The sequence below is a fragment of the Vibrio sp. K4 genome (assembly GCF_051122595.1).
Taxonomy (GTDB): Bacteria; Pseudomonadota; Gammaproteobacteria; order Enterobacterales; family Vibrionaceae; genus Vibrio; species Vibrio owensii.
In genome coordinates this window covers 2,363,608-2,594,293 of sequence record NZ_CP178577.1, presented here as the reverse complement: position 1 = coordinate 2,594,293, position 230,686 = coordinate 2,363,608, and the positions used below count along the sequence as shown (strand labels likewise).

The 230,686-nt window shown below is 45.4% G+C and carries 203 protein-coding genes, 21 tRNA genes and 1 pseudogene (2 of these 225 running past the window's edge); 107 read left to right on the top strand and 118 right to left on the bottom strand.

Annotation, left to right across the window (positions count from 1 at the left end; translation table 11 throughout):
- The 4 genes from ppnN to queF all read right to left on the bottom strand — a co-directional run.
- On the bottom strand, window positions 1–1,098 hold the 5' portion of the coding sequence (gene ppnN / locus ACLIIY_RS11625) for a nucleotide 5'-monophosphate nucleosidase PpnN (RefSeq protein ID WP_009705631.1). The gene continues 279 nt to the left of window position 1, outside the view; 1,098 of the gene's 1,377 nt are visible here — the first part of the coding sequence; it begins with the start codon at window positions 1,096–1,098; the stop codon falls past the left edge of the window.
- A 219-nt stretch (window positions 1,099–1,317) separates the two neighbouring features.
- The gene (locus ACLIIY_RS11620) at window positions 1,318–2,883 is read right to left on the bottom strand and encodes a GGDEF domain-containing protein (RefSeq protein WP_208444812.1); all 1,566 of its coding nucleotides are present in this window, start codon (window positions 2,881–2,883) and stop codon (window positions 1,318–1,320) included.
- A gap of 98 nt (window positions 2,884–2,981) precedes the next feature.
- Window positions 2,982–5,264, bottom strand: coding sequence for a tetratricopeptide repeat protein (locus ACLIIY_RS11615; RefSeq protein WP_409583891.1), 2,283 nt, complete (start codon window positions 5,262–5,264; stop codon window positions 2,982–2,984).
- Between the two features lie 160 nt (window positions 5,265–5,424).
- Window positions 5,425–6,270, bottom strand: a complete 846-nt coding sequence (queF, locus tag ACLIIY_RS11610; RefSeq protein WP_078607776.1) for an NADPH-dependent 7-cyano-7-deazaguanine reductase QueF — start codon at window positions 6,268–6,270, stop codon at window positions 5,425–5,427.
- Window positions 6,271–6,377: 107 nt separating this feature from the next.
- Here queF and syd point away from each other — a divergent pair, with 107 nt between their 5' ends.
- From syd to ACLIIY_RS11590, 4 genes are all read left to right on the top strand, one after another.
- Window positions 6,378–6,923 (top strand): SecY-interacting protein, encoded by a 546-nt coding sequence (syd, locus tag ACLIIY_RS11605; protein ID WP_005440129.1) that lies wholly within the window; start codon window positions 6,378–6,380, stop codon window positions 6,921–6,923.
- A 2-nt stretch (window positions 6,924–6,925) separates the two neighbouring features.
- Window positions 6,926–7,702, top strand: coding sequence for a Zn-ribbon-containing protein (locus tag ACLIIY_RS11600; RefSeq protein ID WP_005440128.1), 777 nt, complete (start codon window positions 6,926–6,928; stop codon window positions 7,700–7,702).
- Window positions 7,703–8,019: 317 nt separating this feature from the next.
- Window positions 8,020–10,215, top strand: a complete 2,196-nt coding sequence (locus ACLIIY_RS11595; RefSeq protein ID WP_434527635.1) for a bifunctional metallophosphatase/5'-nucleotidase — start codon at window positions 8,020–8,022, stop codon at window positions 10,213–10,215.
- Between the two features lie 90 nt (window positions 10,216–10,305).
- A complete protein-coding gene (locus ACLIIY_RS11590; RefSeq protein WP_334422859.1) occupies window positions 10,306–11,496 on the top strand; it encodes a YibE/F family protein in 1,191 nt (396 codons plus the stop codon).
- An 87-nt stretch (window positions 11,497–11,583) separates the two neighbouring features.
- On the opposite strand, the gene ACLIIY_RS11585 is transcribed toward ACLIIY_RS11590, so the two are convergent.
- The 3 genes from ACLIIY_RS11585 to metN are packed head-to-tail and all read right to left on the bottom strand — an operon-like array spanning window position 11,584 to window position 14,127.
- Window positions 11,584–12,393 (bottom strand): MetQ/NlpA family lipoprotein, encoded by an 810-nt coding sequence (locus tag ACLIIY_RS11585; protein ID WP_005440125.1) that lies wholly within the window; start codon window positions 12,391–12,393, stop codon window positions 11,584–11,586.
- Between the two features lie 32 nt (window positions 12,394–12,425).
- A complete protein-coding gene (locus tag ACLIIY_RS11580; protein ID WP_009705638.1) occupies window positions 12,426–13,103 on the bottom strand; it encodes a methionine ABC transporter permease in 678 nt (225 codons plus the stop codon).
- Entirely contained in the window at window positions 13,093–14,127 is a 1,035-nt protein-coding gene (metN, locus tag ACLIIY_RS11575; protein WP_005440122.1) for a methionine ABC transporter ATP-binding protein MetN, read from the bottom strand. Before metN ends, ACLIIY_RS11580 begins: the two co-directional genes overlap by 11 nt.
- Before the next feature lie 343 nt (window positions 14,128–14,470).
- Between metN and gmhB the strand changes: the two genes are divergently transcribed.
- From gmhB to treC, 4 genes are all read left to right on the top strand, one after another.
- Window positions 14,471–15,022, top strand: coding sequence for a D-glycero-beta-D-manno-heptose 1,7-bisphosphate 7-phosphatase (gmhB, locus tag ACLIIY_RS11570; protein WP_005381961.1), 552 nt, complete (start codon window positions 14,471–14,473; stop codon window positions 15,020–15,022).
- Between the two features lie 74 nt (window positions 15,023–15,096).
- The gene (treR, locus tag ACLIIY_RS11565; RefSeq protein ID WP_434527634.1) at window positions 15,097–16,044 is read left to right on the top strand and encodes a trehalose operon repressor TreR; all 948 of its coding nucleotides are present in this window, start codon (window positions 15,097–15,099) and stop codon (window positions 16,042–16,044) included.
- Between the two features lie 175 nt (window positions 16,045–16,219).
- Entirely contained in the window at window positions 16,220–17,644 is a 1,425-nt protein-coding gene (treB, locus tag ACLIIY_RS11560) for a PTS trehalose transporter subunit IIBC (protein ID WP_005440120.1), read from the top strand.
- A 92-nt stretch (window positions 17,645–17,736) separates the two neighbouring features.
- A complete protein-coding gene (gene treC / locus ACLIIY_RS11555) occupies window positions 17,737–19,422 on the top strand; it encodes an alpha,alpha-phosphotrehalase (RefSeq protein ID WP_434527633.1) in 1,686 nt (561 codons plus the stop codon).
- A gap of 94 nt (window positions 19,423–19,516) precedes the next feature.
- Here treC and ACLIIY_RS11550 read toward each other — a convergent pair whose 3' ends face one another.
- The 3 genes from ACLIIY_RS11550 to ACLIIY_RS11540 form a co-directional block, all read right to left on the bottom strand.
- On the bottom strand, window positions 19,517–20,416 hold the full coding sequence (locus ACLIIY_RS11550; protein ID WP_434527632.1) for a hypothetical protein: 900 nt from the start codon (window positions 20,414–20,416) through the stop codon (window positions 19,517–19,519).
- Window positions 20,417–20,547: 131 nt separating this feature from the next.
- Window positions 20,548–22,074 carry a winged helix-turn-helix domain-containing protein gene (locus tag ACLIIY_RS11545; protein ID WP_434527631.1) on the bottom strand — a complete coding sequence of 509 codons (1,527 nt, stop codon included), beginning with the start codon at window positions 22,072–22,074 and terminating at the stop codon, window positions 20,548–20,550.
- A 90-nt stretch (window positions 22,075–22,164) separates the two neighbouring features.
- The gene (locus ACLIIY_RS11540; RefSeq protein ID WP_009705643.1) at window positions 22,165–22,767 is read right to left on the bottom strand and encodes a YitT family protein; all 603 of its coding nucleotides are present in this window, start codon (window positions 22,765–22,767) and stop codon (window positions 22,165–22,167) included.
- Between the two features lie 347 nt (window positions 22,768–23,114).
- Here ACLIIY_RS11540 and glyA point away from each other — a divergent pair, with 347 nt between their 5' ends.
- Window positions 23,115–24,365 carry a serine hydroxymethyltransferase gene (glyA, locus tag ACLIIY_RS11535; protein ID WP_005440106.1) on the top strand — a complete coding sequence of 417 codons (1,251 nt, stop codon included), beginning with the start codon at window positions 23,115–23,117 and terminating at the stop codon, window positions 24,363–24,365.
- Window positions 24,366–24,654: 289 nt separating this feature from the next.
- On the opposite strand, the gene lipA is transcribed toward glyA, so the two are convergent.
- From lipA to leuS, 12 genes are all read right to left on the bottom strand, one after another.
- On the bottom strand, window positions 24,655–25,620 hold the full coding sequence (gene lipA, locus ACLIIY_RS11530; RefSeq protein WP_009705644.1) for a lipoyl synthase: 966 nt from the start codon (window positions 25,618–25,620) through the stop codon (window positions 24,655–24,657).
- Window positions 25,617–26,279 (bottom strand): lipoyl(octanoyl) transferase LipB, encoded by a 663-nt coding sequence (gene lipB / locus ACLIIY_RS11525; protein ID WP_005438575.1) that lies wholly within the window; start codon window positions 26,277–26,279, stop codon window positions 25,617–25,619. The genes lipA and lipB overlap by 4 nt, the downstream gene beginning before the upstream one ends.
- 176 nt (window positions 26,280–26,455) lie before the next feature.
- On the bottom strand, window positions 26,456–26,734 hold the full coding sequence (ybeD, locus tag ACLIIY_RS11520) for a DUF493 family protein YbeD (RefSeq protein WP_005384135.1): 279 nt from the start codon (window positions 26,732–26,734) through the stop codon (window positions 26,456–26,458).
- 126 nt (window positions 26,735–26,860) lie between these two features.
- A complete protein-coding gene (locus ACLIIY_RS11515) occupies window positions 26,861–28,039 on the bottom strand; it encodes a serine hydrolase (RefSeq protein ID WP_005438576.1) in 1,179 nt (392 codons plus the stop codon).
- A 92-nt stretch (window positions 28,040–28,131) separates the two neighbouring features.
- Window positions 28,132–28,935, bottom strand: coding sequence for a septal ring lytic transglycosylase RlpA family protein (locus ACLIIY_RS11510; protein ID WP_009705646.1), 804 nt, complete (start codon window positions 28,933–28,935; stop codon window positions 28,132–28,134).
- Between the two features lie 3 nt (window positions 28,936–28,938).
- On the bottom strand, window positions 28,939–30,060 hold the full coding sequence (gene rodA, locus ACLIIY_RS11505; RefSeq protein ID WP_434527630.1) for a rod shape-determining protein RodA: 1,122 nt from the start codon (window positions 30,058–30,060) through the stop codon (window positions 28,939–28,941).
- Window positions 30,060–31,985 (bottom strand): penicillin-binding protein 2, encoded by a 1,926-nt coding sequence (gene mrdA, locus ACLIIY_RS11500; protein WP_434527629.1) that lies wholly within the window; start codon window positions 31,983–31,985, stop codon window positions 30,060–30,062. Before mrdA ends, rodA begins: the two co-directional genes overlap by 1 nt.
- Before the next feature lie 29 nt (window positions 31,986–32,014).
- Window positions 32,015–32,485 (bottom strand): 23S rRNA (pseudouridine(1915)-N(3))-methyltransferase RlmH, encoded by a 471-nt coding sequence (gene rlmH / locus ACLIIY_RS11495; RefSeq protein WP_005447517.1) that lies wholly within the window; start codon window positions 32,483–32,485, stop codon window positions 32,015–32,017.
- 4 nt (window positions 32,486–32,489) lie between these two features.
- Complete coding sequence (gene rsfS, locus ACLIIY_RS11490) at window positions 32,490–32,807, bottom strand: ribosome silencing factor (RefSeq protein ID WP_005425840.1); 318 nt, start codon at window positions 32,805–32,807, stop codon at window positions 32,490–32,492.
- 90 nt (window positions 32,808–32,897) lie between these two features.
- Window positions 32,898–33,917 (bottom strand): DNA polymerase III subunit delta, encoded by a 1,020-nt coding sequence (gene holA / locus ACLIIY_RS11485; protein WP_009705649.1) that lies wholly within the window; start codon window positions 33,915–33,917, stop codon window positions 32,898–32,900.
- A gap of 5 nt (window positions 33,918–33,922) precedes the next feature.
- Window positions 33,923–34,480 (bottom strand): LPS assembly lipoprotein LptE, encoded by a 558-nt coding sequence (gene lptE, locus ACLIIY_RS11480; protein WP_009705650.1) that lies wholly within the window; start codon window positions 34,478–34,480, stop codon window positions 33,923–33,925.
- 172 nt (window positions 34,481–34,652) lie between these two features.
- Window positions 34,653–37,232 (bottom strand): leucine--tRNA ligase, encoded by a 2,580-nt coding sequence (gene leuS, locus ACLIIY_RS11475; protein WP_434527628.1) that lies wholly within the window; start codon window positions 37,230–37,232, stop codon window positions 34,653–34,655.
- Between the two features lie 155 nt (window positions 37,233–37,387).
- On the opposite strand from leuS, the gene ACLIIY_RS11470 reads away from it, so the two are divergent.
- Window positions 37,388–37,858, top strand: coding sequence for a zinc ribbon-containing protein (locus tag ACLIIY_RS11470; protein WP_005438586.1), 471 nt, complete (start codon window positions 37,388–37,390; stop codon window positions 37,856–37,858).
- Window positions 37,859–37,917: 59 nt separating this feature from the next.
- On the opposite strand, the gene lnt is transcribed toward ACLIIY_RS11470, so the two are convergent.
- From lnt to miaB, 5 genes are all read right to left on the bottom strand, one after another.
- The gene (gene lnt / locus ACLIIY_RS11465; protein WP_199459378.1) at window positions 37,918–39,438 is read right to left on the bottom strand and encodes an apolipoprotein N-acyltransferase; all 1,521 of its coding nucleotides are present in this window, start codon (window positions 39,436–39,438) and stop codon (window positions 37,918–37,920) included.
- A gap of 37 nt (window positions 39,439–39,475) precedes the next feature.
- Window positions 39,476–40,375 carry a CNNM family magnesium/cobalt transport protein CorC gene (corC, locus tag ACLIIY_RS11460; RefSeq protein ID WP_005438590.1) on the bottom strand — a complete coding sequence of 300 codons (900 nt, stop codon included), beginning with the start codon at window positions 40,373–40,375 and terminating at the stop codon, window positions 39,476–39,478.
- A 106-nt stretch (window positions 40,376–40,481) separates the two neighbouring features.
- Complete coding sequence (ybeY, locus tag ACLIIY_RS11455; RefSeq protein ID WP_434527627.1) at window positions 40,482–40,946, bottom strand: rRNA maturation RNase YbeY; 465 nt, start codon at window positions 40,944–40,946, stop codon at window positions 40,482–40,484.
- 2 nt (window positions 40,947–40,948) lie between these two features.
- A complete protein-coding gene (locus tag ACLIIY_RS11450; protein WP_005438593.1) occupies window positions 40,949–42,046 on the bottom strand; it encodes a PhoH family protein in 1,098 nt (365 codons plus the stop codon).
- Window positions 42,047–42,119: 73 nt separating this feature from the next.
- A complete protein-coding gene (gene miaB, locus ACLIIY_RS11445; protein ID WP_005438595.1) occupies window positions 42,120–43,544 on the bottom strand; it encodes a tRNA (N6-isopentenyl adenosine(37)-C2)-methylthiotransferase MiaB in 1,425 nt (474 codons plus the stop codon).
- Between the two features lie 258 nt (window positions 43,545–43,802).
- On the opposite strand from miaB, the gene ACLIIY_RS11440 reads away from it, so the two are divergent.
- A complete protein-coding gene (locus ACLIIY_RS11440) occupies window positions 43,803–44,978 on the top strand; it encodes a 2-octaprenyl-3-methyl-6-methoxy-1,4-benzoquinol hydroxylase (protein ID WP_434527626.1) in 1,176 nt (391 codons plus the stop codon).
- A 154-nt stretch (window positions 44,979–45,132) separates the two neighbouring features.
- Here the strand turns inward: ACLIIY_RS11440 and ACLIIY_RS11435 are convergent.
- The 23 genes from ACLIIY_RS11435 to lolB all read right to left on the bottom strand — a co-directional run bounded on the left by ACLIIY_RS11435 (window position 45,133) and on the right by lolB (window position 51,936).
- A tRNA-Leu gene (locus tag ACLIIY_RS11435) sits at window positions 45,133–45,217 on the bottom strand.
- A gap of 54 nt (window positions 45,218–45,271) precedes the next feature.
- Window positions 45,272–45,346: transfer RNA gene (locus tag ACLIIY_RS11430), tRNA-Gln, on the bottom strand.
- Window positions 45,347–45,393: 47 nt separating this feature from the next.
- Window positions 45,394–45,478 (bottom strand) — tRNA-Leu (locus tag ACLIIY_RS11425).
- 53 nt (window positions 45,479–45,531) lie between these two features.
- Window positions 45,532–45,608, bottom strand: a tRNA-Met gene (locus ACLIIY_RS11420).
- A 22-nt stretch (window positions 45,609–45,630) separates the two neighbouring features.
- A tRNA-Leu gene (locus tag ACLIIY_RS11415) sits at window positions 45,631–45,715 on the bottom strand.
- A 65-nt stretch (window positions 45,716–45,780) separates the two neighbouring features.
- Window positions 45,781–45,855 (bottom strand) — tRNA-Gln (locus tag ACLIIY_RS11410).
- 39 nt (window positions 45,856–45,894) lie between these two features.
- Window positions 45,895–45,979 (bottom strand) — tRNA-Leu (locus tag ACLIIY_RS11405).
- A 51-nt stretch (window positions 45,980–46,030) separates the two neighbouring features.
- Window positions 46,031–46,107, bottom strand: a tRNA-Met gene (locus ACLIIY_RS11400).
- Between the two features lie 22 nt (window positions 46,108–46,129).
- Window positions 46,130–46,214: transfer RNA gene (locus ACLIIY_RS11395), tRNA-Leu, on the bottom strand.
- A 64-nt stretch (window positions 46,215–46,278) separates the two neighbouring features.
- A tRNA-Gln gene (locus ACLIIY_RS11390) sits at window positions 46,279–46,353 on the bottom strand.
- A 30-nt stretch (window positions 46,354–46,383) separates the two neighbouring features.
- Window positions 46,384–46,468: transfer RNA gene (locus ACLIIY_RS11385), tRNA-Leu, on the bottom strand.
- A 33-nt stretch (window positions 46,469–46,501) separates the two neighbouring features.
- Window positions 46,502–46,576: transfer RNA gene (locus ACLIIY_RS11380), tRNA-Gln, on the bottom strand.
- A gap of 16 nt (window positions 46,577–46,592) precedes the next feature.
- Window positions 46,593–46,677: transfer RNA gene (locus ACLIIY_RS11375), tRNA-Leu, on the bottom strand.
- Between the two features lie 27 nt (window positions 46,678–46,704).
- Window positions 46,705–46,789: transfer RNA gene (locus ACLIIY_RS11370), tRNA-Leu, on the bottom strand.
- Between the two features lie 74 nt (window positions 46,790–46,863).
- A tRNA-Met gene (locus ACLIIY_RS11365) sits at window positions 46,864–46,940 on the bottom strand.
- 80 nt (window positions 46,941–47,020) lie between these two features.
- Window positions 47,021–47,095 (bottom strand) — tRNA-Gln (locus ACLIIY_RS11360).
- Between the two features lie 31 nt (window positions 47,096–47,126).
- Window positions 47,127–47,211 (bottom strand) — tRNA-Leu (locus ACLIIY_RS11355).
- Between the two features lie 39 nt (window positions 47,212–47,250).
- Window positions 47,251–47,327 (bottom strand) — tRNA-Met (locus ACLIIY_RS11350).
- Window positions 47,328–47,611: 284 nt separating this feature from the next.
- Entirely contained in the window at window positions 47,612–48,703 is a 1,092-nt protein-coding gene (gene ychF / locus ACLIIY_RS11345; protein ID WP_009705656.1) for a redox-regulated ATPase YchF, read from the bottom strand.
- 10 nt (window positions 48,704–48,713) lie between these two features.
- Window positions 48,714–49,304, bottom strand: coding sequence for an aminoacyl-tRNA hydrolase (gene pth, locus ACLIIY_RS11340; protein ID WP_005438598.1), 591 nt, complete (start codon window positions 49,302–49,304; stop codon window positions 48,714–48,716).
- A gap of 151 nt (window positions 49,305–49,455) precedes the next feature.
- Window positions 49,456–50,400: a ribose-phosphate pyrophosphokinase gene (locus ACLIIY_RS11335; protein WP_010446481.1), complete on the bottom strand. Its 945-nt coding sequence runs from the start codon at window positions 50,398–50,400 to the stop codon at window positions 49,456–49,458.
- A 28-nt stretch (window positions 50,401–50,428) separates the two neighbouring features.
- On the bottom strand, window positions 50,429–51,301 hold the full coding sequence (gene ispE / locus ACLIIY_RS11330; RefSeq protein ID WP_434527625.1) for a 4-(cytidine 5'-diphospho)-2-C-methyl-D-erythritol kinase: 873 nt from the start codon (window positions 51,299–51,301) through the stop codon (window positions 50,429–50,431).
- A complete protein-coding gene (gene lolB, locus ACLIIY_RS11325; RefSeq protein WP_005438601.1) occupies window positions 51,298–51,936 on the bottom strand; it encodes a lipoprotein insertase outer membrane protein LolB in 639 nt (212 codons plus the stop codon). The genes ispE and lolB overlap by 4 nt, the downstream gene beginning before the upstream one ends.
- A gap of 134 nt (window positions 51,937–52,070) precedes the next feature.
- Between lolB and hemA the strand changes: the two genes are divergently transcribed.
- The 8 genes from hemA to ybaK all read left to right on the top strand — a co-directional run bounded on the left by hemA (window position 52,071) and on the right by ybaK (window position 60,008).
- A complete protein-coding gene (hemA, locus tag ACLIIY_RS11320; protein ID WP_005438602.1) occupies window positions 52,071–53,327 on the top strand; it encodes a glutamyl-tRNA reductase in 1,257 nt (418 codons plus the stop codon).
- 29 nt (window positions 53,328–53,356) lie between these two features.
- Window positions 53,357–54,445, top strand: a complete 1,089-nt coding sequence (gene prfA / locus ACLIIY_RS11315; RefSeq protein ID WP_005438604.1) for a peptide chain release factor 1 — start codon at window positions 53,357–53,359, stop codon at window positions 54,443–54,445.
- A 3-nt stretch (window positions 54,446–54,448) separates the two neighbouring features.
- The gene (gene prmC, locus ACLIIY_RS11310) at window positions 54,449–55,306 is read left to right on the top strand and encodes a peptide chain release factor N(5)-glutamine methyltransferase (protein WP_038896211.1); all 858 of its coding nucleotides are present in this window, start codon (window positions 54,449–54,451) and stop codon (window positions 55,304–55,306) included.
- Window positions 55,307–55,346: 40 nt separating this feature from the next.
- Window positions 55,347–55,730: a SirB2 family protein gene (locus tag ACLIIY_RS11305; RefSeq protein ID WP_005438606.1), complete on the top strand. Its 384-nt coding sequence runs from the start codon at window positions 55,347–55,349 to the stop codon at window positions 55,728–55,730.
- Between the two features lie 5 nt (window positions 55,731–55,735).
- A complete protein-coding gene (locus tag ACLIIY_RS11300) occupies window positions 55,736–56,545 on the top strand; it encodes a SirB1 family protein (RefSeq protein WP_005438607.1) in 810 nt (269 codons plus the stop codon).
- Between the two features lie 52 nt (window positions 56,546–56,597).
- Window positions 56,598–57,449 (top strand): 3-deoxy-8-phosphooctulonate synthase, encoded by an 852-nt coding sequence (gene kdsA / locus ACLIIY_RS11295; RefSeq protein ID WP_005438608.1) that lies wholly within the window; start codon window positions 56,598–56,600, stop codon window positions 57,447–57,449.
- Window positions 57,450–57,781: 332 nt separating this feature from the next.
- Window positions 57,782–59,443 (top strand): bifunctional UDP-sugar hydrolase/5'-nucleotidase UshA, encoded by a 1,662-nt coding sequence (gene ushA / locus ACLIIY_RS11290; RefSeq protein ID WP_009705661.1) that lies wholly within the window; start codon window positions 57,782–57,784, stop codon window positions 59,441–59,443.
- A gap of 91 nt (window positions 59,444–59,534) precedes the next feature.
- On the top strand, window positions 59,535–60,008 hold the full coding sequence (gene ybaK / locus ACLIIY_RS11285; protein WP_005438610.1) for a Cys-tRNA(Pro) deacylase: 474 nt from the start codon (window positions 59,535–59,537) through the stop codon (window positions 60,006–60,008).
- Window positions 60,009–60,072: 64 nt separating this feature from the next.
- On the opposite strand, the gene rluF is transcribed toward ybaK, so the two are convergent.
- The 3 genes from rluF to ACLIIY_RS11270 form a co-directional block, all read right to left on the bottom strand.
- Window positions 60,073–61,227: a 23S rRNA pseudouridine(2604) synthase RluF gene (gene rluF / locus ACLIIY_RS11280; RefSeq protein ID WP_434527624.1), complete on the bottom strand. Its 1,155-nt coding sequence runs from the start codon at window positions 61,225–61,227 to the stop codon at window positions 60,073–60,075.
- Between the two features lie 103 nt (window positions 61,228–61,330).
- Window positions 61,331–61,912 (bottom strand): DNA endonuclease SmrA, encoded by a 582-nt coding sequence (gene smrA / locus ACLIIY_RS11275; RefSeq protein ID WP_038896409.1) that lies wholly within the window; start codon window positions 61,910–61,912, stop codon window positions 61,331–61,333.
- 133 nt (window positions 61,913–62,045) lie between these two features.
- The gene (locus ACLIIY_RS11270; protein ID WP_020198127.1) at window positions 62,046–62,186 is read right to left on the bottom strand and encodes a DUF3149 domain-containing protein; all 141 of its coding nucleotides are present in this window, start codon (window positions 62,184–62,186) and stop codon (window positions 62,046–62,048) included.
- Between the two features lie 260 nt (window positions 62,187–62,446).
- Here ACLIIY_RS11270 and ACLIIY_RS11265 point away from each other — a divergent pair.
- Window positions 62,447–62,523 (top strand) — tRNA-Pro (locus ACLIIY_RS11265).
- 887 nt (window positions 62,524–63,410) lie between these two features.
- Here the strand turns inward: ACLIIY_RS11265 and ACLIIY_RS11260 are convergent.
- Window positions 63,411–64,283, bottom strand: a complete 873-nt coding sequence (locus tag ACLIIY_RS11260; protein WP_434527623.1) for a TraB/GumN family protein — start codon at window positions 64,281–64,283, stop codon at window positions 63,411–63,413.
- A gap of 458 nt (window positions 64,284–64,741) precedes the next feature.
- On the opposite strand from ACLIIY_RS11260, the gene ACLIIY_RS11255 reads away from it, so the two are divergent.
- Window positions 64,742–67,393, top strand: a complete 2,652-nt coding sequence (locus ACLIIY_RS11255; protein WP_038896406.1) for a beta-N-acetylhexosaminidase — start codon at window positions 64,742–64,744, stop codon at window positions 67,391–67,393.
- 450 nt (window positions 67,394–67,843) lie between these two features.
- Window positions 67,844–68,536 carry an oligogalacturonate-specific porin KdgM family protein gene (locus tag ACLIIY_RS11250; protein ID WP_005438618.1) on the top strand — a complete coding sequence of 231 codons (693 nt, stop codon included), beginning with the start codon at window positions 67,844–67,846 and terminating at the stop codon, window positions 68,534–68,536.
- Window positions 68,537–68,601: 65 nt separating this feature from the next.
- Here ACLIIY_RS11250 and ACLIIY_RS11245 read toward each other — a convergent pair whose 3' ends face one another.
- Together ACLIIY_RS11245 and ACLIIY_RS11240 are read right to left on the bottom strand one after the other, a co-directional pair.
- Entirely contained in the window at window positions 68,602–69,051 is a 450-nt protein-coding gene (locus ACLIIY_RS11245; RefSeq protein ID WP_434527622.1) for a DUF411 domain-containing protein, read from the bottom strand.
- Between the two features lie 24 nt (window positions 69,052–69,075).
- Window positions 69,076–71,772, bottom strand: a complete 2,697-nt coding sequence (locus ACLIIY_RS11240; protein ID WP_434527621.1) for a heavy metal translocating P-type ATPase — start codon at window positions 71,770–71,772, stop codon at window positions 69,076–69,078.
- Window positions 71,773–72,245: 473 nt separating this feature from the next.
- Here ACLIIY_RS11240 and chiP point away from each other — a divergent pair, with 473 nt between their 5' ends.
- The 5 genes from chiP to ACLIIY_RS11215 all read left to right on the top strand — a co-directional run bounded on the left by chiP (window position 72,246) and on the right by ACLIIY_RS11215 (window position 78,007).
- A complete protein-coding gene (gene chiP, locus ACLIIY_RS11235; RefSeq protein WP_038898462.1) occupies window positions 72,246–73,367 on the top strand; it encodes a chitoporin in 1,122 nt (373 codons plus the stop codon).
- A gap of 123 nt (window positions 73,368–73,490) precedes the next feature.
- Window positions 73,491–74,087 carry a YccT family protein gene (locus tag ACLIIY_RS11230; protein ID WP_038896402.1) on the top strand — a complete coding sequence of 199 codons (597 nt, stop codon included), beginning with the start codon at window positions 73,491–73,493 and terminating at the stop codon, window positions 74,085–74,087.
- A gap of 226 nt (window positions 74,088–74,313) precedes the next feature.
- The gene (gene gltX / locus ACLIIY_RS11225; protein ID WP_005438627.1) at window positions 74,314–75,741 is read left to right on the top strand and encodes a glutamate--tRNA ligase; all 1,428 of its coding nucleotides are present in this window, start codon (window positions 74,314–74,316) and stop codon (window positions 75,739–75,741) included.
- Between the two features lie 604 nt (window positions 75,742–76,345).
- Window positions 76,346–77,302 carry an OmpA family protein gene (locus tag ACLIIY_RS11220; RefSeq protein WP_020196223.1) on the top strand — a complete coding sequence of 319 codons (957 nt, stop codon included), beginning with the start codon at window positions 76,346–76,348 and terminating at the stop codon, window positions 77,300–77,302.
- A 198-nt stretch (window positions 77,303–77,500) separates the two neighbouring features.
- Window positions 77,501–78,007, top strand: a complete 507-nt coding sequence (locus ACLIIY_RS11215) for a hypothetical protein (RefSeq protein ID WP_027726697.1) — start codon at window positions 77,501–77,503, stop codon at window positions 78,005–78,007.
- 88 nt (window positions 78,008–78,095) lie between these two features.
- Here the strand turns inward: ACLIIY_RS11215 and ACLIIY_RS11210 are convergent.
- Together ACLIIY_RS11210 and ACLIIY_RS11205 are read right to left on the bottom strand one after the other, a co-directional pair.
- A tRNA-Arg gene (locus tag ACLIIY_RS11210) sits at window positions 78,096–78,172 on the bottom strand.
- A 68-nt stretch (window positions 78,173–78,240) separates the two neighbouring features.
- Window positions 78,241–79,374, bottom strand: coding sequence for a flagellar assembly protein FlgT (locus tag ACLIIY_RS11205; protein WP_032802617.1), 1,134 nt, complete (start codon window positions 79,372–79,374; stop codon window positions 78,241–78,243).
- 172 nt (window positions 79,375–79,546) lie between these two features.
- On the opposite strand from ACLIIY_RS11205, the gene ACLIIY_RS11200 reads away from it, so the two are divergent.
- Complete coding sequence (locus ACLIIY_RS11200; protein WP_005425606.1) at window positions 79,547–80,185, top strand: FlgO family outer membrane protein; 639 nt, start codon at window positions 79,547–79,549, stop codon at window positions 80,183–80,185.
- Between the two features lie 9 nt (window positions 80,186–80,194).
- Window positions 80,195–80,626: a flagellar assembly lipoprotein FlgP gene (gene flgP / locus ACLIIY_RS11195; protein ID WP_005438638.1), complete on the top strand. Its 432-nt coding sequence runs from the start codon at window positions 80,195–80,197 to the stop codon at window positions 80,624–80,626.
- Between the two features lie 198 nt (window positions 80,627–80,824).
- Here flgP and ACLIIY_RS11190 read toward each other — a convergent pair whose 3' ends face one another.
- From ACLIIY_RS11190 to flgA, 3 genes are all read right to left on the bottom strand, one after another.
- A complete protein-coding gene (locus ACLIIY_RS11190; RefSeq protein ID WP_045481542.1) occupies window positions 80,825–81,250 on the bottom strand; it encodes a flagella synthesis protein FlgN in 426 nt (141 codons plus the stop codon).
- A gap of 26 nt (window positions 81,251–81,276) precedes the next feature.
- Window positions 81,277–81,591: a flagellar biosynthesis anti-sigma factor FlgM gene (flgM, locus tag ACLIIY_RS11185; RefSeq protein ID WP_005425628.1), complete on the bottom strand. Its 315-nt coding sequence runs from the start codon at window positions 81,589–81,591 to the stop codon at window positions 81,277–81,279.
- A 115-nt stretch (window positions 81,592–81,706) separates the two neighbouring features.
- Complete coding sequence (gene flgA, locus ACLIIY_RS11180; RefSeq protein ID WP_045412993.1) at window positions 81,707–82,453, bottom strand: flagellar basal body P-ring formation chaperone FlgA; 747 nt, start codon at window positions 82,451–82,453, stop codon at window positions 81,707–81,709.
- 76 nt (window positions 82,454–82,529) lie between these two features.
- On the opposite strand from flgA, the gene ACLIIY_RS11175 reads away from it, so the two are divergent.
- The 13 genes from ACLIIY_RS11175 (at window position 82,530) to flgL (ending at window position 95,573) form a co-directional block, all read left to right on the top strand.
- Window positions 82,530–83,456: a chemotaxis protein CheV gene (locus tag ACLIIY_RS11175; protein WP_005425637.1), complete on the top strand. Its 927-nt coding sequence runs from the start codon at window positions 82,530–82,532 to the stop codon at window positions 83,454–83,456.
- Between the two features lie 11 nt (window positions 83,457–83,467).
- Window positions 83,468–84,295 carry a protein-glutamate O-methyltransferase gene (locus ACLIIY_RS11170; RefSeq protein WP_005438646.1) on the top strand — a complete coding sequence of 276 codons (828 nt, stop codon included), beginning with the start codon at window positions 83,468–83,470 and terminating at the stop codon, window positions 84,293–84,295.
- Between the two features lie 346 nt (window positions 84,296–84,641).
- On the top strand, window positions 84,642–85,037 hold the full coding sequence (gene flgB / locus ACLIIY_RS11165) for a flagellar basal body rod protein FlgB (RefSeq protein WP_005425594.1): 396 nt from the start codon (window positions 84,642–84,644) through the stop codon (window positions 85,035–85,037).
- A gap of 5 nt (window positions 85,038–85,042) precedes the next feature.
- The gene (gene flgC, locus ACLIIY_RS11160) at window positions 85,043–85,456 is read left to right on the top strand and encodes a flagellar basal body rod protein FlgC (protein WP_005425613.1); all 414 of its coding nucleotides are present in this window, start codon (window positions 85,043–85,045) and stop codon (window positions 85,454–85,456) included.
- A 17-nt stretch (window positions 85,457–85,473) separates the two neighbouring features.
- Window positions 85,474–86,181, top strand: a complete 708-nt coding sequence (gene flgD / locus ACLIIY_RS11155; protein WP_005425626.1) for a flagellar hook assembly protein FlgD — start codon at window positions 85,474–85,476, stop codon at window positions 86,179–86,181.
- 32 nt (window positions 86,182–86,213) lie between these two features.
- The gene (gene flgE, locus ACLIIY_RS11150) at window positions 86,214–87,527 is read left to right on the top strand and encodes a flagellar hook protein FlgE (protein ID WP_009705674.1); all 1,314 of its coding nucleotides are present in this window, start codon (window positions 86,214–86,216) and stop codon (window positions 87,525–87,527) included.
- A 315-nt stretch (window positions 87,528–87,842) separates the two neighbouring features.
- Window positions 87,843–88,592 (top strand): flagellar basal body rod protein FlgF, encoded by a 750-nt coding sequence (locus ACLIIY_RS11145; protein ID WP_005425588.1) that lies wholly within the window; start codon window positions 87,843–87,845, stop codon window positions 88,590–88,592.
- A gap of 18 nt (window positions 88,593–88,610) precedes the next feature.
- Window positions 88,611–89,399, top strand: a complete 789-nt coding sequence (flgG, locus tag ACLIIY_RS11140; protein WP_005425600.1) for a flagellar basal-body rod protein FlgG — start codon at window positions 88,611–88,613, stop codon at window positions 89,397–89,399.
- A 30-nt stretch (window positions 89,400–89,429) separates the two neighbouring features.
- Window positions 89,430–90,209: a flagellar basal body L-ring protein FlgH gene (gene flgH, locus ACLIIY_RS11135; protein ID WP_005425645.1), complete on the top strand. Its 780-nt coding sequence runs from the start codon at window positions 89,430–89,432 to the stop codon at window positions 90,207–90,209.
- Between the two features lie 44 nt (window positions 90,210–90,253).
- A complete protein-coding gene (locus tag ACLIIY_RS11130; RefSeq protein WP_005425633.1) occupies window positions 90,254–91,345 on the top strand; it encodes a flagellar basal body P-ring protein FlgI in 1,092 nt (363 codons plus the stop codon).
- An 18-nt stretch (window positions 91,346–91,363) separates the two neighbouring features.
- Window positions 91,364–92,290: a flagellar assembly peptidoglycan hydrolase FlgJ gene (gene flgJ / locus ACLIIY_RS11125; protein WP_434527620.1), complete on the top strand. Its 927-nt coding sequence runs from the start codon at window positions 91,364–91,366 to the stop codon at window positions 92,288–92,290.
- Between the two features lie 166 nt (window positions 92,291–92,456).
- Window positions 92,457–94,370, top strand: a complete 1,914-nt coding sequence (gene flgK, locus ACLIIY_RS11120) for a flagellar hook-associated protein FlgK (protein ID WP_005438656.1) — start codon at window positions 92,457–92,459, stop codon at window positions 94,368–94,370.
- A gap of 12 nt (window positions 94,371–94,382) precedes the next feature.
- On the top strand, window positions 94,383–95,573 hold the full coding sequence (gene flgL, locus ACLIIY_RS11115) for a flagellar hook-associated protein FlgL (RefSeq protein WP_434527619.1): 1,191 nt from the start codon (window positions 94,383–94,385) through the stop codon (window positions 95,571–95,573).
- Window positions 95,574–95,628: 55 nt separating this feature from the next.
- Here the strand turns inward: flgL and ACLIIY_RS11110 are convergent, their stop codons facing one another.
- Entirely contained in the window at window positions 95,629–95,787 is a 159-nt protein-coding gene (locus ACLIIY_RS11110) for a hypothetical protein (RefSeq protein WP_155398236.1), read from the bottom strand.
- 235 nt (window positions 95,788–96,022) lie between these two features.
- On the opposite strand from ACLIIY_RS11110, the gene ACLIIY_RS11105 reads away from it, so the two are divergent.
- From ACLIIY_RS11105 to ACLIIY_RS11095, 3 genes are all read left to right on the top strand, one after another.
- Entirely contained in the window at window positions 96,023–97,177 is a 1,155-nt protein-coding gene (locus tag ACLIIY_RS11105) for a flagellin (protein WP_334422831.1), read from the top strand.
- Between the two features lie 516 nt (window positions 97,178–97,693).
- Window positions 97,694–98,827, top strand: coding sequence for a flagellin (locus ACLIIY_RS11100; RefSeq protein WP_434527618.1), 1,134 nt, complete (start codon window positions 97,694–97,696; stop codon window positions 98,825–98,827).
- Between the two features lie 114 nt (window positions 98,828–98,941).
- On the top strand, window positions 98,942–100,066 hold the full coding sequence (locus tag ACLIIY_RS11095) for a flagellin (protein ID WP_434527617.1): 1,125 nt from the start codon (window positions 98,942–98,944) through the stop codon (window positions 100,064–100,066).
- Between the two features lie 98 nt (window positions 100,067–100,164).
- On the opposite strand, the gene crr is transcribed toward ACLIIY_RS11095, so the two are convergent.
- From crr to cysZ, 5 genes are all read right to left on the bottom strand, one after another.
- The gene (gene crr, locus ACLIIY_RS11090) at window positions 100,165–100,674 is read right to left on the bottom strand and encodes a PTS glucose transporter subunit IIA (protein ID WP_005425608.1); all 510 of its coding nucleotides are present in this window, start codon (window positions 100,672–100,674) and stop codon (window positions 100,165–100,167) included.
- Window positions 100,675–100,779: 105 nt separating this feature from the next.
- Complete coding sequence (gene ptsI, locus ACLIIY_RS11085; RefSeq protein WP_045481555.1) at window positions 100,780–102,504, bottom strand: phosphoenolpyruvate-protein phosphotransferase PtsI; 1,725 nt, start codon at window positions 102,502–102,504, stop codon at window positions 100,780–100,782.
- A gap of 139 nt (window positions 102,505–102,643) precedes the next feature.
- The gene (locus ACLIIY_RS11080; RefSeq protein WP_005436894.1) at window positions 102,644–102,901 is read right to left on the bottom strand and encodes an HPr family phosphocarrier protein; all 258 of its coding nucleotides are present in this window, start codon (window positions 102,899–102,901) and stop codon (window positions 102,644–102,646) included.
- Between the two features lie 298 nt (window positions 102,902–103,199).
- Window positions 103,200–104,168 carry a cysteine synthase A gene (cysK, locus tag ACLIIY_RS11075; protein WP_005436896.1) on the bottom strand — a complete coding sequence of 323 codons (969 nt, stop codon included), beginning with the start codon at window positions 104,166–104,168 and terminating at the stop codon, window positions 103,200–103,202.
- 167 nt (window positions 104,169–104,335) lie between these two features.
- Window positions 104,336–105,076, bottom strand: coding sequence for a sulfate transporter CysZ (gene cysZ / locus ACLIIY_RS11070; RefSeq protein WP_009707253.1), 741 nt, complete (start codon window positions 105,074–105,076; stop codon window positions 104,336–104,338).
- Between the two features lie 250 nt (window positions 105,077–105,326).
- On the opposite strand from cysZ, the gene zipA reads away from it, so the two are divergent.
- The 4 genes from zipA to ACLIIY_RS11050 all read left to right on the top strand — a co-directional run bounded on the left by zipA (window position 105,327) and on the right by ACLIIY_RS11050 (window position 110,725).
- Window positions 105,327–106,283 (top strand): cell division protein ZipA, encoded by a 957-nt coding sequence (gene zipA, locus ACLIIY_RS11065; RefSeq protein ID WP_434527616.1) that lies wholly within the window; start codon window positions 105,327–105,329, stop codon window positions 106,281–106,283.
- An 88-nt stretch (window positions 106,284–106,371) separates the two neighbouring features.
- Window positions 106,372–108,384 (top strand): NAD-dependent DNA ligase LigA, encoded by a 2,013-nt coding sequence (gene ligA / locus ACLIIY_RS11060; protein ID WP_434527615.1) that lies wholly within the window; start codon window positions 106,372–106,374, stop codon window positions 108,382–108,384.
- Between the two features lie 511 nt (window positions 108,385–108,895).
- Window positions 108,896–110,281 carry a hypothetical protein gene (locus tag ACLIIY_RS11055; protein WP_005436905.1) on the top strand — a complete coding sequence of 462 codons (1,386 nt, stop codon included), beginning with the start codon at window positions 108,896–108,898 and terminating at the stop codon, window positions 110,279–110,281.
- An 81-nt stretch (window positions 110,282–110,362) separates the two neighbouring features.
- Entirely contained in the window at window positions 110,363–110,725 is a 363-nt protein-coding gene (locus ACLIIY_RS11050) for a DUF2799 domain-containing protein (protein ID WP_434527614.1), read from the top strand.
- 76 nt (window positions 110,726–110,801) lie between these two features.
- Here ACLIIY_RS11050 and ACLIIY_RS11045 read toward each other — a convergent pair whose 3' ends face one another.
- The 7 genes from ACLIIY_RS11045 to bcsE form a co-directional block, all read right to left on the bottom strand.
- A complete protein-coding gene (locus tag ACLIIY_RS11045) occupies window positions 110,802–110,978 on the bottom strand; it encodes a hypothetical protein (RefSeq protein WP_020197694.1) in 177 nt (58 codons plus the stop codon).
- A gap of 78 nt (window positions 110,979–111,056) precedes the next feature.
- Complete coding sequence (locus ACLIIY_RS11040) at window positions 111,057–111,236, bottom strand: hypothetical protein (protein ID WP_009707247.1); 180 nt, start codon at window positions 111,234–111,236, stop codon at window positions 111,057–111,059.
- 331 nt (window positions 111,237–111,567) lie between these two features.
- A complete protein-coding gene (locus ACLIIY_RS11035; RefSeq protein ID WP_005436909.1) occupies window positions 111,568–112,029 on the bottom strand; it encodes an NfeD family protein in 462 nt (153 codons plus the stop codon).
- Between the two features lie 9 nt (window positions 112,030–112,038).
- A complete protein-coding gene (locus tag ACLIIY_RS11030) occupies window positions 112,039–112,953 on the bottom strand; it encodes an SPFH domain-containing protein (RefSeq protein ID WP_005436910.1) in 915 nt (304 codons plus the stop codon).
- Between the two features lie 161 nt (window positions 112,954–113,114).
- On the bottom strand, window positions 113,115–114,734 hold the full coding sequence (gene bcsG / locus ACLIIY_RS11025) for a cellulose biosynthesis protein BcsG (protein ID WP_434528551.1): 1,620 nt from the start codon (window positions 114,732–114,734) through the stop codon (window positions 113,115–113,117).
- Window positions 114,734–114,910: a hypothetical protein gene (locus ACLIIY_RS11020; protein WP_167371678.1), complete on the bottom strand. Its 177-nt coding sequence runs from the start codon at window positions 114,908–114,910 to the stop codon at window positions 114,734–114,736. The genes bcsG and ACLIIY_RS11020 overlap by 1 nt, the downstream gene beginning before the upstream one ends.
- A complete protein-coding gene (gene bcsE / locus ACLIIY_RS11015) occupies window positions 114,907–116,490 on the bottom strand; it encodes a cellulose biosynthesis protein BcsE (protein ID WP_434527613.1) in 1,584 nt (527 codons plus the stop codon). Before bcsE ends, ACLIIY_RS11020 begins: the two co-directional genes overlap by 4 nt.
- A gap of 478 nt (window positions 116,491–116,968) precedes the next feature.
- On the opposite strand from bcsE, the gene ACLIIY_RS11010 reads away from it, so the two are divergent.
- From ACLIIY_RS11010 to ACLIIY_RS10985, 6 genes are read left to right on the top strand one after another with little or no spacing between them, the layout of a single operon-like run.
- Window positions 116,969–117,166: a hypothetical protein gene (locus ACLIIY_RS11010; RefSeq protein ID WP_039985971.1), complete on the top strand. Its 198-nt coding sequence runs from the start codon at window positions 116,969–116,971 to the stop codon at window positions 117,164–117,166.
- Window positions 117,163–117,936: a cellulose biosynthesis protein BcsQ gene (gene bcsQ, locus ACLIIY_RS11005; protein ID WP_334422822.1), complete on the top strand. Its 774-nt coding sequence runs from the start codon at window positions 117,163–117,165 to the stop codon at window positions 117,934–117,936. Before ACLIIY_RS11010 ends, bcsQ begins: the two co-directional genes overlap by 4 nt.
- A gap of 3 nt (window positions 117,937–117,939) precedes the next feature.
- Window positions 117,940–120,573 carry a UDP-forming cellulose synthase catalytic subunit gene (bcsA, locus tag ACLIIY_RS11000; protein WP_434527612.1) on the top strand — a complete coding sequence of 878 codons (2,634 nt, stop codon included), beginning with the start codon at window positions 117,940–117,942 and terminating at the stop codon, window positions 120,571–120,573.
- Complete coding sequence (bcsB, locus tag ACLIIY_RS10995; protein ID WP_434527611.1) at window positions 120,563–122,854, top strand: cellulose biosynthesis cyclic di-GMP-binding regulatory protein BcsB; 2,292 nt, start codon at window positions 120,563–120,565, stop codon at window positions 122,852–122,854. Before bcsA ends, bcsB begins: the two co-directional genes overlap by 11 nt.
- The gene (bcsZ, locus tag ACLIIY_RS10990; RefSeq protein ID WP_434527610.1) at window positions 122,851–123,957 is read left to right on the top strand and encodes a cellulose synthase complex periplasmic endoglucanase BcsZ; all 1,107 of its coding nucleotides are present in this window, start codon (window positions 122,851–122,853) and stop codon (window positions 123,955–123,957) included. The genes bcsB and bcsZ overlap by 4 nt, the downstream gene beginning before the upstream one ends.
- Window positions 123,948–127,715 carry a cellulose synthase subunit BcsC-related outer membrane protein gene (locus ACLIIY_RS10985; RefSeq protein WP_434527609.1) on the top strand — a complete coding sequence of 1,256 codons (3,768 nt, stop codon included), beginning with the start codon at window positions 123,948–123,950 and terminating at the stop codon, window positions 127,713–127,715. The genes bcsZ and ACLIIY_RS10985 overlap by 10 nt, the downstream gene beginning before the upstream one ends.
- Before the next feature lie 104 nt (window positions 127,716–127,819).
- Here ACLIIY_RS10985 and ACLIIY_RS10980 read toward each other — a convergent pair whose 3' ends face one another.
- The 4 genes from ACLIIY_RS10980 to ACLIIY_RS10965 form a co-directional block, all read right to left on the bottom strand.
- A complete protein-coding gene (locus ACLIIY_RS10980) occupies window positions 127,820–128,674 on the bottom strand; it encodes a co-chaperone YbbN (protein WP_434527608.1) in 855 nt (284 codons plus the stop codon).
- 198 nt (window positions 128,675–128,872) lie between these two features.
- Window positions 128,873–129,055: a hypothetical protein gene (locus tag ACLIIY_RS10975; RefSeq protein ID WP_009707234.1), complete on the bottom strand. Its 183-nt coding sequence runs from the start codon at window positions 129,053–129,055 to the stop codon at window positions 128,873–128,875.
- 74 nt (window positions 129,056–129,129) lie between these two features.
- The gene (locus ACLIIY_RS10970) at window positions 129,130–129,957 is read right to left on the bottom strand and encodes an SDR family oxidoreductase (RefSeq protein ID WP_171371760.1); all 828 of its coding nucleotides are present in this window, start codon (window positions 129,955–129,957) and stop codon (window positions 129,130–129,132) included.
- 37 nt (window positions 129,958–129,994) lie between these two features.
- On the bottom strand, window positions 129,995–130,912 hold the full coding sequence (locus ACLIIY_RS10965; RefSeq protein WP_027726824.1) for a TIGR01777 family oxidoreductase: 918 nt from the start codon (window positions 130,910–130,912) through the stop codon (window positions 129,995–129,997).
- A gap of 257 nt (window positions 130,913–131,169) precedes the next feature.
- Here ACLIIY_RS10965 and ACLIIY_RS10960 point away from each other — a divergent pair, with 257 nt between their 5' ends.
- The 6 genes from ACLIIY_RS10960 (at window position 131,170) to yfcE (ending at window position 134,422) form a co-directional block, all read left to right on the top strand.
- Window positions 131,170–131,904 (top strand): DUF1538 domain-containing protein, encoded by a 735-nt coding sequence (locus tag ACLIIY_RS10960; RefSeq protein WP_005436927.1) that lies wholly within the window; start codon window positions 131,170–131,172, stop codon window positions 131,902–131,904.
- Window positions 131,901–132,692 (top strand): DUF1538 domain-containing protein, encoded by a 792-nt coding sequence (locus tag ACLIIY_RS10955; RefSeq protein WP_009707231.1) that lies wholly within the window; start codon window positions 131,901–131,903, stop codon window positions 132,690–132,692. The genes ACLIIY_RS10960 and ACLIIY_RS10955 overlap by 4 nt, the downstream gene beginning before the upstream one ends.
- Window positions 132,682–133,032 (top strand): P-II family nitrogen regulator, encoded by a 351-nt coding sequence (locus tag ACLIIY_RS10950; protein ID WP_005436932.1) that lies wholly within the window; start codon window positions 132,682–132,684, stop codon window positions 133,030–133,032. Before ACLIIY_RS10955 ends, ACLIIY_RS10950 begins: the two co-directional genes overlap by 11 nt.
- A complete protein-coding gene (locus tag ACLIIY_RS10945; protein ID WP_009707230.1) occupies window positions 133,029–133,436 on the top strand; it encodes a CBS domain-containing protein in 408 nt (135 codons plus the stop codon). The genes ACLIIY_RS10950 and ACLIIY_RS10945 overlap by 4 nt, the downstream gene beginning before the upstream one ends.
- A gap of 160 nt (window positions 133,437–133,596) precedes the next feature.
- Window positions 133,597–133,806, top strand: a complete 210-nt coding sequence (locus ACLIIY_RS10940; protein ID WP_009707229.1) for a hypothetical protein — start codon at window positions 133,597–133,599, stop codon at window positions 133,804–133,806.
- A gap of 70 nt (window positions 133,807–133,876) precedes the next feature.
- The gene (gene yfcE / locus ACLIIY_RS10935; RefSeq protein WP_005436936.1) at window positions 133,877–134,422 is read left to right on the top strand and encodes a phosphodiesterase; all 546 of its coding nucleotides are present in this window, start codon (window positions 133,877–133,879) and stop codon (window positions 134,420–134,422) included.
- Between the two features lie 60 nt (window positions 134,423–134,482).
- Here yfcE and ACLIIY_RS10930 read toward each other — a convergent pair whose 3' ends face one another.
- Genes ACLIIY_RS10930 through ACLIIY_RS10915 form a run of 4 tightly spaced genes read right to left on the bottom strand, consistent with a single transcriptional unit; the run spans window position 134,483 to window position 136,987 of the window.
- Complete coding sequence (locus tag ACLIIY_RS10930; RefSeq protein ID WP_434527607.1) at window positions 134,483–134,761, bottom strand: SelT/SelW/SelH family protein; 279 nt, start codon at window positions 134,759–134,761, stop codon at window positions 134,483–134,485.
- A 23-nt stretch (window positions 134,762–134,784) separates the two neighbouring features.
- Window positions 134,785–135,540, bottom strand: a complete 756-nt coding sequence (locus ACLIIY_RS10925) for a sulfite exporter TauE/SafE family protein (protein ID WP_434528550.1) — start codon at window positions 135,538–135,540, stop codon at window positions 134,785–134,787.
- A gap of 47 nt (window positions 135,541–135,587) precedes the next feature.
- The gene (gene toxS, locus ACLIIY_RS10920; protein WP_009707226.1) at window positions 135,588–136,103 is read right to left on the bottom strand and encodes a transmembrane regulator ToxS; all 516 of its coding nucleotides are present in this window, start codon (window positions 136,101–136,103) and stop codon (window positions 135,588–135,590) included.
- Window positions 136,104–136,114: 11 nt separating this feature from the next.
- Window positions 136,115–136,987 carry a winged helix-turn-helix domain-containing protein gene (locus tag ACLIIY_RS10915; RefSeq protein WP_061010998.1) on the bottom strand — a complete coding sequence of 291 codons (873 nt, stop codon included), beginning with the start codon at window positions 136,985–136,987 and terminating at the stop codon, window positions 136,115–136,117.
- A 272-nt stretch (window positions 136,988–137,259) separates the two neighbouring features.
- On the opposite strand from ACLIIY_RS10915, the gene htpG reads away from it, so the two are divergent.
- The 3 genes from htpG (at window position 137,260) to hemH (ending at window position 141,234) form a co-directional block, all read left to right on the top strand.
- The gene (gene htpG / locus ACLIIY_RS10910; protein ID WP_039842860.1) at window positions 137,260–139,164 is read left to right on the top strand and encodes a molecular chaperone HtpG; all 1,905 of its coding nucleotides are present in this window, start codon (window positions 137,260–137,262) and stop codon (window positions 139,162–139,164) included.
- A gap of 320 nt (window positions 139,165–139,484) precedes the next feature.
- Entirely contained in the window at window positions 139,485–140,129 is a 645-nt protein-coding gene (gene adk, locus ACLIIY_RS10905; protein WP_005425498.1) for an adenylate kinase, read from the top strand.
- 139 nt (window positions 140,130–140,268) lie between these two features.
- Window positions 140,269–141,234, top strand: coding sequence for a ferrochelatase (hemH, locus tag ACLIIY_RS10900; protein ID WP_434527606.1), 966 nt, complete (start codon window positions 140,269–140,271; stop codon window positions 141,232–141,234).
- A gap of 91 nt (window positions 141,235–141,325) precedes the next feature.
- Here the strand turns inward: hemH and ACLIIY_RS10895 are convergent, their stop codons facing one another.
- Window positions 141,326–142,714 carry a peptide MFS transporter gene (locus ACLIIY_RS10895; protein WP_009707222.1) on the bottom strand — a complete coding sequence of 463 codons (1,389 nt, stop codon included), beginning with the start codon at window positions 142,712–142,714 and terminating at the stop codon, window positions 141,326–141,328.
- 333 nt (window positions 142,715–143,047) lie between these two features.
- Between ACLIIY_RS10895 and rfaH the strand changes: the two genes are divergently transcribed.
- Window positions 143,048–143,548, top strand: a complete 501-nt coding sequence (rfaH, locus tag ACLIIY_RS10890) for a transcription/translation regulatory transformer protein RfaH (protein ID WP_005436951.1) — start codon at window positions 143,048–143,050, stop codon at window positions 143,546–143,548.
- A 112-nt stretch (window positions 143,549–143,660) separates the two neighbouring features.
- On the opposite strand, the gene asnB is transcribed toward rfaH, so the two are convergent.
- From asnB to nagA, 4 genes are all read right to left on the bottom strand, one after another.
- Window positions 143,661–145,325, bottom strand: a complete 1,665-nt coding sequence (gene asnB, locus ACLIIY_RS10885; protein ID WP_009707221.1) for an asparagine synthase B — start codon at window positions 145,323–145,325, stop codon at window positions 143,661–143,663.
- Window positions 145,326–145,555: 230 nt separating this feature from the next.
- Window positions 145,556–147,145 (bottom strand): cation:proton antiporter family protein, encoded by a 1,590-nt coding sequence (locus ACLIIY_RS10880; protein ID WP_009707220.1) that lies wholly within the window; start codon window positions 147,143–147,145, stop codon window positions 145,556–145,558.
- Window positions 147,146–147,226: 81 nt separating this feature from the next.
- Entirely contained in the window at window positions 147,227–148,441 is a 1,215-nt protein-coding gene (gene nagC, locus ACLIIY_RS10875) for a DNA-binding transcriptional regulator NagC (RefSeq protein WP_005436955.1), read from the bottom strand.
- A 2-nt stretch (window positions 148,442–148,443) separates the two neighbouring features.
- Window positions 148,444–149,580 (bottom strand): N-acetylglucosamine-6-phosphate deacetylase, encoded by a 1,137-nt coding sequence (nagA, locus tag ACLIIY_RS10870; RefSeq protein ID WP_009707219.1) that lies wholly within the window; start codon window positions 149,578–149,580, stop codon window positions 148,444–148,446.
- A 489-nt stretch (window positions 149,581–150,069) separates the two neighbouring features.
- Between nagA and nagE the strand changes: the two genes are divergently transcribed.
- Together nagE and glnS are read left to right on the top strand one after the other, a co-directional pair.
- Window positions 150,070–151,644, top strand: a complete 1,575-nt coding sequence (gene nagE, locus ACLIIY_RS10865) for an N-acetylglucosamine-specific PTS transporter subunit IIBC (RefSeq protein WP_009707218.1) — start codon at window positions 150,070–150,072, stop codon at window positions 151,642–151,644.
- 234 nt (window positions 151,645–151,878) lie between these two features.
- Window positions 151,879–153,549: a glutamine--tRNA ligase gene (gene glnS, locus ACLIIY_RS10860; protein WP_005436961.1), complete on the top strand. Its 1,671-nt coding sequence runs from the start codon at window positions 151,879–151,881 to the stop codon at window positions 153,547–153,549.
- A gap of 54 nt (window positions 153,550–153,603) precedes the next feature.
- Here the strand turns inward: glnS and ACLIIY_RS10855 are convergent, their stop codons facing one another.
- Both ACLIIY_RS10855 and fcrX read right to left on the bottom strand, forming a co-directional pair.
- Entirely contained in the window at window positions 153,604–154,215 is a 612-nt protein-coding gene (locus ACLIIY_RS10855; protein WP_078607740.1) for a type II secretion system protein, read from the bottom strand.
- 72 nt (window positions 154,216–154,287) lie between these two features.
- Entirely contained in the window at window positions 154,288–154,737 is a 450-nt protein-coding gene (gene fcrX / locus ACLIIY_RS10850; protein WP_005436964.1) for a ferric iron uptake transcriptional regulator FcrX, read from the bottom strand.
- A gap of 199 nt (window positions 154,738–154,936) precedes the next feature.
- Here fcrX and ACLIIY_RS10845 point away from each other — a divergent pair, with 199 nt between their 5' ends.
- On the top strand, window positions 154,937–155,440 hold the full coding sequence (locus ACLIIY_RS10845; protein WP_009707215.1) for a DUF4442 domain-containing protein: 504 nt from the start codon (window positions 154,937–154,939) through the stop codon (window positions 155,438–155,440).
- 53 nt (window positions 155,441–155,493) lie between these two features.
- Here ACLIIY_RS10845 and fldA read toward each other — a convergent pair whose 3' ends face one another.
- The 3 genes from fldA to ACLIIY_RS10830 all read right to left on the bottom strand — a co-directional run bounded on the left by fldA (window position 155,494) and on the right by ACLIIY_RS10830 (window position 157,177).
- Window positions 155,494–156,027, bottom strand: coding sequence for a flavodoxin FldA (gene fldA / locus ACLIIY_RS10840; RefSeq protein ID WP_005436966.1), 534 nt, complete (start codon window positions 156,025–156,027; stop codon window positions 155,494–155,496).
- A 48-nt stretch (window positions 156,028–156,075) separates the two neighbouring features.
- Window positions 156,076–156,297, bottom strand: coding sequence for a DUF2788 domain-containing protein (locus tag ACLIIY_RS10835; RefSeq protein WP_005446406.1), 222 nt, complete (start codon window positions 156,295–156,297; stop codon window positions 156,076–156,078).
- A gap of 112 nt (window positions 156,298–156,409) precedes the next feature.
- Window positions 156,410–157,177: an alpha/beta fold hydrolase gene (locus ACLIIY_RS10830; RefSeq protein ID WP_434527605.1), complete on the bottom strand. Its 768-nt coding sequence runs from the start codon at window positions 157,175–157,177 to the stop codon at window positions 156,410–156,412.
- 92 nt (window positions 157,178–157,269) lie between these two features.
- Between ACLIIY_RS10830 and seqA the strand changes: the two genes are divergently transcribed.
- Both seqA and pgm read left to right on the top strand, forming a co-directional pair.
- Window positions 157,270–157,812: a replication initiation negative regulator SeqA gene (gene seqA, locus ACLIIY_RS10825; protein WP_005436968.1), complete on the top strand. Its 543-nt coding sequence runs from the start codon at window positions 157,270–157,272 to the stop codon at window positions 157,810–157,812.
- A 92-nt stretch (window positions 157,813–157,904) separates the two neighbouring features.
- Window positions 157,905–159,551: a phosphoglucomutase (alpha-D-glucose-1,6-bisphosphate-dependent) gene (gene pgm, locus ACLIIY_RS10820; protein ID WP_009707213.1), complete on the top strand. Its 1,647-nt coding sequence runs from the start codon at window positions 157,905–157,907 to the stop codon at window positions 159,549–159,551.
- Between the two features lie 125 nt (window positions 159,552–159,676).
- Here pgm and ACLIIY_RS10815 read toward each other — a convergent pair whose 3' ends face one another.
- Window positions 159,677–160,429, bottom strand: a complete 753-nt coding sequence (locus ACLIIY_RS10815; RefSeq protein ID WP_434527604.1) for a DUF1853 family protein — start codon at window positions 160,427–160,429, stop codon at window positions 159,677–159,679.
- A 132-nt stretch (window positions 160,430–160,561) separates the two neighbouring features.
- Here ACLIIY_RS10815 and ACLIIY_RS10810 point away from each other — a divergent pair, with 132 nt between their 5' ends.
- Window positions 160,562–161,320: a Nif3-like dinuclear metal center hexameric protein gene (locus ACLIIY_RS10810; RefSeq protein ID WP_038893270.1), complete on the top strand. Its 759-nt coding sequence runs from the start codon at window positions 160,562–160,564 to the stop codon at window positions 161,318–161,320.
- A gap of 188 nt (window positions 161,321–161,508) precedes the next feature.
- Here ACLIIY_RS10810 and ACLIIY_RS10805 read toward each other — a convergent pair whose 3' ends face one another.
- Window positions 161,509–162,798, bottom strand: a complete 1,290-nt coding sequence (locus ACLIIY_RS10805) for a citrate synthase (RefSeq protein ID WP_005436975.1) — start codon at window positions 162,796–162,798, stop codon at window positions 161,509–161,511.
- Window positions 162,799–163,193: 395 nt separating this feature from the next.
- Between ACLIIY_RS10805 and sdhC the strand changes: the two genes are divergently transcribed.
- The 8 genes from sdhC (at window position 163,194) to sucD (ending at window position 172,816) form a co-directional block, all read left to right on the top strand.
- A complete protein-coding gene (gene sdhC, locus ACLIIY_RS10800) occupies window positions 163,194–163,586 on the top strand; it encodes a succinate dehydrogenase cytochrome b556 subunit (RefSeq protein ID WP_050907754.1) in 393 nt (130 codons plus the stop codon).
- Window positions 163,580–163,924: a succinate dehydrogenase, hydrophobic membrane anchor protein gene (gene sdhD, locus ACLIIY_RS10795; protein WP_005426689.1), complete on the top strand. Its 345-nt coding sequence runs from the start codon at window positions 163,580–163,582 to the stop codon at window positions 163,922–163,924. Before sdhC ends, sdhD begins: the two co-directional genes overlap by 7 nt.
- Window positions 163,925–165,691: a succinate dehydrogenase flavoprotein subunit gene (gene sdhA / locus ACLIIY_RS10790; RefSeq protein WP_005436979.1), complete on the top strand. Its 1,767-nt coding sequence runs from the start codon at window positions 163,925–163,927 to the stop codon at window positions 165,689–165,691.
- An 18-nt stretch (window positions 165,692–165,709) separates the two neighbouring features.
- Window positions 165,710–166,420, top strand: coding sequence for a succinate dehydrogenase iron-sulfur subunit (locus ACLIIY_RS10785; protein WP_009707208.1), 711 nt, complete (start codon window positions 165,710–165,712; stop codon window positions 166,418–166,420).
- A gap of 92 nt (window positions 166,421–166,512) precedes the next feature.
- Window positions 166,513–169,338: a 2-oxoglutarate dehydrogenase E1 component gene (gene sucA / locus ACLIIY_RS10780; protein WP_005436984.1), complete on the top strand. Its 2,826-nt coding sequence runs from the start codon at window positions 166,513–166,515 to the stop codon at window positions 169,336–169,338.
- 28 nt (window positions 169,339–169,366) lie between these two features.
- On the top strand, window positions 169,367–170,575 hold the full coding sequence (gene odhB / locus ACLIIY_RS10775) for a 2-oxoglutarate dehydrogenase complex dihydrolipoyllysine-residue succinyltransferase (protein WP_020196060.1): 1,209 nt from the start codon (window positions 169,367–169,369) through the stop codon (window positions 170,573–170,575).
- A gap of 202 nt (window positions 170,576–170,777) precedes the next feature.
- Window positions 170,778–171,944: an ADP-forming succinate--CoA ligase subunit beta gene (gene sucC / locus ACLIIY_RS10770; RefSeq protein WP_005426700.1), complete on the top strand. Its 1,167-nt coding sequence runs from the start codon at window positions 170,778–170,780 to the stop codon at window positions 171,942–171,944.
- Complete coding sequence (gene sucD, locus ACLIIY_RS10765; protein WP_005436989.1) at window positions 171,944–172,816, top strand: succinate--CoA ligase subunit alpha; 873 nt, start codon at window positions 171,944–171,946, stop codon at window positions 172,814–172,816. The genes sucC and sucD overlap by 1 nt, the downstream gene beginning before the upstream one ends.
- A gap of 118 nt (window positions 172,817–172,934) precedes the next feature.
- Here the strand turns inward: sucD and znuB are convergent, their stop codons facing one another.
- Both znuB and znuC read right to left on the bottom strand, forming a co-directional pair.
- A complete protein-coding gene (gene znuB, locus ACLIIY_RS10760) occupies window positions 172,935–173,720 on the bottom strand; it encodes a zinc ABC transporter permease subunit ZnuB (protein WP_005436990.1) in 786 nt (261 codons plus the stop codon).
- Window positions 173,713–174,501, bottom strand: coding sequence for a zinc ABC transporter ATP-binding protein ZnuC (znuC, locus tag ACLIIY_RS10755; protein WP_005436991.1), 789 nt, complete (start codon window positions 174,499–174,501; stop codon window positions 173,713–173,715). The genes znuB and znuC overlap by 8 nt, the downstream gene beginning before the upstream one ends.
- Before the next feature lie 78 nt (window positions 174,502–174,579).
- Between znuC and znuA the strand changes: the two genes are divergently transcribed.
- The 5 genes from znuA to ACLIIY_RS10730 all read left to right on the top strand — a co-directional run bounded on the left by znuA (window position 174,580) and on the right by ACLIIY_RS10730 (window position 182,635).
- Window positions 174,580–175,458 carry a zinc ABC transporter substrate-binding protein ZnuA gene (gene znuA / locus ACLIIY_RS10750; protein WP_434527603.1) on the top strand — a complete coding sequence of 293 codons (879 nt, stop codon included), beginning with the start codon at window positions 174,580–174,582 and terminating at the stop codon, window positions 175,456–175,458.
- A 212-nt stretch (window positions 175,459–175,670) separates the two neighbouring features.
- Complete coding sequence (locus ACLIIY_RS10745) at window positions 175,671–179,048, top strand: helix-turn-helix domain-containing protein (RefSeq protein ID WP_434527602.1); 3,378 nt, start codon at window positions 175,671–175,673, stop codon at window positions 179,046–179,048.
- Between the two features lie 856 nt (window positions 179,049–179,904).
- Window positions 179,905–180,132, top strand: a complete 228-nt coding sequence (locus tag ACLIIY_RS10740) for a FeoA family protein (RefSeq protein WP_033005426.1) — start codon at window positions 179,905–179,907, stop codon at window positions 180,130–180,132.
- Window positions 180,132–182,408, top strand: a complete 2,277-nt coding sequence (gene feoB / locus ACLIIY_RS10735; RefSeq protein ID WP_039841465.1) for a Fe(2+) transporter permease subunit FeoB — start codon at window positions 180,132–180,134, stop codon at window positions 182,406–182,408. The genes ACLIIY_RS10740 and feoB overlap by 1 nt, the downstream gene beginning before the upstream one ends.
- Complete coding sequence (locus ACLIIY_RS10730) at window positions 182,405–182,635, top strand: FeoC-like transcriptional regulator (RefSeq protein WP_005426709.1); 231 nt, start codon at window positions 182,405–182,407, stop codon at window positions 182,633–182,635. Before feoB ends, ACLIIY_RS10730 begins: the two co-directional genes overlap by 4 nt.
- Before the next feature lie 111 nt (window positions 182,636–182,746).
- On the opposite strand, the gene ACLIIY_RS10725 is transcribed toward ACLIIY_RS10730, so the two are convergent.
- Both ACLIIY_RS10725 and argS read right to left on the bottom strand, forming a co-directional pair.
- Complete coding sequence (locus ACLIIY_RS10725) at window positions 182,747–183,175, bottom strand: HIT family protein (protein WP_434527601.1); 429 nt, start codon at window positions 183,173–183,175, stop codon at window positions 182,747–182,749.
- Between the two features lie 153 nt (window positions 183,176–183,328).
- Window positions 183,329–185,062, bottom strand: a complete 1,734-nt coding sequence (gene argS / locus ACLIIY_RS10720; protein ID WP_005446437.1) for an arginine--tRNA ligase — start codon at window positions 185,060–185,062, stop codon at window positions 183,329–183,331.
- A 220-nt stretch (window positions 185,063–185,282) separates the two neighbouring features.
- On the opposite strand from argS, the gene ACLIIY_RS10715 reads away from it, so the two are divergent.
- Window positions 185,283–185,882: a VOC family protein gene (locus tag ACLIIY_RS10715; protein WP_434527600.1), complete on the top strand. Its 600-nt coding sequence runs from the start codon at window positions 185,283–185,285 to the stop codon at window positions 185,880–185,882.
- Between the two features lie 74 nt (window positions 185,883–185,956).
- Here the strand turns inward: ACLIIY_RS10715 and purU are convergent, their stop codons facing one another.
- A complete protein-coding gene (gene purU / locus ACLIIY_RS10710) occupies window positions 185,957–186,790 on the bottom strand; it encodes a formyltetrahydrofolate deformylase (RefSeq protein WP_005428723.1) in 834 nt (277 codons plus the stop codon).
- Between the two features lie 217 nt (window positions 186,791–187,007).
- Between purU and ACLIIY_RS10705 the strand changes: the two genes are divergently transcribed.
- From ACLIIY_RS10705 to rnd, 7 genes are all read left to right on the top strand, one after another.
- Window positions 187,008–188,933 (top strand): ATP-dependent DNA helicase, encoded by a 1,926-nt coding sequence (locus ACLIIY_RS10705; protein ID WP_434527599.1) that lies wholly within the window; start codon window positions 187,008–187,010, stop codon window positions 188,931–188,933.
- Window positions 188,934–188,978: 45 nt separating this feature from the next.
- Window positions 188,979–189,680 (top strand): tRNA (adenosine(37)-N6)-threonylcarbamoyltransferase complex dimerization subunit type 1 TsaB, encoded by a 702-nt coding sequence (gene tsaB, locus ACLIIY_RS10700; protein ID WP_009707199.1) that lies wholly within the window; start codon window positions 188,979–188,981, stop codon window positions 189,678–189,680.
- A 60-nt stretch (window positions 189,681–189,740) separates the two neighbouring features.
- Window positions 189,741–190,046 carry a hypothetical protein gene (locus ACLIIY_RS10695; RefSeq protein ID WP_054822927.1) on the top strand — a complete coding sequence of 102 codons (306 nt, stop codon included), beginning with the start codon at window positions 189,741–189,743 and terminating at the stop codon, window positions 190,044–190,046.
- Window positions 190,047–190,071: 25 nt separating this feature from the next.
- Window positions 190,072–190,629: a Slp family lipoprotein gene (locus ACLIIY_RS10690; protein WP_009698574.1), complete on the top strand. Its 558-nt coding sequence runs from the start codon at window positions 190,072–190,074 to the stop codon at window positions 190,627–190,629.
- A gap of 6 nt (window positions 190,630–190,635) precedes the next feature.
- Window positions 190,636–191,490 (top strand): alpha/beta fold hydrolase, encoded by an 855-nt coding sequence (locus tag ACLIIY_RS10685; protein ID WP_434528549.1) that lies wholly within the window; start codon window positions 190,636–190,638, stop codon window positions 191,488–191,490.
- 106 nt (window positions 191,491–191,596) lie between these two features.
- Complete coding sequence (fadD, locus tag ACLIIY_RS10680) at window positions 191,597–193,288, top strand: long-chain-fatty-acid--CoA ligase FadD (RefSeq protein WP_005437015.1); 1,692 nt, start codon at window positions 191,597–191,599, stop codon at window positions 193,286–193,288.
- Window positions 193,289–193,375: 87 nt separating this feature from the next.
- Window positions 193,376–194,494 carry a ribonuclease D gene (gene rnd / locus ACLIIY_RS10675; RefSeq protein ID WP_005437016.1) on the top strand — a complete coding sequence of 373 codons (1,119 nt, stop codon included), beginning with the start codon at window positions 193,376–193,378 and terminating at the stop codon, window positions 194,492–194,494.
- Between the two features lie 110 nt (window positions 194,495–194,604).
- On the opposite strand, the gene minE is transcribed toward rnd, so the two are convergent.
- Genes minE through minC form a run of 3 tightly spaced genes read right to left on the bottom strand, consistent with a single transcriptional unit; the run spans window position 194,605 to window position 196,363 of the window.
- Complete coding sequence (minE, locus tag ACLIIY_RS10670) at window positions 194,605–194,868, bottom strand: cell division topological specificity factor MinE (protein WP_005437690.1); 264 nt, start codon at window positions 194,866–194,868, stop codon at window positions 194,605–194,607.
- A 2-nt stretch (window positions 194,869–194,870) separates the two neighbouring features.
- Window positions 194,871–195,683 (bottom strand): septum site-determining protein MinD, encoded by an 813-nt coding sequence (minD, locus tag ACLIIY_RS10665; protein WP_005437688.1) that lies wholly within the window; start codon window positions 195,681–195,683, stop codon window positions 194,871–194,873.
- Window positions 195,684–195,700: 17 nt separating this feature from the next.
- Window positions 195,701–196,363 (bottom strand): septum site-determining protein MinC, encoded by a 663-nt coding sequence (gene minC, locus ACLIIY_RS10660; protein ID WP_005437686.1) that lies wholly within the window; start codon window positions 196,361–196,363, stop codon window positions 195,701–195,703.
- A gap of 197 nt (window positions 196,364–196,560) precedes the next feature.
- On the opposite strand from minC, the gene ACLIIY_RS10655 reads away from it, so the two are divergent.
- The 4 genes from ACLIIY_RS10655 (at window position 196,561) to ACLIIY_RS10640 (ending at window position 200,314) form a co-directional block, all read left to right on the top strand.
- Window positions 196,561–196,842 carry a YcgL domain-containing protein gene (locus ACLIIY_RS10655; RefSeq protein WP_012127285.1) on the top strand — a complete coding sequence of 94 codons (282 nt, stop codon included), beginning with the start codon at window positions 196,561–196,563 and terminating at the stop codon, window positions 196,840–196,842.
- A 48-nt stretch (window positions 196,843–196,890) separates the two neighbouring features.
- Window positions 196,891–197,862, top strand: coding sequence for a lytic murein transglycosylase (locus ACLIIY_RS10650; protein WP_005430863.1), 972 nt, complete (start codon window positions 196,891–196,893; stop codon window positions 197,860–197,862).
- A 71-nt stretch (window positions 197,863–197,933) separates the two neighbouring features.
- Window positions 197,934–198,878 carry a LysR family transcriptional regulator gene (locus ACLIIY_RS10645; RefSeq protein ID WP_005430870.1) on the top strand — a complete coding sequence of 315 codons (945 nt, stop codon included), beginning with the start codon at window positions 197,934–197,936 and terminating at the stop codon, window positions 198,876–198,878.
- 236 nt (window positions 198,879–199,114) lie between these two features.
- Window positions 199,115–200,314 carry a NupC/NupG family nucleoside CNT transporter gene (locus ACLIIY_RS10640; protein WP_434527598.1) on the top strand — a complete coding sequence of 400 codons (1,200 nt, stop codon included), beginning with the start codon at window positions 199,115–199,117 and terminating at the stop codon, window positions 200,312–200,314.
- A 182-nt stretch (window positions 200,315–200,496) separates the two neighbouring features.
- On the opposite strand, the gene folD is transcribed toward ACLIIY_RS10640, so the two are convergent.
- Window positions 200,497–201,357, bottom strand: a complete 861-nt coding sequence (gene folD / locus ACLIIY_RS10635; protein WP_005430847.1) for a bifunctional methylenetetrahydrofolate dehydrogenase/methenyltetrahydrofolate cyclohydrolase FolD — start codon at window positions 201,355–201,357, stop codon at window positions 200,497–200,499.
- A 204-nt stretch (window positions 201,358–201,561) separates the two neighbouring features.
- Here folD and ACLIIY_RS10630 point away from each other — a divergent pair.
- A tRNA-Arg gene (locus ACLIIY_RS10630) sits at window positions 201,562–201,638 on the top strand.
- Between the two features lie 197 nt (window positions 201,639–201,835).
- On the opposite strand, the gene ACLIIY_RS10625 is transcribed toward ACLIIY_RS10630, so the two are convergent.
- Genes ACLIIY_RS10625 through ACLIIY_RS10610 form a run of 4 tightly spaced genes read right to left on the bottom strand, consistent with a single transcriptional unit; the run spans window position 201,836 to window position 205,505 of the window.
- Entirely contained in the window at window positions 201,836–202,624 is a 789-nt protein-coding gene (locus ACLIIY_RS10625) for a competence protein CoiA family protein (RefSeq protein ID WP_218563324.1), read from the bottom strand.
- Window positions 202,625–202,635: 11 nt separating this feature from the next.
- Window positions 202,636–203,757, bottom strand: coding sequence for an SAVED domain-containing protein (locus ACLIIY_RS10620; RefSeq protein ID WP_434527597.1), 1,122 nt, complete (start codon window positions 203,755–203,757; stop codon window positions 202,636–202,638).
- Window positions 203,757–204,248 (bottom strand): hypothetical protein, encoded by a 492-nt coding sequence (locus ACLIIY_RS10615; RefSeq protein WP_025522362.1) that lies wholly within the window; start codon window positions 204,246–204,248, stop codon window positions 203,757–203,759. Before ACLIIY_RS10615 ends, ACLIIY_RS10620 begins: the two co-directional genes overlap by 1 nt.
- Entirely contained in the window at window positions 204,249–205,505 is a 1,257-nt protein-coding gene (locus tag ACLIIY_RS10610; RefSeq protein ID WP_434527596.1) for a cyclic GMP-AMP synthase DncV-like nucleotidyltransferase, read from the bottom strand.
- Window positions 205,506–205,678: 173 nt separating this feature from the next.
- Here ACLIIY_RS10610 and ACLIIY_RS10605 point away from each other — a divergent pair, with 173 nt between their 5' ends.
- Window positions 205,679–206,581: a WYL domain-containing protein gene (locus tag ACLIIY_RS10605; protein ID WP_434527595.1), complete on the top strand. Its 903-nt coding sequence runs from the start codon at window positions 205,679–205,681 to the stop codon at window positions 206,579–206,581.
- Window positions 206,582–206,846: 265 nt separating this feature from the next.
- On the opposite strand, the gene ACLIIY_RS10600 is transcribed toward ACLIIY_RS10605, so the two are convergent.
- Complete coding sequence (locus ACLIIY_RS10600; RefSeq protein ID WP_434527594.1) at window positions 206,847–208,613, bottom strand: restriction endonuclease subunit S; 1,767 nt, start codon at window positions 208,611–208,613, stop codon at window positions 206,847–206,849.
- Window positions 208,613–210,103, bottom strand: coding sequence for an N-6 DNA methylase (locus ACLIIY_RS10595; protein ID WP_434527593.1), 1,491 nt, complete (start codon window positions 210,101–210,103; stop codon window positions 208,613–208,615). The genes ACLIIY_RS10600 and ACLIIY_RS10595 overlap by 1 nt, the downstream gene beginning before the upstream one ends.
- Window positions 210,104–210,265: 162 nt before the next feature.
- Here ACLIIY_RS10595 and ACLIIY_RS10590 point away from each other — a divergent pair, with 162 nt between their 5' ends.
- A complete protein-coding gene (locus tag ACLIIY_RS10590; RefSeq protein ID WP_011079925.1) occupies window positions 210,266–210,664 on the top strand; it encodes a hypothetical protein in 399 nt (132 codons plus the stop codon).
- Window positions 210,665–210,831: 167 nt separating this feature from the next.
- On the opposite strand, the gene ACLIIY_RS10585 is transcribed toward ACLIIY_RS10590, so the two are convergent.
- On the bottom strand, window positions 210,832–210,981 hold the full coding sequence (locus ACLIIY_RS10585; protein ID WP_017790133.1) for a hypothetical protein: 150 nt from the start codon (window positions 210,979–210,981) through the stop codon (window positions 210,832–210,834).
- Window positions 210,982–211,056: 75 nt separating this feature from the next.
- On the opposite strand from ACLIIY_RS10585, the gene ACLIIY_RS10580 reads away from it, so the two are divergent.
- A complete protein-coding gene (locus ACLIIY_RS10580; protein WP_343352398.1) occupies window positions 211,057–211,425 on the top strand; it encodes an elongation factor Ts in 369 nt (122 codons plus the stop codon).
- Window positions 211,426–211,507: 82 nt separating this feature from the next.
- Here the strand turns inward: ACLIIY_RS10580 and ACLIIY_RS10575 are convergent, their stop codons facing one another.
- The 5 genes from ACLIIY_RS10575 to ACLIIY_RS10555 form a co-directional block, all read right to left on the bottom strand.
- Entirely contained in the window at window positions 211,508–212,836 is a 1,329-nt protein-coding gene (locus ACLIIY_RS10575) for an MATE family Na+-driven efflux transporter (RefSeq protein ID WP_434527592.1), read from the bottom strand.
- A 3-nt stretch (window positions 212,837–212,839) separates the two neighbouring features.
- On the bottom strand, window positions 212,840–214,126 hold the full coding sequence (locus ACLIIY_RS10570; protein WP_434527591.1) for a hypothetical protein: 1,287 nt from the start codon (window positions 214,124–214,126) through the stop codon (window positions 212,840–212,842).
- Between the two features lie 48 nt (window positions 214,127–214,174).
- Window positions 214,175–216,619 (bottom strand): EcoAI/FtnUII family type I restriction enzme subunit R, encoded by a 2,445-nt coding sequence (gene hsdR, locus ACLIIY_RS10565; RefSeq protein WP_434527590.1) that lies wholly within the window; start codon window positions 216,617–216,619, stop codon window positions 214,175–214,177.
- Window positions 216,620–216,810: 191 nt separating this feature from the next.
- Entirely contained in the window at window positions 216,811–216,903 is a 93-nt protein-coding gene (locus ACLIIY_RS10560; protein ID WP_434528548.1) for a hypothetical protein, read from the bottom strand.
- A gap of 236 nt (window positions 216,904–217,139) precedes the next feature.
- Window positions 217,140–217,331: a helix-turn-helix transcriptional regulator gene (locus tag ACLIIY_RS10555; protein ID WP_434527589.1), complete on the bottom strand. Its 192-nt coding sequence runs from the start codon at window positions 217,329–217,331 to the stop codon at window positions 217,140–217,142.
- Window positions 217,332–217,429: 98 nt separating this feature from the next.
- Between ACLIIY_RS10555 and ACLIIY_RS10550 the strand changes: the two genes are divergently transcribed.
- The 3 genes from ACLIIY_RS10550 (at window position 217,430) to ACLIIY_RS10540 (ending at window position 221,794) form a co-directional block, all read left to right on the top strand.
- Window positions 217,430–218,614, top strand: coding sequence for a hypothetical protein (locus ACLIIY_RS10550; protein ID WP_434527588.1), 1,185 nt, complete (start codon window positions 217,430–217,432; stop codon window positions 218,612–218,614).
- A gap of 1,124 nt (window positions 218,615–219,738) precedes the next feature.
- Window positions 219,739–221,250 (top strand): AAA family ATPase, encoded by a 1,512-nt coding sequence (locus ACLIIY_RS10545; RefSeq protein ID WP_434527587.1) that lies wholly within the window; start codon window positions 219,739–219,741, stop codon window positions 221,248–221,250.
- A 67-nt stretch (window positions 221,251–221,317) separates the two neighbouring features.
- The gene (locus ACLIIY_RS10540; RefSeq protein ID WP_434527586.1) at window positions 221,318–221,794 is read left to right on the top strand and encodes a hypothetical protein; all 477 of its coding nucleotides are present in this window, start codon (window positions 221,318–221,320) and stop codon (window positions 221,792–221,794) included.
- Window positions 221,795–222,160: 366 nt separating this feature from the next.
- Here ACLIIY_RS10540 and ACLIIY_RS10535 read toward each other — a convergent pair.
- Window positions 222,161–222,821, bottom strand: a pseudogene (locus ACLIIY_RS10535) (transposase).
- A 627-nt stretch (window positions 222,822–223,448) separates the two neighbouring features.
- On the opposite strand from ACLIIY_RS10535, the gene ACLIIY_RS10530 reads away from it, so the two are divergent.
- On the top strand, window positions 223,449–223,688 hold the full coding sequence (locus ACLIIY_RS10530; protein WP_434527585.1) for a helix-turn-helix domain-containing protein: 240 nt from the start codon (window positions 223,449–223,451) through the stop codon (window positions 223,686–223,688).
- Entirely contained in the window at window positions 223,682–225,010 is a 1,329-nt protein-coding gene (locus tag ACLIIY_RS10525) for a type II toxin-antitoxin system HipA family toxin (RefSeq protein ID WP_434527584.1), read from the top strand. Before ACLIIY_RS10530 ends, ACLIIY_RS10525 begins: the two co-directional genes overlap by 7 nt.
- 211 nt (window positions 225,011–225,221) lie before the next feature.
- Here the strand turns inward: ACLIIY_RS10525 and ACLIIY_RS10520 are convergent, their stop codons facing one another.
- On the bottom strand, window positions 225,222–226,130 hold the full coding sequence (locus tag ACLIIY_RS10520) for an SET domain-containing protein (protein WP_434527583.1): 909 nt from the start codon (window positions 226,128–226,130) through the stop codon (window positions 225,222–225,224).
- Window positions 226,131–226,498: 368 nt separating this feature from the next.
- The gene (locus ACLIIY_RS10515; RefSeq protein ID WP_434527582.1) at window positions 226,499–227,809 is read right to left on the bottom strand and encodes a tyrosine-type recombinase/integrase; all 1,311 of its coding nucleotides are present in this window, start codon (window positions 227,807–227,809) and stop codon (window positions 226,499–226,501) included.
- Between the two features lie 400 nt (window positions 227,810–228,209).
- On the opposite strand from ACLIIY_RS10515, the gene ACLIIY_RS10510 reads away from it, so the two are divergent.
- A complete protein-coding gene (locus ACLIIY_RS10510) occupies window positions 228,210–229,901 on the top strand; it encodes a methyltransferase domain-containing protein (RefSeq protein ID WP_434527581.1) in 1,692 nt (563 codons plus the stop codon).
- Window positions 229,902–230,063: 162 nt separating this feature from the next.
- On the top strand, window positions 230,064–230,686 hold the 5' portion of the coding sequence (locus tag ACLIIY_RS10505; protein ID WP_434527580.1) for a transglycosylase SLT domain-containing protein. The gene runs 100 nt beyond the window's last position; the window shows 623 of its 723 coding nt (coding positions 1–623); the start codon lies at window positions 230,064–230,066; its stop codon lies off the right edge, out of view.

Sequence of the window (230,686 nt, the reverse complement as noted above, 5' to 3'; positions counted from 1 at the left end):
TGCCTCATGAGTTGGTTCAAACGGCAGTTGGAACTCAGGCTCAATTTTCAACGACCAGTTAAAGCTGTATGCGTCGCCTTTCTCTTTACGATGTTGGCGAACGTCTTCCATTGAACGCTTCATGATTCGCGCCACTTCTGCTGGGTCATCAATCACGATTTGGTAGTGCTTCTGACCTTCTTCACCTAATGTATCGGCAATAAACGCATCGATAGAGCGGAAGTAAGCTTCACTCTCTTTCGGGCCGGTTAAGACGATCGGCATAGGTTGGTCAGCATTTTCTGGGTGCATCATGATGCCCAAGATGTACAGCAGCTCTTCCGCTGTACCCGGACCACCCGGGAAGATAACGATGCCGTGCGCCATACGAACGAAGGCTTCGAGACGTTTCTCGATGTCTGGCATGATCACCAGTTCGTTCACAATTGGGTTTGGTGGCTCAGCCGCAATGATTGAAGGCTCTGTTAGGCCAAGGTAGCGCTGTTCTGTGTAACGCTGTTTCGCGTGACCAATCGCCGCACCTTTCATTGGGCCTTCCATCGCACCCGGACCACAGCCAGTACAGATGTTTAGTTCACGCAGGCCAAGTTCGTTACCCACTTCGCGTGTGTATTGGTATTCGGTCGCGTTGATCGAGTGACCACCCCAACACACCACTAGGTTAGGTTCAATGCCCGGCGTTAGTGCACCAGCATTGCGTAAAATACCGAACACGAGGTTGGTAATGTGCGTGGCATTGGTGAGGTTTAGACGCTGGTTATCCGCGAGGTGCATGTTGACATACACGATGTCACGGAGAACCGAGAACAAGTGCTCTTGAATGCCTTTGATGATCTCACCATCGACAAATGCGTGTTCAGGTGGGTTGGCTAGTTCAAGTTTGATACCGCGCTCACGACGTACGACGTTAACATCGAACGAAAGGTATTTGTCTAATAGCTCTTTTGAGTTATCGGTGTGGCTGCCGGAGTTGAGGACCGCAAGTGTACAGTTACGGTAGAGCAGATAAAGCTCACTTGATGCGGTTTTTTTAAGACGTTCAACTTCCAGTTGTGATAGCAGATCCATGCTACCTGCGGGGCTTATATGGGTAATCATAAGGCCTCCTTGCTAATGCGTTCTTTTGAGGGAATAAACCAACTCACCTACTTAGCTTGTACGTATCGTTCTACTCAGTGGTTGGCAGACTTTGTTTTATAGCGTTTAAACAGCTTAGCAGACTAAAAGAGGAGAAACGTGATAACCCGTTGAAAATTTGAGGCAATATGACAGAACAAGACGTTAAAAGCGTTTGTTTGGTTGTTTTTTAAACGCTTTTTAGCCCCAGTTCACCTGATTACCGCCGCGTTGCTTGGCGTCTTTGAGCATATTGGCAAGGCGATCTAATACGTATTCAGGGTTGTCCGCTTCTTTAAAGCAAGTAGAGACGGCCGTGAGGGTGATCATGATGTTCTGTTCACGGAATTTGAATGGCAGTTTACTGATGTCGCGCTGGATGTTTTTCATCAGCTCAAGTGTGTACTCTTCCGTTTGCTCTGGGATGAGTAAGATAAACTCTTCGCCACCAAAACGAGCCACGGTTTCTGTATCAGCGACGCGTTTGCTCATGGTGCGAGCAATGATCTTGAGTGCTTTATCGCCAGCGGTGTAGCCGTAGCTGTCGTTAACCGCTTTAAAGTTATCAACATCAAACAGAACTACGCGAAGATTTTGCTGTGAGCGAATCCAACGACGGTATTCCAACTCTAAGCGATCATTGAAAGCGGCACGGTTGTATACCTTCGTCAAAGGGTCTAGCAGCATTCGTTGTGCTTGGTCTTCCAAGCGGCGACGGTAGTCTTGAGTTGTTTCAAATACCGCTTCCAGCTGATTTTTGCTGTAGCTTAAGCGTTCTTGAAGGGCTTGTTCGCGCTCTTCGGTCATTCTTAAGCGTTCAGTCAAAGAGGCCATCTTGGCCAGCAATGGTGATACTTCACCTTTCAACTCTTCGAGATCTTGCGCGTGTTCCAGAGATTCTTGGCTGCGTTCAACCAAAGTGGTCATCTCTGAGTTCAGCTCTTGGCGATGTTCAAAGTAGGTTTGATGCTGGTCGACGTTCTGATGAACCGTCTTTAGATTGCTAGACAGTGAAGTATTCAACTGCTCTAAGAACTGCTCTGATGATTTGCGTTCGTATTTAGTCGCTTCTACGACCAATTTGAGGGTGTTTAAAGTCAGTTCGATCAGCGATTCTGCGTTAACCCCCAACAGCAACTTCGCTCGGATATCCAACAGTTGGTCGCCAGACTCACCTTCAAAATCGAGTTCGGTGATGGTGTGCTGCAAGTCGCTCGCAAGACACTCAAGTTGGGACTTATCTGGGCCGTGTTCTAATTCACCAAGGTTAAGGCGAGAATTGGAAGTGATGATCTTGAGCGCGCGCTCGTAGATGCTTAGTAGCTTGGTGGCTTGGTCAACTTTCTTACCTGCGTGAACTTCAGAAAAGCTCATCAGATTGCGCAATTCACGTTTTAGCTGCGCAGGCAAACCGGTGATACGTTGAAGCGTTTCACCACTGTGTTTGATTTGTTCGTCGAGATAACCGTTTTGTTTTTCCATCGCCTTAGACTGCTGTTTGAGCATTCTTTCTAGCACTGCTAAGCGAGGTATCAGCGTACTGACATCTTTTTGATGTTCCAGTTCTTGCTGAATTTCGCGCAGGTAGCTGGTTACTTGAGAGTTTGAACCCTGACAAGCAGAAGACAATGATGCCACAACTCGCTTAAGAACTTGCTGCTCACGTTGAAATTTGAGCGAAGTATCACGATGAGTCAGCCTGAGTTGGTCAAGTTGACAACTCAGCTGATGAAGCTGCGACTGAATATCGGATTCCAAGATTCCCATGAAGTGACTACGGTTAAGTCCATGTACTACTGACGATTATTTGATAATAACAAAAAACTTTATAGCGTCATCACTGATCACGCTCAACCGTTGGTTAATTATCCGTTTTTTAATATTTTTTTGATGTCGTCCTCATTCTTGTACGAAGAATGAATTTTAATTAGCCCTTGGTTGATGGCGTGTTGGCACGCAGTCCTTATGTCACCGGTTGCAAAGCTCGCTGCCGGAGCATTATCAATGGCCTTCAAGAACACCCAATGACTGTGTTTATCTTTTAAGCTGACTTCACGCGCAATGTGTGTGGCGAGCAGCAATAGATCGAGTAATTCTTCATCGTTAATTGCCGTGTATGCACGTGGTAAGAATGGGTAGTCACTGATGCCCATTCGGATGATGCGGTTGACGTTGTGTTTGGCCGCGAACTCATCTACCCAGCTTTGGAATTTTTCGAACGTCGCTTCTGCTGATGCGTCACGATCGGCATTTGGCTCGATGTACAACAAGTTTGCATCGGAGAAATGGTACAAACGTGTCGGTTTCTGGATACGTTCTGCTAGGAACTCACCGAAAGCACGCTCTAGCTCTAAACCGGCTTTGTAACCATGCTGAACGTACATACTGCGCAGGAACGGCAGATCGATCATCACGAAGCGCAAACGGTCGTTCAAAGGCTCGTGAATCAATTCACCCATTTGCCACTGCTCGAAGGTGTCGCTCGATTTCTTCAATGAGCGGGACAACTTCACATTCAACATGCGTAGGTTACGCAGGCGAGAACGGGAGTGGGTGAACAGGTCATTACGCAGTTTTTCAATCTCAGCGGTTTGGCGTTGATTGATGACGCCACGGCGCATGATGAACAGGAACATGACCAAGACAGTAATAAACAACGCAAACGAGATTTTTTGGAATTTGCGATGCTCCATTTCGACTTGTGCCAATTTCTCAGCTTGGCCTACGTGATGAATACTTTGCTCGGCAAATTCTTTTTGTTGGCGGAACGCATCTTCACTGATTTGGTTAAGCTGCTTTTGTTCTAGGCGCACTAGGCTGGCGTATTTCTTATACGCTTGTAATGACAGTTGGTACTCGCCAGCTTGTTCATAGCCCAGACCCAATAAGCGGTAAGATTGTTGTTTAATAAAGCCAGTATCATCTGGGGCTTTTTCAATTAAATCGAGCGCTCGTTTGGCGTTTTCAATGACGTCTTTACTGTCGTTTTGATGGTACGCCAAGCCAGATTGCAACAAGGCGGCTTTGGCTTCCAGTTGAGGCAAGTCAGCGTACTCCAACAGATCGGTTGAGCGGTCTAGGTATTGTTCTGCTAATGCATAGTTGTAGAGCTGTAAGTAAGTGGCAGCTAGGCTCAGACGGATCTTAATGATGCGGTTGATGTTTTTACTGGTGCTGTCATGGTCCAGCACGTTGAAGTAGTGCACCAAAGCCAGATTAAATTTGCCTTGGTAGAAATAGATGTCACCCATTTGCTCTAGCACGTCGGCCAAAATCGGTGAGCTTGGGTAGCTGTCGTAATAATCTGCCGCCTGAGAGAGGTATTCAATCGCCTTGTCATACACTCGGCGTTCTTGGAACAGGCGTGCCAGCAAGCGATTTACTTTCGCAAGGCGTGCGCCGCTATCGCTCTCAATGGATTGCCAGTAACCGTAGAGCAGCTCTGAAAGGGCAAGGTTGTACTTCTTGTCATTCAGATAAAACTCACCAACGGCGGTGTGGTAATCAATCAGAGTCAGATCAGAACGGTTGTCTTCCAGCATGGTCTTCGCTTTTGTGTATAAGCGATCGGCATTAACGCTGTCACCACTGTTGGCTGCTAATAGTGCTCGTTGCATGACCAAGCGATAACGAACACTGTCGGTGCGTTGTAATACTGGATTGGCTTCTTCAATCTGCTTTTCGATTTGGTCGAGCTTTTCTTCTGCGGCTGCATAGTTTTTGTCGTACATCCAAATCATTTGGTTGCGCATCAGTTGCACATCAAGATTCATGTACGGCAATTGATATTCGTTGGCGAGGCGTTCTGCTTCATCAAGGTTATTGATGGCAGAGCGGATGTTGCCCATTGTGTAGTCAGCTTGCGCGATGATTTTGTGTGCTTCAATCGTGCTGCTTGGCGTGCGGATGCTACGGTCGGTCTCTTCGCGAGACATTGAAGAAGGGCTGCCGTTGTCTTGGCGCTCTGTCAGTTCGCGTTGCAAAAGGTAGTTTTTGGCCGCTTGCTTTGCCTGTACGGGGTCGATCTCAGCCAGTTGCTGAGCTTCATTAAGCAAAGCGGAAGATAAAATGGTCGCGTGAAGTGGCTGTGCTAACAATAAGCAAAGAAAGCCAATCAGCCTAAATAGACGCGAACTGTCCCCAAACATCCTTTTCGTTCCCTCGAACTGTGTCGTAATTTACGAGTTTTTGAATAAACAATAGTAGAGAAAAACGCCCAGCAATCCAACAGATAGCTGAGCGTTTTTGAGTATTTAAGCAATTAGTTTTTGAGTGTGGAACTCAAGCACTTTTCATTATCTACTCAGATTACTGGCGCGCCATGCGGTTATTGTGAGCGGGCTTGTCTTGTTCCGTTGAGCGGTAAGGGTTGATATCCAAACCACCACGACGTGTGTAACGTGCAAATACCGTCAGTTTCGTTGGCTGGCAGTACTTTATCAGGTCAGTGAAAATACGCTCCACACATTGCTCGTGGAACTCGTTGTGCTCACGGAATGAAACGAGGTAACGAAGCAACTTCTCACGATCAAGCTTAGCGCCTTGGTAACGAATTTCTACGCTGCCCCAGTCTGGTTGGTTGGTGATCAGACAGTTAGATTTCAGTAGATGGCTGTGAAGAATTTCTTCTACTTGCTCATCACCAGCCGCACCCTCAAGCAGTGCAGCGTCAAAATCGTAGCTGGTGATTTCGATGTCTTGATCGTCAATACACTCGCCTTCCATCGTCACGATAGGTTGGTTGGTGTAATGCGTTACTGGGTTTACTTCCACAAGTACTTGCTCACCTGCGCATGCCGATAGGTCTTGCGTCAAACGCTCAGTCACTTCTTCCCACGTAGCGAAACGCGTTTGGTTGTAGCTGTTTAAGTACAGTTTGAACGACTTAGACTCAATCAAGTTTGCGCTGGTTGCTGGAATGTACACTTCGCCAACCGCAACTTGAGGCAAGCCTTTGCTGTTTAGCCAAGATAGCTCGTACAGCGTCCAAATATCGTGGCCCATAAACGGTAGGCTGTCGCCAAGTTCAAGGTCGTCACGGTTTAGGCTGCGAGGTACAGGTTGCAGCAAGCTTGCGTCGTATTGGTTTGCGTACTCGGTCTTTTTACCCAGAGTCAGGCCAGCAAGCTCTTTAGCGTCAGAATATTTGCTCATACTTTGTGGTCATTTTCGATTAGAATGGCGAGAATTTTACTGAATCCGCTGATTAATTGCCATCCGGCAGATACCGCAACCTGATAAAAACAAACCAGGAGACCTTCATGACCCAAACCGTTCCTCAGGCTCTACAGGACTTTAGCCTGCGCTACCAACAAGCTTGGCAAGACAAACACAACGAACTGCCACGCAGTGAAGAGCTTGCTGATCTTGTTTCTCCGTGTGTAGAAGAGAAACGTGATGAGGTCGTTTTGTGGAAATCGGTTCCACGTGAAGAGATGGCAGATTTCACCAACGTTGAGAACGCAATTGAATTGACGTTGCATGAAGACATTAAGCTTTTCTATGGTTCGCAATACAGCGCAGATATGGATGCGACTTGGCAAGGCAATGAGCTGACACTGCTGCAAGTATGGAGTGACGATGACTTTACTCGTCTGCAAGAGAACATTCTTGGCCACCTTGTGACTCAGCGTCGTCTAAAACTAAAGCCGACGGTATTTATTGCAGCGACCGATGCCGAGCTGGATGTGATTTCAATCTGTAACTTAACCGGTAATGTCATTCTTGAGCGCTTGGGTTCAGATAAACGTGACGTATTGGCTGAAACACTGACCGAGTTTCTAAGCAAACTTGAGGCTGCGGTGTAAGCATGTACGTTGTTGAGTTGCAGTTTGAGTGTTTTGATAACACCACCGTAAGCGCGGTTGATAAAGCGATTAATGGTCTGATGGACGCATTGCGCTACAACGGTCAGGTGCTTGGTCGTGAATTTCCTATCGTAATGGGCGATGGCGAGTTTTATGTTCGCGTCGTTTGCCCAGAGCAAGACAGTTTGCACCCTCGCTACCATTCTGATTTCGTCAAAGTGTGCATGAATCGTTTGTCGGAAGCGTCGTTGCTTGCGCCGAAAATGCGCATGTTGGGTCGTGATTTGAATTCAGAAGAAGCGGCTGAAGAAGAAACACCAAGCTGGCAAGTGCTCTACACCACGTACGTTCATACTTGTTCTCCACTGCGCAGCGGCGAGACACTGTTGCCAATTCCACTGTACCGCAATGGGGCAACACTGAATGGTGACCACAAAGCAGTGGTGAAATGGCAAACCGAATGGCAAGCGTGTGATGAAATCCAAATGGCTGGCGGGTGTCGTGCAGAACATGCGGCATTGCACGAAATTTGCGATGCTGACAGTGTGCTGTTCCGCCGAGGTTGGGATTTGCGAGGTCGTATTGAATACCTCACTAAGATCCCGACGTATTACTACCAATACCGAGTTGGTGGTGAGTCACTTGAAGCGGAAAAAGCGCGCAAGTGTCCAAAGTGTGGTGGTGAGTGGTTACTCGATGAACCGCTGCACGACATCTTCTACTTTAAGTGCGACGATTGCCGAATCGTTTCCAACATCTCTTGGGACCACATCAAGTAGTCTATTTTCTAAAGCTGGCGTCTATGCCAGCTTTTTTCTATCGCGATAAATGGATCGAAGCCGCGTAGTCAAATTATCTATTATTGATTTTGTCAATATATTGATTCAAAAAGCATTTTCACTGACCATTCCTCTCATCCCCTTGATTGTGATCTTTGTTCACATTTAAAGAAAAATGTAACTCAGTTGCATGGTTTATAAGCATTGAAACGTTTGCTTCTCAAAAATTTCAAATAATATCCATATCCTTTTTGAGGTTTTGGGAAGAGGGCCCCTTCCGAAAATATATATAAAAAAATAATCTGGAAGGAATTGAGATGACTTTATTTAAACGAAGCCTAGTCTGCATTGCTGTTGTCGGCTTAATGGCTGGTTGTAACGATGATGAAACCAAGTACGTAGAAGTACCGTCGGATTACAGCCCTGTAGTCGCAGAAGGTAAAACACTAACCAACACGCCAGATGTGGTTGTGAAAGGTGAAGCAACACAAGCGGATGAAGTAACCATTGCTATCGCAGCAACATCGGATCTACACGGTCGTTTGTTTGGTTTTGACTACGCGCTGAACGCAGAAGACGATGACGCGGGTATTACTCGTGTGGCCACTTTGCTTGCTGACCAAAAAGCAGCACATCCAAACATGATCCTGATTGATATCGGTGATACGGTTCAAGGCAACTCCGCGCAGCTATTCAACGATGATCCAACTCACCCAGTGGTTGAGAGCATGAACTCTCTTGGCTTTGACGTTTGGGTACCAGGTAACCATGAATTCAACTTTGAGCGTTCGTTTGTCGATCGCAACCTCGATCATTTTAATGGTGCGGTACTGTCTTCAAACATCAAATGGGAAAGCAACGATGTGAACTACATTCGCGCGTTCCAAATGTTTGAAGTGGAAGGCGTGAAAGTGGCGATCGTTGGCCTGACGCCATCGAACGTGCCGAACTGGGAAGCGTCTGCACCGGATCACTTCAAAGGGTTGAAGTTTGAAAACGAATTGGATGCAACCAAAGAAGCGGTTGATCAACTTGTGTCTAAGTACAATCCAGATGTGATTGTTGGTGCGCTTCACCTTGGTCGACAAGAAGACGGTGGTGTGGGCGTTTACGAAATCGCGTCAGCAATGGCAGATAAATTCGACGTCATCTTAGCGGGTCACGAACACGCGAACTACATCGAGCAAGTGAACGCAGACGGCACTGTTACACCAATCAGCAAATCCACATCAGAAATTGGCGGTGAAAATACGCTGATTGAAGATAAAGCGAAGTCTGGCGAATACAACCAAGACAATCGCGCGCAAAGCGTGAAAATCATTGAACCAGGCAAGTGGGGTGCTTACCTAGCGAAAGCTGAAATTCAATTGAAGAAAGTCGATGGTAAGTGGACGATGGAAGACACTACATTGACCAACATTGGCACGAAGAAAGTGGAACAAGAGCAAGCACTGCAAGCGAAATTCCAATACGTGCACGATATCTCGGTTGAAGACGCCACTCGCGAACTTGGCCGTGTCACGGGTGACTTCACACCAAGCGCAACGGGTTTCCCAGATGAAGCGACTGCGACGGATTACAACTACACGGCAGAGCGTTTGTACTCCACGATTCACCTTGCGAAAGTGGTTGATACGCCATTAATGGACGTGATTAACCAAATCCAAATGCAGACAATCGAAGATGCGGTTGGTAAAGGTAATGGTGCGGTTGTGTCTGCTGCGTCGCTTTTCTCTGATCAATCTAACCTGATCGATGGTGAAGTGTACACCAAAGGTAAATCGACCAACTTGTACAAGTATGACAACACCTTGCTTGGCGTTGAGATGACAGGTGCGAACCTAAAACGCTTCATTGAGTGGTCTTACTCTTACTTCAACCAGTACCAACCGGGTGACATTACGGTGTCGTTTAAGAAAGGCGCGCCAGCTTACCTGTACGACCAATTCGATGGTGACATCGAGTTTACAGTGGATCTAAGTAAACCGTCTCTAGAGTTAGACGAAAATAACACGGTGACAAATGAAGGTAGCCGCGTAAACATCACCAGTATTGGTGGCGAGCAGTTCGATCCAAACGCGACTTACAAAGTGGCGATGAACAGCTACCGTTTTGGTTCGCAAATCCAGAAGTTTGGTTGGGCAAGCAAAGACGACGTGTTCTATGACTCAGTGAACGAACAAGTGTACGCAATTCGCGACATGCTGACGGCCTATGTTGAAGAGAACAAAGGTATCAACGTGGCAGATTTCAGTGGCAGCGTTGGTAACTGGTCATTCACTCAATACCTACCAAGCGGTGATATCACGACATTGCGTGAGGGCGAAGGCAAAGCGCTTTGGGATCAATTGAAGAACATGGAAATCTGTGTCTCAATTGACTTGGAAAACCCGAAATACCCAGCGATTGTTAAGTCTGTGAACATCAATGATTCGTCTAGCTACTTTGTTAACCCTAACAAAGGCGCGGCAACCCTTGATGAGAAAGTCGCAGGTTGTAACCCAACTCATTAATCCTGCATGTGGGCGCGGTAATTTTTACCGCGCCTAATTTTACTCACCAGAGGCAAAGCCCGTTTAGTGAGTGGTGTAGAAGAGTGCTTCATGATCAAAAGAATCTATAACCGATGGGGTTTCACCCTACTGATTACCCTTATCTCCACACTTATCTTTCAGTTTTCTTCTTCGTGGAGTGAAGATTTCCGTCCTAAATCTCGTCAGCAACAAGAGTTTGTTGAAGCGACCGTCACGCGTTCTATCTCAAACCATGTTGCGCCAGATCCGCTCGTGCCAGATGTGATGACAGGCAAACAAGTCTTCATGGCAAAAATCCTTGAGGGAGAGAGCGAAGGCTTAGAGGTGGAAGTCACCAACCCTCTTAGTCGTCAGCACAACGTGTATGTCAGTGAGGGCGATACTTTCATTATGATGATCCGCGAAACCACCAATGGTACCGTTTATTGGGCGTATAACCACAAACGCTCAGACGCGATTTACCTGATGCTTGCGTTGTTTTGTGCGCTGTTGCTGAGCTTTGGTAAGAAAGAGGGCATCAACTCGATGGTCGCGCTCTATTTCACTGCTGCCTTGATCGTTGGCGTGTTGGTGCCGAGTATTTTTGCGGGTTGGAATCCGATGTTGGTCAGCATCTTATTGATGGTGGTGATCATCGTGGTCAGCTTTATTCTCGTTTCTGGCTATAACCGTAAGAGTTTATGTGCCATGGGCGGCACACTATTGGGTGTGATTGCTGCGGGTGTCATGGCGCAGTGGTTTGGTGAAATGGCACACTTGTCGGGCATTTACCTCGACAAAGGCGAAGACGTGATTTACCTAACGTCGGTGAAGATGGGCATTCGTTGGTTGATGTTCGTGACGATTGTCGTTGCTGCACTTGGCGCTGTTATGGACGTTGCGATTTCGATTGCATCGGCGTATGCGGAGCTGCAACAAACCGACCCTAAACTGAAACCAAAGCAGTTGGTTAGAGCGTCGATGAACATTGGTCGAGACATCATGGGTACCATGACTAACACCTTGATCTTGGCGTTTGCTGGTGGCTCATTGACGACCATCATGATGGTGTGGGGTCTTAACATGCCAGCGAGCCAGTTTATGAATATGCCGTTGGTAGGACTCGCAGTGGTGAATGCGTTAGCGGGCAGTGTAGGCATTGTGCTTACTATCCCTTTTACTGCATTTTTAGCGCCTTATGTGTTTAAACATCCGCAAGTGGATACGCAGCCAGAACAGGAGCAAAAGAAGGTTGAGCAAGACGAAGTTCAGCTGTTCTAGCAATATAAAGTCACAATGAAAACAAATGCAAAAAGGGCGCTCCGATGAGCACCCTTTTTAAGTTTCAAGTGTTGTAGAAAGAGGGGATTACCAACCTTTAACTACGCCACCTTTGAAGATGTCTTTTGCTGCTTCGTAAACTTCATCAGTTTGGTATGCTTTCACGAAGTTTTGTACGTTAGCTGCTTGAACGTTGTCTTCACGAGCAACGATAAGGTTTACGTATGGAGACTCTTTGTCTTCTACGAAGATACCGTCACGCTCAGGTGTTAGGTCGATTGAGCTTGCGTAAGTTGTGTTGATGATAGAAACCGCTACGTCATCAAGAGAGCGTGGAAGTTGTGCTGCATCTAGCTCCACGATAGTGATGTTTTTCGGGTTACCAACGATGTCACGTACTGTTGCTTGTAGACCAACGCCATCACGCAGTTCGATCAGACCTTGTTGCTCAAGCAGTAGAAGAGAACGACCAAGGTTGGTTGGATCGTTTGGTACTGCGATACGAGCGCCATCTTCGATCTCATCCACTGATTTTACTTGCTTAGAGTAACCAGCAATTGGGTATACGAAAGAGTTACCAGCCGTTACTAGCTTGTAGCCACGGTCAGTTACTTGCTGGTCTAGGTATGGCTTGTGTTGGAACGCGTTTGCGTCGATTGAGCCATCATCTAGCGCTGCGTTTGGTGTTACGTAATCAGTAAAGGTAACTAGCTCAACGTCCAGGTTGTATTTCTCTTTAGCAACTTTTGCTGCAACTTCAGCAACTTGTGCTTCCGCACCTGCCATAACGCCAACTTTTACTTTGTTAACGTCAACTTCTTTCTCGCCACAACCAGCAAGAACCAGTGCAGAAGCGGCAGTTGCAACAGTCAAAAGACTCTTAAGGCTAAATTTCATCTTTATCTCCTTATAATTGGTATTTTCAATTCTTATCTGTGGTCTACGCGGCGTACGATTGCATCACCGATAGACTGAATAATTTGTACTAGAACGATCAGCATCACGACAGTCACGGCCATGATGACTACATCATAACGGTGGAAGCCATAACGGATGGCTACGTCACCAAGACCACCGCCGCCCACTGTTCCCGCCATTGCTGAATAGCTTACTAGTGTTACTAGGGTAATCGTCACTGAGTTAACAATAGTCGGCATTGCTTCAGGAAGCAGAACTTTTGTGATGATTTGTGTTGGTGTCGCACCCATAGATTGCGCGGCTTCAACCAAACCTGATGGAACTTCCAGTAGTGCGCCTTCAATTAGACGTGCCACAAATGGGATTGCTCCGATGGTCAAAGGTACGATTGCTGCTGTTGTACCGATAAAGGTACCAACCAACAGTTTGGTTACTGGGATAATCGCAACCATCAATACTAGGAAAGGAACCGAACGGCCCACGTTGACGATCGCGCCAAGAATGCCGTTGAGTTTGGTGTTTTCCAGCAGGCCACCTTTTTTAGTGGTATGCAGAATCACACCAAGAGGAATGCCGACTGCGAAACCAACGATACCCGCAACCGCCACCATGTAAAAGGTTTCCCACGTTGCGCCTAAAAGTAGGTTGCTGTTTAAGCTCAGCCATTCAGAAATCGTATTAAAGGACATAGCCAAGTACCTCTACTTTCACGTTGTGCTCACGCAGGAATTCAATTGCTGCGTTATCATCTTCTTCACTACCAAACAGCTCTGCGACCATCATGCCGAACTTCACGCCGCCAGCGTAATCGAGATCAGAACTTAGGATGCTCACGTCGATGTTGTACTTACGAGCGATTTGCGTCATCAGAGGGGCATCCACAGTTGCACCAGTAAACTCTAGGCGAACCAATGGGTAGCTGTTTTCCACGCGCGTGGTTTGTAAGCGAGCTTGGTAATCTTCTGGGATAGAAAGATCCAAAGTCGAACGAATGAACTCGTGTGCCAGAGCCGTCTTCGGATGCGCGAAGATTTCACCAACGGTGCCTTTTTCCACTAGTTCACCATCACCGATGATCGCCACTTCGTGACAGATGCTCTTAACCACTTCCATCTCGTGAGTGATCAGAAGAATGGTGATTTCTAGCTTGCGGTTGATTTCTTTGAGTAGTTCTAAGATGGACTGAGTTGTTGCTGGATCCAGCGCACTGGTTGCTTCGTCACACAGCAGAACGCTAGGGTCTGATGCCAGTGCACGTGCAATTGCCACACGTTGCTTTTGACCACCACTGAGGTTTGCTGGGTAGCTTTCATGCTTGTCTGAAAGACCAACAAGCTTAAGTAGCTCAGTCACTTTTGTCGTGATTTGCGATTTGTCTTTGCCTGCTAGCTCAAGAGGGAGTGCGACATTGTCGAAAACGGTGCGAGATGACAGCAGGTTAAAGTGTTGGAAGATCATCCCGATGTTACGGCGAGTTTCTCCCAATTGCTTTTTGCTTAATTTGGTTAGATCAACGCCATCTACGATGATGGAACCCGATGTTGGGGCTTCCAGCATGTTCACACAACGGATCAGGGTACTTTTACCCGCGCCCGATGAGCCGATAACACCAAAGATGGTGCCCTTCGCGATATCTAGATTAATGTCCTTAAGGGCAAGAATTTCCTTACTGCCTTGGTAGAACACTTTATTGACGTTTTTTATTTCTATCATGTTTCAACCTGCACAGAGATACTGGGAACTTCGCTGTTAAAAACGGCTTTTAACAGGAGTAAATTTTGAACTCTATCTCAATTCTCAGTTGATGCTATGGGTTAAGCTGTAGTAAGTCAATAGATATTTTTACGTCTAGACGTCTAAATGTATGGATGTTCTGTTGGGAAAATAAAACAGAGGATGTTTGGCGGAAAGGAATATAAAAGAGGGATATTCAAGATTTACCGATTCTCGGGCGACAAATCAACTGTTTTGTCGCTCACTCACGCCAATTAGATAGTGTGAGTGCTTATAAGGTATGTAATAATCTGATGAAACCGAGTAAATAGAGAAATACGTTTTGGCAAAACCTGCTGTTTTTATCGATCGTGACGGCGTGATCAACGTTGACCACGGCTACGTTCATGACGAACATGATTTTGAGTACATTGACGGTGTCTTTGAAGCGACAAAAGCGCTGAAGGATAAAGGCTACCTGTTGGTGCTTGTGACCAATCAATCTGGCATTGCACGTGGTAAATTCAGCGAAGACCGTTTCTTATCTCTGACTCAGTGGATGGACTGGAACTTCGCTGATAATGGCGTTGAGTTCGACGGCATCTACTACTGCCCACATCATCCTGAACATGGCATTGGTGAATACAAGCAAGATTGTGAGTGCCGTAAGCCAAAACCAGGCATGTTCATTTCTGCACGTGACTTCTTGAAGATCGACATGGAGAAATCTGTGATGATCGGCGACAAAGCCGAAGATATGATGGCAGCAGAAGCAGCAGGCGTTGGCACTAAGATTTTGGTTCGTACTGGTAAGCCAGTGACAGAACAAGGCGAAGCGATTGCAACGGTAGTATTAGATAGCATTGCAGACGTGCCTGCGTACCTAAACAAGTAATCTTCATTACTGACTGAGATAAGGGAAGCCGCTGCTTCCCTTTTGTTTGATTCCTTCTTTTAGTTTGAACACTTATGAGCAAAAAACTCACCATTCTTGATATCGCGAAATTGGCTGGCGTGGGCAAATCGACGGTCAGCCGTGTGCTTACCAATGATCCCAAGGTAAAACCGCAAACGCGTGAGAAGGTAGAGCAAATCATTCGTGAATCAGGCTACGTCCCATCAAAGTCTGCGCAGTCGATGCGTGGTGGCAGCCAGAAAGTGATCGGTGTGATCATCTCTCGTTTGGATTCACCATCGGAAAACCGCGCTGTTGGCACTATGCTCAACGCTTTGTACTCAGCAGGGTATGACGTGGTGATCATGGAGAGCCAATTCGACCGCGATAAAACCAATGAGCATTTGGATGTGCTTAAACGTCGCAATGTTGATGGGGTTATCGTGTTTGGTTTTACTGGGTGTGATGAGCTGGCGTTAGCGGAGTGGGGCAACCGCATTGTCGTGATCGCGATGGACACGCAAATGGTCTCCTCGATCAACTATGACAACCAAGGCGTTATCGATATGGCGCTCTCTCATCTGGAACAACAATCTATTTCTCGTATTGCCTACATTGGTGTTGATCCAGAAGACCGCACCACAGGTCTTGCTCGCTTAAATGCTTACCAAGCTTGGTGTGAGAAAAAGCGCATCGAACCTTGCTTTCAAACCGGCAAGCTCAACCACGAAAGTGCTTATCAGCTGGTGGATCAAGTCCTTCAATCCGATACACAAGCCATCGCTTGTGCCAGTGACACTATCGCTCTCGGTGTAATTAAACGTCTGCAAGAAGTGGGACGTGAAGACGTGGTGGTTACCGGTGTCGGTGGTAACGAATTACTTTCTTTTCTCTTCCCTAATGTTTTCAGTGTGGATCCAGGCTACTCTAATGCTGGTGAAAAAGCCGCTAACATGCTGATTAATCAATTAAATGGTGATGGGTCTGTGGTGCATTTTACCCAGCAGCCTATCCGTCATTAATCCACCTTTCGATGATCTGCTCTAAAATTATACTGTGATCATTCTCAATTAATGGGACTGTTCCCATTTTGTTTTTGAATGCGAAATGGCACTATTAAAATCATCAAATGGGAATGTTCCCATTATAAAAATAAAACGATGAATTGAATGTATCCAATACAGGGTGGACAAAGTTATGAGTAAGATTGCGCGTCAAGATGTACAGCGTCTTATTGAGCTGGTCGGGGGATCGGACAATATTGCCAGTGTAAGCCACTGCTTAACTCGCTTGCGTTTCGTGTTGAATGACACTGACAAAGCCGATACAAAACAGTTAGATGCACTGCCTATGGTGAAGGGCTGCTTTACCAACGCAGGTCAATTTCAGGTCGTCATCGGCACTGAAGTTGATGAAGTTTACAAAGTACTGATCGAGCTAAGCGGCAAAAGTGAATCGAGCAAAGATGAATCTAAGAACGCAGCTCGTCAAAACATGAATATCGTTGAGCGTGGTATTTCCCACCTTGCTGAAATCTTTGTACCACTGCTACCAGCGATCATCACCGGTGGTCTGATTCTTGGTTTCCGTAACGTGATTGGCGACATCAAGATGTTTGATGGTCAAACGCTAACGGAAATCAGCCAGTTTTGGGCAACGGTACACTCTTTCCTATGGTTAATTGGTGAAGCGATCTTCTTCTTCCTACCAGTTGGCGTGTGTTGGTCGACAGTGAAAAAACTCGGCGGTACTCCGATTCTGGGTATCACATTGGGTGTCACGCTGGTTTCGCCACAATTAATGAACGCCTACCTAATTGGTAAGCAAGTGCCTGAAGTATGGGACTTTGGCTTATTTGCCATCGAGAAAGTAGGCTACCAAGCGCAAGTTATTCCGGCAATGCTCGCTGGTATGGCTTTGGCGTTTATTGAAACCAACTTAAAACGCATCATTCCGTCTTATCTCTACTTAGTGGTCGTGCCGTTTGTTTCTATCATCGTGTCTGTGATTCTTGCGCACTCTATCATTGGCCCATTCGGTCGTATGTTGGGTGACGGCGTTGCTTTCGCAGCAAAAGCAGCCATGACGGGTGACTTCGCAATGATTGGTTCAACCATCTTCGGCTTCCTATACGCGCCATTGGTAATTACTGGTATTCACCACACCACCAACGCGGTTGACCTTCAATTGATGCAAGAGCTAGGCGGCACGCCAATTTGGCCTTTGATTGCACTTTCAAACATTGCTCAAGCATCTGCAGTAGTCGGCATCATTATCATCAGTAAAAAACATGGCGAGCGTGATATCTCAGTACCTGCGGCTATCTCAGCTTACCTTGGTGTGACTGAGCCAGCGATGTACGGCATCAACTTGAAATACAAATTCCCAATGCTGAGCGCGATGATCGGCAGTGCGATTGCAGCCGCTATCTGTGGCAGCGCAGGTGTGATGGCGAATGGCATCGGTGTGGGTGGTTTGCCGGGCATCTTGTCTATCCAACCGCAGTTCTGGGGCGTATTTGCTCTGGCGATGTTGGTGGCGATTGTGGTTCCGGTAGCGCTGACGCTTGTGCTGTATAAGCGCGCACAGATGAAAGGTGAGTTAGAAACCGCTAACGCGTAATTCAAACCGAGGCGGCGATTTGGCTGCCTCGTTTATCTCCTCTAATTTTTAAGATTTTTAAGTTTCCGTTTAATGGTAAGTGAGCGTTAGAAATGGCAATGACCAAGCATGATGAGAGCTGGTGGAAAACCGCAACCATCTACCAAATTTACCCAAAAAGCTTTTGTGACAGTGGAAGTAAAGGCACGGGCGATATTAAAGGGATCATTTCTAAACTGGATTATCTAAAACACCTTGGTGTGGATGCGATTTGGCTGACGCCGGTTTATCAATCGCCAATGATCGACAATGGTTATGACATTTCCGATTACTATGCGATCAACCCAGATTTCGGCACCATGCAAGATTTCGATACCCTGCTGGCTGAGGCTCACCAGCTGGGTATTCGAATCATCATGGATATCGTGGTCAACCATACTTCGACAGAACACAAGTGGTTCCAATCAGCACTGGGTGATAAAAACAGCCCGTACCGTGATTACTACATCTGGAAAGATCCGGTTGATGGTGCAGAGCCAAACAACTGGCAATCTAAGTTTGGTGGTAACGCTTGGGCACTGGATGAAAAAACGGGTCAGTACTATTTGCACCTTTTTGCCAAAGAGCAAGCGGACTTAAACTGGGAAAACCCGGTAGTGCGTGAAGAAGTGAAAGAAGTTATCTGCTTCTGGGCAGAAAAAGGTGTCGATGGTTTCCGTCTTGACGTTATCAACCTGATTTCCAAGCAGCAAGATTTCCCAAGTGACAATATTGGTGATGGTCGCCGTTTCTACACCGACGGCCCACGTGTGCATGAATACCTTCAAGAGATCAGTGAAGCGGTGTTCCAAAAATATGGCAGTGTGACGGTAGGTGAAATGTCGTCCACCACGCTAGAGCATTGTCAGCAGTATTCAGCGCAAGATGGCAAAGAGCTGTCGATGGTGTTCAATTTCCACCACCTGAAAGTCGATTACCCGAATGGTGATAAGTGGACGAAAGCGCAGTTTGATTTCATCCAACTAAAACAGATCTTCAACCACTGGCAAACCGGCTTAAATGGCAAAGGGTGGGGCGCGCTATTTTGGTGTAACCACGACCAACCACGCGTTGTGAGCCGATTAGGTAACGACGAACAATACCGTGTTGAATCTGCCAAAATGCTTGCGGCATCGGTACACATGATGCAAGGCACGCCTTATGTTTATCAAGGTGAAGAGATCGGCATGACCAACCCGGGTTACACCGAAATCAGCCAATATCGTGATGTTGAAAGCACGAACATGTACGACATTATGGTCAATCGCGATGGCGTATCTCACGACGATATGATGGCGATTTTGGCGCAGAAGTCGCGTGATAATTCACGTACGCCAATGCAATGGAACAGCGCGAAACACGCGGGTTTTACTGAAGGTACGCCGTGGCTAGAGGTATCTCATAACTATTCTGAGATCAACGCGGAAGCCGCGATTGCCGATTTGAACTCGGTGTTCTACTTCTACAAGCGCTTGATTGAACTACGTAAACAGGTTCAAGTAATCACTGATGGTCGTTACGAGGACTTGCTGCCAGAGCACAAACGTATTTTTGCTTACGCTCGTCAGAACGACAAGCAAACGCTGTTGTGTATTAACAACTACTACGGCGAAGAAGTGGAGTGTGTGTTACCAGAGCGCTTTGATATGAGCAAAGCCAAGAATCTGCTTTCCAACTATCAGAATACGACCAGCGCGATTGCTTCCAATCACCAAGTTCTGCGTCCTTACGAAACACGCATCTTGCTGATTGAGTCTTAAAGGCAAATAAAAAGTACCCCTAAGGATTTCGATCCGAAACAAAAGGCTTTGGAGTGCTCCCCAAAGCCTTTTTTCTATGAGATAAGATTGCGGCTTATGCTTTCTCGATCTTGCTCAGTGTTGCTTTCTCTTCACTGATTTGAGTCTGTTCGGCTTTCAACAGTTCAACTTGCTCAATCAAGCCTAGTGCAGGGTTAAACCAACGCTCTGCTGATGTTTCAAATTCCATAGAATCCATGCCATCACATCTTAGGTTATAGGTGTTCTTTTCGGTCAGGTATGCCGCTTCAATAGATTGACCAGATACAGTGAAGGTTTTACGTGCACCTGTCTCAGTGATTTGTTGGCTCCACCAAGCTTTGCAATCTGCGTTATCTGGCAGCTGTTCTACCCATTCGTGATCTTCAAAATCATTCAAAAGGTTAGCTACTTGTTCACCATTCAGCGATAAATCAATTGAGATGGTGTTTACGCTAATATCAATGTTCGGATCTTTCTCCTTAACCGTCGAACCTTCCACGCGAAACACAGGGCTGCTATCCATAAGCATTGCGATAGAGATACGGTTAACAAGGTAGGCATCGGTGATTTCGTGTAGTGCGCCATCGGTGCCGGTAAAGTAGATCGACTTATCGTCTTCGCCGTTCTCTTCAACTTGCTCAGATAGGTAAAATTGAGTGATACCGTTGTTAACCAGATCGTGGATGATTTGAATCACAGGTGCCGATTGTGGAACGTTAGACAAAGCATCAATAAGCTCCTGACTGCTCATTGCCTCAAAGTCCATCGTCACTGTACCGATTTGCTGCTCATCAGAAGCAATGTCATAGCGCAATTTTGTACTTGATACTGGTGCAAAAGATGAGTTTGAAATCGGGTAATCAAAGCTGTTTTGTGGGCCTTTATTGCCGCTTGAAGAGCCAGAAGAAGAGCCGCCACCACAGCCGTAAAGTGCGATCGTAGCTGCTGCGATAAGCGTCATTTTTTTAAGCATGAGTTTACATTCCTAATTTTAGAAGGCTGATAAATCGAGCCGTTATTTGAATGTCGCCATGCTAAGTTTTGTGGCAGAAAAAGGGCAAAAAACAAAAGCTAACAGAGTTTAATGAAAGCTTAATTTTATATTTAGGTCTTTGTTTTATCTGGAGTAATTTCAGCGTCGATATTCGTGCAGTATTCTTCGATTAGCGCCTTCCAACGCATCACAATCTCTTTCTCTTTAATGCTGACACGCAGTTTCGTCCAAGGTTGTAAGCAGGTCTCTTTTGATTCTGGTTGTGACAAGCGACTGAATAATTCTTCAGAAGGCATGACGCGCAGCAGAGCCACCAAAGACTCCATGTAATTGAGACGGAATTGGTCGAGCTTATTCTGTTTGTAAGCGATATGAGAAACGAAGGTGTACACCAAGGCGTTTTGAATTCGTGAGTCGCCAGCTGGCGTCGTCAGTAACGTTTTGGCTTTATCGAGATTACCTAACTTGTAGTGCAAGATACCAAGCCACAAACTCAGTTCGTCAGGGAGAACATCAAATTCCGATTGAGCCTGAGTGAGGTATTCCTCTAGCTTGGTTTTATCTTGTTCGTACAACGCAAGATGACGAGCGATGGTGATAGCAGTGAACTCGTCCATGTGATCAATTGGTGAATTGGAAAACTGCTCGTCGAGCAACATCTTTTCGTGTATGTCTGTAAAGTGCCAAGTGCTTTTTGAAGGTTCTGGCAGATTAAAGTACTGAGCAATGTCGCTGTGCAAACGGAATAAGTCTGATTGTAGGTGGTCGATACGCAGGACGTACTGATTTCTAAACGCTAACTTTCCTGTCGCTGGGTAAATCAGGTTCATCTGCGCTTTTATCATGCCTTCTGTCGGACTGTCTTTGAGTTCGATATTGAGCTGATAATCACTGGTCTGCATGTTGCGTGCGCCGGGGAAATAAGGCGTCTCGTTGATTGGATCGAGAAAGTAGCTCGGAGCATCTTGGTTGGCAATATCAGTATAAGGGTATTCGACTTGCTGTTGGAGTAAGATGGCTTTCACCACGGTACGATACTCACGTGCAGCGGTGCCTATTGCATCGACACGATTTAGGAGAAGCTCGACTTTCGGGATCAGCAGTTGGTTACGCGTCTGCTGAGTGGAAATGCCTTGTTGTTGCCAGAGAGCCACACCCAGCCCAATACTGGTCAGCGCGAATAAAGCACATAAGCTATAAACAACCCTGAGTTTGCGTGAAGAGGGCGCTTTACCCTCATTGGCGAGTTTGGCTTTGCGCTTGCTCGACTTTGCTGGTGGCAATAGTTGAACGTTCGCTGGATTGAGGAAGTAGCCTTTACGCGGGTAGGTCACCAATAGCTTAGCGGCATCGTGCTCTGGTAAGTGCTCTTGTAGCAAGGCTCGAAGAGTACTGATTCGATTGGTAAGTACGTTCTTTGAGATAAACTTACTTTGCCAAATGGTCTCTATGATGGTTTCTGCAGACAGCGGGTGGCCAACACTGGTGAGCAACAGTTCTAATAACTCGATGCTACGCGGCTCAAGATCGATAACGATCGCTTGCTTGTGAAGCGTTTGAGTCTCTGGTTTGTAGATCAGCTCGCCAATAACAATCTGACTGTTGGTTTGTTTGGCTTGTTGCAGGAAGTCGCGCATACCATCATGAGTGATTAGGAAATGGCGAGATATTATATAGGCATTGGAGCGCAAAATCTTATAAATTGCGCTCCAATTATTGTAGACAGGTTATGAACCGTAGCTCACAGAATAGCGGTGTGGTTTGTGGTTCATAGCAAGCACTAGGTTTAGTGCGAATGCGCCAAGAATCGATAGGCCGATAACCCAAGGTGTGACGAAGAAGAAAGACGCAAATAAGATACAAGCATCAATCGCCATCTGAGATTTCCCTACAGAGATACCGAACTTATCTTGAATGAATAAGCACAATACGTTGAAGCCACCCAGGCTTGAGCGGTGACGAAATAGGATCAGCATACCCAAGCCCATAAGCAAGCCACCTGCCACTGCACAGTAAATCTCGTTAATCGACTCGAGTGAAATCAGTAAATACAGATTATCCGCAAAGATAGAAACCAAAGCGCCAGAAATTGCACTATTAATCGCAAAACGACGGCCAAAGCGTTTCCATGCGAGCAAGTAAAATGGACAGTTGGCTAAAAAGTAAAGCACACCAAACGTAAAAGGTGTAAATTGGCTAATAAGCAGAGCCAATCCTGTTGTGCCTCCGGTTAAGAGGTCTGCGGATTGGAGAAAGAAAACGCCTTGAGCTACCAAAAAGGTACCTGTAAGAATTGCCATCCAGTCTTCTTTTCTTGAGTGTTTTTCCATCTAATATGCAGTCGTTAATGATAAATAGGGCGTGCATAGTAGTAAAAAGATGATCTTTTCGGTAGCTAGAGGGTAAAATTTGCGGTAAACCTATGTAATTGTTGTTTTACAGGGTGTAAAGCACAAATTTGACAGTGAGCGAATCATGTTTAAACGATTGCAACATCGCCATGATAATCCTTACTTGTCATCATGAAAAAACTGCATGAGAAAAATTGTAAATTTCTCTTTATGACCTAGATCAAATTATGTAGAATGCGCGCCATTATGGTGACGAAAACGTTTGCGTTAGGTCATTCGTCGGTTTTTTTGCAACTTTCAGTACTAATCTGAGTCAGGAGATACAGATGCTTAAGCGTGATATGAACATCGCAGATTACGATGCGGAACTGTTCGCAGCTATCCAGGAAGAAACACTTCGCCAGGAAGAACACATTGAACTTATCGCTTCTGAAAACTACACAAGTCCACGTGTAATGGAAGCACAAGGTTCTCAGCTAACGAACAAATACGCTGAAGGCTACCCAGGCAAGCGTTACTACGGCGGTTGTGAGTACGTAGATAAAGCTGAAGCACTAGCAATTGATCGTGCATGCCAACTATTCGGCTGTGAGTACGCGAACGTACAGCCTCACTCAGGTTCTCAAGCAAACAGCGCAGTTTACATGGCGCTTCTAAACCCAGGCGACACAGTTCTAGGTATGAGCCTAGCGCACGGTGGTCACCTAACTCACGGTTCACCAGTAAACTTCTCTGGTAAGCACTACAACGTTATTCCTTACGGTATCGACGAAGCAGGCCAAATCAACTACGACGAGATGGAACAGCTAGCGCTTGAGCACAAGCCTAAGATGATCATCGGTGGTTTCTCTGCTTACTCACAAATCGTTGATTGGAAACGCATGCGTGAAATCGCAGACAAAGTTGACGCTTACCTATTCGTAGACATGGCACACGTTGCTGGTCTAATTGCAGCAGGCGAGTACCCAACACCAGTTCCACACGCTCATGTAGTAACAACGACTACACACAAAACGCTAGCGGGTCCTCGTGGCGGTCTTATCCTTTCTAACGAAGGTGAAGAGCTGTACAAGAAGCTGAACTCAGCAGTATTCCCTGGCGGTCAAGGTGGTCCTCTAATGCACGTTATCGCTGGTAAAGCAGTAGCGTTCAAAGAAGCGATGGAACCTGAATTCAAAGCTTACCAAGCTAACGTAGTGAAAAACGCGAAAGCAATGGTTGGTCAATTCCAAGAGCGTGGCTACAAGATCGTTTCTAACGGTACTGAGAACCACCTATTCCTAGTTGACCTAATCGACAAAGATATCACTGGTAAAGATGCAGATGCAGCACTAGGTGCAGCAAACATCACAGTAAACAAGAACTCTGTTCCAAACGACCCGCGCAGCCCATTCGTAACGTCTGGTATCCGTGTTGGTACGCCAGCAATTACTCGTCGCGGCTTCACTGAAGATGATGCGAAAGAGCTAGCAAACTGGATGTGTGACGTTCTAGATAACATCGGCAACGAAGAAGTTATCGAAGCGACAAAACAGAAAGTTCTAGAAATCTGTAAGCGTCTACCAGTATACGCATAACTTTTTTTGAAAATAACTCAGGCGAACTCGTTCTATTTCTGCGATTCGGTTTGATTATTTGATAGATGAAAGGCCCTCATTTGAGGGCCTTTTTGTTTTTCTAGCGTATGGATATATCAGCTTAGAGAGTGCGTTGAAATGAGACTCCTGATATCGCCTGGGCTCTTCGGAATGATGCGCTATTGGTTTGAGGAGATAGGCTCGTTATGAGAACGACAGTAGTTTAGATTCAGCAGAGACAAAAAAGGTTGGCACTGAGCCAACCTTTCTATTCAAAACAAGCGAGTGCTTATTTAATCTCGATACCTTGAGCCTGCATATCGGCATGGTAAGAAGAGCGAACAAATGGCCCACACGCTGCGTGAGTGAAGCCAAGTTCTAGTGCGATTTCTTTTAGCTCGTCAAACTCTGAAGGTGGAACGTAACGTTCTACTGGTAAGTGGTGACGGCTTGGTGCTAGGTACTGACCAAGAGTCAGCATAGTTACGCCATGTGCACGAAGGTCTTTCAGTACTTCGATAATCTCTTCTTTGGTTTCACCAAGACCCATCATTAGACCTGATTTCGTCGGTACATTTGGATGCTGCTCTTTGAATTTTTGCAGCAATTGTAGTGACCACTTGTAGTTCGCGCCTGGGCGAGCTTTACGGTACAGACGAGGTGCCGTTTCTAGGTTGTGGTTGAAGACATCTGGCGGATTGTCTTTCATTAGATCAAGTGCCACATCCATACGACCACGGAAGTCAGGAACCAGCGTTTCAATCTTGATGTGCGGGTTCAGTTCGCGGATTTCGCGGTTACAGTTAGCAAAGTGCTCTGCACCGCCATCACGTAAATCATCACGGTCAACTGAAGTGATTACAACGTACTTCAACTTCATGTCTGCGATGGTTTTCGCTAGTTTCTTCGGCTCTTCAGCTTCAACAGCAAGCGGACGACCATGGGCAACGTCACAGAATGGACAGCGGCGAGTACAGATCGCGCCTAGGATCATGAAAGTAGCCGTACCGTGGTTAAAACACTCAGCTAGGTTAGGGCAAGATGCTTCTTCACATACTGAGTGAAGGTTGTTCTTACGCATTGCTGATTTGATGTCTTGAATACGTTGGCTGTCTGCTGGTAGCTTGATTTTCATCCAATCAGGCTTACGTAGCACTTCTTTCTGCTCTGTAGGCATGTTCTTTACGGGAATCAATGCCATCTTGTCGGCGTCGCGGTATTTAACGCCTTTTTCCATCTGGATTGGTTTGCTCATGCTTTGTTACCTTGAGAAGGTGCTTCTGTGCTGAATTCTACTTGCTCGTAATCAAGCAAAGTAACGAGTTCTTGTATTAGTTGTTTTTCCACGGCTTCGATGTCTTCTGGCCCACCAACTTGGCTAACCTGAACCATTTCCATTCCTTCATAGCCACATGGGTTTATACGTAAAAACGGACCTAAGTCCATATTGACGTTCAACGCTAGGCCATGGAATGAGCATCCTTTTCGAATGCGAAGTCCGAGAGAACATATTTTTTTACCGTCGACATAAACGCCTGGGGCGTCAGGTCGCGCAGCAGAATCGATATTGTATGCCTTAAGAGTGTTAATAACGAGGTTCTCGATGTGCGTAACGAGATCTCGCACTCCTAATTTCTTGCGACGTAGGTTGATCAAGAAGTACGCGACTAGTTGACCTGGGCCATGATAAGTCACCTGACCACCACGATCGCTTTGAACAACAGGAATGTCACCCGTATTGATTAGGTGCTCGGCTTTACCTGCCTGACCTTGCGTGAATACTGGGTTGTGCTCTACCAACCAAACTTCATCAGGCGTGTCGTCTGTGCGTTGGTCAGTGAACTCATGCATCGCCTTCCATACAGGCTCATAATCTTGGCGTCCAAGTCGTTTCACAACAAGTTGGTGTTGCATGGGAATTCCTGTCGCTAATAAATAAAGTTTTTGGATTATAAACCGGATGAACCCGATGCTCTACAGCTGAGTAACAGATTTTTAACTGAAAGATATGTTGGTTTGCATTATCTATATGATAAATAAAAAGAAAGCAGCTGAAGCTGCTTTCAAAAAAAATTTAATTTATCAAAAAATTATAGAACCATGCGTACGATGTCGATTTCACCCAGTTCTTTGTAAAGGGTTTCAACCTGCTCGATAGACGTTGCAGTGATGTTGATAGACACCGAGTGGTAGTTGCCCTTAGCACTTGGTTTTACTGTTGGGCTGTAGTCACCTGGAGCATGGCGCTGGATAACTTCTAGAACTAGCTCTGGAAGCTCAGGCTTTGCATGACCCATTACCTTGTATGTAAATGAACAAGGGAACTCAAGCAGGTCTTTCAATTTTGCATCAGAGTTGATGGTTAGCATATCGGTAACTCCAGTTGGTATTCGTTGCGGTGCGAAATAGTACAGTCAAATTAGGGTGAACTCAAGATTAACAAAGCCGCCCTAGTTGGCGGCTTTGCAGACTTGTTTGTTGGTCAGAAGCGACTGTTAGAAGAAGCTCTTAAACAACAATACGATGTAGTCCCACATGCGGCTGAATAGGCTGCCTTGGTCTACTGTTTCCAGTGCCATTAGTGGGTACTCAGCAATATCTTCACCATCAATCTGATAGTATAGCTTACCAACTACATCACCTTTCTTAATTGGGGCTTCTAGCTCTTTTTCAAGTACGAAGCTTGCTTTTAGGTTCTTCGCTTCACCGCGAGGCAGCGTCACGTAAGTATCTTGGTCAAGACCCAGTGCTACTGTGTCTTTGTTACCCATCCATACTTTTTCTTCTACGAAGGTTTCACCCGCTTTGTGTGGTGCTACTGTTTCGAAGAAACGGAAACCGTAGCTCAGTAGCTTTTTGCTTTCTGATTTACGTGCGTTCGCATCTTTTGTACCCATTACAACAGCAACCAGACGCATCTGACCTTCTGTTGCAGAACTTACTAGGCTGTAACCTGCATTGCTCGTGTGACCCGTTTTGATACCGTCAACGTTCATGCTCTTATCCCACAGTAGACCGTTACGGTTGTACTGAGTGATGCCGTTGTAAGTGAACTTCTTATCTGAGTAGATACGGTACTCGTCTGGCACGTCACGGATAAGTGCTTTACCAAGTAGCGCCATATCGTAAGGCGTTGAGTATAGGTTCGGGTTGTCTAGACCGTGAACGTTCGCGAAGTGCGTGTTTTTCATGCCTAGTGTGTTTGCCCATGCGTTCATTAGATCAACGAATGCGTCTTCTGAGCCAGCAATGTGTTCTGCCATTGCTACACAAGCATCGTTACCTGATTGAATGATGATGCCGCGGTTTAGGTCGTGAACCTTAACCGTTGTGCCTACTTCGATGAACATTTTTGAAGAATCAGGGAAGTTTTTCGCCCAAGCATTCTTACTGATGGTCACATCATCGTCTTCTGAAATATTACCACGCGCTAGCTCTTGGCCAATTACGTAGCTGGTCATCATTTTTGTCAGACTAGCAGGAGACAATTTTGTGTTCATCTCTTTCTCAGCCAGAACTTTACCTGAGTTGTAATCCATAAGGACATAGCCTTTAGCTGCGATTTGAGGCGCATCTGGGACAACAACTGGTGAAGCAAAAGCAGATTGAGCGATGGTTGCAGATAGGGCAACCGAAGAAACGAGAATAGATTTCACAAACTTATTTTTATTCATGGTAATTCAAATTTTTTGGTTAACTGTCGACATCTTACCAGAATCCCCACTTATGTAAGAGGGGCTCTGCATAGAAAATCATGACACCAAGGTCATTTGCCAGTTTTGTGTTTTTTAATAAATGCGGACGAATAGCCGAGCAACTTTACTTTATCCAGAGTGGCTTGCGTCAGGGAATAGTCAGTATATGGACCCAACAACAAGCGATACGTATCTTTCGTTGATTCCAAGAAAGTTTCCGTATCCAGCTTTTGACCAAGCTCTTGGCCTAAAGTTCGCGCTCGATCTTCATATTTTGAAGAAGCAACTTGGATGACATATCTCGGGTGCGCAGCGAGTGACTTTTCATCGGTTGGTTTGTCTACCGTGATGACTTCAATCTCTACGTTCGCAGTACCGGTTTTTACGACATCTAGCTTATGTGCCGCGGCGTAGCTCAAATCAATGATGCGACCTTCGTGGAAAGGGCCACGGTCATTAACACGTACAACGGTTGATTTGCCATTGTCGGTATTAGTTACTTTCACGTAGCTTGGCAGTGGCAGCGTTTTGTGCGCCGCTGTCATCGAATACATGTCGTAGATTTCACCGTTCGATGTTAAGTGGCCTTGGAATTTCTTGCCGTACCATGAGGCACGGCCTTTTTCTGTAAAGCCTTTCGCATCACGAACGATTTTGTAATCCGAACCGCGTAGGTTGTAATCGCTGTTACCGCCTAAGCTGTACGGCTCATATTTAGGATGCGCATCCTCAATGTGCTCGACCGAAAGTGGTTTGTCAGGAGCCACGTCGGATTCAAGTTCATAACGGCCGTCTTGCTTTTTTTGGTCGGTAGAAGAACAGCCGGCCAAAATCACAGCAGAGAAGACTAAGGAATATAAAGCGCGTTTTTGCATGGTCTAGGTTGCCTTAGAGAATGCTTTTCGATGCGTATGGATCGACATTAGAATGCCAAAACCAGCCATCAGCGTCACCATTGAGGTACCACCATAGCTGATCAACGGTAAAGGTACGCCTACTACAGGTAGGATGCCACTCACCATGCCGATATTTACAAAAATATACACAAAGAAGCTGAGTACAATACTGCCTGCCATCATTCGACCAAACGCAGTTTGCGCTTGGCTAGCGAGGTAGAGACCTCGGCCAATAATAAATAGATAGATGGTTAGTAGGCAAAGAAATCCAATCATACCCCATTCTTCTGCAATTACTGCAAAGATAAAGTCAGTGTGTCGCTCTGGAAGGAATTCCAGTTGTGATTGAGTACCTTGCAGCCAACCTTTGCCTGAAATACCACCAGAGCCAATCGCGATTTTACTTTGGATAATGTGGTAACCCGCACCAAGCGGATCTGATTCTGGGTTAAACAGAGTACGTACGCGAACTTTTTGGTATTCGCGCATCAAGAAGAACCACAGAATAGGAATGAAACCACCGAGTGCGATTGCAGCGCCCGCAATGATCTTCCAGCTGATACCTGCCAAGAAAATAACGAAAATACCGGAAGCGGCAATCAGAATCGACGTACCTAAATCAGGCTGTTTTGCGATAAGAATGGTCGGTAAGCAGACCATAATTAGCGCGATGATGAGTGTTTTGAAGGTCGGCGGAAGTGGTTGGCGGCCGATGTAACGCGCGACCATTAATGGCACCGCGAGTTTGAGAAGTTCGGAAGGTTGGAATCGAACGAAGCCAAGGTTTAGCCAGCGCTGAGCACCTTTGGAGGCTTCCCCAAAGAACAGCACACCAAACAGCAGAACCACACCACCAACAAACATCAATGGGGCGAGGCTTTCATAGGTTCTGGGCGATATTTGCGCCAGAACGATCATCACAACCAAAGACAGCACCATACGCATCGCTTGGCGATCCATCATCGCCAAGCTTTGGCCACTTGCGCTGTACATAATAACTAGGCCAAAGCCCATCAATGCAAAGATGCCGAGCAATAACGGCAAGTCGATATGGAAGCGTTCAAACAGGGCGCGGTTTTTACCTGTAGAGGGATCCATTTTCATTACTGCGTTACCTCTTCTTTCGCGTTGTTTTGCTCTTCATCAGGTTCTATTTTTTCAGGGCCGATAATCACTCGGTCGAAGATCTTTCTCGCGACTGGCGCACCGTTACTAGAACCACCACCGGCGTTTTCTAGTACGACTGATACCACAACTTCAGGGTCTTCAAATGGGGCAAAGCCAGTGAACAAGGCGTGGTCGCGCAAGTGTTCTGCGACTTCATCGGCGTTGTACTCTTCGTCTTCGCCAAGGCCAAATACCTGAGCCGTACCAGACTTACCTGCGGTTTGGTAATCCATGTTGTAGAAAGAGCGACGAGCGGTGCCTTTCGTACCATGGTTTACTAAACGCATGCCTTCTTTCGCCATATTCCAGTACTTGTCTGGCACATTTTGAATCGGTGGGTAGGTGACGTATTCTGAATTTTCTTGCTCTTCGAAATCACCGCCGTTATCGATGGTGGCTTTCAATAAGTGAGGAGCGGTCACAGCACCTTCGTTGACCAGTACTGAGGTTGCTTTGGCAATCTGCATTGGCGTTGCAGTCCAGTAACCCTGACCGATACCAACCGGAATCGTGTCACCCTTGTACCAAGGCGTTTTATGACGAGCCATCTTCCACTCACGAGTCGGCATGTTGGCCTTACTTTCTTCGTAAATATCGATGCCCGTGTAGTCACCAAAACCAAACATCATCATCCAATTCGAGATGCGGTCGATACCCATGTCATAAGCCACTTGGTAGAAGAAGGTATCTACGGATTCTTCAATCGATTTAATGATATCAACTCGGCCATGGCCCCATCGTAACCAGTCACGGAATGGACGAGTGTCTGAATTTGGAATGCGCCAGTAACCTGGGTCATTACGTGTTGTTTTTGGTGTGATAACCCCTTCTTCCAGCGCTGCCACTGCCATAAATGGCTTGATAGTTGAGGCTGGTGGATAGATACCTAGCGTCGTTCGGTTTACCAACGGACGATTCTTATCGTTCAGTAGGGCGCGGTATGCTTTGCCAGAAATACCGTGAACGAAAGCGTTCGGGTCGTAACTTGGGCTCGACACCATCGCAAGTACGCCGTTGTCTCTTGGATCAAGTACGACAGCACTGCCACGTCGACCATCAAGCAGTTGGTGTACATAGAGCTGTAGGTTGATATCAAGGTTCAATACGATGTCTTTACCCGGGATCGGTGGTACGTACTTTAAGGTGCGGATCACGCGGCCACGACTGTTGACTTCAACTTCTTGATAGCCCGCCGTTCCGTGCAATAAATCCTCGTAGTACTTTTCAATACCTAGCTTACCGATGTCACGAGTCGCTTGGTAGTTGGCATCTTTCTCTTCACGGATCAGACGTTGCATATCGCGATCGTTAATGCGCGATACGTAGCCGATAACGTGGGTAAGAACTTCACTGAATGGATAATAGCGTTTCAGTGTTGCGCTGATTTCCACACCTGGGAATCGGTATTGATTTACCGAGAAGATAGCCACTTGGCTTTCATCTAATTGAGTCAGTAATGGTACCGATTTGAAGCGGCGAGTACGCTTGCGTTCACGATGGAAACGCTCGACCTGTTCTGGCGTGATCTCAAGGATGGTTTGTAGCTCTTTGATCGTACCGTCAATGTCTTTGATTTTTTCTGGAGTCAGTTCCAGGTTGAAGACAGGGCGGTTTTCAGCGAGCAAAATACCGTTGCGGTCATAGATAAGGCCACGGTTAGGTGCAATTGGCACCACTTTGATGCGGTTGTCGTTAGAACGGGTTTGGTAGTCTTGGAACTGGCTCACCTGAATGTTGTACATGTTGGCGATCAGCAAGCCCATCAAAATGACGATACCCAGAAAAGCAAAAATAGCGCGACTAGAAAATAGGCGCGCTTCTGCTTGGTAATCTCGAATTTGACTGCGGCGTTTACGAATCATTAACGCTTGTCTCTACAGCTTAGTAGCGATTATTCGCGGTGGTAAGGGTGGTTAGCAGTAATGCTCCACGCTCGGTATAAACTTTCCGCCATCACGATACGCACAAGTGGGTGCGGTAGCGTCAGGGCTGACAGTGACCAACTTTGGTCTGCTGCGGCTTTACATGCTGGAGCTAAACCTTCAGGGCCACCGATCAGAATCGATACGTCACGTCCATCGAGTTTCCACGCTTCCAATTGCTCTGCCAGTTGTGGGGTGTCCCACTTTTTGCCCGGGATATCTAGGGTGACGATACGTGCACCTTTCGGCACGGCTGCCAACATCGCTTCGCCTTCTTTTTGCAAGATACGCGCGATGTCTGCATTTTTGCCGCGTTTGCCCGCAGGGATTTCAACCAACTCGAGTGGCATATCGTGTGGGAAACGACGACGGTATTCTTGAAAACCTTCTTCGACCCATTTTGGCATTTTTGTGCCGACGGCAATTAGTTGAATTTTCAAACGATTAACCCCAGAGTTTTTCTAGTTGGTAAAGCTCGCGGTGCTCTTCTTGCATCACGTGAAGCATTGCGTCACCCATATCTAGGACAACCCATTCACCTTCATTTTCGCCTTCCATACCTAGCGGCTCTAGACCTGCTTTCTTCACTTCAGATGCGACGTGATCAGCGATAGATGAAACGTGACGCTTAGACGTACCAGTACAAATGATCATGTAATCTGTCACGCTTGATTTGCCTTCTACATCTAGAATAACAATCTCTTCCGCTTTCATGTCGTCGGCTTTATCGGCTAAAAAGTCTTTAAGTTCTTCGCGAAGCACTCGGTTTTCCTCGGTATTTTCTTTTCTGTCTGTGGGCGTTTTGAGTGATAGTTATCAAAACTGGTCGCGCACTATATCACGCTTTGAATTTTAAATTGCCAGCTTAATATCAGGAGAGCAGGTTTCTAAGCTCAACTGGTGGATCGTTGGCCACACAGATTCATCATATTGGGTTTTAGCTTTTATCTCGGCGTGCGCCAAAAGAGACAAAAGTGCACAAATTCGTGAGGCTGACAGACGAGTCAGCGCAGCATTGTAGAGTGGGCGTTTGTTTTGCCACACTCGATGCTTTTCAAACACCTGACTCATGCCCATTTGGGTTAAGTCGCGGTGCATATTCAGTAGTTGGTTGAACTCTTTTTGGACACTACGGATCAGAATAACGGTTTCTACGCCTTCTGCTTCCAGTTGGCGCAGAATGCGTTGGGCACGGTTGCCTTTGCCAGCAAGCAGAGCATCAATCCAGTGGAACGTTGTAAAGTGGTTATGGCGACTTAGAGCCTCTTCTAAGCGTACAACGGTCAGTTCACCATCAGGGTAGAGTAGAGCAAGTTTCTCTAAACTTTGCGATAGCGCGAACAAATTACCTTCGTGCCACTGTGCCAACATTTGCAGTGATTGTTGATCAGCTTTTAGCCCTAAAGCTCGGCATCGTGCTTGGACGAACATTGGCAGACGCTGTAAATCCGGCGTTAAGCAGCTTACCCAATCGCCTTTGCCGCTCAGAGCTTTAAACCACTTTGCGTTCTCTTGCGCTTTGGTCAGCTTGCTACCTACAACCACAAGCATGATGTCGTCGTGCAGCATTTCGCATAGGTTGACCAGCTCTTTACTGATCGCTGCGTTAGCTCCTGCCTCTGGCAGTTCCAGTTCAATGAGCTGACGGCTAGAGAATAGGCTTAGCGCTTGGAAGCAGTCGTACACTTGATTCCAATCTAAGCTGGCATCGACAGCAAAACGGTGTCTTTCTTCAAAGCCTTGTTGGCGAGCCATGTTTTGGATCGTTTGACGGCTTTCTTGAATCAACAGAGGTTCATTACCAAAGATCAGGTAAACCTGCTTAATGTGTTTCGCTAGATGGTCAGCCAGCTTGTCGGCAAAAATTCGCATTCTGATTAAGAGTTTGTGTTCGTAGAGTTAGCGTTTGTCACTTCAGGAGAAACGTGGCCTTGTTCGTATTCCGCTCGAACACGACCTAGCTGGCGCATCATTTGGCTAGCCGCTTGTTGACGCATTTCGTCTTCGATAACGTCACGTTCTACCGATTTTGCTAGTGCAGTTAGTGGGTTGTCTAGGTAGTTACGGTTTACCGTTGTCGTAAAGTCTTTTGCGCCGAAGCCTGGAATGGTCACGCGGTATTTCACTACGTAAGTCAGTTCTTTTTCTGCCGCACGGCTGTTTTGGTACAGAGATAGCGTGCGCTCGTCGATGGTTGCTTCAATGAGATGCAGGTTTGGTGTGTTCGAAGATGGTTGAACCAAGTCGACTTTATTCAATTCAAGTTGATCGCGGATGTAGCGCGTAAGAGGGCTGTATTCGTCGTAGCTCGTGAAAGACATTGTGTGCAGTTCTTCCGGAACGGAGTACTCACCACGAAGGTGAAAACCACAGGCAGAAAGAAGCCCCGCTAATACCAATACCACTGGTAGTTTAATCAAAGAGAAAAAGCGCATTGATTGTATTCATCCTAAATTGAAGGGGTTATTTACCTTAAACCACTCGACGTGAATGGTTTGAGGTAAATAAACAGGGTGATGACTCACCCTGTTAAAAAGACTCATGCCGAACGAATAAGTTCGCTCGGCGTTGAGTTTTTGCAAGCTGCGTTTCGTTAATAGCGATCGGCTAGTTTGCAACGATGTTCAATAGTTTACCTGGTACGTAAATGACTTTACGGATAGTTAGGCCATCTAGGAACTTCTTCGCGTTCTCATCGTTTAGACCAAGCTCACGAACTTGCTCTTCTGAAGCGTCAGCAGCAACAATTAGTTTCGCACGTAGCTTACCGTTGATCATTACAACGATAGTCTTCTCGTCTTCAACCAGTGCTTTCTCGTCAAACGTTGGCCAAACTGCGTTATCGATGTCTGATTCACCTAGCGCAGTCCATAGCTCGTATGAGATGTGCGGAGTGATTGGGTAAAGCATTGCAACTACGGCTTTAAGTGCTTCATCAAGGATCGCACGATCTTGTGCTGACTCTTGAGGCGCTTTCGCAAGCTTGTTCATCAGTTCCATGATAGCGGCAATCGCAGTGTTGAATGTTTGACGACGAGCGATATCGTCAGTCACTTTTGCGATTGTCTTATGAACGTCGCGACGTAACGCTTTTTGGTCACCAGAAAGTGCAGCTGTATCAACAGACTCAGCTGCGCCTTTTGAAGCGTGAGTGTGAACCAGTTTCCAAACACGTTTCAGGAAGCGGTTAGCACCTTCTACGCCAGACTCTTGCCACTCAAGTGTCATGTCTGCTGGTGAAGCAAACATCATGAATAGACGTACTGTGTCAGCACCGTACTTGTCTACCATCTCTTGTGGGTCGATGCCGTTGTTCTTCGACTTAGACATCTTGATCATGCCTGAGTGTTCAACGTTGCGACCTTCGTTGTCAGTAGCAGAAGTGATGCGACCTTTACCGTCACGCTCAACTTTAACGTCAGTTGGAGCAACCCATTCTTTACCGCCTTTCTCGTTCTCAAAGTAGAACGCGTCTGCTAGTACCATGCCTTGACACAGTAGTTGTTTGAACGGTTCGTCAGACGTTACGTAGCCTGCATCACGTAGCAGTTTGTGGAAGAAGCGAGAGTACAATAGGTGCATACAAGCGTGCTCGATACCACCGATGTACTGGTCTACTGGTAGCCAGTAGTTTGCTTTTTCTGGATCTAGGATGTCGTCAGCTTGTGGTGAACAGTAACGTGCGTAGTACCAAGAAGACTCCATGAACGTATCGAACGTATCTGTCTCACGTAGAGCAGGTTCGCCGTTGAAGGTTGTCTTCGCCCATTCTTTGTCTGCTTTGATTGGGCTTGTTACGCCATCCATTACCACGTCTTCTGGAAGAATGACTGGTAGTTGGTCTGCTGGTACTGGGTGAACTTCACCGTCTTCAGTCGTTACCATAGGGATTGGCGCACCCCAGTAACGTTGACGAGATACACCCCAGTCACGTAGACGGAAGTTTACTGTCTTCGTGCCTTTGCCTTTGCCTTCTGCTTCTAGCTTCGCTGCGATTGCATCGAATGCCGCTTGGAACTCTAGGCCGTCAAATTCACCTGAATCGAACAGTACACCTTTCTCTGTGTATGCTGCTTCAGAAACGTCTAGCTCGCTGCCATCAACTGGCTTGATAACAGGCACGATATCTAGACCGTACTTAGTTGCGAATTCGAAGTCACGTTGGTCGTGTGCAGGTACTGCCATTACAGCGCCTGTACCGTAGTCCATCAATACGAAGTTTGCTACGTAAACAGGAACTTCACGGCCGTTCAATGGGTGAATAGCAGTAAGGCCTGTTGCCATACCTTTCTTCTCCATTGTCGCCAATTCAGCTTCTGCTACTTTAGTGTTCTTACACTCTTCGATGAACGCTGCTAGTTCTGGGTTGTTCTCTGCTGCGATAGCCGCTAGAGGGTGACCTGCTGCGATACCAACGTAAGTCACACCCATTAGTGTGTCTGGACGTGTTGTGTAAACTTCTAGGTCTTGTTGACCCTTAACTTCAAACTTAAGCTCAACACCTTCAGAACGACCGATCCAGTTGCGCTGCATGGTTTTAACCATTTCTGGCCAACCTTCAAGTTTGTCTAGATCGTCTAGCAACTCTTGAGCGTATTCTGTGATCTTGATGAACCACTGAGGAATTTCTTTTTGCTCTACTGGAGTGTCACAACGCCAGCAGCAGCCGTCTTCAACCTGCTCGTTTGCAAGAACAGTTTGGTCGTTTGGACACCAGTTAACAGAAGAAGTCTTTTTGTAAACCAGACCTTTCTCGTAAAGCTTAGTGAAGAACTCTTGTTCCCAACGGTAGTACTCAGGTGTACATGTTGCGAATTCACGGTTCCAATCGTAACCAAAGCCAAGAAGCTTAAGTTGGTTCTTCATGTATTCGATGTTTTCGTAAGTCCAAGGTGCAGGCGCGGTGTTGTTTTTAACCGCTGCGTTTTCTGCAGGTAGACCAAACGCATCCCAACCGATTGGTTGCATTACGTTTTTGCCTTGTAGGCGTTGGAAACGAGATACTACGTCACCGATGGTGTAGTTGCGCACGTGACCCATGTGCAGTCGGCCACTTGGGTATGGGAACATGGATAGACAGTAGAATTTTTCTTTGTTTGGGTCTTCACTTACAACAAAGGTCTTGTTGTCATCCCAGTGCTTTTGAACTTTCTGTTCAAGGTCTTGTGGATTGTATTGTTCTTGCATCGATGGTATCCGGTTATCTTGGAATTTGTGAGTTCGGTTAGAACAGACTTAAATAGATCGTCATAGAATACCTAAAGCTAGGGATCACAACAATAGCCAATCTATACCCATGCGCCTTGAAGTGACGCTTGGTAGTGGAAAGATGGAGGTCAGTTATGCCTAAACGTAAAGCAGGTTATGAGGAAATGCTCGAGGATGTGATTGAAACCTTGAAGCATAGTCCGGATGAAGTTAACAAAGTATTCGAAACGTCGGGCAAAGTGGTGGATGCTGCCAACGACATGACCAAAGACGAACTCTCACTGATATCCGCTTATGTAAAAGCCGATTTAAAAGAGTTTTCCGACAACTATGAAGAAGGTAAGAGTGGGCCTTTCTATCTCACGATTGCTGATTCAATTTGGCAAGGTCTGCTCGATATTACCGATCGAACCAAAGTGGAATGGGTCGAGCTATTTGATGATTTGGAACATCAAGGGCTTTATGAAGCGGGCGAGGTGATTGGTCTCGGTACTTTAGTTTGTGACGAGTGTGGTCATAAGACGACATACAATCACCCAACCGTGATCATTCCATGTATCAAGTGCAATCACACAGGATTTAGTCGTCAGTCACTCAAGCCATAACATTTGTAGTCGAAAGAACAAAGAATAAAAAAAGAGGCCCTAGAGCCTCTTTTTTGCGTTTATGACTTTTTCTTTCTTGGTAACCACCAAGCAAGCAGCAAACTCAGCGCCGACCAAATGTACAGCGGCCAAGTGCCGACAACACGGTATGGTGTTTGTCCATCAGTTGGAACAAGTTCTGCACGAAGCACAGCGGTTTCAAACTGAGGGATCTGTTCAATCACCTTGCCTTTGTGGTCTGTTACTGCGGTTACGCCATTGTTGGTAGAGCGAATAAGTGGCTTACCAAGCTCAAGGGCACGCATACGCGCGATTTCCATGTGTTGCAATGGACCAATCGAATGACCAAACCACGCGTCGTTAGACAGCGTTAGGATGAAATCTGTATCGTCAGTGACGTTTTGGCGTACTTGTTCGCTGAAGATGATCTCGTAGCACAGTGCTGGGTCCATATGCTTACCGTTCGCCACGATATTTGGCTGAACAAAGTCGCCACGGCTGAACGATGACATCGGTAAGTTGAAGAATGGTGCTAGTGGACGCAGTACATCTTCAAACGGAACAAACTCACCAAATGGTAATAGGTGGTGTTTGTGGTAGCGCTTATCCATATCAAAGCTGTAGTCGCCGTATGGATTCACACCCAGCGATAGAATGCTGTTGTAGAACTGGCCGTCTTCACCTTGGTTCACGACACCGGTAATGATGGCGCTGTTGTTCATCTTCGCGGCGGCATCAATGTTTCTTAGGAAAGATGGTACTTCGATTTCAAACGCAGGAATGGCAGCCTCTGGCCAGACAATGATGTCCGCATCCCAGTTTTCACGAGTTAGGTCTGCGTACTTCATGATGGTTGGCCAACGTTGGCTCGGTAACCATTTTAGATTTTGGTCAACGTTACCTTGAATCAGCGCCACTTTGGTGGTGTCTTCAATACGAGGTGTTACCCAGTCGTATTGGCGAATACCAAAGCCTGCACTTAATAGCACCGCAGGGATGACGATCATTAACCACTGTTTGTGAACCCAAGCGTAAGCGAGCGCACCGGCGCTGATCATAATGAATAGCGTTAGAAGCTCTACACCACCGATAGGGGCGAAGCTTGCGAAAGGCGCGTCGATTTGGCTGTAGCCAAGCCATAGCCAAGGGAATCCTGTCATCACCCAGCCACGCAGCCAATCAGTAACTAGCCATAACGCTGGAGCTGCTAGAAGGGCTTTGCTTATCGTGAATTCAGGGAAGAACTTATTGCTGAGCCAAGCAAACAGGCCGGTGTAAACCGACAGGTAAGCGATCAGTAGGCCCATTAGGAAGACGTTTGCAATCAGCGGCATACCGCCAAAGCCAGCAATGCTGACGTAAACCCAACTTACACCCGTGGCGAACTGTCCTAAACCCCATGCATAACCGATCCAAAGTGCACGCTTAGGTGACTGGTTTGCAAGAAGAATTAGTAGGATTGCAGGGCTGAGTATGGCGATTGGCCATAACTGGTAAGGGGCAAATGCTAGGGTAGTGGAGGCGCCAACAAAAGCGGCCACTAAGGGCCGCTTGAGGCGATGAAAGAGTACATTCATCATTATATTTTTCTGATATTCCCGTTGTTAGGGTATCGCGTTACTCTTGAGTGGCTTCAACCAGCGTTTCTTCGTCTGGAATCGTCACTTGTAGTTGAATGACACGACGGTTGTCGGCAGCCGTTACTTTGAAGCTGTACGCATCAATTTCTACGACTTCGCCACGCGATGGTAGGTGACCAAAAGCAGTCATTACCATGCCGCCAACGGTATCCACTTCTTCATCGCTGAAGTTGGTACCGAATGTCTCATTAAACTCTTCAATGGTTGTCAGAGCTCTGACAGCAAACGTGTGTTTGCTTAGCTTACGGATATCGGTTTCTTCATCGTCATCGAACTCATCTTCAATATCCCCTACGATTTCTTCAAGGATATCTTCGATAGTCACGAGACCAGAAACGCCACCGAATTCATCGACAACAATCGCCATGTGATAACGTTCTTCACGGAACTCTTTTAACAGACGGTCGACACGTTTACTTTCCGGTACAACCACTGCTTGTCGAATTACTTCTTCGATATCAAATGGGTTACTGCCTGAGCCCAAGTATTTGAGTAAGTCCTTCGCTAGTAGAATGCCTTCCACATGGTCTTTATCTTCGCTGATCACAGGGTAGCGAGAGTGTTGAGCATCAGTAATTAGCGCGATCAAAGTATCAAGATCGTCTGTGCGCTCAACGGTAACCATTTGCGAACGCGGGATCATGATGTCACGCACGCGCATTTCGGAGATTTCCATAACACCTTCAAGCATGTCGCGGGTGTCGTGGTCAATCAGGTCATTAATTTCAGAGTCGCGGATTACATCTACAAGCTCTTGGCGGTCTTTTGGTTCGCCTTGAAATAGTTGACCTAGACGTTCAAAGAAGGACTTTCTACTCGGACCTTCTGCCTTTTCTTTCTTGCCTTCATTAGAAGAGGGAGAATTATCTTCGTTCATTGTTTCTCAATTAAGTAACGCTATCAGATGTGTGATAGCTCACATAGAAAGACGAGCACGAGATGGTTATCTGGGTGGGTCGCCTTTCCCTGTCGAGCAACTAAAGTTACTCTTTTTCAGCAACATACGGGTCTTCGTAACCCATACCTTGCATGATTTCTGTCTCGAGGGATTCCATCTCTTCAGCTTCATCATCCTCGATATGGTCATAACCTAGCAGATGCAAGCTGCCATGTACAACCATATGCGCCCAATGTGCTAGTAGAGGCTTGTTCTGCTCTACTGCCTCTTTTTCAACAACTTGGCGACAGATAATCAAATCGCCCAGTAGATCCATCTCCATACCTGGTGGTACTTCGAATGGGAAAGACAGCACATTGGTCGGCTTATCTTTACCACGGTATTCGTGGTTTAGCTCGTGACTTTCTTGCTCGTCGACAATACGAATCGTCAGTTCCGCTTGTGGTTGGAAAAGAGGAATGGTCTTATCTAGCCACAATTGGAAATCTTGCTCAGAAGGTAAGCCTTCTTCATTTTCGACTGCCAGTTGCAAATCAAGTTCAATTGCCATGGTTATTCCTTAGTTGCCGCGACTTGTGCGCTCAGTTCTGCTTTGGCTGCTTCTAGCAGTTTGGCATCACGTTCTTCACGACGGCGTTTTTCAAACTCTTTACGTTCTTTCTGGTCTTGCGCTTCCCACTTCTCATAAGCGTTAACGATACGAGCAACCACTGGGTGGCGCACTACGTCGTCAGCTTGGAAGAAGTTAAAGCTGATGTCGTCAACTTCGCTCAGTACTTCAATTGCATGACGAAGACCCGATTTTGCACCACGAGGCAAGTCAATCTGAGTGACGTCACCGGTGATAACTGCGCGAGAGTTGAAGCCGATACGCGTTAGGAACATCTTCATCTGCTCGACGGTGGTGTTTTGGCTCTCATCAAGAATGATGAAGGCGTCGTTTAGAGTACGACCACGCATGTAAGCAAGAGGTGCTACCTCAATCACGTTACGTTCAATCAGCTTTTCTACGCGCTCAAAGCCCAGCATTTCAAATAGGGCATCGTACAGAGGACGTAGGTAAGGGTCGACTTTCTGGCTCAAATCACCAGGTAGGAAGCCCAGTTTCTCACCCGCTTCAACCGCAGGACGAGTAAGTAGAATACGACGGATCTCTTGGCGCTCTAGTGCGTCAACGGCTGCTGCAACCGCTAGGTAAGTTTTACCTGTACCTGCAGGACCGATACCGAAAGTAATATCGTGCGTCACCATGTTCATCAGGTATTGACCCTGATTTGGTGTACGAGGCTTGATCACGCCTTTCTTGGTTTTTACGAAGACTTCTTTACCGTGTTCGATGTTCGACTCGGTATTTTGCTCCAGCACACCTGATTCTTTGATCGCCAGATGGATCTGCTCTGGTTCGATATCAGGCGTTTCGCCGCGGACAGGAGCGGTGTCTACATAAAGGGTTTTCAGAATATCCAGCGCAGCTGCTGCGGTATGAGGTTTACCGACAATGGTGAAAAGGTCGCTACGGTGGTTAATTTCAACGCCTAGACGACGTTCTAAATGCTTGATGTTGTCATCGAATGGACCGCACAGGCTTGCTAGTCGGCGGTTGTCTGAAGGTTCTAGATTGATTTCTAGCGTTACGATTTTATTGCTCAATGTTGCCTCTCATTTTATGCCATTTAACGAGAGCCTGATAACGACCAGGCTCTCAATGGCTATTTGTACGAGCTTATGGCGTAAAAGTAGCTACACCTAGCTCATCTTCGCGACGCGTTTTCGCCATCATTTGCGTTGGTGAAATCACGCTACGAAGGTCCATGTCTTTTTCTGTACGTACTAGCTCACCACGTAGTGAGTTAGCAAATACATCCGTAATCTTCACGTCAACGAACTGACCGATTAGGTCTGCGCTACCTTCAAAGTTTACTACACGGTTGTTTTCTGTACGAGCACGAAGCTCCATTAGGTTCTTCTTAGAAGGACCTTCAACCAGAACACGTTGCTCAGTGCCTAGCATTAGGCGAGAGTAGCGCATTGCTTGTGCGTTTACGGTTTGTTGTAGCTCGTATAGACGCTCTTTCTTCACTTGCTCTGATAGGTCACAAGGGTAATCTGCCGCTGGCGTACCTGGACGTGGAGAGAAGATGAAGCTGAAGCTCATGTCAAAGTCTACGTCTTTGATTAGCTTCATTGTGTCTTGGAAATCTTTGTCTGTTTCACCAGGGAAACCAACGATAAAGTCAGAACTGATTTGAATATCAGGACGTGCTTTACGCAGTTTACGGATGATCGACTTGTACTCAATCCCAGTGTGAGGACGTTTCATCATAGTTAGCACTCGATCACTACCGCTTTGTACTGGTAGGTGAAGGAAGCTCACTAGCTCAGGTGTGTCTTCGTATACTGCGATGATGTCATCAGTAAACTCTAATGGGTGGCTTGTTGTAAAGCGGATACGATCAATACCATCGATAGACGCAACCAAACGAAGCAGTTCTGCAAATGAACAGATTTCACCGTCGTGCATAGGACCACGGTACGCGTTTACGTTTTGACCTAGTAGGTTTACTTCACGTACGCCTTGATCTGCTAGCTGTGCGATTTCGAACAGTACGTCATCCATTGGACGGCTTACTTCTTCACCACGAGTGTACGGTACTACACAGTAAGTACAGTACTTAGAACAGCCTTCCATAATAGAAACGAATGCCGTTGCACCTTCAGCACGAGGTTCAGGTAGACGGTCGAACTTTTCGATTTCTGGGAATGAAATGTCCATTACTGGTGCTTCATCCGATTGAGATTGTTTGATCATCTCAGGAAGACGGTGAAGAGTTTGTGGACCAAAAATTACATCAACGTATGGAGCACGCTGACGGATGTGGTCACCTTCTTGAGTTGCTACACAACCACCTACGCCGATAACTACGCCAGGCTTTTTATCTTTTAGTGTCTTCCAACGGCCAAGCTGGTGGAAAACTTTCTCTTGCGCTTTTTCACGGATCGAACAGGTGTTAAGTAGAAGTACGTCTGCTTCCTCTGGCTCTTCGGTCAGCTCATAGCCGTTTGCAGCATTAAGCAGGTCGGCCATTTTTGATGAATCGTATTCGTTCATCTGGCAGCCCCAGGTTTTAATTAGCAGTTTCTTACTCATCTCACTTTCGCTCGTTCAGTTGTTCTTAAATCGGAGAGCTATTGCTCAAATTATAGCCGCCATCTCGGCGGTAAGCGGCGTATTGTACTGCTTTAAAAAGCACCTGACTAGTGATCTGACAAATTCTCTGCAAACCCTGATGAAATCTAGTTTTTTGCCCTATATACAGCAAGGTTTTTTGTTAAACAATTTTGTAAAAATAGCCACGGAACGTACAATTAAAAAACGCCAATTAATCAATATGATGAAGAGCAAAAAATGAACAAGTATGACATCGCCGTAATCGGTGGCGGCATGGTCGGGGCAGCGGTGGCTGTTGGCTTTGCCAAGCAAGGCAGAAGTGTTGTAGTGGTAGAAGGCGCAGAGCCAAAGGCGTTTGAGGCTTCTCAAGCGTTGGATATTCGCGTTTCTGCGATTTCTCATCAGTCAGTGAAGCTACTTGATTCATTAGGTGCATGGTCAGCAATTGAGAGCATGCGAGTGTGTCCTTATCGCCGCTTGGAAACGTGGGAACATCCAGAGTGCCGTACTCGTTTTCACTCTGATGAGCTTTCACTAGAGCAGTTAGGATACATTGTTGAAAACCGCCTAATCCAACTAGGCCTTTGGCAAACTTTCGCACAATACGACAACTTAACGGTGATGTGCCCAGAGCGATTGAAAGACATCGAATTTGCCGAGGTAAATCGTGTAACGCTAGAAAGCGGCGAGCAGTTTGAAGCGAGTTGGGTGATTGGTGCCGATGGCGCGAACTCAAAAGTTCGTCAATTGGCGGGTATTGGCGTAACCGCATGGGATTACCGTCAACATTGCATGCTGATCAACGTGAAAACCGAACTTCCTCAACAAGACATCACTTGGCAGCAATTTACTCCGTCAGGCCCACGCTCGTTCTTGCCACTATGCTCATTAACTGAAGATGGCAAAGAAGTAGGGCAGGGTTCGTTGGTGTGGTATGACTCGCCAAAACGCATTAAGCAATTGTGCGCGATGACCAAACCTCAGCTAAAAGAAGAGATCCTACGTCATTTCCCTGCTGAATTGGGTGATATCGACGTTTTACAGTTTGGCTCATTCCCATTGACTCGCCGTCATGCTCAAAGTTATTCAAACAAGCATTGCGTGTTAGTGGGCGATTCTGCTCATACAATTAACCCACTTGCTGGGCAAGGCGTGAATCTTGGCTTCAAGGATGTTGATGTCCTGCTTTCAGTAACGGATCAGCAAGAGCAACTTAATGATTCATTACTCGCCAAGTATGAGCGCATGCGTCGACCAGATAACTTGCTAATGCAAACGGGCATGGATGTGTTCTACAAAGGCTTTAGTAATGATTTAGGGCCACTGAAGTTCGCTCGTAATGCGGCATTAAAGTTGGCGGAAAATTCAGGGCCGATTAAAGCACAAGTATTGAAGTACGCATTGGGTATGTAAGTCTGGATACCGCTAAGCGTCAGGTAGAAAAGCAATAGATAGAAAAAAAGCGAGCCATGAGCTCGCTTTTTTAATTCGATAAATCAGAGATCTATCGAGTCCAGAATCGGAAAAAAGAAAAAACCCAGCAAATTAATGCTGGGTTTTTCAATCATGGTGCGGTCGGAGAGACTTGAACTCTCACACCTTGCGGCGCCAGAACCTAAATCTGGTGCGTCTACCAATTCCGCCACGACCGCATCGTGTTTTTTAGTTACTAAGGTGATTGGTATAACCTTAACAACGTTTTGTAATGGCAGGGCTACCTGGATTCGAACCAGGGAATGGCGGCATCAAAAGCCGCTGCCTTACCGCTTGGCGATAGCCCTACAGGTCTTAGTCTTTCAGCTAAGTGCTTTCCATTTAAGGAAAGTTATGGTGCGGTCGGAGAGACTTGAACTCTCACACCTTGCGGCGCCAGAACCTAAATCTGGTGCGTCTACCAATTCCGCCACGACCGCGCTTTAACGCTTCTGATCAATAGTCTTAAGTATAAACTATTTATCGGAATAAATGGTGGCTACGACGGGATTCGAACCTGTGACCCCATCATTATGAGTGATGTGCTCTAACCAGCTGAGCTACGTAGCCAACAATATGTTTTTAATTAAGATGGTGCGGTCGGAGAGACTTGAACTCTCACACCTCGCGGCGCCAGAACCTAAATCTGGTGCGTCTACCAATTCCGCCACGACCGCATCTTAATTGTTGTTATCGAGAGAATTGGTAAAACCTCAATAACGTCCCTTTAAAGGGAGAATAATGGCAGGTCTACCTGGATTCGAACCAGGGAATGGCGGCATCAAAAGCCGCTGCCTTACCGCTTGGCGATAGACCTACGGGCGATAGTCAAAAGACATATCAAATTAGAAAAGTATGGTGCGGTCGGAGAGACTTGAACTCTCACACCTTGCGGCGCCAGAACCTAAATCTGGTGCGTCTACCAATTCCGCCACGACCGCGACTTTTCTAAATCATCTAGGAAGTTGGTAAAACCTAGACAATAAAATAAATGGTGGCTACGACGGGATTCGAACCTGTGACCCCATCATTATGAGTGATGTGCTCTAACCAGCTGAGCTACGTAGCCAACAATATGTTTTTAATTAAGATGGTGCGGTCGGAGAGACTTGAACTCTCACACCTTGCGGCGCCAGAACCTAAATCTGGTGCGTCTACCAATTCCGCCACGACCGCGTCTTAATTGTTGTTATCGAGAGAATTGGTAAAACCTCAATAACGTCCCTTTAAAGGGAAAATATGGCAGGGCTACCTGGATTCGAACCAGGGAATGGCGGCATCAAAAGCCGCTGCCTTACCGCTTGGCGATAGCCCTACATTGCTCTAATAAAAGAGACTTTAATCATGGTGCGGTCGGAGAGACTTGAACTCTCACACCTTGCGGCGCCAGAACCTAAATCTGGTGCGTCTACCAATTCCGCCACGACCGCATAACTACTGAGTAAACTCAATAATTAAAATAGTGGCAGGTCTACCTGGATTCGAACCAGGGAATGGCGGCATCAAAAGCCGCTGCCTTACCGCTTGGCGATAGACCTGCAGGCAATAAATATATGGTGCGGTCGGAGAGACTTGAACTCTCACACCTTGCGGCGCCAGAACCTAAATCTGGTGCGTCTACCAATTCCGCCACGACCGCATATATTTATTTAGTTTCGATTCAAGATGGTGCGGTCGGAGAGACTTGAACTCTCACACCTTGCGGCGCCAGAACCTAAATCTGGTGCGTCTACCAATTCCGCCACGACCGCATCTTGAAATCTATTAACCATTAGTTAATTGGTAAAAACTAATCGTTGAATTTTTTCTTTCATTAAAGAAAGAATGGTGGCTACGACGGGATTCGAACCTGTGACCCCATCATTATGAGTGATGTGCTCTAACCAGCTGAGCTACGTAGCCATCTTTTTGAGCGAGACAATATAAACCTTCACGCTCTAAGTGACAACCCTTTTTCTTAAAGGAATCTCACTTTGGAATAATGGCAGGTCTACCTGGATTCGAACCAGGGAATGGCGGCATCAAAAGCCGCTGCCTTACCGCTTGGCGATAGACCTGCAGGCAGTAGTATTTCTACTACTTAAAACATGGTGCGGTCGGAGAGACTTGAACTCTCACACCTTGCGGCGCCAGAACCTAAATCTGGTGCGTCTACCAATTCCGCCACGACCGCATCTATTCCTAACTATTCTGATAAAAGAATGTTTAGGAATGGTGGCTACGACGGGATTCGAACCTGTGACCCCATCATTATGAGTGATGTGCTCTAACCAGCTGAGCTACGTAGCCAATACCATATTTTTCGTTCTCGTCGCTAAGTTGCCTTGTTGTCGGGAACGGCGCGCATTATGCGAAGTTGAGTGAGATCCGTCAACAGTTTTTTTCAATAAATCCCGCAAAATCCATCGTTCGCTTCCTTTTTAAACAAAGAGGCGCGTTTATGATCTAAAACTGGAAATAAATTGGCTTGGAGTGAGGGAGTTTATTTTCTGTTGTTTATGAAAGGTATAAAAAAAGCCAGCACTACGGCTGGCTTTTTATGTAAATGAAGTGTTTAAAATTCATTCACTTAATTATACGTTGAAGCGGAAGTGTACAACATCGCCATCTTTAACGATGTATTCTTTACCTTCTAGACGCCATTTACCTGCATCTTTCGCACCGCTTTCACCGTTGCATTGGATGAAATCGTCGTAACCAACAACTTCTGCACGGATGAAGCCTTTTTCAAAGTCAGTGTGGATCTTCGCTGCTGCTTTTGGCGCAGTTGCACCAACAGGGATTGTCCATGCGCGAACTTCTTTCACGCCAGCTGTGAAGTAAGTTTGTAGGTTTAGCAGTTCGTAACCCGCGCGGATAACACGGTTTAGACCTGGTTCTTCGATACCAAGGTCAGCTAGGAACTCTTCACGCTCGTCGTCTTCTAGTTCAGCCATCTCTGATTCGATCGCTGCACATACAGGAACAACAACGTTGTTTTCTTTTGCTGCAAACTCACGTACTGCGTCTAGGTATGCGTTGTCTTCAAAACCATCTTCGTTCACGTTAGCGATGTACATAGTTGGTTTTAGCGTCAGGAAGTTTAGGTAGCCAATTGCTGCTAGTTCTTCTTTCGTAAGCTCAACAGTACGCGCCATGCCACCTTCCGTTAGGATAGGAAGCAGTTTTTCTAGAACCGTCAGTTCGAATTTTGCGTCTTTATCGCCGCCTTTTGCTTTCTTAGCGTTACGCTGAATCGCGCGCTCACAAGAATCAAGGTCAGCCATTGCTAGCTCAAGGTTGATAACTTCAATATCTTCGATTGGAGATACTTTACCTGCAACGTGAACGATGTTGTCGTTTTCGAAACAACGTACAACGTGGCCGATTGCGTCAGTTTCACGGATGTTCGCTAGGAATTTGTTACCTAGACCTTCACCGCGAGATGCACCTGCAACTAGACCAGCGATGTCTACGAATTCCATTGTAGTAGGCAGAACTTTCTGTGGGTTAACGATCTTTGCTAGAGCATCTAGACGTAGATCTGGCACAGGAACCACACCAGTGTTTGGTTCAATGGTACAGAACGGGAAGTTTGCTGCTTCAATACCCGCTTTAGTTAGTGCGTTAAACAGAGTTGATTTACCAACGTTAGGAAGACCAACGATGCCACATTTAAAACCCATGATAGTAACCTTATTCAGCTTTGAACGTGTGGAGGCGATTTTGTGCTTTTGATAGACCATCCTTAATTAGGATATCTAGACAGCGCACTGATTCGTCAGCTGCGGCGTCTAGTAGCTCTTGCTCTTTTGCTGGAGCTTTGCCTAGTACAAAACCTGCCACTTTATCTTTGTGTCCCGGATGGCCGATGCCGATACGAAGACGATAAAAATCTTTGTTATTGCCCAGTTTGCTAATCGTGTCACGCAGACCATTATGGCCACCGTGACCGCCACCTTTCTTAAACTTAGCGACACCTGGCGGTAAGTCTAGCTCGTCATGAGCAACCATGATCTCTTCTGGCTTAATTTGGTAAAACTTCGCGAGTGCTGCGATCGCCTTGCCAGATAGATTCATGAAGGTGGTTGGGATTAGCAAACGGAGATCCTGGCCATTGACCATAATGCGTCCTGTTAGGCCAAAGAACTTTGGTTCGTTCTTCAGGGTAACGTTGTGAACGCGAGCTAATTCTTCTACAACCCAAGCGCCCGCATTGTGGCGAGTTTTGGCGTATTCTGGTCCCGGATTAGCAAGACCAACAAGAAGTTTGATTGGTTGAGTCAAGGTTAGGATCTCTCTGGAATCTCAAAAAGCGCAGTATGATAGCACAGAATTCTCACAGTGGGCGACCAAGGGATTTTCTGCCTATCGATACAAATAAAAAAACACCCCAAAGAGGGGTGCTTTTTAAATCAGTCTAACTGAAATGTTCGTATTAGTTGAACATTGCAGAGATTGACTCTTCGTTGCTGATACGACGAATCGCTTCAGCTAGCATGCGAGATAGGCTTAGTGTGGTCACTTTGCCAGTTGCAGCCATCTCTTTAGATAGAGAGATAGAGTCAGTTACGATAACTTGGTCAAGAACTGAGTTCTTGATGTTGTCTGCAGCGTTACCAGAGAAAACAGCGTGAGTTGCGTAAGCGAATACACGCTTAGCACCGCGCTCTTTTAGCGCTTCAGCTGCTTTACATAGTGTGCCACCTGTATCGATCATGTCATCAACGATCACACAGTCACGACCTTCAACGTCACCGATTAGGTTCATTACTTCAGAAACGTTTGCACGTGGACGACGCTTGTCAACGATAGCGATGTCGATATCGCCTAGCGCTTTTGCTGTTGCACGAGCACGAACAACGCCACCTAGGTCAGGAGAAACCACTACTGGGTTTTCTAGACCACGAGATTGCATGTCTTCTAGAAGTACTGGCGTACCGAAGATGTTATCAACTGGTACATCGAAGAAGCCTTGGATTTGCTCTGCGTGTAGGTCGATAGTCAGAACGCGGTCAACACCAACGTTAGATAGGAAATCAGCAACAACTTTTGCAGTAATTGGCACACGAGAAGAACGTACACGACGATCTTGGCGAGCGTAGCCGAAGTAAGGAATAACTGCAGTGATACGGCCTGCTGAAGCACGGCGCATTGCATCAATCATAACAACCAGTTCCATTAGGTTGTCGTTAGTCGGTGCACAAGTGGATTGAATGATAAAAACATCGCTACCACGAACATTCTCGTTGATTTGAACTGCAACTTCGCCATCAGAAAAGCGAGAAACAGATGCATCACCTAGAGAGATGTAAAGACGATCAGCAATACGTTGGGCTAGTTCAGGTGTTGCGTTACCAGCAAATAGCTTCATATCAGGCACGGTGGAAACCTCGGGTTTGCGTCCAGTTTTAAATAGGTCGGTGTGAGGCTGATTGGTATTCAGCCAAAGTCTCTTTCAGTGGCGAAATATTGCGCCCTTGAGCGACAAATGCCGAGACTTTATCAGAGAGTTGTGCAAGGATAGTTTCCGCTTCGGTTTTGCTCGAAAATTCAGCAAAAACGCAAGATCCTGTCCCCGTCAATCTTGACGGCGCGTATTGTAGCAGCCATGAAAGTTGCTTATCAACCTCTGGGTAGAGCATTCGTACAATTTTTTCGCAATCGTTTACGCTTGGCGCGTTTAAAAGCGTTTCTAAATCGCGTTTTGGCGTATTTCGGGTCAGATCTGGATGACCGAATATGTCGGCGGTTGCAATGGAAACATTTGGGCGAACAACCAAATACCATTTCTCATCTGGATGAGCCGGAGAAAGTTTCTCGCCAACACCTTCCGCAAACGCAGCAAAGCCGCGAACAAAAACGGGTACATCAGCACCAAGCGCAAGGCCGATTTCGGCTAATTCATCATCACTTAAGTGGGTTTGCCATAGGTAGTTCAGTGCAACCAGCGCTGTTGCCGCATTTGAAGAACCGCCACCAATGCCACCGCCCATCGGTAAGATCTTATGAAGATCAATATGGGCGCCGTATGAGCAATTTGCGTAGTGTTGCAAAGCCGTGGCAGCTTTCCAGATCAAGTTGTCTTTTAGAGGGACACCTTCAATCTCTGGTGAAATGGTGATCTCACCAGAGTCGTTCGCTTGAATAGTGAGTTCATCGCCGTGATCGACGAATTGGAATAGTGTTTGTAGCTCGTGGTAGCCGTTTTCAGTGCGGTCATTGATATAAAGAAAGAGATTCAATTTCGCCGGAGATGGCCAGCGGGTTGAAATATCGATCATTGGGTGATGTTCCATTTTGTGATCACTAAATTAATTTTTACGTCTGCTGTGCTCAGCTTTAACTTGCTTGGTAGAGGCAATGTCTGTTGATGCCATTCAATGTCACCATAGCGTTGATACGCGATGTTCCAATCATTCGGGCCGATCTGTTTATCGAGGGCTTGCAATGTATTGGTTGGTGAAAGCTGGAAAGAGTCTGCATCGGTTGGCAAGCCGAGTAGCCAGTCTGGCATGTGGTCGACTGGCATCATCAAACCGGTCAAACGGAAAATGAGTTGGTTAGCATCACGAGCAGAGAGTACTTGATCATCGTACGTTTCGACCGTCGCGCCTTGCGGGGTAATCGTGAGCTTTAATGCGGTTTGACCAAGCAGAGTGGTTAAGCGCAATTGGCTTAAGGCGGAAGAGTGCTTCCAGAAAAAGTTCAGGCTTTGTCTTTGATCAGGGCCAATGTAGCCAAGTTTGCCTGTAGCTTGAAAGTTATCAATGGTTTCCAGTCGCTGTTCGTGCGCTTGCCACTCTACGCTGGTGACACTTTCAGGAACAGAACTACAACCCGCGAGTACTAGGCTCGATAAGAGCAAGATGAGAAAGGAGCGTAAGGTCATGTTTGATGGCTTATTAATCAGTTTCATCGGTAATCGCTCACAACTATAGCATTGAAAAGCCGAGCGAAGGAAAACAAATCCGGCTTACCCTTTCAATAAATGCGTGCTTACAGTAAAATTCTGAACCTATTTTATAACCGATCTCAGAGATACCACGTTAGATGTCCTTGCTTGCTATTGGAATCAATCACAATACAGCGTCTGTTGACTTGCGAGAGAAAGTGGCGTTCGGACCCGATAAATTGGGCCCAGCACTTGAGCAACTCAGAGACCATGAAGCCGTAAATGGCAGTGTGATTGTTTCTACCTGTAACCGTACCGAAGTGTACTGCGACGTAAAGCAAGGAGCGCGAAATAAGCTTATCGACTGGCTAGCCCAGTTCCATCAAGTTAATCAAGAAGACTTGATGCCCAGCCTTTATGTCCATGAAGAGCAAGCGGCGATTAAGCACTTGATGCGTGTTTCTTGCGGCCTTGATTCACTGGTACTAGGTGAGCCTCAGATTTTGGGTCAGGTAAAACAAGCGTTTTCTGATTCCCGAGATCATCAGGCGGTGGATGCGTCGATTGATAAGTTGTTCCAAAAGACTTTCTCAGTCGCAAAACGTGTTCGAACAGAAACTGATATTGGTGGTAACGCCGTGTCGGTGGCTTATGCTGCATGTACACTGGCGAAACACATCTTTGAATCACTGTCTGACTCAACAGTACTGTTGGTTGGCGCAGGTGAAACCATCGAATTGGTGGCGAAGCACTTGGCGTCGAACGGCTGTACTAAGATGATTGTTGCTAACCGTACTCGAGAGCGTGCTCTTGTGTTAGCGGAGCAATTTGGGGCAGAAGTGATCAGCTTGAATGAAATTCCGGACCATTTACCGAGAGCAGACATCGTGATCAGCTCAACGGCGAGCCCACTACCTATTATTGGTAAGGGGATGGTTGAGACTGCGTTGAAGAAACGTCGTCACCAGCCGATGCTCTTGGTGGATATTGCGGTACCACGTGATGTGGAAGCGCAGGTCAGTGAATTGAATGATGCTTACTTGTACTCGGTGGATGACTTGCAGTCGATCATCGATAGCAACATTGAACAACGTAAAGTAGAAGCGATTCAAGCAGAAGCGATCGTAAGCGAAGAAAGCGCGGCATTTATGACGTGGCTACGTTCACTCCAAGCGGTGGACAGTATTCGTGATTATCGTAAATCGGCCAACGAAATTCGTGAAGATTTGCTAAGTAAGAGCCTACAATCATTGGCAACGGGCGCAGACCCAGAGAAAGTACTGCGCGAGCTTAGTAATAAACTCACCAACAAACTGATTCACGCTCCAACTCGTGCGCTGCAAAGTGCGGCCGAGCAGGGCGAACCAGCAAAATTAACGGTTATCCGCCAGACCCTTGGTTTGGATGATCTGTAACTCACGCTTTTTATTAAGAAAACGACACTATGAAAGCCTCTATTCTGACTAAGCTAGAAACGCTAGTAGAACGTTACGAAGAAGTTCAACATCTTCTTGGTGATCCTGATGTAATTGGAAATCAGGATAAATTCCGCGCTCTATCAAAAGAGTACTCTCAGCTAGAAGAAGTGACTAATTGCTTCCAAGCGTATCAACAAGCGCAAGATGATCTCATCGCTGCTGAAGATATGGCTAACGAAGACGACGAAGAAATGCGTGAAATGGCGCAGGAAGAAATCAAAGAAGCAAAAGATGCGATCGAGCGTCTGACTGATGAGCTACAAATTCTTCTTCTTCCAAAAGATCCAAACGATGACCGTAACTGTTTCCTTGAAATCCGTGCTGGTGCAGGCGGTGATGAAGCAGGCATCTTCGCGGGTGACTTGTTCCGTATGTACAGTAAGTACGCAGAGAAGCGTGGCTGGCGTATCGAAGTGATGTCTTCTAACGAAGCAGAACACGGCGGTTACAAAGAGATGATCGCGAAAGTGAGCGGCGACGGTGCATACGGCGTATTGAAGTTTGAGTCAGGCGGTCACCGTGTACAACGTGTTCCTGCTACAGAATCTCAAGGTCGTGTTCATACTTCAGCGTGTACCGTAGCGGTTATGGCGGAAATCCCAGAAGCGGATCTGCCAGAAATCAAAGCTGCAGACCTGAAAATCGATACCTTCCGTGCATCTGGCGCGGGTGGTCAGCACGTTAACACCACGGATTCTGCAATCCGTATTACTCACTTACCAACTGGTACAGTAGTAGAGTGTCAGGACGAGCGTTCACAGCATAAGAACAAAGCGAAAGCGATGGCAGTACTTGCTGCGCGTATCGTTCAAGCGGAGCAAGAGCGTCGTGCGGCAGAAGTGTCTGACACACGTCGTAACCTACTAGGTTCTGGTGACCGTAGTGACCGCATCCGTACTTACAACTACCCACAAGGTCGTGTTTCTGATCACCGTATCAACCTAACCATCTACCGTTTGAACGAAGTGATGGAAGGTGATCTACAAAGCCTGATCGATCCAGTAGTTCAAGAGCACCAAGCAGACCAACTAGCGGCGCTAGCTGAGAACGGCTAATCGATGAGCCAAGTTCAATCTATTGAGCAAGCACTGAAAAGTGCGACGGCAATTCTGACAGAAGGCGGCAAAGAGTCGCCTTCTCTCGATGCAGCTGTCCTTCTTTGCCATGTCCTTGGCAAACCAAGAACCTACCTACTGACCTGGCCAGAAAGAGCATTAGAAACCGAGCAACAAGCTCAGTTTGATGCACTATTGGCACGACGCATCGCTGGTGAGCCGGTGGCTTACATCATTGGTGAACGTGAGTTTTGGTCGTTACCTCTTAAAGTCTCGCCATCCACATTGATCCCAAGACCAGATACTGAACGTTTGGTTGAAGTCGCATTAGATAAGACTTTCGGACAAACGGGACCGATCTTAGACCTTGGCACAGGAACTGGCGCGATAGCTTTAGCATTAGCGTCTGAGATGCCAAATCGCCAAGTGATGGGCATCGATCTTAAGCAAGAGGCGAAAGAGCTGGCTGAGTACAATGCGTCGCAATTAAACATCAAAAATGTGACGTTTGATCAAGGTAGTTGGTTCGAACCTATTGCCAGCGGAACAAAGTTTGCTTTAATTGTCTCCAACCCACCGTACATCGACGAAAAAGACCCACACCTCTCTCAAGGAGATGTGCGTTTCGAACCAAAATCGGCGTTGGTTGCCGATGAGAATGGTCTAGCGGATATTCGTCATATCTCTGATCTTGCGCGTCAATATTTGCAAGAGGGTGGGTGGCTCGCTTTCGAACATGGTTATGATCAGGGCGAAGCCGTTCGTGAGATCATGACGCACTTTGGTTTTGAACAAGTCGTTACGGAAAAAGACTATGGTGATAACGATCGAGTGACGCTCGGTTGTTACAAACCGCAATAATAACGAGCAAGTCAGCAGTAACTTATAAAAGAGAAAGAAAATGTACGTAGCTCTAAAACACATTCACTTAGTAACGATCGCATTGAGCGCGACGCTACTATCGATCAGATTTGTATTGTTGATGATGGATTCTCCAAAGCGCAACAATCGCTTCTTGAAAGTTATCCCACACATTGTTGATACGGCGCTATTGCTATCAGGTATCGGCCTAATTATGGTGACCGGTTTCATTCCATTTACGGATGCTGCACCTTGGCTAACCAACAAGATCACTTGTGTGCTTGCGTACATCGCTCTTGGTTTCTTCGCTCTGAAAATGGCGAAAAACAAGTTGCTGAGAATTTTTGCCTTCTTTGGCGCTCTGGGCTGGTTAGTCATGGCCGCCAATATTGCAGTATCTAAAAATCCAAACCTATTTGGGTAATCTTCATGCTTGAGTTTTTTGACGAAGATTTTGACAACATGGCGTTGGTGGAAGGCGCGTTAGAGCTAAACCACTCCATCAATCCAGACACCAATGTCCATTGGGCAAAACTGGAACTAGAACGCCTTTATAAAGAAGCGGAAGCTATCTTGGTTCACGAGACGGATGAAGAACAACGTTTCGAATCGTTTCTGCGCTTATTCTTTTATGAGTGGGGCTTTAAAGGCGACGAGCAAGAGTACTTTATCTCTGACAACAGCTTTATCGATAAAGTGTTGGAGCGCAAAAAAGGCATTCCGGTCAGTCTTGGTGCCATCTTGCTTTACTTGGGCAATCGTCTTGGCTTCCCGATGAAAGGGGTGACATTCCCGACTCAGTTTTTGATCAAAGTGGATTGGATGCACAAAACACCAGACTATATTAACCCGTTTAACGGTGAGTATGTCGGTGAGAAAATCCTCCAAGCTTGGTTGATTGGTCAAGAAGGCCCGCTGGCAACATTAAAGCCAGAACACTTTGAAGAAGCGGACAACCCGACTGTAATTGGCCGTTGGTTGGCGTTGATTAAGAGCGCCATGCTACGTGAAGAGCGTTACACATTGGCGCTGCGTTGTACCAATCTTGCGTTGACGTTTGTACCTGATGACCCATACGAGATTCGTGACCGTGGTTTTATCTTCCAGCAGTTGGATTGCCATCAGGTAGCGGTGTCTGATTTTCAGTACTTTATTGACCAATGCCCAGACGATCCGGCATCAGAGCTACTAAAATCACAAGTTAACGCCATGAGCGAAAAGCACGTTACGCTTCACTAATTTTATCGGCATGCTCAAACGGCATGTCGAAGACAGATAAAAGAGAATCAAAATGGAACAGAAAATCGTTAATATTGGCGACATTCAAGTTGCCAACGACAAGCCATTCACCCTATTTGCAGGTATGAACGTTCTTGAGTCTCGTGATCTTGCTATGCAGATCTGTGAGCACTACGTAAAAGTAACGGACAAGCTTGGCATCCCTTACGTGTTTAAGGCGTCGTTCGACAAAGCAAACCGCAGTTCTGTTCACTCTTACCGTGGCCCAGGTCTAGAAGAAGGCATGAAAATCTTCCAAGAACTGAAAGACACGTTCGGCGTGAAGATCATCACTGATGTTCACACTGAAGCACAAGCTCAACCAGTCGCTGACGTGGTTGACGTTATCCAGCTTCCTGCATTCCTTGCTCGTCAAACTGACCTTGTTGAAGCAATGGCGAAAACAGGTGCGGTGATCAACGTGAAGAAACCTCAGTTCATGAGCCCTGGTCAAGTGGGTAACATCGTTGAGAAGTTTGCAGAATGTGGTAACGAAAACATCATCCTTTGTGAGCGCGGTTCTTGCCACGGTTACGACAACCTAGTGGTTGATATGCTTGGTTTTGGTGTGATGAAAAACGCATCGAAAGGCAGCCCAATCATCTTTGACGTAACGCACTCACTACAAATGCGTGACCCATCGGGCGCGGCATCTGGCGGTCGTCGTGAGCAGACTGTTGAACTGGCGAAAGCAGGTCTAGCAACAGGTATTGCAGGCCTATTTATTGAAGCGCACCCGAACCCAGATCAAGCACGTTGTGATGGCCCATCTGCGCTGCCGCTAGACAAACTAGAGCCGTTCCTAGCGCAAATGAAATCGCTAGACGATCTAATCAAGAGCTTTGCAGACATCGATATCAAATAATCGGTTGCTGTGAATGTTTAAATGAAATGGTCAGCCTATGTGCTGGCCATTTTTGTATCGACACATTGATTCTGCCTCACTATCCTTTTCTCGCTTCTCGCTTCTCGCTTCTCGCTTCTCGCTTCCTTATACCACTTTGATTATGTCTATAATTTGCTTAGATTTGCGGCGAACTGGCTCGCTATGAGTAAAGTGCGTCGCAGAAACATGAAATCAATACCTTAGTGATTTACACTAGCGCCAAGTTTGCGCGTTTTAGCACAATGAGAACCCTGTTTCTTGGTTGCTGAGCGTGTAATGCAGTGGACCCCAGACGATAAAAAGGTAAAACAATGAAGCAACGCCTGATTGTAAAAACCGCTTTGAGCGCAGCTATCTTGGCAACTCTTGCCGGATGTGCCACGCAACCAGCACACGAATGGAATGAAGACACAACTTACAAACTGACAGTACTGCACACCAATGACCACCACGGTCGTTTTTGGCAAAACAAGTACGGTGAGTACGGCATGGCGGCACGTAAGACGCTGATTGATGAACTGCGTGCAGAGATTCAAGCCGAAGGCGGTAGCGTGCTTCTACTATCAGGTGGTGATATCAACACTGGTGTTCCTGAGTCTGACTTACAAGATGCTGAGCCTGACTTCAAAGGCATGAGTAAGATTGGTTACGACGCAATGGCGCTGGGTAACCACGAATTCGATAACCCACTGGAAGTGTTGTTCAAACAGCAAGAGTGGGCAAACTTCCCGATGCTGTCTGCCAACATTTACGACAAAGAAACCGGCGAGCGATTGTTCCAACCTTATGCCATGTTCAACAAGCAAGGCATCAAGATTGCCGTGATTGGCCTTACGACAGAAGACACGGCAAAACTGGGTAACCCAGAGTACATCGGCGAGGTTGATTTCCGCGACCCGAAAGAAGAAGCGAAAAAGCTGATTGCTGAACTGAAGCAAACTGAAAAGCCAGATCTTATCTTCGCAGTGACACACATGGGTCACTACGAAAACGGCAACCGTGGTGTAAATGCTCCCGGTGACGTGGCGTTGGCTCGCTACCTAAATGAAGGTGATTTGGACATGATTGTGGGTGGTCATTCACAAGAACCAGTTTGTATGGAAGGCCCTAACGTCATTAAGAAGAACTTTAAGCCGGGTGACGAATGTAAGCCAGATGAGCAAAACGGTACTTACATTGTGCAAGCGTACGAGTGGGGTAAGTACGTTGGTCGTGCTGATTACGAGTTCCGCAACGGCGAACTGTCGATGGTGAGCTACGATCTGATTCCGGTTAACTTGAAGAAGAAAATCAAAGTGAACGGCGAGTCTCAACGTGTATTGGTTCAAGATGAAATTGCACAAGACTCGGCAATGTTGGATTTCCTTCGCCCTTACCAAGAAAAAGGTCAGGGCCAGTTGAATGTAAAAATTGCCGAATCTAACGGTAAGCTAGAAGGTGACCGCAACGTTGTTCGTTTCCAGCAAACTAACCTTGGTCGTTTGATTGCAACAGCCCACATGGAGCGCGCTAAAGCGGACTTCGCTGTGATGAACTCAGGCGGTGTCCGTGATTCGATTGAAGCAGGCGACATCACATACAAAGACGTGCTGACGGTTCAGCCATTTGGCAATATGGTGTCTTACGTCGATATGTCGGGTAAAGAAGTGCTCGATTACTTAAATGTCGTGGCGACAAAGCCAGTTGACTCAGGTGCTTACGCTCAGTTTGCTGGTATTACCATGACGGTTGAAAATGGCAAAGTATCGAATGTTTTCATCGGTGAAAAACAACTTCGCTTAGATGGTCAATACCGCTTTACCGTACCAAGCTACAATGCGTCAGGTGGTGATGGTTACCCGAAAGTGAATACTCATCCGGGTTACGTCAACACGGGCTTTACGGATGCAGAGGTACTGAAAGAGTTCTTGGAGTCACACAGTCCAATTGACGTAAATGAGTACGCGCCTTCTGGTGACATCGTTTACAAGTAAAAAGCGATTGACTCAAAGTCGCTGATACCATTAACTTAAAGCGCTGCCCCTCACTAGGTGCAGCGTTTTTTGTTTTATAAGGAGAATCTTGATGACTCCGGCCATTAATCTTGCGAAAAAGAAAAAAGTTACACACACCATTCACCAATACGAGCACGATCCAAGAGCTGACAGCTATGGGTTAGAAGCGGCTGAGGTATTGGGACAAGATCCAAAGAAAGTATTCAAAACTTTGTTGTTCTGTTTGAACGGCGAGCCAAAGAACCTTGCGGTTGCGATTATCCCGGTTGATCAAAAGCTGAACCTAAAACTGGCGGCGAAAGCAGCGAAGGGCAAAAAGGCTGATATGGCCGATCCCGAAATCGCGCAAAAGACCACAGGGTATGTTGTTGGTGGGATTAGCCCACTGGGACAGAAGAAAGCGCTGCCTACTTTTCTGCATGAAAGTGCAACGGAGCAAGACACAATCTGTGTGAGTGCAGGTAAACGTGGTTTAGAAATCGAGTTAGCACCGAAAGATTTACTGAGCTTAACTCGCGGTCAGTTTGCCCCTCTTTGTCTCTAAATACATGACAAATAAAAAGGACGCCCATGAGCGTCCTTTTTTGATCTTGCTAGTCAGTGAAGCGTTACTTCTTCAGACTCAATGTACCACCAGTGCGTTTAGCTGGTTTGCTTGGCTTCGCGGCATTTGGATTCATGTAATGCTGCTTCGGCTTACTCGGTGATTGAGGTTTGTTTGCTGAGTGCGTATTGCTCGATGCATTTGGTTTACGGTGCGATTTACCATGCTCGCCTTGCGGTCTGCTGCGTTCACCTTGTGGTTTCGCTTTGTAATGTTCTTTTGCAGGACGTCCGCCTTCATCATCACGCTGACGACGCTGTTGGCCCTTCTTCGAATTCGGTGCATGACGGAATTCATCAGCATTGTTACCACGGAAAGTACGTGTTTTCTGGTTACGACGAGCAGTAGAATCTTGGTTTTCTTCACGGCTATCAAACAGCTTCGCGTCGGTCGCTTTACGAATGTTGCGGCCTCTAGAATCTGTTTTTGATGCTTCTTCTGTACCCACAGAGCCTTCACACATTGCTAGGATCTCTGCCACTTCGTCGTCACTCAGATAACGCCATTTACCGTTAGGAATGCCATCAAGTGAGATGTTCATAATACGTACGCGACGCAGTTTGAATACTTCATAGCCTAGCGCTTCACACATACGACGGATCTGACGGTTCAAACCTTGAGTCAGTACGATACGGAAAGAGAATTTGGTTTCTTTCTCTACTTTACAAGGCAGAGTAACCGTATCAAGGATCTTCACGCCGCTCGACATCTGCTTGAGGAATTCCCCCGAGATTGGCTTATCAACACGTACTACGTATTCTTTCTCGTGGTTGTTACCCGCACGCAGAATCTTGTTTACGATGTCGCCATCGTTAGTAAGGAAGATCAAACCATCGGAAGGTTTATCCAGACGACCGATAGGGAAGATACGCTTTTTGTGACCGATGAAATCAACGATGTTGCCCGGAATATCACGCTCAGTAGTACAAGTGATACCGGTTGGTTTGTTCAACGCGATGTAAATCGGTTTTTCTTTTGCAGCAACAGGATTACCATCCACGCACACATCATCGCCTGGCAGTACTTTTGTGCCCATCTCTGGTTGTTGACCATTAATAGTGACACGGCCTTGCTCAATAAGACGGTCTGCTTCACGACGCGAGCAGAAGCCCGTTTCGCTGATGTATTTGTTTAAGCGTTTTGCGTTGTCTTGTGACATGTAAGTCTCCTAACGTTTCACAACGGCGGTTAATAGAAGTACCTGCTGCTAATTAAAGCAGCAAGGTGAGATAAGGTCGGGCATTCTAGCACCGAGAATCCGGTTAGCCTAAACGTTTTTGATGACGTTCACGGGTCTCCATTTTCTTTTCAGCACTCTTTCTTAATAGAACGTACACAGCACCACTGCCTCCGTGGAATCGTTGTGCACTGTGAACGCATTGCACTTCACGAATTTGTTGTAGCCAACTCGCGACAAAACTCTTCATTAATGCTGGTGGATTTGAACGTTCACCACGGCCATGCACGATGACGACCGTTCGGATGTCCATCTCAATACATTGTTTGAGGAATTTAACGACTTCGTCGCGCGCTTCTTTTAGCGTTTTACGGTGCAGATCAAGTCGAGCTTGGATCGGGTACTTACCAAGGCGCAGCTTGCGGTATACGCCATCTTGTACACCATCGCGTTTGAACTCGATAAAGTCATCGGGTTTGAGCATTTCTGCATGGTCAATCGATAAGTATTCTGGGTCATCTTCCGTAAGCCAAATTGCAGCTTCGCGTTTCGCCAGTTGAGCATCCGTCACTTGGTGCACTTTTTTATGCTCGGCAGTGTCTTGGTCGATAGGTTTTACATCGCCCATCATCTGTTGGAACAGATCAAAATCGTTGTCTTGAGACATAACGGCAATCTCATAAAGAACAGGGTAGGAATAGTTAGATTATATCAACGAGTGGTGTACTGGGATTAAATAAAAAACCGGAGCAGGCAGGTTACCAACTCCGGTGCAAAGCGTTTCTAGAGCTAAGCGAGATCTAGTGAGGAGATTTGTCGTTCATTATCTTGTAAATGAAGAAACCGCTGAAAAACAACATCAGTCCAATTGTCCCAAAGATTACTATCATTGACGATAGTCCCACCGCATTACCAAATAGGAGTTCAAGCCAAAAGTCCATATGTTTCCTCCAAGATGTTCCCGACATGGATAACGTTAATGGGTGGTGTTTTTTTGCACACTGATCTGGATCAATTATGTTGCCAAGGTTAATAATCTGTATTTTATTGTGGGTTCTTAGTCACATTTCACGTGCTAGTGTTCAGTAAATCGTCAATCGAATTAAGACATTAGGTTTTTTTGTAAAAAGCGCTTGCGTCTCTCTAAAGAATCCGTAATATACGCATCCGTTGACGGGGATAAGTCCTCAGTTAAACATCTCGGTGAATAGCGCAGCTTGGTAGCGCATCTGGTTTGGGACCAGAGGGTCGGGGGTTCGAATCCCTCTTCACCGACCACTTTCAGAAAGCCTGCTCAATGAGCAGGCTTTCGTCGTTTTAGCGGCAGCAAATTTGACTTTGATAGTATCGAACCAAATGGGGTTCGCCTGAAGTTAGAATATGGCTCTTCATCGACACATATTGAGAAAAAGGCTCTACAGAAATGTAGAGCCTTTTTCGTATTTGGTGATATTTGTTTGGGACCTGCGGGTCGGGGTCTGGAATGCCAGTCCTCTGGAAGCCCAGCCGCGTCGAATCCCTACTTCACCGACCACCTTTAGAAAGCCGTAGCAGAAATGCTACGGCTTTTTTGCATTTGAGGCTTTCGAATCGAGAATGCTTCGCTTCGGGAACGGACTTCGTCCTTCGAGATGAGAGAGACAGAACGCTTTGAAGCGAATTAGTTTTCGTCCATTTGTAAATGAAAACGGAAGAGATCCCCAACTCGCTCGTCCCTCGCTCTTGAGGATGACGAACAAAAAGCGCTGAATTCAAAGGCGTCATTCCCGAAAGCGACGAAGGAGCGCAGTCGGGAATCTCTCAGTTAGAAACGCTACGCTCCGAGAATCGGGAGCGCTTCGCTTTAGGAGTTGAGGGGTACTCGTTGAGAGTATAGAGAAAAGGTATCTTGATTAAGAAGGTGTTGACGGAGCTTGTTCCTAGAAAAACAAAATAAGTCGAATCCCGAATCCCGAATCCCGAATCCCGAATCCCGAATCCCGAATCCCGAATCCCGAATCCCGAATCCCGAATCCCGAATCCCGAATCCCGAATCCCGAATCCCGAATCCCGAATCCCGAATCCCGAATCCCGAATCCCGAATCCCGAATCCCGAATCCCGAATCCCGAATCCCGAATCCCGAATCCCGAACCCTCAAAATGCCTGCTATATAAAACGCTATTGATTAGATATCGCAGTCTGCCTTACGTGTATTGCCAAGTGGTTCAATCGTAAAGCCGCGTTTTTCGAGCAGCTCAGTGAGGTTGTCTTTACCGACCAAGTGCAAGCTGCCGACAACAATTGTGTATTGGCCTGACTTCTTCGGTAGCACGCTGCCAGAATCTAATTTCTCAGCCCAATCTCGGTTGCGGTCATACAAGAAAGCTTCGTTGAACTCATCGCTCGATTGTTCACTCATGGATGCTTCTTCTAATGTGCTGCCGTCTCCGCTCTTCCAGCTGTCGATCAAGCATTGCACCAGTTTTTCACCGCCATCGTATTCCTCGATCGAAGAAAGCAGTAGCTCTTTGCCACCATCTTTTTGTCCTGCGATTAGGTCCAACTGAAACTGCACACTTTCCAAAGGCAGCACCGGTACTTGCTGTTTGTCGGCTAGGTTAATCAAGTGCATGTCGACGCCTTGGTCGGATGCATAACCCAGTTTGTTTACCAACATCAATTGAATGGTTAAAGCCGCAGACCATGGCGGCGCATTGAGCAACTGTGCTTCTTGTAGACCTAGGTCATTGGCTATCTCAGCAAGGTGTTTGCGCTGAGTTCTATCTAAGACATCTTTGGCCAGAAACGAGGTTTTTGGGTACGTCACGCCTTCGGTATTTCGAACATCGGCTTCGATGATTAAGCCATCACTGTTTTTGAGGAACTGAATGACGGCTTTTGGCAGCGGGTACATGGTTTTGTCACCCACATGGACGGAGCCAATAATCATGTATTCCATATCGCCTTTCTTTGCTAGCCAATGCTGTGGCTCGGCTTGAACCGAATAAGAAGTAAAAAAGACGATCAGAGATGACATTACGGACAAGAGTCGAAACATATTTTGCTCCTCGAATTCAATATGCATCTTATCTATAACACGGTTCGGCAAAATCGTCATTTTTAAAAATATTGACGAGTTTTAACGGCGGAGAAATGAGAGCTAATTCACGAAAGCGTTTCAATTGAGTTTGTTGTTAATGGTTCACTTAATAACCAATAGTGATCAAAATCCTATAAAACCAGTCGAACCCCATCAATATTCGTGATTGAGATCGCAACAAACTCGTCAAAAAAAGTTGGTCGTTTTTAACGTTTTAACTAAGTGATTGAAATTAATATGTTTATATTTTTCTGCTTGAAGCTGAATTTGAGCTGGATCACTTCTTAGTTCCATTAATTTTACGCTTAGAAATAACTGCTTGTATGTTGAATGCAACTGTTAAGCGCCTCGCATTTAGGTGCTCACCATTTTTGATAAATGTCGTTTTGAACCACTGACTTTTTGGGGAAAGTAAGATGTTGAAACATAGTCTGATTGCTGCTTCTGTTATCGCTACATTGGCAGGTTGCTCTTCACTACAAAACTCTGAGCAACAAGTTGTAAACTCATTGGCTGACAACCTTGATATTCAATATGAAGTGTTGACTAACCACGGCGCAAATGAAGGTCTTGCATGTCAAGACATGGGTGCTGAGTGGGCGTCTTGTAACAAAGTAAACATGACGCTAGTTAACCAAGGCGAAGCGGTTGACTCTAAAGATTGGGCTATTTACTTCCACAGCATTCGTCTGATTCTGGATGTTGAAAACGAGCAGTTCAAAATCTCTCGCGTAACGGGTGACCTACACAAACTAGAACCAACAGATAAGTTTGATGGTTTTGCTGCGGGTGAAGAGGTTGTACTTCCTCTTGTTGCTGAATACTGGCAGCTATTTGAAACCGACTTCATGCCTGGCGCTTTCGTTGCAGCACCAAATGCAGAGCCTAAGATGATCGCTTCTCTTAACACAGAAGACGTTGCATCTTTCGTGACTGGCCTTGAGGGTAACAACCTAAAACGTACGCCAGATGACAACAATGTATTTGCAAACGCTGTGTCTCGTTTCGAGAAGAACGAAGACCTAGCAAAACAAGACGTATCAACCACGTTACTACCAACGCCAATGTCTGTTGAAGCAGGTAAAGGTACGGTAGATATCGCGGCGGGTATCGCGCTGCCTAAAGACGCATTCGATGCGACTCAATACGCAGCAATTCAAGATCGTGCAGAAGTGGTAGGTGTGGATGTTCGTGGTGATCTTCCTGTAAGCATCACTGTTGTTCCTGCAGACTTCACCGGTGAATTGGCAAAATCTGGTGCTTACGAAATGAGCATCAAAGGCGACGGTATTGCGATTAAAGCGTTTGACCAAGCAGGTGCTTTCTACGCAGTACAATCTATCTTTGGCCTGGTAGATAGCCAAAATGCTGATTCTCTACCACAACTGTCTATTAAAGATGCGCCACGTTTTGATTACCGTGGTGTGATGGTGGACGTGGCTCGTAACTTCCACTCTAAAGACGCAATTCTTGCAACGCTAGACCAAATGGCAGCGTACAAGATGAACAAACTACACCTTCACCTAACGGATGATGAAGGCTGGCGTTTAGAAATCCCGGGTCTGCCTGAGCTGACTGAAGTGGGTGCTAACCGTTGTTTCGATTTGGAAGAGAAAAGCTGTTTACTGCCTCAGCTTGGCTCAGGTGCAACGACAGACAACTTTGGTTCTGGCTTCTTCAGCAAAGCAGACTACGTGGAGATCTTGAAGTACGCGAAAGCGCGTAACATCGAAGTGATTCCTGAAATTGATATGCCAGCGCACGCTCGTGCAGCAGTGGTATCAATGGAAGCACGTTACGACCGTCTAATGGAAGAAGGTAAAGAAGCAGAAGCGAACGAGTACCGCCTGATGGATCCTCAAGATACATCGAACGTAACGACGGTTCAGTTCTACAACAAGCAAAGCTTCATCAACCCATGTATGGAATCTTCAACTCGCTTTGTTGATAAAGTGATTTCAGAAGTAGCAGCAATGCACCAAGAAGCGGGCACGCCACTAACAACATGGCACTTTGGTGGTGACGAAGCGAAGAACATCAAGCTAGGCGCTGGTTTCCAAGATGTGAACGCTGAAGACAAAGTAAGCTGGAAGGGTACGATTGACCTGTCTAAACAAGACAAGCCATTCGCACAATCTCCACAATGTCAGACGCTAATTGCAGACGGTACGGTAAGCGACTTTGCTCATCTACCAAGCCACTTTGCAGAAGAAGTGTCTAAGATTGTGGCAGAGAAGGGCATTCCAAACTTCCAAGCTTGGCAAGATGGTCTTAAATACAGTGAAGGTGAGAAAGCGTTCGCAACAGAAAACACACGTGTTAACTTCTGGGACGTTCTTTACTGGGGTGGCACATCATCAGTGTACGAATGGTCTAAGAAAGGTTACGACGTGATCGTTTCTAACCCAGACTACGTGTACATGGACATGCCATACGAAGTTGACCCGAAAGAGCGTGGTTACTACTGGGCAACACGTGCAACGGACACTCGTAAGATGTTTGGTTTTGCACCAGAGAACATGCCTCAGAACGCAGAAACCTCTGTAGACCGTGATGGCAATGGCTTCACTGGTAAAGGTGAAATCGAAGCGAAACCTTTCTACGGTCTATCAGCACAGCTTTGGTCTGAGACAGTACGTAACGACGAGCAATACGAGTACATGGTATTCCCTCGCGTACTAGCAGCCGCTGAGCGTGCATGGCACCGTGCTGATTGGGAAAACGACTACAAAGTGGGTGTTGAATACTCGCAAAACTCTAACCTAGTAGACAAAGCTGCGCTAAACCAAGACTACAACCGCTTTGCGAACGTACTTGGTCAACGTGAACTGGCTAAGCTAGAGAAATCAGGTATCGATTACCGTCTACCTGTACCAGGTGCGAAAGTAGAAGATGGCAAGCTAGCAATGAACGTTCAGTTCCCTGGTGTGAAGCTTCAATACTCTCTAGACGGCAAGAACTGGCTAACTTACGCAGACAATGCTCGTCCAAATGTGAAAGGTGAAGTGTTTATCCGCTCTGTATCTGCGACAGGCGAGAAGACAAGCCGCGTGACTAGCGTGAAGTAATTCTGCTAATCATTCACTAAAATCATTGTTCCTTACTCAAAGCCCTCAACTTATGTTGGGGGCTTTGTTTATTTTTCTGCGGAAAATAAGCGTGATCAATGTCTGATTATTTTTTACTGATAATTAAGTTCGCAATTTAGAAAGAAAAGAATAGTGTGATCTCGATGCTTGTTTAGTGCTTGAATTGAGAGTGTAACTAGCCTGAGTTCACACTTTATTTTTTTGACGAATTTTTAGGTTTTATAGCAAGATTCTGTATTTAATAAACTTTTTTGGATTTCGAAAATGTCGATTTGAATTGGATCACTGTTTTAAACGATTTATTTTTCAATGCGAATTAAATTGCGCAGTATTGCTGTCGCCAGGGAGGCACATCCCAATGTTTGCGATGAAGGGCAAGTGATAGCCGGACATCTCATCGCATAACGTGAACAAATAAAGGCAGTAATTATGAAAAACGTTTTTGCACTAAGTGCACTTTCTCTTGTTTTCGCATCAAGCGCTTTCGCAGGCTCATCTTACGTAACGGGTAACATCCAATTCCACGATGATGGCCGAATCCACGGTTCGGACATGACATCAACGCTAGAAGCAGGCCACACTTTCGATAACCAATTCGGCGGCTTCACGGTTTACACTGAGTTTGACGGTATTCAGCTAGGTAAACTAGAAACTGAAAACGGCGGCGCAGGTAACACAACACCAGCAATCACTGTGGGTGGTGAGCAAGCATTTAACATCACTGATCACCTATGGGTTGCAGCAGGTTACCAACACCTATTCTCTGCGGGTGAGAGCATCCAATACCGTCCTTTGGTTAAAATCGGCTACAACTTCGATAACGGTATCTCGCTAAGCAACCGTACTCGTGCACACATTGATGCAACAGACGCTGATGCAGATACAGATTACCGCATGGATAACCGCATTGGTTACGCGATGAATGAAGACGTGACCTTCAGCTACAACAACGTTTACATGATTGAAGCAGAGACCATGGACCACGAGTTGCGTGCAACATGGACTCGTAAAGGTGTACAGCCATACTTTGAGTTCCGTAGCCAAGCTCACGGTGCAGAAAACTCAGCGGGTGACAGCCTAGTGAACAACGCGTTCGTGTTCGGTGCGTCTTACGGCTTCTAATTAAAAGTTTGTCTTAACTGTCCATTAAGAAAAAGCCCAGCGGTTTGTCTCGCTGGGCTTTGTTTTTATTGGTCGTTACCTTTGTGGTAGCGGTATTCGTAAACCTGACCTTTCTCGTTGTAGGCGTAAACAGCGTAGCTGTCTTTCTTATCGCCGTACTCCATGCCCGGAGAGCCCATTGGCATACCCGGTACAGCTAGGCCTTTTGCATTTCGAGGTGGGTTTTCCAAAAACGCTTTAATGTCGTCTGCAGGAATATGACCTTCAAATACGTAGCCATCGATCTCCGCGGTGTGGCAAGAGTAAAGCTGTTCGTTCTTGATGCCCAAATCGCGTTTGATCGCATTCATGTCATCATGCAGCTTTTCTTCCACAGTAAAGCCGTTCTCTTCCATGTGTTTTGTCCATTCGCCACAGCAGCCACAGTATGGCGATTTGTGGTTGATGACATCAGCGGCTAATACGTTCGCCGATGTGACAGCAAGCATTGTAAAGGTCAATAGTTTCAACTTCATAATATCCTCGAGAAGAAGTGTCGCTTACTTAATGGTAAACAGTCGTAGTCGATTTGCATTACTGACGACCGTGATTGAAGACAGTGCCATCGCTGCACCAGCAACGACAGGACTAAGCAAAAATCCAAACGCTGGGTAAAGTACGCCTGCGGCGATAGGGATACCCAACGAGTTATAAACAAAGGCGCCGAACAAGTTTTGCTTCATGTTCTTAAGTGTCGCGCGCGAAAGTTCAATCGCATGCACAACGGCCATTGGTGATGTATTGAGAATAGTCATTTGTGAGCTTTCGATTGCCACGTCACTGCCACTTCCCATTGCGACACCAAGATCCGCCAACGCAAGGGCTGGTGCGTCATTGATGCCATCACCGATCATTGCCACTGTGCGGCCTTGAGATTGCAGCAGTTCAATATGTTGTGCTTTCTCGTCGGGCATTACTTGAGCGATGACTTCATCAATGCCGAGCTCTTTGCCGATGGCATTGGCAACGTGTTGGTTGTCGCCTGTGAGCATGACGGTTTTTATGCCCTGCGATTTTAATGCAGACACCGCTTGCTTGGCATCAGATTTAATCGGGTCAGCGATGGCAATTAAACCAATCAGTTCGTTGTTCAGCGCTACAGCTACTGGTGTCCAAGCGTTGTTTGCGCAATCTTCAATCGCTTGCTTCATTGAGCTGGTATCAATCTGCTCGGTTTGCATAAATTGCAATGAGCCAATGAGTAACGGTTGTGCTTGGTAAGTCGCAGTAATACCACGGCCACGAATGTTCTCGAAGGCGCTCAATTCAACACTTTCAGTCTTGTTCTTTCTCGCGTAATCACAGACGGCTTTTGCCAACGGGTGCTCCGATTGACGCTCTGCCGCGTATGCCAAAGCCAACATGTGCTCTTGGCTGGTGGCGTGAGTAAACACTTGCTGCACAATCGGTTTACCTTGAGTAAGCGTGCCAGTTTTATCGAATACGACCGTGTCAATTTTGCTTGCCAACTGCAGTGCATCAGCGTCTTTGATCAGAATGCCGAGCTCTGCGGCTTTACCGACACCAACGGTGACCGACAATGGCGTTGCTAAACCCAGTGCGCAAGGGCAGGCGATGATCAGCACAGTGGTCGTTACTACAAGCATGTAACTGGCTTTAGGCTCTGGACCTACGGCAAACCAAGCCAAAGCGGCAAGGATCGCGATGCCGACCACGACCGGAACAAATACCGATGAAATCTGGTCTGCTAATTTGGCAATGGCAGGCTTGCTGCTTTGCGCTGTGCGTACCATGCGAATGATTCGAGCCAGCATAGTGTTCGCGCCGATGCCCGTTGCTTCAATGATTAGTCCACCATCGGTATTTAATGTACCGGCAGACACTTGCGCATCTTGCGCTTTTAATACTGGTACGGGTTCACCGGTTAGCATCGACTCATCAATGTAAGATTCACCCTGTATCACAACGCCATCTACTGGCACTTTCTCGCCCGGTTTGATGCGCAGTTTCATGCCTAGCGTGATTTGTTCAACTGCGATCTGTTGATCACCTTGTTCTGTAATCGCTGTCGCTTGTTGAGGTTGCAGGTTAATCAGAGCTTGCAATGAGCGTGTTGTGTTTGCTTTGGCTTTTGCCTCTATATAGTGACCAAGAGAAATTAAACCGATGATCATTGCGCTCGCTTCAAAGTACACGTGGCGTGAAGCAAGAGGGAACCAGTCTGGGAAAATCACCACAAGCATTGAATAGAACCACGCCGCACCAGTACCTAGCGCGACTAACGTATCCATGGTGGCGCGTTTGTGAGTGGCTGCTAACCATGCGTTAGTAAAGAAGTGCTTACCCGCGGTTGCAAGCAGTAAGAGGCACAGAATACCAATCGCGCCCCAAGCCAACTGGTCGTTCGTATTGCGAATCACCATGTTGCCGCCAAACACTCCCCACAACATCAGTGGCGCACCGACAACTAAGCCAGCAATAGCATCTAGCTTGAAGCGTTTTTGTTGGGCAAGTTGTTGAGCCGCTTGCTTTTCTTGTTGGGTTGCTGCGTCTTGCAAGATCTCTGCTTGGTAACCGGCTTGTTTTACGGATTCAACGATCGCTTGGTGAAGGGCTTCTGTATCTTGAGTGGCGAACACTAATGCACTTTGCTCAGCAAGGTTTACTTGTGCTTTCTCAATGCCTTCTACGTTAGTAAGTGCTTTCTCTACTGAAGAGACGCAACTCGCACACGTCATGCCTTGAATCAGCATTTGCAGTTGAATGCTCGCTGGTGGCACCTGCGCATCTTTAATATTGTTTTGCTTTTCTGCCTGTTCAGTCTCTGGTGAGCTTTCTTCTTCTACTTCAATAGAATCAAGGTTAGCGGTATAGCCGAGAGTCGCCACAAGATCGATAACTTGCTGCTCTGAGAGTAGGGTCGTGATATCGAGCTGGGTTGTCGATGCTTGAAACGCAATGACGTCTTGATTCTCCTCTAATAAAGAAGAGAGTTTCTTCACGCAGCCGCCGCAGCTTAATCCAGCTAGGTGGAACTGATATTGATGGCCTGCGTGATAACCCAAGGACTCGATCGATTCAACAATAGAAGAAAGAGGGGACTCGGTTTTCACCTCAACCATGGTCGGGGACAAATTGATGATCTCAACACTGTGATTGGCATGTAAAGCTTTCTCAACTTTTCTCGCACAGCCCATGCAGTTGAGCCCTGACATAGGTACAACGAACTGATACATAATTTGTCCTCAATAATAGTAATGAGCAGAGCATAAACCTTCCTGCAAGGGGAAGGTCAAGTTTTTCGACGCGAAACAAATTCGTCAAAATCGACGTTATTGCACAGCCTTTGTGCAGGGATTGTTGCGAGTTATCTCAAAGTTTTTTCTCTCTGAATATAAAGTTCCGTTAAAACGCCTAAAAGTTGAGTGAAGGCGCTCACGATTTTTGAGCTTTTTATATAAAAACAGAGAGAGATTGAGTGGTTTTGACGTTTTTATATTTTTATTTGTCACTATAAGTTGTTGTTAATTATTGGTTTATATTGCTTTTGATCTTCTGATTTTGAACTTGCTCAGATTGCGGTTTGGAAAGTTTTTTACTGCGAAAAAAGTTTGTCATATTTGCCCCGTCCACACATTGTTTCAAGTTCCTGCAATGTCCTAGTTAGCGAATTTGAAAATGGAAAAAACTAAAAATATAGGGGTTAAAAATGTCTTACCTAAAGAAAAGCCTACTTGCTACTGCAATCACAGGCATGATGTTCAGTGGTTCAGCTTTTGCTGATGGTGCAAACAGTGATGCAGCGAAAGAGTACCTAACTAAAGACTCTTTCTCTTACGAAGTTTACGGCATTATCGCGATGCAGGCCGCGTACCGCGATTACGATTCTGGTAGCAAAGCAACTGACGACGATTTGGGCGGCATGCAGCTAAACAACGAATCACGTATCGGCTTCCGTGGTAAAAAGCAATTCGCTAACTTTGAACCAACGTTCATTTGGCAAATCGAAGGTGGCTACGTAGACCCAAGCTTCGGTGGTGAAGGTGCAGGTCTTGGTGAGCGTGACACATTCGTAGGTTTTGAAAGCGCGTCTTGGGGTCAAGTTCGTCTAGGTCGTGTTCTTACTCCAATGTACGAGTTGGTTGACTGGCCAGCATCTAACCCAGGTCTAGGCGATGTTTACGACTGGGGTGGTGCGATCGGTGGTGCTAAGTACCAAGACCGTCAATCAAACACAATCCGTTGGGACTCTCCAATGTTTGCTGACAAATTCTCTCTAGATATCGCAGCGGGTGCAGGTGACAAAGCTGGTCTAGGTGAAGGCGACGATTACTGGGGCGGCATCGCGGCTCACTACAAGTTAGGTCCACTACAATTGGATGCTGCGTACGAAGGTAACCGCAACATCGAAGGTGAAGGTCAAACTTGGGAAAACAACACGTACCTAGTAGGTGTTCAAGGTTGGTTTGAAAACGGTATCTCTTTCTTCGCTCAATACAAATACATGGAAGCTGACGCAAGCAACGGTGTAAACGAGAAGCAAGATGCAATGTCTGCAGGTCTGATGTACACAACAGGTGACTGGCAGTACAAACTGGGTTACGCAGCAAACTTTGACCTAGAACGTGACGGTAAGACAATCGACAACACAGCAGATGATGTACTATCTGCACAGATCATGTACTTCGTAGACCCATCAGCAGTACTTTACGCTCGTGCACGTACTCTAGACTTCGGTGACGGTGCGTCTCAGCTAGACAAGCCAACAGAAGCACGTTGGAAGTCAGCTGACTACGACGAGTTCTCTGTAGGTGTTGAATACTACTTCTAATATAGAAGCAGCTAAAAGGGCGGAAACGCCCTTTTTGTCTTGATACTTATTCACATAAGCCATTGGGATGACCGGCCTGTTAGTTTCAGTGGCTTATCTAAATTGGTATAAGACGAGAAAACCATGATGAAAAAAACAACCACACTATTAGGACTTTGCGCAATCCTTTCTGCGCCTGCATTTGCTGCTCAACTGACTCTGCAAGCGGAATTGGTTCCTCGCGTTCTCAACAGTGAGTTCGTCTACCCTGAGTGGATCTCTGATAACAACAGCATCAAAGTTGAAGATGGTGCAAACCAACTTGCTGTAAATGTTGGTCAAATTGTATTTGAAGATGGCAAGCGTCGTAAATTCGATTCACAGCCGCTTCTACTTGAGTTCGATGCACCGAAAGATGCAGAGCTGACACTGACATACAATAAGTTCCGCACGATTGAAGAAGCCAAAGCATTTGAAATGGATCCGAAACTGACGCTGAAAGATGCAAGCGGTAAAGATGTTGAGTTTTCAATGGTTCAACTTCGCAAAGGCGGCCTACAAGGGTTCCGCGACTATGAACGTGAAGTGGCTGATTACAACAAAGCAATGAACAAGCAATCGACGAAAGCAAGCATCGCGGCGTCTCCGGCAGTCACTAAGACATTAAAAGAGTCATTCAGTGATCTAAGCCGTCAAGAGCAACAAGAATTCATGCAGTGGGCGATGCAGAATCTAAAATAATCGGCATTCGTAACTTTCTTTTGCGATAGCTTTTCTGTTGTTCTAAGTATTTTGTCGCTATAAATAAGAGGGCAGTACCTTAATCGGTGCTGCCCTGTTTGTATTTCTGGCGTTAAACCACACTGAAGGATTGTAGAATCGACTTACGATGGTAAAATGTCGCCACTTTTATCCTTGATATTACAACGAGAGCCCTCTCGTTGCTCATTACCCCTAAGGAACTCTGATGACGGTTAAAACTCGTTTTGCTCCTAGCCCAACTGGCTACCTACACGTTGGTGGTGCGCGTACTGCACTTTACTCTTGGCTATACGCTAAAAACCAAGGTGGTGAATTCGTTCTACGTATCGAAGATACTGACCTTGAGCGTAACTCTCAGGAAGCGGTTGATGCGATCCTAGAGGGCATGGAATGGCTAGGTCTTGAGTGGAACGAAGGTCCTTACTTCCAGACTCAACGTTTTGATCGTTACAACGAGATGGTTGATAAGCTTCTAGAAGAAGACAAAGCATACAAATGTTACGCATCTAAAGAGCTGCTAGACGAAGTTCGTGCAGAGCAAGAAGCAAATAAAGAAATGCCTCGTTACGATGCTAACCATCCAAAGATCAAAGCGGCAAACGAAGCGGCAAAAGATGGCGATCCATGTGTTATCCGTTTCCGTAACCCGAAAGAAGGCAGCGTAGTATTTGATGACCAAATCCGTGGCCGTATCGAAATCAGCAACACACAAATGGATGATCTGATCATCCGTCGTACTGACGGTTCGCCAACGTACAACTTCTGTGTAGTGGTTGACGACTGGGATATGGGCATCACTCACGTAGTGCGCGGTGAAGACCACATCAACAACACGCCTCGTCAGATCAACATCTACGAAGCACTAGGTGCGCCAGTACCAACATTCGCACACTGTGCAATGATCCTAGGTGATGACGGTGCGAAACTGTCTAAGCGTCACGGCGCTGTATCAGTAATGCAATACCGCGATATGGGTTACCTACCTGCAGCACTAAACAACTACCTAGTGCGTCTTGGCTGGTCTCATGGTGATCAAGAAATCTTCACTCAAGAAGAAATGATCAACCTATTTAGCCTAAACGCAGTATCTAAGTCAGCGTCAGCATTCAACACTGACAAACTGCAATGGCTGAACAACCACTACATCAAGAACTCAGATCCAGCGTACGTTGCACAGCACCTACAATGGCACCTTGATCAACAAAAACTAGACGTAACAAACGGCCCAGCTATCACTGAAGTGATCAAGCTAGTGGGTGAGCGTTGCAACACACTAGTTGAGCTAGCTGAGCAAATCCGTTACTTCTACGAAGACTTCGCTGAGTTTGAAGCGGGCGCGGCGAAGAAACACCTACGCGGCGTTGCTAAAGAGCCTCTAGAGCTTGCTCTAGCGAAAGCAGAAGCACTGACTGAGTGGACGACAGCGAACATCAAAGATGGCGTTATCGCAGCAGTATGTGAAGAGCTAGAAATCGGCATGGGCAAAATCGGTATGCCACTGCGCGTAGCAGTAACAGGTGGCGGTCAGTCTCCTTCTGTAGACGCAGTAATGGAACTGATTGGCAAAGAGCGCTGTGTTGCTCGCATCAAGATGGCGCTTGAGTTCATCGCTGAGCGTGAAGCAAACGCATAATTGCCTGAATAAATAGTCAAAAGCCGCGATAAACTTCGCGGCTTTTTTGTATCTTCTGCTAGGAAAACGGCCTAATTTCACCAAGGTCGGTTGTCCTTTGTGTATCTTTTATCATCAAGTTGCTCAAAAATTGATAAGTTTTACTTATCCAAATATAACCTTTGCAAATGCGTATTTGCTTGTTTCATACGAAATATCTCTCTGAATTAAAAACACAATCCATAAAGTTCCCCATTTATCGTCTCATTAATGAGAAGTTAATTTGCTTTACCTATTCTTTTTCGAAATATCGCGCAAACGTTTGCGTCGTTGTCGCAGCTCGCTTTAGAGTGCTCTAGATCACATTAAGTCATGCTTTTCGATGACATTAAATTGACAGTTTTGGGATTTGTCTCGGGATTTCTTGGAGTTATAGTGCTCGCCGTCAGTGAGGGAGCGATATGCACCACTGACTAGGAGGCATACCCAAGTGACTTTTATGCAAACAGTCGGAAGTTACTTCGGTATCAAACTCAAAGGAACTGAATAAAAGAATTGAAATACAACGTCAGTCAGGCGGCGCATTTCGTTACGAACAAGAGAACTTCTTTTAGAGGAATCAATAATGAAAAAACTAGCAGCGGTAATTTCAGCTTCTTTACTTATGGCTTCAGCAGCACACGCAGAAGTATACGTGGGCGGTAAGATGGGTAAGTCTTGGATGGAAGACGCTTGTGTAGCTGGTCAAGCTTGTGACAAAGATGGCTCTACTCTAGGTGCTTTTGTTGGTTACGAAATGAATGACTACTTCTCAGTAGAAGCTGGTTTCGACAACCTAGGTGACTTCGACCAAACTTCTTTCGGTGGCCACGTAGAAGCAATCACTCTTGCTCCTAAGTTCAGCCTACCAATCACAGAAGACATCGCACTTTACGGTAAAGTGGGTGGTGCTTACCTAATGATGAACGACGGTAAAGATGACTACTCTTACCTAGGTGCAGCTGGTCTTGAATTCAACATCAGCGAAAACGTAACAGCACGTGCGGAATACCAAACAATCACTGACATCAACAACGATTCAGTGAAAGCAATGGGCAACTCTGCAACTCTAGGCGTTGCATTCAAATTCGGCGGTAACGACGAAGTTGTTGTAGAAGAAGAGCCAGTAGTTGAAGAAGTGGTTGTAGAAGAAGTTGCTCCAGTAGTAGTAACTAAGACTTTCGAAACTCAAACAATCGGCACTGGTAGCTTCGCGCTAAACAGCACTACTCTTAAACCAGAGAGCGCTGCGAAACTAGACGACCTAGTAGCATTCCTAAACGAGTACCCACAAGCGAACGTTGACGTAATTGGTTACACAGATACTTCAGGTCCAGCGGCTTACAACCAAAAAGTTTCTGAGAAGCGTGCTGAATCTGTAGCTAACGCTCTTGTAGAGAAAGGCATCGACGCAGATCGCATTCACGCTCGTGGCGAAGGTGAAAACAACCCAATCGCTTCAAACGAGACTCGTGAAGGCCGTGAACAAAACCGTCGCGTAGAAGTTGTTGTTCCTGAGTTCGAATACCAAGTTCAGCAATAAGCTCCTATCTGACCGTTAGAAGTCTTAAGCGCTGAATGCCCCAAAGAGTTCGCTCTTTGGGGCTTTTTTACATCTGAATTTAGATGTTTCAAAAAAGAATCAACACTGATGCTATTTACAGTTTTGTATTTTATTACTTTAATTATCTATGAGTTTTGCTTACCCTTTTAGCTATTAATAGAATTATTAGTTAGCACTATGTCTAAGAGCAATTTAATTACAAATACTGGACACCGCTTCATTTCGAAAGGCAAGACAGCCTTTAAGATTCATATCCACACACCGGAAGATACCGTTTTGCATCGTTCCGTTGGATTCGTGCGCATTGGAGAAAAGAGAGGTCTTAAAAAGGCCATCAAACTGCGTAATGAGCTCGGGCGTGAGATGTGGGGGAAGTTTTGGCGGAGACTATTGAAAGACCCGTACTTAATGACGCGGTTGCCACACAGTGTGGAGCCTAAGATAGTCCACAAACCAAACCCGACGCTGGATGACCCAGACAACCGTGACACTTGTTATATTGCGAAGTGGCGTGAGTTTAATGACGCTGGCGAATACAAGTACAAAACGGTCGTGCGGTCTATCAACAAGTACGGCAAGCTTGCGGCTTATATGCAAACCAAAAAAGCCTTGCTTGATGCACACAAAGACAACCTCGAAATCTTGACCTTTATGGGGCGTCTCAACAGCATCGACCTCAAATAGCGATGCGGTTAGCTTCTCTTGTTTTCCTTTCTCTGAGCAGTAGACATAAAAAAGCCTTAGCTTAAATAAACTAAGCTAAGGCGATGAATGGCGCCCCCAGTAGGATTCGAACCTACGACCTGTCCCTTAGGAGGGGACTGCGCTATCCAGCTGTGCCATGGGGGCGTAATCAAATAAGATGCGTTGCCTATGATATTCAAAAGCAAGCATATCGCAAAGCTTTATACGCGTTGCTAAAGCATCTTGTTCATTACGTCGCCAATTTGCACACTAGAGGCAAGGTTTGGCTGTTCAATGGTCAGTTCCGCTTCGTGTTCGTAAACACGAGTTACTCTTAGGGTAATATCGCTCTGAGAGACCTTATTACGCGGTAAGCCGTTTTGGTCGATGAAAGACGCTGTGTGCCACAATTGCAGCTGATCACCCTCTTGTACGCCGTGCATGCGGCCAAGATCCATGGTTACAGTATTGCCAAATACAGCCACGACTTCTGGCAGCGTAATTTTACAAGACAGCTCTGATTCCAAATCCAACATAATGTTACGGCTAACGCGCAGCATCATCTCACCGTACGTTGATGCCCAGAAACGAGCACTGCGAGTATCGACTTGGCTGGTTTTAGCAAATGGCCAACGCGCCACTTCGCGGTAGTTCTTGTGGTAAACCTCGTGGCCTGTCTTTCCGTCGAAGACTTTCATCTCCATCGCAAACTGGCGGTTGATAACGTCATCTTTAAGCAGCTTGGCATCGATCGTGGCGGTCAAATCGGTAATGACGCCGCCGATGATGTATTGTGCGCCATTGTCTTGCGCGATCATCTTAGTGCGCTCTGGGTAATTAGCACTGATGGAGTAATCGGTAGTACCAACAGACACAAAACTGCGTGAGGTTTGATCAAGCTGACGATTGACCACGTGGCTAAAATCATCACCAACATTGTAGATTTGACCCATGACGGCTTGTTGAGGAGAAGCGACGTCGATGTTGCCGACTAGGATCGTCTTCTTGTATTGATCCACGTGGCAACCCGTTGCCGATGGATAAATGTCCACTCGGATCCTCATTTCCACCTTGCCGCTGCGTTTACGCTCTGATTCGACCAAGATGTAACGTACTTCATGGTTGGTGAATTGGTACTCTTTGCGGTTTTCTTCCAGCAATGGCATCAAGTTACTGATGCTGCCAATGTCTGCGCCCGAAAAGTTGACAGCCTTGAAGAGCGCGTCTTCCAACGCATGCAGCCTTGCCGCTTCTTCAGAAGAAACGATAGTGGCAACGCCTGTCACTTCATACCAAGATGCCGCCGCACGAAATGGCGTCATCAATATAAAAGTGATTGATATTAGGCTAAAAAATAATTTTTTCATTGTTAGTAACCGTTCGGGTATAAATATTGCTTTACCAATTTCAGTGAAGTTTGGTGGGCTTTTCTTTCGTTCGACAAACAGAAGAAAAGCAAAGACTGTTCCAAGATTACGTTTTATTGAAATGAAGTCGAAAAAGAGCAGTAACACCTAGGATTATCTGGAGAATCAAACCATGAAAAGATGGCTTGTTGCCGCATCGATGATGACGCTTTTAACATCGTGCGCGTACTCACCAATTTACAATGGTAAAGAACCGTATTCTGGCAGCCAATTCATGCTGATGGACAGTCCACGTCATACGATGGACTATTTCATTGAGAGCATGACGGAAGAGCTGATGGTTTCGAACGTTGCAGTATCGTCGCGTACACCAATTGCGATTACTTCTTTTGTCGATCTGCAAAACATGGATGCAACCAACTGGCTTGGTAACTCGGTATCGGAAGGGTTTATTCATCAATTCCAACGCCGAGGTTTTAAAGTAGTGGATTTCAAAACCACAGGTTCAATCCAAGTGACTCAGCAAGGCGATTTCGCACTTAGCCGTGATTGGCAAGATTTGGCACAAGAGCAAGAGATCCAGTACGTGCTGACAGGCACTATGCTTCGCCAAGAAGGTGGTGTGCTCGTGAATGCTCGTGTTGTAGGCATGCAGAGCCGCATCGTGGTTGCAACGGCGCAAGGTTTCTTACCTGCGGATCGTATTGGCCGTGATTTGGATACGCTGAACAGCATCCGCACCCAAGATGGCGTGCTTATTCGTTCTGACCCGACTATTCGTCAGCCATACACTGTGATTCTCCGCCCGTAGGAAACTAGCATGAAGAAGTTATTATTTATTATCGCAACATTGGTGCTGGTGGGATGTCAGCCTCTACAGCAGATGCGCCAAGATGAGATTTTGTTGGCGGTGGGTTATGCAAGCGTAAGTGAGCAAACTGGCCGTACTGTCGAAGAGAAACGTGTTCGTGCAATGCGTGCGTCTAAGATTGATGCCTACCGTGAACTTGCTGAGCAAGTGTATGGTATGCGAGTGAGTGGGCGTGCAGAACTTGCCGATCAACGTCTAGGTATTGAAAGCACGTCGGGCGCGGTCGATGGCGTTATTCGAGGTGCAGAAGTCGTGCGCAGTTACTTAGTAGAAGACAGCTATGTGACAGAGTTGCGTTTGGATATCCGTAAGATGGATAAACTGCGTGACTACGGTGAAGTACAACAGGTGCCTGAGAAGCGTCAGCAGACCTTGTTCTAATACAACTTCACAAACAGATAATCTATTTGAGCGACGGGTTGGCAACAATCGGTCGCTTTTTTATACGTATGAGCTTTGTACGAGAGAGTTTTATGCGCGTTAGGTTTTATGAACGTTAGGTTTGGCTGTGTTTTGGGGAAGAAAGTCACTAGCTAAAAGACAACGTCGATAGGGCTGTTGTGGGATGATCTCAAAGAGTTAGGCTTTAATGTTAGTGCCTAGAGTAGAAATGGTGTGCGTTTTGCCGCCGGCATTGTAGGTCATACCGACCTTACCGTGGGTACGCTGAAGCATGTTGTTAAGTTTATTGAAACTGGATTGAGCACGATTGAGCGATTCACCGTTCATTTGGTTTACTTGCTGACAATCGAGAATGATAGATTGGATCTGTGCGACAGCCTGACTTAGGTTTGCATCTTCGGTAAGTTGATTGACGTGCGGGTGAGAGGCGATTCGCTGGTCAGTTGTTCTTAATTGACCAATGAGTGTCATCTTTTCTTTGGCAAGTTTCTCGATCTCAGTAGATACACGTGCGCTGATCGCCTGTGTTTCTTGACGTAACACACCAGAAAGTGCTTTTGCATTTTCTAGCTGGAAGTTAACAAGATCGACTAATGCTGCCATGAATTCTTACCTTGGGCCTAAGTCAGTTAGCTTTTGCCTTGCAATTCGTTTTCAAACTTGATCATGTTGTCCGCCAGTTTCTCTGGGTCAACTTTGTATGAACCGTTTGCAATTGCTTCTTTGATTGCCGCAACCTTTGCGCTGTCATAAGCCGGAGAAGCTGCCATATCCTTCTGGAGTTTGCTGACTGCTTTGCCTTGTTGGCTTAGTGATACCGCGTCTTGTTGTGCTGGCGCTTTTTTCGATTCAGTTGTGCTGGTTGCACTAGAATCCGTTCGTGCAGGTGCGCGACTTGTCGTCGTCATCATCTGACCTGAACGTATATTATCTATACCTGCCATGTTTCAACCTTAAACTCGTATCGTAATACTGGTATCCAGACTATCGACCAAGGGCAAAATAACTTTAGTGATTTTTTGCATTTTTATTGATCGATTTGCCGAACACCAACCAACCCTAGAAGGTGATGGTGATTTCCGCAATGCCTGTCACAATTCCTTCTATTATACGTTGGGACTTATCATTTTTCACTCTTACTTGATCTCCGGCGGATCCATCCTGTAATGCCGTGCCCTGCGTGGTGATCGTCATACCCGATTTTACGGCTTTGATCGTGACTTTCTCATTGCGGCATACCACGCAGACATCATTGCGTTCTACAACATCGCCAAGGCGGACGTTACGTTTTAGTTTTGAACCGATAACTTGCTCCATATTGCTAAAACCATCTTTACGAAAACGCTGTAATTCGATCATTGAAGTCGTCACATCAGAAGCACTGATGATCTCACCACGGCCGAGTTGACGTGTTGAAACGATCATCGGAACCGATGCTGAGATCCTCACAGGAACATAAACCTTCCAGTCATCGACGGGGCATTCAACCAATACGTTGATGTTACTGCGTGTGCTACTGGTTGAAGATGCAGATGTATCAAGGGGCTCTGGGCAATCGGTGGCTTTGATACGTGGATCAATATTTGCCGCATTGACGGACAAATTTCCTCCCGCTGGTTGCTCTACCGTGCTAAGAATGTGCTGCTCGGCGGCGGTTCGGATTTGCTCGATCTGACTTTCCGTTGCTGAATGAACAAAAAAGCTAAACATACTGAGCAAAATGCCGATAGACTTAGCGTACTTTGTAAATAACGCTCTACATATTGTCATAGTAAATGGTGTTGAATTCATATTATGATACGCCATACTGTTTCTCTGGTATTATGCCTGCCAGTCGTAGAGTATCATTTAAAAACAAAAAGTTTGAGATGGAGATGAGCATATGACGGGGATTCTTGACTCGGTGAATCAGCGTACGCAACTCGTCGGCCAAAACCGATTGGAACTACTCACTTTTCGGTTGATGGGACGACAGCGCTACGGCATTAACGTATTCAAAGTAAAAGAAGTACTACAGTGCCCTAAGCTGACTTCGATGCCAAACCTACACCCGCTAGTGAAAGGTGTCGCTCATATCCGTGGCCATACCGTGTCAGTGATTGACTTAAGTTTGGCAATCGGTGGCCGTCCAACGACAGATATCGACAAATGTTTTGTTGTGATTGCTGAATTCAACCGTACTATCCAAGCGTTTTTGGTGTCTTCGGTTGAGCGCATTATTAACATGCACTGGGAAGCGATTTTGCCGCCGCCTGATGGTGCTGGTAAAGCGCACTACCTAACAGCGGTAACAAACATCGACAACGAGCTAGTAGAAATTCTGGACGTTGAGAAAATCTTGGCAGAGATTGCACCAGTAGACGAAACCATGGATTCAAGCATCGGCGAAGAGATCGCAGTTGCTGAACAAGAGAAGCCAATCGTGCGCCGCGTATTGATCGCGGATGACTCGACGGTAGCGCGTAAACAGGTTGAGCGTGCAATTACTTCAATCGGTTTTGAAGTTGTCTCTGTGAAAGATGGTAAAGAAGCGTACAATAAGCTGCTTGAAATGGCACAAGAAGGTAGCATCTACGATCAGATCTCTTTGGTCATTTCAGATATCGAAATGCCAGAGATGGATGGCTACACACTAACGGCCGAAATTCGCCGAAATGCAGATTTGAAGAACCTTTATGTTATCCTGCACTCCTCATTGAGTGGCGTCTTCAACCAAGCGATGGTTGAGCGCGTAGGTGCTAACACCTTCATTGCGAAATTTAACCCAGATGAATTGGGTAACGCGGTTAAATCTGCATTAACACAATAAAAGAGACATTAATGACTGCTATTACAATCAGTGATCAAGAGTATCGTGACTTTAGCCGTTTTCTAGAATCACAATGTGGCATCGTATTAGGTGACAGTAAACAATACCTAGTGCGCAGCCGACTGAGCCCGCTTGTGACAAAGTTCAAGCTGGCGTCGCTGTCGGATTTGCTACGTGATGTCGTGACAGGCCGCAATCGTGAACTACGCATTGCCGCTGTTGATGCGATGACGACTAACGAAACATTGTGGTTCCGAGATACTTATCCGTTCACGGTATTAGCTGACAAACTGTTGCCGGAGATGGCGGCAAACAAGCGACCAATCAAAATTTGGTCGGCTGCGAGCTCTTCAGGCCAAGAACCTTACTCAATGGCAATGACCATTCTGGAAACGCAGCAGCGTAAGCCGGGTTTATTGCCAAGCGTGTCGATCACCGCGACGGATATTTCAGCAAGTATGTTGGATATGTGCCGTGCGGGTGTTTACGATAATCTTGCCTTGGGTCGTGGTCTTTCGCCTGAGCGTCGTCGCACCTTCTTTGAAGATGCAGGCGATGGCCGCATGAAAGTGAAAGACAACGTAAAACGCCTAGTGAACTTCCGTCCACAAAACTTGATGGAGAGCTACGCGTTAATGGGTAAGTTCGACATCATTTTCTGTCGTAACGTACTGATTTACTTCTCACCAGAGATGAAGTCGAAAGTACTGAACCAAATGGCAAACAGCCTAAACCCAGGTGGTTACCTACTGCTGGGTGCGTCAGAATCACTGACGGGTTTGACAGACAAATTTGAGATGGTGCGCTGCAACCCAGGTATTATTTACAAGTTAAAGTAACGACAAGCTAAAATAGCGGACTCTTTTAACCACTTCAAAAGCCTGACCTTTGTGTCAGGCTTTTCTTTTTTTTCCCCACTTTTCCCGTTTCATTCTTGCTTCCTTTTTCTCCCTCTCTGCTGTAAAAGCCAGCGTCATTTTTGCCTATGGGCAGGCATCGGGTGTATATTTTTTAGTGAGCCGAGCTGATTACTTGGCTCGATATGACATTTCATCAATCACTTTGGCTTGCTTATTGCAATCCATTACCTCGATAACTGAGGCGGCAAAACGGCATGTTCTATTTTTGGCACGATAATTGCTTTTTAGTTATTAATAACGGTCAGTTCTTAATGTAGAGGCAAACATGGCTATATCTTTTGACAACGCACTAGGCATCCACCAGTACACGGTGGGCGTACGTGAGCGCAACGCGGAGGTGATTTCCACCAACATCGCGCAAGCTAACACGCCTGGCTACAAATCAAGAGGTTTAGATTTTGCTAAGGAATTGCAGGCGGCAACATCTGGGGCAAGCATTGGTCTTAGCCGCACAGATGGTCGGCACATTCCTGCCACTACGACGTTGGTCGGGGACAAACTATATCGTCTTCCTACGCAACCAGATACGGGCGATGGCAACACGGTAGATTTGGATTTAGAGCGTAACTTATTTATGCAAAACCAAATCAGACACCAAGCATCACTCGACTTTCTAGGCAGCAAATTCAAGAACTTAACCAAAGCAATCAAAGGGGAATAATTTAGATGAGCTTATTTAACGTTTTCAATGTGACAGGTTCCGCAATGAGCGCTGAATCCGTTCGTCTGAATACTACCTCAAGCAACTTGGCGAACGCCGACAGTGTCAGCAGCTCTGCGAAAGACACTTACAAAGCGCGTCATGCTGTATTTGGTGCAGAGTTAAGTAACGCCATGCGTGGCGGTGATACGGTGCCAGTGAAAGTGATGGGTATTGTAGAAAGCGACAAACCGCTGAATGCGGAGTACAACCCAGACCATCCCCTTGCAAACGACGAAGGCTACATCTACAAGCCTAACGTCAATGTAATGGAAGAAATGGCAAACATGATTTCGGCTTCTCGCGCATACCAAACCAATGTGCAAGTAGCGGATTCTAGTAAACAAATGCTGCTGCGTACGCTGCAGATGGGTCAATAAGGATAAGGAGGTAGCGTATGGCCGGAATTAACAACGTTGGTCAAAGCGGCTTGTCCTATATCGACCAGCTTAAGAGCCTACAAGAGAACAAGAAGACTGAAGAGAGCACAGGTAAGCAGGACCTGAAACAGGAAGACTTCCTATCTTTGCTCACTAAGCAATTGTCTCAACAGGATCCTTTTAAGCCGGTAGGTAATGACCAGATGATTGCGCAAATGGCGTCATTTGCGACCGTAGATGGCATCGGCAAGATGAACTCTCAGTTCGAGAGTTTGAACTCGTCAATGACATCAAACCAAGCGTTACAAGCTTCCTCTTTGGTTGGTCGTGACGTGTTGGTCCCTGGCGCGGCGGGTGTAAAGCAAGACAATGCAACAATGGCGGCAATGGTTAAGCTTGCACAACCTCTCGACAACCTGTTTGTTCGAGTGGAAAACGAAGCGGGCCAATTGGTGCGTACTTTTGAGGTAGGTGCGAAACCAGCCGGCGACACTCGTGTGCTTTGGGACGGTAATGATGAAAACGGAAATCCAATGCCTGCTGGCAAATACAATGTGAAAGCGTCTGGCTTGGTAGATGGGGAGTCGCAAGAGTTCCCAGTGTCTACTTACGCGAACGTGAACAGTGTATTGCTAGGTAAGGGCGACGGAAACGTATTACTCAATCTGGCAGGTTTTGAATCGCCAGTTCGACTTGCAGAAGTATTGGAAGTCGGCAAAGCGTAATTCAATAGCGCGTCAGGTTAGGAGATTTTGGAATGTCATATGTATCTTTAAGCGGTTTGTCCTCCGCTCAACTGGATTTGAACACCACCAGTAACAACATTGCGAACGCCAACACGTACGGCTTTAAAGAGTCTCGTGCGGAATTCAGCGATGTGTACTCAAACTCTTTGTTCACTAACGCAAAAACCACTCCGGGTGGCGGTGCGCAAGCGAACCAAGTGGCGCAACAGTTCCACGAAGGTTCAAGCATTTACACCAACAACCCAATGGATTTGCGTGTATCGGGTACAGGTTTCTTCGCGGTAGCGAAAGATCGCCTTATCCCACAGCAAAATGAAATGACACGTAATGGTGCATTCCATTTGAACAAAGAAAACTACATGGTAACGGCGAACGATGAGTTCCTACTTGGTTACCAAGTAAATCCTGAGTCTGGTGAGGTATCGTCTTACGAGCCACAACCAATCAATATCCCTGCAGAATTTGGTAAGCCAAAGCAAACAGCGAACATTGAAGTGGGTGTGAACTTACCGGCTAATGGTGATTTGAAAGATCCGACTCAGTTTGATTTCTCAGATCCAGATACATACAACCGTTCGACTTCTTCAACGATTTATGACTCGATGGGTCAGTCTTACAAGTTAACGACTTACTACTTGAAAGACCAAACTCAGCCGAACACGTGGCAAACTTACTACACAGTGACAGACAAAGGCGGTGAGAAGCCATTGAACGTTGCTAACGGTGATGCTGCAACGCCAACGGGTCATGTTGGTCACACGATGAAGTTCAACAACGATGGTACATTAGCAAGCCTAAATAACGGTCAGCCAATCACATCGGTAGCGTTGGGCGATCCTGCGACAAACACTAACCCAGTGGATTTAAACGGTGCGGATCCTGCGCAAACACTTAACTTTGGTTTAGGCTCAGCGACTCAGTTTGCTGCACCATTTGAACTGACTAAGTTCGATGAAGATGGCGCGACAACGGGCTTCCTGACTAAAGTAGACTTTGATGAAAACGGCAGCGTATTGGGTACTTACTCAAACGGTGAAAACGTAACATTGGGTCGTGTGGCGCTAGTGCGTGTTCCAAACGAGCAAGGTCTGGATAAGAAAGGCGGCACTCAATGGGATTCAACTCAGTTCTCTGGTGACAAGATCTGGGGTGAATCAAACAAAGGCTCTTTCGGTACTATCAACAACGGTATGCTAGAGCAATCAAACATTGATATGACTCAGGAGCTGGTGGATCTGATCTCTGCTCAGCGTAACTTCCAAGCGAACTCACGTGCGCTAGAAGTACACAACCAGCTACAACAAAATATCCTGCAGATTCGTTAGAGCACTCGTTAGTTAGCTCTATCATCTGCTTAATCAAACGCTGCGTGCACTTGCCGTATCGTTTGATGACATCATGACATTCATCTGGTGCTCAACCTGAAAATACCTCAGTTCAGGTTGGGCATGCTTTGATCTCTGACTTGCCGCTGTTGCCGCTAGACGGATCAAAACATTGCCTCTCTCTTGGTTGATTCATCCTGAATTGCCATCTGAAAACTCTCAATTTATATTCAAGCTTTTGATTAATAACATTATTTTAATGTTGGCATAACTATTGCTTTTACTCCCTTGTACAGAGAACTTTTGGAGTAATTTATGGATCGCGCACTGTTTCTCGCAATGAGCGGCGCCAAGCAAAATATGCAGGCCCTGCAATTGCGTGCCAACAACCTGGCAAACGTGAGTACAACTGGCTTCCGTGCTGACTTAGCACAAGCTCGCTCTATGCAAGCTTATGGTGAAGGTTTGCCTTCACGTGTATTCAGCATGACAGAACGTCCAGGACATAACTTTGCGCAAGGCAGTGTGATCACAACCGGTCGTGACCTAGATATTACGGTAGAAGGCAGCGGCTGGATTTCTGTTATGGACCAAACTGGCAAAGAAGGTTTGACGCGTAACGGTAACCTAAAAGTGGATCAAAACGGCTTGCTAACGAATGCAAGCGGTCATGTGGTGTTGGGCGAAAACGATGCGCCAATTACCTTGCCAATCCCAGTCTCCAAAATCGAAATCGGTCGTGACGGCACCATCTCTGTACTGCCTCAAGGTGCGCCGGCTGAAGAATTAGAAGTGGTTGATCGTATCAAGCTTGTACGCACAGACGATCAAAACTTGTTTAAAGATACCAATGGCTTATTCCGCCATAAAACTCCAAACCAGCCTTACGAAGCAGACGGCTCTATCAGCATCCAAACCGGTGCGATTGAAGGTAGTAACGTGAATGCCGTAGGTGAAATGACCGCTCTGATTGACCTTCAACGTCAGTTTGAAATGCAGGTCAAAATGATGAGCACCGCTGAAGAGATGGATAAGTCTTCAGATTCATTGCTTCGTATGAGTTAACAGAGTTAGAGGTTCACAATGCATCCAGCACTATGGGTAAGTAAAACAGGTCTAGACGCCCAACAGACCAACATCGCAACGATTTCGAACAACTTGGCGAACGCCTCAACCGTAGGTTACAAAAAGAGCCGTGCGGTATTTGAAGATTTGTTCTACCAAAACATCAACCAGCCAGGCGGTCAGTCTTCTCAGAACACGGAACTGCCAAGTGGCTTGATGCTGGGTGCCGGCTCTAAAGTGGTTGCGACGCAAAAAGTGCACACGCACGGTAACGCGCAAACCACCACTAACGCACTCGATATGATGGTGGAAGGCGATGGCTTCTTCCAAGTAACTTTGCCAGACGGCAACATCGGTTACACCCGTAACGGTCAGTTCACGCTAGATGGTGAAGGTACGCTAGTGACTTCTGGCTCTGGCTACCCTGTAGAGCCGGAGATTGTGATTCCTGAAGACGCAATTTCAATCACTGTTGGTACAGACGGTGAAGTCTCTGTACGTATTCGTGGTGAGCAAAACAACGTTGTAGTAGGCCAGCTAACTATTACTGATTTTGTAAACCCTGGTGGTCTTGAGCCAATCGGTCAGAACCTTTACCTACCAACCGGCGCAAGCGGGGACCCACAAGAAGGTGTCCCTGGTCTTGATGGTTTGGGCGAAATTCGTCAATCCATGCTTGAAGCATCTAACGTGAACGTAACCGAAGAGCTGGTCAACATGATCGAAGCTCAGCGCGTGTACGAAATGAACTCAAAAGTTATCTCATCGGTCGACAAGATGATGAGCTTCGTTAACCAGCAGTTGTAATCACTAAGATCGGGATTTAGGGAGCCAATGATGAAACGTATTTGTCTACTTGCACTTATCACGACCATGTCTGGTTGTGCGATGCTAGAGCCGATTGAAACCGACGAAGTCAGTCAAGCGACAACGGTGGTGGATGCGGTTGAAGGCGATAAGTCGAAAGAAGAGAGCAGCGGCATCATTGATACTTTGCGCGGCAGAACCGATCCGGTGGCAGGCGATCCGGCATGGGCTCCGATTCACCCTAAGCAAAAACCAGAGCACTATGCGGCAGCAACGGGCTCTTTGTTTAGCACCGAGCACATTACCGACCTATACGACGATTCTAAGCCACGTGGCATCGGCGACATCATTACCGTAACACTCGACGAAACGACTCGTGCGACTAAGAGTGCCAACGCCGATCTATCAAAAACCAACGATGCGAAGATGGAACCTCTGTCTGTCGGTGGTCAAGAGCTGCAAATTGGCGGCAAATACAACTTCTCGTACGATCTGAACAACACCAACACCTTTGCCGGCGACTCTTCGGCTAAGCAAAGCAACAGCATCAGCGGTTACATCACGGTAGAAGTCATTGAGGTGCTGGCAAACGGCAACCTAGTGATCCGCGGTGAGAAGTGGATGACGCTGAACACGGGTGATGAGTACATTCGTCTAAGCGGCACAATTCGCCCTGATGACATCAATTTTGACAATACTATTGCGTCAAATCGCGTATCTAACGCAAGAATCCAATATTCTGGCACGGGCTCACCACAAGATATGCAAGAGCCAGGTTTCTTGGCACGATTCTTTAATGTAGCCCTGTAAGACGTCGAAATGGCGGCAAATTGACTGCAAGAGATTGAGTAAGCATGAAAAGAATCCTATTAGCACTGTTGAGCGTTGCGCTATTTGCAACCACAGCCCAAGCCGCACGTATTAAAGACGTCGCGCAAGTGGCAGGTGTGCGTAGCAACCAACTTGTGGGTTATGGCTTGGTTTCAGGCTTACCGGGTACGGGTGAGTCAAACCCGTTTACAGAACAAAGCTTCGCGGCAATGCTGCAAAACTTCGGCATTCAAATGCCGCCGGGTACCAAACCAAAAATTAAGAACGTTGCCGCTGTTATGGTAACGGCAACATTGCCGCCATTTTCAAAACCGGGTCAGCAAGTGGACGTCACGGTCTCTTCGATCGGCAGTGCAAAAAGTTTGCGTGGTGGCACCTTGCTACAAACCTTCCTAAAAGGTCTAGACGGCCAAGTGTACGCCGTCGCACAAGGTAACTTAGTCGTGAGTGGTTTCAGTGCAGAAGGCGCTGATGGCTCTAAAATCGTGGGCAACAACCCAACGGTTGGTCTTATTTCAAGCGGTGCAACCGTAGAGCGTGAAATTCCAAACCCATTCGGACGTGGTGACTACATCACATTCAACCTGCTTGATTCTGACTTTACCACTGCACAGCGTATGGCGGATGCGGTAAATAACTTCCTTGGTCCTCAAATGGCTAGTGCGGTTGACGCGACTTCTGTTCGTGTCCGTGCTCCACGTGATGTGAGCCAACGTGTTGCCTTCTTATCGGCAATCGAAAACCTAGAGTTTGACCCTGCGGATGGCGCGGCGAAAATCATCGTGAACTCTCGTACCGGTACGATTGTGGTCGGCAAGCATGTTCGTCTGAAACCTGCGGCAGTGACCCACGGTGGCATGACGGTAGCAATCAAAGAAAACCTTAATGTGAGCCAACCAAACGGCTTCTCTGGTGGCCAAACGGTTGTTGTGCCGGACTCTGACATCGAAGTGAATGAAGAGAAAGGTAAGATGTTCAAGTTCGAACCGGGTTTGACACTGGATGACCTTGTCCGTGCGGTGAATGAAGTCGGTGCAGCTCCGTCTGATTTGATGGCAATTCTGCAAGCATTGAAACAAGCTGGTGCCATTGAAGGCCAGCTGATCATCATCTAATCGATTAGGAGTGAAATTATGGTCAACAATCCTAACGATATCGGTTTTATTCATGACATCAGTTCCCTTGATACCCTTCGTCAAAAAGCGGTGAAAGAGGGCAAAGATGGTGAGCATGAAGCATTGCAAGCGGCCGCTCGTCAGTTCGAATCGATCTTTACTTCGATGATGCTGAAGTCGATGCGCGAAGCGAACGAAGGCTTTGAGTCAAACTTAATGAACAGCCAAAACGAAAAGTTCTACCGTCAAATGCTGGATGAGCAAATGGCGAGTAACTTGAGTGCATCGGGTTCGATGGGCTTGGCTGACATGATTGTTAAGCAGTTGACGGTTGGGCAAGGCGACGACAAGGCTGAAACAGCCATGCGTGATGCAGCAAACAATGCTGTGGAATACCGTCGTGTGGATCCGAAGAAAGCACGTGAAATTGAGCAGCGCTTGATTGAATCAGGTCAGCTATCACGACCGGGTTCAGAGCCCTCACGTTTTGATTCGCCAGAGTCTTTTGTTAATTCAATGAAGCCATACGCAGACCGTGCAGCAAAAGCTTTGGGTGTTGAGCCTTCACTGCTATTGGCTCAAGCCGCGCTAGAAACAGGCTGGGGGCAAAAAGTCGTTAAGAACGCACGTGGCAGCAGTAACAACCTGTTTAACATTAAAGCTGACCGTAGTTGGCAGGGTGATAAAGTGACGACTCAAACGCTAGAGTTCCATGACAAAACACCTGTTAAAGAGACGGCGGCATTCCGTTCTTACTCGAACTACCAAGACAGCTTTAACGACTACGTTCGCTTCTTGAATGAGAACCCGCGCTACGAGACTGCCCTCCAGCAAGGCGGTGATTCTGAGTCCTTCATTCGTGGAATTCACAGCGCAGGGTACGCAACTGACCCAAGCTACGCAGACAAAGTTCTGCAGGTAAAACAAAAAATCGAGAGTATGTAATTCAATCCGATTACGAATGCTTGATGTACATTTTGAGAAGGCTTGCCACAGTGCAAGCCTTTCTTTTTTCGTGCTTTCTCTTTCTTTTCTAAACTGGCACACCTTTTGCTAATTGCTAACTAGGTGATCGGTCAATACCGATTTTATTTCGTTTTTGGGGGCATGTATGGCGTCAGATTTGTTGAATGTAGGTACACAAAGTGTGCTTACCGCTCAGCGACAGTTGAATACGACTGGTCATAACATTTCTAATGCGAATACAGAGGGTTACAGCCGTCAGTCTGTTATCCAAGGCACCAACGATCCGCGTCAATTTGGTGGGTCAACTTACGGCATGGGCGTGCATGTGGAAAATGTTCGCCGCTCTTGGGATGAGTTTGCCGTTAAAGAGCTAAACCTTTCCACCACGAATTACGCCAGTAAGCTTGATAATGAGAAGAACCTTGATCTGCTCTCAAGCATGTTGTCTTCGGTGGCATCGAAAAAAATCCCAGAAAACATGAACGAATGGTTTGATGCGGTAAAAACCATGGCGGATACCCCAAATGACATGGGTGCGCGCAAAGTCGTGTTGGAAAAAGCCAAATTACTCAGCGATACCCTAAACGAATTCCATGAAACTGTGCGTCAGCAATCCGATGTGGCCAATAAATCACTGGATATGGGCATTGAACGCGTGAACCAACTTGCTGTTGAGATCCGCGATGTTCATCGATTGATGATGCGTACTCCTGGTCCCCATAACGACTTAATGGACCAACATGAAAAACTGATCAAAGAGCTTTCTGAATACACCAAGGTGACGGTAACGCCACGTAAAAATTCGGAAGGCTTTAATGTCCATATCGGCAATGGACACACCCTTGTTTCGGGAACAGAAGCCAGCCAATTGAAGATGATTGATGGCTCACCAGATGTTCATCAACGTCGCCTTGCGATGGTTGAAGGTGGTGGCATTAAAGCCATCAAATCAGACGATATTGACGGCAAAATTGGCGCGTTACTTAAGATGCGTGACGAGCACATTCCACAAGTGATGGATGAGCTTGGCCGCTTAGCGACGGCGTTTTCTAGTGAAGTAAACCACCTGCAATCGCAAGGCTTGGATCACTACGGTAATGTGGGTGATCCGTTGTTTACCGATGTGAACTCAGAGCGACTAGCCAAATCTCGTGTCGTTGCAGGCCCTCAATCGACGGCTGATATGGCGGTTTACATCAATGATATCAGCGCACTGAAAGGTGGCGAGTACTCATTACGCTACGATGGCGACAGCTACGCCGTGACTAAGCCAAATGGTGAAACCGTTAAGCTTAATACTGATGCTGGTAATGCGCTCTACATCGACGGTATGCGGGTTGAAGTTCGTAACGAGCCTAAAGTCGGTGAGCATGTGTTACTTCGTCCTACCCGTAGTAGCGCAGCGCAAATGAAAGTTGAAACCACGGATCCAAAAGCCATTGCTGCGCAAAGTTATGAAGCGTCGACGACCTTTGCTCAAGGTAATGCCAAATTTGAGATTGTTGATGCGGGTGACTTACGTGAATTTGAAGTGGTTGTTTCTCCAACCGGAGACCAATTTGCGGTAACTGATACCAAAGGCAACGTGATCATGGCGCCCCAGCCATATCCACCGACCGGACCGGTTTCAGTCAGTTTGCCGAGCAATCATCCCGCTTATAAAAACGGCGGCGCAACCGTATTTGAGTTAAGTGCGGGCGCATTAGCGAACGATAAATTTACCGCGAACCTAGTGCCATCTGAAGGTGACAACGGCAACTTGCGTAAGATGCAAAACATCCAAACCGACAAGAAGATGAACGGCAATGAATCGACGATCATGAGCTTGTACTTCAACTTGAACACTGATGTGGGTTTGAAAACGTCAACCGCAAGTCGACTCGCCGATGTTGCTCAGTTAGAGAGTGAGGCAGCACAAGAGCGCGTGGCGTCGATATCGGGGGTAAACCTCGATGAAGAAGCGGCAAACATGATGAAGTTCCAACAGGCGTATATGGCCTCTTCTCGTGTGATGCAGGCAGCCAATGACACCTTCAACACCATTTTGCAGTTGCGATAAAGGAGGCCTTAGATGTTAACGCGAATTTCTAGCTTCCATAACTACCAGTCAGTGCAGAACGACCTGCGCCGTCAGGAAAACAAAGTTCACCATAATCAGGAGCAATTGGCTTCTGGTAAACAGTTGACCAAGCCGAGTGATGATCCACTTGCGACGCACTATATTCAGAGTATTGGTCAACAAGAAGAGCAGTTAAAACAATACCTTGATGCCATTGTTCTGGTTCGTAACCGACTAGAAAACCAAGAAGTGGTGATTGCCAACGCTGAGCAATTTACTGATGAGTCGAAACGCATCTCGATGGAAATGATCAACGGTGCGTTTTCTCCGGAAGACCGTGCAGCGAAAAAGCGCGAACTGGAAGAGATTGCAAACAACTTCTTGGCGTTAGTGAATACTCAAGACGAATCAGGCAACTACGTTTTTGCTGGTACGAAACCGAAATCGCAGCCTTTCTTTCGTGATTACGACGGCAGCGTGGTTTATACCGGTGACGATTACCAACGCAAGATGAAGATCGCCAGCAACATTGAGCTCGGCATCAACTATCCGGGTAATCATCTGTTCTCGGAGATCCCAAACCCGTTTGGTGATTTCGAGCCGCAATACGATTTACAAGAAGGCTCTGAGCTGTTGCTTGGTCAAGCAACGAGTGCGTCAGAAGATAACTCAAACTACAAAGTGACCTTTGTGGACATGAGTAACGGCAAGTTTGGTTACCAATTGGAAAAAGATGGCAGCGTCGTACAAGTCGATGACTACTCGCCAATTGACGGCATCCAGTATGAAGGCATCAATATTCAGCTGAAAGGACAAGTTTCCGCAGGGGATAGCATTACGCTAGAGCCGCGCCAAACCTTCAGTGTTTTTGATGCATTTAAAGAAACCATGCAGTGGTCGGAAAGCTCAGTATCTGACGCATCGGCGACAGCAAAGCTGCATCAAATGACGGAAGAATTCCAAGCAGCGTTTGTTCACATGAACAAAGTCAGAACCGATTTGGGTGCTAAGTTGAGCACGCTCGATATTCAAGAGCAAAACCACGAAGATTTTAATTTGTCTCTGGCAAAAGCGAAGAGCAATTTTGAGGACTTGGATTACTCCAAGGCAGTGATTGAGTTCAGCGAGAACTCACGCGCGTTGCAAGCCTCACAACAGGCATTTGGTAAAACCAAAGACCTGACATTGTTTAACTATATTTGATGCGCCTACCGTTTATCCGGTGAGCTCGATATTTCAACCGTTCGATTTTAATGCCTTATGTGCCAAGCCTTAAGTGCGAGAAATCAACGAAAAATACCGAGTAATGCGAGCCAAGCGGCATGATTTGACCGAAAGCGGCAATCAAGCCAACGGTAATCCGGGCGGCAATAAAGAAACAGCGATTCGGCAACACAACAAAATATGAGTAAGGCAAGGCTCTTGCCCCGTATGCCCTATAACTTGTTGTTTATTTGTTCATTATTAAAAGAATAAATAGTTTGAAACAAGTTGGCATACAAATTGTATTGATGTTGTCAGAACAGACTTACGAGATTCTAAACCCTGCCATAGGGCAGATTTAGCAAGTAATTTTTTACGGTCAGTGCTTATCCAAATGAGAGTAAAGCTGGCCGCTTCGCAAAAGCTTGCGAACTCAACAGGAGAGCAAAATGGCTGTAACAGTTAGTACTAACGTCTCCGCGATGACCGCGCAGCGTTATTTAAACAAGGCGACCAACGAGCTAAACACCTCGATGGAACGCCTATCATCTGGTCACAAGATTAACAGTGCAAAAGACGACGCGGCAGGTCTACAGATCTCTAACCGTCTAACGGCTCAGTCTCGTGGTCTAGATGTGGCAATGCGCAACGCAAACGACGGTATCTCGATTGCCCAAACGGCAGAAGGGGCGATGAACGAAGCGACTTCAGTGATGCAACGTATGCGTGACTTGGCGATTCAATCTGCAAACGGTACTAACTCTCCTGCGGAACGCCAAGCGATCAATGAAGAATCATCAGCGTTGACGGATGAGCTTAACCGTATCGCAGAGACGACTTCATTTGGTGGTCGTCGTCTATTGAACGGTTCGTTCGGTGAAGCGGCATTCCAAATCGGTTCAAGCTCTGGTGAAGCGATGATCATGGCACTAACTAGCATCCGTGCGGATGACCAGCGTATGGGCGGTGTGACTTTCTTCTCTGAGAATGGCAAAGACAAAGATTGGGGCGTGGATCCAACTAAAGCGGATCTAAAAATCACGCTTCCAGGTATGGGTGAAGACGAAGACGGCAACCCAGACGATCTAGAAATCAGCATCAATGCGAAAGCAGGTGATGATATTGAAGAGTTGGCAACGTACATCAACGGCCAATCTGATATGATCAATGCATCGGTAAGTGAAGACGGCAAACTACAAGTGTTTGTTGCGCACCCGAACGTACAAGGCGAGATTTCAATCTCTGGTGGCCTAGCATCGGATCTAGGTCTAAGTGATGAAGCGGTACGTACATCAGTGCAAGATATCGATATGACAACCGTGCAAGGTTCTCAAAACGCGATTTCTGTACTGGATTCAGCGCTTAAGTACGTCGATTCACAACGTGCTGACCTAGGTGCAAAACAAAACCGTCTAAGCCACAGCATCAATAACTTGGCAAACATCCAAGAAAACGTTGATGCATCGAACAGCCGAATTAAAGATACGGACTTTGCGAAAGAAACAACGCAAATGACCAAAGCTCAAATTTTGCAACAAGCAGGTACTTCGATTCTTGCTCAAGCGAAACAGTTGCCAAACTCTGCGATGTCACTATTGCAGTAGTTTACCTAGCCTGTATTCAATACATTCAGACGTGGATGGGAATGCAGGCTTATGGCAAGCAACTTTATAATAGAATGTGCGGCTCTCTCATCTCTCACCTGCCAATCATTTTCAATGTAAAGTTGCACCCGGTGTGCCGGTTATGTGTTCATTTCTCTTGATCTCCACATAGGCTCTGGCTACCAACCTAGCCCCAGTTCTCTCAAAGGAAAAGGGGCTTTTTCTTTTCTATCTCCCAGATAAAACATTCCTTTCTTTCATCTAACTCACTGCTTTCTAGCTGTTTTTGGTTGTTCTTTGCTCAATTTAGAGCGCTCGGCTTAAGTTGCAGAAACTTGAGGCTTTTTTTCTACTTTTCTCTCATTTTTCTAGCCAAATCTCGCAAATTCACTTTTTTTGATTTTTTTCTAAAGCTTCTGAAATCCGAGTCGTTAATAGAAGTAACTTTGAGAGAACTACTTGGTTTTCCGAGACGTCGGAAACCGCTACATCGGAAAATCAATTGGAGAAATCACCATGGCAGTGAATGTAAACACAAACGTATCAGCGATGACCGCTCAGCGTTACCTAAACAACGCAAACTCAGCACAACAAACTTCTATGGAGCGTTTGTCTTCAGGTTTCAAAATCAACAGCGCGAAAGACGACGCTGCGGGTCTTCAAATCTCGAACCGCTTGAACGTACAAAGCCGTGGCCTGGATGTGGCTGTTCGTAACGCGAACGACGGTATCTCTATTGCACAAACTGCTGAAGGTGCAATGAACGAGACAACTAACATCCTGCAACGTATGCGTGACTTATCTCTTCAATCTGCGAACGGCTCTAACTCAAAATCTGAGCGTGTTGCGATTCAAGAAGAAGTAACGGCACTAAACGACGAACTAAACCGTATCGCTGAAACGACATCTTTCGGTGGTAACCGTCTACTTAACGGTACTTACGGCACTCAGTCTTTCCAAATCGGTGCGGATAACGGTGAAGCAGTAATGCTTAACCTAAAAGACATGCGCTCAGACAACAAAATGATGGGCGGCGTGAGCTACCAAGCTGAAAACGGTAAAGACAAAAACTGGAACGTTGAAGCGGGCAAAAACGACCTGAAAATCAGCCTGACTGACAGCTTTGGTCAAGAGCAAGAAATCAACATCAGCGCGAAAGCGGGTGACGATATCGAAGAGCTAGCGACGTACATCAACGGTCAAACTGACCTAGTAAAAGCGTCAGTAGACCAAGATGGTAAGCTGCAAGTTTTCGCTGGTAACAACAAAGTAGAAGGCGACGTTGAATTCTCTGGCGGCCTATCTGGTGAGCTAGGTCTAGGCGACGGCAAGAAAGTAACGGTTGATACTATCGACGTAACATCAGTAGGTGGTGCACAAGAATCTGTGGCTATCATTGATGCGGCATTGAAATACGTAGATAGCCACCGTGCAGAGCTAGGTGCTTTTCAAAACCGTTTCAACCACGCAATCAGCAACTTGGATAACATCAACGAGAACGTGAACGCGTCGAAGAGCCGTATCAAAGATACCGACTTCGCGAAAGAAACGACTCAAATGACCAAGTCACAAATTCTATCGCAAGCGTCAAGCTCAATCCTTGCGCAAGCGAAACAAGCGCCAAACTCAGCGCTAAGCCTACTAGGTTAATTAACCTAATACGACGCGATACAAAAGCCAGGCTCACCCCTGGCTTTTTGCCTATTCAAATCATGCATTAGGTACACCGAATAGGGCAGGTGACAAGGAGTTCGTATCGATTAGATGGTCTCTTTAAATACCAATGTCACTGCGATGATGACGCAGCGGCACCTCAGTCATGCAGCTGAGCAAAACATAGAGTCTCAGCGAAACCTTACCTCGGGTTATCGGATTAATTCCGCCAGTGATGACGCTGCAGGTCTGCAAATCTCCAATACTCTTAATGTTCAAACAAGAGGGCTTGATGTCGCCTTGAGAAATGCGCACGATGCGTATTCGGTGGCACAAACTGCAGAAGGCGCTTTGCATGAGAGCAGTGATATATTGCAACGCTTGCGCTCTCTGGGGCTTCAAGCGGCAAACGGCAGTAATGACTCCAGTGATCGGCAAAGTATTCAATACGAGGTCGTAGCGCTGCAAGATGAGCTTGATCGTGTCGCGATCACGACGACATTTGCAGATAAAAACCTATTTGATGGCTATTACGGCTCGCAAAGCTTCCATATTGGTGCGAATGCCAACTCTATCTCTCTGACACTGCGAAATATGCGCAGTCACATCCCGGAGATGGGAGGGCAGCATTATGTTGGTGATGCAGTCGATAAAGATTGGCGAGTCACTAAAGATAATCAAACCCTTAAATTTGAATACCAAGACAATAAAGGGCAAACCCAAACAGAATCTATTGGGCTCAAGCTAGGAGATCGCATCGAGCAAGTTGCTACTTATATCAATGCGCAGCAATCGATAGTGAGTGCCTCTGTGACTGAAAACAATGAACTGCAATTCTTTGCCTCGACGCAGAATGCACCTGAAGGTGTAACGTTAGAGGGCCGTTTAGCGGATGAGCTTGATGTTAGTGCTGGTGGTTTAGTCACGATGGACGACATCGATATGTCGACTGTTGGCGGGGCACAGCTTTCAATTGGAGTGATTGATGCGGCAATTAAGTATGTTGATTCACATCGAAGTGAAATAGGTGGCTTCCAAAACCGGGTGAGTGGCACGATGGATAACCTTAATACGGTGAACCGAAGTGTGACCGAATCAAAAGGGCGGATACGAGATACGGATTTTGCTCGAGAATCGACGGAGATGGTACGCTCACAAGTGTTGCAAGATGCGACTACCGCATTGTTAGCCCAAGCGAAGCAGAGACCGAGCTCGGCACTTGGCTTGCTAAGTTAAATGGGTTGCAGCGATGAACATCGCTCAGGAACAAAAGTTTCAGGTAACAAAAAACGCTGCCAATGGCAGCGTTTTTTTCGTGTTGGGCTAAGTAAAAATTACTTAGTTACACGTAGAACTGGAGTTTCACCAACAGTAACAGAACCAGAAAGCTTGTTCAGCTCTTTGATTTCGTCCATGTTAGAGATAACAACTGGAGTTAGCGTTGATTTCGCTTTCTCTTCTAGAAGAGCTAGGTCGAATTCAATTACAGTGTCGCCAGCTTTAACAGTTTGACCTTCTTCAGCGATACGCTTGAAGCCTTCGCCTTTAAGTTCAACAGTATCGATACCGAAGTGAACGAAAAGCTCAACACCGTCGTCAGACTCGATAGAGAACGCGTGGTTCGTTTCGAAGATCTTACCGATAGTACCGTTTACAGGAGCTACCATTTTGTTACCAGCAGGTTTGATAGCAATACCATCACCAACGATTTTCTCAGCGAAAACAACATCTGGCACATCTTCGATGTTCACGATCTCACCAGAAAGTGGTGCGATGATTTCGATTGCACCTGCGTCAGCGCTGTCGTCAGATACTAGCTTCTTAAGTTTGTCAAACAGACCCATTGTGTCATGCTCCTAACGTTTTATTTAATTCTGTCGAATTATAGTATACCAATCTTTCGAGATAGACGACTTTTTTTAACCGCCTATCTCATTGGAATTAGTTGATTATTGAGTTTTCTCTGCAATGAACTTTTCTACAACTGCTTCGATTTCTGCTGCTGTTGGTAGAGAAAGTGCTTCTTCAGCCATTGCTTTCACTTCTGCGAAGTTAGAGTTACGGATAACTTTCTTAACTTTAGGGATAGAGATACCGCTCATTGAGAACTCGTCTAGACCCATACCTAGAAGTAGAAGTGTTGCACGCTCATCACCTGCTAGCTCACCACACATACCAGTCCACTTACCTTCAGCGTGAGAAGCGTCGATAACTTGCTTGATCACAGTAAGTACTGCTGGTGATAGTGGGTTGTATAGGTGAGAAATCATCTCGTTACCACGGTCAACCGCTAGTGTGTACTGAGTTAGGTCGTTTGTACCGATAGAGAAGAAAGCAACTTCCTTCGCTAGGTGGTGTGCGATAGCTGCTGCAGCTGGAGTCTCAACCATTACACCGATTTCGATGTTTTCGTCGAATGCATGACCTTCAGCGCGCAGTTCTGCTTTGTACTCTTCGATCGCTTTCTTAAGCTCACGGATTTCTTCAACAGAGATGATCATTGGGAACATGATACGTAGTTTACCGTGTGCAGATGCACGTAAGATACCACGTAGCTGGTCACGTAGGATTTCACGACGATCCAAGCTGATACGTACTGCACGCCAGCCTAGGAACGGGTTCATCTCTTTTGGAAGATCCATGTATGGAAGATCTTTGTCGCCGCCGATGTCCATAGTACGGATGATCACAGACTCACCATTCATTGCTTCCGCAACTTCTTTGTAAGCTTGGTATTGCTCTTCTTCAGTTGGAAGTGCATCACGGTCCATGAACAGGAATTCAGTACGGTACAGACCAACACCTTCGCCGCCGTTACGGATGATACCGTCACAGTCTTTAACAGTACCGATGTTACCGCAAACTTCTACGCGGTGACCGTCAGTTGTTTCTGCGTGTAGGTCTTTCAGCTTCGCTAGCTCTTCTTTTTCAGCGATGAATGCAGCTTTAACTGCTTTCGCTTCTTCTAGTTCCGCTTCTGAAGGGTTGATAACGATTTTGTTGTTCATCGCATCAAGAATCAGCATGTCGCCGTTCTTAACTTGCTTAGTGATGTCGTTAGTACCAACGATAGCTGGAAGCTCAAGAGAGCGAGCCATGATTGAAGTGTGAGAAGTACGACCGCCGATGTCACAAGCGAAACCAAGAACGTAATCTAGGTTGATTTGTGCAGTTTCAGATGGCGTTAGGTCGTAAGCTACTAGGATAACTTCTTCATTGATGTCGCTTAGCGAAACAATGTTGATGCCTAGAGCGTTCTTAACGAAACGAGAACCGATGTCACGGATGTCAGTTGCACGTTCTTTCAGGTATTCGTCGTCTAGCGATTCAAGAGCACATGCTTGCTCTTCGATAACTGAATGAATTGCGTGGTCCGCAGACATTTTGTCGTTTTTGATAAGTGCTAGGATTTCTTCTTCTAGCTCTTCGTCTTCAAGAAGCATGATGTGACCTTCAAAGATCGCTTCTTTTTCTTCGCCAAACGTTTCAAGCGCTTTTTGCTTGATAGTTTCTAGTTGAGCAGAAGATTTGTTACGAGCGTCAAAGAAACGTGCAACTTCTGCTTCTACTTGATCATCAGAAATAGTGTTTGTGTTTAGGACAATTTCATCTTCTTGAAGTAGTAGTGCTTTACCGATTGCAATACCTGGAGATGCTAGGATGCCTGAAATCATAGCCTTACCTTAAGTTGGTCAACTTTATAAAACGGGAGAATAATGGGTGCGCTAACGAATAGTATTAGCTTAGTTTTGAGCCTATTTCCAACGAAGCCATTTTGCTTTCACAAAATGGCTTCTGAAATAGGAGACCGAATTAGTGTAGTTGGTCCATTAGAGCAACTAGGTGGTCAACTGCTTGCTGAGCTTGTGGGCCTTCAGCTGAGATAGTAACTAGAGTACCTTTTACTAGGCCTAGTGTTTGTAGCTTGAATAGGCTCTTAGCGCTAGCGCTTTTACCGTTAGAAGTCACAGTGATGTCCGCGTCGAATGCTTTAGCTTCTTTAACGAACTGTGCAGCTGGACGAGTGTGAAGACCATTTTCTGCTGTGATTTCTACTTGCTTCTCGTACATGTGATATACCCCAATAAATGTATTTTTTTGTTAGTTTGTGACTGAGTTTTAGCTTAACTGCTTTACACCTTGTGCGCTAGCACGGGAGAGTTCAAAGCGTGTCAGAACTGATACTAGTCAAAAGTTTGGTGATTGCGCAACTGTTTGCGTGCGTAATCACTCTGAAACCTTTTTGGTTTAGATTCTTTATTTTGAACCTAAAAATAAAACACCCTGATATTACCAAAGGTGGGGCAGGGATCAACAAAAAAGCCCCTGAACGGGGCTTTTTTAAACGAAAAATTGATTTGACCACATATTACTGTTGGTTCTCTTTCTCGGTAAAGATGCCGGCAAATAGTGCCGTACTTAGGTAACGTTCACCAGAGCTTGGAAGAACAGTTACAATCGTTTTTCCTTCAAATTCAGGTAGTTCTGCAAGGCGGTTTGCCGCAACGACCGCTGCACCTGAAGAAATGCCCGCTAGGATACCTTCTTCTTCCATTAGGCGACGAGCCATCTCAATCGCTTCTTCAGACGTTACTTGCTCAACACGGTCTAGAAGTTCTAAATCTAAGTTACCAGGGATGAAACCAGCGCCGATACCTTGGATTTTGTGAGGAGCAGGTTGGATTTCTTCGCCTGCTAGCGCTTGCGCAATCACTGGTGATTCTGCTGGCTCGACCGCAACAGAAGTGATGGCTTTGCCTTTTTCACCTTTGATGTAACGGCTTGTACCTGTGATAGTACCGCCCGTACCAACACCTGCTACGAATACGTCGATTTCACCGTCTGTTGCTTCCCAAATTTCAGGGCCCGTTGTCTTCTCATGAATCTCTGGGTTTGCAGGGTTGTTGAACTGTTGTAGAAGCAGGTATTTGTCTGGGTTGCTTGCTACGATCTCTTCTGCTTTCGCAATCGCGCCTTTCATGCCTTTTGCTGCTTCTGTTAGTTCTAGGTTTGCACCTAGCGCTTTAAGAAGTTTACGACGCTCAAGGCTCATTGATTCAGGCATCGTTAGTGTTAGCTTGTAACCGCGAGCTGCTGCTACGAATGCAAGCGCAACACCTGTGTTACCACTGGTTGGCTCTACTAGCTCAACGCCTGGCTTGAGCGTGCCTGCTTTTTCAGCTTCCCAAATCATGTTTGCACCAATACGGCATTTAACGCTGAAGCTTGGGTTGCGCGCTTCGATTTTCGCTAGAACTTTACCCTTGCTCACTTTGTTTAGGCGAACTAGAGGTGTATTACCAATGGTAAGAGAGTTGTCTTCGTAGATCTTGCTCATAGTGATGTTCCTTCATTACACGTTTTGTGAATATGGATAGAAGAATATGCGGTATAAAAAAAAGGGAAAAGGATTAAAAAGTTATATCTTATGAGGTTGGTCAAGAAATCCACAAAATAACTGAGGAGGCACATTCGTCCTCCTCAATTGGTTTAAAAAGCCACCTATTATTGATGCTTAAATTCGGTTACCCACATCGCGGTTGCGCCACAGACTGCAACAGGCATAACGATAAGATTGAGAATTGGGATAGTCGTGAATACAGAAACCAACACACCAAAACCATAGGCCTTACCTTGCTTTTGTTTCAATTTGTAACGCATGTCGTTGAAAGGGACTTTATGGTTATCAAATGGATAGTCACAATATTGAATCGCTAACATCCATGCGGTGAAAATAAACCACAGAAAAGGTCCAACAGTTTGACCTAATGCTGGGATGAGCAAGAGTAGAAACAAGCCTATCGCTTTTGGTAACACGTAAAGTAGTTTGCGCCATTCACGGGCCATCACGCGAGGTACATCCTTGATGAGTGCCGCAAAGCCGTCGTCATTGACCTTTTGTCCTGTAAGAGACTCTTCTACTTTCTCTGCCAACAACCCATTAAAAGGCGCAGCAATGAAGTTGGCTAATGTACTAAAGAAGTAGGAGAACGTGGCCAGAATGGTCAACACCAATATTGGCCATAAGATGTAGGTGAGCCAAGAGAGGAACTCTGGCAGCTTACCAATCCAATTCTCGATCCAAACATCGAGATGGGAAAATAAATAGAAGATAGCGCCCCCAACAAGCAAGATGTTGGCAAGCAGCGGCAAGACGACAAAACGTCGGATCTCTGGGGAGAGAGCTATTTGAATTCCGTATAGGAAGTAACCGAATCCGGTTCTAGGCTGATTATTCGACTTCATATCCATTTTGTTTCTTGTAAGTGAAAACTCATTGTACCTGTGGATGCTTTTCTTTCAATGCCCTAACAATTTGGGTCTTGTAAAGTGGAATCGTGGCAAGAATCACAACAAAAAGCGGAACTTCTTGCATTAAGTTGTTCTAAACCTACATATAGTTTTGGTAAAGTAAAAGCATCATTCGGATTTATTGCACTTGGGTTACTGCTCAAGGATGTGCGAGTAGTAAGAACAAGTAGATTGAGAGTAAATAATGCAGGAATTGCGATTCGTACTCATTGTTGTTGGCGCATTAGCCATCGCCGCATTGCTATTTCATGGTTTGTGGACAAGCAAAAAAGAAGGCAAAGCGAAATTTGGTAACAAGCCGCTTGGTAAGTTGGACGTTGACCAAGAGGATAAAGACTCCCTAGATCAAGAGCGTGAAATTGCTCCTGCTCCAGAAGACGATTTCGAAATCATCCGCAAAGATCGTAAAGAGCCTGATTTTGGGATGGAAAGTTCTTTCGACAACAAATTTGCCTCTGATCCGCTGATCGATGATGTTCTTGATGTTAGAGAAAAAGAACACAAAGAAGAGCGCGAAATCCCTGCTTTTGTCGCAACGAAGAAAACCGAAGACGAATTAGAACCTGTTCTGCAAGAGCCAGTACAGTCGTCTGTTGTTGAAGAAGAAATTATTGAACCAGTCTTTGAAGCTCCTGAAGTACCAGAAGCGCCAGTTATGTCAGAAGTCGAGGCGACACCGGTAATGGCTGAAGAAGTGATTGAAGAGCCAAAACCAGAACCTGAAATGCAAGTGATTGTATTGAACGTTCATTGCGCTGGCGATGAGCCTTTCATCGGCACTAAGCTGTTCGATAGCATGCAGCAAAATGGATTGATTTACGGTGAGATGAATATTTTCCATCGTCATGTTGATTTATCAGGCAATGGCAAAGTGCTATTTAGCGTGGCCAACATGATGCACCCAGGTACGCTAGAACACGGTGACCCAGCTGAATTCAGTACTAAAGGTATTTCGTTCTTTATGACGCTACCTTGTTATGGTGAAGCAGACCAAAACTTCAACCTTATGCTGCGTATTGCACAACAAATCGCTGACGATATGGGCGGTAACGTTTTGGATGATCAACGTAACTTGATGACACCAGATCGATTAGCCTCATATCGACGTCAAATAGTTGAGTTTAATGCTGCTAGCGCATAACCTTAACACCAAATAATGATAGGGCTCCGTTAGGAGCCCTTTTTCTTAGATTCCCAACCTCATTGAACAATATACACGGGGCTTTAATATGTCTGAATCAGTACTTCAGCGACTAGAAGAATTAAAAGAGTCGTTGCATTACCACGCTGTTCGTTACTACGTGGAAGATAACCCAGAGATTCCAGACGCAGAATACGACCGTATGATGCGTGAACTATTGGATATTGAAGCCGAGAACCCAGAGTTGGTGACTGTTGACTCTCCAAGCCAACGTGTTGGTGGTCAGCCACTGTCTGAATTCAGCCAAGTCACTCACGAAGTGCCAATGCTGTCTTTGGACAACGCGTTTGATGATGCTGAACTGGATGGTTTTCACAAACGTGCTCAAGACCGTGTCGTTGGCCATACCATTAAACAATACTGCTGCGAGCCTAAGCTTGATGGCTTAGCTGTGAGCCTGCTGTATGAAAACGGCGTTTTGGTTCAAGCGGCAACGCGTGGTGACGGTACGACGGGTGAGAACATCACTGAAAACGTACGTACTATCAGCGCTATTCCATTAAAGTTACAAGGCAAAGACTGGCCGACACGTCTAGAAGTGCGCGGTGAAGTGTTTATGCCAAAAGCGGGCTTTGACAAACTTAACGAGAACGCACGAAAAAAAGGCGAGAAAGTTTTTGTTAACCCACGTAACGCGGCAGCAGGTAGCTTACGCCAATTAGATTCCCGTATCACGGCATCACGTCCTCTAAGCTTTTACGCATACAGTGTTGGCGTTGTGGAGGGGGCAACCCTTGCTAACAGTCACTACGAACGATTCTTACAAATCAAATCGTGGGGCTTGCCAATGTGTCCAGAAACTAAGCGTGTCGATAGCTTGGAAGAGGTTAAAGCGTACTACCAAGATATTCTTACTCGCCGTGAAGCTTTGGCTTACGAAATTGACGGTGTCGTTATCAAAGTGGACGACATTGCGATTCAAGAGCGTTTAGGTTTTGTTGCTCGTGCTCCTCGTTGGGCGATTGCCTACAAATTCCCAGCTCAGGAAGAAATCACTACACTGAATGAAGTTGAGTTCCAAGTTGGTCGTACTGGCGCAATTACTCCAGTAGCCAAACTTGAACCAGTATTTGTTGGTGGTGTGACGGTCTCTAACGCAACACTTCATAACGCAGACGAGATTGAGCGTTTGCAAGTGATGGTCGGTGACCAAGTCGTGATTCGTCGTGCCGGTGACGTGATTCCACAAGTGGTGTCTGTTATCAAAGAGCGCCGCCCTGAAACAGCTCGTGAAATCCTTTTCCCAGATGCTTGTCCGGTATGTGGCTCTCACGTTGAGCGTATCGAAGGTGAAGCGGTAACACGTTGTACTGGTGGCTTAGTATGTCAGGCGCAACGTAAAGAAGCGTTAAAGCATTTTGTTTCCCGCAAAGCGTTAGATGTAGACGGCCTGGGTGACAAGGTAATTGAGCAGCTAGTGGATCGTGAGATGGTGGAAACGCCTGCTGATCTATTTAAGCTTTCTGCGGGTGTTCTTACGGTTCTAGAGCGAATGGGTCCTAAATCGGCAACCAACGTTGTCAATGCGCTTGAGAAATCAAAACTCACCACATTGCCACGCTTTTTGTACTCACTCGGCATTCGTGAAGTAGGGGAGGCAACAGCAGCCAACCTAGCACAACACTTCAAGAATCTGGATGCTATTCAGCAAGCGACAGAAGAGCAATTGATTGAAGTTCAAGACATTGGTGTGATCGTGGCAAAACACATTACGACTTTCTTTGGCGAAGAGAAAAACCAAGCTGTTGTTCGTGACTTGCTAGAACAAGGTATCAACTGGCCAGAGATTGCAGCTCCACAAGAAGGTGTTGAATTACCATTGGAAGGCAAGACGGTCGTATTAACTGGCACGCTTTCTCAACTAGGTCGCTCAGAAGCGAAAGAAGCATTACAGAACCTAGGTGCGAAAGTAACGGGTAGTGTATCGAAGAAAACAGACATTCTGTTTGCTGGTGAGAACGCGGGTTCTAAGCTTGCAAAAGCGCAAGAGCTCGGTATTGAGATTCAAACTGAGCAAGACTTACTCAACTTGATGAATTAACTTCTCTCAAAAAAGCTAAAAAATACCTAAAAGCCCCAATTGCCAGTCAGTTGGGGCTTTTTCTTTGCAATTAAAAAGTCACTCAATAACCTCATAATTCCGCTGTTTAGTGATTTCAGTGATCAGGATCGACCCTTCAACGATTTATCTCCTATAGGCCAAAGTCTGCGATCAACTTCAAATTGAGCTTTGTTGTTTTTACTTAAGTATTTGTATTTTAAATACTTAATTGCTTGTTGTGTCTTTGGTGTTAAAAATAAGATCTGGATCAACAACTTATATGGAACTTTGGCGTTGGTCATATTTTTTTAGAAAAAAAATAAGTTCCATTTGGATGTTTTTAGATGCGAAGTTAGTCTTAGAAGCGTGGATACACGGTGTGTATGCAGGAACTAAAAAGAACCAATTTAGAAATATTGAGGTTCACTCAGGAATTTACTTCTCTCCTTCGGCGGCCAACTTAAGGTGAGATAGAAAAATACAGCTATATCCATTTTTAGGAGTTTTTTCCATGGACAAATTTTTTAAAGTATCTGCCCTTTCTGCGGCAATGATGGGTGCAGTAGTTGCTGCTCCAGCAATGGCTGAAGATCCATTAGGTCCAGAGTACGCTGGCGCAGTTTCAGAGTTTTTCTCTGAGTCGACTATCAGCGGTAACCTTAACTTTTGGATGCGTGCTCGTGACCGTGGCAATGTAGATGCAAATGGTAACGACACTAAAAAGGTAACGAACCTAGACCACGGTTCTATCTTTGCAAACCTAGGCTTCAACTCTGGCTATGTTGGCGGTGTTGCTGGTCTTGATGTTGTTATCTACAGCACATTCGACATGTGGCAAAACGGTGGTGCAGACCACGAAATGAACTTCTGGGGTGTAAACAACCCATACGATAAAGAAGCGAAAGACAGCGCATGTTCTGATGTATGGACTGACTGTACAGACAACGGCGTTTCATTTGCTACTGCGGCAGCGAAGTTCAAACTAGGTGATTCTGCTACTGCGAAACTTGGTTACTTCCAACCATCTGTACCTAGCTCTCTAGGTGTTAACTGGTCATTCGCTCCTGGTACTTACCTAGGTGGTGAAGTTGGCGGAAAAATCGGTGGTTTTGACCTAGGTTTGGTTGTTGCGACTGAATACAAAGCACCGTGGTTCAAAGAAACTTACGAATTCAGAACAACTAAGGGTGAAGACGCAGGTACACTTTACTCTGTAGGTGGTCGTTACACTCTAGACAACGGTATCTCTCTAGATGCAGCATACGGTGGTCTATCTGATGGTGACCGTTGGAACGCTCACTTTAAAGTGAAAGGTACAACAGAAGGTGGTCTATACTGGTCTCCTCAACTATACATCGTTGATGATAGCGAACAGTACGACAGCACTGCATACCAGCTAGCACTTTTGACAAGCTTCTCTTCTGGTCAGTACTCATACCGTGCTGAAGCGACATACACTGGCGCAGATTCTGGTGACCCAGCAAACGTTGGTAACATGTCTTACCGTCTAACTAGCCAATACGGTGGTTCAAACGGTGCTTACGAAATCTGGTGGAACAACCGTTCTGACTTTAACCACGATGAAGAGCTAGCGGTATTTGGTTCTGTGTCTCGTGACTTCTCTGATATCGGTGGTAAAGGCTTTAGTGCTGGTCTAAGTGGTGCATACGGCTTCGGTTCATCTGCTCAAGGTTACGATGACCTTAGCGAGTACGCATACAGCGTTTTTGCAAACTACGCAATCCAAGCTGGCGCACTTAAAGATGCTCACATCAGCTTCTACTACACTAACTACTACAATGATACAAACGCTCCAAACTGGACAGGTTACACTAACTTGTTCCAAGATGAGGAAGATTTCAAGCTAGTACTAGCAATTCCGTTCTCAGTTAAATAAGCGAACTGAATAAACTAAATAGTGTCTAAAAAGCTGAGCATACGCTCAGCTTTTTTTGTCTCAGAGACCAAGGAGCTAACCATGAAGAAAGCACTGATCATTCCATTTGTATTATTCTCCCTTCAAGCTTGCAGCACTGCCCCTAAAACTCCAGCCGAGTATTGGTATGGGCAAGGTGAACGTTTTGGCTCAAATGGCTACCGCTACGACAACGATGTTTTAGCGAACTTAAAAGAGAGTGTTTCTTTTGACGAAGCATCCTACAAGGCGGGCTATGAAGCAGGTAAAGCAGAGTACTGTGATCCTTTCAAAGCGTTTGAAAAAGGTATCCAAGGTACTCGTTATACTGACCAATGTTCAGGACAGCCTCAAGAAGTCATGATCAAAGCGGAATGGCAAAGAGGGTGGGATGCATTTATCGGTTCTGACTTCTACAAGTTCTAAGTTTTTTCATTTAATGGCCAACGAAGTTTATCCCCATAAAATAGATAAACTTCGTTAAAACCATTGATAATGTTAATTATTTAAATGTACCACCGTACATTGTGCATAATTCGCGTGGTAGGTGTTTTACTGTACCATCACTAAATGTGCAATCTACGCCGGCACCGAATGCATGTCCCGCTGAGTTTTGTGCTAAAGAAATTGGAGATGCAAAAATAAAGCACGCGATAAATAAAGCAGCAATCTTTTTCATGGTGAATCCTCTCACTCATTAAATTTCCAGCTTAGGCTGAATAATTAATTGATCTTTCAATTTAAAGTTAGAATTGTTTTATTTCTTTATCGTACCATTTTGATGTTGGCATAAGACGATTGGCATATAATCGCTAGTCCCGTCTGGTAGATAGCATTGCACGTTAGGCCCTGTAGCACTGTTACCGTTTGAGCCTGAGTAGGCAAACACGCTTGATGAGAACAACACCACAGCGAACAACATCATTGTCTTTTTCATAGTACTTCCTCTTACTTACCTTAAAAAAATATAAGCACTTAATTGACATGCTTATGCGTTAAGTATGTATAGAGACCTAGAAAGATCAAAATTAAATTCAACAGTGTTTTATTTTTTAAAATAAATTTAGATTTCGAAAAAGGAGTTATATTTTTCTATGTGTCTGAATTATTTAATTTGAATAATTAAGTAAGAGTAGGAAAAGAGAGTATGCTGATAATATTTATATCACTTAATTTTTGTAGTTAATTTAAATAAGTGAATGAAATAAAAGAAGTAGTTTGAATAGATATGAAATAGGGTGCTTTGCACCCTATTATTTTGACACAAGTCAGCGAGAAACCGGTTTAATCTTAAGAATAATACCGTCAACGGCGATAATTTCGACTCGAGTTCCTGCTGGTAAATCGTGTTCTGATTCAGCAGACCAAGTAGTATCTGCCACTCGTAAGCGGTTCATCCCCACAGTGAAGTCTTCATCTAATGTCACGATACTACCGACTAATTGCTTCTGCTTTTGGTTAAGATCGCGCGCGCTGTCGCTCTTACGATCTTTCGACCATTGCTTTCTCCACCACAGCCACGTTGTCATCAAGCTGAAAGCAGCAAAAGCTAACCATTGCATCTGCCAACTGATGGGCAAGAAGGACAAAATGGTTCCGACGATAAGCGCCGATATGCCAAGCCATAAGAAATAGCCAGCAGTGCCGAGTAGCTCGATCGCTAGCAAAGCAAAACCAAACGCAATCCAATGCCAGAACGTAACGCCTTCCAATAGGCTAAATAAATCCATAAGTAGACCTTAGTCTTTACTTTGTTTGAACATCTCTGCAATACCAGCAACGGAGCCCATGAGTCCAGTAGCTTCAATCGGTAACATGATAATCTTACCATTTTCTGCTTGGCCGATACTCTTCAATGCTTCAGTGTAGCCCTGAGCAATAAAGTAGTTCACTGCTTTGACATCACCTTTAGCAATGGCTTCTGACACCATGTAAGTTGCTTTTGCTTCCGCTTGCGCAGCACGTTCGCGGGCTTCTGCGTGTAAGATCGCAGACTGCTTTTCACCTTCCGCTTTTAAGATCTCTGATTGTTTTTGACCTTCAGCGCGTAAGATTTCTGCTTGGCGCACACCTTCAGCTTCTAAGATTTCTGCACGTTTATTACGCTCTGCTTTCATCTGAGCATTCATCGCTGCGGTCAGATCTGCGGGTGGCTGAACGTCTTTAATCTCAATACGTGTCACTTTAACACCCCAAGGGTTAGTCGCTTGGTCAACAATAGAGAGAAGCTTGGTGTTGATCATGTCACGTTGGCTGAGCATTTCGTCCAGCTCCATTGAACCAAGTACGGTACGGATATTAGTCAGCGTAAGGTTACGGATTGCATGCTCTAAGTCGTTTACTTCATAGGCTGCTTTGGCAGCGTCGATAACTTGAACAAAGCCGACTGCGTCGATAACGACATTCGCATTATCTTTAGAAATGACTTCTTGAGCTGGAATGTCGAGAACTCGTTCCATCATATTGATCTTCTGACCGATTCTATCGACAAACGGAATGATTAAGTTCAAACCTGGTTTAAGAGTGTGGGTGTAGCGCCCAAAGCGTTCAACTGTCCAGTTGTTGCCTTGAGGAACGGTTTTAATCGCAGACGCGAGGAGGATGATGGCTAGAGCAACGAAAATACCGATGGTGATCAATGAGTCAATTGGCATGTGCTATTCCCTTAAGTGCATAGTATTGATTCATTTTTACTCATTTGGGCTTATGAAACAATCGTAGAAATGAGAGGTTTGATAAATTCCAGACAAAATAAAGGCCGGAAATTCCCAGCCTTTATTCACTTTAATTTCAGATTGTTACTCTACGTCGAGCTTTACTTAGGATATTCAATCCAACTTGAACCATCTAACGAGACGTAGTACTTACCATTTACTTCAATCACCGTTGAGCCAGAGTTCTGCGCGACCACTTGTGTTTCTGGTAGGTTTCCTGCTAACTCATCCGGACTAAAGGATTTCTTCTCATAAATGTTCTGCTCAAGAATATTCGATACCAATTGCGATAGCGCTAAATAGCTTGATGGCGCTTTTACGTGCTTAGTATCGCCTTGGCGTTGGATACCTTCGCCGAAGACTTTAATTCCGACAGGAGTGTGAACGATCGTTGGTGCCGGAATCTCACGCATGCCTGAAATCTGCATTCTATCTCCTCGCATACCGGCGCCATGCTCTGGCACTAAAGCAACAACGATATTGCGTTTAGAGGCTTTAAGCTCTTGGAAGAACGAATAAAGATCATCAAGAAGGTTCTTTAGACGTTTCTTGTAACTCACCATAGACGTTGTCGAATTGGCATTGATGATGCGGTTACCATCATGCAATGAAATGGTGTTATACAACGCAACCACTTTCTCATCATCGCTTTTGATTCGTTGTTGCCACCAATCATCAAGCACCTGTTTGTCACGGAAGATCGATGAGCCATCAAATGATTTTTGATAAGGCGTGAATCCTTCTTGAGACATCAAGTTCGTTTTGAGATCGCCATCTTTTTTGATCAGTTCTAAGAAGCTATCGAACACACCGTTGTGGTTCATCAATAGATTTTCTTTGAAGCCGAGATCTTTCAGGTTATCGAACAAGTAACATTGCTTTGGAGCAGGCTCGAACAATTTACTGTGTTCTTGTTGACCACAGCTTGCTCTCAGCAGTCTAACAACGGCAGGCCCGCTGTAGGATGTCGCCGCGCTGAAGTTATCAAACATGACATCAAACTCTTTGAACAACGGGTGATCAGCCATACCAGCAATCTCAATGTCATCCCAAGCGACGGAACAGATGCTCAAGAACAGCAAATCAAACGGAGCATCTTGTGCACTGTCAGGGCTGAACGAAACACGTCGTGACGCTTCTTTCGCAAAGAAATCTGCGGTCATACTGTTGAGTGACTCATCGTTGATTTCTGTGACTTGAGGTTGTGTCGTTTCCGCCACTTCCGTAGTTGCTGGTGGCGCAGGTTGAGTTGTCTCAACGGTGACTGAACTCTGTGGCGTTTTTGGAATGCTGACGTAAATCATTGCGATGACAACGAATACAGAAACGCGTAAAAACTTACTCAGGATGAAATACGCTGCGCACAAAGCAAACAACCCAAGTAATGCTTGCACCGAGATGAAGCGTCCCATAAGTTCGACAAGATAGCTAAACTCAAACTGCATCAACTGACCCGCCTGAGCCCATAATCGCTCTAACGGAGGTAAGAAAGAGTCATAATGCAGTAGCCATGCAGCTATGATCACTGCGATAACATGCCGCAGGACATTCAATGCTCTTACTGGCACAGGTAACAGAATAAAGAGCAAGAGCGCAAAGTTTTCTAGCGGATGGAAATCGATGATCCCTTGGAGGAAGAGGGCAACTTTGGCAATAAAATAAATGTTCCACCAACCCAATCCAATTGTGAACTGAGCGGGCTGTTTAGAGTGTGAAGTCATCACTTAAGCTTCTTGTTTTTGTTTACAGAAAGATCTTGTTCAAAGTACTGCGCGCGTTTTAAGTACCTATCGTAGAGCCGCTTTATCGCGCTTACTGCATCACGCAGAAAATAGCCAAGGACTAATCCTATGCAAAGGCTAATGCCTACGGTGAGCATAAAGTCATCAATGTTCATTCCTGCTCCTTAATGTTGATGGCTTTTTTAACTGCGAACAAAGCAGGTACCTCGATCATCGGCTTTTTCGTTACCGCGAAAATCTGTTTCTCCGTGGTCAAGCTTGATACCTCCTCGGAGATGCTGACTTCATCCTCTAGGATGTATTTTAGTTCAGCTTCGATGTCGTAATGGGTATCGAAGGTGCGCGTTGAGTGAAACAAATCTCGAGGTGGAAACTCGAAAATATTGTTGAGTGCAACATCAATGTCGTTATGACGGATAGCACTGAACAAAACATACAGTGCTTTGTTACACGCGGTGACGACATCACCATCTCGTCGGATGTGGCACAGACGAAGGCATTCTTCAGGGCTCATTCCTGGCAGCAAATTCAACTTAATCAGAGCAAAGTTGACATTAGAACGGCTCGAACTGGCGATCACATCCGTACAGTATTGACTGAAGTCTCTGTTATGCAGGTAGCCTTTGCTGCCAAATTTAACGTCGTACTTTAGTAAGGCCTCTAAGCTTTGAGGCAATGCACGTGTCAGCATTTGTCCTTGTATAGCTTCCACCTGGGTCATAAAGCGCATCTGAGGAACTTGCACTGGTGAAATCAGATTTACACCAGCACGAAGCAAAAATTTTTCATCCGCATATCGTAAACATTGGTGTGTTTCTCTGATCACGAGCTTGAGTTGTCTGCCCGCTTTTGTGCGCAGTCGGTAGCAATCCAATGCCAACTGTTGCACTTCGCTCTGACTTGAACAGTTGAAAACGATCGTCGATGCTCTAGGGCTGTCTAACATCTCCAATAGCTGTTGGTTATTTTCTGCTAGGTGCATTCCTCTTGGCACTTTTGTGCTGTCACCCAAGGCTTCTTTAGTAATGTAAAGTCGTTCGCTATCGGCTTTGTCTTCTGTAATTTCGTTCGTTTGCAACTTTTCATATGGTGTCGCGAGCAAGTGACCGTTCTTATCAAAAGATAGGATGTATTCCTCTTCTGATTTCACCCCATGTTTGCTGGACCAAAAGTCGACAAAGTAACTGTATCGTGTTTCATCTAATGCGCTCATCGTCGCTAGACCAGCGAGGTATTGATTATTCGTCAACAACTTAGGCTTAAGTATCGATGTCGCCAAATGACCATAGATACATATATTGATAATGAGCGATTTTTTATGGGCGAATTCATTTATTGTTCTTAGGAATATGCCTACATCTTTGTCGCTGCAGTGAGATAAAATCGAGTCGGGAATAAACAAAATATAGTTAGATCTCTTACTAATATTTATTTTGTGAATGTCTTTAGCAAGATTAATTGGGTCTAACTTCTTTTTTTGACTTTTATTACTTATGAAGTAGATCTTATCAAGATAACTATCAGATAAGTCATTGAATTTTTGTGATGCTTCGCGGTTTAGACCGGAAAGGAAAGTTTCTTTATTGGTGAAACTTGTAAGTGAAGTGTTGTAATTTTGGCTTGATGCACTAATTAAGAAATCAATTGTCATGTGTTTGTGAGAAAATAAATTGACGTATACAGATCGATTTTCTCGTTCACTGGTAATTGCGGATAGACCGTTTATTAATGACATCAAAATAGCCTTTTAATCAGTTAGTTATGTTCATCTTTCTTTGTCTTTAAGCTGTCGCTGTATGTAAAACGTTACAGAAAAAAATGCCAATGTGACAATAAAATGACGCAAAGATATTAAACGAAATTGATCAAAAATAAAATTAGATATAGCATTATCTGCCTTGATGTTTATAAGTTTAAAATTATGCATTTGCAAACTAATATGTTTATAGTTTGACTATAATTTTGGCTTATATGTCGTAAACGGATAATTACAACTCATCTTCATAATCTCAGTTTCTGAAGCCAAACATCATTTAGGAATTTAATAATCATGTGATCAATGACTTAGGTTGTTCACATTTTTTCTCATTCTATAAATATGTGATGCACGGGTTAGGTGCGTCAAATTTTCAGCATCGTATTTGATAAAAATTTAAGCAAGATAGGAGTGTCTTAGCGCTTTATCAGATGCGTGGATAACGTGGAAAGATGTCGTGACAGAGCCAGCAAAAGACATTAATTCGATCTACTCTTCATATGACTTAACTCAGCATCAATATGTTGAGACGACAGAAAACGAGTCGTATCTCAATGTGAAAAGTAAATGGTTGGTTTTTCAATCTCAACCGACCAAAGACAGTGGAACTGGGATCAAAAACAAACAAGCAGGTCTTGAAACGGAAGCGATATGAAGCGCCTTCTTTTTGTTAGCCTGAGGGGCGGGTGTGGAGCAACCACGGTAACCGCAAACTTGGCTCAAGCTTTAGTCAAAATTAACAAGCAGGTTCTTGCGATCGACGCAGTGCCTGAGAATCTGTTACGCCTTCATCTTGGTCTTCCTTATGAAGAGCGAGACGGTTGGGCTGCACGTGTGTTGTCTGGCGATGCTTGGGTAGAGGCCGGGTATCAAAGCCCGCAAGGCGCTCTGTTGCTGCCATTTGGCGAATTGGATGCCGACCAAAAGGGGCAGTTCGCTCAATCTTATCAATTCCTTCAAGCGCTTGGTCGTTCAACCTTGCAAGTCACAGATGCAGAGCAATGGCAGTTGTTCCACGGTGATATGTCTTACCTCATGACTCCAGAAATGAACGCGTTTGTTGAGTCGATGGACATGGTGTTTGTGGTTATTAACGCTGATGCAATGAACTACGCAACGTTACAAACGGCGCTTAGACACTCGTCTAAAATCAGCAACCTAGTTGAGTCTGGTAAGCTGCGTTACATTCTTAATCAATATCAGCCTGAGACTGAGATTGGTCGAGATTTCATGCTGGTGTTTAAGAAGGAACTGCAAGCGTCGTTAGTGCCTGTTCTCATGCATCGTGATACGGCATTGGCTGAATGCGCCGCCAACTTGACGACCGTACAGCATTACTCTCCGACGAGCCAAGCAGCGAAAGATTACCAGTCTTTGGCATTTTGGTGCGTTTCAACGCTTGCCGCTGCAACTTCTCAGGGCTAATGCATGCGTAGCCTCAACCTTATCTTCCAAAGCTGGATAGTCGATCAATTTCAGTCGCACAAGCAGGCGTATGAGCAAGCTTGGGAATGCAAAACCAATTGGCTGGGTAACATTGTGCTCTCTGTTTGGTTTTCATTGAGCTTTGTTTTCCTAAAACCTGTGATTTCTGGTGTTCCCTCTTGGAAGCTGCCTCTGGTCTATTTCCCACAAGTTAACTACGCCGCTCCTCGCTTGTTTGACCCGATTCGATTTGTTGTCCAGAGCGTTTGGTTACTGTGTTTTAAGCAAAGTGTGGCGTCTGCTTGGTCTCATCAAGCCAGTGGTGTCGTGATGCATCTTGCTGAGAAAATCCGCAATGCTTTCTACTTGCCGTTTGAGCTGGTGGCTAAAAGTGTTCGTTGGTTAGAACAAACGGCCAACCAAGTTAAAGATCCTGAAGTTCGTGAACGCATGAAAGCCAGTAAGTCTGCGATGGTATTGAACTATGCATTGCTGTTCCTCGTGGTGTTGCTCGCATTGCTCTGTTTTACCGTGCCATTCGGCTATCAGGCACAGACTGTATTTGTGCTTTTATTGTGGGCACTTGCCATGATGGTGCGACGCATGCCGGGGCGCTTTCCGACCATGTTGCTCATCATTCTTTCGGTGACAGCATCTTGCCGTTATCTCTGGTGGCGTTACTCATCAACCTTAAACTGGGACGATCCTATTGCACTGATCTTAGGGGGTATTTTGCTTTTGGCAGAAACCTATTCTTGGATCGTGTTGATGCTAGGTTACTTCCAGAATATATGGCCGCTCAACCGTAAGCCAGTTTCGATGCCACAAGATCAATCGACTTGGCCAACCATCGACTTGATGATTCCGACTTACAACGAAGATCTCGATGTGGTTAAAGCGACGGTGTACGCCTCAATGGGTGTGGACTGGCCAAAAGACAAATTGAAAATTCACATTCTCGATGATGGTAAACGAGACAGCTTCCGTGACTTCGCAAAGAGTGTAGGGGTTAACTACATTCGCAGGCCGACTAACGAGCACGCCAAAGCCGGGAACATCAACTATGCGTTAAAGCAGACGGATGGTGAGTTTGTGGCGATCTTCGACTGTGACCACATTCCAACTCGAGCATTCTTCCAGCTGACTATGGGGATGTTCCTCAAAGATCCGAAGCTGGCGCTGATTCAAACTCCGCACCACTTCTTCTCTCCGGATCCGTTTGAACGTAACTTATCGAACTTCCGTAATGTGCCTAATGAAGGCAACTTGTTTTATGGGTTGATTCAAGATGGTAACGATTTGTGGGACGCGACTTTCTTCTGTGGATCGTGCGCCATTTTGCGCCGTGAACCGCTTGAAGAAGTGGGTGGTATTGCAGTTGAAACCGTAACGGAAGACGCACACACGTCACTGCGCATGCACCGATTGGGCTATCGCTCTGCTTACCTTAAGCAGCCAATATCAGCGGGTTTAGCGACAGAAACCTTATCGGCACACGTAGGGCAACGTATTCGCTGGGCGAGGGGCATGGCGCAGATCTTCAGGGTCGACAACCCGCTCACCGGTAAAGGGCTGAAGTTGTCGCAGCGGCTTTGTTACGTCAATGCCATGCTGCATTTCTTATCCGGTATACCGCGTATTGTTTTTTTGATTGCACCTCTGGCGTTTTTATTGCTGCACTCTTACGTCATTTACGCACCAGCATTGGCGATCATCCTGTACGTTTTGCCGCACATGATCCACGCCAGTATGACCAACTCACGCATGCAGGGTGACTATCGTTACTCCTTCTGGGGAGAAGTGTATGAAACCGTACTTGCTTGGTACATCGCAAGGCCAACCACCGTCGCTTTGTTTGCGCCTCATAAAGGGACATTCAATGTAACGGCGAAAGGGGGCTTAGTTGAAAAATCGCATTACGACTGGGTGATCTCTCGACCGTATTTGGTGCTCGTGGCACTGAATATTCTTGGTTTTGCCGTGGGCCTGTATCGAATGGGGTGGGGGCCCCAGGATGAGGTTGGCACTGTCATCGTGAACTTAGTATGGACGATGTACAACTTGCTGATCTTAGGTGCAGCGGTCGCGGTTGCGGTAGAAGCGAAACAGGTACGAAAAGATCACCGCGTAGAGGTGGCAATTCCTGTTGCGGTGAGATTGCACTCTGGGCATTTGATTCAAGCTCAGATGAAAGACTTTTCATTAGGGGGCGTCCGCATCGAAATCGATGGCGTTGACGGACAAACTTGCCAGTACTTACTCGGTCAGTCACTCGAAGTGATTCTGAATCGTGGTGGACAAGAATTCGTGTTCCCGATGACGGTTGCCTATGCTCATAAAGGCATGTTTGGTATGCAACTCAATGAATTGTCGCATCAACAACAAATCCAATACGTCCAATGTACATTTGCGCGAGCAGATACATGGGCGAAATGGCAACAAGGCTATCAAGCAGATAAGCCACTATCGAGTATGCAAGCCGTTCTACAAGTCGGCTTTAATGGATACAAGCGCTTGCTACAACACTGCCCGAAATTTGTCGTGGTCAGTGTGGATGCACTTTTATTTTGTATCGAATTTATTTGGTCACTTCGACCTCGCTATGTCCCAATCAGGACCACAAGTCATGCTAAATAATAAAAAACTAACAGCGTTGACGACGGCAATCACTCTGATGTGTATGTCGGGCAGTCTCGCGGCACAAGAAGTAAAACAGCAATTGTCGGAACCCCAAGCTCAGCAACAAGACGCGGAAAATGCCACCGTCTTTAAGCGAGTTGTTCCATTTAGTCAATTGGGCTACAGCGGCTCAATTGCGATTCAAGGCAGTGAAGCGAACGCTTATGTCGGCTTTGGCTCTCGCCTTGATGAGGTAGTTTCAAAAGCCACGTTGTACTTTGATATTACGCCTTCGCCAGCATTACTTGCTTTGGTTTCACACGTCAAAGTGTACTTGAACAACGAGTTGATGGGCGTGGCGTCTATCGTTGATGGCCAGCAGGGTAAAAAGCTCAGCCTTTCTATGCCGCTGGATACGCGTTACTTCAGTAACTACAACCAAATTCGTTTTGAGCTGATTGGCAATACTCAAAAAGACTGTGCCAACCCAAATGATTCCAGTATTTGGGCCGAGATCAGCCAAAGCAGCCGCATCGAAATGTTTGTGCAAAAAACGCAACTAGAAAGCGACTTGAGCTTACTGCCAGCGCCTTTCTTTGATGTTCGTGACTTTAGCCAACTCAATCTGCCTGTTGTGATGGGCGATAAATATGACTTAGACGAAGTGAAAGCAGCTGGTGTTTTGAGTTCCTACTTTGGCTCTTTGGCGGCTTGGCGCGGTGCGCAGTTTCCTCTGAGTTTCGACACTTTGCCAGAGCGCAACGCCGTCGTGTTTATCACCAACGACAACAAACCTGAATTCCTAAAAGACTTCCCAGATACGGATGGCCCGCGTGTACAGGTGATTACCCACCCAACCGACCCATACGTGAAGTTATTGCTGGTGATTGGTCGTGATAGTGCTGACCTAAACACCGCGGTACGAGGCTTGGCATTGGGTAACCAAATTCTCACCGGACCCATTGCCAAGATCAACGAGGTGAAGCAAATCAAACCTCGCGTGCCTTACGATGCGCCAAACTGGGTGAGCACAGATCGACCGGTTGCGTTGTCTGAATTGGTTGAGCAAAAGAGCATGCTGCAAGTGGAAGGTCGCACACCACCGCCTATCAGCGTGAGCCTACGTTTGCCACCAGATCTGTTTACTTGGCAGAGCCGCGGTATTCCAATGGATCTGAACTACCGTTACTCACCGCCGACGGAAGACCATTCTGGCTCCCGTCTGACATCGAGCATTAACGACCAGTTCATCGAAGCCTTTAACCTGACCACTGCTGGCCAAGGTGGCGACTCCAACCGTGTCCGTGTGCCATTGTTGGATGACAGCATTCTGAGCAGCGACGACCGTGTACGTATTCCTGCATTCAAAGTCGGCAGCAAAAACCAGATCGATTTTGAATTTGGCTTTGCGTCTGTCACTGATGGTTTGTGTCAGGTGACTCAACCAAGCAAGCAATATGCAGTGGTTGATGGCGACTCGACGATCGACTTTAGTGGCTTCCCGCACTACATCGAAATGCCAAACATGCGTGCGTTCGCAACATCTGGCTTCCCTTACACACGTATGGCGGATCTGTCTGAAACCGCAGTTGTGGTGCCAAAAAATGCACCAAAAGAAGCACTACAAACCTTCTTGAATGTCATGGGCTCTTTGGGCGGTGATTCTGGCTACCCAGGTATCCAAGTATTGTTGACCGATAAGTGGGATGCACAAGCGCTAAAAGACAAAGATATCTTGAGCATTGGTGTGGTGCGTTCATTAGAAGAAGCGGCGAACGACCCAGACCAAGTGAATCTGGTGGTTGAAGCAGGCGAGCGCCAAATTCGTCTACCCAGCAAGAATGAACAGCAGCTTGGTATGAACTGGATGAACCCAAGCGATGCGAACCAAGTGCCAGCTGATTATGTGTCGGTGGAAGCAGGTGGCTCCTTTGCTGCGATTTATGGTATGGAATCACCTTACACAAATAATCGCAGTTTAGTGTCTATCATGGCTGCTCATCCTGCTGATTTTGCTACGGTTGATGAAGCACTTGCGGATTCGGGCAAAGTGGAGCATATGTTTGGCTCGGTAGTGACGCTAAGAAACGATGAAGTCGCGAGCTATAACGTTGGTTCTCACTACTTTGTGGGTGAGCTGCCAGTGTGGCAATTAGTGTGGTTCCACTTCTCAAATCATCCAATCATCGTGGCATGCTTCGCTGCGTTATTGATGGTGATCGTGACTATTGTGCTTTGGCGTGTTCTGCGTCAGGTCTCTGCAAAACGTCTAGAGAAAACTGAGGAGGAAGAGGAATGAAAAAGCTGATTGCACTTATCATGCTACTGGCTTCTCCTCAGCTGTGGGCAAACACGTGTGACTGGCCACAATGGGACACGTTCAAGTCGGTTTATATCGAACAAGGCCGAGTCGTGGATGGCAGCGATGAGCGCATGATCACCACATCGGAAGGCCAGTCTTATGCGCTGTTCTTTGCTTTGGTTGCCAATGATCAAAAAGCCTTCGCCGAGGTATTAAACTGGACTCAAGTGCATTTAGCTGGTGGCGACCTTACGGCAAGATTGCCAGCTTGGTTATGGGGCAGAAAAGCGAACGGCAGTTTTGGTGTGTTAGATACCAATGCAGCATCGGATTCCGACCTTTGGATTGCTTACGCTTTGGTGGAAGCAGGTCGATTGTGGGATAACTATTATTACCAATCGCTTGGTCATCTACTTGCTAGTCGTATTCTACGAGAAGAGACTGTAACTATTGACGGTGTGGGCACCGTGTTACTGCCTGCACCAACAGGGTTTGAGTTTGGTGATCGTTACCGTGTGAACCCGAGCTATGTGCCGTTACAGTTGATTGCACGAATGGAAGCTCTGTATCCGCAATATTCATGGGATGGTATGTATAAAGCAAGCGCGCGAATGCTAACGCAAACCATGCCAAAAGGTTTCAGCCCTGATTGGGCGACGCTCAGCCAAGGCCAGTACAGTGCGGATTCGGTGACTGGGCCAATTGGCAGCTACAACGCCATTCGTACCTACTTATGGGCGGGTATGCTTGATGACCAAGTCACAGAAAAAGCTCAGCTGATTCAGCAAATGCAGCCCTTTGTCGCAGCGACTAAAGCGCTCGGCGCACCACCACGAGAAGTGAATACAGAAACGGGTGAATACACTCAAGTTGGCAGTGCAGGATTTTCTGCCGCTGCATTGCCTTTGTTGGCGGCGTCTGGTGAGTCTGAGCTGCTCAAAGCACAAGCAAGCCGAGCGCAGCAAGAGCTTATCTCGGACAGAAACGACCACTACTACGACAATGTTTTGAGTTTGTTTGGCCTAGGCTGGCATCAGGCGCGCTACCGCTTTGGCAAACAAGGTGAACTGTTGCCTGCATGGAGCGAGCAATGCCAATAGCAAGACGTGCTTCGTGGTTGATCTCGCTGGCCATGATGGCGAGCGGGATTGCTCCTGTTTATGCTCAAAGTTTTAGCTCAAAGCCGCTCAGCAAAGCGCAGTTAGCTGCGGTATACCAACCTGTTGAAACGGTTCAGTTCTCGACGTCTCTTGCTCGGGTAAACTCGGTGGAGTGGCTGGTTGAACAACTGAAACTGGCGGATGCAATAGGACGCGACGACATTGTCGAAAGTACGTTAGAGCGTTTGTTTGCGATTGAGGAAGGCAACCCGATTGGCTTGTATTACCAAGCCAATATGTACTTAAAGCGTAAACAGCCAGAGCTGGCGAAGCAGACGTTTCAGCGTTTAACTAAACAATCGCCAAATTCTCCACAAGCCAAAGACTTGGCTGCCATCATGTCTCTTCAAGGAGATAACAAAGGCGATTACCAACGAGCTAAGCTGCTTGCGAAATCTGGTCGTTACGAAGAAGCCATACAAGCGTATAAAGTTATTTTCCCAAACGGCATGCCTTCTGCCGCATTGCAGTTAGAGTTTCTTCAGCTGCAAAGCAATCTTGATGGAAGTTGGCAGGCGGTAAAGCAAGGTTTAGAGCGCTTAAATGCAGACTACCCGGGTGTGCCTCAGTTTCAACTCGCATTGGCAAACCATATCCGCAAAGAGAATCCAGCTGATCCATGGATTTTGGATACCTACAAAAAGCTCGCTTTAGCGCCAGTCATTGGCAGCAGTGCGGCGACATCTTGGTTGCGTGCTCTCGATCAACTGCCTATCTCAGAACAAGCGGTTCAACAATACGCGATTTTAGCGAGTTACTATCCATCAGATCTTGAGATACAACGAGCTAACCAAGGCGCGAAGAAGCGCTGGGAAACCGAGCAAGACCTGCGTAAGGACCCAACCTATCTTGCTAAATTGAAAGGTCTCAAACTGCTGGATGAAGATAAAACCTTGCAAGCTGAGAAGCAGTTGCGTTATGCGATGACGGCGCGTCCGAACGACCCAGAAATATTGGGTGGTATGGGCAAGGTCTATCTGCGTAAAGGTCAGCAACAAAAGGCGCTTGAGTACTTTGAACGTGCGCAGCAGCTAGATAAAGACCCGGATAGTGCTTCTAAATGGGCTACTTTGATTGAAACCTCGCAATATTGGGCTTATTTGGACCAAGGTGATGCACTGGCTGAGAAAGAGCAGTTTAAACAAGCTGAAAGCCTTTACCGTAAAGCCATTCAATCCGACAAAACCCAGCCTTACGCTTTCACCTCTTTGGGAGCACTTTACTTAGCACAAAAGAATTATGCCGCAGCAGATAAAGCTTATATCCAAGCACTACAACTTGAAGCGCTGAACGGATCTGCCTTACGTGGACGACTCGATGTTCGTATTGAGCAGCAGGATTGGGCTGGTGCGGCTTCACTTGCACAGCGATTTTCTCCAGCACAAAAACAGGTGGTGTCTGAGAAAATCAATGGCATTCAATCTGAGATCATTCTGGCGAGATTGCGCATTGCGATAGCGAAAGATGACCAAGCAGGTATGCAATCTGCAGTGGAAGAATTGATTGAGCTGAAACCAACATCACCGTGGTTGAGATTGGACATCGCCGATGTGGTTCGCTCTATGGGGGATAAACGTCGTGCCGACAAGCTGATGTCTGAATGGGCGACGAACAGCACTGATCCGGAAATGAAGTTCGCGTATGCCTTGTACCTCGCTCAAGATTTTAAAGTCGATGCGGCGATTTCTGAGTTAGAGAGTGTGCCGAAGCGCGAAGTTACCCCTGCCATGGAGCGTAACCTCACACGCTTAAAGCTCAATGCTGATTTACAAGATTTACCCGCGCGTTATCAGGCCTCACCGAAGGCTGTCACTACCATGTTGACTTCGCTTGAGTCTCAATATGCTGGGCAAGTTCAACCTCTAGCAAGGCTTGTGAGTGCTTGGGTAGAGATTGAAAAGGTCGATGAAGCGCAGCGCATTTATCACAGTATTCGCCCCTCAAGTAAATGGACTACCGACGAAAAACTCGCTTACGGCAGTATGATGGTGAGCTTGAATCAGTTTGACGATTTCGACCAATGGTACGAAGGCTTGGCGTTGAGTAAAGACCAGCAAGCAGTCAGTGCATCTGAAGCGCTGCAATTTGATGAACTCAAAACACGTCGTACTTTAGCGCAAGCGGATTTGTTACTCGCGAATCAACAGCCAGAGCAAGCAATGGCTTTGTATGAACGTATCTCATCAAAACCTGAACCATTCAAGACGCAAGCTCAGGTGGGGTTGTTGCAAGCCAGCGCACAGAGTGGAGATGAGGCAACCTATCACGACTTGCATCTGATCTTGAATAAGAAGCGCGACACGCTGAATGCTGCTCAGCTGATGACGGTTGCTTCGGTATTCAATCAACTCGGTTACCGCAATGATGCGAACACCCTTAACCGCTTGCTCGATGAGACACAGGACGCTGACGCTCTGGCGTATCGAAACAGCATGTCTATTGCGATGGACAATCAGCAATGGACGTTAGCGGAGGAGCGCGGACGTCAGGCACTGAACAGTGATCGAATTGAAAAAAGTGCAAAACCAGATGAAGCAAGTCTAGAGACGCTTACTTTGCGTGAGTTGTATGACACAGCCGATGACTACTGGTTAACGCGCAATGTTAAGTCGGACATCGATACGCTCCATGATCGCAGTGATGGTCATGTACTCATTGGTTGGGATTACAGTGCCCGCGATGGGCGTAACTCATCTAACCAAGTGCCAATCGAAGCGCGTATTCCGATTGAATCACTCGATGGGCATCTGTTGCTGAGAGCGGATTACGTGTCTATCGATTCGGGTGAGTTAGATTACTACGAGAAGGATCCTAAAAACTTCCCAACTACAACAACGGTTCAAAATGATGCATCGGGTATGGCGCTGGGTGTGGGTTGGCAAGCCAAAGATTGGCAAGTGGATATCGGCACTACACCGATTGGTTTTGACCATACTACTTGGGTAGGCGGGGTCAGTGTGGATGGTGATCTCGGGGACTTCGGGTGGACAGCAGAAGCGTCTCGCCGTCCTGAAACCAGCAGCACACTTTCTTATGCTGGAATGACAGTACCGAGTGGAACCAGTGATCCTCAAGGCAAAAAATGGGGTGGTGTAGTTCGAACAGGCGTTAAGCTCAATTCGAGCTGGGATATAGGTGGCCCTTACGGTTTTTGGAGCAGCCTGCAATACCATGCACTGACGGGTGAAAACGTTGAAGACAACACTCGCCTCGGTGTGCTTGGTGGGGCTTACTACAAACTGATCGCAACGGATGATCAGCGCCTGAGCATTGGCACTAACTTGATGTACCTCGACTATGACAAGAACTTGGGTGAATACACACTTGGTCATGGCGGCTACTACAGCCCACAAAGCTATTTCTCTGTGTCATTGCCAGTCAACTATTACGGTCGCTACGACAGCACATGGTCGTATCAATTGAGTGCCTCCATTTCTAACTCATGGACAGAAGAAGATGCGCCTTATCTATCTTCTAGTGATAGTTCTGAGCGCGGTGGCGGTTTTGGTGCTTCGCTGCAAGCCGCCGTTGAGAAACGAGTGAGTAAACGTTGGTATATCGGTGCGCTGGTGGATCTACAGCGTTCAGAGTTTTATACGCCAAACCACTTCATGCTGTACGGAAAATACACCTTCAATGACCGCTGGCAGCCGATTGAATACCCACCTGCGGTACCTACGCTGTACAGTGATTTTTAGTACCAGCCTCTCTCGTGACGAGTATTTTAGGAATGGTAGAAACAACAAAGGCCGGAGTTTTCCGGCCTTTTCTATTTGAGCTGTCCTGCTTTAAATCGATTCGCTTAGTACAAAATCGAGTAAAGTTGACGGCGGTACTTACTTGCCAGTGCGTTGCCTTGGCCAAGTGCGCTCAAGATATCCATAAAGACTTTCTTCACTTCACCATCTTGTGCGCCTAGGTTGGTCTTAAGAATGTTCCAAAGTAGCTCTAACGCTTCTTCATCGCGACCCACTTGGTTGTACTGAACTGCAAGTTCACACGCCAATTCAATGTTGTCAGGGTTTGCTGCTAGTTCTTGTTCAAGACGCTGAAGCTCTGGGCTTTCTGCTGCTTGAAGGTGCAGGTCTAACTTCGCGATCAAACCTTTGTAGTAGTTGTCTTGGTATTCCAGTGGAATCGCGCTTAACAGCGCTTGTGCCAATTCAAACTGTTTGGTTTCCAGCAAGCAATCTGCCATCGCTAGTTTCACGTCGCCACGGTTTTGAAGTTCTTCCGATAGCGTTTGAAGAATCGCTAATGCTTGAGCATGCTCACCTTGTTGGAGCAATTCACTTGCTTGCTTCAACTGCATCTCATCTTGGCTTGGTAGGTGCTTTTGCAGCATTGCTGTAATCACATCAATAGACTGAGGACCACCCATACCATCGACGGCTTGGCCGTTCATGAATAATGCGATGGTTGGTAGGACTTGCACGCCAAATTGAGAAGCAAGAGCAGGTTGCTGTTCACAGTTCAATAGAGCAAGGGTAAATGCGCCGTTGTATTGCTGAGTCAGCATTTGTAGATCAGGAATCACTTGTGCGCTTTCTGGTTGAGCGCCCGCCCAAAAGTGAATCAATACAGGCGTGTTCATTGATCCTTCAAGCGTTTCACGGAAATTTTGTTCTGTTAACTCAACGATAAATGGGGATTGCATCAGAGTATCCTTGCTTTTTGTTTCTTGTCGTTGATTGTAGATATGGAGTTGATATTTGGGAAATTCAAGCGATAGAAAGGAAAAACGCTGCCGAAGCAGCGTATTCCTGATAGCAAGCGAAAGTGCTATTAAATTTGGCTAGTCCAGCACGGTTTAGAGAGTCTTGTTAGACGTTATAGTAGTGTGCTGGGTGTGGTATCAAAATAGGATGAACATGGTCAACACTACACCCACACTAAGCCAGTTAAGCTGATTTAATGTCATTATTGTCTCGCGAAAATACAAAACAGAAAGGGTGGCGATACCAAATCTATAGTGAGTATCCACATCACGTTCAGGCTCGATGGATGAAGATACTGACTTAGAAATTGATTCGAACATTGAGGTTTTCTTAACCTACATGCTCATAATGACATCACATTGTTACGGTAAAATTACATCGTGATAAAAATTTTTTATGCTGCTTGTCGCAAAATCTTATCAAGAATACGAGTTGGTAACAGGCGCTTTAATACCGCAAATACTTTGGTCGGTGTGGTGATTCGGTAGCGAATCTTTGGTTTATCACTGGTGAGTGCGTGAAGCACTGGCTCAATACAAGACTCAGCTGGAAGGACAAATTTGTTGTTCGACTTGTCGTTATCCAAACGCTGCTTTTGCCCTTCGTAAGCTGTTCTGTGGGCACTGTTTTCCACATCAATCCACTGCTCAAACGCTTTTAAGGCATTTTGTCTAAACTGGGTTTCTATCGGGCCGGGTTCGATCAGCGCAACTTTGATGTTGGTGTCCATCAATTCCAAACGTAGCGTGTCTGTCCAGCCCTCCAGTGCGAACTTAGAGGCGTTATAGGCACCACGATATTTCATCGCCGCAAACCCTAGCACAGAGCTGTTTTGGATGATTCTTCCTTCACCCTGTTTGCGCATGTGTGGCAACACTTCTCTTACGAGTTGGTGCCAGCCAAAAAAGTTGGTCTGAAATTGTGCTTGAAGTGCTTCTGTCGGCAGATCTTCTAATGCGCCAGGTTGTCCGTAAGCGCCATTGTTAAATACGGCGTAGAGCTTTCCCTCGGCCAGTTCCAGTGCTGTTGAAACTCCAGCAGAAATACTTTGAGGATCATTAAGATCTAACTGAATGCAGGTTAAGCCTTCACTGGTTAAGCGTTGAACGTCTTGCTCGTTGCGACAAGAGGCAATAACGTGAAAGCCCTCTTTTTGTAAAGCATGGGCACATACGTATCCGATGCCTGTGGAGCATCCGGTGATCAGAACTGACTTTTTCATATTAGGGCTCACAAAAGGAGGTAGTGAGCCTCATGATTCAACAACTTCTGTCTTGAAGCAAGTTCTTGAGTGCTGGCTCGACGCGAGAATAACTGAACTTGAAGCCAAGCTCGGTGAGCTTTTTAGGTTTGGCTCGAACGCTATCAAACAGCAAACAAGACGATTCGCCCATTGCCATGTTCATGACCCATTTAGGGGTAAACAGGATATGTGGTCGTTTGAGAGTTTTCGCCAATGTGCCGCTGAAGATTCGGTTGCTGACAGGGTGGGGGGCACACAAGTTGAACTCGCCATGAGCATGCGGTGTTTCGAGTAAGTACATAATGGCTCGAACCATATCCAAAATATGAATCCAAGGCATGTACTGTTTACCGCTTCCTAGTGGGCCGCCTAAACCGAGCTTATAGGGGAGAAGCATTTTGGCAAGTGCTCCACCATTTTGTCCAAGCACTAAGCCCGTTCGAAGTATGCAAACTCGAGTTTGCTCGGATTCTGCACGCTTGGCAATTTGCTCCCAACGAGCACAAACATAGTGCGCAAACGCCTCACTATTTACGTGTAAGCATTCGTCAAAAGGGTGGTCTTGTTGATCGCCGTAATAGCCAACCGCAGAGCCGCTAATAAATACCGCTGGTGGCTCAGTACTGGCGTGAATCAATTCAACGATTCGCTCGGTCACTTTCCAACGACTGTTACAAATGACCTCTTTCTGCTCCTTGCTCCAGCGTTTATCTGCAATCGGTTCGCCGGCAAGGTTAATCACCGCATCGACGTCATTGAGATCTTCAATCGAATCTAGGGAGTCTAGATATTGAATGTTACCGACATCGGCATGCTGTAATCGCTGTTTTGCCTGCGCAGGGTTACGCGTCAACAAAATAACTTGGTGCGTAGTCAGGAGCTTAAGGAGCTCTGAACCAATAAAGCCTGTACCGCCAGTCAGTAATATCTTCATGTCATCCCTTTGATTGTAAAACCATTCAAACATTATAGTCGTTAACCGCCTTGCATGATCATTTCAATGACTTGCGATGTCGATTTTATTATTAGTTCCTAATGGTTTAGTAGCGATTTCTTACCAAGCGATGCAAAGCTCACAGTTTGAGTAAATGTAACAGAATGTTATCAAGCATTGAGCGTTGCTCACACTTAGCTTCAGCAAACTGTGTCATGCTGAATTTAGAAAGGATGAAGCGTTGCTAGGAGGGGAATATGGAAGCATTTGTTGCTCTGTTTCGAGCCTTGCTAAGTAGCGCCCGTGATTTGCTGCCGATTGTCCTTGTTATTACCTTCTTCCAACTTGTGGTGCTGCAAGAGCCACTTCCTAATCTGGTCTCGATTTTATTTGGCCTCTTACTGGTTATTCTGGGTTTAACCTTTTTCATTTTTGGCTTAGAGCTGGGTTTATTCCCGATTGGCGAAAACATGGCGCAAGCTTTTGCCAACAAAGGTAGCGTGTTTTGGCTGCTGATTTTCGCATTCTGTTTAGGCTTCGGGACAACCATTGCTGAACCGGCCTTAACGGCTGTAGCGGAAGAAGCTTCGGAGGTGGCGGCCGAGGGAGGGATGATCGCCAATACTGAGCAATCAATGGAGGAATACGCAGATGGCTTGCGCTTAACGGTTGCTTTGTCGGTGGGCGTGGCGATTGTATTAGGCGTGCTTCGGATTCTTAAAGGTTGGCCGATTCAATATATGATCATCGGTGGCTACATCGGCGTTGTGATCCTGACCGGATTTGCGCCGGAATCCATCATCGGTGTGGCTTACGATTCTGGCGGTGTGACGACTTCTACCATCACGGTGCCATTGGTGACTGCGCTTGGGGTTGGACTGGCGTCGGCGATTAAAGGTCGAAACCCCATGATTGATGGGTTTGGGCTTATCGCGTTTGCCTCTTTGTTGCCAATGATGTTTGTGATGGTTTACGGGATGGTGGTGGCATGATTTCCTTTGCGCATTTCATCGATACTTTTATCTCAACCATCAGTGATGTGGTTCCTATCGCGACCATTATTTTCGGTTTTCAGTTGGCAGTGCTGCGTCGTCCCGTATCGAACTTACCCAAAGTAATACTTGGCTTTGGTTACGTTATTTTAGGGTTATCGTTGTTTTTGCTTGGTTTGGAGATGGCGCTGTTTCCACTTGGCGAAACCATGGCGACGCAACTGACCGCACCTGATTTCCTTCGGGAGTTTAAAGTTTCAATTGGCCAAGCTTTAAGTTGGGTTGATTACTACTGGGTGTACATTTTTGCTTTCTTTATCGGTTTTAGCACTACGATTGCGGAGCCTTCTCTCATCGCGGTCGCCATCAAAGCCAATCAAGTGTCTGGCGGCAGTATTAGTGTCAATGGATTACGTGTGGCCGTCGCATTAGGTGTTGCGGTGGGTATTGCACTTGGAAGCTACCGGATTGTGGTGGGCGACCCGATTCATTACTACATCATCGCGGGTTACATTGTGGTGGTGATTCAAACCTTTTATGCGCCAAAGCTAATTGTGCCTTTGGCCTACGATTCCGGTGGTGTGACGACGTCGACGGTGACTGTTCCCTTGGTGACTGCTCTTGGCTTGGGGTTAGCGTCAACGGTTCCGGGACGAAACCCAATGATTGATGGCTTTGGTTTGATCGCCTTTGCCAGTTTATTCCCAATGATTTCTGTTATGGGCTACGCCCAAATCACCCAGTGGTTGAACAAAGAGACCGCGGAGGAGAAAGAAAATGCGCTTTAAATTGATTCTGGCCTTTGTTGAAGACAGCAAAACCGACAAAGTGCTTGATGCCGCACGTGATGCCGGTGCGACAGGTGCAACCGTAATCAACAATGCTCGGGGGCAAGGTTTAAACCAAAAACGAACCTTCTTTGGTCTGACTCTAGAAGTACAAAAAGACGTGTTGTTGTTTGTGGTTGAAGAACATTTATCGAGGCACATTTTGGAGACCATCAGTGAGGTCGGGGAGTTTGATCAAGAGTCTGGTCAAGGCATCGCAGTACAGATTGATGTGGAAGACGCAGTGGGCGTCGCGCACCAAGTAGAGAAACTGACCAAAGTAGTAGAGGACGAGTTATGAGCCATCATGAGTTGATTCGAGTTAGAGACGTAATGGCAGCGACCTACATCATTGTTGATGGGTTAATTACGGTCCATGAAGGGATAACCTTAGCAAGAAAGAGTGAAGTGAAAGCACTTGTGGTGAAAAAACGCGATGAGGATGATGAATACGGAATTGTATTAATGAACGATATCGCGAAAAAAGTGTTAGCGAAAAACCGCTCGCCACAACGAACCAATCTTTATGAAATCATGACCAAGCCTGCGCTTTCTGTCGATCCTAATATGAACGTGAAATATTGTGCGCGTTTATTTGAGCGCTTCGGTATTAGTCGTGCACCAGTGATTGAAAACGGTGAGGTTATTGGCATGGTGAGTTACAACAACATCGTGATTAACGGCATGGCACGAGAAGAGTTATAGGCGTGTTTGTTGTGAGGCTCACTCATAATTAGGGCAAGAAGGTTTCTCAGGTGAGCGACATTTAGCAAACCCCATTCGAATTGCTTATCTATGCCATTGCATATCCGCAATCTGAGGCTTATTCTTTGAGAATTAAAGAAATAATTGAGGATGTCATGTCATGCCGCTAGTCGCTTGTCCTGTATGTGAGAAACAAATTTCAAAACGAGCTCATACCTGTCCAGGGTGCGGAGAACCCGACCCATTAAATCATTTAGCTAAGTCTAAGTTCCTATCGATGATCTTTTGGGCGGTGGTCTTGGTCGGTGCCGGTTACTTTGCGTGGTTCTACTTGGTGCCAATGTTGGTTGAAATGCTTCGTAACCACTAGTTTCTTACTTCGGTTGAGCTTCTATAAGAATGCCGTAGAATACCCTCATTACTTTTGAGGAGACGATGTCGTGAAATTATTTTTTGCCTCAGACTTGCACGGCTCTTTGCCTGCAACCGAAGAAACCATTCAGCTTTACTTAGCCTCTGGTGCCGATCATCTTATCTTGTTGGGTGATACGCTTAACCATGGGCCAAGAAACCCGGTTCCAGAAGGTTACAACCCTCCACAAGTAGCGGAGTTGCTTAACCAGTACAGTGAGCAGATCATTTCTGTGCGCGGTAACTGTGACAGCGAAGTAGACCAAATGCTGCTGAACTTCCCAATGATGACAGACTACGCTTGGCTGCTATTAGAATCAGGCAAGCGTGTGTTTCTCACTCATGGTCACTTGTACAACAGCGCGAAACGTCCACCACTGCGTGAAGGCGATATCATTGCTCATGGCCATACTCATGTCCCAGTGGCAGAGATGCAAGAAGGGGCGGTGATTTTCAATCCTGGTTCTATGACCTTCCCAAGAAACGGATTACCACGCAGTTATGGTTTGATGGAAGGCAATACGCTGACAGTGCAAACACCTGAAGGTGAAGTGCTGGCTCAGACTACGATTTAATGATCGAGTTATCGAATAAATCGTGAATTGGATAAAGAAGCAAGGGAGCCAATTGGCTCCCTATTTTGTATCTGAATGCCCCAAATCGCGCTCTGGATCGATGATGTCTCTTACGCGTTGTTTTAGGATTTTGGCTTCAGGGAAGCCTCCGTCTTTTTTACGTTCCCAAATCTGGACGCCATTGCAAAAAATCTCAAAACGGCCACCCGTATCAGGATGCAAGCTAACGGTTTCAATCTCTTCACTAAACGTGTGGAGCAATTCTTGTGATAGCCAAGATGAACGCAACATCCAATTGCACTGACGACAGTAGTGAATGTCTATGATGGCTTTATCCATTTCTTATTTCCTTTTTTTAAACACTAGAGCAGTAGCTTTATTCCCACCGCAAAGGTGAGGAGCTCAAACGCGATTTTGATAACTCGATTGCTGTACTTTGTCGCCGCCCATGCACCTAAGCTACCGCCTAAAAATGAACTCACTAATAAAACCGGTAACCAGGCCCAATGAATTGGCGCTCCGGCTTGCACCACTGCCACGCCACCAATACCGTTCCAAAACAAACCAACACAAATCATTGTGTAGGCCACCGCTTGCTTGTAGTCGTAGCCAAACCAACGAACAAGGAAGAGGGTAACAAGTAAGCCAGAACCTGCAGTCAACGAGCCATTCACTATACCAATGAACATCAAACCTAACCCGCCGACTATCCAGCCAAAGGTATTACGATGAGCTGGTATCTCTGTCTGACCTAGTTGTTTCTTAAAGCGAGAGTAAATTCCAAGAGCAAGGATCATCGCCCCGAGCATTTTCTCAGCGATGTTATCGGGAATTTGGACAATCAGGTTTGCGCCAACTACGACTCCAATGCTGCCCACCAGAATCAGATAAAGCGCGACTTTAGGTTTTATTGTGCCTGCTTTTAGGTGTGTACTCGCAGCACCAAGTCCAAGGGCAACGGAAGCGACTTTATGTGTTCCTAGTGCGACGGAGAAAGGCAAACCAAGAAAGATCAATAACGGAAATTGCAGCAACCCCGCGCCACCACCAGAGAGGGAAGCGAGCGTATTTGCGATAAGAGAACCAAAGAAGAGAGTGAGGGTATCTAGCCAGTCCATGTGCAAAATAAAAGGGGGCATCTTGCCCCCTTATCATCGAATCAAAATCAGTTTCTAAACAGTACCGTAGAACCGTGGTTCAGGCTAGTCAGTAGTAACGTTTTTTCGTTCACTACGTCAATGCGACGGCTTTGCTCTGCATCCAACTTAAAGATCTGTGTGATGAGACGAAGTTGTGACTCAGAGAAATCTTTAGATTGAGAAGCTGAAATATCTTTGAATTCAGCTGGTGAGACAAGCAAGTAGTTGTCACTCACTTCCCAACGGCCTTTTTCAGAAATATTGATCGTGGATTCTGTATTAGAACCTTGAGCAAACAGGCGAATGTTTGCCACGCGAATGTAATCGCCATTAGGCAAGTACTTCACATTCGATTCCACATTGACTTTACGTAGAGGACCAACTGTATCGTCTGGCAAGTTATCAGTGATCAGTGTCACCATGGTCGATTGCCATTCGTTTGATGTGAGAACCTGTTCTATTTTCAGGTCACTTCCCCAGTATAACCAACCACTAAAAAGGATTGATACGGCCAAAACCGCAGATGCTATTTTAATCTTCATTTCAGCCTCCTTTAATTGCAGATGTCTGTTGGGTCATTACGACCAGCGAAAATACGCAGCGTCACGTTCTCATACGAATGCTCGCTGTCGTGAATGTAGTTCAGTATCAGTTGGTTGTTTTGACCACCAGTTGCGATCACTTCTACCGGAGAGGACTCTTCTGCGTGGTGCTCCACGTAGCGTTTGATGCATTGCTCAATCGAAGGCATCCAATCGTTTAACTGAGGGTGGTTAACTGGTGTCATTACCGGAACGTTGTGGTATTCACCAATTTGACGGAATTGAGATTCCGCAGGGTTAGTCAGCATCAGTACACAAACAGGCAGCAAGACTGCAACTACAACTAAAATACGAAACAGCCAGTTTGCGTTCTTTTGTGATGGGGTCGTTTTAGGTTTTTCAACCGTCACTTCAGCTTCTGTTGTCTTGTCTACCGGAGTCTCAACCGCAGATTCTGCAAATTGCTCTAGGTCGACAACGGGTGCTTCGTTCTCTTCTTCTTGTTCATCAAGTTCAGAGATTGAATCAGAAGAAAGCGGGCTTAAGCGCTCAACCGTACTGATAAGTTGGTAGCCGCGTTTTGGCACGGTTTTTACGAATTCTGGTGATTTTGTTGAGTCCTTCAACATTTTACGCAGCGTCGAGATAGCCTGAGTTAGGCTTGAATCATCCACCTCAAAGCCTTGCTCACGCCAAACGAACTCGTGCAGCTCGTTACGCGTTATCACTTCGTTAGGTCTCTCTGCCAACATGAGGAGAATACGGCTTTCGTTGCTTCCTAATCGTACAACTTCGTTGCCATTTTGTTGGTCAGCGAGCGAATTACTATTTGGGTCAAAGACAAATCTTTGAGCAAGCAGAAATTTGGTGCCTATGTTAGTCATTTAGTTCTTCTTAGATGGATGATTCTGTAATTATAGTGATTTGCGTCACATAACAAGGCGTGCGCAAAAAGACATGTGCTACGTTTTAGATGCTTTTAGGGACGTAGGATAATTAAAATTTTCTAAAAAAACACCGTTTTTAGCAATATTGACCTTGAATTTACATTTGTCAGCCACATGTTAAATGACATCTTAGTAATGTCGCTTTTATGAGGCGGCGGTTAGGGCTTTGTCATTAAAAGTCTATTTAGTTTAGATGTTATGGAGCAAACATGAGCGAAACCGTATCTCAAAACAAAGAAACTCGTGGCTTTCAATCAGAAGTAAAACAACTACTTCACCTGATGATTCACTCTCTTTATTCCAACAAAGAGATTTTCCTACGTGAGTTGATCTCAAACGCGTCTGACGCATCAGATAAGCTTCGTTTCAAAGCGCTATCTACTCCAGATTTATACGAGGGTAATGCTGACCTTGGCGTTAAGCTAGCGTTTGATGAAAATGCTAACACATTAACCATCTCTGATAATGGCATCGGTATGAGCCGTGATGATGTGATTGAACATTTAGGTACGATCGCAAAATCAGGGACAGCAGAATTTTTCTCAAAGCTGTCGGATGAGCAGAGCAAAGACTCTCAACTTATCGGTCAGTTCGGTGTGGGTTTCTACTCTGCATTCATCGTTGCAGATGCCGTAACGGTTCGCACTCGTGCGGCTGGTCTTCCTGCTGAAGAAGCCGTTCAATGGCACTCAGCTGGCGAAGGTGATTACACCATCGAGACTATCACCAAAGACTCTCGTGGTACTGACATCGTGCTTCACATGCGTGAAGAGGGCAAAGAGTTCCTAAACGAATGGCGTCTACGTGATGTGATCAGCAAATACTCTGACCATATTGGGATCCCTGTTTCTATCCAAACTGCGGTTCGCGATGACGAAGGCAAAGAAACGGGTGAGAAGAAGTGGGAGCAAATCAACAAAGCTCAAGCACTTTGGACACGCAATAAATCCGATATCTCGGATGAAGAGTACCAAGAGTTCTACAAACACGTTTCTCATGATTTCGCTGATCCTCTTACTTGGAGTCACAACCGTGTAGAAGGTAAGAACGATTACACGAGCTTGCTTTACATCCCTGCGAAAGCACCATGGGACATGATGAACCGCGATCATAAATCAGGCCTAAAACTGTATGTACAACGCGTATTCATCATGGATGACGCTGAGCAGTTTATGCCTTCTTACTTGCGCTTTATTCGTGGTTTGATTGATTCAAACGATCTGCCTTTGAACGTATCACGCGAAATTCTGCAAGATAACAAGGTCACTCAGTCACTTCGCAACGCATGTACCAAGCGTGTACTTACTATGCTTGAGCGTATGGCGAAGAATGATGAAGAGAAATACCAATCATTCTGGAAAGAGTTCGGCCTTGTCATGAAGGAAGGCGTTGCAGAAGACATGGCAAACAAAGAGAAAGTTGCTGGTCTATTGCGCTTTGCGTCTACTGAAGTGGACTCTGCTGAACAAACCGTTGGTTTAGCTTCTTACATTGAACGCATGAAAGAAGGCCAAGATAAGATTTACTACCTAACGGCAGACAGCTACGCAGCTGCGAAGAACAGCCCGCACTTAGAGCAGTTCAAAGCGAAAGGCATCGAAGTTATCTTGATGTTTGATCGCATTGATGAGTGGTTGATGAACTACCTGACTGAGTTTGATGGTAAGCAGTTCCAATCGATCACTAAAGCAGGCTTAGACCTAAGTAAGTTTGAAGACGAAGCGGAAAAAGAAAAGCAGAAAGAAACAGAAGAAGAGTTCAAATCTGTTGTTGAGCGCACCCAGTCTTACCTAGGTGACCGAGTAAAAGAGGTTCGTACGACGTTCAAACTTGCGACTACGCCAGCCGTTGTCGTGACGGATGATTTCGAAATGGGCACGCAGATGGCGAAGCTTCTTGAAGCTGCTGGTCAAGCGGTGCCAGAAGTGAAGTACATCTTTGAAATCAACCCAGAGCATGAGCTAGTGAAGCGCATGGCGGACGAAGCGGATGAAGAAGCATTCGGACGTTGGGTAGAGGTGCTACTAGGCCAAGCGATGTTAGCAGAGCGCGGTTCGATGGAAGATCCAACGCAATTTGTCGGTGCTATTAACAAGCTTTTGACTAAGGTTTAATAACCAAACATCAACAAAAAGCTCGCGAAATGCGAGCTTTTTGTTTGTAAACGCATAGATTCACACTTTGAGTGTTGAGTTAGTAATCAATAAAGCTCGAAAGCAGGCATCGCTAACATTCTTTAGTCTTAATCTGCTCATTGCGCAGTGAACCTGTGTTAGAATCGCAACACTTGAATGTGAGTAATAAGGCGTGTATTTTGGCTCGCCTAAACGTTATACCGAAACTTATCGTTGTGAGCACTTCGTAGGGTTAATGACCTAGAAGTCCAGTTATTGTGAGCTTCGGTATAAATCTTAAATATTAAAGAGGATAAATCATGCGCATCATTCTTCTAGGTGCTCCAGGTGCAGGTAAAGGCACACAAGCAAACTTCATCATGGATAAATACGGTATTCCACAAATCTCTACTGGTGATATGCTTCGTGCTGCTATCAAAGCAGGTACAGAACTTGGCAAACAAGCTAAAGCTGTTATCGACGCTGGTCAGCTAGTTTCTGATGAAATCATCCTTGGCCTAATCAAAGAGCGTATCGCTCAAGACGATTGCGAAAAAGGTTTCCTACTAGATGGTTTCCCACGCACTATCCCTCAGGCTGATGGCCTAAAAGAAATGGGCGTTGACGTAGATTACGTTATCGAATTCGACGTAGCTGACGACGTGATCGTTGAGCGTATGGCGGGTCGTCGTGCTCACCTTCCTTCAGGTCGTACTTACCACGTTGTTTACAACCCACCTAAAGTGGAAGGTAAAGATGACGTTACTGGTGAAGACCTTGTTGTTCGTGATGACGACAAAGAAGAAACTGTACGTGCACGTCTAGGTGTTTACCACGAGCAAACTGCTCCGCTTATCAACTACTACGGTAAAGAAGCTGAAGCAGGCAACACTAAGTACCTTAAATTCGACGGTACTAAGCAAGTTGCAGAAGTAAGCGCAGATATTGAGAAAGCGCTAGCATAATTTGCTAACGGCAAAATTTAATATTTTGATATATTTAAAAGCGACCCTCGGGTCGCTTTTTTATTTAGCCTGAAAGTACGCTGAACCATTTGGTTCGATGCGCCGTACAAACCAAGCCGTTTACCATGAATAGGATGTTATGAAAAACAACAATAATAAACAGGGCGTGTTACTGGTTAACTTAGGTACGCCTGATGAGCCAACCGCACCGGCCGTTAAACGCTTTCTAAGTCAGTTTCTTCATGATCACCGTGTCGTTGATATGACGCGTTGGCTTTGGTGTCCAATTCTTCACGGTGTCATTCTACCAATCCGCTCTCCAAAAGTAGCCAAGCTTTATCAATCGGTATGGATGGAAGAGGGCTCACCTTTGATGGTGTATTCAAAACGACAAGCTCAGAAGCTTGCTGTAGCTCTCGATATGCCTGTTGAGTTGGGCATGACTTATGGCAACCCAAGTCTGCAATCAGGCTTTGAAGCGTTGCAAGCTCAAGGCGTAGAAGAAGTGATTGTATTGCCGCTTTACCCGCAATACTCAGGCACTACGACTGCGGCTGTTTCTGATGGCATGACGAAAGCATTCAAAAACATACCAGTAATGCCAGAGTTTAGCTTTATCCGCGACTACCACAATCATCCAAAGTACATCGCTGCACTTGCTCAATCAGTTCGTGAACATTGGGCTGAACATGGTCAAGGCGATTACCTACTTTGCTCGTACCATGGTATCCCTAAGCGCTACGCAGACAACGGAGATATCTATCCTAAGCATTGTGCAGAGACAACACGCTTGCTTGGAGAAGCGCTAGGTTTGAGTGACGACCAGATCGGCATGACTTACCAGTCTCGCTTTGGTCGAGAAGAGTGGCTACAACCATACACGGACAAGACGTTAGAAGTGCTACCAAGTAAGGGCAAGAAGAAGCTCAACGTGCTGACTCCTGCGTTCTCTGCAGACTGTTTAGAAACGCTAGAAGAGATCTCAGAAGAGTGCCGAGAGATTTACCTAGAAGCAGGGGGCGAGAGCTTCAGCTACATTCCATGTCTGAATGATAACGATGACCACATCGAGATGATGGTAGAGTTAGTTCGCTCTAAGCTGTAACCGTTGATTCGAACGCGTCTTAAAGTGGCGCGGATAAAAGACAACAAAAAGGGTCGCGATTGCGACCCTTTGTTTTTATTTGCACTTTATATTAAGCGATTTGAGTTTGTTGCTCTTCAATCTGTTCCGCTGTGCTGTGCGTGTTTTCAGCGCCATGCATCCAACGAACGAGTGTGTTAGAGAACAACAGTAGAATCACACCAGAGACAGTCGCTGTTACTGCAATACCGCTGAAGATTGCTAGTGCGCCTAGTTCACCTACGTGAGAGCCAACATAACCAGCAACGTAGTTTGCGATTGCGTTACAACCGAACCATGCACCCATCATTAGTGATGCAAGACGTAGCGGAGCTAGCTTAGTTACTAGAGATAGACCAATAGGAGATAGACACAGTTCACCCAACGTATGGAAGAAGAACGCGCCGACTAGCCATAGCATTGATGTTTTAACCGCAGTATCACCACCTTGCTCCATAACAGCACCAACCATACATAGGAAGCCTAGTGCTAGGAAGAACATCGCAAAAGCGAACTTCATTGGTGAGTTGGGTTCACGCTTACCCAGTTTCACCCATAGAACGGCTAATACAGGTGCAAGAGTAATAATGAAGAATGGGTTTAGTGATTGGAACCACGCAGCAGGAACTTCAAAGCCACCGATCATACGATCTGTGTATTGTTGCGTGTAGATGTTCATTAGACCGCCAGCCTGCTCGAAGCCTGCCCAGAAAACGATAGTAAACAGACTCATTACAAGGATAACCTTGATACGGTCGACTTCTTCTTTCGTTAGAGGCTCTTTTTTCGCAGATTTCTTAATTGCTAAGTCACGTTTAGCTGCTGGTACACGGCCAATGTCACCTAACCAAGATTGCGCCATAGTCATTTGCATCACAAGGCTGATGATCATACCAACACCAGCGGCAATGAAACCTGCTTTCCAACCAAATTCATTGGTTACTGAACCTGAAACGACACCAGCAAGTAGCGCACCTAGGTTGATACCCATATAGAAGATAGTGAATGCGCCATCACGACGGTTATCACCTTCGTTGTAAAGGTCACCAACCATGGTTGAAATGTTTGGCTTAAATAGACCATTACCACAGATAAGCAGAGCAAGACCTAGGTAGAAAGTGTGTAGAGAGCCAAGACCTAGTGCATCTGCTGGCATTGCTAGTGTGAACTGGCCAATAGCCATTAACGCACCACCAATCAGGATTGAACGGCGTTGACCCAAGTAGTTATCCGCAAGGTAACCACCGATAAGAGGCGTGATGTAGACAAGTCCAGTATAGATGCCGTAAAGGTCTAGGGCATCTTTAGTCGACCAGCCAAGACCACCATTCATTGTTGTGTCAGTTAAATACAGTACTAGAATGGCGCGCATTGCGTAGTAAGAAAAGCGTTCCCATAGTTCTGTACCGAACAGAAGGAACAAGCCACGTGGGTGACCAAAGTATTGATGTTGGTTTGACATAAGCTCTTCTAATAGTAGTTATTACATTTTTTAACGAAATCTACGTATACATGTCATTTTGATGACTTACAAACAATAAAATTTTATGTGACGATTCGTTTGCCTTATTAAATGATGGTTCTACGTTGATTTGGTGGGCTTTTCGTCGGTGAATTGGCCGTGTTACAAACTTACTTTTCATTTTTGTCTATAGACTTATTTTCTTAACCTTATGAAAAGGTGTAAGTTGTATGTGCAATATAAAGTGGCTTATTGATAGGTTGCTTGAATATCCATGACTCATCTTGGCCTTAATGCTAGGATGAAACAAAAACATAATTGGCTAGTAATAAAATGAAACGTTGGTATTTATTGTATTGTAAACGAGGAGAGCAAGTTAGGGCTAAGCAACACCTTGAAAACCAAGGCGTAGAGTGCTTTTACCCAACTTTCGAGGTCGAAAAGATCTTGCGAGGTAAGCGACAGAAAGTCGAAGAACCTTTGTTCCCTTGTTATGTTTTTGCCCGATTTGACTACGAACAGGGCCCTAATTTTACTTCAGTTCGCTCTACGCGAGGTGTAGTAGACTTTGTTCGTTTTGGCGCTCAGCCTAAAGAGATACAGGGCGATTTGGTGTATGAGCTCAAACAGCTTGATAAATGCGTAGACGAGCAGGCAAGTGATGAATGCATGCCTCAACCTGGCGATCAGGTTCGTGTGAAGAGCGGTCAGTTTGCGGGCATTGATGCCATCTTCCAAGAACAAGATGGTGAGAAACGTTCAATTATGCTGGTTCAGATGATCACCAAGCGTGTACCTGTCAGCATAGACAACAGCGATTTAGATTTAAAATAGTCTAATTTCATCAAACATAAAAAAGAGGTGCGAAAGCACCTCTATTTGATCGTATCTATTATGTCTTTCATAAAGGGCTGGTGGAGCCAACCCTTATTGATGTCGCTTAAAACTAGTATGAATCGTTGTGAACGGTCTGTACAGCACGGCCTGATGGGTCAACACAGTTTTGGAACGACTCATCCCATTCAATCGCTTTCGCTGAAGAACACGCTACTGAAGGGCCGCCAGGAACACACTCTGCCGCAGATGGCAGTGGGAACAACTCTTCAAAGATTTCGCGGTATACATAACCTTCTTTTGTTGTTGGTGTGTTGTAAGGGAAACGGTATTGCGCTGTTTCCATTTGCTGGTCCGTCACTTTCTGTTCTGCTACTTCTTTCAACGTATCGATCCAGCTGTAGCCTACGCCATCAGAGAACTGCTCTTTTTGACGCCATGCGATCGATTCTGGCAGGTAGTGCTCGAAACACTCACGAAGAATGTGTTTCTCCATCTTGCCGTTGCCACACATCTTGTCAGCTGGGTTCAAGCGCATTGCTACATCAATGAACTCTTTATCTAGGAAAGGTACACGGCCTTCTACCCCCCACGCTGCTAGTGATTTGTTAGCACGTGCGCAGTCAAACATGTTTAGAGCTAGAAGCTTACGTACAGTCTCTTCGTGGAACTCTTGAGCGTTTGGTGCTTTGTGGAAGTACAAGTAACCACCGAAGATCTCATCCGCACCTTCGCCAGACAGTACCATCTTGATGCCCATCGCTTTGATCTTACGACCCATTAGGAACATTGGTGTTGAAGCTCGAATCGTCGTTACATCATAAGTTTCAATGTGGTAAATCACGTCACGAATCGCGTCCAAACCTTCTTGGATGGTGTACGTCATTTCGTGGTGAACCGTACCAATTTGGTCGGCAACTTCACGAGCAGCTTTCAGATCAGGAGCGCCTTCTAGACCGACAGCAAAAGAGTGCAGTTGTGGCCACCAAGCTTCAGACTTCTCATCATCTTCAATACGCATCGCTGCAAAGCGTTTTGCTACCGCAGATGTAATAGAAGAATCTAGACCGCCTGAAAGAAGTACACCGTAAGGCACGTCAGTCATCAGTTGGCGCTTGACCGCTGCTTCTAGCGCTTCAGTCAATTCTTCTTTGCTAGTGCTGTTGCCTTGTACTGCTGCATACTCGTTCCAGTCACGGATGTAGTAGCGTTGAGGCTCTGCATCTGCACTGCCGTAGTGACAACCTGGAGGGAACTCGCTCACGGTCTTACATACTGGTACTAGTGCTTTCATTTCTGAAGCAACGTAGTAGTTGCCGTGCTCATCGTAACCTTGGTAAAGCGGAATGATACCAATGTGGTCACGGCCTACTAGGTATTCATCTTTTTCTTCATCGTAAAGTACGAATGCGAAAATACCGTTTAGTTCTTCAAGAAGGTCTGCGCCCATGTCTTGGTATAGCGCTAGGATAACTTCACAATCTGAATCGGTTTGGAATTCGTATTTGCCTTCGTAGCGAGCACGAATCTCTTTGTGGTTGTAGATTTCACCGTTTACAGCAAGGATGAGTTTTTTATCAGGGCTGTATAGTGGTTGCGCACCACTATTTAGGCCAACGATCGCTAGACGTTCATGCGCAAGAATTGCGCGCTCTGATGAGTAAATACCAGACCAGTCTGGACCGCGGTGACGAAGCTTTTTCGACATCTCAAGGGCGATAGGGCGCAATGCTGCTGCATCGCTCTTAATGTCTAAAATGCCAAATACTGAACACATACAACATCCTTTTTAAACTAAACAATTTTTAATCGGTATGGGTTCAATTTGCCATTCTGAGTAAAAAAAGCAACGTTTGATGATTAAAAAAATGATAAAAAGGCTTGATGATTAGATAGTGTTTAAAAATAACTTTAATTTGGTGAATGAGATCAAGGTTTGGTTTAAAAAATGCACAAAAAAGCCCTCTTATTAGAAGAGGGCTCAATAAAGCTGGTTGCGTTTTATGCTTATTTCATCGGTGTAAATTGAGGTTGAAGTTGCTCGCAAACATGACGTGCGAAACCACTACCAGCTTCGCTATAGATATTGAATGCGGCATCGACTCCCGTCTCTAGTAATCCTTCAAGTTGATCTGGATACTCGGCAATCGCTGCAATCTGCCCTTTGTAGTTTCGGCTTTGAAGCTGCTCAAGTGCCGTTTGGTTACCTTGGTGATGTGGCATTGCCAGAAGCACCATTTTCACGTTAGCCGTATCCAAAATACGCTCCCAGAAATCCGGGTCAGTTGCATCTCCCGAGATCACGTTACGACCTTCCGAGCGATGTTTATGCGCAGCTTCTTCACGAACCTCCACGCCAAGTGAAATCTTACCGTAGCGAGATCGCAGTTCATCGTATGCACCGGTTCCAATTCGACCCATACCGAGGATCAGTACTTGAGCATGACCTGGGTTAATGAGTTGGTCGCGTTGGTTCAGTTTCTCTGCAGCGGTTTCTTGCAGCCATTTACCTGAATGTTGGTAAATCTGATGGCCCAAACGGTTAAGTGGCGCTGAGATGATAAACGAGATAGAAACGGCAACGGCAATCGCTGCCAGCATGTCACTTGGCATCCATCCCATTTTGTATGCGAGACCACCAACAATCAGGCCGAACTCACTGTAGTTGAAAAGTGATAGCGACGTCAGCAATGAAGTACGCACACGGAACTTAAAGTGGTTGATGGTTAAGAAGTACAGCAACCCCTTGATTGGCAGTAACAAGATAAATAACAGAGCTAGGCCAACCCCCGTAAAGCTCAAGGATGCTGATAAACCGATATTGAGGAAGAAACAAACTAAGAACAGCTCTTTCATATTAAAGAGCGATTTTGATAGCTCGGACGCTTTGCGATGCCCAGCCAAGAGCATGCCTAAAATCAACGCGCCTAAATCAGGTTTCATTCCCACCAGTTCAAACAAGCCTGCGCCAACTACTAATGCGAAGAAAATGCCGAACAACACCAGCATTTCTCCGTGGCCTACTTTATCCAACAACTTGTAGAACAGAGGTCGAGCGAGTGGTAGGGCAAACAATCCAATGGCGTACCACTCTGGAATTTTACCAGTGGAAGCAGTAAGGAATACTACGGCAAAGATATCCTGCATAACCAGAATACCGATTGCTAGTGTGCCGTAAGTCGCGTTCATCTCACCTTTTTCTTGCAGTGTCTTAACCGCAAATACCGTACTGGAGAAGGAGAGGGCGAAGGCGAGAAGCAGAATCTGGCTGTGATCCATCGTGGAGAGTGATGACAACCCTAGCAGTTTTAGACCAACGAGAACCAGCGCAAAGAAAAGGGTAGAAAGAATATTGTGCGCAGTAGCGCCGCCCCAAATTTCTTTAGAAAGCAGCGTTTTTACATCCAGCTTTAAACCAATGGTGAAAAGCAACAAAGTCACACCAAGGTCAGCAAGCGTGACAATGACGTCATTACTTTGGTAGCCAAACGCGTGAAGGCCGAAACCAGCGAGTAGGAAACCGACCAAAGGGGGGAGGTTACATTTTAGAGCGATGAAGCCGGCGAGGAACGCCGTTGTAATTAGAATAATTTCCATACTGTTGAGCTATATTCCTGATATACAAAAACGGGCTGTGAAACCACAGCCCGAGATTGTAACTCAATTGGTTGTATAAACTTAGTCTTCTAGTAACTTTTGTAACAAAACTCCGTTTAACATAGCGCGTTTAATCATCGCAAATGCGCCCATCGTTGGTTGCTTATCAATGTGAGAGGCAACAATTGGAAGCTCGTTATGGAAAGTTTTCAGAGATTGGTTTTCCACATTGCGTTGAATTGCAGGAAACACAATTTCTTCAGCGGCAGTAATGTCACCAGCAATGACGATCTTTTGAGGGTTGAACAAGTTGATTGTAATCGCGATAGCTTTACCAAGTTGGTTACCTACGCGTACAAGGCTTTGCTTCGCCAGCTCGTCACCGTTCATCGCGTGCGTACAAACGTCATCAATGGTGATGTGCTCAAGTTGAGTCAGGCTTGATTCGTAGCCTTGAGCAATCAGTTTTTTAACGCGTTGTACGATGGCAGGGTTTGCTGCAACCGTTTCTAGACAGCCGAAGTTACCACACTGACATTGCTCGCCAAGTGGGTCAATTTGGATATGACCGATTTCACCGACGTTGCGGTTGAAACCAAGGAATACCTGACCATTCACGATGATGCCCGCACCAGTACCACGGTGAACACTAACCAGAATCGAATCTTGGCAGTCTTGGCTCGCGCCAAAGTAGTGCTCAGCCAGTGCCATACCACGAACGTCGTTACCAACAAAACACGCGGTGTTGAACTTCTCGCGAATGATTTCGCCCAGCGCTAAGTTATCAATGTCGGTATTCGGCATGTATTCAACGACACCAGTGGTTGGGTTTACCAAACCAGGCAACGTGATACCGATAGCGATAAGTTGGTCGATTTTGTCTTGGCAGCGATTCACAAAGTCTTTCAGTAAATCAATCAAACCGGCGATTAAGTCAGCTTGGTTGGTGTAGTGAAGTTCGTGTTGGTCTTCTGCTAGTGCTGTGCCGCCTAGGTCATACAAGCAGAATTGCACGTAGTCACGACCTAATCGAACAGCGATAGAGTGGAAGGGTTTTACTTCAGTGGTCAGCGAGATAGCTCGGCGACCACCGGTAGAAGCTTGTTGCGCGACTTCTTTGATTAAGCCGCGCTCTAAAAGTTGGCGGGTTATTTTGGTAACACTCGCTGGGGCGAGCTGACTAACATCCGCTACCTGAATACGGGAGATTGGACCTTGTTGGTCAATCAGCCTGTATACCGCAGCACTGTTAAGCTGTTTTACTAAATCTACATTACCAATCTGTCCGCCATTCATGCTTAATTTTGCTCGTATTGTCCGTTAACAACCGTCGCTTTTACATTGAAGTCACGATCGAAAATAGTCAGGTTCGCTACCATTCCTTTTCGAACTCGGCCTAGTTGTTCCTCAACACCGATTGCGGTTGCTGGGTACAGTGTCGCCATTCGTAGAGCTTCGTCTAAAGCGATGCCTGCGTGCTCAACCGTGTTCTGAACTGCTTCGATCATAGTCAGAGCTGAGCCGCCTAGTGTGCCGTTTTCATCAACACACTTACCATCTCGGTAATATACTTTCTTACCGACAAAAATAAAGTGATCAATGTTAGCACCTGCTGGAGCTGTGGCATCCGTCACCAAAACAAGCTTTTCACCTTTGATTTTATGAGCAATTCGGATGTTTGCGTAGTCTACGTGGAAACCATCAGCAATGATGCCTGCATAAACTTCTGGTGTATCGTAAATCGCACCCACCACACCTGGTTCACGACCAACCATTGGTGTCATCGCGTTGAATAGGTGAGTCGCAAATGAGATACCAGCTTCAAAGCCTTGGCGTGCTTCTGCGTATGTTGCGTTGGTGTGACCGATAGAAACCACAATGCCAGCTGCTTTCAAACGAGAGATGTGCTCAGGGTCATTTTGTTCTGGTGCAAGTGTAACTTTTGCGATGATGTCAGCGTTCGCGCAGATCAAGTCAATCATGCCGTCGTCAGAAGGGCGGATGAAGTCAACGCTGTGAATACCTTTTTTCGCTACGTTAAGGTACGGACCTTCAAGATGCAGACCTAGCGATTGGTTTTGGTATTTGTTGTGGTACTCGCGAGCCGCTGAGATTGCAGCGCGCATGTCTTCGTCTGAAGATGTGATTAAAGTAGGTAGGAAGCTTGTACAACCAGATTTTAGGTTAGCTTCGTGCATGATCTGCATTGTTTCTGGTGTGATTTCGTCGTTAAGCATCACACCGCCACAGCCGTTTAGCTGTAGGTCGATAAAACCAGGGCTTAGGTTAGCACCGTCCAGATCTTTAACTTCAATACCTTCTGGTAGTTGAGTTACTGGCACAACTGATTGAATCTGGTCATTGTCGATGATGACAGCATGATCGGTAAGAACATCACTACCGGTATAGATTTTACAGTTACTTAGCGCGTACATAGTCAGCTAGTCCTTATAGATGAGAATTCATTTTCTGTTCCGTTATCTAACTGGTGACTCTGTGAGTCGGGCTGGTACTTAGTTTGTATCACTGAATTAGATAACGAGTCACATACAGCAAGTCGCGTTTTATCGATGTCATTATCAGAGTAACTAACTGAAAAATAATAAATGAATTAGTTTTTATGATTGTTTTCCAGAGCAAAGTTACTGCGAATCATCTGTAGAGATACCAAAATAACACTGATTCTGTCTTGCATAAAGTACGAGAATCTTATCTCTAAAACGCCATTTTTTCGTATAATAAAATAAGTTTTATGATCTCGCTAGCAAAAACCTTCTGAATGACCAATTTCTGGTGATTATGATCACAAACAATGAGGTTTTAATTTGCGGAGCAAAATTAATATCATAAACTGGTAGCGACTAAATTGAACGACTGAAATAAGTTATTCAACAAAACATAAAATCCTATAGGGGGAACTTAAGGTGAATATTCTTGGATACGCGCAGAAGTTAGGTAAAGCTCTTATGCTTCCTATCGCAACGCTTCCAGTTGCAGCGCTTTTACTACGTTTGGGTCAGCCTGACCTTTTAGATATCGCGTTTATGGCATCTGCTGGTAACGCAATCTTTAGTCAACTACCACTACTATTCGGTCTAGGTATCGCGATCGGTCTTTCTAAAGATGGTCAAGGTGCTGCTGGTCTAGCTGGTGCAGTTGCTTACTTCGTTCTTACTGCAACAGCAGCAACAATCGATGCAAGCGTTAACATGTCATTCTTCGGCGGTATCATTGCTGGTATCATCGCTGGTCACTCTTACAACGCTTTCCACGCTACTCGTCTTCCTGAGTGGTTGGCATTCTTCTCGGGCAAACGTCTAGTACCAATCATGGCGGGTCTATTCTCGCTAGTTGCTGGTGCAATTGCTGGTGTTGTATGGCCAACAATCCAAGGCGGTCTTGACGCTCTAGCGCACGCAGTTTCTACTTCTGGTGCTATCGGTCAGTTCGTATACGGTACTCTTAACCGTGCACTTATCCCTGTAGGTCTACACCACGTACTAAACTCATACTTCTGGTTCGGTATGGGCACGTGTCAAGAAGTTCTAGTGTCTGGCGCAACTGCTGCTGGTCAAGCGCTTCCTGCTCTACAACAGCTTTGTGTTGACCCAGCTCTAGCTAAGACTCTTGTTGCTGGTCAAACTCACACATTCGAATTCGCTAACTCTGTAACTCCAGAAATCACAGCAACAGTTAAAGAAGTAACTGAAACTCTGAAATCTGGTGACCTACACCGCTTCTTCGGCGGCGATAAGAGCGCTGGTGTATTCATGAACGGTTTCTTCCCTGTAATGATGTTCGGTCTACCAGGTGCGGCGCTTGCAATGTACCTAGCAGCACCAGTTGAGAAACGTAGCCAAGTTGGTGGCGCACTATTCTCAGTAGCATTCTGTTCATTCCTAACAGGTATCACTGAGCCTCTAGAGTTCATGTTCGTATTCCTAGCACCTGCTCTATACGCAATCCACGCAGTATTTACAGGTCTGTCTCTAGTACTTGCAAACATGCTTGGCACACTACACGGCTTTGGTTTCTCTGCGGGTCTAATCGACTTCGTACTGAACTACGGTCTAGCAACTAAGCCTCTAGTGCTTCTTGCTCTAGGTCTAAGCTTCGGTGCTCTATACTTCTTCACATTCAGCTTCGCAATCCGCGCTTTCAACCTGAAATCACCAGGTCGTGAAGATGACGACGAAGAAGCGTCTGCAGCTCCAGCTGGTGATGCAGCAAAAGGTGACCTAGCTCGTCAATACCTAAAAGCGCTAGGTGGTCACGATAACCTAACTTCAATCGACGCGTGTATCACTCGTCTACGTCTAACACTTAAAGACCGTTCTGTTGCTGACGAAGCTGTTCTTAAGAAACTAGGCGCGAAAGGTGTGGTTAAGCTTGGCGAAAACAACCTTCAAGTTATCCTTGGTCCTCTTGCAGAAATCGTTGCTGGTGAAATGAAAGCAATCGGTGCAGGTGAAGACCTATCAGATGTAAAACTTCCTTAATTGCATCTTACTGACTCTCTATAAAGACCTCCCTCGGGAGGTCTTTTTTTGTTTGTGTGGATCTAATATGCTGCGCTTTCAAGCGAAGAAGAGAAATATTGCCGTTTTAACGACGGTTCTTGTTGTCTAATCGCTAAGAATTGTGGATCATTAGGAACAATGCACTCTGTAAACCGAGTAAGGCTACGGAGTACTGTTTTCTCTGACAATACTAATATTTTTGAGGTGCTATAGATGAGTGAAGCTGATGCTCGTCCATCAAACTTTATTCGCCAGATCATTGATAAAGATCTAGCGGATGGTAAACACACTAGCGTGCATACTCGATTCCCGCCGGAGCCGAATGGCTACCTGCACATCGGTCATGCTAAGTCTATCTGTTTGAACTTCGGTATTGCTCAGGACTACCAGGGCCAATGTAACTTACGTTTCGACGATACAAACCCTGAAAAAGAAGACATCGAATACGTTGAGTCTATCAAGAAAGATGTAAACTGGTTGGGCTTTGAGTGGGATGGTGAAGTATGTTACTCATCAAACTACTTCGACAAGCTTTACGAATATGCAATTGAATTGATTAATAAAGGCTTAGCGTACGTTGATGAGCTAAGTCCTGAGCAGATTCGTGAATACCGCGGTACGCTAACGGCTCCGGGTAAACCAAGCCCATACCGTGACCGTCCAGTAGAAGAAAACCTAGCGCTATTTGAAAAAATGCGCGCAGGTGAATTCGAAGAAGGCAAAGCGTGTCTACGTGCGAAGATCGACATGGGTTCTTCATTCATGGTAATGCGTGACCCAGTTATCTACCGTGTACGTTTTGCGACTCACCACCAGACTGGTGATAAGTGGTGCATTTACCCAATGTACGACTTCACACACTGTATCTCTGATGCGCTAGAGGGCATTACGCACTCTATCTGTACTCTAGAGTTCATGGATAACCGTCGTCTGTACGACTGGGTTCTAGACAACATCACGATTGATTGTCGTCCACACCAGTACGAATTCAGCCGCCTAAACCTTGAATACACAGTGATGTCTAAGCGTAAGCTAAACCAACTAGTGACTGAGAAATTGGTTGATGGTTGGGATGACCCACGTATGCCAACAGTCTCTGGTCTGCGTCGTCGTGGCTTTACATCTGCATCTATTCGTGAATTCTGTAAGCGTATTGGCGTAACGAAGCAAGAGAACATGATTGAGTTCGGTTCACTAGAATCTTGTATTCGTGATGATCTAAACGAAAACGCACCACGTGCGATGGCTGTTTTAGATCCAGTTAAGATCGTTATCGAGAACTTCGAAGAAGGCGCGGTAGAGACGTTGACTGTTGCTAACCATCCAAACAAACCTGAGATGGGTGAGCGTGAAGTGCCATTCACTCGTGAAGTTTGGATCGAGCGCGAAGACTTCCGTGAAGAAGCTAACAAGAAATACAAGCGTCTTGTTCTAGGTAAAGAAGTTCGTCTACGTGGCGCATACGTGATCAAGGCTGAACGCATCGAGAAAGACGCGGAAGGCAACATCACAACAATCTTCTGTACTTACGATGCTGAAACGCTAGGTAAGAACCCAGCAGATGGCCGTAAAGTGAAAGGCGTAATTCACTGGGTATCAGCAGACAAAGCATTGCCTGCAGAAATCCGCATGTACGATCGTTTGTTCACAGTACCAAATCCAGCTGCTGCGGATGACTTTGCTGCGACAATCAACCCTGAATCACTAGTGGTTCTAAACGGTTTTGTTGAGCCAAGCCTAGCAAATGCAGAAGCGGAAACAGGTTACCAGTTTGAGCGTATGGGTTACTTCTGTGCAGATTCAAAAGATTCTTCAGCAGATAACCTAGTATTCAACCGTACGGTTGGTCTACGTGATACTTGGGCGAAAATCGAGAACCAATAATCTCTATTCTTCGCTAATAAAAATGCCAGCATCATTGCTGGCATTTTTTATGTCTTAATTTGGTTCAAATGTTGTCACTGAACCGTTCCTAGAGTTATACCAATAGACAATCTCGGCATTGTCAGGGTTGCTGTTGTAACCTTGTTTGGTATAGATAAAGTAGCAGAGGGCTAGCTTTCTTTGAACTACGCCGTTTGCATCTTGAAACGTTAAATTTCTACGCTTTGTAATAAAGTCGACGGAATCTGATTCTGCTGCGTTGCTTGAAAACGTATAGTCAGTATTAACTATCGCGGTAAACAGTTCATAACAACCTTGGTCTCCTTGGCCTATGTTATGGGGTTGTCCCATCGGCTCACCCTTGTTGATACCAAGTGGGTAGCCTACGTCATTCATGTCCAACATGTAATTGCCATTATTGTCCGTTGGACCATATCCTGGCATGTTGTTCATTCCTGCGGAGCCGCCGCCATTGATTTGCCATTTTGAATGTGCGTATTTAAGAGCGCTTTCAAAGGCTCCAAAAGTTTCCGCAATTTTTGCTTCGCGAGCATCGTCTTGTAAGTTTAAAAAACGTGGGGCCACAAATACGGCAAGTATCCCAAGAATAACAATGGCAATAATCAGCTCAAGTAGGGTAAAGCCTTTAGAATTCCTTTTCTTCATCGTTTTTCTCCATAAAAAAACGCCAGCCTTAGCTGACGTTTTACTATGTTTATGAGTAAAAAGAAATACTTCTTACTTTGTTGGCTTGTGCGCGTTTGGATTGTCTTTACAAGAACTGTCCGTGCATTTGCCGTATAGGTACAAGCTGTGGTTAGTCAACGTCACGTTGTACTTAGCTGCGATTTCTTTTTGACGCTGTTCAATCACATCGTCAGAGAATTCAATCACTTCACCACAGTCTAGACACACTAGGTGATCGTGGTGGTGTTGAGTAGACAGTTCAAATACTGACTTACCACCTTCGAAGTGGTGGCGAGTTACAATACCAGCATCATCGAACTGGTTTAGTACACGATAAACGGTTGCTAGACCGATCTCTTCACCTAGATCAATCAGCTTTTTGTACAAATCTTCAGCACTGATGTGCTGGCAGTCTGGCTGCTGAAGTACTTCTAGAATTTTTAGCCTTGGAAGGGTTACTTTTAAGCCCGCATCCTTCAGCGCCTGATTATTATCTGACATATACTTTCCCGTTGGATCATCTGCAGCGATTTAACAGAATTCAATATTCCTACCATTATAGGCGAAGCGTACTGAACATTAAACCACGAACTTCAAAGGGTTAATAGATTCTTTTTGTAAATTGGAAACAGGTCGATTATATTACAGATCAGACCAGTTACAAATTGATAACATTAGAACGCAAAGACTACGGATAGTTATGAATAAGCGACTTGCTAAGATATATAAACCGGGATTTGTGAAGTTTGCGCTCAATATTTGGCCGCCATTTTGGGGCGCAGGTATCAAAATCTTACATATTTCTGAAGATTTTCGAACGGTTAAAGTCCGCTTGAAGCTTCGCTGGTGGAACAAAAACGCCAATCGAACCCAATATGGTGGCAGCATTTTCTCGTTGACCGATCCGATCTATTCGCTGATGTTGATGGGTATTCTGCGTGAGGAATATTACGTCTGGGACAAAGAAGCCAGCATCAATTTCATTAAACCTGGACAGAGTGATTTGTTTGCCGAGTTTGAAGTAACCGAAGGCATGTTAGACGATATTTACCAAATGACTCGTAATGGTGAAAAGTGCTTTCCGGAGTTTATTACTCACGTGAAAGACAAAGACGGCAACGTTGTGTCCGAAGTGCAGCGCAAGTTGTATGTGAGGAAGAAACCTCAATACAGAGAGGAAGAGGTAGCAACGGAAGCTTCCTGATAGGCAGATACAAAAAGACCTCCAATTAGGAGGTCTTTTTAATGAATGCGTTATTAGCCTTCAAGCTCAGCTAGGCACATCTCTTCGTAGATTTGCTTAACCCAGTTTTCAACGCGCTCGTCAGTCAATTCTGGTTGACGGTCTTCGTCAATACATAGACCAACAAACTGGCTATCGTCACCTTCTACGAGTGCTTTAGACGCTTCGAACTCGTAACCTTCAGTTGAAGTGTGGCCCAAGATAGTGCCGCCTTTTGCTTCAACGATGTCACGTACTGTGCCCATTGCGTCACAGAAGTACTCTGCGTAATCTTCTTGGTCACCACAACCGAAGATAGCAACAAGCTTCGTAGAGAAGTCTACTTGCTCAAGCTCTGGGAAGAAATCGTCCCAATCACATTGTGCTTCACCGTAGTACCAAGTTGGGATACCTAGAAGTAGAAGATCAAAGTTATCAATGTCTTCTTTGCTGCTTTTTGCGATGTCTTGAACGTGAACTAGTTGTTTACCTAGTTGCTTTTGAATCATCTTTGCAACGGCTTCAGTATTACCTGTGTCGCTACCGAAGAAGATACCTACACTTGCCATAGAGTCTATACCTTTACATTGTTTGTTACTGGCGATGGGGAGAGGAGCTTAACCTAGCCCTGTGCCTTCCCAACTGAGCTGAATGAGGCCTTTAGCGATGAAACCAGCACAGCCTAGGAAAAGAACTAACCATACAATACGACGACCAAAAACAGGTACATTGCCTTGCTTTAGTACATCTTTTATCGCCATCCCGATGAAAAAGAAGATAGCAGCAAAAAGAAGATCGAGCCCGATCGACTCGAGCATGTCCATATAGTCGTATAGCATTGTCGTCCTTCATGCCAAAAATTCTTGGGCGCACTATACCACTGTTAAACGGTAAAGTTAATGCACAACAAGGAGGGTTATTTCAATAATCTGGCGTTGTTTTTCGAATTTGTTAACTCGAAATATATTTCCTGATCACCCGCATGACTTCTGCTGGTTTTTCAGCGTGTAGCCAATGTCCTGTATTAGCAATAATGTGCGCTTTTGCATTGTTAAACTGTCGCTTAACGGCTGGCTGGTGCTCAGGCATCAAGTAATCAGAATCACCACCTTTGACAAATAAGGTTGGGATGTCTGTTGTTGTGATTTCTTGCCAACCAATGATGTTGTCGTAGTTGTTGAGCAAGCTAGCAACGTTGAAGCGCCAATCCATTTTATCGCCGTTTTTGTATAACGATTTCGATAAGAATTGTCTTACACCATCCATTTCAATATGTTGAGCAAGAATGTCCATGGTTTGTTGGCGGTTAGTTGGTTGTTCTTTTACTACGGCTTGCAGACCATTAAACACGTTATCATGGCGATTAGTCTGGTAAGCCACTGGCGCCATATCTAAGACAATAAGTTGTTTTACGAATTCAGGAGCGATATCTGCCAGTTTCATCGCAACTTTTCCACCCATAGAGTGGCCGATGACAAGTGCTGGTTCGATGCTTAAATGGCGAAGCAAATCAGCAACATCTTGTGCCATCACTTCGTAATTGTGTGTGTCTGAATGGAAAGAGAGGCCATGATTTCGTAGATCAATACTGATCACACAGTGATCTTGAACGAGGTCGCGAGCCAGTAAACCTAGATTACTGAAACTGCCAAACAATCCATGAATCAAAACAACCGTTTGGCCTTGCCCTTCCTGCTTATAGTTGAGTAATGCTGACATTTTATCTTATTCGTGATGGGTTTAACGTGGAGTATCCGCGAGGATCTCGTTATAATCCCCCAGAGTTTAAACATTGAGAATGTGAAAAGCGAATGAAAACAATTGAGGTTGATGAGGATCTATACCGTTACATTGCGGGTCAAACCAAGCATATCGGTGAAAGTGCCTCGGATATTTTACGACGCCTTTTGAACCTTGATGGCCAGTTGCAGGAAGCAGTTGTTGCACCTGTAGTAGAACAGCCACAAGGGATTGTAGTAAGTAAAGATGCTGGCAAAGCAGAATCAGTAGATATCGTAAAAGAGATGCGTTCTCTACTTATCTCTGATGAGTTTGCTGGTCTTAAGAAAGCGATTGATCGCTTCATGTTGGTATTATCAACCTTACACAAACTGAATCCAGAGAGCTTCTCTCAAGCGACAAAAGTGAAAGGACGCAAACGCGTTTACTTTGCTGATAACGAAGAGACTCTGCTAGCAAACGGTAACACTACCAAACCTAAAGCAATTCCTGGCACGCCATTCTGGGTAATCACCAACAACAACACCAGTCGTAAGCGACAAATGGTGGAGCAGGTGATGACTCACATGGAATTCCAGCCTGACTTAATAGAGAAAGTAACAGGTTCAATCTAAGAAACCTGATAGAAGCCTCATAATGTGTAGCGTTTAGCGGATATTATGAGGCTTTTTTGATTTTATTTGTTTTTAAAGAAAGGATGTCAAACATGGCTATGCACCCTCGTGCTGGGCAAAAAGCGCAGCAGGAAGATCTTCACAATATCCCAGCACTCGTTGCGAACTACTTCTTACTTCAACCAGACGCAGCAAACGCAGAACACAAAGTTCAATTTGGTACTTCTGGCCACCGCGGTACTGCAGACAAGCACACTTTTAACGAAAACCACATTTTAGCGATCGCTCAAGCGGTAGCAGAAGTTCGTGCTGAGCAAGGTACAACAGGTCCATTGTTTGTGGGCAAAGACACGCACGCGCTATCTGAACCAGCGTTTTCAAGTGTGATTGAAGTATTGATTGCAAACGGTGTGAAAGTGATTGTCCAACAAGACAACGGTTACACGCCAACGCCAGGTATTTCACACGCGATTCTGACTTACAACATCAAGCACGATGATAAGGCAGACGGCATTGTGATTACTCCGTCTCATAACCCACCACAAGACGGCGGTATTAAATACAACCCGACTCACGGTGGTCCTGCAGAAGCTGAACTGACTCAAGCGATCGAAGATCGTGCGAACGCTCTGATTGCTGAAGGTTTACAAGGTGTTAAACGCCTACCACTAGCAGAAGCTAAAGCATCGGATCTGTTTGTTGAGATGGACTTGGTGAAACCATACATCGATGATCTAGTTAACGTTATCGATATGGAAGCAATCCAAAAAGCAAACCTGAAGATTGGTGTAGATCCATTGGGTGGCAGTGGCATCGATTACTGGCGTCAAATTGGTCAGGCATACAACCTAGACCTAACGCTAGTAAGTGAAGCGATTGACCCTTCTTTCCAATTCATGTCGCTAGACAAAGACGGCGTTGTACGTATGGACTGTTCTTCTCCTTACGCAATGGCAGGTCTATTGGCACTGAAAGACGAGTACGATCTAGCATTTGGTAATGACCCTGACTACGACCGTCACGGTATCGTTACGCCAAAAGGTTTGATGAACCCGAACCACTTCTTAGCGGTTTGTATCGACTACCTATACCGTCACCGTGACGCGTGGGGTAAAGATGTCGCTGTTGGTAAAACGCTAGTTTCAAGCGCCCTGATTGACCGTGTTGTTGCGGATCTAGGTCGTGAGCTATGTGAAGTACCTGTTGGCTTCAAGTGGTTTGTGGATGGTCTGTACACTGGTAAGTTTGGTTTCGGTGGTGAAGAAAGTGCTGGTGCATCTTTCCTGCGTAAAGATGGTACGCCTTGGTCAACAGACAAAGATGGTATCTTGCTATGTCTTCTAGCTGCAGAGATCACTGCGGTAACGGGTAAGAACCCTCAAGATTACTATGAAGAGCTAGCGGCGAAGCACGGTGAGTCTAAGTACAACCGTATTCAAGCTGTCGCAAATGGCCCACAAAAAGACGTATTGAAGAAGTTGTCACCAGAAATGGTTGCGGCTGAAACTCTAGCTGGTGATGCAATCACTGCTCGTCTGACGCACGCTCCAGGTAATGGTGCTGCGATTGGTGGCCTTAAAGTAACAACAGCGAATGGTTGGTTCGCTGCACGTCCATCAGGCACTGAAGACATCTACAAGATCTACTGTGAAAGCTTCAAAGGTGAAGAGCACCTAAAACAAATCGAAGCTGAAGCACAAGAAATCGTTAATCAAGTATTTGCAGCCGCTGGTTTGTAATGCAAACGATTAAAGTTCGAAAGGGTCGACATTGCGTCGGCCCTTTTTTGTTTGTGAGGAGGGAACGCTGCGCTTCGAGAGTCGGGAGCGCTTCGCTTTAGGAATCGAGATTCCCGTTTCCCGCTTTAGTTCGGCCAAGTATCCGGTACAACAAACCAAAATTGACCGCTCTTTGTTTGAGCGTGAACAAACCTATCTGATGGTTTATCGATAGGCTCTAAGAACTCCTCATTACCAATTGCCCACAGTGGTTTGGAAAGAGCATATAAAGGTTCTTTGATCTCTTCCCATTGGCTTTGATAACACCAATTGCCGGATATTTGGCTTTGGTTTAGTTCATAACCTAAACAGGTTGTAGGGATTGGTTCGGCTGAGAAAGGATTTACATAGAGGCGACCTTGCATCAACAAGTGTTCGCTCGGTATGGAGTCTAACGGTAGCTGCTGGTGGAACTCTTCTCTCTGGCTCATTTTTAGTTGGTGAGTGAGCATACGATCGAGTTTCTTATGCAGTTGGTCGTGTGCATTCGGGCCATACCAAATGCCTTTATGCAGTAAGTAGAATTTAATGGCGACTTCCCAATGTTCGTGTTGGTTTGTTTCCCGGTTTTCGAGGATCAAATCGACGGCGCCAATTGTGCGCCCAGTAGTGTCATTAAGTTGGATTTCTTCGGCAATCAGTTCATATCGTGAAGAGCAAATCAGCAACTTGGTACAAAGGTGTTGATAGAGGAATCCGAGTCGAGGGTTGCCGTCATAGTCTTCGTTGTCCGATAGAGGTAAGGTCGGAATATCTTCAACAGTGACGAAAGGTTCCTTAAGTTTGAAAAGAGGTGGGGTGTTAGCAATCCATTGATGGAAACGTTGTAGTGAATTCATCCATTATCCTTGTTGTCACGGGCAAAGCCTTTCTAGTGTATCGAAATTTATTCTGGTTGGGGATGCCACAACTAGCATCCTGATCGCGGTTCGATATACACTTTGTTCAAGCCACAAGTATTGGAAGTAACAATGAACAATTTACAGCTGGAAAAGATCCTTAACGAGAAATTATCGCCGCAACTTATTAAAGACTACGCACCGAATGGAATGCAAGTTGAAGGCAAATCAGAAATCAAACGCATCGTGACAGGCGTTACGGCCTCACAAGCATTGATCGATAAAGCCATCGAGTTAGAGGCTGATGCATTGCTTGTTCACCACGGCTATTTTTGGAAAGGCGAGCCAGAGCCAATTCGTGGTATGAAAGGAAAGCGTATCCGCAGCTTGATCAAAAGTGACATCAACCTTTACGGCTACCATTTGCCGCTAGATATTCATCCTGAGTTGGGTAACAACGCAGAGTTGGCACGCTTGCTAGACATTGAAGTGGAAGGTGGCTTAGAAGGACACCCTCAATCTGTCGCTCTGTTTGGCCGCTTGAAACAAGCAATGACTGGCGCTGACTTCGCAAACAAAATCAATCACGTATTAAACCGTGAACCTTTGCATATCGCCCCTGACAATGCAGAAAAAATGATTGAGACTGTTGGTTGGTGTACCGGCGGTGGTCAAGACTTCATTGAGCTTGCGGCTCAGCATGGATTAGATGCGTTTATTTCGGGCGAGATCTCAGAGCGTACTACTTACACGGCTCGTGAATTGGATATCCATTACTTCTCTGCAGGTCATCACGCAACCGAACGTTACGGCATTAAAGCGTTGGGTGAATGGTTGGCACAAGAGCACGGTTTAGACGTTACGTTTATTGATATTGATAACCCAGTATAGAAAGGACGGGCTTTGTCCTTTGAGATGCATTCCATAGAGCGCAACTCGTTCTCATCTCTTCAAAATAGAAAGGGTTGACGCTTTCACGTCAACCCTCATATTTATTCGATTCTCGATTCTCGATTCTCGATTCTCGATTCTCGATTCTCGATTCTCGATTCTCGATTCTCGATTCTCGATTCTAACGCTTACTCGCGCTCATGCAGTGGAGAAAACTCGCGTTGAGTTTCACCAGTGTATAGCTGACGAGGGCGACCGATTCGGTTTAGTGGATCGCTGTGCATTTCGTTCCAGTGAGCAATCCAGCCGATAGTACGAGAAATCGCGAAGATTACCGTAAACATCGATACAGGAATACCGATTGCTTTTAGGATGATGCCTGAGTAGAAGTCTACGTTCGGGTATAGCTTCTTAGACACGAAGTATTCGTCAGAAAGCGCAATACGCTCAAGTTCCATCGCTACGTCTAGTAGTGGATCTTTGATGTTTAGCTCTTTTAGAACCTCGTGACATGTTTCACGCATTACCGTTGCACGTGGGTCGTAGTTTTTGTAAACGCGGTGACCGAAGCCCATTAGACGGAATGGGTCATCTTTGTCTTTTGCACGCTCAACGTACTCAGGAATGTTGTCTACGCTGCCGATCTCTTCAAGCATCTTCAGACATGCTTCGTTTGCACCACCGTGTGCAGGACCCCATAGAGAAGCAATACCTGCGGCAATACATGCGAACGGGTTCGCACCAGAAGAACCAGATAGACGAACCGTCGACGTTGATGCGTTTTGTTCGTGATCTGCGTGAAGCGTGAAGATCTTATCCATCGCACGCGCAACAACAGGGTTTACTTCGTATTCTTCACATGGGTTTGCGTACATCATGTGTAGGAAGTTTTCTGCGTAGCTTAGGTCGTTACGAGGGTAGATAAATGGCTGGCCGATTGAGTATTTGTAACACATCGCCGCCAAAGTAGGCATTTTCGATAGTAGACGGTATGCCGCGATTTCACGGTGTTCGTCGTTGTTGATATCTAGTGAATCGTGGTAGAAGGCCGCTAGTGCACCAACCACACCACACATTACTGCCATTGGGTGAGCGTCGCGTCGGAAGCCGTGGAAGAAGCTTGCGATTTGCTCGTGCACCATAGTATGGCGAGTAACCGTTGTTTTGAATTGCTCGTATTGCTCACGGGTAGGGGCTTCACCATAAAGCAGGATGTAACATACTTCCAAGTAATCTGCGTTATTGGCTAATTGATCAATCGGGTAACCGCGGTGCAAAAGAATACCTTTGCCGCCATCGATGTACGTGATTGATGATTCACAAGATGCAGTGGCAAGAAAACCTGGGTCAAAAGTAAAGTAACCATTGGCTCCCAGTTTACGAACATCAATCACAGGTGTACCTAGCGTACCGTCCATAATTGGCAGTTCGATTGGCGCATGACCTTCGATGTGAAGGGTAGCTTTCTTATCCGCCATAACAATCTCCTTTGTTTATTATTTAATCCGTCCAGGATGTTTATGTGCCATTTTTGTACTGTTGTTAAAGCTTAAAGTCAATTTTTCTCCATTTTTGTGTGCACTTGTTATGATTTTTCTCATGAAAATCGTTAAAAATCTGTTCTATGTAGCATAATTTGTTACATCAATTGTATTAGAATGTTGCTGGCCGTATATTGGCACAGAAAATTTTAGTTAAATCCTTATAAATTCGGGGCTAGAAACAAAAGTGAGGTTTGTTTGTGGACTCCGTTTGTTAACAAAGTGTTTACAATTATCTCCGAGCTTATTGCGAGTATTTGTTAATCAAATGTTAACTTTTGTACGTTTGGAAGCTGAAATTGGTTATAACAATAAATGCTCAATGGAGCTGAGTGAGCAAGCCCGTGAAAGAAAGAAAGTCAAGACCTGTTAATTTAGATTTACAGACCATCCGCTTTCCCATCACAGCAATCGCGTCAATCCTGCACCGTGTGTCGGGTGTGATTACGTTTGTTGCGGTGGGTATATTACTTTGGTTACTGTCCATTTCTCTGTCATCCCCGATGGGTTTTATGGAAGCCGCTGACATCGTCGATAGCTTCTTCGTGAAATTCATTCTGTGGGGCATTCTAACTGCACTTGCCTACCACATTGCTGGTGGTGTTCGTCACTTACTGATGGACCTAGGCCACTTTGAAGAACTAGATTCAGGCGCGATGAGCGCTAAAGTCGCGTTTGGTGCTACTGCAGTGTTATCACTATTGGCGGGGGTCTTGGTATGGTAAAACACGTTTCTTCATTCGGTCGTAATGGTGTTCACGATTTCTTATTGATTCGTGCGTCCGCCATCATTATGACTCTATACACGATTTATCTGGTGAGCTTTTGTGCTTTCTCAGACATCTCTTACGCATCTTGGACCCAGTTCTTTGGTGGCACGTTCACTAAAGTCTTCACCATGTTGGCACTTGTTTCTATTTTGATCCACGCGTGGATCGGCTTATGGCAAGTTTTAACGGATTACATTAAGTGCGCGAAACTTCGTGGTGCACTTCAACTTGGTGTTATTGCCGTGCTATTCGGCTATGTCTTCTCTGGTCTATTTATTCTGTGGGGTGCGTAAGTGTCTATTCCAGTTCGTGAGTTTGACGCCGTAGTAATCGGCGCTGGTGGTGCAGGCATGCGCGCTGCACTACAAATTTCGGAGCAAGGCCTTTCTTGTGCGTTGCTGTCTAAAGTTTTCCCAACACGTTCACACACTGTTTCTGCTCAAGGTGGTATTACGGTTGCGCTAGGTAATGCGCACGAAGACCATTGGGAACAGCACATGTACGATACGGTTAAAGGTTCTGACTATATCGGTGACCAAGACGCAATCGAGTACATGTGTAAGAACGGTCCTGAGTCTGTTATCGAGCTAGAGAAAATGGGTCTTCCTTTCTCTCGTTTTGATAACGGCACTATTTACCAACGCCCGTTTGGTGGCCAGTCAAAGAACTTTGGTGGTGAGCAAGCAGCACGTACCGCGGCAGCGGCTGACCGTACTGGTCACGCACTTCTGCACACGCTTTACCAACAAAACATCAAGCACAAAACAACGGTATTCTCTGAGTGGTATGCTCTTGATATCGTTAAAAATGAAGATGGTGTTGTTCTAGGCTGTACTGCGCTATGCATGGAAACGGGTGAAGTGTGCTACTTCAAATCGAAAGCAACCATCTTAGCAACTGGTGGTGCAGGTCGTATCTACGCATCAACAACTAACGCGCACATCAATACTGGTGATGGTGTTGGTATGGCACTTCGTGCGGGCGTTCCGATGCAAGATATGGAAATGTGGCAGTTCCACCCAACGGGTATCGCTGGCGCAGGTGTGCTTGTAACCGAAGGTTGTCGTGGTGAGGGTGGTTACCTTCTAAACAAAGATGGTGAACGCTTCATGGAGCGCTACGCACCAAACGCGAAAGACCTTGCTGGTCGTGACGTGGTTGCTCGTTCAATGATGATTGAAATCCGTGAAGGCCGCGGCTGTGATGGTCCTTGGGGTCCACACATTAAACTGAAACTTGATCACCTAGGTAAAGATACTCTGGAGTCTCGTCTACCGGGCGTTTGTGAGTTGTCTCGTACATTTGCGCACGTTGACCCGGTCAAAGAGCCAATCCCTGTAATTCCTACGTGTCACTATATGATGGGTGGTATTCCTACTCAGGTATCAGGCCAAGCGATTCGCCAAGACGAGAATGGCGCAGACGTTGAAGTTCAAGGTCTGTTTGCTTGTGGTGAGATTGCTTCTGTATCGGTACACGGTGCAAACCGTCTAGGTGGTAACTCACTGCTTGACCTTGTGGTATTTGGTCGTGCGACGGGCCTTCATCTGGGTGAAACACTGCTTAAACAAGCTGACGCGAAACCTGCGACAGAAGCTGATATTGAACGTTCACTAGAGCGTTACAACCGTTGGGAAAATAGCACTGACGGTGAAGATCCAGCGCAAATTCGTAAAGACCTACAACAGTGTATGCAAAACAACTTCTCGGTATTCCGTGAAGGTGATGCAATGGCAAAAGGTCTGGTAGAGCTGAAAGCTATCCGTGAACGTCTGAAAAACGCTCACCTTGCTGATAAGTCGACTGAGTTCAACACACAACGCATTGAGTGTCTTGAACTAGAAAACTTGATGGAAACTGCTTATGCGACGGCGGTGGCGGCTAACTACCGTACAGAAAGCCGTGGTGCGCATGCTCGCTTTGACTTCCCTGACCGTGATGATGAACAGTGGCTATGTCACTCTATCTACAACCCGGAAACGGAAGCAATGACGAAACGTGGTGTAAACATGGAGCCAATCCATCGTGAAGCATTTCCGCCAAAAGCACGTACGTACTAAGGAAAGGAGGGTAATATTATGAAACTGAATTTCTCTTTGTACCGCTACAACCCGGATGTCGACCAAAAGCCGTACATGAAAGACTACACGCTTGAGGTGGAAGAAGGATCAGACATGATGCTTCTGGATGCATTGATCCTTTTGAAGGAGCAAGACCCTAGCATTGCATTCCGTCGTTCATGCCGCGAAGGGGTATGTGGCTCTGATGGCCTAAACATGAATGGTAAGAATGGTCTAGCGTGTATTACACCGCTATCTGCACTGCAAGGTGACAAGATTGTCATTCGACCTCTACCGGGCCTACCAGTAGTGCGTGATCTTATCGTTGACATGACACAGTTCTACGATAACTATGCGAAAGTTAAGCCTTTCTTGATTGATGATGGTGCTCTACCTCCATCTCGCGAGAACTTACAATCGCCAGATGAGCGTGCGCATTTAGATGGATTGTACGAATGTATTATGTGTGCATGCTGTACAACTTCTTGTCCATCATTCTGGTGGAACCCAGATAAATTTATCGGCCCTGCTGGTCTTCTAGCAGCTTACCGTTGGCTAATTGATAGCCGAGATACGGCAACTGATGAACGTTTGTCCGATCTTGATGATGCATTTAGCGTTTTTCGTTGCCATGGCATCATGAATTGTGTAAGTGTTTGTCCTAAGGGGCTAAATCCAACGAAAGCCATCGGTCACATCAAGTCGATGCTAGTCAATCGTTCGATTTAATTAACAACAAAAATTGCCGACCCAAATGGGTCGGCTCTTAATAGCTCGGCGCAGACCGAAGCAAACGTGAAAACTACTGGTTAAGGGAAAATATGCACAACGGCGTGATGAAGGCATGGCTCGAGTCTTCACACTTGGCTGGCGCCAATGCAACGTATGTAGAGGACCTCTACGAACTGTATCTAAGTGACCCCGATCTGGTAAGTGAGGAGTGGAAACGCGTATTTGATGAGCTGCCTAAAAGCTCAGAAGAAGTGGCTGAACAGCCGCATTCGCGTGTCCGTGACTACTTCCGACGACTCGCTCAAGAAACAAAGCATTACAGTGTCCAAGTTAGTGATCCAGATGTCGACGCTAAGCAAGTAAAAGTTCTCCAGCTTATCAACGCATACCGCTTCCGCGGTCATGAAGCTGCAGAGCTCGATCCTCTAGGTCTATGGCAACGTCCACCTGTGGCGGAGCTAGACCCTGCATTCCACAATCTCACCGAAGATGACTTCGCAGAAACTTTCAACGTAGGTTCTTTTGCCATTGGCCAAGAGACGATGCAGTTGAAAGACATCTACTCGGCACTAAAGAAAACCTACTGTGGTTCTATTGGTGCAGAATACATGCACATGACAGACACAGAGCAAAAGCGTTGGATCCAGCAACGTTTAGAGTCTGTGGTTGGTCAGCCATCTTTCGATAAAGACGAAAAACGTACATTCCTTGAGGAGCTTACAGCTGCTGAAGGTCTCGAGCGTTACTTGGGTGCTAAGTTCCCAGGTGCAAAACGTTTCTCGTTAGAAGGTGGTGATGCACTGATTCCGATGACAAAAGAACTGATTCGTCATGCTGGTACCAGCGGCATGCGTGAAGTGGTCATCGGTATGGCTCACCGTGGACGTTTGAACATGTTGGTCAACGTTCTTGGTAAGAAGCCTCAAGATTTGTTTGATGAGTTTGCAGGTAAACACGACGAAACATGGGGTACGGGCGATGTTAAGTACCACCAAGGTTTCTCGGCAGACTTTGCAACGCCAGGTGGTGATGTTCACCTAGCGCTCGCATTTAACCCATCTCACCTTGAGATTGTAAACCCAGTAGTTATCGGTTCAGTTCGTGCACGTCAAGATCGCCTTGGTGACTTTGATGGCAGCCGCGTACTACCAATCACTATTCACGGTGATTCTGCGATCGCAGGTCAGGGTGTTGTAGCTGAGACGTTCAACATGTCTCTTGCTCGTGGTTTCTGCGTCGGCGGTACAGTGCGTATTGTTGTGAACAACCAAGTTGGTTTCACAACCTCTAACCCTCGTGATACGCGTTCTACCATGTACTGTACTGATATCGCTAAGATGGTACAGGCTCCGATTTTCCACGTTAACGCTGACGATCCAGAAGCGGTTGCTTTCGTAACGCGTATTGCATTGGATTACCGTAACGAGTTCAAACGTGATGTTGTCATTGATTTGGTTTGTTACCGCCGTCATGGTCACAATGAAGCGGATGAGCCGAATGCAACTCAACCGTTGATGTACCAGAAAATCAAAAAGCACCCAACACCACGTAAGCTATACGCTGATGTACTGATCGATAAAAATGAATCAGACATTGAAGTTGCAACTCAGCTTGTGAATGAGTACCGCGACGCACTGGATAAAGGTGAAGTTGTGGTGAAAGAGTGGCGTCCAATGGCACTTCACTCTGTTGACTGGTCTCCATACTTAGGTCACGACTGGGATGTTGAGTGGGACAACAAGTTCGATTCAACTCGCTTGAAAGAGCTTGGTCAACGCCTAATCCAATACCCAGACAGCCATAAGCTACAAAGCCGTGTAAACAAGCTATACAACGACCGCTCAGCAATGATCAGCGGTGAGAAGCCTCTTGATTGGGGTATGGCTGAAACACTGGCGTACGCAACCCTAGTTGATGATGGTAAGCGTATCCGTATCTCTGGTCAGGACTCAGGTCGTGGTACTTTCTTCCACCGCCACTCTGTTCTGCATAACCAAAATGATGCGAGCACTTACATCCCACTAGCGAATATTCATGACAAACAAGGGCCATTCCAAGTGTTTGACTCAGTGTTGTCAGAAGAGGCGGTATTGGCATTTGAGTACGGTTATGCAACGGCAGAGCCAAGCGGGTTGACCATTTGGGAAGCACAGTTTGGTGACTTCGCAAACGGCGCACAAGTTGTGATTGACCAATTTATCTCGTCAGGTGAGCAAAAGTGGGCTCGTCTGTGTGGCCTAACTATGCTGTTGCCACACGGTTATGAAGGCCAAGGCCCAGAGCACTCATCAGCGCGTCTAGAGCGTTACTTACAATTGTGTGCTGAACAAAACATGCAAGTTGTAGTGCCATCTACACCTGCGCAGGTTTACCACATGATCCGTCGTCAGGTGGTGCGTCCTATGCGTCGTCCACTGATTGTTATGTCACCTAAGTCGCTACTGCGTCATCCACTTTGTACGTCTTCATTAGAAGATCTTTCTGAAGGCACATTCCAGCCAGCGATCCCAGAGATTGATAATCTGGAGCCAAGCAAAGTGAAACGTGTTGTGTTCTGTTCAGGTAAGGTTTATTTCGACCTTCTAGAACAGCGTCGCAATAACGAACAAGATGATGTTGCTATTGTGCGTATCGAGCAACTGTACCCATTCCCTCTGGATGAAGTACAAGCGGCGATTGCGCAATACACGAATGTTGAAGATTTCGTTTGGTGTCAGGAAGAGCCTCAAAATCAGGGCGCTTGGTACTGTAGCCAACACAACTTCCGTGCTGCTATTCCAGCAGGTGCAGATCTTAAATACGCAGGTCGCCCAGCTTCTGCTTCGCCAGCAGTAGGCTACATGTCGGTGCACTTGAAACAACAAAAAGCGTTGGTTGAAGACGCTCTGAACGTGAACTCAAAAACTTCGAATTAAGAACTAGAAGTTAAAGGAAGAAACAGATATGACAATTGAAATTCTGGTTCCAGATTTACCTGAATCAGTTGCTGACGCAACCGTAGCGACATGGCACAAACAACCAGGCGACGTAGTCGAGCGTGATGAAGTTCTGGTTGATATCGAAACCGATAAAGTCGTGCTTGAAGTTCCTGCTCCGGAAGCCGGCGTTTTAGAAGCCATTATTGAAGAAGAAGGTGCAACAGTACTTTCTAAGCAGTTGATCGCGAAGCTTAAGCCTGGTGCTGTAGCGGGTGAGCCAACAACCGATTCAACCGAAGACAAAGAAGCGTCTCCTGATAAGCGTCATAAAGCTGCGCTTACAGAAGAAAGCAACGATGCGCTAAGTCCAGCGGTTCGTCGTCTTCTAGCTGAACACGGCCTAGAAGCAAGCCAAGTGAAAGGTTCCGGTGTTGGCGGTCGCATTACTCGCGAAGATATCGAAGCTCACCTTGCAAACGCAAAAGCTGCGCCAAAAGCAGAAGCGCCAGCAGCAGTTGAAGCACCGGCAGCCGCACGCAGCCAAAAACGTGTTCCTATGACGCGTCTACGTAAGACAGTAGCAAACCGTCTTCTAGAAGCGAAGAACAACACGGCAATGCTAACTACGTTTAACGAAGTGAACATGAAGCCAATCATGGATCTTCGTAAGCAGTACAAAGACCAGTTCGAAGAGCGTCACGGTATTCGTCTAGGCTTCATGTCTTTCTACGTGAAAGCTGTAACAGAAGCACTAAAACGTTACCCAGAAGTGAATGCATCTATCGATGGTGATGACATTGTTTACCACAACTACTTCGATATCAGCATGGCGGTTTCTACGCCACGCGGTCTAGTGACACCAGTACTTAAAGACTGTGACACACTAGGTTTTGCAGATGTTGAAAAGGGCATTAAAGAGTTAGCAATTAAAGGTCGTGATGGCAAGCTAACCGTTGATGAACTAATGGGTGGCAACTTCACTATCACTAACGGTGGTGTATTTGGTTCACTGATGTCTACTCCGATTATCAACCCACCACAATCAGCAATCTTGGGTATGCACAAAATCCAAGAGCGCCCAATGGCGGTTGATGGCAAAGTAGAAATCTTGCCAATGATGTACCTAGCACTATCTTACGACCACCGTTTGATCGATGGCCGTGAGTCAGTGGGCTTCCTAGTAACGATTAAAGAGCTACTAGAAGACCCAGCGCGTCTGCTATTAGACGTTTAATATCGCTAAAACGTCGAGTTGTCCTTGATGGCTCGACGTCTACAGCATCCAAGGCTAGACTGGCTCAGCGTCTGGCCTTCACTTGAACTGCCCCCGATATATCTATAAGCAGTTGATTTGAGAAGACCCTACAGACGTACCGCATCAAGCGGCGTTATGGAAATAATAAATCCCTTAAGGGATAAACAAACGGAATATCAAAATGAATTTGCATGAATACCAAGCCAAACAGCTGTTTGCAGAATTCGGTTTGCCTGTACCGGAAGGCTACGCATGTGATACGCCACAAGAAGCTTTTGAAGCTGCGGGTCGCATCACTACTGAAAAGAAAGTTGTAAAGTGTCAGGTTCACGCTGGTGGCCGCGGTAAAGCGGGCGGTGTTGAACTACACGATACAAAAGACGGCGTAAAAGAATTCGCACAAAAATGGCTAGGTAAGAACTTGGTTACTTACCAAACAGACGCAAATGGTCAGCCTGTTACTAAAATCCTTGTAGAAGAAGCGTCTAATATCGCTAACGAACTTTACCTTGGTGCGGTTGTAGACCGTGCGACTCGTAAGATCGTTTTCATGGCTTCTACTGAAGGTGGTGTGGAAATCGAAAAAGTTGCGGAAGAAACGCCGGAGCTAATCCACAAAGCGGCAATCGATCCACTAGTAGGCCCTCAAGCTTACCAAGGTCGCGAGCTAGCGTTCAAACTTGGTCTTGAAGGTGACCAAATCAAACAATTCGTTAAGATCTTTATGGGTCTTGGCACGATGTTCTCTCAGTACGACCTAGCGCTACTAGAGATCAACCCATTGGTTATTACTGGTGAAGGCAACCTGCTATGTCTTGACGGTAAGATCAACATCGACTCAAACGCGCTATACCGTCAGCCTAAGCTTCGTGAAATGCACGATCCTTCACAAGAAGACGAGCGTGAAGCGCACGCAGCTCAGTGGGAACTGAACTACGTAGCACTAGACGGTAACGTTGGCTGTATGGTTAACGGCGCGGGTCTAGCAATGGGTACAATGGACATTGTAAACCTACACGGCGGCAAGCCTGCGAACTTCCTAGACGTAGGTGGCGGCGCGACAAAAGAGCGTGTAGCAGAAGCATTCAAGATCATCCTATCTGATGACAACGTGAAAGCCGTTCTAGTAAACATCTTCGGCGGTATCGTTCGTTGTGACATGATCGCAGAAGGCATCATCGGTGCAGTGAAAGAAGTTGGTGTAACGGTACCTGTTGTTGTTCGTCTAGAAGGTACTAACGCAGACCTAGGTCGCGAAGTTCTTGCTAATTCTGATGTTGATATCATTGCTGCTGAGTCGCTAACAGATGCTGCTCAGAAAGTTGTTGCTGCTGCGGAGGCTAAATAATGTCTGTACTAATTAACAAAGACACTAAAGTAATCTGTCAGGGCTTCACTGGTGGTCAAGGTACTTTCCACTCAGAGCAGGCAATTGCTTACGGTACACAAATGGTTGGTGGTGTATCTCCAGGTAAAGGTGGTCAAACTCACCTTGGTCTTCCTGTATTCAACACGGTACGTGAAGCAGTAGAAGTGACTGGCGCAACAGCAACAGTTATCTACGTTCCAGCACCATTCTGTAAAGATGCAATCCTAGAAGCGATCGACGCAGGCATCGAGCTTATCGTAACGATCACTGAAGGCATCCCGACAACAGATATGATCGACGTTAAAGTGAAGCTAGAAGAAACTGGCGTTCGCATGATCGGTCCTAACTGTCCGGGTGTTATCACGCCTGATGAGTGTAAGATCGGCATCATGCCTGGCCACATCCACAAGAAAGGTAAAGTGGGCATCGTTTCACGTTCAGGTACACTAACGTACGAAGCGGTTAAGCAAACGACTGACGAAGGCTTTGGCCAGTCAACGTGTGTTGGTATCGGTGGCGACCCAATCCCAGGTTCAAACTTCATCGACATCCTGAAGCTTTTCCAAGAAGACCCAGAAACTGAAGCAATCGTAATGATTGGTGAAATCGGTGGTACTGCGGAAGAAGAAGCGGCGGCTTACATCAAAGAAAACGTAACGAAGCCAGTGGTTTCTTACATTGCTGGTGTTACTGCTCCTCCAGGTAAACGTATGGGTCACGCAGGCGCAATTATCTCTGGTGGTAAAGGTACTGCAGAAGACAAATTCGCAGCACTAGAAGCGGCTGGCGTTAAGACTGTGAAATCTCTAGCTGAGATTGGTAAAGGTCTACGTGAAGTGACAGGTTGGTAATCAACCAAACCATTGTATAAGCATTAAAAAGCCTGCGATTTCGCAGGCTTTTCTTTTTCTGTTTCACAATGGTTTGTGTTTAATCTTTAACGCGATTTAGCGATTTAGTTATCCGTTATTAGGCTTTGCGTTTAATCAGTTGGCTAAGCATAAACAGGAATGTCGCGCTAATCACAACTGAAGGACCTGCTGGTGTATCGAAATGCCAAGATAGGCTTAGGCCCATCAGCACCGCGATAGAGCCAATAATTGAGGCAAACAAGGCCATCTGCTCTGGTGAAGACGACACTTTACGTGCAGTTGCGGCTGGGATAATCAATAGAGAAGTCATGATCAGCGCACCCACAAACTTCATCCCGACAGCGATAACCACACCGACCATGAGCATTAGTACTAAGCGCACTAAATCGGTATTCACGCCCTCTACTGCAGCTAGCTCCTCACTTACAGTGCTTGATAAAAGCGGTCGCCAGAATGCATACAGACAAGCACTGACACCGATCACTCCAGCGTAGATGAACATTAAATCCTGTGGTGAAACTGCAAGCAAATCACCAAACAGGTAGCTCATCAAATCCACACGAACGTTCTCTAGGAAGCTGACCGACACTAAACCAATCGATAAGGCGCTGTGTGCCAGAATACCTAGTAGCGTGTCGGTAGCGACAAGCTGTTGTTTTTGTAAAGTAACCAGCAGTACAGCAAGTGCTAAGCAACAAACTAACAATGCAAGGTAAAGGTTTATGTTTAGCAAGAAGCCTAGTGCCAAGCCCATTAAAGAGGCATGGGCGAGCGTATCGCCAAAGTAAGCCATTTTTCGCCAAACCACGAAAGAGCCAAGTGGGCCAGCAATGATTGCGATACCGATACCGGCCAAAATTGAAGGCAATAAAAACTCAATCATGATGGTGGTGTCCGTGAGAGTGGTTAGAACATGATGTCGCGTCCCCCGTCACTGGAGAGCCTGCTAAGTCGTGGTGATGATGGTCGTGGTCATGGTGATAGAATGCCAATGACTCACGAGTCGCATTACCAAATAGCGCGATATAAGACGGGTGCTGAGTGATGGTCGCTGGTGAGCCAGAGCAGCATACGTGATGATGCAAGCAGATCACATCATCGGTCTTAGCCATGACCAAATGCAGATCATGAGATACCATAAACACGCCACAATCGAAGCGATGGCGAATGCTCTCAATTAGATCGTATAAATCGATTTGACCTTGAACATCAACACCTTGAGCTGGTTCATCAAGCACGAGCAACTCAGGACGTTGGAGTAGAGCGCGAGCAAGCAGCACACGTTGGTTTTCACCACCAGAAAGACGGTGCATGTTACTTTTGATGAGATGTTCAGCGCCGACAAGACGCAACGCGTCAAGGCATTCCTGCTTGCTATACTTGCCAGCAAGGTTTAGGAAGCGAATGACATTCAATGGAAGAGAATCGTTGAGTTTCAGCTTCTGGGGTACATAACCAATTTTCAGCTTACGTTGCTTGGTTAATTTACCACTGGTTGGTTTTTGGAGACCTAGAATGACTTTAACTAACGTCGATTTTCCCGCTCCGTTGGGACCAATTAGGGTAGTGATCTTGCCCTTTTCTAATTCCATTGTGACATTGTCGAGAACTCTGCGTTCGTCAAACTCGACGCACAGTTGCTCAAGACGGACTAGTGAAGACATGAATGAAACTCATTTGCAAATTGTTAATGTTATAATGTAACATTATCTCACTTTCCACGCTATACCCCAAGTAAAACTATGAAAAGAGCTATAATTCTTGCTGTTTCAGCAATGTTAACCTTACCTGCTCATGCGGTAACCGTGTTGACTAGTATTAAACCTATTCAAATGATCACAACCGAGCTGACGGAAGGCGTTACGAAGCCAGACGTTCTGCTACAAAACAATGCTTCGCCACACGATTACGCTTTGCGCCCATCGGATGTGAAGAAGGTAGCGGCTGCCGACCTTGTTATTTGGTACGGCCATGATCTCGAACCTTTCCTAGAGAAAGTGGTGACGGATAAAGGTAACACGCTAACTGTTAGCGAAATTCCGGGCCTATCGTTACGTGCATTTAGTGGTGAGCATGATCACCATGACGGCCACGATCACGGCACACACGATCCACATTTCTGGTTGGGTGTTGAAACCGTAAAACAAGTTGCCAACGCTATCGCTCACAAACTTGCAGAAATCGATCCTACGAATGCAGACACTTACGCAGCAAACTTGAAGAAGTTCGAAGCGGAGTTAAAAGCTACGGATGCGGAGATTAAGCAACAACTGACGCCAGTGCAAGACAAAGGTTATTTTGTTTTCCACGATGCTTACGGCTATTTTGAATCACGTTACAACCTGAATCAACTCGGGCACTTTACGGTTTCTCCAGATCGTAAACCGGGAGCAAAAACATTGATTCATATCCGTAAAACATTGGCCACGGGTGATGTCGCTTGTGTGTTCTCAGAACCACAATTCACTCCTGCTGTGGTTGAAAGTGTTATGCGTGGCAGCGATGTTAATGCTGGCGTTCTTGACCCACTGGGTAGCAGTGTTGATATTAAATCAGGTAGTTACTTTGTATTCTTGAAAGGAATTTCAAACAGCTTTAGTCAGTGTTTGAGTGAAAAGTAACAATTGTGTTGTTGTTCTCTATACAGAACACGCGTTTAACGTGATCTGGCAGTAAGAATTACAAACCTTTGGCGCAGTGAGTCTTTTCTATCAATGGAATTGAGATATCATTATCAATAATTAGCGGCTCAAAATAACCATATACGCACTCAGCTATGGAAGGCATGAGTAAACCATGAGTCGCACGTATTGATACATGTAAGGATTTTATCTTGCTGCGCCAACTAGCCCTATTTTTTTGGGCTTTTATCCTCTCATTTCAAGCGTTTGCTTCAAGTGAAGCGAATGCGATCTTCTACCCTTTGCCAAATCAGGTTAAGGGCACTTTTATTGCAGCGAAAAAATTGTTTCCTGGCGAGCACGGTGGGCTTTGGATTCATGATGTTCATGGCCGAGTGCTGTTCTACAATGGGCAGACAACCTTGCCTAAATCAGGAAGTTTTCTGCAAACAAAAGCCGAGCAACTGGCCTACCATAAAGGCTCATTCTGGACGTTTGTCGAAAATGAAGTGTACCAAACTTACCCTAACCAAGAGCGTCGCTTGGTTTTTAGCCTCAATCCTGGCTCGCAGATTCGAAAGATTGGTTCATCGGGTAACTTTATTTGGGTGAGCGATGGTGCGCATTTCTATACCTACAATATTGAAACCAGCGAACTGAACTCTTTCTCTTTGCTTCAGCTCTATCAGCACAGCAACAACAGCTACGTCTATATCAATGACGCTATTTTTGTAGAGACAAAATGGGCATTAGCGACCACATCAGGCGTTTATTTATCTGAAGGAAGTAAATTCAACCACGTGGTTTCTTCTGGTAAGCATTACATTGAAAAAGTGTATTACTCCCATACAAGGCGAGAGATTTTAGTTGGCACGCTTAAAGGGGCGCTGATCTTCAATATCTATGAGCCAAATAAACCGGTCATTAGAATCGGTGCCTCGCATGTGCTGACTTTTGCGGAAACCAACCAAGAATACTGGGTAGGAACGGAGCAGGGGCTCTACTTGTATTCTTTCTTGAGTGGTGAGGTGACTCAAGTAACCCCAGCAAGCTTCCTTGAGTTGGAATTAGCGAGCACTAAAATCTACTCGTTATTGAACGACAATATGGGTGGTATGTGGATAGCAACCAACCAAGGTATTCGCTATTACTCATTATTCAGTAAAAAGTTTGAGCGGATCACCTTCAGTAGCTATGACCAACAAACACTGACCGGACGTATACGACAAACGTTAACAGGGCCGGATGGCGCATTATGGTTTGCTGACGACCACAAGCTGTACCGTTCAGGAAGTTCAGAGATTACTGAAGTCTTACATCTAACATCCCAGATAAATGAATTTGCTTTTCAAGGTGAAAAACTCTGGATAGCCACGTCTTCCGGTTTAGAGATTTACAACCTAAATAACTTACAGCGTGTGACGTTCCCATACCTTCGCGTCATTGCTGGAAGGGAAATTGATCATATCGTCTCTGATGGAACCGACCGACTTTGGGTTTCCAGCGGCTATCAACTATTTAATATCGATGCTGCGAATCAGCAGATGAGAAACTTTGGCAGCGATTGGTTAGTCAGTCAGTTTTTACCTGCGAAAATCACCCGTTTATATGACAAAAAAGATTTGCTTTTGATTGGTACTGACCACGGCGTCTATGAATACGATGGTGAGCGAATTCGATTTAACCGCTTCTCAGAAAAGTACGGTGAGTCACTCGATATTATTACCGCGATTGATGGGTCTCATTGGTTTGCTTCTGCTTATGGTGTTTTCAAAACGGTACCGGGTAGCGATGCAAAAGAAGTGATGGAAATGAGCGTCTCAAATTCTCGCCCGGCCTGTTTACTCAGTGACTCAGAAGGTGTGTGGCTTGCTTCATCAGTGGGGCTTAGCTATTACCATCTCTCAGGGCAGTTGATGAAGCATTATTCTTCAGCATCCGGCCTCATTAATAATGAATTTCTTCCGGGTGTTTGTAATGTTATTCGTCGCTCAGAAGATAGTGACCGCCAACTTATCTTTGGCTCTCAATATGGTTTAGTCAAAGCTGATTCGTCAAAGTTACTCGTATCCAACACGCCAGAATCCCAACTGATCGTTAGTCAAGTCATGCTAGAAAATGAGGTGGTTCAAGTTGGTAGTGCTGACCTAGAAAGTATGAAGCTACCTTATGGCTCTTCGTTAAGCTTTCTTTTTGGGGTGATGCCGAAACCAGATAACCAAAACCTCTATTATCGCTTGAACGAGAGCGACCAGTGGCAATCGCTTGAAGGTGGTCAATTAACACTAGAACACCTCAACTCAGGTGATTATCACTTGCAGGTGAGTAATGATTCGCAGCTCGCGTCTGGCTTAATCGGTTTGGAATCAAAATTCACGGTATTAAAACCTTGGTATTTGTCCAAGCTGGCGATCTCTGGATTTACTTTGGTTACCATCGCCATTATCGCTCTTTTGATGTATTGGCGCTCACGGTATGTGTTGCAAGCGAACCGTGACTTGGCAGCACAAGTGACGTTAAAAACCAACCAGCTTCGCCATCAAAGTCGAGTTTTATTGACCAGTAATCAGCAACTAAGAAAGCAGATTCAAGTGAGAAACTTGCTGGTGGACCATGTTGCACAGTCAATTAAGTCGAGCGTTGACTCGATAGCGCATAAGTTACCTGTTGATTTAGATTCAGTGACTCAAGATCATCTATCGAAAACGTATTGGCAGCTAAACGAACTAAAGAGCTCTCCGGGAGACACCAGTAACGGGAGTCAAAACTATAACTTGAGTCAGATAACGCAATCTGTTGTGGATGTTTGGCGTGAGGACTTTTCTAAAGCCGGTATCAGTGTTGAGCTGCAAGACAATCACAAAGCAAGCCGTATTTCATTAGAAAGCTTTAACCTTGATGTCATATTCAACAGTATTTTCGCCAATATCATCAAACGCTCTTTCCGAGGGCAGTCGGTTAAATTGGTATTGGACGAGGCTAATGACATCGTCTCATTGAGTTTTATTGACTACGGAACGCAATTACCAAGTAAAGCGGCAGTAATGCGCCCAACCAATGCCAGTAATGTAGATTTGAGTATGGATAACTTACCTCAACTTGTTGCCGCAAGTGGAGGGCATTTATCTATGTTTGCTTCTGATGCTCAAAATAAAATAGAGATTACTTGGCCATGTGCTCAAGAACCGAGCCATGTTGAAGAAGTATTGCCCGAGTTTACGGAAGTTGAACCACAGCAGCAAACTACCTCACCAGAGCAAGAGTGGTTGATGAAAGTTTACCAATTGGTTGCTGAGCATTATCACGATCCAGAGTTTGGTACGGCATCTGCTGCGAAGATGCTTTATATGTCTGAGCGAAGCCTACAGCGGCGCTTTAAGTCGGCTTCGTCAAGAACGCTAAAAGACTACGTGACAGAAGTAAGATTAGAAACAGCCTGTGAACAGCTACTCGCAGGAGAGAAAATCAGTGAGGTTGCATTTAACTGTGGTTTTAATGACCCATCGTACTTTAGTCAGAAGTTTAAGTTGCACTTTGGCTTGCCTCCTTCCAAGTTTGCCATGACTCAAGATAGTCAGACGAGCCTTTAGCTCTTAATTTGACATTAGCTAGCCCAGCCTTAGTGCTGGGTTTTTTCATGCCTGTGAGACGAACGGTGTCGTAAAGAACGTCATATAGATATTGGACAGAAGGGCATGCTCTCTAATTTGGCAGGATAAGGGATAAGGGATAAGGGATAAGGGATAAGGGATAAGGGATAAGGGATAAGGGATAAGGGATAAGGGATAAGGGATAAGGGATAAGGCGCACAAACCATCTTATGAAGAACATGTGCAGTAAAACGGTTATGAAAGATGGTGACAGATAATAGAGATAATTGAGCTTTGTTTGAGAAGAAGGTTGAGAAGAAGGTTGAGAAGAAGGTTGAGAAATTATAAGGAGTTAATTGAGAAGCGAATGAAGAAAGAGAAGAAAAAAAATATCGTGGTATAGCCGGGGGGACTATACCACGGGTGTCAATGACACCTTCGCTTGCTGCCGGAGTGACATGTTGCCATGCCACCTCTGGAATTCTTTTGAGAGGCTGTTGTCTCTCGATGGGTTAACTATACGAGACCTTACTTATTTTTCTTATAAAAATAACGACAGCTTTATGTGAGAAAAGCGACAAGTTGTATTTTTATTTGTAACTAACTGTATTTAATATAATTTTTACTGATGATGAGTTTAAATGTTACGTTTGTGTTAATCTGCATTTGGCTGAAAATATTCGATTTTGACGAAAATGACGTGAGATTAATTAACGGAGTTGACGTTTCATTTCGCCAAAAGCATTAATGAAATCTTTGATTTCACACAATGAATGAGAGGGTATAGAAGAGTAACATTAGCGCCCTATACTATTAATAATAATATTTATCATTTGCACTACTCTTAAGGGCCACTATGAAGCTATCAGAAATTAAACCTGGCGAAACAGTGACAATTCGGTTGTTAGAAGGACTTACGTCGGACGTCAGAAAAAAGCTAATGGTAATGGGATTACTTCCAAATACTGAGGTTAAAGTTATTCGACGTGCTCCAATGGGCGACCCACTGCAAGTTGAAGTTCGTGGTGTTTCTGTTGCATTGCGAGAGGCCATTGCGCAGAACATTGAAGTGGAGCGAGCATAATGCAATACCAAATTCTTACAGTCGGTAACCCAAACAGCGGTAAAACGACACTTTTTAATGGCCTTACTGGTGCAAAACAACAAGTCGGCAACTGGGCTGGTGTAACGGTTGAAAAGAAAACTGGCCAGTTCAAACACGCTGGCGATGAATTTCTGCTGACAGACCTTCCGGGTATCTACTCTCTAGATAGTGGTAATGATAGTAATAGTATCGATGAGTCTATCGCGTCTCGTGCGGTTCTGACGCACCCTGCTGATCTGATCATCAACGTAGTCGATGCAACAAGTCTTGAACGTAGCTTATATATGACACTGCAGCTGCGTGAACTTGGTCGTCCTATGATTGTTGTATTAAACAAAATGGACGCACTTAAGCGTGAACGCCAAATCATCAACGTTGCAGAACTCGAAAAAACGTTGGGTTGCCCGGTAGTTAGCCTGTCAGCGACAAACAAAGCACAAGTAGCAGAATTTAAAGAGAAGTTGCACAAGTCTGTGGTTCAAGGTGTCGCGTTAAAAGAAGTCGCTTTGAATTACGGCGAACAAATGGAAGCGGCGATCGGCAAAGTTTCGGCTCTTTTCAATGATCAAACCGTTTCTCACCGAGCATTGGCGATTCGCGCACTAGAAAAAGATGCACTGGTTCTTAACAGCATGTCGGATGCAGACCGCAATAGTGTTGAAAATACGATTGCCGAGCTAGATCTTGATGTTGACCTGCATGTGGCTGACACCAAATACACACATCTTCATGAAGAGTGTAAGAAAGTACGCCGTAGCGAAGGCAAGCTAAGCCGCAGCGTGACTGAAAAGCTAGACCAATTTATTTTGAACAAGTGGGTGGGCATCCCATTCTTCTTTGTTGTGATGTACCTAATGTTCATGTTCTCTATCAACATTGGTAGTGCATTCATCGACTTCTTCGATATCGGTGTTGGTGCTCTGTTGGTTGATGGTGGTCACCACTTGTTAGACGGTCATTTGCCTGTGTGGTTAGTGACGGTTCTTGCTGATGGTATCGGTGGTGGTATCCAGACGGTTGCAACCTTCATTCCGGTTATCGCGTGTTTGTACCTGTTCCTAGCAGTACTTGAGAGCTCAGGTTACATGGCTCGTGCAGCATTCGTACTAGATAAAGTGATGCAGAAGATCGGTCTACCGGGCAAAGCATTTGTACCGTTGGTTCTTGGTTTCGGCTGTAACGTTCCGTCAATCATGGCAACTCGTACTCTAGACCAAGAACGTGAGCGTAAACTGGCTGCATCTATGGCGCCATTTATGTCATGCGGTGCTCGTCTGCCTGTATACGCACTATTCGCTGCGGCATTCTTCCCAGGTTCTGGTCAGAATATTGTATTCGCACTTTACCTACTTGGTATTGTGGCAGCGATCTTCACAGGTCTTTTCCTTAAGCACACGCTTTACCCAGGTAGCAGCGACAGCCTAGTGATGGAAATGCCAGATTACGAGCTTCCGACGCTACAAAACGTGGTGATCAAAACTTGGCAAAAGCTAAAGCGCTTTGTACTTGGTGCAGGTAAAACCATCGTTATCGTTGTTGCTATTCTGAGTTTCTTCAACTCATTGGGTACAGATGGCAGTTTTGGTAACGAAGACAGCGAAAACTCTGTGCTTTCTAAAGCAGCGCAAGTTGTGACTCCAGTATTCTCACCAATCGGTGTTCAAGAAGACAACTGGCCAGCGACGGTAGGTATCATTACTGGTATCTTCGCAAAAGAGGCGGTAGTTGGTACGCTGAACAGTCTATACACGACGCCAAGCGACGGCGAAGACGCAGAATTTGATCTAATGGGCAGCCTAGAAGAGGCAGTAATGAGTATCCCTGAAAACCTAGCCGGTTTGAGCTACTCAGATCCACTAGGTATTGAAGTGGGTGACTTAACTGACTCAAATGCGGTTGCAGAAGAACAAGAAGTCGATGCTTCTATCTTCGGTAACATTAAATCGCAGTTTGCTTCTGGCAATGCCGCATTTGCTTACCTAATCTTTATCTTACTGTACACTCCTTGTGTGGCGGCGATGGGTGCTTATGTACGTGAGTTTGGTCATAAATTCGCACGCTTTATCGCGGTTTGGACAATGGGCTTGGCTTACCTATGTGCGACGTTCTACAACCAATTGACGCATTTCGCAGATAGCCCAGTGACAAGTGGCATTTGGATGGCAGTGATCGTTGCTATCTTCTTTGGCACATACCGTGTGTTCAAACGAGTTGGCAAGAAGCAAAACGGTGCATTAGAGGCGCAAGTAGCATGATTTTAAAAGAGCTTTATCAATACATTGCAGACAAAGGAACCGTCTCCCAGTCAGATCTGGCTAAGCAGTTTGGGATGAGTGAAGATGGTGCCGACGCGATGTTAAGCGTGTGGATTAAGAAGGGTAAAATTAGCCGCTTAGTTGACACCAATAAAGCTCATGACGTGACTCGAGTTCGCTACTCAGTGACTAAACAAGATGGCTTGTCTCTGACAGTCACCATGTAGCGATTATCAAAATTAGTCATCTAAAAATTATCACGTAAAAACGACAAAGTCGCATCAGCAATGATGCGGCTTTTTTAAACTTATAAGCTCAGATTTTGCAAAGTTTCCCAGTTAAGCTTTTTGGAAAATAGAGCTCAGTGACAGCACGTTTTTAATGCGACCAAGTAATTCGTTTTGCTCTTCTTCTGTACGGAATTCACCTATGGTGTTACCCCAAACTGGTCCCGGCCATGCTACGTCATCTTTGAAACGAGCAATATGGTGAATGTGCAGCTGAGGCACCATGTTACCTAGTGCGCCAAGGTTTAACTTGTCTGGACGGAATGTTGCTTCCAGTGCTTGGCTTACTGCCTGAGACTCTAGCAAAAATTGTTGCTGTTCTTTCATTGGCAAGTGGTGAAGCTCTTTTAGGTTTGCACGTTTTGGTACCAAGATAACCCATGGCACGGCATTGTCTTTATGCAGAAGCGCCACACATAGTGGGAAGTGACCGATAACGGTAGTGTCTTTTGCCAATTGAGGGTGCAGTTCAAAACTCATTATATTATCCGATTAGAATAGAATGACATCAGTATACGCCAGATAAAACAAAAGGTTGACGCTTTCACGCCAACCTTTCGAAATCATCTCGATTCTCGATTCTCGATTCTCGATTCTCGATTCTCGATTCTCGATTCTCGATTCTCGATTCGCTTACATACGCTCTAGAGTATCAATACCTAGTAGCGACAGACCTTGCTTGATGGTCTTCGCTGTTAGCGCTGCTAGTTTCAGACGGCTTTGTTTCACTGCTTCGTCTTCAGCAACTAGGATAGGGCATGCTTCGTAGAAGCTAGAGAACTGACCTGCTAGTTCGAATAGGTAGCTACACATGATGTGTGGTTGACCTTCGCGAGCAACAGATTGAACTGCTTCTTCGAACTGCATAAGTTTTGCGATAAGCGCTTTTTCTTTCTCGTCAGTGATCTTAATTTCACCTTGTAGATCATCCATAGAAACGCCAGCTTTAGCGAATACAGATGCTACGCGAGTGTAAGCGTATTGCATGTACGGTGCAGTGTTACCTTCGAACGCTAGCATGTTGTCCCAATCGAACACGTAGTCCGTGGTGCGGTGCTTAGAAAGGTCTGCGTATTTAACCGCTGCCATTGCAACTGTGTTTGCGATCGCTTTCTTCTCGTCTTCTGCTAGTTCTGGGTTCTTAGATTCGATCAGCTGTGCTGCACGAACTTCTGCTTCATCAAGAAGATCAGCAAGACGAACCGTACCGCCTGCACGAGTCTTGAATGGCTTACCATCTTTACCTAGCATCATACCAAACGCGTGGTGCTCAAGAGATACTGACTCTGGTACGTAACCCGCTTTACGAACGATAGTCCAAGCTTGCATTAGGTGTTGGTGCTGACGAGAGTCGATAAAATAAAGTACGCGGTCCGCGCCTAGTTCTTCGTAACGGTATTTCGCACATGCGATGTCCGTTGTTGTGTATAGGAAGCCGCCGTCGCGTTTCTGAACGATAACGCCCATCGCTTCGCCGTCTTTGTTCTTGAATTCTTCAAGGAACACAACTTGCGCGCCGTCATCTTCAACCGCAAGACCTTGTGCTTTTAGGTCTGCTACGATCTTAGGTAGCATGTCGTTGTACATGCTCTCGCCCATTACGTCATCACGAGATAGAGATACGTTTAGACGATCGTAGTTGCGTTGGTTTTGGATCATGGTTACGTCAACCAGCTTCTTCCACATTTCTGCGCAGAACTCGTCGCCGCTTTGCAGTTTCACAACGTAGTTACGTGCTTTCACTGCGAATTCTTCGTCTTCGTCGTACAGTTTCTTCGACTCACGGTAGAAGCCTTCAAGGTCAGCCAGTTCCATAGAAACTTCGCCAGACTCTTGTTGTACACGCTCAAGGTTTGCGATAAGCATACCGAACTGAGTACCCCAGTCACCGATGTGGTTCGCACGGATCACTTTGTGACCTAGGAACTCAAGAGTACGTACTACTGCATCACCGATGATGGTTGAACGTAGGTGACCAACGTGCATTTCTTTCGCAACGTTTGGTGCAGAGTAGTCAGCAACGATAGTTTGAGCTTCGTCTGCTGCAACGCCAAGACGTGAATCAGCCAGTGCTGCTTCCGCTTGTTTTGCTAGGAACTCTTCGCTTAGGAAAATGTTGATGAAACCAGGACCAGCGATTTCTGTTTTGCTCGCAATACCATCTAGGTCTAGAACATCCAGTACTTTCTGTGCAAATTCTCGTGGGTTAGTACCCAGTTTTTTAGCAACGCCCATTACGCCGTTTGCTTGGTAGTCACCAAATTGTGGCTTTGCTGATTGGCGTACTGCCGCAGGACTGCCTGCAGGTGCGCCAGCGGCTTCTAGAGCCTGAGATACTTTGTCATTAATAAGTGCTTGGATATTCACACGCGTTTCCTTCAATTCAAGGACGAAGAACTCGGCGAAGTAAGTGCCGAGTTCTGTTGGAGTTCACAAAAATGGGGCTAATGATAACAACTTTATTGCTTTTCATACAGAGAGGAATTGGGGAAATTTATACTTTTTCGATTGAATGGAAATGTGGCTTAGTTTGCGTTTACTATTGCGCTCAGAGTAATGAGATAAATCGCCCCATAAGAGAGCTACAATGACGACTCAACTAGTTGAAAAACGCCTAGCGCCTGAATTGATGATCCAAGATCTGGATGCATTTATGGTTAAGATTGAAGAGCTTGCATCCCTGTTAAAACTGGATCTGAGCTTTGCTCAAGCTGACCATATTGCGCTGCGTATTAATGATACTGAAACCGCAAAAGCCGCGCATGAAGCATGGAATCAATACGGTAAGGTAATTTCACAAGCGAAAATCAACGGTCGCCCAATTATTGTTATCGAATTCGACAAAGCGTTAGAAAGCCGTGGTTGGAAGATAGAGTGTCTGGAGCTGCCATACCCTGCGGAAGGCAAAATCTACCCAACTGAAAGCTGGGAACATGTGGAGTTTGTGATTCCATCTCATGCCGAAAATGCAGATGAGTTTCTTGCTGATTTGAAACACACTTATCCAGCGTTTGGCGCGCGTTTTGACGAGCTAGAAGAGCTAGGTGTGAAGATCAAACTGTCGAGCCCGAAAGGTGAAGGCGAGCGCTTGAACAACCCAACGGTGGCGTTTAAGTATCAAGGTATTTGTATCAAGCTGCACCCGCATTCACTTAAGCGTATTGTGGAGTCTGAGCAGGCTGAATAAGTGAGCTCCTAACAACTGTAAAGAAGAAAGGGTTGCCAAATGAGCAACCCTTTCTTTTTTCAAATGCGGTGAAATTAAAGGATAACCGTTTTATTGCCGTAAACAAAAACGTGGTCATTGATCACTTTATTCAAAGCCTTGCTCAATACGTTCTTCTCTACATCGCGACCTGCTTGTGCCATATCTTGTGCGCTGAACGTGTGATCCACTGGAATAACGTCCTGCTTGATGATTGGACCTTCATCCAAGTCATTTGTCACGAAGTGCGCTGTTGCACCGATGATCTTCACACCGCGGTCGTAAGCTTGTTGGTATGGCTTAGCACCGATAAACGCGGGTAAGAAACTGTGGTGGATGTTGATGATCTTGTGACGGTATTTCTCTACGAAAGTCGGAGTGAGAACACGCATGTACTTCGCTAGTACAAGGTAATCGGCATCGTATTGATCAATCACTTCAAGCATCTTCTGCTCGTGCTCTTCACGGCTAAGATCTTCGTGAGTAACGTGATGGTAAGGAATATCAAAACGCTCAGTGAGTGTTTGCAGTTTGTCGTAGTTACCAACAACCGCAGCAATTTCAACATCTAAGCTGCCATCGTAAGTCTTCATCAGAATATCACCCAGACAGTGCGCTTCTTTGGTCACTAGAATAACGATGCGTTTGCGGCGAGAGCTAATGAGTTTGCGTTTTGCACCTTGTGGCAGCGCTTGGTCTAAATCGGCGAGTAGCGTTTGATCGTTGAAGTAACCCTCCAACTCGGTCCTCATGAAAAAGTGTCCACTGGTGTTATCAACAAACTCGTTATTATGAACGATATTCAGCTGATGCTTATAACAGATATTGGTGATTTTTGAGATCAAACCCGGTGCGTCAGAACAATGGGTCAATAGTGTTTTCTTTTCCATAAATCAGATACTTCCATGCATTATTTTTCTAGCGTACGAATTAAAGGGTCACGTCAGAAGCGTGAATCGTACTGCAATCTGACTTCATAAATAATCTATTCTCGGCGTGGTTTCAACAAATTATCCGCGCGATGCTAAAACCTAGTGCTTTTGTTGGCTGATGTTTACGCTCAACTCCTGATATACTCTCGACAATTTTTCCAACCAGATGTCAGGCATGATCGCAAAAACATTCTCCTCTGAGGGCGCGTTAGGCAAAGCCATTCCGGGCTTTCAAGCTCGCCAGCCACAAATCGATATGGCAGAAGCTGTCAGCAGTGCGATCAAAGACCAAACTCAGCTAGTGGTTGAAGCCGGAACGGGAACGGGTAAGACCTTCGCTTACCTTGTGCCTGCGCTATTAAGCGGCAAAAAAGTCATCATCAGTACGGGGTCGAAGAACCTGCAAGAGCAGTTGTATCATCGTGACCTGCCGTTGATGGTCAGTGCTTTAGGCTTTTATGGACAAGTCGCGTTACTAAAAGGTCGCTCCAACTATTTATGTTTGGATCGTCTTAGCCGACAAATGGTCGAGAGCCATACTAATGAAGCCGACCCAACATTGTTGACCCAATTGGTGAAGGTTCGCACTTGGTCGTCTGAAACCAAAACGGGCGATTTAGGGGACTGTGAGGATCTGCCAGAAGACAGCATGGTCATCCCAACCATTACCTCCACCAACGACAACTGTTTGGGTAAAGAGTGCCCGAGCTACACCGATTGTTTCGTCTTAAAGGCACGCAAACGCGCAATGGATTCAGACATTGTTGTCGTTAACCACCACTTGTTCCTTGCAGACCTTGCGATCAAAGAAACCGGCTTTGGTGAGTTGATCCCAGAAGCTGACGTGTTCATCTTCGACGAAGCTCACCAGCTTCCAGACATTGCCAGCGAATACTTCGGACAATCGATCTCTAGCCGTCAGATCCAAGAGCTCGCCAAAGACATTGAGATAGCCTACCGCACTGAAGCAAAAGACATGCGCCAGCTACAAAAAGTCGGCGATAAGCTGATGCAAAGTGCAATGGATATGCGCATCGTGCTGGGTGAGCCGGGCTTTCGTGGTAACTGGCGTGAAGCGCTGCAGTCGGAATCGATCAAGCGTGAATTGGTGCGCTTAACCGATAGCTTAGACTTGGCGATTGACGTATTGAAACTGGCGCTAGGTCGAAGCCAATTGCTGGATACCGCCTTTGAGCGTGCCAACCTGATCAAAGGACGAATTGATCGCGTTTGTGATGTCGATATTACTGGTTACTCATACTGGTACGACACATCTCCCCGCCATTTTGCTCTGCACATTACGCCGCTATCGGTTGCAGATAAATTCCATGAGCAAATTGAAATCAAACAAGGCGCGTGGATTTTCACGTCTGCAACCCTAGCGGTTTCGGGTGACTTTAAACACTTTACCGACCGTCTTGGATTGAAGCCGAAGCAGCAGTTTTCGTTGCCATCTCCGTTCGATTACGAGAAGCAAGCGCGCCTATGTGTGCCTCGTTATTTACCAGAGCCAAACAGCCCAGGCTTAGCCGACAAACTGGTGCGAATGCTTGCGCCTGTGATTGAAGAGAACGACGGGCGTTGTTTCTTCCTGTGTACTTCGCACAGCATGATGCGTGAGCTTGGTGAACGCTTCCGTGAAGTACTGGATCTGCCTGTGCTAATGCAAGGTGAGATGAGCAAACAAAAGACCCTTGCCGAGTTTATGGAACTCGGTAACGCGCTGCTGGTGGCGACGGGTGCATTCTGGGAAGGGATCGATGTTAGAGGTGATGCGCTGAGCTGTGTTATCATCGACAAATTACCGTTTACTGCCCCTGATGACCCGCTGCTCAAAGCCCGAATCGAAGATTGTCGATTACGTGGCGGTGAGCCGTTTGCAGAAGTGCAAATCCCAGATGCGGTTATCACGTTAAAGCAGGGCGTAGGACGTTTGATTCGAGACCAAAAAGATCATGGTGCCTTAATCATTTGCGACAACCGTTTGGTAACGCGTGATTACGGTGGCATCTTCCTTGGCAGCTTACCGCCAATCCCAAGAACACGGGATTTGGAACGAATCAAAACATTCCTAAAAACAGAACAACCTGCCGCAGACTAATGCGCTGTGGCATCAATAAATTAAAGAAGAATTGTAGAGAGTTACATGAGCGCAAAAATTCTTGCTATCGATACGGCAACTGAGAACTGTTCAGTTGCGCTACTGGTTAATGACCGAGTGATTTCACGCAGTGAAGTGGCTCCTCGTGACCACACTAAGAAAGTACTGCCTATGGTAGACGAAGTACTGAAAGAAGCGGGCCTGACTCTACAAGATCTAGACGCATTGGCGTTTGGTCGTGGTCCGGGCAGCTTTACTGGCGTTCGTATCGGTATTGGTATCGCGCAAGGTTTGGCGTTCGGTGCTGACTTACCAATGATCGGCGTTTCAACACTGGCTGCGATGGCACAAGCAAGCTACCGCCTACACGGTGCTACAAATGCCGCTGTTGCGATTGATGCGCGCATGGGTGAAGTTTACTGGGCACGTTACACTCGCCAAGAAAACGGTGAGTGGGCAGGCGTGGATGCAGAATGCGTTATTCCACCAGCGCGTCTAGCGGAAGAAGCACAAGCAGACGACAAAACGTGGACTAAAGCAGGTACTGGTTGGGATGCTTACCAAGAAGATCTTGGCAAACTGCCATTCAACGTCACCAGTGGCGATGTTCTTTACCCTGATTCGCAAGACATTGTGATTCTTGCTGAACAGGAACTTAAGAAAGGCAACACAGTCCCAGTAGAAGAATCGAGCCCGGTTTATCTGCGTGATAATGTGACGTGGAAGAAACTTCCTGGTCGCGAATAATCGGACTTTCAATGACATGACAAAGTGCAGGGCGTTTGCCCTGTATTTTTATGGAGCGTTATGGCGTCTATCAATGGTTTACCTCCTGCGTTAATACCGGGTGCAAATCGCACCAATAAAGTCGGTAAAAAAGGGCAGGTAAAGAAAGCTCAAGATAAGCAGCCCGTTGGTCAACCTTCTAAGGTGGCGAACGCTGTCGCGCATTCCATTAAGCAAGTGGATGAGTCTCAGATTCATCGCACTCAAGTGCAATATGATTTGCCCGAGGGTCATGCTCGCAAAGCAATGGAACAGTATATGGACGTCATGAATCGAGCGAAGAAAGAGGAACTTGCTCAGTTACTTGGTGTCGATATCTATGTGTAAAACAACGAATTAATAGTGGGGGTTTATGAAACTTTCTGGACGTATTTTTCTGGTTATTATCGCAGCATTCGGGCTTTCTGCCTGTAGTTCTCTTCCTGAAGAGCTGAATGCAAGCACCGAGCAGGTTTTGACGGATTACAAAGCCTTTGCTGAAGACCAAGGACAGGCTGCTAATGATGTCCGTCTTGGTGGTGTTATCGCGAAAGTGGATAACTTGAAAGACCAAACGCGTCTGGAGATTGTAAACCTACCAATCAGCAAATCAGGCAAGCCAGACATCGACCAAGAACCAACGGGTCGCTTCGCGGTTTATTTTGATGGTTACCTAGAGCCGGTTGCTTTCAGTAAAGGTCGAATCATTACCGTGGTGGGTAAAGGTGCGGGCGAAGAAGAAGGTAAAATTGGCGAGCATCAATACATCTTCCCAGTCATCAAAGGCGATGGTTACCGCTTATGGAAGATTGAAGAGCGCGTACGTATGTACGACACGCCAACCTATTACTACCCTTGTTACTCCATAAACTGCCGTATGATGCGTTCGGATTTCCCGCAAGACGGCAAGGTGATCAAGAAGGTTAAATAATCTGTGATGAATGAGCGCCGTTTCGAACTCCCAAATGGGAGCATGGCAGCCTTAGAGATCGGAAACGAAAAAACGACTGCTTGTTCAGTCGTTTTTCTTCATGGGTGGATGGATAACGCAGGCAGCTTCAAAACCTTGATGAAAGCTATACATCACTGCAACCCTGATCTTCATCTACTAGCAATTGACCTATTTGGTCATGGCTTATCCAGTCATAAATCCTCAGACAATTACTACCCCTTCCACGACTACATTGCTGATTTACACCAATTATTGGATGAATTATCGCCAAACAGACTGATGTTAGTAGGGCATTCACTAGGCGCTTTAATCGCAAGTTGCTATAGTGCTGCCTTTCCTGAACAGGTCGAAACGTTAGTGCAAATTGAAGGGGCGGGTCCACTCGCAGAACAGCCTTCCAATAGCGTAAAACGACTGCGTGATGGCGTCCTTAACCGACAACGTCAACGCAGCAAACCGGAGCGAGCTATCGCTTCTTTCGATCTGGCGTTAAAGCTACGCATGCAAGCGAATCACCTGACCGCCGAGCAGTTGATGCCAATCGTAGAGCGCGGGACTGAATGTCGTGAGAACCAGTGGTTTTGGCGACACGATGCCAAATTAAAGTGCGATTCTCTTTATCGCATGGCACAGGATCACGCGAACTCGATCACCAGCCAAATACGCTGTCCGCACCTAATCATATTGGGTGATAAAGGATTTCAGCATTTACAGTCTAACCAAGTCGATTGGGGCGAAAATCCACCGAAAGTGGTTTCTGTCGCGGGTGGGCATCATTGCCATTTAGAGCAAACACTCGAGGTCGCAAAGCGAATTCTTGGTGTAGTTAACAAAATTTAAACAAGTGTTTGAGAGTTACGTGCTCAAGCACGTTTGCTGTGCTGTAATAGTGCTCAAAATAAAAAGGACGCTATTTTTTAGCCAGTTATAAACGAGGAGTAACATCGTGGATAAACCATGGCTTTCACGTTATCCAAGTGACGTACCTGAAACCATTAATCCAGAGCAATATGAGTCTTTGGTAGAAATGTTCGAGCAGTCTGTTCAAAAATACGCAGATCAGCCGGCATTCATGAACATGGGCTCGGTCATGACCTTCCGCAAATTGGAAGAGCGTAGCCGCGCATTCGCCGCATACCTACAAAACGAACTTAAGCTGAAGAAGGGTGACCGCGTTGCTCTTATGATGCCAAACCTGCTTCAATACCCTGTCGCGCTATTTGGTATTTTGCGTGCAGGCTGTATCGCTGTGAACGTGAACCCACTTTACACTCCTCGTGAGCTTGAGCACCAGCTAAACGATGCTGGCGCAACGGCGATCGTTATCGTTTCTAATTTCGCGAACACACTAGAGCAAATCGTAGAAAACACGCCAGTGAAACACGTGGTTCTGACCAGCCTTGGTCAAATGCTGCCACGTGCGAAAGGTACGCTTGTCGACTTCGTGGTTAAGTACGTGAAGGGCATGGTGCCTAAGTACGATCTACCGGGTGCAATCTCAATGCGTAAAGCGCTGCACAAAGGTCGTCGTCTTCAGTACGTGAAGCCATTTATGTCTGGCGATGATATTGCATTCCTACAGTACACTGGTGGTACAACGGGCGTAGCGAAAGGCGCAATCCTGACGCACCGCAACATGATCGCCAACGTAATGCAGGCGAAAGGTGCTTATGGTCCTGTATTGTCTCCGGGTCGCGAGCTTGTTGTTACGGCACTGCCGCTTTACCACGTATTCGCGCTGACGGTGAACTGTCTACTGTTCGTTGAAATGGGCGGTAACAACCTGCTTATTACTAACCCGCGTGATATTCCGGGCTTTGTGAAAGAGCTGCAAAAATACCAGTTCACGGCAATTACTGGCGTAAACACGCTGTTTAACGCGCTAGTAAACAACGAAGATTTCCATGAGCTAGATTTCAGCAACCTTCGCCTAGCAGTAGGTGGTGGTATGGCAGTGCAACGCGCCGTCGCTGAAAAATGGCAAAAGACCACAGGTTGTTACCTACTAGAAGGCTACGGTCTAACAGAATGTTCTCCATTGGTGGCAGCTTACCCGCACGACCTAGTGGAATACAACGGTTCTATCGGTCTGCCTGTACCATCAACAGAAGTACGTATTGTTGATGAAGAAGGTAACCCACTAGCAAATACTGAGACAGGTGAGCTTCAAGTTCGCGGTCCTCAAGTGATGCAAGGTTACTGGCAGCGCCCAGAAGCGACTAAAGAAGTGATCAACGAAGACGGTTGGCTATCGACGGGTGATATCGTTAAGTTTGATGATGAAGGCTTCCTGCACATCGTTGACCGTAAGAAAGACATGATTCTTGTGTCTGGTTTCAACGTTTACCCGAACGAAATCGAAGACGTAGTCGCACTGCACGGTAAAGTGCTAGAAGTCGCGGCAATCGGTCAGCCTCACGAAGTGTCCGGCGAGTTGGTGAAGATCTACGTTGTAAAACGCGATCCAAGCCTAACCAAAGACGAAGTGATTGCACACTGTCGCCAACACCTAACTGGCTACAAAGTGCCGAAGTTGGTTGAGTTCCGTGAAGACTTACCGAAGACCAACGTAGGTAAGATCCTTCGTCGCGTACTGCGTGAAGAGAACGACGCAGAGCTAGCGAAGAAGAGCGCATAAGCGGATTTCTTTGTGCAACAATCATTTATTGCCAAATAGTGTTAGAATGCCAGCGTTTTGCTGGCATTTTTTTATAGCGAGAAGCATGTGAACTATCAGATCATTACGAAAAACAAAGACCTAGAAGAAGTCTGCGCTCTAGCAAGAGAAGCCGACGTAGTTATGCTGGATACCGAATTCGTGCGAATCAGGACTTACTATCCGCAACTAGGTTTGATTCAGCTTTTCGATGGCAAACAACTTTCCCTTATCGACCCGACGGAACTGACGGACATGACATCGTTCGTCGAGTTGCTAAAAGACACCTCAGTGCTAAAAGTGCTGCACGCGTGTGGTGAAGATTTAGAAGTCTTCCAAAATGCCTTTGGCTGCACACCATTCCCGATGGTGGATACTCAGTTGATGGCAGCATTCTTGGGTCACGGCCTGTCGACAGGCTTTGCTACGCTAGTGGAAGAATACCTTGGCGTAGAGTTAGACAAGAGCGAATCTCGCACTGACTGGATGGCGCGTCCACTGACTCAAAAGCAGCTTGATTACGCCGCGGCCGACGTGCACTACCTAATGCCTCTTTACGAGAAGCTATTAGATAAAGTGAACGAAGCAGGCTGGTGGGAGGCGGTTCAGCAGGAGAGCGACCTACTGGTATCAAAGCGTATTCGTAACTTAAATGAAGAAACCGTCTACCTAGATATCAAAGGTGCATGGCAACTAAGACCGGCTGAACTTGCGATTCTTAAGCCTTTAGCGACTTGGCGTTACCGCGAAGCGATCAAGCGCGACCTTGCGTTGAACTTCATTTTTAAAGAAGGCGACTTGCTGACGGTGGCTCGCCTTGGGCTGACAAACTTTAAGAAGATGGAAGCAGAAGGCATCGACATTCGTGCGATTAACCGCCACGGCGCAAGAATTGCGGCTATTGTTAAAAGTGCAAAGCAAACTCCTGCCGATGATTACCCAGCGAAAATTGAACGTTTGATGGATTACCCAGGCTACAAGCAAATCTTCAAGAACATGAAGGATGTGGTGAAGGTAGCATCGCAAAAATCAGGCTTGGCGACCGAGTTCTTGGCGTCTAAAAAGCAGATCAACCAAATCATCAGTTGGGTATGGAAGAAAGACCGCGATCCAGCGCGTCTACCGGATGTGATGCAAGGCTGGCGTCTTGAATTACTCGGCGAGAAGATGAATAAGGTGCTCAAGTAAGTACCAAATAAAAAAGGTTGGCATTATCGCCAACCTTTTTTGTAACACGCATTTGTCTTTTGTTTTGAGTGCTCATGTGCTTAGAGCGCTCAAGCAAAGTCGAAAAGTAATTACTTCTCGTCTTCTGGCAACTTCACGTTTAGCTCAAGAACTGAAATATCATCGTCCTTGTGTTCAAACGTCAAATCCACCATGTTTGGATCAATCGCAACGTATTTGCTGATCACCTTCAAGATGTCCTCTTTCAATTGAGGCAAGTAAGAAGGCGCAGGATCGTTCTGGCTACGACGCTCAGCAACGATGATCTGCAAACGCTCTTTGGCTAGATTCGCAGAAGTTTTCTTTTGTGGGCGGAAAAATTCTAGTAGTGACATGTCTAGCCTCCGAATAGTCGTTTAAAGAGTCCTTTCTTCTCCTCAGTAAGGAAACGAAATTCAACCTGGTTGCCCAGTAGGCGGTCTACCGTATCAGAGTAAGCCATGCCTGCGTCTGTGTTCTCGTCAAAGATCACTGGCACACCTTTGTTTGATGCATTCAGTACCGCTTGGCTTTCTGGAATTACACCCAGTAGAGAAATGTGTAGGATCTCTTCTACGTCTTCAACGCTTAGCATCTCACCTTGTGTTACGCGAGAAGGGTTGTAACGCGTCAGTAGTAGGTGTTGCTTAACTGGCTCAAGACCTTGCTCAGCGCGTAGTGACTTAGAATCCAAAATACCTAGGATACGGTCAGAGTCACGTACCGAAGACACTTCTGGGTTAGTCGTTACAATCGCTTCATCTGCGTAGTACAGCGCCATCAGAGCACCTTGCTCGATACCTGCTGGAGAATCACAGATGATGAAGTCGAAGCCCATTTCATCCAACTCAGTGAACACACGTTGCACGCCATCTTTGGTTAGCGCGTCTTTATCACGTGTTTGAGAAGCTGGAAGAATGAATAGGTTATCTGTGCGCTTATCTTTGATCATCGCTTGGTTAAGCGTTGCTTCACCGTTGATGACGTTAACAAAGTCATACACCACGCGGCGCTCACAGCCCATGATAAGATCGAGGTTACGCAAGCCGATATCAAAATCGATCACCGCAGTCTTTTTGCCCTTAAGAGCCAGACCAGAGGCGATGGCTGCGCTTGAAGTGGTTTTACCAACGCCACCTTTACCAGACGTTACTACAATAATGCGTGCCATTTTATTTCCTTTTTAGACTAAATCGTGAGTGTTTCTAGATGTAATGATTCTTCGGCTTTACTGATCATTACTTTCTTTTGCCAATACTCACTCTCAATTTGATCGCTCAACCAGTAATCTCCTGCAATGGAAACCAGTTCAGCTTGTAAATCGTGACAAATAATTCGTGCTTCTTGTTGGCCGCTCGCCCCAGCAATGGCGCGTCCGCGCAGGGTGCCATGAATGTGGATAGAGCCATCAGCAATCACTTCTGCACCAGCGCTTACGTGTGCCAGTACAACCAAGTCACCGTCTTTGGCGTAAATCTGCTGACCAGAACGTACAGGTGTACGAACGATTTTGGTCGGCGCCATTTTTGCTGGTGCTTGAGTTGGAGATTTGCTCGCAGACATGATGGCGAAGCCCGCTTCTGAGGCAAGGTTTTGAACGCGCTTATCTTTACAGCCAGTCACACCAACCGGAATAAACCCTGCATCGGCGATGCCTTGTTTAAGTGCGGTGAAATCAATATCGCCTTCTACTTTTGCTATATTGATAACCAGAGGTGCGGATGCGAAGAAAGAGGGTGCTTGAGAAACCTTTTCTTGCAAAAATTCGACAGTCTTAGCGATCTCGTTGTCAGAAAGGTGTAAAACTGACAATGTAAAACTGCTACCTTTAAGGTCAGGTGAATGGGTCATCGTGGACTTCTTGCCTTTATTGAAAGAGCGTTGCCTTAAACTAGGTCTGTCATGTTATATTTCATCCTTTAGCGCAGCAAGTTCTCAAGCGGGCAAATAAGTGAATTAATCTCAAATTTGCTATCAAGTTTGCGAGAATTTTACGTTTTCAACAAAATCCGCATTCAAAGCGGGTAAATCAGCACAAAAGGCTCGTCATGCTTTGTTCTATTTATAAAAGTTCCAGAAAAGAAGGCACTTATCTCTATATTCCGAAAAAGGATGATTTCTCACAGGTTCCTGACACGCTAATGCAGATGTTCGGTAAGCCTATGCCGGTGATGACAATCAAACTTGATGGTCGTACTTTGGCACAAGTTGATGTCGAGAAAGTGAAAGCGTCATTAATTAATGATGGTTTCTTCCTACAGGTTCCGCCTCCGCCGGAAAACCTACTAGAAAAATACAAAGAACAAAAAGCCCAGCAGAAAGGCGAATAACGTCACCGCTTTTCATCTGGGAATTCTGCCTCGCTCAAGGAGGGCGATATGAAAAAGATACTGGCAGCAATGCTCAGCGTTGGTATGTGCACTTCAGCCTTTGCAAGTAGCGATGGCTTTGATGAATACCTAAATAAATTGCGTGCAGAAGCACGTGATAAAGGCATTTCCGAACAGGTGATCAGTGCCGCTTTTGCTGATGTGGAATACAAACCACGTGCAGTCAAAGCCGACCGTAACCAACCTGAGAAGAAACTGACGTTAGACGAATACATTCCGCGCGCGGTACCTGAGTGGAAGGTAAAACAAGCGAAGCAACTGTATAAAGAACACTACGCTGAACTTAAACGCATTGGTGATGAGTTTGGCGTGCAGCCACGTTTTATCGTTGCACTTTGGGGCGTGGAAAGTAACTTCGGTAAGTTCACTGGTAACTTCCGCGTGATCGACGCGTTGTCGACCATGGCGTTTGAGGGTCGCCGTGAAGAGTTCTTCCGTAAAGAAACCATGGCGGCACTACAGATCCTAGATGAAGGTCATATCGAGCTAGAGAACTTCAAAGGTTCTTGGGCTGGTGCGATGGGTCAATGTCAGTTTATGCCAAGCTCATTCCTACGCTTTGCTGCGGATGGTAACGGCGATGGCAAGAAGGACATCTGGCAATCAGAAGCGGACGTGTTTGCTTCTACTGCGAACTATCTAAGCAAATCTGGCTGGGATGATAAATTCACTTGGGGTCGTCAGGTTAAGGTGCCACACGGCATTGACCACAATCTGCAAGGTCGCGAAGCGGAAAAAGGTAAGTACCTGCAAGAGTGGAGCAAGCTTGGCATCACCAAATACGATGGCAGCCCACTTCCTAAGCTGGACGAAGACATCAAAGCATGGTTGATCATGCCAGACGATGAGAACGGTCGTACTTACCTGGTGTACAACAACTACAATGTGTTGATGAAGTGGAACCGCTCTTACTACTTCGCACTGGCGGTAAGTCATTTAGCTGACCGCATCACATTCTAGATTGAATGTATAAACGAATAAAAAGGGGCTCTTCGGAGCCCTTTGTTTTCTCTATTTGAAACGAGGTTTGCGTGTTATCTGAACGTGCTGCACAAATGGTGATCTTCTCGGCGTTGATCAAACATAAAAACTTTACCGCTGCGGCAAAGAGCTTAGGCGTGTCTGTTTCTCACGTCAGTAAACAGCTCAGCCAGTTGGAAGCGTCACTGGGTATCAAGCTCGTGCAACGCACCACGCGCAGCTTCACGCCAACCGAAGCGGGGCAAACCTTCTATCACCATTGTGAACAAGTGGTGCAAGCCGTTAGCAGTGCCACGTTAGAGATGGAAAGCCAACGCGATGAAGTCGCCGGTTTAGTTCGCCTTGGTTTGTCGCAGTCTTTTGGCACGCTGCACATCATTCCTGCCATTCAAGAACTTCGTGAGAAATACCCGCAACTGCAAGTCGAAGTGCATTTGTTCGATTACAAAGTCGATATGCTCGAAGAAGGCTTGGATTTGTGGATCACCAACAATGAACACCTACCAGAAGGCTACATTGCTCAGCGCTTAGCGGATTGCCAATTTGTGGTTGCTGCATCGCCGGATTACTTACTTAAGCACGATACGCCAACCGAACCGAATGACTTGTCACAGCATAATTGCCTTATCTACCGTAGTTGGGAGCGTGACTACACCAGTTGGGCGTTCACCAACCGTGAGCAAGAGCTCAACGTGAAAGTTTCTGGCAACTACTCGGTCGATTTAGCAGAAGCGGTGCGTGATGCCGCAATCGCAGGGTGGGGGATTGCTTACTTAGCCACTTATTTGCTGGGGGATGAATTCCGCTCAGGTAAACTTATCCAGCTTCTACCTGATTGGAAAGCCAGCCAATCCATGCCGTTTTATGCGGTGTACCCAAGCCGCCAACATATGCCGAAAAAGATCTCTGCGGTGATCGAATTCATCAAACAGAAGATCGGATCGCCTTGCCATTGGGATCAGCGATTAGCGCCGTATATTTCGATTCCGAAGTAGGGAATACATAAGGTGATTTGAATCACAAAATTTTTCCAAATCCAGAAACATCTTTTCCATTTGGAAATAATAACGTTAGGCAAACGTTTATCTCTATTTAATTCAATGAGTTATTCTGCTGATTAAATAGTGAGCAGTCGAGATTCTCAGCCTGTTAACATCCCCAACTTGCAGCATTTCTTTCACTCTATACAATCCGACGCCTTTCCTGTTCCCCCTTTTGTCGGATTCATTTTATGAACTCAATTCTTGGTATCGTAGCCATCCTATTCGTAGCATGGCTGCTTTCGACTAACCGTAAGAACATTCGTCTACGAACGGTGTCTTTGGCTTTTGCTCTACAAGTAATCTTCGCGCTATTAGTACTTTACGTACCAGCGGGTAAAGAAGCGCTTAACGCAGTAACTGGCGCGGTTTCTAACCTAATCAACTACGGTCAAGAGGGCATCGCGTTCCTATTTGGCAACCTAGCAACAGGTGGCTTTACCTTCGCGATTAATGTACTTGGTATCATCATCTTCTTCTCGGCACTGATTTCGGGTTTGTACCACATTGGTCTAATGCCAAAAGTGATCAACCTAATCGGTGGTGGCCTTCAGCGTTTGCTAGGTACAGGTCGTGCAGAATCGCTATCTGCAACAGCGAACATCTTCGTTGGTATGATTGAAGCGCCGCTTGTAGTAAAGCCATACCTAAAGCACATGAGTGATTCTCAGTTTTTCGCAGTAATGACTGGTGGTTTGGCATCGGTTGCTGGTGGCACGCTAGTAGGTTACGCATCACTGGGTGTGGATCTTAACTTCCTGATCGCGGCGGCATTCATGTCTGCACCTGCGGGTCTTCTGATGGCAAAAATCATGATGCCAGAGACAGACAGCACAACACCAGATATCGACCTAGACCAAGTAGAAATGCCACGCGCAACCAACGTGGTTGAAGCAATGGCAGACGGCGCGATGTCTGGTTTACGCATCGCAGTGGCGGTAGGTGCAACCCTATTGGCGTTCGTGAGCGTTATCGCGATGCTAAACGGCATTCTAGGCTGGTTCGGCGGTCTATTCGGTATGGAACTGAGCTTCGAGCTAGTACTTGGCTACCTATTCGCACCAATCGCATGGTTGCTAGGTATTCCTTGGAATGAAGCTATCGTGGCAGGCTCTCTGATCGGTAACAAGATTGTGGTAAACGAGTTCGTAGCCTTCATCCAACTGATGGAAGTGAAGTCTCAGCTAAGCGCACACTCACAAGCTATCGTAACCTTCGCACTGTGTGGTTTCGCAAACATCTCAACTATGGCAATGCTGATTGGCGGCCTAGGCTCACTAGTACCAGAGAAGCGTTCATTCATCTCGAAATACGGCTTCCGTGCAATCGCAGCAGGCGTAATGGCGAACCTGATGAGTGCATCAATTGCTGGCGTGATTTTGAGTTTGTAACCTATAAGAGCGCTGCGCTTCTGGAATCGGGAACGCTTCGCTTCGAGAGAGTAGAGGGCTTTGGCTCAAGCACTTCTTCTTACTCTCAAAAAGCAAAAGGGGCTGACGTTTATCGTCAACCCCTTTTCATTTCTTCGAATCTCGAATCTCGAATCTCGAATCTCGAATCTCGAATCTCGAATCTACTTCTTCGTATGAAACTGCTCGCAAGCCAGCATCGTGTTCTCAATCAAGCTTGCTACTGTCATTGGGCCAACGCCACCCGGTACTGGTGTAATAAAGCTCGCGTTCTCACGTGCTTTATCGTATTCCACGTCACCTACTAGCTTGCCCGACTCAAGACGGTTGATGCCCACATCGACCACAACAGCGCCTTTCTTAATCCACTCACCAGGAATGAAGTTTGGTTTACCAACCGCAACCACAACAAGGTCTGCTTGACGAACGTGACCTTCTAAGTCTTTGGTAAAGCGGTGACAAGTTGTTGTTGTACAGCCAGCAAGAAGCAGCTCAAGTGTCATTGGGCGACCAACAATGTTTGATGCACCAACCACGACCGCGTGCTTACCGCGTAGCTCGATGTTGTAACGGTCAAGAAGCGTAATGATGCCTTTTGGCGTACAAGAACGAAGCTTAGGAATACGCTGCGCTAGACGACCCACGTTGTAAGGGTGGAAGCCATCCACGTCTTTCTCTGGGTGAATACGCTCAAGAACGTGCGTTGCATCAATGCCAGCAGGAAGTGGCAACTGAACAAGAATGCCATCGATTTCTGCGTCGTTGTTCAACTCATCGATAAGTGCCAACAACTCTTCTTCCGACGTTGTCGCAGGAAGGTCAAAAGACTTAGAGACAAAGCCAACTTCTTCACACGCACGGCGTTTGCTGCCAACGTAAACTTGAGAAGCTGGATCTTCACCAACAAGAACAACTGCAAGACCAGGAGCACGAAGGCCAGCCTCAACGCGAGCTTTCACACGTGCTGCAACTTCGGATCGAACAGTTTGGGAAATGAGAGTTCCATCTATATTTTGAGCAGTCATGACTTTCCTTTTTAAATTGAGAAGGCAAATTATTTGCGGCGCATTGTCGCAGAAAATCTATTTAACATCCATACGCAAACGTTTGCTTTGTGGTGTTTTTGAACATTTATCGTTTTGGTGCCCTTTTTTTAGGCATTCAGATCAGAATGTTATGAAAACCCGTTGATTTAAGCGCTTGAACTCGTATAATCCTGTCCCTGTAGCGCGCCCTTAGCTCAGCTGGATAGAGCACGTCCCTTCTAAGGATGTGGTCATAGGTTCGAATCCTATAGGGCGTGCCATTTATTTCGGGGCGTAGCAGGTTAGTACTTGCTACGCCCTTTTTCGTTTCTGCTATTTTTAGTCAAGTAACTAGTCAAGTAAGCGTGAAGCTTAATGTAATCATCTTTAATGAATACATAAGTTCGCTTGCTTCTCACAGCTAGGTATTTGAGACTAAAAATGCAAATCAGCCCCATTGTGAGGCTGATTGATCTATTTAATTAGAGTTTTTCCTATAAAACACAACCATCTCACTGATTGAATTAAATTGGCTACCAACCTCTTTCCAAACACACTCTTCACAAAGAAGCCCTCGTCCATATCTTGCTGTTTTTTCACCACAGCATAGGCAGATAGGATCATTGGTCTTTATACTGTTTTCTGCAACCTCTGTATCTTCATATGGTTGTTCTATGGTTGACTGAGGCCAACGAAGCATTTCGACAAGTTCTTCCCAGTGCTTTAAAAGGTAGCTAAAAACACCTTCAGAGTTAAGAAGCCTGATAGGACTTTTAGTTGGGTAAAGATCGTTAGCCAACTTATGCGTATTTACTCTCAGGATAATGTCGATATCGTGAGGTACTGCTTCTGGTAATAAATGAGGACTGCTCTCGAAAGGGATATCCATTACTACCGATATGTTAGAGGTTAAGTCTTTAGTGTATGCATCAAATTGAACTCCAGACTTGGTACATTCAACCTCCCATTGCACATCATTAAAATCCCACTCATCTAAATCAAAGTTAACTAGAGTTGGGAGCTGTTGCCTTATAATCAGTGCCAATGCAGTAACGGGGGAGAATTCACACTCAGAACTTGTTGTATTTTTATCGGTACGGTGTGCAAAGTGCCATTGGTTGATACTTCCCAACCTCGCAGTAACTGGGGTTCCACATGATAAACAATGACAGTTGCAATCATCGCCACGCTCCACTTGCTCAATCCCCACTATTCGGTTTGAACTGTTACTGCGAGCGAAAGGCATAAGGACTTGAAATGAAGACATATAAAGACCTCTTATACGGCTTGCTCTAAGTCATCATTAAACTCGGTCAGTCTAATAGATGGCTCTGCGTGGGGTAAGTTAGTAATTGATACCCCCCAAGGGTAAGGGGTTTTGTTATCTTTTTCGTATTGGTAAATCGTAATGTGAGGAAGGTTCCGTCGGTCGTACGCTTGACCAAATTTGAATGCTACGCTGTTTTGAGAAGCTAACACGAGGTGTATATCGTTATAGCCTTCTTCCATGAGGTTTTTAACTTCTTCGATCAAATCATAAGCTAAACGACTTTGCTTTTTACTTGACCAGTGATTATCAAAACGCTTTTCCCTCAGTTTCAAATGTATCTGTGGCATCTTTGGAAAACAGAGGTCAATAGCTTTCTCATCAACAGGGTAAGAGAAAGATACAGCAAGAACGATAGATTCTTTGCTATCAGCATGCTTTATTGTCTTTTCAAACTTCTCATTGTCGTCACTAATAGGATCGAGTTCTTTCCAGCTTGATAGTTGTCGATCCCAGTCGAGCACTTCAATATGAGACTCATCATCCAACAAATATCCTGATAGGAAAGCAAAAGGAACAGGAACTAAACCACCAAAAACAATGTGAAAATCTTCAGCAGCAACACTATTTCTTCGCTCTTCTATAGAGTGCTCTAGATTGAGGAATTTCTTAAGTGCTAATTTGGGTTGGCTTACTGTGCCATTAGCAAGACTGTCTCGGATATCTATTACTGTATTGGAAATATTTCGGCCTTTGTATTTTTTCTGAACATGCTCTGATAGTGGGGAGTCAGATGTGTTTACGAGTCCTCTTTGCTCAATAGCGAATACAATTTGTTTAGCCAATTGTCGGTGTTCTATAACTGAGCGGACTATCTCCCAAGCTAGCCCAATTGCCATTAGGAGTATACTGAAATAAAAACCGATAGAAACGAGTAGAGCAGGGACATCAGAACCAGCAACGTCAAGGCTAATGAGTTGGCTAGCTGTTACGTATTGAACGTTGAATGCTACGCCTCCCATCAATGTTATCGGGAAGAAATAGGCTCCTGTCCTGAAAATTAACAAGGCAGGAGAGCGCTTTCTGAATAGCCAGTTGATGGTCTGAACAACGATGTAAGTCAAAAGGTTCATTACTTTCCCTTGTTTGCTGGTTGATGGTGAGAGTTGTTGATTTGATCCATATATTGCTCAATAGTTAGTTCACCAGGGTGAACACCACCACCACGCCATTCTCCATCTGATAACCAAAGCTCCCAGTACCACAGCCATTCTTGCGTCCATGGGATGATGGATTCAGCGATTAACATACTAGGAACCCAGTCTTTGGAGCTACCGCTGTTAAACATTAGGCAGGGTTTAGTATTCTCTTTGGAGAAGAACTCATGAGGTGAGCGCTTCCCTCCTGCTAGATCTCTTAGATTCGGGGACAACACCTCGACCTCAGGAATACAACCTAACCCAGCCCATTTAACAAGAATTAGGTATTCTCGGCTAAGTCGAGAAGGTTGTAGTACTTGTCTCCATTCCAGTTTTAGACCTGTTTTACCTTTGAGTATTCTACCTTTGCCACCATGGTAACGTTTTTGTAGCGCGTTAAGCTGCCTTTGAAGGTGATGGCACATCTATACATCACCGTAGAAGTTGTGTTTAGGAACGGGGGTGGCAGTGGCTGCATTGGATACTCCTAAGCCAATAGAAGAAACTACCGCACGATTTTTAGCTCGTCGTTCAGTCAGAGTGTCCGCAAGTTTGGCTTGGATGCCTCTTGCTGCTTGAGAACCAAACATTTCTCTTGATCGCTCAATGGTTTTATCAAGCCCTTGATCTAATTCAAGTAGTTTTGCTACGTCTTCAGTAACCTGCGTATACCACGCTTTAAATGCTTGGGGTAACATCGGTTTCTCATGCCATTTATCTGCAAAATTCTCCGTAGGAAGTGCTGGGTTGCGAATAGTGTACTTTACAGTACCGTCAGACTGATATTGATGGGAAATGAAGTTTGGCATTTCTTCAAGTACATCTAACATCAGATCAAATGGGTTGTGGTACTCCTTGTTAGAGTTTGAGCACTTTTCATAAGCTAGACCTGCTAGAGTCGTAATAATTATGCTTATTGGAGCGCAATCGCCATAAACGTTCTGCTTATTTTGTTTCCACATGTCTCTATGTCGCTTGAGAAGCTGAACTACAATCTGAAGTACAGTCTTTCGACCCTGACCAGGTAACGGTTCTACTGTCCCCGCATATATATCATTATTAGATCTGTAGTTGCTTTTTCTATTCCAGCGAATCTCTTTACTACACGCGCTTCGGAACCACTTCCTATATCCGTATGGATGAGAAGGACTATTGGCATCCTTGATGTCTGCAACTCTTACTTTGTTCTTAGGGTTTGGCGAGTCCATATCTTCAGGCATGCTAGGGGTTATGTCCATGTGGAACCCCTGGCCTTCGATACCTCCATATTGCAGAGTGACACATCTGCGTTTTGGCATATTCTCTATTTTGTCACCGTATCGTTGAGAGTCTTTCAGCACTCGTATCAAATTGAAGAGTAGCTCGTTGGCTTCATCAGTAGTTGTTGGATATTGCTGACTTGGTAAGTGCAGCACCAGATCTATATCCATGTCTGAGTCTTCATCAATCGGTTTTACGGATGTGCCAATACCAACACTACCTTGAGCATAAATGTGGCATTCCGCTAGCTCGCCCCCTTGGTTTGCCAAGTAGGATCCGATTGCTCGGTAAGCCGTCTTCAATTGAGACAACTGTGTTTCGGTCAAGTCTAGGTTCGATGTGATATGAGAGATCATCTCGAAACAAAATTCTTTGTCGCTTGCACTTAGTTGTCTTAGTGATTTGAAACCTTGATCTTGCACAGCTAGCTCCTGGTGGTTTTGGTTGGTGAATGACCGATTGTACCGATTGAGATTATTATGATAGATCGAAATGATACGTGTCAATGATCGTTTTATGTATTTTTTGTGTGTTGTAATTACACGTGATAATTTTTTTGCTACGATTTGGCTAGATTGAACAATGGATACGCATCATGGAAAACAGTTCTCAAGCAGACATCACATCAGAGACAACCTCTATTAACGCTCGTTTAGCTTATATTGACTTTAAGTTGTTTTTTACAGGGCGTGTTAGTCGGGCTGATCTTAAAGATGCGTTTGGAATTGCAGAAGCAGCCGCCTCCCGAGTTCTTACTGAATACTCCAAACGTAGGCCAAACAACAAAACTCAAAAAACGAATACGATTATCAGGAAATCCTTCGAACCATTGACAGATATAGATGGTGAATTGGCGCTTGGCATGCTTGCCAATGGATTTAATAGCAACAAGATCTTCGGTGTTACTGAGCTTGCCTATGAAAAGATTGGCAAGTTTCCCAACCAAATGAATACCAATGAAGTCGCTATGATTACTAGGGCTATATCGGGTAAGTATGCGATTTCCTGCAACTATCTTTCTGAAAACAGCTCTAATCATCAAACTAGAACCTTGGTTCCGTTGGCAATTATGTATGATGGAACCAGTTGGATGTTCAGAGCATTTGATCGCTCGGAAGTCACAAAGAATAAATTTAAAAACTTCCATTTTGCTCGTGTTAGGAATGTGGTTGAAGAACACGAATCTAAGGAGTCTAGACAGCATGATCATGAGGCTTTAGCTCAAGATAAGCTGTGGAACTTAAGGTTACCTTTGATCTTAAAACTCCACCCCTCGTTGTCAGAGGTGGACAAGCAAAAAGTAAGAACTGACTTTGGTATACCTGAAGATAAAGATGAGGTTTATGTTACAGAGAGAGCTGCATTTAGATGGATTGTTGAGAAAAAGTGGTATATCGATGCTCGGTCAAATGAAGAAAAGCGAGAGGATAAGCAAAGTCGTTTTTATAAGTTCGAGCTAAGCAACTTGGAAATGATAAAACAAATGGAACAGGCCTAAACCACACCAATACACTTGAATCCGATAGCTTGAGATTGTTCGGTTAAAAACGCTTTATGAGTCGCCCCCAATTTGATTGAATCTCTTTTACTTCAATGGCTTTGGACTGGTTTGAATCCGCAAAGTCGTGATGCTGACTACTTTGTATCGGCAAATAGAGACGGTGGTATCGTTGCTAGATAGAAGTCTCTTGCAGCCGAGGGCTGCAAGAGTTGTCGATCTTAGCTTGAGAGGTTTTTGTTGGCGATATTGTATAGACTCATCGTTATACTGCTCGCTCAACAATTGCATCGGTGAGGTGTAATTGGGTGATTTGAGACTCTCGAAGTCTGACTTTTAAGCGCTCACATATACTGAGCAAGTCACTAACTTTTTCTGTGATACGGACTTGTTCTTTTAGAGGAGGAAGCGGTAAGTGCATTTCACCAACATCACTCAACCTAAAGCTATTTTTAATACCTCGTTGTGGAGCATCAAACTGATATTTAGCTAGTGGAGACCTCATAAAATCAGGGAAGTATTTTCCTTGGCATTCTGGCATAAATCGTAATAAGCACGTATGTTGGTTTATGTATGCTTCACCAAACTCTTCAGGAATTAATCCCAAGTTACCGACATCACCTGTTATGGAAATTAATAGATCTCGCGCCTCCAATTTAGTTCGAGAGCCTTCGCCCCCTTTAGGTGGGCGTACAAACCTTAAATTGTCTAAACGCAGCTCGTAGCTGCCTCGGGATAAATTGCCCATGGTGACAAATAGAGCACCAGAGTCAGAGTAATATTTAGCCCAATCTCGAGAACCCGATGTAGTAAATAGAGCTACATCTTGAATTCGACACCACTCCCACCCATTTGGCAGTTCAAACGGCTTTTCATCTTCAGAAATCGGTGGTAGCGCCTTTTGCTTTTTGATTTTTTTATCTTTGACTAACTGTGCTTTTTCTTCCGCAATTCTTTTCAGTAACTCAGCAGCAGGCTCATCACTTGGATCTCGCGGAACCAACTTACCCATCACCGCCAGTTGTAGGATAGTTTGCTTAAGCTGGTCGATACTCTCTTCGGTGGTGAATAAAGTATCGAAATGCTCACTGATTCGCGCCCAGTTTTGCATCAACTCGTCAGCATCGGCAGAGTTGATGAGTGTGTCCAACAGTGTTGTTACCAGAACTTGATGCGCTTCGATACTGGCTTCGGTTTGTTGCTCTAGCTGGTAGCAGAGTGCCATTAACTCATCGACTTTGGCGACGATGCGGTGTTGCTCTTGAAGCGGAGGCAGAGCAATTACGATGTCATTGATCTGTCCTGTACTTAAATTTGGAATTGCACTACCTAGTGATTTTTCTAGATTTTCTGCAATTTTTGTAGTTAATGGAAAAAACAGATAATCCAAATCAATTTGATGCGGGATGAACTTTCCAACCCTCTGATTTAAGTAGAATACTTCATTTGTTGTGTTGAAACCTACTTTACCAGTAGTTGCCCCTGACATTGCAATAACCATGTCGCCTCGATTAACTCGGAGCGATGGATCAAGATCCTTGATTACACTAGTATCAACTCGAGACATTGTGTTGGGTGTAAGCTCACCAGCAAATGAAATATCACCAATTTTTACTATACCTACTCCAGAGTCTTGGAAGCTCGAACTCTTGAAAGCAAAGCCATTAACAAATGTTGTTATTAAGCCGATTCGAGTCCACGACCAACCTCTTGGTATATCAAATGTCTTTTCCTGCTCTTTAACGCTTGATAGAGGCTTTGTTTTTTTGATCTTCTTGTCTTTGACCAATTGAGCTTTTTCTTGCGCAATACGCTCAAGCAACACTGAAGCAGGCTCATCACTAGGATCTTGAGAAACTAACTTTCCTCGCACAGCTAACTCCAGAATTAGCTCACGCAGCTTCTTAACACCGTAAAGCTCTAGTTTCTTGTTGCTACCGCGACCAGAGGCCGATTTGGTCTTAACTGCTGAAGTCCAAATATCAATATGCTCGGTGATTAGCTTATTCATAGGTGATTGGTCGACTGCCATTATTGCTCCCCACCTTGCTTTTTACCTTGAATGGTAGAGCTAAGAGCATCACCGAGAATGCTTTTCAGTTGGTCACGCAGTGCTTTAATGTCTTGTTGTTGCTGCTGATAGCTCGCCAGTAATTCTTCAGGGTCATGGCTGACTACTTCGTCCTGATACGGATTTTTAATATCGAGGTTAAAGTTTCGCTCGATGATCTCCTCAATCGATACCTTCCAAGCTTGCTTGGTCTCGATGCGGCTAGCGAATCCATCTGCCTCGTTGCCCCACCAATCGATCTCTTGCTGGAACTCCTCAAACTTCATCGGTTTGGTTTTGCTGTAATTCTTCACGCCTTCTGGGTAAGGGTGCTCATAGAACCACACTTCTTTTGTCGGTTGGCCTTTGGTAAAGAACAGTATGTTGGTCTTAATGCCCGTGTATGGGTTGAACACGCCATTAGGTAAGCGAACAATAGTGTGCAAGTTACACTCTTCCGTCAGCATCTTTTTGATTTTGGTTTTTACGCCTTCACCAAACAAGGTGCCATCAGGTAGTACCACACCAGCGCGACCATCTTTATCTAATACTTCGACAATAAGCTGCAAGAACAGATCGGCGGTTTCGCGGGTTTGCATTTCGGCTGGGAAGTTCTTTTCAATCCCGTCTTCTTCTGTGCCGCCAAACGGTGGGTTAGTCGCAATCACATTGATATTGCTGTCCCAGTTTGAAAGCGGCTTGTTAAGCGTGTTGCCATGCTTGATCTGCACAGGGACTTCGATGCCGTGGAGCATCATATTGGTGATGCACAGCAAATGTGGAAGCTGTTTCTTCTCTACACCATGGATTTGCTTTTGCAGCGTTTGGTGGTCGGCTGCGCTTGTCACGTAGTTCTCTTTGACGTGATCGAACGAGCACGCTAGGAATCCGCCCGTACCGCAGGCGGGATCTATAATCTGCTCACCTAGTTTAGGGTCAAGACGATTGACGATAAAACGAGTCACCGCGCGAGGGGTGTAGAACTCACCCGCATTACCTGCACTTTGTAGGTCGCGTAGGATCTGTTCGTAGATATCACCAAACAGGTGACGTTCTTTAGAATCAGTAAAGTCGATCTCGTTGAGCTTGTTTATCACTTGGCGCAGCAGTGTGCCATTTTTCATGTAGTTGAAAGCATCACTAAAGGCTTCTTTCACTACAAAACCACGTGGGTTGGTGTCTTTCGGTGCGGTTAGGTTTTTTAACGTCGGGAATAGGTCATCATTGATGAATTCCAATAATTCATCACCCGTAATGCCTTGGTTATCTGCCGCCCAGTTACGCCATAGGTATTTCGCTGGGATGGGTTCGCGGTAATCATCTAACTCGAACTCTAGCTCTTCTTCTTGAGCATCAAACACTTTAAGGAATAAAAGCCACGACATTTGGCCTAGACGCTGCGCGTCACCATCAACACCCGCGTCTTTACGCATGATGTCTTGAATAGACTTGATAACTGAACTGATTGACATGGAGTTCTACTACTAACTGACTGAAAAATTGGGGCTGATTATAGCAGAATTGGATCGAAGAAAATGAACTTATCGCTATGAAACTATGTTTGTAATTGTGGTTTAATAATGAATCAGTGATATAAATGAAACAATAAAAAATATAACCAGGTTGTCTAGAAAATGAAGGTTGAGTGTCCCCATTGTCACACTGACAATGTCATTGAATATGCAGAGAATATCTCGTGTGAGAAGTGTGAAAAAAGCTTCAAAGGCTTTAAATTTAGTAAACGGAAACTGGTGTCTGCCAGTACGGCATTGGTCGTGGGCGTGGTTGGTGGTTATAAGGTGAATGGTGCTTTTGATGAAGAGCGTTACCCATTAGAAGTAGAGTATGCCATCGTTGATACCTGCATAAACTCGTCAAAAAATATGGTGTCGGTGAGTTGGTATGAGAGTAAGCGAGAAACGTGTTTATGCGCTCTTTCACAAACGGAAAAGTCTGTGCCGTATTCCGATTACAAATCTGATCAAAACTTGTTTTTGAGTAACTTCAAGCTGAATGCGAGAAGTTGTTCATAATAGAAAAATGAGGCAGCTAGACTGCCTCATTTATATCTAATGTGCTTAGCGTTTAGGTGTGTTGCCTCGACCTTTGCCTGAAGGCTTGCCAGTTGTGCTTGGGTAGTTTGGATTACCTTTCGGCGCAGTCTTTGGTGCAGAACTTGGTTTTGCCATGATGGTTACTCCTATTTACCTTGTTTTTGGTTGTTGGCAGCAGCGCGTTGAGCGCGAGCCGCGAATGAATCTTTAGAGACTTGTCCGCCATTTTGTTTTGCTTGATTCGCTTGAATACGAGCAGCGGCTTCAGGAGTCATTGGTGCTTTGTTTTTAGACATAGTATTTTCCTTTTCATTAATTGAATGCTTGTCTCCGCTGAGACCATTGCATAGTAACTAGTTGGGTAGGGACAAATGGGGACAACCCAAAAACAAAAGCAAATTCGAACTATGTTGGATGCGTTAGGCTGGAGCCATAAGCAACTGGCCGATGTTCTTTACGAAGAACTTCAGTGTTCTGAATATGAAGATATAGAAGATGTTTCCCCTCAGGAAAGTCGTAAGTTTAGAGAGGCTCTCAAGAAGCAGTTACAAAGGGAATCTACCCCAGAAAGTCGGCTTGAACAGTACGTGAAAATCATTTCGGAACATCCAGATTTTGTTGCATTGGGGTTGGATGTCGTGGTTCCAAAATACGTTAGCCATAGATGCTTGAATGAGGATTCGCTTGCAGGGTTAGCAGAGATATCCAGTTGGCTGGATGATAGGGAGCAGGTAGGTTAAAAAACGGCTAAATAGCCGTTTTGTTCTAATTTCTTGAGTTTGTTGGTTGGCCCAGTGAAGTCGAAAGTTAGACAAACTGTTGTCACGATTGGATTTCAGCAGCTTGTATATCATCCGCTTTGCTACGTAGAGCTAGGTACAACACCCAAGTGATTAGCGCATCAGCAGTAATGCCCAAGCCGAACATTATGGCGACTCGTTCAAGCGTAGGTACAAAGATACCGATTTGATAAAGCACAAAAGCACAACCGTAAAACAAGGTGTTTACGATAAGTGATTGATACAGCATTAAATCCGTGCGTCCAATACCATAAAAGTAACTGTCGATGACATTGTTTAAACTGAAAATGACATAGAACCCAACCATTAGCCAAACTAGACTGGTGATTGATTCTGGGTACTCTATTCCCATGACATCCGCTATAAAGCTGTTCCAAAACGGTGCGGTGAGTATCCAAACAGCAATAATTCCTAACGTTATCCAAAGGTAGCAATTGACTCGCTCCGATGTTAATCCATTGTTTGTTGCAGCATCTTGCTTAACCAGTTGCCCTAATGTCAAAACGGGAAGTAGTAGCCAGCCCCAAATAAATTGATTAGCAACCCAGAATGTTCCCGCTTGTTGTACTTGGTTAACAAGCTGAAGAATCATGACAATAAAGGCAGTATTTCGCACGAGCGACTCAAGCCCTGACTTCCATCCAATCTTGGCCCATTCTTTGAGCCATTGCGATTGATCTCCTTTAGAAAACTTGAAGCTCAGAGTGATCCCTGATTTAGATAAATAAATCAGGGCAAACAGTGCGAGAAGACTATTGACTACGATATTACTCAGAGCAATACCATTCACACCTAACTGGAGGGAATAGGTTAATTGACTAACGAAGACACTGTCACAAATGATAGTCATGAGCATTTGTACTACTAGGAGACCATACAGCGCCTTTCGTTCATTTCTTAGGACGAGAACCAAAGACAAAAAAGCATAGAAGCTGGAGAGCAAAATAGCGGCAGATTCCAATCGAATGTATTGGATTGTTTGGGTCAATAATTCAGCCTGTTGCTGCATCGCATCTACAAAGTTCGGGGCTAGCCACAATACCATTAAGGTCACCACAAAGTAGCAAATTAAGGTAACCAAAAGAGATAGACTGGCTCGCTCGCGAAAAGCTTCATTACTATGAATAACTCTGCCTAGAATAAATGCTAGAGGGATAAGTAATGCTTCGCTCAGGACTTCATATCCTACATTTAACCATGCAACTTGTGCTGCAATGCTAAAAGTCCATGGGCTAGGGATGCTGCCCAAGAAATGGATTCGTGTAGTTGAGTAGATTAATGGTATTAAGCTTGTCAGAATCAGCACTAGCCACAGTTGGTAGTTGATTGTTTTTATTTGATTATGTTTCAATTTTTAAGCCTTGTTATCTTCACTAGGGATCTCGTGGAGAAAGCGACTCTCCACAGAGAAATAGCCATTACTTTTAATCAGTTGTTTCTTTCTAAGCCGTTCGAACAGTGTGACTAGGTACTGATAAAGTTCAGTATATTGCACTGTACTGATATGAGTTGCTGAGCAGTTAAATACTTGCCATGGGAAATCAATCAATGTTGTAGCGGCATGTTTGGGAAGGTAGTTGTGTTTAAACTCACTTAGCAATAAATGTTCTAGCTGAACACAATAGTGCTGGATGATAGAGCAGTGAAAGTGGTACTTGTAACTGTCGTTGTTAGCGATAAGGTTCGGTAAGGAGCAAAACAAAAAGTAAACCTGAGCGGCCAACTCTTTGGCTTGCTTTCGCTCGCTTGTATGTGTTTTGGTAACTGCGTCTAATTGTTCTGCAAGGCCAAGCTCACCCTTTAAAATAGTGAAGTGAACGTTGTAGATTTGTGACTCGCGATAATAAAGACAAATGTCAGACAGCGATTGGCCTATAACGATTTCTATAAGCAAACGGTCTTGTGTCCTAAGAGTGATTTTCGACCCCAAAATATCGGTATGAGCCAATTGTTCACCGAACAATCTAAGGAGTCTTTCATGCCAACCCTGAACCGAAATCGATGACTGAATAAATAAATCGATATCAGAGCGCTTTGTTAACTGATTAGCCCCCAAGCTTCCGTAAAGTAGAGCTGTAGGTACGCTTGTATCTGTGCTCAATACTTTATTCAGCTTACTGACCCAAGTATGTTGAGATAATGGGAAGGCCGTCCAGAAGGCATCAAAGTTATCAGAGAAGTCAAAACTGTAAGACTGCCAAATCTGTCTTTGCCAGTGAGTTTCTAGCTCTATCGGTATGATTTTATCTTCCAAAAATCTAATAGTTTCATCAACAGCTTGCAGTTTTTTGTAGGATGATGGGCAAGGGATTTCTGAGTATTTCTCGTCATCAATTGCATTGATGCTCTGCTCAATATCTCTAGTGCAACAGATTAATATGCCTGTTTTCCTATCTAATTGATTGGTAAGAAGGCTAGCTGTTTGACCGTATCCTGTAAATTCAACAATAGCGTTTTCCTGTTGTTTAACCGCAGCAAGAAAATGCTCACAAGCAAGTTGCTCACCTTGCTCGGTTCCATCGCCAAAGCGAATTCGACACTCATCTAAAGATAAATAAGGGAACTCAGGCAAACGTCCTTGTATTTGTTTACTTAACGTTGTTTTACCTGAATTTAGGTTACCAAAAATATAGATATGCATTGTGACTTGAGGTCGTTAACTAAGCTAAAGAAACTCTAGCTTGGTTTATTAGGCTGATTGATAAATCTCAGCTTCCAACTCAGAAATTGCTTCTAAATACTGCTCTTTACCACCAAAGCACTTTTTGACGATTTCAGCAGGGCGTCCCATCTCGTCAAAAGGCTTAACTTTGAGTACATGAATATTTTCAATCTCTTGAACGCCTTCGTCTGAGTACTTGTCTAGTAAGTTGTTCAACACCTGCTGAGCCGTTTCACCGTACTTAGTGAAGTAGTTGCGCTTTTTGACGTTGTCAGCGCGTTCTTTTCTGGTGAGTGCTGGTTGGTCATACACGACATGACAAATCATGTCGAATGGGTCGAGATCTTTGCCTACTTCCAGCTCTAACGCTTCCCAGATAATGCCTTCCTCTGCCAGTTCATCAATGATTGCTTGCTTTTTATCGGCATCTTGCCAGCGCTTAACAAAGTCATCCATTGAGGTGAACTGTTTTGCCATCGTCTTGCGGGTATAGTCTTTGAACGATTCGGTTACGAGTTTACCGTCGGAATCGTAGTATTGAACACGTTCGGCAATGGCTTTCACCGTTACACCGTTGACATGGAACTTTCTCACTCGGTTTTCATCCTGCCAATCATCATCGGAATTGCTACCGTCAGAAGGAGATGAACCTGAGTCGTATGGAGCTTCTGGTTCATGGATGCTTTCAGGGTCGATATCTTCCCCTTCAAATGGATCGCCTTGTTCAAGTTCACCCTCACCATCGATGATCTCATCGAGTCCTTCATCGGTATCGAAGTCTTCTGGTTTTGTCTCTTTAACTCGCTCAGGGACACCATCAAAGCGCTCATCCGCGAACAGTTCAGTTGCCTTTTTGAAGTCGAGAATGGTAAACCATAGCTTTCCGTAACGATCATCAATACGAGTACCACGACCGATGATCTGCTTAAACTTGGTCATCGACTGAATGCTCTGGTCAAGAACAACCAGTTTGCAAGTTTTTGCATCGACACCTGTTGTCATGAGTTCTGAGGTGGTCGCGATAACAGGGTAAGCCTTTTTGGGGTTGATGAAGTTATCAAGCTGAGCTTTGCCGATTTCATCATCACCTGTAATTTTCATTACGTATTTTTCATTCTTAGCAACTTGCTCAGGGTTGCAGTTGATTAGTGCTCGGCGCATACGATCTGCGTGGTCAATGTCATTACAGAACACAATAGTCTTCGCCATAGGATCGGTGCGCTTGAGGTAGCTGGTGATGGTTTGTGCAACAAGCTCTGTTCGCTCATCAATGACCATAGTTCTGTCGAAGTCTTTCTGGTTATAGATCCTGTCTTCGATGACTTCACCATGTTTATCGACTTGTCCTTTGGTTGGTCGCCAACCTTGTAAATCTACATCGATATCTACACGCACAACTTTGTAAGGGGCTAAGAAACCGTCTTCAATACCTTGCTTTAGAGAGTAGGTATAAATGGCATCGCCAAAGTACTCGGTGTTAGACACGATATCGGTTTCTTTCGGTGTCGCGGTTAGCCCTATTTGAGTCGCAGAACCGAAATACTCAAGAATCTCGCGCCATGCGCTGTCCTCAGCGGCACTGCCACGGTGACACTCGTCAACAACAATAAGGTCAAAGAAATCAGGATCGACTTGTTTGTATGCTTTTTGGTGCTCTTCTGACCCTGTAAGAGCTTGATACAGAGCTAGGTGGATTTCGTAAGCGGGATCGACTGTTCGACCAGTGACTTTGGTCATAGCGGTGCCAAACGGCTGGAAGTCGTTGGTCTTAGTTTGATCGACCAGAATGTTTCTGTCCGCTAAAAACAGGATGCGTTTTTTGGCTCGGGACTTCCATAGTCGCCAAATAATCTGGAATGCAGTGTAAGTTTTGCCCGTACCCGTTGCCATAACCAACAGTACACGGTTTTGTCCTGCGGCTACCGCTTCCACGGTTTTGTTTATCGCCTGTAGTTGATAGTAGCGCGGAGACTTACCGCTACCATCATCATGGTAATCTTGAGTAATGACTGGAAGGTGCTCGGTTTTGTAGCCTTTCCAAACGCAGTACTTGTCCCATAGTTGCTGAGGTGTCGGGAAGTCTTCAAGTCGAATTTCAGTTTCGAGTTGAGCTGGGTTGGTTTTGTCGTGGAAGATAAAACCGTCGCCATTTGAGGCAAAGACAAAAGGGACTTCAAGTAAGCTGGCGTAATCTAGACCTTGTTGCATACCTTTGCCGATTTCATGCTTATTCGCTTTTGCTTCGACAACTGCTAGAGGCATGCTCGGTTTATGGTAAAGGACGATGTCCGCAGACTTAACCTTTTTCCTCGCCGCTGCCTGACCACGAACGATGACCTTACCGTCACGTAGTTTTACCTCTTGACGGATTTGAGACATATCATCCCATCCAGCATCTTTGATAGCAGGAAGAATGAATTTCGTGATGATGTCGGTTTCAGATAGCTTTGATTTATTAATTGTCGATTTCATGCGATTAGCCAGCTCAGTACAAATGCATTTCATGACTATACCAAAGGATGCATAAAAGCAGAAAAGATACTGACTTATCAGTGAAGTGGATGGTGTTTTTCTAAAATAGGTAAAGGAACTACACAGGTAGAAATCTACACTGCGAGAGCAGTGTAGTTGTTCGTGAAAAAGCTTAAGGGCTTAAGCTTCTCCTAATCCAGTAAGTCAGGTCGATCTTTGGGTAAAAGATCAGCCACCTCACAATCGAGAACTCGAGCTAGCTGATAAAGCTTTTCAACTGTGATTCGAACGCCATCTCTTTCTACCTTACCTAAGTAACCACGACTAAAGCCTGCCTTGATACTCCGATTTTTGTTCGTTTATCAATGATATTTTGAGCTTTTATATACCTCCCTCCAACAGCGGCTTGTAATTGGGGGTTCTCAAAACATTTTCCTTCTGCTTTTGCTGCTTAGGTTTGGTTCGTAAGTCTGTAATGTAAGTACGTTCGTTAGTTTGTATGTTCATTCACTTACGCCTCTTAGTACGGTAGCTCTGTTGTTTGTTCTTCGAGCCATGATTCAATCGTCTCTCGTTTCCAGCCGACAATTCTCGGGCTGATTGCACGAGCTGCTGGGAGGCGACCTTCTTTGCGCCAGCGCCACACAGTCACTTTACTTATATTCAGGTACGTAGCTAAGTCGCTAACTCTTATAAAATTACTATCTATCATTTTTATTATTCTCGTTTTTGCTTTTTGTTTGATGTAATCGTATGAAAACAAAAGCAAGTGTTGTAGATTAAGGAAAAGACACAATAGGGTTTACACCGATGGATAAAGTGGCTGCGGTAGTGCTTGAAAAGAAATTGGAAGAAAACCTTAAGAAACTAAAAGCACGCTCTAAAACAGAAAACAAAAAGCTAACTCAAAAGAAGAGTCCAAAAGGTATATCTGTTATTGAAGCATTTGATGTTGATTTAGAGTTAGAAGTGTCTGAAGTGCTAATGTTAAACCTCCGTTTTCTTAAGACTTTTGCGAATCGAAAGCCTACTACCATTGAAGAATTTGTTCGTTTTGCAGGAGGGTTGTCTGCATCAATCGATAAACTTATTAACTTCAGAACCCCAACATCGAATCTCTCACCAAAAACGTTACTTCAAGATCAAAATGATGAAGTTATCGAATACATTGATGTGATTGAGCAAATGCTTGTTAAAGCGAAGGGATTGACGCCTCAAAAGCCGTCGTCAGACAAGGTTTCAAAAACGTATTCAGCTTTGGCTTTACCGTTTTGTGCTTTGTGTTACAAACGAGTAAACCAATCCTCTTACTTCTGTCGAGAACACCATTCTTCTCGGAATGCCTTAGCATATAAGAAAGCTACACGAAGGTTGGTCTCTGCTGTTTATCGGTACTCCAATGACAAATCCGAGGAACGTAATCTGAATGACTATAAGAGAGGAGACCTGACTCTTACAGCAGAATTACTATATCGCTGGTTAGCTTTATTTTCAGTGCAACCTCGGATGGCAATTGGTTGGCTAAATCAAGTGGATAAAACTGAACCTGATTGGACAGGTTACGCAAAAGTGATTTTAGAGTTCAGTAAAAGTCATTACCCCAAAGCCTATGAGATGATTAAAGATCTCGAGATTAATAGGGCTAGTTACGAAGATTGGATTGTCGAAATTGCTAGATCTTTAGGTGGAGAAATTGAAGGTAATTTATGGAGATTGAAAGATTCCGACATTTGGTTAGAAGCATCTAGCAATATGCAAAAGTCGATGACGTTATTGAATTGTATTAGCAGATACGAAGCTTTCATGGTTGTTTGTTCATTTCCAATTGAAACGGGAGTTATCAAAGGAACAAATATGGATATTGAGAAACGTGATCGTCTAAAAACGTTACTTGAAGAAAGAAAAGTAAACCCCAATATAACAATGGATGAAATTGCGAAAACCCTGGGTATATCTCGCACGGCTGTTTATAAATTAAAAAATAAAATATGTTGATAATTGAGATTTAAAAGGTGTTGTTTTGTTAATGCATGCTATTTAAATAGAATGGTTGTTCATGACAATATGTTATGAGTTAATAGTATGATTTAGTACTCTTTCGGTATTATTTATTTATATTGAAAATAGGCTTTCAAATTTTATTGTCATACAAGGACCAAATTAAATCTATATTCCCTCAAAAAAATATGTTATAACTATTATGACTGCTATAATTATTATAACGGTTATAGACTTAATATAAGGAGCAAGGCTGAAAAACTAAAAATAAATAATTAAAACTTGCTCTTGTCGGTTTTTTTTCGTTGTCGCAGGACGCAATTGCTGTGTCGCAAAAGACAGTTTTAGTGCTTCGTGTGACATTTTTTATTTCCTCGCACGTAATACAAGCTTTCGTGCAGAGGTGGTTGCACGTAAATTGGTTTTTCGTGCATCAAAAAGTTCCGCTTTGAGCTTCAATGCTTTTTCGGGATCGCTTTAGCTTGTTTTATGCTTTTAGAAAGCCTTCATTCTGCTGAACGATTTGTATTGTTTTGGGGATATAAAGACTAAACTCAGGACTAAAATTTTCAGAACAGTGTTCTTGATAATACCGATAACGATTTAATTTGGTATTGTTCTTACTAGAAGCCCTAGAGTACCTTTTCCCCTTCTGCTCAGAGTTAGCTAGGTTACAGAGCCTAGCTCTGTAGCGCTTCTATTATATAGTGAACATTGGCTCTACTTCGTTAGTCAATCAATCCTAGCCTAGATTCAAACTGGTTTTTAGACAAAAATTTGCCAGCCTATTTGCTAAATTAGTAATCCATGAATAACTTCAGTTATGGCAAACCTGAGCTGTGAGGGGGGATCGCAAGTAGTATACTGGCGCTGATTATCAACAGGTAACTTTATGTAAATCAATAGGCTTGATTGGTACAAATTAAGTAAATGAACGACTAATCTTATAACTTTAAAGTGGTTAGATCTTGAAGTAATGAAATCTTATTTTACTGACACCATACTTAAGTTCTCATGCAAAAAAGTGTAATTGTTTAATATACATAATACATAGGTTTTATGAGAGGGTTCTCTAACTATGCAGAAGACTCAAACAGTAACTATTTAAGCTAAGAACCAAAATGATAATAGATCCAGATATACTATTTGTTGGTAACAGTAAAACTAAAGATACCGACGGAAATGATTTTTTGACCTTCCCAGTATTCAAAAGTCTAACAGGAATAAGCTACGACTTTCAGCCACGATTCTTACCAGAAGATCCACAGTCACTTGAAGAATGCCTAGATTTGGCTTTTGATCGTGCAAGAGTCGAAGCAAACCGAATTATCGCAGATTTTGATGGTTTCGATTGGGATAAGCTCAAGCACGAAGATAGTCGTAACTATCTAAACACCAAATTATTTGTTGAAATGTACGAAAAGCGTTTGGCAAATATTAATGATGCAGAAAAACACAGAGAGACCCTTGATACGTTTGGTAAGTTCAAACTACTCAACTATCTGACAATGCTATGTGAAGAGGTAATCTTTTCTTTCAGAAACGATGACTGGACAGACTTACGTAAACCTAATAAAGCAGTAGGTACCAAAGACTATATCTTCTTTTGCAAATATGTTCAGCGTGTTCATGAGCTTTCTATTAACATTCGAACCAAGAAATATATTGATAAGATTGAAACTCATCTTAACAATATCCGTAATTACATGAATAGTGATTATCTAACAAGCCCATTTGTTCCAACTTCATCAAATATAACTGGAAGTTATCCTATCACAGGTTCTTCGACGCAAGTCGTTAGCTCAAAGCCTGTTAAGGACATCAAAGAGCTACAAGAAGAATTAAACTCTATGATAGGTCTTCATACGGTTAAATCCCGTGTAACGGCCCTAGTTAGTGAGATTACGATAAAAAAAGAACGTGAGGCTCATGGACTACCCATTAGTGAACGTAGCTACCATATGGTTTTCACTGGTAATGCTGGTACTGGGAAAACCGTTGTGGCACGCATTATTTCCAAGATGTTCTTTGCTCTCGGTCTAACCAGCAGTGATAGATTTATTGAGGCTACACGTAGTGATCTTGTTGGTGAGTATGTTGGGCATACTGCAATAAAAACCAATGGAGTGGTTGATAGCTCTTTGGGTGGAGTTCTGTTTATTGATGAAGCATATGCATTAAAAGGGGAAGGGAATGACTTTGGTAAAGAAGCCATAACTACCCTTCTCAAACGCATGGAAGATGACAGAGATAATCTAATCGTTATTATGGCTGGCTACGAAAATGAAATGGAAGAGCTTATGGAAAGCAACCAAGGGCTACGCTCTCGCTTAAACCGTAGGATTCATTTTGATGACTACGATAGCAATGAGCTTACTGAGATATTGAAACTCAACTTTGAAAAGAATGCCTATGTACTCGATAAAATGGTTAGTGACGACTTATTAAATATGATCGTGGGTGTTAACGCTGAAGACAAAATAAAGTTTTCTAATGGTCGGGGCATCCGTAACCTGTTTGAGAAAATTATCGAAAACCAAGAGTTGAGGATGTGTCGTAACGGCAGAATAGGCAAACTAGACAAAGATAACTTACAACTAATTAAGTTAGAAGATATTGCATCTGTCGCCTAATTTTGATCTCAGCGATGGTCACCTCCTTACCAAGATTTTTCTGTCAGTGACAATGGTGAAGTCAAAAATGAAAACATTCTTACTATATGTTCCAATGACGTTATTAAGTATAGACGTGTTTTCAGCACAACTTTCCTCTGCTGATGAAGTCGCTGCGTTTAAGACCGCAGGCTATCGTTCAGATGGCAAGTATTGGCGTAGTGATTGTCACGAACTTAGCCCCTCATCTTCGGGTGAGATAACAATCGTACGAGATTTAAATGGTGATAGCCTACCAGAAGTGCTAATCACTGAGGGTAGTACTTATTGTTATGGTAATACTGGCTATCACTATTCTCTCGTCAGTAAATTGAATAATAGTAGCTGGAAGCTAGTCACCAGTGGAGTCGGAATACCTACGTTTATAGCAACTGAAGATTCTCACGGTTGGCCAGATATTGAGGTAGCAGGCACGGGGTTCTGTTTTCCTATTATGCGTTGGAATGGACGTAGTTATGTATTTAATCGGTATCAATATGATAATGTCCTTTGTTCTCCACAATAATTAATGCAACTTCTATTGATAAGGTCTTATGTAAGGTCGTTTAAATTTGATTTCACCAATATCAATTTTATTGGAAAGAAACAGAGATCAGCTCTCACACATGATTTTGTATCTAGCGCTTCCGAAACTAGTAGAACCAAAGTCACCAAACATAGCGCATGGGAGAAAGCTAGCGTAGCTGACACTTAGCAGCCTGTGAATGATCAATTACTCTAAATAGCTTTGGGGCATAACTGCTTTAGCTGGTAGTTTCGTTCTCTATCTGACTTTTGTGACTGAATCAGTGGTAGCGCCTTACGATTAAGTGAATAATCATTCACGTGAGGGCTAGATGAAGACGTCAAATTGAACGTATTAAATAGCTACTTACTCGACTAAATTGAAAAATGAATGATCTATCGTTCTGCTAGCATCTGAAGCGATGTGCTGAGTTTCTGGTATACCTAACCCCGTAAGCTTATTCAGCGCTTTGATCATAGCGTAAGTCTCGCCAACTTGAGCGTTGTAGTTTCTCAGACTTAATTTCCCACCTAACAACGGTTTCACTCGATACATTGCTGTCTCTGAAAGCCTAGTGCTAAATTTCAAGGTGTCCTTGCTCCCTGAAGGCAGCCCCTTCTCGTGGCGAGATAAGTGGAACCGCTCGCTTACCCGTATAGCATTGTTGCATTTCCTTGTGTCATAAGCACCATCACCTGATATCTCAATGATATTACGACGTACCTGTTTGAGTAAGTTGGGGAGCACTTCGGAATCGGTGACGTTAGATAAACTCAGCTCTGCTGCGACTATTTCATGGGTGCCTGTATCTACTGTGATATGCACTTACGCCAGACTCTGCGTTTCCCATCAGTGCGGTGGTAATGGTTAAGTTGCTGAATCGGCGAGGTCTACCACGTTTGTCTTATTTACTTTGTTTCCACTTGGCTATCGCTTCCTCATCAACCCAAAAGGTCAGAGAACCACGGTTGGTTAAGGCTTTATTGTACTGTTTCCAGTGAGCTGTTTTGTAACGAGGTTTAGGCATGAAGCTACGACAATTGATGGGTGTAGCCGATCAGTACGTAGCTTATTGATTTAGTTCAATCGATTTAAGCAACAAAGCCAAGGAGCATTCTTATTTTAAAATTCATTAAGGTTCATCACAGATTGATGAAAAGTTTTTCTAATCTAACTTTTTTTGTTTACCTATCCAAGCTATTGATTATTTGATAAATAATTAAAAGTTCATCACGATTCATTACAGGTTGATGAAAAGTTTTCGTAATCTACGACTATCTACTGCGACGCCATAAGATTCGTAGTTCAAACACGTTTAGCGGCAAAGGTGATTTAGGCAACTAAGAAGGATTTTTTCTGAGTTGCGAACCATAGTATGCTCTTGAGTTTTAGCATTACACCAGACATCGCAAACAATGTAGTTGACCTATTTACGACTGGTCTATTTCACTAAGTCGTTTTACTTAAAACTCTTGGATGATATGTACTCTGGACAGATTTCTGACTAACTTCTGGTCATATACTGTTTAGAGTATATATTAAATATACTCCGTGAAGTATATTGTTTTAATATACCCCATAGAGTATATTTTCACCATATACTCTATGGAGTATATAATGCACACTATCTCCATATCTAACTAAGGGTATCATAATGCTAGTTAACACACCGACAGCCCTCGGCAATGCGTTACGCGAAGCCCGAAAGGACAACGGCCTAAAGCAAACAGATCTTGGTCTGCGGCAAGCAACGGTATCAAATTTTGAAAGCAACCCTGAAAAATCCACGATAGAAACATTATTCAGGCTCCTGTCTATCAATGGGCTAGAAATGCATATTGTGCCTAAAGGCAAGCACATTACTGAAACTAAAGGGGCTGTTGACGAATGGTGAATCGACTTCATGCTTACATGAATGGCTTAAAGGTTGGGGTACTTGAAAAGCGCACAAACGGCGCACATGTTTTCACTTACGATTCGGACTGGATTTCAGCACCAAATAGTCGCCCTATCTCGCTTTCTATGCCTCTCAGGAAGGATGCGTATACTGGCAGAGAGGTTATTAACTTCTTTGATAACTTACTGCCAGATAATCAGCAGATACGAGATAGAATAGCGGCTCGCTATAAATCAGATACTAAACAGCCATTTGACCTACTAGCTAAGGTTGGTCGAGATGCTGTAGGTGCTATCACGCTAGTTCCAGAAGGCTTTGATGTAGACGATCATCGAGTTATAACCGCAAAGGCGTTATCCGATAAGGAATTGGTTAGAATCCTAACGGGATATATGGAGGGCGCTCCTCTAGGGATGCTGAAAGAGGAAGATGATTTTAGGATTTCGATAGCGGGAGCGCAGGAAAAGACAGCCGTACTATTCCACGATGGAAGATGGATGTTGCCACAGGGAATGACTCCAACTACGCATATTATCAAGCTGCCAATAGGTGAAATTATTTCTCAGAACAATGTTATTGATTTGTCTACTAGTGTCGATAATGAGTTGATTTGTATGAGGCTAGCAAAGGCGTTCGGTATTGAAACGGCAAACTGTGGCATTATTCAAGCTGGTGATGTTCGTGCTTTGTCTGTTGAGCGATTTGATAGAAAGTTATCTGCTGATAATAGCTATTACTTGCGCTTGCCTCATGAGGACTTTTGCCAGGCAAAAGGGATTCAATCGGCTAGAAAATATGAAATCGATGGTGGTATCGGTATAGAAGAAGCTGTTGATATTTTGCGATACTCATACGAAATCAACGATACCGTTACTTTTGCGCGTTCTCAGATATTGTTTTGGCTACTAGCTGCCATTGACGGGCATGGGAAGAATTTCTCTGTGAGTATAGCTGCATCTGGTCGCTATCAGCTTGCACCACTGTATGACATTATTTCGGCACATCCACTGATAGGTGGGCGTGGTTTGAGTGAGCGTAAGATCAAGATGGCAATGAGCTTACGTGGCACTAGTGGGCGAAAATGGAAGTGGCACCAGCTTCAACCGCGCCATTTCGAAGATACCTTTCACACTATGAACGTCCCGAACATAAGGCGAGAAAAGGTTCGCTTATTGCTTGATGAGTTTGAATCGACGGCAATGGCGGTGATTGATGTTGTCGGAAACTCGCTACCAACAGATATCAACGAAAGTGTAAGAGATAAGATATTTAACGGTGTCTTAAAGACCGTCAAGAAGATTCAATTGACAAAAAAATAAATCAGTATTTCAAGAAAAGCTTCACAGTCGTGTAAGTTATTGCAAGACTGTGTTGATTGCGTATTTGGGAATATTTCGAACAGTCATTTCAAAAAAACAGTTGGTGTGTACGATTCAGCCACACGTTACGTATACGCATAATATACATACACGTAACATGTCTTAAATTTAATTTATTGTGCGTTTAGTTTCGGAGTACAGTCAGCATAATTTAACGCTTACCTAATGGTTTGATTTTCCTATGTTCTGAGAAGCATCGCGAGCAATGACACAAAAACCCAAATTCTCGCTTTAGCCTTTTCTGCCTATCTTTTAATTTTCGGTGCTGACACTCTCCAAAATACGACCATGTGATTTCATCACCGATGTTAATTTTCCTTGTAGCAACGAGAAATGTCTCTGAAATTTCACCCGATTCAGACGCTGTACTTTTACGTTCTGTATTCGGGTTACACGAATGGTTGGCATAACATAGAGCTAGTGATATCAGACAGAATTTCTGGTCATGTACGATCCCCAAGGATGGAATAATGGTTCGATAAGTAGTAGTTAAATTATATGTAGTTACTAAATAATATACTTTAATAACGTAAGCTTCTGATAAGCAATGCTCGGAAGCAATTTCTCTAATTATCTCTTTATCTAAAGCATCTAATTTAGGCTTGAAGCTGTCTCGAAGCTTCAAGACATTTTCCATATATTCTATGAGTTCAGGGCGACTTTCAATAAGATGTCGAGTCAACGACCAAGGCATTCCTTCTCTGTTCGGGTCCCGCGCTGAATATGCCCCTAGACTTACCAATATCTTGTCATTAAAAACAACCTCACCAATATTAAAAGTGCTTAGAGCCTTTACACCTCGGATTCCGTCCTTGCGTACGTAAACCTCAATCCCTTCACCGATGGTTGGGTAAATATGTGTGTCGTCTAGCTCACTTGAAGTTGCAAACTCTACTCGTTTGGAGATTTCATCTTGTTTTTCTTGGAGAAGGAGGGCTTTATAGCTAGGATAGCCGTGAGTGACTGCGAGTTCATTTTGAATATGAGTTAGTTTTCTGGAAGAGTCGGCTTTGCGGATAGATTTTGCTTCTTTTTTTAATTTGTTACTTAGCTTTGTCATATTTACCTCGTGTAAAATCCTCGCTTCCTGGTACGCGAATTAATACGAAGCAATTACAAGGCAGGTTGTAAGAGCAAAACAAATTGTAACCTAGTGTCGGCGGGGCGACTTTGAATTTCCAGGATAGCGTCTAGGTGCGCTCGCAAAATCATAACTAACAAGAATAGCTAAATCAAGTTTAAACTAGCGTAGTTTGAACAGCCAATGTGGTGACTATTGCACGCTGTGGTTAATTAGCAATCAATAAGAGTTTCAAACTTATACTACTCAGGTGCGAGCTTGAGGGGAGAGCGCAAGCTGTAGGATTAGACCGCGCTTTACCATCAAGACAGTAAGATTTTATGAGGTATGAAATATTGTTAGGCAAGTTATCCCTTCTTCCAAGGAAGCTCTCTCTCAAAGTATGTTCGCTTATAATGATCAAGACGTGAATTAAGTGCCTCTTCCCATTTCTCTAGCCCTGAACGTTTTTCATCGATGTATTCGTACATGTCGTAGTGCCTGCCTGATACATCATTAATCGCATGCCCTTGTATACGGTCACGATGCTCTTTTGAGATCTTAACTTCGCCTCCTAATGTTTTTACTGTTCTACGAAAATCTCTAGCTACAAATTGTCTCACCTTTGTTACTTTCTTGTATGTAAGCAGAGCTTGGGCAATTGTGTTAGTAGGCATATGTTCATTAGTATCCGTTTTCTTGTAGAAAACGAATGGGCTATTAGTGCCGCTTGTCTGCTCTTTGATTTCTTTTAGTATTTTGATCGCTGATTCAGTGAGTGGCACCATGTGGTTTTTTTTGGTTTTCTGGAAAGCTTCAGTGATTAGAACTGTTCTTTGAGCAAAATTGATATTCGACCACTTAATCGTTACCACTTCATGTGGGCGTTGTCCTCCCAGGTAGAAGCAAAGCCTTACGACCTGTCTAGTTTGATATGCGAGGTTCAAATCGTCATATCGATGTTCCATGTCATAAAGAAGCTGTGTTACTTCTTCCCATGAGAGGTAATGGTTCCCCACTTTTTCAGATTGTGTTGGGATATTAGATATGGGATTGCTTTTTATTCCAAACTTGGAGCCTCGATTTCGATATTTCGGGTCATTGTCGTAGCTAAGTGCAAAGTTAAATGCCGCATGAAGAATGGAACGCAGTTTGTTGCTTTTCGCTTCATAGCCTTGATCTATCGGTATGGCGAGAGCATCGAGGAAGTCTTCTGATTCAAAATCTTTAGCTTTTCGATGGATATCAATATACGGAAAAACATTAGCGACTACTTTGTCATACTCGTCTTGGTATGATCGGTTACCTTGCTCCTTTTTTGACTCTTTGTGAAACTTTATCAATTGCTCAAAAGTACCGATTTCGTTATTTTCCCTCTCCTCTTGAGCCTTCTTCATTTCTTGTTTTTTTAGCTCGGATTTCGGGTCTAATCCCTGTGATAACAAGTCGCCATACTTTTTGCAAAGGTCACGAGCTTGGGAGAGAGTCATGCCAGGCATTTTACCTAGTTGAATGAATATGGGCTTTGAATCTTTGAAGTAGCGAAACTTAAAGTTAATTGAACCCGATGGCATTACCTGTACACCTAGGCGACCTCTGCCTCTCTCTCCTGATTTGTCCCAAGTGTAGTAAGGAGACTTTCTTGGTCTTAGCCCTTTAATTTCTTTAACGGTTAACATGCGCACCTTCATCCAAAACAAGAGTAACTTGACTAACATTAAATCTAGTCAAGTTGTTAGTCAAGTAAGGTGGTGGTTTAGTGTAGCTAAATGTAATCGTAAGTGATATGGTGCTTGAGGTTTTTCCTTGTAAGTTTTTGATTTTAAATTATATTGAAATTTCGGGCAATTAAATGTAACTATGTAACAACATCACTTCTAAGGATGTGGTCATAGGTTCGAATCCTATAGGGCGTGCCATTTATTTAAAAACCCCGATAGCTCCTCGAGTTATCGGGGTTTTGTCGTTTTGGGCGACAGCACTTCTAACGTAACGTTTCCTACAACTTTTGCACTACCTTCTAGTCTTTGCATTCAATAGCACTTACTATGTGTTCAGTTCAATTGTAGCCTTACCTTTATGTCCCCAACCACCAATTTCTATAACCAAAATGCGAGCTCATTAGCGGAGCAATATAACTCGACGACGTTTGAGAACGTTCACGCGAGCTGGCAGGCTTTTTGGCCTCATGCTGGCGATCGGGTATTGGATGTGGGAGCGGGGTCTGGGAGAGATGCAAAATGGATGTCAGAACAAGGCTGTGAGGTGATTGCTCTTGAGCCTGCTGCATCTCTACTAGAGCTTGGGAAAGTTAAGACAGGTGATTCGGTTACTTGGCTTGATGATGCTTTGCCAGCGCTTGAGAAAACCACCAACTTGGGGCTTCGCTTTGATCTTATTTTGGTGAGTGCGGTATGGATGCACCTTGCGACGTCTCGTCGTGAGCGTGCCCTCCGTAAGCTCTCTAATCTGCTTGCGCCAAATGGCCGATTGGTTATAAGCCTTCGCCATGGTGAGTTTACCGATGGGCGCAAAGCTTATCCTGTCTCTGTTCAAGAGTTAGAACAGCTGGCAAAGAATAGTGCGCTTATGGTTAGGCATATTTCTGACAGTGACGATCAACTCAAGCGTGATGACGTTCATTGGCAGACGGTTGTCATGTCACTTCCCGATGATGGTTCCGGTGATCTCAACAAGGTTCGTCATATCATCGTAAACGACTCTAAATCAGCAACTTACAAACTGGCATTGCTACGAACCTTATTGCGAATTGCAGATGCACATTCTGGAGCCGTTATTGACCGTACAGACGGCAAAGTCGCGATCCCTCTTGGTTTAGTTGGCCTGTATTGGATTCGTCAGTTCAAACGCCTTATCGATAAAGAAAACATCCAGCAGAACTCTAATGCATCAAAAGGGCTCGGCTTCATTGAGCCTGATGGTTGGGGCAAGCTATCTCATTTAAGCCCTGATGATTTAGCGATTGGTACCATGTTTATTGGTGATGATGTGGCTGCTTTAGATAAAGCGATTAAAGACAGTTTGAAAACCATCAAAGATGGCCCAGTTACCTACACATACCAAGGTGACAAATCGAATCCATATTTTGAAATGGTACGTTCATCGAAAAAGCAGAAAGGCACTATTGTTGTTGATGGAGTATTCCTTGAAAGCTATGGCCAATTTATTCTGGATGAGAGTTTGTGGGACTGCTTTAGGCTTTATCACTCTTGGATTGAACCTTTGGTGGTCAATCAATGGATTCTTGAAATGCAGCGGTTTAGCTCAAACCAAGAACGAGGCATCGCGCTGCAAACATACCACGATTGCTTGTTGTGGTTTGATAAGAAACACGACACTAGCTTAGTGCGCGATAGAGTTAAGAAGTTGCGTGAAAATGACTTAGATATTTTTAGCGTTTGGAGTGGTCGTAAGCTCCCAAACGAATATCAAGTTGATCACTGCTTGCCCTTTGCTTATTGGCCGAACAACGATAAATGGAACTTGCTGCCAACATCCAAAACCGAAAACTTAAACAAGCGCGATCGACTGCCTGCGGTTTATCGCTTGAATGCATCGAAACAACGTATTTTGGATTGGTGGGAATTGGCGTGGGGAGAGTCAGAAACACTCAGCCAATCATTCTTTATAGAAGCGTCGTTGTCTTTACCGAATGTTCCTGCTTCCTGCCAAGACTTTGAGCATGTATTTGAGGCGATGGGATTGCAGATTCGCGGTGTGAAAAGCCGTCTTTGTATTGCAGAGTGGTGATCTCAAACTGAACGTTATTCTGGAAGCGCAGCGAATACTTTTCCAACAACTCCATTTATTAATGTGATGTTTCCTATAAAGCTCATAGATCTATCTCACACTTTTATGCTTCACAATTGATACTGATATTAAAAAAGTAAGAAATGGATTACAGTTTGGGAAATGTTTTCCAATTGTGGTTGTATCGTGAAAACGGTTTCTAAGCGCTTGTATAAGCTACTAAAAATAACAAAGTTTAAGCACAAAAAAGATAAGGTTTTTTCCTTTCCTAACAGCCTGATACGTAAGAATCAGAAATTCCTGAAAATTTTCTCACCTTCGTCTTTATCCCTTAAGAAAAGTGATGTTTCTCATGCATCTTTTTCGCCCTCTTCTGTCGATGCTCTCGCTTGGGGAAATCGCGTTTCGTCTGAGTTCAAAAGTAAAGTGAATGACATTTCTCAAGAGCTCAATATTGATCCAAACCACTTGATGGCTTGCATGGCGTTTGAAACGGCAGAGACGTTTAGTCCGAGCATCAAAAATGGCTCTGGGAGTGGGGCGACAGGGCTTATTCAGTTTATGCCATCGACGGCAGAGGCGCTGGGAACCAGCACTAAGAAACTGGCCAAAATGAGTGCTATTGAACAGCTCGATTATGTCAAAGCGTACTTTATGCCTTACCGAAATCGTATGGCTTGTTTAGAGGATGTTTATATGGCGATCCTCTATCCGGCGGCAATTGGAAAGCCATCTTCGCATGTATTGTTCAAACAAGGGTCGATCGCCTATCGCCAGAACGCCGG

Bases quoted from the DNA above. Each gene is read 5' to 3' on its own strand.
- ACLIIY_RS11620 (WP_208444812.1), bottom strand. From the start codon at position 2,883: ATGGGAATCTTGGAATCCGATATTCAGTCGCAGCTTCATCAGCTGAGT.
- ACLIIY_RS11615 (WP_409583891.1), bottom strand. From the start codon at position 5,264: ATGTTTGGGGACAGTTCGCGTCTATTTAGGCTGATTGGCTTTCTTTGC.
- queF (WP_078607776.1), bottom strand. From the start codon at position 6,270: ATGAGCAAATATTCTGACGCTAAAGAGCTTGCTGGCCTGACTCTGGGT.
- syd (WP_005440129.1), top strand. From the start codon at position 6,378: ATGACCCAAACCGTTCCTCAGGCTCTACAGGACTTTAGCCTGCGCTAC.
- ACLIIY_RS11600 (WP_005440128.1), top strand. From the start codon at position 6,926: ATGTACGTTGTTGAGTTGCAGTTTGAGTGTTTTGATAACACCACCGTA.
- ACLIIY_RS11595 (WP_434527635.1), top strand. From the start codon at position 8,020: ATGACTTTATTTAAACGAAGCCTAGTCTGCATTGCTGTTGTCGGCTTA.
- ACLIIY_RS11590 (WP_334422859.1), top strand. From the start codon at position 10,306: ATGATCAAAAGAATCTATAACCGATGGGGTTTCACCCTACTGATTACC.
- ACLIIY_RS11585 (WP_005440125.1), bottom strand. From the start codon at position 12,393: ATGAAATTTAGCCTTAAGAGTCTTTTGACTGTTGCAACTGCCGCTTCT.
- ACLIIY_RS11580 (WP_009705638.1), bottom strand. From the start codon at position 13,103: ATGTCCTTTAATACGATTTCTGAATGGCTGAGCTTAAACAGCAACCTA.
- metN (WP_005440122.1), bottom strand. From the start codon at position 14,127: ATGATAGAAATAAAAAACGTCAATAAAGTGTTCTACCAAGGCAGTAAG.
- treR (WP_434527634.1), top strand. From the start codon at position 15,097: ATGAGCAAAAAACTCACCATTCTTGATATCGCGAAATTGGCTGGCGTG.
- treB (WP_005440120.1), top strand. From the start codon at position 16,220: ATGAGTAAGATTGCGCGTCAAGATGTACAGCGTCTTATTGAGCTGGTC.
- treC (WP_434527633.1), top strand. From the start codon at position 17,737: ATGGCAATGACCAAGCATGATGAGAGCTGGTGGAAAACCGCAACCATC.
- ACLIIY_RS11550 (WP_434527632.1), bottom strand. From the start codon at position 20,416: ATGCTTAAAAAAATGACGCTTATCGCAGCAGCTACGATCGCACTTTAC.
- ACLIIY_RS11545 (WP_434527631.1), bottom strand. From the start codon at position 22,074: ATGCGCGACTTCCTGCAACAAGCCAAACAAACCAACAGTCAGATTGTT.
- ACLIIY_RS11540 (WP_009705643.1), bottom strand. From the start codon at position 22,767: ATGGAAAAACACTCAAGAAAAGAAGACTGGATGGCAATTCTTACAGGT.
- glyA (WP_005440106.1), top strand. From the start codon at position 23,115: ATGCTTAAGCGTGATATGAACATCGCAGATTACGATGCGGAACTGTTC.
- lipA (WP_009705644.1), bottom strand. From the start codon at position 25,620: ATGAGCAAACCAATCCAGATGGAAAAAGGCGTTAAATACCGCGACGCC.
- lipB (WP_005438575.1), bottom strand. From the start codon at position 26,279: ATGCAACACCAACTTGTTGTGAAACGACTTGGACGCCAAGATTATGAG.
- ybeD (WP_005384135.1), bottom strand. From the start codon at position 26,734: ATGCTAACCATCAACTCTGATGCAAAATTGAAAGACCTGCTTGAGTTC.
- ACLIIY_RS11515 (WP_005438576.1), bottom strand. From the start codon at position 28,039: ATGAATAAAAATAAGTTTGTGAAATCTATTCTCGTTTCTTCGGTTGCC.
- ACLIIY_RS11510 (WP_009705646.1), bottom strand. From the start codon at position 28,935: ATGCAAAAACGCGCTTTATATTCCTTAGTCTTCTCTGCTGTGATTTTG.
- rodA (WP_434527630.1), bottom strand. From the start codon at position 30,060: ATGAAAATGGATCCCTCTACAGGTAAAAACCGCGCCCTGTTTGAACGC.
- mrdA (WP_434527629.1), bottom strand. From the start codon at position 31,985: ATGATTCGTAAACGCCGCAGTCAAATTCGAGATTACCAAGCAGAAGCG.
- holA (WP_009705649.1), bottom strand. From the start codon at position 33,917: ATGCGAATTTTTGCCGACAAGCTGGCTGACCATCTAGCGAAACACATT.
- lptE (WP_009705650.1), bottom strand. From the start codon at position 34,480: ATGCGCTTTTTCTCTTTGATTAAACTACCAGTGGTATTGGTATTAGCG.
- leuS (WP_434527628.1), bottom strand. From the start codon at position 37,232: ATGCAAGAACAATACAATCCACAAGACCTTGAACAGAAAGTTCAAAAG.
- ACLIIY_RS11470 (WP_005438586.1), top strand. From the start codon at position 37,388: ATGCCTAAACGTAAAGCAGGTTATGAGGAAATGCTCGAGGATGTGATT.
- lnt (WP_199459378.1), bottom strand. From the start codon at position 39,438: ATGATGAATGTACTCTTTCATCGCCTCAAGCGGCCCTTAGTGGCCGCT.
- corC (WP_005438590.1), bottom strand. From the start codon at position 40,375: ATGAACGAAGATAATTCTCCCTCTTCTAATGAAGGCAAGAAAGAAAAG.
- ybeY (WP_434527627.1), bottom strand. From the start codon at position 40,946: ATGGCAATTGAACTTGATTTGCAACTGGCAGTCGAAAATGAAGAAGGC.
- miaB (WP_005438595.1), bottom strand. From the start codon at position 43,544: ATGAGTAAGAAACTGCTAATTAAAACCTGGGGCTGCCAGATGAACGAA.
- ACLIIY_RS11440 (WP_434527626.1), top strand. From the start codon at position 43,803: ATGAACAAGTATGACATCGCCGTAATCGGTGGCGGCATGGTCGGGGCA.
- ychF (WP_009705656.1), bottom strand. From the start codon at position 48,703: ATGGGTTTTAAATGTGGCATCGTTGGTCTTCCTAACGTTGGTAAATCA.
- ispE (WP_434527625.1), bottom strand. From the start codon at position 51,301: ATGATCGATATTTCAACCCGCTGGCCATCTCCGGCGAAATTGAATCTC.
- lolB (WP_005438601.1), bottom strand. From the start codon at position 51,936: ATGAAACTGATTAATAAGCCATCAAACATGACCTTACGCTCCTTTCTC.
- hemA (WP_005438602.1), top strand. From the start codon at position 52,071: ATGTCCTTGCTTGCTATTGGAATCAATCACAATACAGCGTCTGTTGAC.
- prfA (WP_005438604.1), top strand. From the start codon at position 53,357: ATGAAAGCCTCTATTCTGACTAAGCTAGAAACGCTAGTAGAACGTTAC.
- prmC (WP_038896211.1), top strand. From the start codon at position 54,449: ATGAGCCAAGTTCAATCTATTGAGCAAGCACTGAAAAGTGCGACGGCA.
- ACLIIY_RS11305 (WP_005438606.1), top strand. From the start codon at position 55,347: ATGTACGTAGCTCTAAAACACATTCACTTAGTAACGATCGCATTGAGC.
- ACLIIY_RS11300 (WP_005438607.1), top strand. From the start codon at position 55,736: ATGCTTGAGTTTTTTGACGAAGATTTTGACAACATGGCGTTGGTGGAA.
- kdsA (WP_005438608.1), top strand. From the start codon at position 56,598: ATGGAACAGAAAATCGTTAATATTGGCGACATTCAAGTTGCCAACGAC.
- ushA (WP_009705661.1), top strand. From the start codon at position 57,782: ATGAAGCAACGCCTGATTGTAAAAACCGCTTTGAGCGCAGCTATCTTG.
- ybaK (WP_005438610.1), top strand. From the start codon at position 59,535: ATGACTCCGGCCATTAATCTTGCGAAAAAGAAAAAAGTTACACACACC.
- rluF (WP_434527624.1), bottom strand. From the start codon at position 61,227: ATGTCACAAGACAACGCAAAACGCTTAAACAAATACATCAGCGAAACG.
- smrA (WP_038896409.1), bottom strand. From the start codon at position 61,912: ATGTCTCAAGACAACGATTTTGATCTGTTCCAACAGATGATGGGCGAT.
- ACLIIY_RS11270 (WP_020198127.1), bottom strand. From the start codon at position 62,186: ATGGACTTTTGGCTTGAACTCCTATTTGGTAATGCGGTGGGACTATCG.
- ACLIIY_RS11260 (WP_434527623.1), bottom strand. From the start codon at position 64,283: ATGTTTCGACTCTTGTCCGTAATGTCATCTCTGATCGTCTTTTTTACT.
- ACLIIY_RS11255 (WP_038896406.1), top strand. From the start codon at position 64,742: ATGTTGAAACATAGTCTGATTGCTGCTTCTGTTATCGCTACATTGGCA.
- ACLIIY_RS11250 (WP_005438618.1), top strand. From the start codon at position 67,844: ATGAAAAACGTTTTTGCACTAAGTGCACTTTCTCTTGTTTTCGCATCA.
- ACLIIY_RS11245 (WP_434527622.1), bottom strand. From the start codon at position 69,051: ATGAAGTTGAAACTATTGACCTTTACAATGCTTGCTGTCACATCGGCG.
- ACLIIY_RS11240 (WP_434527621.1), bottom strand. From the start codon at position 71,772: ATGTATCAGTTCGTTGTACCTATGTCAGGGCTCAACTGCATGGGCTGT.
- chiP (WP_038898462.1), top strand. From the start codon at position 72,246: ATGTCTTACCTAAAGAAAAGCCTACTTGCTACTGCAATCACAGGCATG.
- ACLIIY_RS11230 (WP_038896402.1), top strand. From the start codon at position 73,491: ATGATGAAAAAAACAACCACACTATTAGGACTTTGCGCAATCCTTTCT.
- gltX (WP_005438627.1), top strand. From the start codon at position 74,314: ATGACGGTTAAAACTCGTTTTGCTCCTAGCCCAACTGGCTACCTACAC.
- ACLIIY_RS11220 (WP_020196223.1), top strand. From the start codon at position 76,346: ATGAAAAAACTAGCAGCGGTAATTTCAGCTTCTTTACTTATGGCTTCA.
- ACLIIY_RS11215 (WP_027726697.1), top strand. From the start codon at position 77,501: ATGTCTAAGAGCAATTTAATTACAAATACTGGACACCGCTTCATTTCG.
- ACLIIY_RS11205 (WP_032802617.1), bottom strand. From the start codon at position 79,374: ATGAAAAAATTATTTTTTAGCCTAATATCAATCACTTTTATATTGATG.
- ACLIIY_RS11200 (WP_005425606.1), top strand. From the start codon at position 79,547: ATGAAAAGATGGCTTGTTGCCGCATCGATGATGACGCTTTTAACATCG.
- flgP (WP_005438638.1), top strand. From the start codon at position 80,195: ATGAAGAAGTTATTATTTATTATCGCAACATTGGTGCTGGTGGGATGT.
- ACLIIY_RS11190 (WP_045481542.1), bottom strand. From the start codon at position 81,250: ATGGCAGCATTAGTCGATCTTGTTAACTTCCAGCTAGAAAATGCAAAA.
- flgM (WP_005425628.1), bottom strand. From the start codon at position 81,591: ATGGCAGGTATAGATAATATACGTTCAGGTCAGATGATGACGACGACA.
- flgA (WP_045412993.1), bottom strand. From the start codon at position 82,453: ATGGCGTATCATAATATGAATTCAACACCATTTACTATGACAATATGT.
- ACLIIY_RS11175 (WP_005425637.1), top strand. From the start codon at position 82,530: ATGACGGGGATTCTTGACTCGGTGAATCAGCGTACGCAACTCGTCGGC.
- ACLIIY_RS11170 (WP_005438646.1), top strand. From the start codon at position 83,468: ATGACTGCTATTACAATCAGTGATCAAGAGTATCGTGACTTTAGCCGT.
- flgB (WP_005425594.1), top strand. From the start codon at position 84,642: ATGGCTATATCTTTTGACAACGCACTAGGCATCCACCAGTACACGGTG.
- flgC (WP_005425613.1), top strand. From the start codon at position 85,043: ATGAGCTTATTTAACGTTTTCAATGTGACAGGTTCCGCAATGAGCGCT.
- flgD (WP_005425626.1), top strand. From the start codon at position 85,474: ATGGCCGGAATTAACAACGTTGGTCAAAGCGGCTTGTCCTATATCGAC.
- flgE (WP_009705674.1), top strand. From the start codon at position 86,214: ATGTCATATGTATCTTTAAGCGGTTTGTCCTCCGCTCAACTGGATTTG.
- ACLIIY_RS11145 (WP_005425588.1), top strand. From the start codon at position 87,843: ATGGATCGCGCACTGTTTCTCGCAATGAGCGGCGCCAAGCAAAATATG.
- flgG (WP_005425600.1), top strand. From the start codon at position 88,611: ATGCATCCAGCACTATGGGTAAGTAAAACAGGTCTAGACGCCCAACAG.
- flgH (WP_005425645.1), top strand. From the start codon at position 89,430: ATGAAACGTATTTGTCTACTTGCACTTATCACGACCATGTCTGGTTGT.
- ACLIIY_RS11130 (WP_005425633.1), top strand. From the start codon at position 90,254: ATGAAAAGAATCCTATTAGCACTGTTGAGCGTTGCGCTATTTGCAACC.
- flgJ (WP_434527620.1), top strand. From the start codon at position 91,364: ATGGTCAACAATCCTAACGATATCGGTTTTATTCATGACATCAGTTCC.
- flgK (WP_005438656.1), top strand. From the start codon at position 92,457: ATGGCGTCAGATTTGTTGAATGTAGGTACACAAAGTGTGCTTACCGCT.
- flgL (WP_434527619.1), top strand. From the start codon at position 94,383: ATGTTAACGCGAATTTCTAGCTTCCATAACTACCAGTCAGTGCAGAAC.
- ACLIIY_RS11105 (WP_334422831.1), top strand. From the start codon at position 96,023: ATGGCTGTAACAGTTAGTACTAACGTCTCCGCGATGACCGCGCAGCGT.
- ACLIIY_RS11100 (WP_434527618.1), top strand. From the start codon at position 97,694: ATGGCAGTGAATGTAAACACAAACGTATCAGCGATGACCGCTCAGCGT.
- ACLIIY_RS11095 (WP_434527617.1), top strand. From the start codon at position 98,942: ATGGTCTCTTTAAATACCAATGTCACTGCGATGATGACGCAGCGGCAC.
- crr (WP_005425608.1), bottom strand. From the start codon at position 100,674: ATGGGTCTGTTTGACAAACTTAAGAAGCTAGTATCTGACGACAGCGCT.
- ptsI (WP_045481555.1), bottom strand. From the start codon at position 102,504: ATGATTTCAGGCATCCTAGCATCTCCAGGTATTGCAATCGGTAAAGCA.
- ACLIIY_RS11080 (WP_005436894.1), bottom strand. From the start codon at position 102,901: ATGTACGAGAAGCAAGTAGAAATCACAGCAGAAAATGGTCTTCACACT.
- cysK (WP_005436896.1), bottom strand. From the start codon at position 104,168: ATGAGCAAGATCTACGAAGACAACTCTCTTACCATTGGTAATACACCT.
- cysZ (WP_009707253.1), bottom strand. From the start codon at position 105,076: ATGAAGTCGAATAATCAGCCTAGAACCGGATTCGGTTACTTCCTATAC.
- zipA (WP_434527616.1), top strand. From the start codon at position 105,327: ATGCAGGAATTGCGATTCGTACTCATTGTTGTTGGCGCATTAGCCATC.
- ligA (WP_434527615.1), top strand. From the start codon at position 106,372: ATGTCTGAATCAGTACTTCAGCGACTAGAAGAATTAAAAGAGTCGTTG.
- ACLIIY_RS11055 (WP_005436905.1), top strand. From the start codon at position 108,896: ATGGACAAATTTTTTAAAGTATCTGCCCTTTCTGCGGCAATGATGGGT.
- ACLIIY_RS11050 (WP_434527614.1), top strand. From the start codon at position 110,363: ATGAAGAAAGCACTGATCATTCCATTTGTATTATTCTCCCTTCAAGCT.
- ACLIIY_RS11045 (WP_020197694.1), bottom strand. From the start codon at position 110,978: ATGAAAAAGATTGCTGCTTTATTTATCGCGTGCTTTATTTTTGCATCT.
- ACLIIY_RS11040 (WP_009707247.1), bottom strand. From the start codon at position 111,236: ATGAAAAAGACAATGATGTTGTTCGCTGTGGTGTTGTTCTCATCAAGC.
- ACLIIY_RS11035 (WP_005436909.1), bottom strand. From the start codon at position 112,029: ATGGATTTATTTAGCCTATTGGAAGGCGTTACGTTCTGGCATTGGATT.
- ACLIIY_RS11030 (WP_005436910.1), bottom strand. From the start codon at position 112,953: ATGCCAATTGACTCATTGATCACCATCGGTATTTTCGTTGCTCTAGCC.
- bcsG (WP_434528551.1), bottom strand. From the start codon at position 114,734: ATGACTTCACACTCTAAACAGCCCGCTCAGTTCACAATTGGATTGGGT.
- ACLIIY_RS11020 (WP_167371678.1), bottom strand. From the start codon at position 114,910: ATGAACATTGATGACTTTATGCTCACCGTAGGCATTAGCCTTTGCATA.
- bcsE (WP_434527613.1), bottom strand. From the start codon at position 116,490: ATGTCATTAATAAACGGTCTATCCGCAATTACCAGTGAACGAGAAAAT.
- bcsQ (WP_334422822.1), top strand. From the start codon at position 117,163: ATGAAGCGCCTTCTTTTTGTTAGCCTGAGGGGCGGGTGTGGAGCAACC.
- bcsA (WP_434527612.1), top strand. From the start codon at position 117,940: ATGCGTAGCCTCAACCTTATCTTCCAAAGCTGGATAGTCGATCAATTT.
- bcsB (WP_434527611.1), top strand. From the start codon at position 120,563: ATGCTAAATAATAAAAAACTAACAGCGTTGACGACGGCAATCACTCTG.
- bcsZ (WP_434527610.1), top strand. From the start codon at position 122,851: ATGAAAAAGCTGATTGCACTTATCATGCTACTGGCTTCTCCTCAGCTG.
- ACLIIY_RS10985 (WP_434527609.1), top strand. From the start codon at position 123,948: ATGCCAATAGCAAGACGTGCTTCGTGGTTGATCTCGCTGGCCATGATG.
- ACLIIY_RS10980 (WP_434527608.1), bottom strand. From the start codon at position 128,674: ATGCAATCCCCATTTATCGTTGAGTTAACAGAACAAAATTTCCGTGAA.
- ACLIIY_RS10975 (WP_009707234.1), bottom strand. From the start codon at position 129,055: ATGTTCGAATCAATTTCTAAGTCAGTATCTTCATCCATCGAGCCTGAA.
- ACLIIY_RS10970 (WP_171371760.1), bottom strand. From the start codon at position 129,957: ATGAAAAAGTCAGTTCTGATCACCGGATGCTCCACAGGCATCGGATAC.
- ACLIIY_RS10965 (WP_027726824.1), bottom strand. From the start codon at position 130,912: ATGAAGATATTACTGACTGGCGGTACAGGCTTTATTGGTTCAGAGCTC.
- ACLIIY_RS10960 (WP_005436927.1), top strand. From the start codon at position 131,170: ATGGAAGCATTTGTTGCTCTGTTTCGAGCCTTGCTAAGTAGCGCCCGT.
- ACLIIY_RS10955 (WP_009707231.1), top strand. From the start codon at position 131,901: ATGATTTCCTTTGCGCATTTCATCGATACTTTTATCTCAACCATCAGT.
- ACLIIY_RS10950 (WP_005436932.1), top strand. From the start codon at position 132,682: ATGCGCTTTAAATTGATTCTGGCCTTTGTTGAAGACAGCAAAACCGAC.
- ACLIIY_RS10945 (WP_009707230.1), top strand. From the start codon at position 133,029: ATGAGCCATCATGAGTTGATTCGAGTTAGAGACGTAATGGCAGCGACC.
- ACLIIY_RS10940 (WP_009707229.1), top strand. From the start codon at position 133,597: ATGCCGCTAGTCGCTTGTCCTGTATGTGAGAAACAAATTTCAAAACGA.
- ACLIIY_RS10930 (WP_434527607.1), bottom strand. From the start codon at position 134,761: ATGGATAAAGCCATCATAGACATTCACTACTGTCGTCAGTGCAATTGG.
- ACLIIY_RS10925 (WP_434528550.1), bottom strand. From the start codon at position 135,540: ATGGACTGGCTAGATACCCTCACTCTCTTCTTTGGTTCTCTTATCGCA.
- toxS (WP_009707226.1), bottom strand. From the start codon at position 136,103: ATGAAGATTAAAATAGCATCTGCGGTTTTGGCCGTATCAATCCTTTTT.
- ACLIIY_RS10915 (WP_061010998.1), bottom strand. From the start codon at position 136,987: ATGACTAACATAGGCACCAAATTTCTGCTTGCTCAAAGATTTGTCTTT.
- htpG (WP_039842860.1), top strand. From the start codon at position 137,260: ATGAGCGAAACCGTATCTCAAAACAAAGAAACTCGTGGCTTTCAATCA.
- adk (WP_005425498.1), top strand. From the start codon at position 139,485: ATGCGCATCATTCTTCTAGGTGCTCCAGGTGCAGGTAAAGGCACACAA.
- hemH (WP_434527606.1), top strand. From the start codon at position 140,269: ATGAAAAACAACAATAATAAACAGGGCGTGTTACTGGTTAACTTAGGT.
- ACLIIY_RS10895 (WP_009707222.1), bottom strand. From the start codon at position 142,714: ATGTCAAACCAACATCAATACTTTGGTCACCCACGTGGCTTGTTCCTT.
- rfaH (WP_005436951.1), top strand. From the start codon at position 143,048: ATGAAACGTTGGTATTTATTGTATTGTAAACGAGGAGAGCAAGTTAGG.
- asnB (WP_009707221.1), bottom strand. From the start codon at position 145,325: ATGTGTTCAGTATTTGGCATTTTAGACATTAAGAGCGATGCAGCAGCA.
- ACLIIY_RS10880 (WP_009707220.1), bottom strand. From the start codon at position 147,145: ATGGAAATTATTCTAATTACAACGGCGTTCCTCGCCGGCTTCATCGCT.
- nagC (WP_005436955.1), bottom strand. From the start codon at position 148,441: ATGAATGGCGGACAGATTGGTAATGTAGATTTAGTAAAACAGCTTAAC.
- nagA (WP_009707219.1), bottom strand. From the start codon at position 149,580: ATGTACGCGCTAAGTAACTGTAAAATCTATACCGGTAGTGATGTTCTT.
- glnS (WP_005436961.1), top strand. From the start codon at position 151,879: ATGAGTGAAGCTGATGCTCGTCCATCAAACTTTATTCGCCAGATCATT.
- ACLIIY_RS10855 (WP_078607740.1), bottom strand. From the start codon at position 154,215: ATGAAGAAAAGGAATTCTAAAGGCTTTACCCTACTTGAGCTGATTATT.
- fcrX (WP_005436964.1), bottom strand. From the start codon at position 154,737: ATGTCAGATAATAATCAGGCGCTGAAGGATGCGGGCTTAAAAGTAACC.
- ACLIIY_RS10845 (WP_009707215.1), top strand. From the start codon at position 154,937: ATGAATAAGCGACTTGCTAAGATATATAAACCGGGATTTGTGAAGTTT.
- fldA (WP_005436966.1), bottom strand. From the start codon at position 156,027: ATGGCAAGTGTAGGTATCTTCTTCGGTAGCGACACAGGTAATACTGAA.
- ACLIIY_RS10835 (WP_005446406.1), bottom strand. From the start codon at position 156,297: ATGCTATACGACTATATGGACATGCTCGAGTCGATCGGGCTCGATCTT.
- ACLIIY_RS10830 (WP_434527605.1), bottom strand. From the start codon at position 157,177: ATGTCAGCATTACTCAACTATAAGCAGGAAGGGCAAGGCCAAACGGTT.
- seqA (WP_005436968.1), top strand. From the start codon at position 157,270: ATGAAAACAATTGAGGTTGATGAGGATCTATACCGTTACATTGCGGGT.
- pgm (WP_009707213.1), top strand. From the start codon at position 157,905: ATGGCTATGCACCCTCGTGCTGGGCAAAAAGCGCAGCAGGAAGATCTT.
- ACLIIY_RS10815 (WP_434527604.1), bottom strand. From the start codon at position 160,429: ATGAATTCACTACAACGTTTCCATCAATGGATTGCTAACACCCCACCT.
- ACLIIY_RS10810 (WP_038893270.1), top strand. From the start codon at position 160,562: ATGAACAATTTACAGCTGGAAAAGATCCTTAACGAGAAATTATCGCCG.
- ACLIIY_RS10805 (WP_005436975.1), bottom strand. From the start codon at position 162,798: ATGGCGGATAAGAAAGCTACCCTTCACATCGAAGGTCATGCGCCAATC.
- sdhD (WP_005426689.1), top strand. From the start codon at position 163,580: ATGGTAAAACACGTTTCTTCATTCGGTCGTAATGGTGTTCACGATTTC.
- ACLIIY_RS10785 (WP_009707208.1), top strand. From the start codon at position 165,710: ATGAAACTGAATTTCTCTTTGTACCGCTACAACCCGGATGTCGACCAA.
- sucA (WP_005436984.1), top strand. From the start codon at position 166,513: ATGCACAACGGCGTGATGAAGGCATGGCTCGAGTCTTCACACTTGGCT.
- odhB (WP_020196060.1), top strand. From the start codon at position 169,367: ATGACAATTGAAATTCTGGTTCCAGATTTACCTGAATCAGTTGCTGAC.
- sucC (WP_005426700.1), top strand. From the start codon at position 170,778: ATGAATTTGCATGAATACCAAGCCAAACAGCTGTTTGCAGAATTCGGT.
- sucD (WP_005436989.1), top strand. From the start codon at position 171,944: ATGTCTGTACTAATTAACAAAGACACTAAAGTAATCTGTCAGGGCTTC.
- znuB (WP_005436990.1), bottom strand. From the start codon at position 173,720: ATGATTGAGTTTTTATTGCCTTCAATTTTGGCCGGTATCGGTATCGCA.
- znuC (WP_005436991.1), bottom strand. From the start codon at position 174,501: ATGTCTTCACTAGTCCGTCTTGAGCAACTGTGCGTCGAGTTTGACGAA.
- znuA (WP_434527603.1), top strand. From the start codon at position 174,580: ATGAAAAGAGCTATAATTCTTGCTGTTTCAGCAATGTTAACCTTACCT.
- ACLIIY_RS10740 (WP_033005426.1), top strand. From the start codon at position 179,905: ATGAAGCTATCAGAAATTAAACCTGGCGAAACAGTGACAATTCGGTTG.
- feoB (WP_039841465.1), top strand. From the start codon at position 180,132: ATGCAATACCAAATTCTTACAGTCGGTAACCCAAACAGCGGTAAAACG.
- ACLIIY_RS10730 (WP_005426709.1), top strand. From the start codon at position 182,405: ATGATTTTAAAAGAGCTTTATCAATACATTGCAGACAAAGGAACCGTC.
- ACLIIY_RS10725 (WP_434527601.1), bottom strand. From the start codon at position 183,175: ATGAGTTTTGAACTGCACCCTCAATTGGCAAAAGACACTACCGTTATC.
- ACLIIY_RS10715 (WP_434527600.1), top strand. From the start codon at position 185,283: ATGACGACTCAACTAGTTGAAAAACGCCTAGCGCCTGAATTGATGATC.
- purU (WP_005428723.1), bottom strand. From the start codon at position 186,790: ATGGAAAAGAAAACACTATTGACCCATTGTTCTGACGCACCGGGTTTG.
- ACLIIY_RS10705 (WP_434527599.1), top strand. From the start codon at position 187,008: ATGATCGCAAAAACATTCTCCTCTGAGGGCGCGTTAGGCAAAGCCATT.
- tsaB (WP_009707199.1), top strand. From the start codon at position 188,979: ATGAGCGCAAAAATTCTTGCTATCGATACGGCAACTGAGAACTGTTCA.
- ACLIIY_RS10695 (WP_054822927.1), top strand. From the start codon at position 189,741: ATGGCGTCTATCAATGGTTTACCTCCTGCGTTAATACCGGGTGCAAAT.
- ACLIIY_RS10690 (WP_009698574.1), top strand. From the start codon at position 190,072: ATGAAACTTTCTGGACGTATTTTTCTGGTTATTATCGCAGCATTCGGG.
- ACLIIY_RS10685 (WP_434528549.1), top strand. From the start codon at position 190,636: ATGAATGAGCGCCGTTTCGAACTCCCAAATGGGAGCATGGCAGCCTTA.
- minE (WP_005437690.1), bottom strand. From the start codon at position 194,868: ATGTCACTACTAGAATTTTTCCGCCCACAAAAGAAAACTTCTGCGAAT.
- minD (WP_005437688.1), bottom strand. From the start codon at position 195,683: ATGGCACGCATTATTGTAGTAACGTCTGGTAAAGGTGGCGTTGGTAAA.
- minC (WP_005437686.1), bottom strand. From the start codon at position 196,363: ATGACCCATTCACCTGACCTTAAAGGTAGCAGTTTTACATTGTCAGTT.
- ACLIIY_RS10655 (WP_012127285.1), top strand. From the start codon at position 196,561: ATGCTTTGTTCTATTTATAAAAGTTCCAGAAAAGAAGGCACTTATCTC.
- ACLIIY_RS10650 (WP_005430863.1), top strand. From the start codon at position 196,891: ATGAAAAAGATACTGGCAGCAATGCTCAGCGTTGGTATGTGCACTTCA.
- ACLIIY_RS10640 (WP_434527598.1), top strand. From the start codon at position 199,115: ATGAACTCAATTCTTGGTATCGTAGCCATCCTATTCGTAGCATGGCTG.
- folD (WP_005430847.1), bottom strand. From the start codon at position 201,357: ATGACTGCTCAAAATATAGATGGAACTCTCATTTCCCAAACTGTTCGA.
- ACLIIY_RS10625 (WP_218563324.1), bottom strand. From the start codon at position 202,624: ATGTCTTCATTTCAAGTCCTTATGCCTTTCGCTCGCAGTAACAGTTCA.
- ACLIIY_RS10620 (WP_434527597.1), bottom strand. From the start codon at position 203,757: ATGAACCTTTTGACTTACATCGTTGTTCAGACCATCAACTGGCTATTC.
- ACLIIY_RS10615 (WP_025522362.1), bottom strand. From the start codon at position 204,248: ATGTGCCATCACCTTCAAAGGCAGCTTAACGCGCTACAAAAACGTTAC.
- ACLIIY_RS10605 (WP_434527595.1), top strand. From the start codon at position 205,679: ATGGAAAACAGTTCTCAAGCAGACATCACATCAGAGACAACCTCTATT.
- ACLIIY_RS10600 (WP_434527594.1), bottom strand. From the start codon at position 208,613: ATGGCAGTCGACCAATCACCTATGAATAAGCTAATCACCGAGCATATT.
- ACLIIY_RS10595 (WP_434527593.1), bottom strand. From the start codon at position 210,103: ATGTCAATCAGTTCAGTTATCAAGTCTATTCAAGACATCATGCGTAAA.
- ACLIIY_RS10590 (WP_011079925.1), top strand. From the start codon at position 210,266: ATGAAGGTTGAGTGTCCCCATTGTCACACTGACAATGTCATTGAATAT.
- ACLIIY_RS10585 (WP_017790133.1), bottom strand. From the start codon at position 210,981: ATGTCTAAAAACAAAGCACCAATGACTCCTGAAGCCGCTGCTCGTATT.
- ACLIIY_RS10580 (WP_343352398.1), top strand. From the start codon at position 211,057: ATGGGGACAACCCAAAAACAAAAGCAAATTCGAACTATGTTGGATGCG.
- ACLIIY_RS10570 (WP_434527591.1), bottom strand. From the start codon at position 214,126: ATGCATATCTATATTTTTGGTAACCTAAATTCAGGTAAAACAACGTTA.
- hsdR (WP_434527590.1), bottom strand. From the start codon at position 216,619: ATGAAATCGACAATTAATAAATCAAAGCTATCTGAAACCGACATCATC.
- ACLIIY_RS10555 (WP_434527589.1), bottom strand. From the start codon at position 217,331: ATGATAGATAGTAATTTTATAAGAGTTAGCGACTTAGCTACGTACCTG.
- ACLIIY_RS10550 (WP_434527588.1), top strand. From the start codon at position 217,430: ATGGATAAAGTGGCTGCGGTAGTGCTTGAAAAGAAATTGGAAGAAAAC.
- ACLIIY_RS10545 (WP_434527587.1), top strand. From the start codon at position 219,739: ATGATAATAGATCCAGATATACTATTTGTTGGTAACAGTAAAACTAAA.
- ACLIIY_RS10540 (WP_434527586.1), top strand. From the start codon at position 221,318: ATGAAAACATTCTTACTATATGTTCCAATGACGTTATTAAGTATAGAC.
- ACLIIY_RS10530 (WP_434527585.1), top strand. From the start codon at position 223,449: ATGCTAGTTAACACACCGACAGCCCTCGGCAATGCGTTACGCGAAGCC.
- ACLIIY_RS10525 (WP_434527584.1), top strand. From the start codon at position 223,682: ATGGTGAATCGACTTCATGCTTACATGAATGGCTTAAAGGTTGGGGTA.
- ACLIIY_RS10520 (WP_434527583.1), bottom strand. From the start codon at position 226,130: ATGACAAAGCTAAGTAACAAATTAAAAAAAGAAGCAAAATCTATCCGC.
- ACLIIY_RS10515 (WP_434527582.1), bottom strand. From the start codon at position 227,809: ATGTTAACCGTTAAAGAAATTAAAGGGCTAAGACCAAGAAAGTCTCCT.
- ACLIIY_RS10510 (WP_434527581.1), top strand. From the start codon at position 228,210: ATGTCCCCAACCACCAATTTCTATAACCAAAATGCGAGCTCATTAGCG.